215 protein-coding genes, 2 tRNA genes, 1 other RNA gene, 2 pseudogenes, 3 riboswitches and 1 other annotated feature (2 of these 224 running past the window's edge) are annotated in these 230,686 nt (G+C 26.5%); of the genes and pseudogenes, 172 read left to right on the top strand and 48 right to left on the bottom strand.

Features of this window, described 5'->3' with window-relative positions; all coding sequences use genetic code 11:
* A pseudogene (locus ACUN06_RS10185) lies at window positions 1-3 on the top strand (IS1182 family transposase) (it extends 1,449 nt beyond the left edge of the window).
* A 188-nt stretch (window positions 4-191) separates the two neighbouring features.
* On the opposite strand, the gene ACUN06_RS10180 reads toward ACUN06_RS10185, so the two are convergent.
* On the bottom strand, window positions 192-1,439 hold the full coding sequence (locus ACUN06_RS10180; protein ID WP_294398028.1) for a DUF1002 domain-containing protein: 1,248 nt from the start codon (window positions 1,437-1,439) through the stop codon (window positions 192-194).
* Between the two features lie 196 nt (window positions 1,440-1,635).
* Between ACUN06_RS10180 and ACUN06_RS10175 the strand changes: the two genes are divergently transcribed.
* From ACUN06_RS10175 to ACUN06_RS10140, 8 genes are all read left to right on the top strand, one after another.
* Window positions 1,636-2,865 (top strand): NAD(P)/FAD-dependent oxidoreductase, encoded by a 1,230-nt coding sequence (locus ACUN06_RS10175; protein ID WP_449389735.1) that lies wholly within the window; start codon window positions 1,636-1,638, stop codon window positions 2,863-2,865.
* A 234-nt stretch (window positions 2,866-3,099) separates the two neighbouring features.
* Window positions 3,100-3,789 (top strand): hypothetical protein, encoded by a 690-nt coding sequence (locus ACUN06_RS10170; protein WP_449389734.1) that lies wholly within the window; start codon window positions 3,100-3,102, stop codon window positions 3,787-3,789.
* A gap of 76 nt (window positions 3,790-3,865) precedes the next feature.
* Entirely contained in the window at window positions 3,866-5,671 is a 1,806-nt protein-coding gene (locus tag ACUN06_RS10165; protein ID WP_294398038.1) for an FUSC family protein, read from the top strand.
* Window positions 5,672-5,755: 84 nt separating this feature from the next.
* Window positions 5,756-6,160 (top strand): MBL fold metallo-hydrolase, encoded by a 405-nt coding sequence (locus ACUN06_RS10160; protein ID WP_449389733.1) that lies wholly within the window; start codon window positions 5,756-5,758, stop codon window positions 6,158-6,160.
* 205 nt (window positions 6,161-6,365) lie between these two features.
* Entirely contained in the window at window positions 6,366-6,626 is a 261-nt protein-coding gene (locus ACUN06_RS10155) for a ComEC/Rec2 family competence protein (RefSeq protein WP_294367766.1), read from the top strand.
* Window positions 6,627-6,946: 320 nt separating this feature from the next.
* Complete coding sequence (gene cls / locus ACUN06_RS10150; RefSeq protein WP_294161606.1) at window positions 6,947-8,389, top strand: cardiolipin synthase; 1,443 nt, start codon at window positions 6,947-6,949, stop codon at window positions 8,387-8,389.
* Window positions 8,390-8,553: 164 nt separating this feature from the next.
* On the top strand, window positions 8,554-9,084 hold the full coding sequence (locus ACUN06_RS10145; protein WP_291735861.1) for a cob(I)yrinic acid a,c-diamide adenosyltransferase: 531 nt from the start codon (window positions 8,554-8,556) through the stop codon (window positions 9,082-9,084).
* A 124-nt stretch (window positions 9,085-9,208) separates the two neighbouring features.
* Window positions 9,209-9,445 (top strand): TIGR04540 family protein, encoded by a 237-nt coding sequence (locus ACUN06_RS10140; protein WP_291735859.1) that lies wholly within the window; start codon window positions 9,209-9,211, stop codon window positions 9,443-9,445.
* Between the two features lie 150 nt (window positions 9,446-9,595).
* Here ACUN06_RS10140 and ACUN06_RS10135 read toward each other — a convergent pair whose 3' ends face one another.
* Window positions 9,596-9,982, bottom strand: a complete 387-nt coding sequence (locus ACUN06_RS10135; protein WP_291735857.1) for a carboxypeptidase-like regulatory domain-containing protein — start codon at window positions 9,980-9,982, stop codon at window positions 9,596-9,598.
* A gap of 208 nt (window positions 9,983-10,190) precedes the next feature.
* On the opposite strand from ACUN06_RS10135, the gene ACUN06_RS10130 reads away from it, so the two are divergent.
* Window positions 10,191-10,433 (top strand): hypothetical protein, encoded by a 243-nt coding sequence (locus ACUN06_RS10130; protein ID WP_291735856.1) that lies wholly within the window; start codon window positions 10,191-10,193, stop codon window positions 10,431-10,433.
* Between the two features lie 224 nt (window positions 10,434-10,657).
* On the opposite strand, the gene ACUN06_RS10125 is transcribed toward ACUN06_RS10130, so the two are convergent.
* Window positions 10,658-11,032 carry a polysaccharide deacetylase family protein gene (locus ACUN06_RS10125; RefSeq protein ID WP_449389732.1) on the bottom strand — a complete coding sequence of 125 codons (375 nt, stop codon included), beginning with the start codon at window positions 11,030-11,032 and terminating at the stop codon, window positions 10,658-10,660.
* A gap of 168 nt (window positions 11,033-11,200) precedes the next feature.
* Between ACUN06_RS10125 and ACUN06_RS10120 the strand changes: the two genes are divergently transcribed.
* The 4 genes from ACUN06_RS10120 to ACUN06_RS10105 all read left to right on the top strand — a co-directional run bounded on the left by ACUN06_RS10120 (window position 11,201) and on the right by ACUN06_RS10105 (window position 14,012).
* Window positions 11,201-11,434: a hypothetical protein gene (locus tag ACUN06_RS10120; RefSeq protein ID WP_291735851.1), complete on the top strand. Its 234-nt coding sequence runs from the start codon at window positions 11,201-11,203 to the stop codon at window positions 11,432-11,434.
* A gap of 173 nt (window positions 11,435-11,607) precedes the next feature.
* Window positions 11,608-12,189 carry a rubrerythrin gene (gene rbr / locus ACUN06_RS10115; RefSeq protein WP_291736450.1) on the top strand — a complete coding sequence of 194 codons (582 nt, stop codon included), beginning with the start codon at window positions 11,608-11,610 and terminating at the stop codon, window positions 12,187-12,189.
* A gap of 129 nt (window positions 12,190-12,318) precedes the next feature.
* A complete protein-coding gene (locus tag ACUN06_RS10110; protein WP_331893081.1) occupies window positions 12,319-13,059 on the top strand; it encodes a phosphatase PAP2 family protein in 741 nt (246 codons plus the stop codon).
* Between the two features lie 131 nt (window positions 13,060-13,190).
* A complete protein-coding gene (locus ACUN06_RS10105) occupies window positions 13,191-14,012 on the top strand; it encodes an Mrp/NBP35 family ATP-binding protein (protein WP_291736453.1) in 822 nt (273 codons plus the stop codon).
* Between the two features lie 64 nt (window positions 14,013-14,076).
* On the opposite strand, the gene ACUN06_RS10100 is transcribed toward ACUN06_RS10105, so the two are convergent.
* Window positions 14,077-15,834 carry an LTA synthase family protein gene (locus ACUN06_RS10100; RefSeq protein ID WP_291734639.1) on the bottom strand — a complete coding sequence of 586 codons (1,758 nt, stop codon included), beginning with the start codon at window positions 15,832-15,834 and terminating at the stop codon, window positions 14,077-14,079.
* Between the two features lie 192 nt (window positions 15,835-16,026).
* Between ACUN06_RS10100 and ACUN06_RS10095 the strand changes: the two genes are divergently transcribed.
* The 4 genes from ACUN06_RS10095 (at window position 16,027) to ACUN06_RS10080 (ending at window position 19,826) form a co-directional block, all read left to right on the top strand.
* Window positions 16,027-16,266: a YgjV family protein gene (locus tag ACUN06_RS10095; protein WP_291734637.1), complete on the top strand. Its 240-nt coding sequence runs from the start codon at window positions 16,027-16,029 to the stop codon at window positions 16,264-16,266.
* Between the two features lie 111 nt (window positions 16,267-16,377).
* Window positions 16,378-17,958, top strand: a complete 1,581-nt coding sequence (locus ACUN06_RS10090; RefSeq protein ID WP_440250725.1) for a MutS-related protein — start codon at window positions 16,378-16,380, stop codon at window positions 17,956-17,958.
* Between the two features lie 224 nt (window positions 17,959-18,182).
* A complete protein-coding gene (locus ACUN06_RS10085; protein WP_291734636.1) occupies window positions 18,183-19,256 on the top strand; it encodes a GDSL-type esterase/lipase family protein in 1,074 nt (357 codons plus the stop codon).
* 117 nt (window positions 19,257-19,373) lie between these two features.
* On the top strand, window positions 19,374-19,826 hold the full coding sequence (locus tag ACUN06_RS10080; protein ID WP_302739498.1) for a hypothetical protein: 453 nt from the start codon (window positions 19,374-19,376) through the stop codon (window positions 19,824-19,826).
* A 110-nt stretch (window positions 19,827-19,936) separates the two neighbouring features.
* Here ACUN06_RS10080 and ACUN06_RS10075 read toward each other — a convergent pair whose 3' ends face one another.
* Window positions 19,937-20,674 carry an NAD-dependent protein deacylase gene (locus ACUN06_RS10075; RefSeq protein WP_302538419.1) on the bottom strand — a complete coding sequence of 246 codons (738 nt, stop codon included), beginning with the start codon at window positions 20,672-20,674 and terminating at the stop codon, window positions 19,937-19,939.
* A gap of 330 nt (window positions 20,675-21,004) precedes the next feature.
* Between ACUN06_RS10075 and def the strand changes: the two genes are divergently transcribed.
* A complete protein-coding gene (gene def, locus ACUN06_RS10070; RefSeq protein WP_449389731.1) occupies window positions 21,005-21,469 on the top strand; it encodes a peptide deformylase in 465 nt (154 codons plus the stop codon).
* A gap of 56 nt (window positions 21,470-21,525) precedes the next feature.
* Here the strand turns inward: def and aspD are convergent, their stop codons facing one another.
* Together aspD and ACUN06_RS10060 are read right to left on the bottom strand one after the other, a co-directional pair.
* The gene (gene aspD / locus ACUN06_RS10065; protein ID WP_291734642.1) at window positions 21,526-23,142 is read right to left on the bottom strand and encodes an aspartate 4-decarboxylase; all 1,617 of its coding nucleotides are present in this window, start codon (window positions 23,140-23,142) and stop codon (window positions 21,526-21,528) included.
* A gap of 243 nt (window positions 23,143-23,385) precedes the next feature.
* Window positions 23,386-24,255 (bottom strand): methionyl aminopeptidase, encoded by an 870-nt coding sequence (locus tag ACUN06_RS10060; RefSeq protein WP_449389730.1) that lies wholly within the window; start codon window positions 24,253-24,255, stop codon window positions 23,386-23,388.
* A 302-nt stretch (window positions 24,256-24,557) separates the two neighbouring features.
* On the opposite strand from ACUN06_RS10060, the pseudogene ACUN06_RS10055 reads away from it, so the two are divergent.
* Window positions 24,558-24,791 (top strand): annotated as a pseudogene (locus ACUN06_RS10055) (helix-turn-helix domain-containing protein); the annotation flags it as partial.
* Window positions 24,792-24,852: 61 nt separating this feature from the next.
* Here ACUN06_RS10055 and istB read toward each other — a convergent pair.
* Window positions 24,853-25,617, bottom strand: coding sequence for an IS21-like element helper ATPase IstB (istB, locus tag ACUN06_RS10050; RefSeq protein WP_148325070.1), 765 nt, complete (start codon window positions 25,615-25,617; stop codon window positions 24,853-24,855).
* 17 nt (window positions 25,618-25,634) lie between these two features.
* Entirely contained in the window at window positions 25,635-26,837 is a 1,203-nt protein-coding gene (gene istA, locus ACUN06_RS10045) for an IS21 family transposase (RefSeq protein ID WP_370778846.1), read from the bottom strand.
* Between the two features lie 75 nt (window positions 26,838-26,912).
* On the opposite strand from istA, the gene ACUN06_RS10040 reads away from it, so the two are divergent.
* From ACUN06_RS10040 to ACUN06_RS10020, 5 genes are all read left to right on the top strand, one after another.
* Window positions 26,913-27,779, top strand: coding sequence for an RNA-guided endonuclease TnpB family protein (locus tag ACUN06_RS10040; RefSeq protein WP_449389729.1), 867 nt, complete (start codon window positions 26,913-26,915; stop codon window positions 27,777-27,779).
* 201 nt (window positions 27,780-27,980) lie between these two features.
* Complete coding sequence (locus tag ACUN06_RS10035) at window positions 27,981-28,835, top strand: nitroreductase family protein (RefSeq protein ID WP_291734784.1); 855 nt, start codon at window positions 27,981-27,983, stop codon at window positions 28,833-28,835.
* A gap of 169 nt (window positions 28,836-29,004) precedes the next feature.
* The gene (locus ACUN06_RS10030; protein WP_294125647.1) at window positions 29,005-29,196 is read left to right on the top strand and encodes a hypothetical protein; all 192 of its coding nucleotides are present in this window, start codon (window positions 29,005-29,007) and stop codon (window positions 29,194-29,196) included.
* A gap of 155 nt (window positions 29,197-29,351) precedes the next feature.
* Entirely contained in the window at window positions 29,352-29,801 is a 450-nt protein-coding gene (locus ACUN06_RS10025; protein WP_291734781.1) for a GNAT family N-acetyltransferase, read from the top strand.
* A gap of 44 nt (window positions 29,802-29,845) precedes the next feature.
* The gene (locus tag ACUN06_RS10020; protein WP_291734780.1) at window positions 29,846-30,454 is read left to right on the top strand and encodes a DUF975 family protein; all 609 of its coding nucleotides are present in this window, start codon (window positions 29,846-29,848) and stop codon (window positions 30,452-30,454) included.
* 499 nt (window positions 30,455-30,953) lie between these two features.
* Here the strand turns inward: ACUN06_RS10020 and ACUN06_RS10015 are convergent, their stop codons facing one another.
* Entirely contained in the window at window positions 30,954-31,814 is an 861-nt protein-coding gene (locus ACUN06_RS10015; RefSeq protein WP_449389728.1) for a S66 family peptidase, read from the bottom strand.
* A 122-nt stretch (window positions 31,815-31,936) separates the two neighbouring features.
* Here ACUN06_RS10015 and ACUN06_RS10010 point away from each other — a divergent pair, with 122 nt between their 5' ends.
* Both ACUN06_RS10010 and ACUN06_RS10005 read left to right on the top strand, forming a co-directional pair.
* Window positions 31,937-32,635 (top strand): MgtC/SapB family protein, encoded by a 699-nt coding sequence (locus ACUN06_RS10010; protein WP_449389727.1) that lies wholly within the window; start codon window positions 31,937-31,939, stop codon window positions 32,633-32,635.
* A gap of 99 nt (window positions 32,636-32,734) precedes the next feature.
* A complete protein-coding gene (locus tag ACUN06_RS10005; RefSeq protein ID WP_294367814.1) occupies window positions 32,735-33,724 on the top strand; it encodes a Gfo/Idh/MocA family protein in 990 nt (329 codons plus the stop codon).
* 106 nt (window positions 33,725-33,830) lie between these two features.
* Here ACUN06_RS10005 and ACUN06_RS10000 read toward each other — a convergent pair.
* Window positions 33,831-33,913: transfer RNA gene (locus tag ACUN06_RS10000), tRNA-Leu, on the bottom strand.
* 195 nt (window positions 33,914-34,108) lie between these two features.
* Between ACUN06_RS10000 and ACUN06_RS09995 the strand changes: the two genes are divergently transcribed.
* Window positions 34,109-34,927 carry a ZIP family metal transporter gene (locus ACUN06_RS09995; RefSeq protein ID WP_294125706.1) on the top strand — a complete coding sequence of 273 codons (819 nt, stop codon included), beginning with the start codon at window positions 34,109-34,111 and terminating at the stop codon, window positions 34,925-34,927.
* A 100-nt stretch (window positions 34,928-35,027) separates the two neighbouring features.
* Here the strand turns inward: ACUN06_RS09995 and eno are convergent, their stop codons facing one another.
* Window positions 35,028-36,320, bottom strand: a complete 1,293-nt coding sequence (eno, locus tag ACUN06_RS09990) for a phosphopyruvate hydratase (RefSeq protein WP_291734774.1) — start codon at window positions 36,318-36,320, stop codon at window positions 35,028-35,030.
* Between the two features lie 397 nt (window positions 36,321-36,717).
* Between eno and ACUN06_RS09985 the strand changes: the two genes are divergently transcribed.
* The 3 genes from ACUN06_RS09985 to ACUN06_RS09975 all read left to right on the top strand — a co-directional run bounded on the left by ACUN06_RS09985 (window position 36,718) and on the right by ACUN06_RS09975 (window position 38,966).
* Window positions 36,718-37,410, top strand: a complete 693-nt coding sequence (locus ACUN06_RS09985) for an iron-sulfur cluster assembly scaffold protein (protein WP_291734771.1) — start codon at window positions 36,718-36,720, stop codon at window positions 37,408-37,410.
* A 20-nt stretch (window positions 37,411-37,430) separates the two neighbouring features.
* Window positions 37,431-38,429 (top strand): GGGtGRT protein, encoded by a 999-nt coding sequence (locus tag ACUN06_RS09980; RefSeq protein ID WP_294125711.1) that lies wholly within the window; start codon window positions 37,431-37,433, stop codon window positions 38,427-38,429.
* Between the two features lie 198 nt (window positions 38,430-38,627).
* Window positions 38,628-38,966: an arsenate reductase family protein gene (locus ACUN06_RS09975; RefSeq protein ID WP_294397597.1), complete on the top strand. Its 339-nt coding sequence runs from the start codon at window positions 38,628-38,630 to the stop codon at window positions 38,964-38,966.
* A 139-nt stretch (window positions 38,967-39,105) separates the two neighbouring features.
* On the opposite strand, the gene ACUN06_RS09970 is transcribed toward ACUN06_RS09975, so the two are convergent.
* Window positions 39,106-40,413, bottom strand: a complete 1,308-nt coding sequence (locus ACUN06_RS09970; RefSeq protein WP_291733263.1) for an aspartate kinase — start codon at window positions 40,411-40,413, stop codon at window positions 39,106-39,108.
* A 251-nt stretch (window positions 40,414-40,664) separates the two neighbouring features.
* On the opposite strand from ACUN06_RS09970, the gene ACUN06_RS09965 reads away from it, so the two are divergent.
* From ACUN06_RS09965 to holA, 21 genes are all read left to right on the top strand, one after another.
* On the top strand, window positions 40,665-41,618 hold the full coding sequence (locus ACUN06_RS09965) for a DUF4003 family protein (RefSeq protein WP_302541616.1): 954 nt from the start codon (window positions 40,665-40,667) through the stop codon (window positions 41,616-41,618).
* Window positions 41,599-41,754, top strand: a complete 156-nt coding sequence (locus ACUN06_RS09960) for a hypothetical protein (protein ID WP_449389726.1) — start codon at window positions 41,599-41,601, stop codon at window positions 41,752-41,754. The genes ACUN06_RS09965 and ACUN06_RS09960 overlap by 20 nt, the downstream gene beginning before the upstream one ends.
* 135 nt (window positions 41,755-41,889) lie before the next feature.
* On the top strand, window positions 41,890-42,564 hold the full coding sequence (gene deoC, locus ACUN06_RS09955; RefSeq protein WP_294367224.1) for a deoxyribose-phosphate aldolase: 675 nt from the start codon (window positions 41,890-41,892) through the stop codon (window positions 42,562-42,564).
* A gap of 168 nt (window positions 42,565-42,732) precedes the next feature.
* Complete coding sequence (locus tag ACUN06_RS09950) at window positions 42,733-45,039, top strand: AAA family ATPase (RefSeq protein ID WP_294160979.1); 2,307 nt, start codon at window positions 42,733-42,735, stop codon at window positions 45,037-45,039.
* A gap of 173 nt (window positions 45,040-45,212) precedes the next feature.
* The gene (gene spoIIAA / locus ACUN06_RS09945; protein ID WP_291733273.1) at window positions 45,213-45,548 is read left to right on the top strand and encodes an anti-sigma F factor antagonist; all 336 of its coding nucleotides are present in this window, start codon (window positions 45,213-45,215) and stop codon (window positions 45,546-45,548) included.
* A 16-nt stretch (window positions 45,549-45,564) separates the two neighbouring features.
* Window positions 45,565-45,987, top strand: a complete 423-nt coding sequence (gene spoIIAB / locus ACUN06_RS09940) for an anti-sigma F factor (protein ID WP_449389725.1) — start codon at window positions 45,565-45,567, stop codon at window positions 45,985-45,987.
* 17 nt (window positions 45,988-46,004) lie between these two features.
* On the top strand, window positions 46,005-46,763 hold the full coding sequence (sigF, locus tag ACUN06_RS09935; RefSeq protein ID WP_294397604.1) for an RNA polymerase sporulation sigma factor SigF: 759 nt from the start codon (window positions 46,005-46,007) through the stop codon (window positions 46,761-46,763).
* Between the two features lie 153 nt (window positions 46,764-46,916).
* A complete protein-coding gene (gene spoVAC, locus ACUN06_RS09930) occupies window positions 46,917-47,393 on the top strand; it encodes a stage V sporulation protein AC (protein ID WP_294397609.1) in 477 nt (158 codons plus the stop codon).
* Between the two features lie 11 nt (window positions 47,394-47,404).
* Window positions 47,405-48,421, top strand: coding sequence for a stage V sporulation protein AD (gene spoVAD, locus ACUN06_RS09925; protein ID WP_294367228.1), 1,017 nt, complete (start codon window positions 47,405-47,407; stop codon window positions 48,419-48,421).
* 24 nt (window positions 48,422-48,445) lie between these two features.
* Complete coding sequence (gene spoVAE / locus ACUN06_RS09920; RefSeq protein WP_291733285.1) at window positions 48,446-48,802, top strand: stage V sporulation protein AE; 357 nt, start codon at window positions 48,446-48,448, stop codon at window positions 48,800-48,802.
* 110 nt (window positions 48,803-48,912) lie between these two features.
* The gene (locus ACUN06_RS09915; protein WP_291733288.1) at window positions 48,913-49,071 is read left to right on the top strand and encodes a DUF1540 domain-containing protein; all 159 of its coding nucleotides are present in this window, start codon (window positions 48,913-48,915) and stop codon (window positions 49,069-49,071) included.
* A 246-nt stretch (window positions 49,072-49,317) separates the two neighbouring features.
* Window positions 49,318-49,734 (top strand): flavodoxin, encoded by a 417-nt coding sequence (locus ACUN06_RS09910; protein ID WP_291733289.1) that lies wholly within the window; start codon window positions 49,318-49,320, stop codon window positions 49,732-49,734.
* A 45-nt stretch (window positions 49,735-49,779) separates the two neighbouring features.
* Complete coding sequence (locus tag ACUN06_RS09905; RefSeq protein WP_294367231.1) at window positions 49,780-50,382, top strand: DUF3793 family protein; 603 nt, start codon at window positions 49,780-49,782, stop codon at window positions 50,380-50,382.
* Between the two features lie 37 nt (window positions 50,383-50,419).
* Window positions 50,420-50,704, top strand: a complete 285-nt coding sequence (locus tag ACUN06_RS09900; protein WP_291733293.1) for a DUF2325 domain-containing protein — start codon at window positions 50,420-50,422, stop codon at window positions 50,702-50,704.
* 201 nt (window positions 50,705-50,905) lie between these two features.
* On the top strand, window positions 50,906-52,705 hold the full coding sequence (locus tag ACUN06_RS09895; protein ID WP_449389724.1) for an ABC transporter ATP-binding protein/permease: 1,800 nt from the start codon (window positions 50,906-50,908) through the stop codon (window positions 52,703-52,705).
* A 1-nt stretch (window position 52,706) separates the two neighbouring features.
* On the top strand, window positions 52,707-54,377 hold the full coding sequence (locus ACUN06_RS09890; protein ID WP_449389723.1) for an amino acid ABC transporter ATP-binding/permease protein: 1,671 nt from the start codon (window positions 52,707-52,709) through the stop codon (window positions 54,375-54,377).
* A gap of 95 nt (window positions 54,378-54,472) precedes the next feature.
* Window positions 54,473-54,772 carry a nitrous oxide-stimulated promoter family protein gene (locus tag ACUN06_RS09885; RefSeq protein WP_291733301.1) on the top strand — a complete coding sequence of 100 codons (300 nt, stop codon included), beginning with the start codon at window positions 54,473-54,475 and terminating at the stop codon, window positions 54,770-54,772.
* Window positions 54,773-54,817: 45 nt separating this feature from the next.
* Complete coding sequence (locus ACUN06_RS09880) at window positions 54,818-55,234, top strand: YbaN family protein (protein ID WP_449389722.1); 417 nt, start codon at window positions 54,818-54,820, stop codon at window positions 55,232-55,234.
* 43 nt (window positions 55,235-55,277) lie between these two features.
* The gene (locus ACUN06_RS09875; protein ID WP_294160982.1) at window positions 55,278-55,598 is read left to right on the top strand and encodes a hypothetical protein; all 321 of its coding nucleotides are present in this window, start codon (window positions 55,278-55,280) and stop codon (window positions 55,596-55,598) included.
* Window positions 55,599-55,814: 216 nt separating this feature from the next.
* Complete coding sequence (locus tag ACUN06_RS09870; RefSeq protein WP_449389721.1) at window positions 55,815-57,524, top strand: ComEC/Rec2 family competence protein; 1,710 nt, start codon at window positions 55,815-55,817, stop codon at window positions 57,522-57,524.
* A gap of 45 nt (window positions 57,525-57,569) precedes the next feature.
* Window positions 57,570-58,601: a DNA polymerase III subunit delta gene (gene holA / locus ACUN06_RS09865; protein ID WP_291733770.1), complete on the top strand. Its 1,032-nt coding sequence runs from the start codon at window positions 57,570-57,572 to the stop codon at window positions 58,599-58,601.
* 65 nt (window positions 58,602-58,666) lie between these two features.
* Here holA and rpsT read toward each other — a convergent pair whose 3' ends face one another.
* The gene (gene rpsT, locus ACUN06_RS09860) at window positions 58,667-58,930 is read right to left on the bottom strand and encodes a 30S ribosomal protein S20 (RefSeq protein ID WP_291733768.1); all 264 of its coding nucleotides are present in this window, start codon (window positions 58,928-58,930) and stop codon (window positions 58,667-58,669) included.
* A 173-nt stretch (window positions 58,931-59,103) separates the two neighbouring features.
* Between rpsT and gpr the strand changes: the two genes are divergently transcribed.
* The 27 genes from gpr to ppdK all read left to right on the top strand — a co-directional run bounded on the left by gpr (window position 59,104) and on the right by ppdK (window position 88,277).
* Window positions 59,104-60,078, top strand: a complete 975-nt coding sequence (gpr, locus tag ACUN06_RS09855) for a GPR endopeptidase (protein ID WP_291733766.1) — start codon at window positions 59,104-59,106, stop codon at window positions 60,076-60,078.
* Window positions 60,079-60,165: 87 nt separating this feature from the next.
* A complete protein-coding gene (locus ACUN06_RS09850) occupies window positions 60,166-61,275 on the top strand; it encodes a stage II sporulation protein P (RefSeq protein ID WP_294367244.1) in 1,110 nt (369 codons plus the stop codon).
* A 57-nt stretch (window positions 61,276-61,332) separates the two neighbouring features.
* A complete protein-coding gene (locus ACUN06_RS09845; protein WP_291733762.1) occupies window positions 61,333-61,773 on the top strand; it encodes a hypothetical protein in 441 nt (146 codons plus the stop codon).
* 134 nt (window positions 61,774-61,907) lie between these two features.
* Window positions 61,908-63,713, top strand: coding sequence for a translation elongation factor 4 (gene lepA, locus ACUN06_RS09840; protein WP_449389720.1), 1,806 nt, complete (start codon window positions 61,908-61,910; stop codon window positions 63,711-63,713).
* A gap of 123 nt (window positions 63,714-63,836) precedes the next feature.
* Window positions 63,837-64,967: a radical SAM family heme chaperone HemW gene (hemW, locus tag ACUN06_RS09835; protein WP_294160988.1), complete on the top strand. Its 1,131-nt coding sequence runs from the start codon at window positions 63,837-63,839 to the stop codon at window positions 64,965-64,967.
* Window positions 64,968-65,158: 191 nt separating this feature from the next.
* Window positions 65,159-66,187, top strand: a complete 1,029-nt coding sequence (hrcA, locus tag ACUN06_RS09830; protein WP_291733730.1) for a heat-inducible transcriptional repressor HrcA — start codon at window positions 65,159-65,161, stop codon at window positions 66,185-66,187.
* 18 nt (window positions 66,188-66,205) lie between these two features.
* Window positions 66,206-66,814, top strand: a complete 609-nt coding sequence (gene grpE / locus ACUN06_RS09825; RefSeq protein WP_294125760.1) for a nucleotide exchange factor GrpE — start codon at window positions 66,206-66,208, stop codon at window positions 66,812-66,814.
* A gap of 51 nt (window positions 66,815-66,865) precedes the next feature.
* A complete protein-coding gene (gene dnaK / locus ACUN06_RS09820; RefSeq protein ID WP_449389719.1) occupies window positions 66,866-68,725 on the top strand; it encodes a molecular chaperone DnaK in 1,860 nt (619 codons plus the stop codon).
* A 125-nt stretch (window positions 68,726-68,850) separates the two neighbouring features.
* Window positions 68,851-69,987, top strand: a complete 1,137-nt coding sequence (gene dnaJ, locus ACUN06_RS09815) for a molecular chaperone DnaJ (protein WP_449389718.1) — start codon at window positions 68,851-68,853, stop codon at window positions 69,985-69,987.
* A 614-nt stretch (window positions 69,988-70,601) separates the two neighbouring features.
* Window positions 70,602-71,258: a tRNA (guanosine(46)-N7)-methyltransferase TrmB gene (trmB, locus tag ACUN06_RS09810; protein WP_294125763.1), complete on the top strand. Its 657-nt coding sequence runs from the start codon at window positions 70,602-70,604 to the stop codon at window positions 71,256-71,258.
* 150 nt (window positions 71,259-71,408) lie between these two features.
* On the top strand, window positions 71,409-72,575 hold the full coding sequence (locus tag ACUN06_RS09805) for an O-antigen ligase family protein (protein WP_294397632.1): 1,167 nt from the start codon (window positions 71,409-71,411) through the stop codon (window positions 72,573-72,575).
* Between the two features lie 138 nt (window positions 72,576-72,713).
* Window positions 72,714-73,655 carry a 50S ribosomal protein L11 methyltransferase gene (gene prmA / locus ACUN06_RS09800; RefSeq protein ID WP_449389717.1) on the top strand — a complete coding sequence of 314 codons (942 nt, stop codon included), beginning with the start codon at window positions 72,714-72,716 and terminating at the stop codon, window positions 73,653-73,655.
* Window positions 73,656-73,675: 20 nt separating this feature from the next.
* A complete protein-coding gene (locus ACUN06_RS09795) occupies window positions 73,676-74,437 on the top strand; it encodes an RsmE family RNA methyltransferase (protein WP_291734887.1) in 762 nt (253 codons plus the stop codon).
* Entirely contained in the window at window positions 74,437-75,741 is a 1,305-nt protein-coding gene (gene mtaB, locus ACUN06_RS09790) for a tRNA (N(6)-L-threonylcarbamoyladenosine(37)-C(2))-methylthiotransferase MtaB (protein ID WP_294160990.1), read from the top strand. The genes ACUN06_RS09795 and mtaB overlap by 1 nt, the downstream gene beginning before the upstream one ends.
* 193 nt (window positions 75,742-75,934) lie before the next feature.
* The gene (locus ACUN06_RS09785; protein WP_291734882.1) at window positions 75,935-76,279 is read left to right on the top strand and encodes a histidine triad nucleotide-binding protein; all 345 of its coding nucleotides are present in this window, start codon (window positions 75,935-75,937) and stop codon (window positions 76,277-76,279) included.
* A 123-nt stretch (window positions 76,280-76,402) separates the two neighbouring features.
* A complete protein-coding gene (rpsU, locus tag ACUN06_RS09780; RefSeq protein WP_003441547.1) occupies window positions 76,403-76,579 on the top strand; it encodes a 30S ribosomal protein S21 in 177 nt (58 codons plus the stop codon).
* 525 nt (window positions 76,580-77,104) lie between these two features.
* Window positions 77,105-77,383: a sporulation protein YqfC gene (gene yqfC / locus ACUN06_RS09775; RefSeq protein WP_291734880.1), complete on the top strand. Its 279-nt coding sequence runs from the start codon at window positions 77,105-77,107 to the stop codon at window positions 77,381-77,383.
* Between the two features lie 5 nt (window positions 77,384-77,388).
* Window positions 77,389-78,528 (top strand): sporulation protein YqfD, encoded by a 1,140-nt coding sequence (gene yqfD / locus ACUN06_RS09770; protein ID WP_294162362.1) that lies wholly within the window; start codon window positions 77,389-77,391, stop codon window positions 78,526-78,528.
* 30 nt (window positions 78,529-78,558) lie between these two features.
* A complete protein-coding gene (locus ACUN06_RS09765; protein WP_449390271.1) occupies window positions 78,559-80,616 on the top strand; it encodes an HD family phosphohydrolase in 2,058 nt (685 codons plus the stop codon).
* A 174-nt stretch (window positions 80,617-80,790) separates the two neighbouring features.
* On the top strand, window positions 80,791-81,291 hold the full coding sequence (gene ybeY, locus ACUN06_RS09760; protein WP_449389716.1) for an rRNA maturation RNase YbeY: 501 nt from the start codon (window positions 80,791-80,793) through the stop codon (window positions 81,289-81,291).
* A 21-nt stretch (window positions 81,292-81,312) separates the two neighbouring features.
* Complete coding sequence (locus ACUN06_RS09755; protein WP_291731372.1) at window positions 81,313-82,014, top strand: diacylglycerol kinase; 702 nt, start codon at window positions 81,313-81,315, stop codon at window positions 82,012-82,014.
* A 78-nt stretch (window positions 82,015-82,092) separates the two neighbouring features.
* Window positions 82,093-82,494 (top strand): cytidine deaminase, encoded by a 402-nt coding sequence (locus ACUN06_RS09750; RefSeq protein WP_291731370.1) that lies wholly within the window; start codon window positions 82,093-82,095, stop codon window positions 82,492-82,494.
* Window positions 82,495-82,503: 9 nt separating this feature from the next.
* Window positions 82,504-83,394, top strand: coding sequence for a GTPase Era (gene era / locus ACUN06_RS09745; RefSeq protein WP_449389715.1), 891 nt, complete (start codon window positions 82,504-82,506; stop codon window positions 83,392-83,394).
* Between the two features lie 7 nt (window positions 83,395-83,401).
* Window positions 83,402-84,151 carry a DNA repair protein RecO gene (recO, locus tag ACUN06_RS09740; RefSeq protein WP_291731366.1) on the top strand — a complete coding sequence of 250 codons (750 nt, stop codon included), beginning with the start codon at window positions 83,402-83,404 and terminating at the stop codon, window positions 84,149-84,151.
* Window positions 84,152-84,159: 8 nt separating this feature from the next.
* A complete protein-coding gene (locus tag ACUN06_RS09735; RefSeq protein ID WP_291731364.1) occupies window positions 84,160-84,750 on the top strand; it encodes a DUF4342 domain-containing protein in 591 nt (196 codons plus the stop codon).
* Between the two features lie 187 nt (window positions 84,751-84,937).
* Window positions 84,938-85,576: a helix-turn-helix transcriptional regulator gene (locus ACUN06_RS09730; protein ID WP_291731362.1), complete on the top strand. Its 639-nt coding sequence runs from the start codon at window positions 84,938-84,940 to the stop codon at window positions 85,574-85,576.
* A gap of 67 nt (window positions 85,577-85,643) precedes the next feature.
* The gene (ppdK, locus tag ACUN06_RS09725) at window positions 85,644-88,277 is read left to right on the top strand and encodes a pyruvate, phosphate dikinase (RefSeq protein ID WP_449389714.1); all 2,634 of its coding nucleotides are present in this window, start codon (window positions 85,644-85,646) and stop codon (window positions 88,275-88,277) included.
* Window positions 88,278-88,324: 47 nt separating this feature from the next.
* Here the strand turns inward: ppdK and ACUN06_RS09720 are convergent, their stop codons facing one another.
* Window positions 88,325-89,377: a CotS family spore coat protein gene (locus ACUN06_RS09720; protein ID WP_291731358.1), complete on the bottom strand. Its 1,053-nt coding sequence runs from the start codon at window positions 89,375-89,377 to the stop codon at window positions 88,325-88,327.
* A 170-nt stretch (window positions 89,378-89,547) separates the two neighbouring features.
* Between ACUN06_RS09720 and ACUN06_RS09715 the strand changes: the two genes are divergently transcribed.
* The 5 genes from ACUN06_RS09715 (at window position 89,548) to ACUN06_RS09695 (ending at window position 95,345) form a co-directional block, all read left to right on the top strand.
* Window positions 89,548-90,576: a deoxyguanosinetriphosphate triphosphohydrolase gene (locus ACUN06_RS09715; protein WP_294162343.1), complete on the top strand. Its 1,029-nt coding sequence runs from the start codon at window positions 89,548-89,550 to the stop codon at window positions 90,574-90,576.
* Between the two features lie 219 nt (window positions 90,577-90,795).
* Window positions 90,796-92,577, top strand: coding sequence for a DNA primase (gene dnaG / locus ACUN06_RS09710; protein WP_449389713.1), 1,782 nt, complete (start codon window positions 90,796-90,798; stop codon window positions 92,575-92,577).
* 8 nt (window positions 92,578-92,585) lie between these two features.
* Window positions 92,586-93,716: an RNA polymerase sigma factor RpoD gene (gene rpoD, locus ACUN06_RS09705; protein ID WP_291731378.1), complete on the top strand. Its 1,131-nt coding sequence runs from the start codon at window positions 92,586-92,588 to the stop codon at window positions 93,714-93,716.
* A gap of 141 nt (window positions 93,717-93,857) precedes the next feature.
* Window positions 93,858-94,550 (top strand): tRNA (adenine(22)-N(1))-methyltransferase, encoded by a 693-nt coding sequence (locus ACUN06_RS09700; RefSeq protein WP_449389712.1) that lies wholly within the window; start codon window positions 93,858-93,860, stop codon window positions 94,548-94,550.
* A 9-nt stretch (window positions 94,551-94,559) separates the two neighbouring features.
* Complete coding sequence (locus tag ACUN06_RS09695; RefSeq protein WP_449389711.1) at window positions 94,560-95,345, top strand: Nif3-like dinuclear metal center hexameric protein; 786 nt, start codon at window positions 94,560-94,562, stop codon at window positions 95,343-95,345.
* 137 nt (window positions 95,346-95,482) lie between these two features.
* Here the strand turns inward: ACUN06_RS09695 and rnpB are convergent.
* An RNA gene (rnpB, locus tag ACUN06_RS09690) (RNase P RNA component class A) lies at window positions 95,483-95,847 on the bottom strand.
* 44 nt (window positions 95,848-95,891) lie between these two features.
* On the bottom strand, window positions 95,892-96,116 hold the full coding sequence (locus tag ACUN06_RS09685) for a hypothetical protein (protein ID WP_291731349.1): 225 nt from the start codon (window positions 96,114-96,116) through the stop codon (window positions 95,892-95,894).
* A gap of 163 nt (window positions 96,117-96,279) precedes the next feature.
* On the opposite strand from ACUN06_RS09685, the gene ACUN06_RS09680 reads away from it, so the two are divergent.
* The gene (locus ACUN06_RS09680) at window positions 96,280-96,927 is read left to right on the top strand and encodes a TVP38/TMEM64 family protein (protein WP_449389710.1); all 648 of its coding nucleotides are present in this window, start codon (window positions 96,280-96,282) and stop codon (window positions 96,925-96,927) included.
* Between the two features lie 46 nt (window positions 96,928-96,973).
* On the opposite strand, the gene ACUN06_RS09675 is transcribed toward ACUN06_RS09680, so the two are convergent.
* Window positions 96,974-98,524 (bottom strand): ClC family H(+)/Cl(-) exchange transporter, encoded by a 1,551-nt coding sequence (locus ACUN06_RS09675; RefSeq protein WP_291731345.1) that lies wholly within the window; start codon window positions 98,522-98,524, stop codon window positions 96,974-96,976.
* A 90-nt stretch (window positions 98,525-98,614) separates the two neighbouring features.
* Between ACUN06_RS09675 and ACUN06_RS09670 the strand changes: the two genes are divergently transcribed.
* The 15 genes from ACUN06_RS09670 (at window position 98,615) to ACUN06_RS09600 (ending at window position 114,904) form a co-directional block, all read left to right on the top strand.
* Entirely contained in the window at window positions 98,615-99,505 is an 891-nt protein-coding gene (locus tag ACUN06_RS09670) for a potassium channel family protein (RefSeq protein WP_294397664.1), read from the top strand.
* A gap of 24 nt (window positions 99,506-99,529) precedes the next feature.
* Entirely contained in the window at window positions 99,530-101,542 is a 2,013-nt protein-coding gene (locus ACUN06_RS09665; RefSeq protein WP_412345511.1) for a molybdopterin-dependent oxidoreductase, read from the top strand.
* Between the two features lie 123 nt (window positions 101,543-101,665).
* The gene (tpx, locus tag ACUN06_RS09660) at window positions 101,666-102,151 is read left to right on the top strand and encodes a thiol peroxidase (protein WP_294125112.1); all 486 of its coding nucleotides are present in this window, start codon (window positions 101,666-101,668) and stop codon (window positions 102,149-102,151) included.
* A 22-nt stretch (window positions 102,152-102,173) separates the two neighbouring features.
* Window positions 102,174-102,491: a hypothetical protein gene (locus ACUN06_RS09655; RefSeq protein WP_302537983.1), complete on the top strand. Its 318-nt coding sequence runs from the start codon at window positions 102,174-102,176 to the stop codon at window positions 102,489-102,491.
* A gap of 297 nt (window positions 102,492-102,788) precedes the next feature.
* Window positions 102,789-103,898: an ABC transporter ATP-binding protein gene (locus ACUN06_RS09650; RefSeq protein ID WP_291731337.1), complete on the top strand. Its 1,110-nt coding sequence runs from the start codon at window positions 102,789-102,791 to the stop codon at window positions 103,896-103,898.
* Between the two features lie 21 nt (window positions 103,899-103,919).
* Window positions 103,920-104,891 carry a PucR family transcriptional regulator gene (locus ACUN06_RS09645; protein WP_331892207.1) on the top strand — a complete coding sequence of 324 codons (972 nt, stop codon included), beginning with the start codon at window positions 103,920-103,922 and terminating at the stop codon, window positions 104,889-104,891.
* 186 nt (window positions 104,892-105,077) lie between these two features.
* Window positions 105,078-105,239, top strand: coding sequence for a hypothetical protein (locus ACUN06_RS09640; RefSeq protein ID WP_303188497.1), 162 nt, complete (start codon window positions 105,078-105,080; stop codon window positions 105,237-105,239).
* A 275-nt stretch (window positions 105,240-105,514) separates the two neighbouring features.
* Complete coding sequence (locus tag ACUN06_RS09635) at window positions 105,515-106,534, top strand: LacI family DNA-binding transcriptional regulator (protein ID WP_291731330.1); 1,020 nt, start codon at window positions 105,515-105,517, stop codon at window positions 106,532-106,534.
* A gap of 61 nt (window positions 106,535-106,595) precedes the next feature.
* Complete coding sequence (malQ, locus tag ACUN06_RS09630; protein ID WP_331892203.1) at window positions 106,596-108,092, top strand: 4-alpha-glucanotransferase; 1,497 nt, start codon at window positions 106,596-106,598, stop codon at window positions 108,090-108,092.
* A gap of 112 nt (window positions 108,093-108,204) precedes the next feature.
* Window positions 108,205-108,969 carry a potassium channel family protein gene (locus ACUN06_RS09625; RefSeq protein WP_291731325.1) on the top strand — a complete coding sequence of 255 codons (765 nt, stop codon included), beginning with the start codon at window positions 108,205-108,207 and terminating at the stop codon, window positions 108,967-108,969.
* 66 nt (window positions 108,970-109,035) lie between these two features.
* Window positions 109,036-109,121, top strand: a tRNA-Leu gene (locus ACUN06_RS09620).
* Between the two features lie 77 nt (window positions 109,122-109,198).
* Window positions 109,199-110,152 carry a D-2-hydroxyacid dehydrogenase gene (locus ACUN06_RS09615; RefSeq protein WP_291731324.1) on the top strand — a complete coding sequence of 318 codons (954 nt, stop codon included), beginning with the start codon at window positions 109,199-109,201 and terminating at the stop codon, window positions 110,150-110,152.
* Between the two features lie 65 nt (window positions 110,153-110,217).
* Window positions 110,218-110,411: a binding site (T-box leader), on the top strand.
* Between the two features lie 50 nt (window positions 110,412-110,461).
* Entirely contained in the window at window positions 110,462-112,129 is a 1,668-nt protein-coding gene (gene leuA / locus ACUN06_RS09610) for a 2-isopropylmalate synthase (RefSeq protein WP_449389709.1), read from the top strand.
* A gap of 68 nt (window positions 112,130-112,197) precedes the next feature.
* A riboswitch (glycine riboswitch) is annotated at window positions 112,198-112,271 on the top strand.
* Window positions 112,272-112,362: riboswitch (glycine riboswitch) on the top strand.
* Between the two features lie 149 nt (window positions 112,363-112,511).
* Window positions 112,512-113,882 carry an alanine/glycine:cation symporter family protein gene (locus tag ACUN06_RS09605; RefSeq protein ID WP_294125092.1) on the top strand — a complete coding sequence of 457 codons (1,371 nt, stop codon included), beginning with the start codon at window positions 112,512-112,514 and terminating at the stop codon, window positions 113,880-113,882.
* A gap of 263 nt (window positions 113,883-114,145) precedes the next feature.
* On the top strand, window positions 114,146-114,904 hold the full coding sequence (locus ACUN06_RS09600) for a glycoside hydrolase family 73 protein (RefSeq protein ID WP_294367292.1): 759 nt from the start codon (window positions 114,146-114,148) through the stop codon (window positions 114,902-114,904).
* Window positions 114,905-114,964: 60 nt separating this feature from the next.
* Here the strand turns inward: ACUN06_RS09600 and ACUN06_RS09595 are convergent, their stop codons facing one another.
* From ACUN06_RS09595 to ACUN06_RS09570, 6 genes are all read right to left on the bottom strand, one after another.
* Window positions 114,965-115,237 (bottom strand): acylphosphatase, encoded by a 273-nt coding sequence (locus tag ACUN06_RS09595; RefSeq protein WP_291731314.1) that lies wholly within the window; start codon window positions 115,235-115,237, stop codon window positions 114,965-114,967.
* 164 nt (window positions 115,238-115,401) lie between these two features.
* Window positions 115,402-116,463, bottom strand: coding sequence for an ABC transporter substrate-binding protein (locus tag ACUN06_RS09590; protein WP_291734693.1), 1,062 nt, complete (start codon window positions 116,461-116,463; stop codon window positions 115,402-115,404).
* Window positions 116,463-117,263 (bottom strand): ABC transporter permease, encoded by an 801-nt coding sequence (locus ACUN06_RS09585; RefSeq protein WP_291734690.1) that lies wholly within the window; start codon window positions 117,261-117,263, stop codon window positions 116,463-116,465. Before ACUN06_RS09585 ends, ACUN06_RS09590 begins: the two co-directional genes overlap by 1 nt.
* Window positions 117,257-118,105 carry an ABC transporter permease gene (locus ACUN06_RS09580; RefSeq protein ID WP_291734687.1) on the bottom strand — a complete coding sequence of 283 codons (849 nt, stop codon included), beginning with the start codon at window positions 118,103-118,105 and terminating at the stop codon, window positions 117,257-117,259. The genes ACUN06_RS09585 and ACUN06_RS09580 overlap by 7 nt, the downstream gene beginning before the upstream one ends.
* Complete coding sequence (potA, locus tag ACUN06_RS09575; protein ID WP_294162312.1) at window positions 118,089-119,147, bottom strand: spermidine/putrescine ABC transporter ATP-binding protein; 1,059 nt, start codon at window positions 119,145-119,147, stop codon at window positions 118,089-118,091. The genes ACUN06_RS09580 and potA overlap by 17 nt, the downstream gene beginning before the upstream one ends.
* An 80-nt stretch (window positions 119,148-119,227) precedes the next feature.
* Window positions 119,228-119,767, bottom strand: coding sequence for a helix-turn-helix domain-containing protein (locus tag ACUN06_RS09570; RefSeq protein WP_291734683.1), 540 nt, complete (start codon window positions 119,765-119,767; stop codon window positions 119,228-119,230).
* A gap of 619 nt (window positions 119,768-120,386) precedes the next feature.
* Between ACUN06_RS09570 and pflA the strand changes: the two genes are divergently transcribed.
* Window positions 120,387-121,106, top strand: a complete 720-nt coding sequence (pflA, locus tag ACUN06_RS09565) for a pyruvate formate-lyase-activating protein (RefSeq protein WP_294367298.1) — start codon at window positions 120,387-120,389, stop codon at window positions 121,104-121,106.
* Between the two features lie 63 nt (window positions 121,107-121,169).
* Here pflA and ACUN06_RS09560 read toward each other — a convergent pair whose 3' ends face one another.
* Together ACUN06_RS09560 and rocF are read right to left on the bottom strand one after the other, a co-directional pair.
* Window positions 121,170-121,796, bottom strand: coding sequence for a 3'-5' exonuclease (locus ACUN06_RS09560; protein WP_291734678.1), 627 nt, complete (start codon window positions 121,794-121,796; stop codon window positions 121,170-121,172).
* Window positions 121,797-121,973: 177 nt separating this feature from the next.
* Complete coding sequence (rocF, locus tag ACUN06_RS09555; RefSeq protein ID WP_291734677.1) at window positions 121,974-122,870, bottom strand: arginase; 897 nt, start codon at window positions 122,868-122,870, stop codon at window positions 121,974-121,976.
* A gap of 351 nt (window positions 122,871-123,221) precedes the next feature.
* Here rocF and ACUN06_RS09550 point away from each other — a divergent pair, with 351 nt between their 5' ends.
* The 3 genes from ACUN06_RS09550 (at window position 123,222) to ACUN06_RS09540 (ending at window position 126,995) form a co-directional block, all read left to right on the top strand.
* Window positions 123,222-124,637, top strand: a complete 1,416-nt coding sequence (locus tag ACUN06_RS09550) for an LCP family protein (RefSeq protein WP_449389708.1) — start codon at window positions 123,222-123,224, stop codon at window positions 124,635-124,637.
* Window positions 124,638-124,841: 204 nt separating this feature from the next.
* The gene (locus ACUN06_RS09545; protein ID WP_291734674.1) at window positions 124,842-125,489 is read left to right on the top strand and encodes a site-2 protease family protein; all 648 of its coding nucleotides are present in this window, start codon (window positions 124,842-124,844) and stop codon (window positions 125,487-125,489) included.
* Between the two features lie 72 nt (window positions 125,490-125,561).
* A complete protein-coding gene (locus ACUN06_RS09540) occupies window positions 125,562-126,995 on the top strand; it encodes a DALR anticodon-binding domain-containing protein (RefSeq protein ID WP_449389707.1) in 1,434 nt (477 codons plus the stop codon).
* Between the two features lie 101 nt (window positions 126,996-127,096).
* Here ACUN06_RS09540 and ACUN06_RS09535 read toward each other — a convergent pair whose 3' ends face one another.
* Genes ACUN06_RS09535 through ACUN06_RS09525 form a run of 3 tightly spaced genes read right to left on the bottom strand, consistent with a single transcriptional unit; the run spans window position 127,097 to window position 129,279 of the window.
* Window positions 127,097-127,228 carry a FeoB-associated Cys-rich membrane protein gene (locus ACUN06_RS09535; RefSeq protein ID WP_291734247.1) on the bottom strand — a complete coding sequence of 44 codons (132 nt, stop codon included), beginning with the start codon at window positions 127,226-127,228 and terminating at the stop codon, window positions 127,097-127,099.
* A gap of 49 nt (window positions 127,229-127,277) precedes the next feature.
* Complete coding sequence (gene feoB / locus ACUN06_RS09530) at window positions 127,278-129,035, bottom strand: ferrous iron transport protein B (protein WP_294367306.1); 1,758 nt, start codon at window positions 129,033-129,035, stop codon at window positions 127,278-127,280.
* Between the two features lie 22 nt (window positions 129,036-129,057).
* Window positions 129,058-129,279 (bottom strand): FeoA family protein, encoded by a 222-nt coding sequence (locus tag ACUN06_RS09525; RefSeq protein ID WP_291734250.1) that lies wholly within the window; start codon window positions 129,277-129,279, stop codon window positions 129,058-129,060.
* 234 nt (window positions 129,280-129,513) lie between these two features.
* Between ACUN06_RS09525 and ACUN06_RS09520 the strand changes: the two genes are divergently transcribed.
* Complete coding sequence (locus ACUN06_RS09520) at window positions 129,514-130,374, top strand: ribonuclease H-like domain-containing protein (RefSeq protein WP_291734252.1); 861 nt, start codon at window positions 129,514-129,516, stop codon at window positions 130,372-130,374.
* Window positions 130,375-130,442: 68 nt separating this feature from the next.
* Here ACUN06_RS09520 and ACUN06_RS09515 read toward each other — a convergent pair whose 3' ends face one another.
* Window positions 130,443-131,306, bottom strand: coding sequence for a ComEC/Rec2 family competence protein (locus ACUN06_RS09515; protein ID WP_291734255.1), 864 nt, complete (start codon window positions 131,304-131,306; stop codon window positions 130,443-130,445).
* A gap of 174 nt (window positions 131,307-131,480) precedes the next feature.
* Here ACUN06_RS09515 and ACUN06_RS09510 point away from each other — a divergent pair, with 174 nt between their 5' ends.
* Window positions 131,481-133,223: a phosphoenolpyruvate carboxykinase gene (locus ACUN06_RS09510; RefSeq protein WP_291734257.1), complete on the top strand. Its 1,743-nt coding sequence runs from the start codon at window positions 131,481-131,483 to the stop codon at window positions 133,221-133,223.
* A 55-nt stretch (window positions 133,224-133,278) separates the two neighbouring features.
* Here ACUN06_RS09510 and ACUN06_RS09505 read toward each other — a convergent pair whose 3' ends face one another.
* Window positions 133,279-133,482: a DUF378 domain-containing protein gene (locus ACUN06_RS09505; RefSeq protein WP_291734260.1), complete on the bottom strand. Its 204-nt coding sequence runs from the start codon at window positions 133,480-133,482 to the stop codon at window positions 133,279-133,281.
* Window positions 133,483-133,579: 97 nt separating this feature from the next.
* Window positions 133,580-134,047 carry an Lrp/AsnC ligand binding domain-containing protein gene (locus tag ACUN06_RS09500; protein WP_291734263.1) on the bottom strand — a complete coding sequence of 156 codons (468 nt, stop codon included), beginning with the start codon at window positions 134,045-134,047 and terminating at the stop codon, window positions 133,580-133,582.
* A 203-nt stretch (window positions 134,048-134,250) separates the two neighbouring features.
* Here ACUN06_RS09500 and ACUN06_RS09495 point away from each other — a divergent pair, with 203 nt between their 5' ends.
* Window positions 134,251-134,607, top strand: coding sequence for a hypothetical protein (locus ACUN06_RS09495; RefSeq protein ID WP_294367309.1), 357 nt, complete (start codon window positions 134,251-134,253; stop codon window positions 134,605-134,607).
* Between the two features lie 88 nt (window positions 134,608-134,695).
* Here the strand turns inward: ACUN06_RS09495 and ACUN06_RS09490 are convergent, their stop codons facing one another.
* Window positions 134,696-135,730 (bottom strand): CehA/McbA family metallohydrolase, encoded by a 1,035-nt coding sequence (locus ACUN06_RS09490; protein WP_291734268.1) that lies wholly within the window; start codon window positions 135,728-135,730, stop codon window positions 134,696-134,698.
* A 136-nt stretch (window positions 135,731-135,866) separates the two neighbouring features.
* On the opposite strand from ACUN06_RS09490, the gene ACUN06_RS09485 reads away from it, so the two are divergent.
* The 3 genes from ACUN06_RS09485 (at window position 135,867) to ACUN06_RS09475 (ending at window position 138,916) form a co-directional block, all read left to right on the top strand.
* Window positions 135,867-136,370 carry a gamma carbonic anhydrase family protein gene (locus tag ACUN06_RS09485; protein ID WP_294367311.1) on the top strand — a complete coding sequence of 168 codons (504 nt, stop codon included), beginning with the start codon at window positions 135,867-135,869 and terminating at the stop codon, window positions 136,368-136,370.
* 9 nt (window positions 136,371-136,379) lie between these two features.
* Window positions 136,380-137,219 (top strand): CvfB family protein, encoded by an 840-nt coding sequence (locus tag ACUN06_RS09480; RefSeq protein ID WP_291734273.1) that lies wholly within the window; start codon window positions 136,380-136,382, stop codon window positions 137,217-137,219.
* A gap of 401 nt (window positions 137,220-137,620) precedes the next feature.
* Window positions 137,621-138,916 carry an alkaline phosphatase family protein gene (locus ACUN06_RS09475; RefSeq protein ID WP_449389706.1) on the top strand — a complete coding sequence of 432 codons (1,296 nt, stop codon included), beginning with the start codon at window positions 137,621-137,623 and terminating at the stop codon, window positions 138,914-138,916.
* Window positions 138,917-139,002: 86 nt separating this feature from the next.
* On the opposite strand, the gene ACUN06_RS09470 is transcribed toward ACUN06_RS09475, so the two are convergent.
* The 3 genes from ACUN06_RS09470 to ACUN06_RS09460 form a co-directional block, all read right to left on the bottom strand.
* Window positions 139,003-139,725 (bottom strand): HAD family hydrolase, encoded by a 723-nt coding sequence (locus tag ACUN06_RS09470; RefSeq protein ID WP_294367314.1) that lies wholly within the window; start codon window positions 139,723-139,725, stop codon window positions 139,003-139,005.
* Between the two features lie 177 nt (window positions 139,726-139,902).
* On the bottom strand, window positions 139,903-140,415 hold the full coding sequence (locus tag ACUN06_RS09465) for a restriction endonuclease (protein WP_294397699.1): 513 nt from the start codon (window positions 140,413-140,415) through the stop codon (window positions 139,903-139,905).
* Window positions 140,393-140,992 carry a restriction endonuclease gene (locus ACUN06_RS09460; RefSeq protein ID WP_449389705.1) on the bottom strand — a complete coding sequence of 200 codons (600 nt, stop codon included), beginning with the start codon at window positions 140,990-140,992 and terminating at the stop codon, window positions 140,393-140,395. The genes ACUN06_RS09465 and ACUN06_RS09460 overlap by 23 nt, the downstream gene beginning before the upstream one ends.
* Window positions 140,993-141,159: 167 nt before the next feature.
* Between ACUN06_RS09460 and ACUN06_RS09455 the strand changes: the two genes are divergently transcribed.
* The 4 genes from ACUN06_RS09455 to ACUN06_RS09440 all read left to right on the top strand — a co-directional run bounded on the left by ACUN06_RS09455 (window position 141,160) and on the right by ACUN06_RS09440 (window position 143,275).
* The gene (locus ACUN06_RS09455) at window positions 141,160-141,537 is read left to right on the top strand and encodes an NUDIX hydrolase (protein WP_291736060.1); all 378 of its coding nucleotides are present in this window, start codon (window positions 141,160-141,162) and stop codon (window positions 141,535-141,537) included.
* Window positions 141,538-141,595: 58 nt separating this feature from the next.
* Entirely contained in the window at window positions 141,596-141,820 is a 225-nt protein-coding gene (locus tag ACUN06_RS09450) for a hypothetical protein (RefSeq protein WP_291736062.1), read from the top strand.
* Between the two features lie 261 nt (window positions 141,821-142,081).
* The gene (gene trxA, locus ACUN06_RS09445) at window positions 142,082-142,396 is read left to right on the top strand and encodes a thioredoxin (protein WP_291732950.1); all 315 of its coding nucleotides are present in this window, start codon (window positions 142,082-142,084) and stop codon (window positions 142,394-142,396) included.
* Between the two features lie 15 nt (window positions 142,397-142,411).
* Complete coding sequence (locus ACUN06_RS09440) at window positions 142,412-143,275, top strand: NAD(P)/FAD-dependent oxidoreductase (RefSeq protein WP_294397709.1); 864 nt, start codon at window positions 142,412-142,414, stop codon at window positions 143,273-143,275.
* Between the two features lie 64 nt (window positions 143,276-143,339).
* On the opposite strand, the gene ACUN06_RS09435 is transcribed toward ACUN06_RS09440, so the two are convergent.
* Window positions 143,340-145,244, bottom strand: coding sequence for an NAD(+) synthase (locus ACUN06_RS09435; RefSeq protein WP_291732955.1), 1,905 nt, complete (start codon window positions 145,242-145,244; stop codon window positions 143,340-143,342).
* Window positions 145,245-145,539: 295 nt separating this feature from the next.
* Between ACUN06_RS09435 and ACUN06_RS09430 the strand changes: the two genes are divergently transcribed.
* On the top strand, window positions 145,540-145,968 hold the full coding sequence (locus tag ACUN06_RS09430; protein WP_294367323.1) for an NfeD family protein: 429 nt from the start codon (window positions 145,540-145,542) through the stop codon (window positions 145,966-145,968).
* Between the two features lies 1 nt (window position 145,969).
* Complete coding sequence (locus ACUN06_RS09425) at window positions 145,970-146,911, top strand: SPFH domain-containing protein (protein ID WP_291732958.1); 942 nt, start codon at window positions 145,970-145,972, stop codon at window positions 146,909-146,911.
* A 110-nt stretch (window positions 146,912-147,021) separates the two neighbouring features.
* On the opposite strand, the gene ACUN06_RS09420 is transcribed toward ACUN06_RS09425, so the two are convergent.
* On the bottom strand, window positions 147,022-149,199 hold the full coding sequence (locus ACUN06_RS09420; protein ID WP_449389704.1) for a HelD family protein: 2,178 nt from the start codon (window positions 149,197-149,199) through the stop codon (window positions 147,022-147,024).
* A 301-nt stretch (window positions 149,200-149,500) separates the two neighbouring features.
* On the opposite strand from ACUN06_RS09420, the gene ACUN06_RS09415 reads away from it, so the two are divergent.
* The 8 genes from ACUN06_RS09415 to purD all read left to right on the top strand — a co-directional run bounded on the left by ACUN06_RS09415 (window position 149,501) and on the right by purD (window position 160,949).
* Complete coding sequence (locus ACUN06_RS09415; protein ID WP_449389703.1) at window positions 149,501-153,247, top strand: phosphoribosylformylglycinamidine synthase; 3,747 nt, start codon at window positions 149,501-149,503, stop codon at window positions 153,245-153,247.
* Between the two features lie 253 nt (window positions 153,248-153,500).
* Window positions 153,501-153,980: a 5-(carboxyamino)imidazole ribonucleotide mutase gene (gene purE / locus ACUN06_RS09410; protein WP_449389702.1), complete on the top strand. Its 480-nt coding sequence runs from the start codon at window positions 153,501-153,503 to the stop codon at window positions 153,978-153,980.
* Window positions 153,980-154,681, top strand: a complete 702-nt coding sequence (gene purC, locus ACUN06_RS09405; RefSeq protein ID WP_449389701.1) for a phosphoribosylaminoimidazolesuccinocarboxamide synthase — start codon at window positions 153,980-153,982, stop codon at window positions 154,679-154,681. Before purE ends, purC begins: the two co-directional genes overlap by 1 nt.
* Before the next feature lie 195 nt (window positions 154,682-154,876).
* Window positions 154,877-156,292 carry an amidophosphoribosyltransferase gene (purF, locus tag ACUN06_RS09400; RefSeq protein ID WP_291732977.1) on the top strand — a complete coding sequence of 472 codons (1,416 nt, stop codon included), beginning with the start codon at window positions 154,877-154,879 and terminating at the stop codon, window positions 156,290-156,292.
* A 9-nt stretch (window positions 156,293-156,301) separates the two neighbouring features.
* Window positions 156,302-157,303: a phosphoribosylformylglycinamidine cyclo-ligase gene (purM, locus tag ACUN06_RS09395; protein WP_291732979.1), complete on the top strand. Its 1,002-nt coding sequence runs from the start codon at window positions 156,302-156,304 to the stop codon at window positions 157,301-157,303.
* The gene (gene purN / locus ACUN06_RS09390) at window positions 157,291-157,893 is read left to right on the top strand and encodes a phosphoribosylglycinamide formyltransferase (protein ID WP_449389700.1); all 603 of its coding nucleotides are present in this window, start codon (window positions 157,291-157,293) and stop codon (window positions 157,891-157,893) included. The genes purM and purN overlap by 13 nt, the downstream gene beginning before the upstream one ends.
* 12 nt (window positions 157,894-157,905) lie before the next feature.
* Window positions 157,906-159,411 carry a bifunctional phosphoribosylaminoimidazolecarboxamide formyltransferase/IMP cyclohydrolase gene (gene purH / locus ACUN06_RS09385; RefSeq protein ID WP_291732983.1) on the top strand — a complete coding sequence of 502 codons (1,506 nt, stop codon included), beginning with the start codon at window positions 157,906-157,908 and terminating at the stop codon, window positions 159,409-159,411.
* A gap of 299 nt (window positions 159,412-159,710) precedes the next feature.
* Window positions 159,711-160,949 carry a phosphoribosylamine--glycine ligase gene (gene purD, locus ACUN06_RS09380; RefSeq protein WP_449389699.1) on the top strand — a complete coding sequence of 413 codons (1,239 nt, stop codon included), beginning with the start codon at window positions 159,711-159,713 and terminating at the stop codon, window positions 160,947-160,949.
* 302 nt (window positions 160,950-161,251) lie between these two features.
* Here purD and ACUN06_RS09375 read toward each other — a convergent pair whose 3' ends face one another.
* A complete protein-coding gene (locus ACUN06_RS09375; protein ID WP_291732570.1) occupies window positions 161,252-161,566 on the bottom strand; it encodes a hypothetical protein in 315 nt (104 codons plus the stop codon).
* A gap of 202 nt (window positions 161,567-161,768) precedes the next feature.
* On the opposite strand from ACUN06_RS09375, the gene ACUN06_RS09370 reads away from it, so the two are divergent.
* Both ACUN06_RS09370 and ACUN06_RS09365 read left to right on the top strand, forming a co-directional pair.
* On the top strand, window positions 161,769-162,953 hold the full coding sequence (locus ACUN06_RS09370; RefSeq protein ID WP_291732569.1) for a M20 metallopeptidase family protein: 1,185 nt from the start codon (window positions 161,769-161,771) through the stop codon (window positions 162,951-162,953).
* A 198-nt stretch (window positions 162,954-163,151) separates the two neighbouring features.
* On the top strand, window positions 163,152-166,364 hold the full coding sequence (locus tag ACUN06_RS09365; RefSeq protein WP_449389698.1) for a ligand-binding sensor domain-containing protein: 3,213 nt from the start codon (window positions 163,152-163,154) through the stop codon (window positions 166,362-166,364).
* Window positions 166,365-166,837: 473 nt separating this feature from the next.
* On the opposite strand, the gene ACUN06_RS09360 is transcribed toward ACUN06_RS09365, so the two are convergent.
* A complete protein-coding gene (locus tag ACUN06_RS09360) occupies window positions 166,838-168,157 on the bottom strand; it encodes a DUF4317 domain-containing protein (RefSeq protein ID WP_294381348.1) in 1,320 nt (439 codons plus the stop codon).
* Between the two features lie 295 nt (window positions 168,158-168,452).
* Here ACUN06_RS09360 and ACUN06_RS09355 point away from each other — a divergent pair, with 295 nt between their 5' ends.
* Window positions 168,453-169,325: a metallophosphoesterase gene (locus ACUN06_RS09355; protein ID WP_291732566.1), complete on the top strand. Its 873-nt coding sequence runs from the start codon at window positions 168,453-168,455 to the stop codon at window positions 169,323-169,325.
* Between the two features lie 131 nt (window positions 169,326-169,456).
* Here ACUN06_RS09355 and ACUN06_RS09350 read toward each other — a convergent pair whose 3' ends face one another.
* Complete coding sequence (locus ACUN06_RS09350) at window positions 169,457-170,410, bottom strand: alpha/beta hydrolase (RefSeq protein ID WP_449389697.1); 954 nt, start codon at window positions 170,408-170,410, stop codon at window positions 169,457-169,459.
* A 199-nt stretch (window positions 170,411-170,609) separates the two neighbouring features.
* Here ACUN06_RS09350 and ACUN06_RS09345 point away from each other — a divergent pair, with 199 nt between their 5' ends.
* The 21 genes from ACUN06_RS09345 (at window position 170,610) to mnmA (ending at window position 194,146) form a co-directional block, all read left to right on the top strand.
* Window positions 170,610-171,575 carry a tRNA dihydrouridine synthase gene (locus ACUN06_RS09345; RefSeq protein WP_449389696.1) on the top strand — a complete coding sequence of 322 codons (966 nt, stop codon included), beginning with the start codon at window positions 170,610-170,612 and terminating at the stop codon, window positions 171,573-171,575.
* 121 nt (window positions 171,576-171,696) lie between these two features.
* Window positions 171,697-172,821 (top strand): SEC-C metal-binding domain-containing protein, encoded by a 1,125-nt coding sequence (locus tag ACUN06_RS09340; RefSeq protein WP_294161442.1) that lies wholly within the window; start codon window positions 171,697-171,699, stop codon window positions 172,819-172,821.
* Window positions 172,822-172,978: 157 nt separating this feature from the next.
* Window positions 172,979-173,437 carry a MarR family winged helix-turn-helix transcriptional regulator gene (locus ACUN06_RS09335; RefSeq protein WP_291732562.1) on the top strand — a complete coding sequence of 153 codons (459 nt, stop codon included), beginning with the start codon at window positions 172,979-172,981 and terminating at the stop codon, window positions 173,435-173,437.
* 107 nt (window positions 173,438-173,544) lie between these two features.
* The gene (locus ACUN06_RS09330; RefSeq protein ID WP_291732561.1) at window positions 173,545-173,961 is read left to right on the top strand and encodes a HutP family protein; all 417 of its coding nucleotides are present in this window, start codon (window positions 173,545-173,547) and stop codon (window positions 173,959-173,961) included.
* A gap of 423 nt (window positions 173,962-174,384) precedes the next feature.
* Window positions 174,385-175,425 (top strand): ABC transporter substrate-binding protein, encoded by a 1,041-nt coding sequence (locus ACUN06_RS09325; protein ID WP_294161443.1) that lies wholly within the window; start codon window positions 174,385-174,387, stop codon window positions 175,423-175,425.
* Window positions 175,425-176,345, top strand: a complete 921-nt coding sequence (locus tag ACUN06_RS09320; RefSeq protein ID WP_291732559.1) for an ABC transporter permease — start codon at window positions 175,425-175,427, stop codon at window positions 176,343-176,345. The genes ACUN06_RS09325 and ACUN06_RS09320 overlap by 1 nt, the downstream gene beginning before the upstream one ends.
* Complete coding sequence (locus tag ACUN06_RS09315; protein ID WP_294125005.1) at window positions 176,311-177,114, top strand: ABC transporter ATP-binding protein; 804 nt, start codon at window positions 176,311-176,313, stop codon at window positions 177,112-177,114. Before ACUN06_RS09320 ends, ACUN06_RS09315 begins: the two co-directional genes overlap by 35 nt.
* Before the next feature lie 691 nt (window positions 177,115-177,805).
* Window positions 177,806-180,454 carry a bifunctional acetaldehyde-CoA/alcohol dehydrogenase gene (gene adhE, locus ACUN06_RS09310; protein WP_449389695.1) on the top strand — a complete coding sequence of 883 codons (2,649 nt, stop codon included), beginning with the start codon at window positions 177,806-177,808 and terminating at the stop codon, window positions 180,452-180,454.
* 452 nt (window positions 180,455-180,906) lie between these two features.
* Window positions 180,907-181,593 (top strand): Crp/Fnr family transcriptional regulator, encoded by a 687-nt coding sequence (locus tag ACUN06_RS09305; protein WP_291732552.1) that lies wholly within the window; start codon window positions 180,907-180,909, stop codon window positions 181,591-181,593.
* 122 nt (window positions 181,594-181,715) lie between these two features.
* Window positions 181,716-182,732: an anaerobic sulfite reductase subunit AsrA gene (asrA, locus tag ACUN06_RS09300; protein WP_291732550.1), complete on the top strand. Its 1,017-nt coding sequence runs from the start codon at window positions 181,716-181,718 to the stop codon at window positions 182,730-182,732.
* Window positions 182,725-183,519, top strand: coding sequence for an anaerobic sulfite reductase subunit AsrB (gene asrB / locus ACUN06_RS09295; protein ID WP_291732549.1), 795 nt, complete (start codon window positions 182,725-182,727; stop codon window positions 183,517-183,519). The genes asrA and asrB overlap by 8 nt, the downstream gene beginning before the upstream one ends.
* 13 nt (window positions 183,520-183,532) lie before the next feature.
* The gene (asrC, locus tag ACUN06_RS09290; protein ID WP_291732547.1) at window positions 183,533-184,504 is read left to right on the top strand and encodes a sulfite reductase subunit C; all 972 of its coding nucleotides are present in this window, start codon (window positions 183,533-183,535) and stop codon (window positions 184,502-184,504) included.
* Between the two features lie 119 nt (window positions 184,505-184,623).
* A complete protein-coding gene (locus ACUN06_RS09285) occupies window positions 184,624-185,574 on the top strand; it encodes a transposase-like zinc-binding domain-containing protein (protein ID WP_449389694.1) in 951 nt (316 codons plus the stop codon).
* A gap of 332 nt (window positions 185,575-185,906) precedes the next feature.
* Window positions 185,907-186,401 (top strand): hypothetical protein, encoded by a 495-nt coding sequence (locus ACUN06_RS09280; RefSeq protein WP_294397751.1) that lies wholly within the window; start codon window positions 185,907-185,909, stop codon window positions 186,399-186,401.
* Window positions 186,402-186,677: 276 nt separating this feature from the next.
* Window positions 186,678-187,718 (top strand): CAP domain-containing protein, encoded by a 1,041-nt coding sequence (locus ACUN06_RS09275; protein WP_449389693.1) that lies wholly within the window; start codon window positions 186,678-186,680, stop codon window positions 187,716-187,718.
* Between the two features lie 270 nt (window positions 187,719-187,988).
* Window positions 187,989-189,254 carry a replication-associated recombination protein A gene (locus tag ACUN06_RS09270; RefSeq protein ID WP_449389692.1) on the top strand — a complete coding sequence of 422 codons (1,266 nt, stop codon included), beginning with the start codon at window positions 187,989-187,991 and terminating at the stop codon, window positions 189,252-189,254.
* Between the two features lie 104 nt (window positions 189,255-189,358).
* Complete coding sequence (locus tag ACUN06_RS09265) at window positions 189,359-190,636, top strand: L-cysteine desulfidase family protein (RefSeq protein WP_449389691.1); 1,278 nt, start codon at window positions 189,359-189,361, stop codon at window positions 190,634-190,636.
* 321 nt (window positions 190,637-190,957) lie between these two features.
* Window positions 190,958-191,407, top strand: coding sequence for an RrF2 family transcriptional regulator (locus ACUN06_RS09260; protein WP_412217973.1), 450 nt, complete (start codon window positions 190,958-190,960; stop codon window positions 191,405-191,407).
* A 3-nt stretch (window positions 191,408-191,410) separates the two neighbouring features.
* Window positions 191,411-192,595 carry a cysteine desulfurase NifS gene (gene nifS, locus ACUN06_RS09255; RefSeq protein WP_294367352.1) on the top strand — a complete coding sequence of 395 codons (1,185 nt, stop codon included), beginning with the start codon at window positions 191,411-191,413 and terminating at the stop codon, window positions 192,593-192,595.
* A 2-nt stretch (window positions 192,596-192,597) separates the two neighbouring features.
* Entirely contained in the window at window positions 192,598-193,041 is a 444-nt protein-coding gene (gene nifU, locus ACUN06_RS09250; protein WP_294367354.1) for a Fe-S cluster assembly scaffold protein NifU, read from the top strand.
* A gap of 19 nt (window positions 193,042-193,060) precedes the next feature.
* On the top strand, window positions 193,061-194,146 hold the full coding sequence (gene mnmA, locus ACUN06_RS09245) for a tRNA 2-thiouridine(34) synthase MnmA (RefSeq protein WP_301953800.1): 1,086 nt from the start codon (window positions 193,061-193,063) through the stop codon (window positions 194,144-194,146).
* A 231-nt stretch (window positions 194,147-194,377) separates the two neighbouring features.
* Here the strand turns inward: mnmA and asnA are convergent, their stop codons facing one another.
* Window positions 194,378-195,406: an aspartate--ammonia ligase gene (gene asnA / locus ACUN06_RS09240; RefSeq protein ID WP_294125894.1), complete on the bottom strand. Its 1,029-nt coding sequence runs from the start codon at window positions 195,404-195,406 to the stop codon at window positions 194,378-194,380.
* Window positions 195,407-196,110: 704 nt separating this feature from the next.
* Here asnA and ACUN06_RS09235 point away from each other — a divergent pair.
* On the top strand, window positions 196,111-196,818 hold the full coding sequence (locus ACUN06_RS09235) for a hypothetical protein (RefSeq protein ID WP_294125892.1): 708 nt from the start codon (window positions 196,111-196,113) through the stop codon (window positions 196,816-196,818).
* Window positions 196,819-197,104: 286 nt separating this feature from the next.
* Here ACUN06_RS09235 and ACUN06_RS09230 read toward each other — a convergent pair whose 3' ends face one another.
* Window positions 197,105-197,818, bottom strand: coding sequence for a hypothetical protein (locus tag ACUN06_RS09230; protein ID WP_449389690.1), 714 nt, complete (start codon window positions 197,816-197,818; stop codon window positions 197,105-197,107).
* Window positions 197,819-197,902: 84 nt separating this feature from the next.
* Here ACUN06_RS09230 and ACUN06_RS09225 point away from each other — a divergent pair, with 84 nt between their 5' ends.
* On the top strand, window positions 197,903-198,427 hold the full coding sequence (locus tag ACUN06_RS09225) for a YcxB family protein (protein ID WP_291736063.1): 525 nt from the start codon (window positions 197,903-197,905) through the stop codon (window positions 198,425-198,427).
* Window positions 198,428-198,545: 118 nt separating this feature from the next.
* On the opposite strand, the gene ACUN06_RS09220 is transcribed toward ACUN06_RS09225, so the two are convergent.
* Window positions 198,546-199,952 carry a VanZ family protein gene (locus tag ACUN06_RS09220; RefSeq protein WP_449389689.1) on the bottom strand — a complete coding sequence of 469 codons (1,407 nt, stop codon included), beginning with the start codon at window positions 199,950-199,952 and terminating at the stop codon, window positions 198,546-198,548.
* A gap of 325 nt (window positions 199,953-200,277) precedes the next feature.
* On the opposite strand from ACUN06_RS09220, the gene ACUN06_RS09215 reads away from it, so the two are divergent.
* Window positions 200,278-202,056, top strand: a complete 1,779-nt coding sequence (locus tag ACUN06_RS09215) for a M3 family oligoendopeptidase (protein ID WP_449389688.1) — start codon at window positions 200,278-200,280, stop codon at window positions 202,054-202,056.
* A gap of 17 nt (window positions 202,057-202,073) precedes the next feature.
* Complete coding sequence (locus ACUN06_RS09210; RefSeq protein WP_291736068.1) at window positions 202,074-202,226, top strand: hypothetical protein; 153 nt, start codon at window positions 202,074-202,076, stop codon at window positions 202,224-202,226.
* 282 nt (window positions 202,227-202,508) lie between these two features.
* On the opposite strand, the gene ACUN06_RS09205 is transcribed toward ACUN06_RS09210, so the two are convergent.
* On the bottom strand, window positions 202,509-203,435 hold the full coding sequence (locus ACUN06_RS09205; RefSeq protein ID WP_449389687.1) for an NERD domain-containing protein: 927 nt from the start codon (window positions 203,433-203,435) through the stop codon (window positions 202,509-202,511).
* Between the two features lie 328 nt (window positions 203,436-203,763).
* Between ACUN06_RS09205 and ACUN06_RS09200 the strand changes: the two genes are divergently transcribed.
* A complete protein-coding gene (locus tag ACUN06_RS09200; protein ID WP_449389686.1) occupies window positions 203,764-204,723 on the top strand; it encodes a DUF2232 domain-containing protein in 960 nt (319 codons plus the stop codon).
* Between the two features lie 111 nt (window positions 204,724-204,834).
* Here ACUN06_RS09200 and ACUN06_RS09195 read toward each other — a convergent pair whose 3' ends face one another.
* Window positions 204,835-205,563: an HAD family hydrolase gene (locus ACUN06_RS09195; RefSeq protein ID WP_291732336.1), complete on the bottom strand. Its 729-nt coding sequence runs from the start codon at window positions 205,561-205,563 to the stop codon at window positions 204,835-204,837.
* Window positions 205,564-205,794: 231 nt separating this feature from the next.
* Window positions 205,795-205,894: riboswitch (TPP riboswitch) on the top strand.
* A gap of 282 nt (window positions 205,895-206,176) precedes the next feature.
* On the opposite strand from ACUN06_RS09195, the gene thiD reads away from it, so the two are divergent.
* The 12 genes from thiD to ltrA all read left to right on the top strand — a co-directional run bounded on the left by thiD (window position 206,177) and on the right by ltrA (window position 220,843).
* On the top strand, window positions 206,177-206,974 hold the full coding sequence (thiD, locus tag ACUN06_RS09190; RefSeq protein ID WP_291732334.1) for a bifunctional hydroxymethylpyrimidine kinase/phosphomethylpyrimidine kinase: 798 nt from the start codon (window positions 206,177-206,179) through the stop codon (window positions 206,972-206,974).
* Window positions 206,975-206,990: 16 nt separating this feature from the next.
* Window positions 206,991-207,803 (top strand): hydroxyethylthiazole kinase, encoded by an 813-nt coding sequence (thiM, locus tag ACUN06_RS09185; RefSeq protein ID WP_449389685.1) that lies wholly within the window; start codon window positions 206,991-206,993, stop codon window positions 207,801-207,803.
* Window position 207,804: 1 nt separating this feature from the next.
* The gene (gene tenA / locus ACUN06_RS09180; RefSeq protein WP_291732330.1) at window positions 207,805-208,458 is read left to right on the top strand and encodes a thiaminase II; all 654 of its coding nucleotides are present in this window, start codon (window positions 207,805-207,807) and stop codon (window positions 208,456-208,458) included.
* Window positions 208,459-208,538: 80 nt separating this feature from the next.
* Window positions 208,539-209,162: an energy-coupled thiamine transporter ThiT gene (gene thiT / locus ACUN06_RS09175; RefSeq protein WP_449389684.1), complete on the top strand. Its 624-nt coding sequence runs from the start codon at window positions 208,539-208,541 to the stop codon at window positions 209,160-209,162.
* Window positions 209,162-209,794: a thiamine phosphate synthase gene (thiE, locus tag ACUN06_RS09170; protein WP_449390270.1), complete on the top strand. Its 633-nt coding sequence runs from the start codon at window positions 209,162-209,164 to the stop codon at window positions 209,792-209,794. Before thiT ends, thiE begins: the two co-directional genes overlap by 1 nt.
* A 31-nt stretch (window positions 209,795-209,825) precedes the next feature.
* A complete protein-coding gene (gene thiW / locus ACUN06_RS09165) occupies window positions 209,826-210,329 on the top strand; it encodes an energy coupling factor transporter S component ThiW (protein WP_449389683.1) in 504 nt (167 codons plus the stop codon).
* A gap of 166 nt (window positions 210,330-210,495) precedes the next feature.
* Window positions 210,496-210,687 carry a hypothetical protein gene (locus ACUN06_RS09160; protein WP_291732324.1) on the top strand — a complete coding sequence of 64 codons (192 nt, stop codon included), beginning with the start codon at window positions 210,496-210,498 and terminating at the stop codon, window positions 210,685-210,687.
* 153 nt (window positions 210,688-210,840) lie between these two features.
* Window positions 210,841-212,061 carry an exonuclease SbcCD subunit D gene (locus ACUN06_RS09155; protein WP_302541856.1) on the top strand — a complete coding sequence of 407 codons (1,221 nt, stop codon included), beginning with the start codon at window positions 210,841-210,843 and terminating at the stop codon, window positions 212,059-212,061.
* Window positions 212,048-215,539, top strand: coding sequence for an AAA family ATPase (locus ACUN06_RS09150; RefSeq protein ID WP_449389682.1), 3,492 nt, complete (start codon window positions 212,048-212,050; stop codon window positions 215,537-215,539). Before ACUN06_RS09155 ends, ACUN06_RS09150 begins: the two co-directional genes overlap by 14 nt.
* 306 nt (window positions 215,540-215,845) lie before the next feature.
* Window positions 215,846-216,562, top strand: coding sequence for a lysophospholipid acyltransferase family protein (locus ACUN06_RS09145; RefSeq protein WP_294125867.1), 717 nt, complete (start codon window positions 215,846-215,848; stop codon window positions 216,560-216,562).
* A 36-nt stretch (window positions 216,563-216,598) separates the two neighbouring features.
* The gene (gene gshAB, locus ACUN06_RS09140; protein WP_449389681.1) at window positions 216,599-218,896 is read left to right on the top strand and encodes a bifunctional glutamate--cysteine ligase GshA/glutathione synthetase GshB; all 2,298 of its coding nucleotides are present in this window, start codon (window positions 216,599-216,601) and stop codon (window positions 218,894-218,896) included.
* Window positions 218,897-219,427: 531 nt separating this feature from the next.
* On the top strand, window positions 219,428-220,843 hold the full coding sequence (ltrA, locus tag ACUN06_RS09135) for a group II intron reverse transcriptase/maturase (RefSeq protein ID WP_291734288.1): 1,416 nt from the start codon (window positions 219,428-219,430) through the stop codon (window positions 220,841-220,843).
* Window positions 220,844-220,938: 95 nt separating this feature from the next.
* Here the strand turns inward: ltrA and ACUN06_RS09130 are convergent, their stop codons facing one another.
* On the bottom strand, window positions 220,939-221,967 hold the full coding sequence (locus tag ACUN06_RS09130; protein ID WP_291732314.1) for a threonine aldolase family protein: 1,029 nt from the start codon (window positions 221,965-221,967) through the stop codon (window positions 220,939-220,941).
* Window positions 221,968-222,179: 212 nt separating this feature from the next.
* Between ACUN06_RS09130 and ACUN06_RS09125 the strand changes: the two genes are divergently transcribed.
* Both ACUN06_RS09125 and ACUN06_RS09120 read left to right on the top strand, forming a co-directional pair.
* Entirely contained in the window at window positions 222,180-222,731 is a 552-nt protein-coding gene (locus ACUN06_RS09125) for a helix-turn-helix domain-containing protein (protein WP_294125863.1), read from the top strand.
* Between the two features lie 618 nt (window positions 222,732-223,349).
* A complete protein-coding gene (locus ACUN06_RS09120) occupies window positions 223,350-225,014 on the top strand; it encodes a ribonuclease J (protein WP_303188759.1) in 1,665 nt (554 codons plus the stop codon).
* Window positions 225,015-225,181: 167 nt separating this feature from the next.
* Here the strand turns inward: ACUN06_RS09120 and ACUN06_RS09115 are convergent, their stop codons facing one another.
* On the bottom strand, window positions 225,182-225,643 hold the full coding sequence (locus ACUN06_RS09115) for a YopX family protein (protein WP_291732307.1): 462 nt from the start codon (window positions 225,641-225,643) through the stop codon (window positions 225,182-225,184).
* A 255-nt stretch (window positions 225,644-225,898) separates the two neighbouring features.
* Between ACUN06_RS09115 and ACUN06_RS09110 the strand changes: the two genes are divergently transcribed.
* The 5 genes from ACUN06_RS09110 to ACUN06_RS09090 form a co-directional block, all read left to right on the top strand.
* Window positions 225,899-226,639: a hypothetical protein gene (locus ACUN06_RS09110; protein ID WP_449389680.1), complete on the top strand. Its 741-nt coding sequence runs from the start codon at window positions 225,899-225,901 to the stop codon at window positions 226,637-226,639.
* A 182-nt stretch (window positions 226,640-226,821) separates the two neighbouring features.
* A complete protein-coding gene (locus ACUN06_RS09105; protein ID WP_294367392.1) occupies window positions 226,822-227,244 on the top strand; it encodes a DUF3783 domain-containing protein in 423 nt (140 codons plus the stop codon).
* Window positions 227,245-227,415: 171 nt separating this feature from the next.
* Complete coding sequence (locus ACUN06_RS09100; protein WP_449389679.1) at window positions 227,416-229,431, top strand: amylo-alpha-1,6-glucosidase; 2,016 nt, start codon at window positions 227,416-227,418, stop codon at window positions 229,429-229,431.
* A 74-nt stretch (window positions 229,432-229,505) separates the two neighbouring features.
* Window positions 229,506-230,351: a hypothetical protein gene (locus tag ACUN06_RS09095; RefSeq protein ID WP_449389678.1), complete on the top strand. Its 846-nt coding sequence runs from the start codon at window positions 229,506-229,508 to the stop codon at window positions 230,349-230,351.
* A gap of 291 nt (window positions 230,352-230,642) precedes the next feature.
* On the top strand, window positions 230,643-230,686 hold the beginning of the coding sequence (locus ACUN06_RS09090; protein ID WP_291735794.1) for a C39 family peptidase. Its footprint extends 952 nt past the window's final position; the window shows 44 of its 996 coding nt (coding positions 1-44); its start codon is at window positions 230,643-230,645; the stop codon falls past the right edge of the window.

The following is a 230,686-nucleotide window of genomic DNA, read 5'->3' as shown; positions in this document are numbered from 1 at the left end:
TAGAAATATCCTAGTTATTATATAAATAACTAAATAAAAATAGTTAATGAAACTAAAAGCTTCAGCTTCATTAACTATTTTTTACTTTGTGGATAACCGCACTTGAAAAACATTAAGTTTTTCAGTGCCCTCCTTTTTTAACAGGGGGTTTTTCAACAAACTGTAGAGTGGATAAAAATTATCCACTCTTATTAATTTATATTTTTATTTTCTAAATTATTAGATTCATTAATATTAGTATCTATTGTATTTTTATCATCTTTTAAATCAGAAGGATTAGATGAATTAGAATCACCAGATGATTCAGTAATATCAACATTAAAATTATCTTCAAAAGTATTATTATTAGATTTAGGGTTTTCTGAAGTAGAGTCAGTAGTATTACCATTAGAACTAAATAAATTAGTTAGCCAATTCCAAATTTTTTCAAAAAATCCTTGCTCTTTTTCAGTTGAAGTTTGATTTATTGCAGCATTATCTGTTGCATCAATTTTAGCATTTTCCCCTAAAAGATCATCATTAGTTGTTTCTAATATACCTAAATCCTTACTTTCTTTATTAAATAAATTAGCAAACCAGTCACCAATTCCAGTAAACCATTGTTTTACAGAATTAATTAGAGTAGTTGGTACTTTTTCACCAATTGAATTTAATTTTTCATTAACAACATCTTTAACACTATTTAAAGCATCTTTCATTTCTTTATAATCATAATCTTGTTCAGATACCTTAGTCATTAAGTTTTCTAATTTTTCTTGCTGTTCAGGTGTCAAGGTAACATTGTAATTATTAGTAATATTATTTATTGTATCAGCAATTTGAATATTATCTTGAGTATTGTTTTTTATTATTTCTGTTTTAATATCATTAATTACACCTGTTGCTTTATCTTGTCCAATGTTTTCTCCTAAATCACCAGTTATAACAAGTTCTTCAGAGGCTATTTCTTTTTTTTCTTCATCAAGTGGTTTACCAGTTGCATCTTCAAATGCTTTCATTATTCCTGTTAAGGCACCAGTTCCACTTACTCCACCAGAAAGAGGAGTCATTGCAATTACATTTGCATCAGTAATACCGCAAGTGGTAAGAGTGCTTGCAATCATTGATGAGGTAACATAAGTTAAGTTTACAGTTTTAACATTAAGACCATTTCCTTTTGAAGTAGGTTGTACATATGCACAAGAATATGTTCTTGTACCAAGCTGAGCTTCAGTTGCAACTCCTTCTAAGTACTTTCTTTCTTCTTGATTATTAACTTCTAATATAACTACTTCATTTTCTTTTACACCAAAATAATTTAAAACCATTTGTTTTTGTTCTGCAGATAAGTTTGTACCTAAAGTTACTACATTAGCTCCATCTGCATAAGCAGGAGTTATACTTCCTAAAACAATTGAACTACAAATAAGTAATGCTGAAATTCTTTTTTTTAAACTCATAATTATCTCCTTCAAGTTTTAATATTTTAATATAATATTAAAAAGTAAATATTTAGTAAATTTATATAATTAAAGCTTATATGTATTATTTATTTTAATAAATTATATAAGATTAATATGATAAAATCAAATTAAGAATTTATTAAGATTAGATAAAGTATAATTATAAATTATGATATAATGTCTAAATAAAGCAATGAAATTTAGTGAGGTGACAAGTTTGGCTAGAGTTATAATTGTTGGGGGAGGGCCTGCTGGTATTATGGCAGCTTTAAGTGCAGCAAAAAATAATGAGGTTATATTAATAGAAAAAAATAAAGAAATTGGAATGAAATTAAGACTTACTGGTGGTGGTCGATGTAACATAACCAATAATAGAGATATTGAAGAATTTTTTGATAAGATAGTAAATAATAATAAGTTTTTATATAGTGCATTATATACATTTTCAAATTATTCACTTTTAGAATACTTAAGTAGTAAGGGACTTGAGTATAAAGTTGAACTTGATGAAAAAGTATATACAAAAAGTGATAAGGCAGATGAAGTAATAGACTTATTGAAAGATGATTTAAGAAATAATGATGTAAATATTAAATATAATACTACAATAACTGATTTAATTATTGAAGATAATGTAATTAAGGGTGTTATAACTTCTTATGGAGAAAAGATATTAGGAGATAAGATTATAATAACAACAGGTGGAAAAAGTTTTCCTAATACAGGATCTGACGGCACTATGTATTCAGTGTTAGAAAAATATGGTCATACAATAACTCCTATATATGCAGCTTTAATACCTCTTGTTATAAAAGAAGAATTTGTAAAGAAGTTACAAGGTGTTTCTATGAAAGATGTTGTAGTTTCAGCTAAAATTAAAAAGAAAAAAATTGAAAAAAGTGGCGATATGTTATTTACTCATTTTGGGATTTCAGGACCAGCTGTTTTAAAGTTATCTTCATATGTAAATAAGGCTTTAACTGAAGGCGAGGTAGAAATAACCTTAGATTTTTTAAAGGATAAATCTAAAGAAGAAATTTCTAAGATTATGAGGAGTAATACAAATAAAACTGTATTTAATAATTTAAAGGGAGTTCTTCCTCAAAACTTTTTAAAAGTAGTATTTGAAATATTAGGGCTAAGTGAAATTAAAGCTAGTGATTTAAAAAAGGAAGATGAATATAAAGTAATAGAATATATGAAAGAAATGAAGCTTACAGCTAGAGAAACCTTAACTATTAAAGCTGCACAAGTAACGTCAGGAGGGGTTAAAGTTAAAGAAATTAATGCATCAACAATGGAATCTAAATTAATAAAAAACCTTTATTTTGCAGGAGAAGTAATAGATGTTGATGCTGAAACGGGAGGATATAATTTACAAATAGCATTTTCAACAGGCTATTTAGCAGGGATGGATTATTAAAATAATATTAGCTTAAATAATAAAAGTACAATCTTAAATATTAAGGTCGTATTTTTATTATAAGTAATATTATTTATCAAAGTTATAAAATAAATTTAATATTAGGAAATTATATTATTAATAAAATATTATAAGTAGTGATTAATATTTATAAAAAATAATAGTAAGTTTACTATGTAGCAAATAAAAAAATTAAGAGTAGTATGATATTAAATGGTTTTTATGGTGAAAGTTGTGGATAATAATGGATTTAATAATTTTGATGACTTTATAAAAATTTTAAATGAATATATAAATTCCTTTAATTCAGAAACAAACAATAAAAACTCTGATAATGGAGCTTATGGAAATAGTGCTAATAATAATTCAAGTAATGAGGATTGTAATGATTGCAAGTTTGGAAATAAAAATGCACAAGCTGATGAAAAAGCTAGAAATGCTTGCAGTGATATATCAGGGGGATTTCAAGATTTAAATCCAATAATACTTAATTTGATAACAGTTATTTTTGGAAGTATTGCATCTCAAAAGATGCCTTTTAATGTGCAAAATGCTATAGGTAACTGGCTTCAACTATTTGGACAAGTAATAATAACATTTAATGCACAACAACAATATTATCAAGGGGGACCAGGAAGAATATATAGTCCAATATATAGAAATGCAGCAAATCCATTTTGTTATAATTCAACAGATGAAGGACAAGCTAATGTAGCAACAAGTACATCTAAAAATACTTCCTCAAATAGATCAATAAATTTAGATGAAAATACATCTTCAAATAGAAATAATAAATCAAATAATACTTCTTTAGAAATTAAAAAATTAAATGATGATATATTTAATTTGAAAAAATCTATAGAAGCATTGAATAATCAAATTTATGATTTACAAAAACAAATAGAAAATTTTAAAAAATTTTAGTTATTGAATACTTAATTATTTATAAGGAAAAAGTAATAAAGAGTATTTATTTAACATTAAAAAGGAATGTGACAAAATGATAGAATATCTTATTAAAAAATATAATATGAATGTTACATCAATGATTAGAAATGGAACAGTTGCAGTAATTACAATGATGGGAGTAGGTATTTTATTTGGAGTTAAAAATATAATGATAGCTTTTCCAATTGCACTAACATCAACAGTGATTGGAAGGCAAAATTTTTATGTTAAACCATTTAGTAGAATTGGAAGAATATTAATATTAGATTTATTAATTGTTTTTGTTGCATTTTTGTCATCATTAAATATTTGGAGTGGTATTTTTATAGATTTAATTGCTATATTTTTAATTATTTATATAGTATCATCTCCATATGATGCAACATTTTATAAGCCTTTTATAATGTTATATGTTTTTACACAATATGCGAAAGTAACAATTTATGAGTTACCTAATAGATTATTATCTGTAGTGTTTGGAGCAATAGTTATAATTATTGGAACATATATTAAGAGAGGAAATGCTAAGATTATTTTTGGAAATAGTGTTAATTTTGCATTAAAAAGTATTAAGACTCAAGTAGAAAACATTTTAGAAAACAATTTTGATTATAGTCTTACAAAAAAATGCTCGAAAATAATGATGGATTTAGTTTACAAGGTATATACAACAAGGCATAAGGGGTATTTAACTACTAATTTGGGAACAATACAATTCAAGCTATATTTAGATATAGAATATATAAATACATGTTTAAGTAGAATTTTTTATGAATATAAAGATAATAAAATATCAAAATATCAAATGTCGGATTTATTATTATTAATTGAACTAATCATCAATTATTCTGTAGATAAAGGCAATATATGTGATCTTATATATATAAATAATAGTATTACTGAAAAAAATAAAAATGCTTCACAGTTATATAAAGAAATAATTTTTGCTATTACATCAATAATAGAGTCTATTAAAGATTTAGAAAAATTAAAAGATAATGATATAAATAAAATATATAAGAAGTGGGAAAGAGCTTATTTAGATAAACCTAAAGTTATTTTTAGGGAATATTTTATTATAAAATCAATTAGATTTAAGTTTGCTATAAGGATGGCAATAACATTAACATTTTCAATTTTTATGGGAGAATTATTAGGATTTTATAAGGTAATTTGGGCAATTATAACTATAATGTCAATTATGCAACCTTATTATGAAGATACTATATTAAAAAGTAGAGAAAGAATTAAGGGAAATATTATAGCAATTTTGCTTACTGGAGCGGTTATACATTTATTTGATTCAAAAATAATTACAATTTTAATATTAATTATATCTTTATATTTATTATATGGATTTAAAGAGTATTATAAGATTTCATTATTTGCAGCTATAGCATCTATATGTGTGTCTTCGTTATCTGTAAATATTAATAAATTGATATTTTATAGGATTTTATATGTAATTATAGGGGTAGGAATAGTTTTGTTAGCTAATAAATTTATATTTCCATATAAATTAAGGGATGGAATAGAGCAATTAATAAATAAAATTTTACAGTATGATGAATATTTAATAGAGCATAGTAGAGCTTATTTAAATAAAACTAAAGAAGCAAACTCTATAAGAGATTTGATAATACATATAACATTATTAACACAAAAGCTATACCTTAGAAATATGCAGTATGGAGATGAAAATGTGGAAAAATTTGTTGATGTTAATAATGAAATTATAGTAAGAATTGGATATAAGGTATTAATTGTTTATGAAAAAAGATATAATGAAAATATTTTTAAGTATATAAGTAATTTATATGAGGAATTTAGTGAAAAAATTAATGAATTAATAAAGTAAAAAAATATTGAGTTTTATTTGTAAAGGCTATGGGATAAAAAGAATATAATTAAAATAAGTTTTATTAGTTAAGAAGAGTAATAAATGAAAAATTTTATCTTAAAAAAGATTAAAGTTAGGATTTTAATAATATTTTTAATAATTATATTTAGTATAATAAGTTTTTTTAAAATTAAAATTGATAGTAAAAGATGGATAAATGCAGATGTTACTATTAAACTACCATTTGAAATAGATATATTAAGCACAGGTAAATCAGATTTTATTTTAATTGAATGTGAAAATAAGTTTATTGTTATTGATTGTGGACTTTATGAAAATAATACTTTAATTAAAGATTATTTAAATTATAAAGGAGTTAATGAAATTGAGTATTTAATATTAACTCATAATGATAAAGACCATATTGGAAGTGCGCCTATGATTTTGGATAATTTTAAAATTAAAAATTTGATTCAAGCTAATTATAAAAAATACTATCCAATATAAAAATTATATTGAAGCTATTGAAAGAAATGAATTAAAACCAATTTTAACTAATAAAAAAATTATAAAAAATATAAATGGAGCAGAAATTATTATTTATCCACCACAAAAAGACGAATATGAAAAATCAAATGATTATTCTATTATTGTTGGAGTAGAATATGGTAAATATAAATTTTTATTTGCTGCAGATGCAGAAGATGAAAGAATGAAAGAGTTTATTAATGAGGAAACAGGAAAATACACTTTTTTAAAAATGGCACATCATGGAATATATAATAAGGAAGTAGGTAATTTTCTAGAAGCCATTTCACCTAAGTATGCAGTTATAACATCATCTAAATTTATGTATCCAAATAAAAAGTTAATTTCATTATTAGAAAAATATAAAATAAAGACTTTTTATACAAGTAATGGTGACATAAGTATAAAAAGTGATGGAGAAAATATATATTTTATTCAAAAGTAAATAAATAATTTAAGGAGCTGTCGTAATAGCGGAGAAAAAAACTGTTAGCGACAGTTCTTTCTCTATACTTTTATAAAATTTAAGGCATATTTTATGATATGGATAGACATTATTTAAAAATAGACACACTTTAATAAAGTTAATAGAAAGTCTTGAAAAATTTAACTATTAAGCTTATTTTAGCTTAAATAAATAATTAGCAGTTCGGTTATATTAAATACAATTAAATTTACATTAATATAGAAATTTAAATTCACTCATAATATAATTAGTAATAAATATATTTATAATTAAAAAATATAGCAAGGAGATGAATAATTATGATGTTTAAGGTATTTACTGTTTTAATTCATGTAGTTAATTTACTAACAATGGCCTTTATGATATTTAAAGAAAAAAGGTCCACAAATAGTATTATAGCTTGGATTTTAATTTTATATTTAGCACCATATGTTGGGTTTATTGTATTTATTCTTATTGGACGAAAAATGAATAATGCTAATATGTTTGGATTTAAAAATGCAGAATTAAATACTTTTAAAAGTTATCTAAACAAGAATGAAGAAAAAAATAAATATAATAAAGAAAGTTTATATGAAAAAAATAAAGATATGATATTAGCACTTGAGGCTATGGATTATTCTCCCTATAGAAATGATAATAATGTAAGTATGTATTCTGATGGGAAGCTATTTTTTAATGAATTATTAGAAAGTCTTAAAAAAGCAAAAAAAAGTATAAATATAGAATTTTATATATTTAAAAATGATGATATAGGAACTAAAATATTAAATGTCTTAGAAGAAAAGGCTAAGGAAGGGGTAGAAGTTAGATTATTATATGATTCAGTTGGAAGCAGATCATTAAATAGAAATGTATTAAATAAATTAATTAATGAGGGAGGAAAAGTAGGTGAATTTTTCCCTTCTTGGTTAAAATTTATTAATATAAATATGAATTTTAGAAATCATAGAAAGATTGTTGTAATAGACAATAATGTTGGTTTTGTTGGAGGATTTAATGTTGGAGATGAGTATCTAGGAAAAGATAGTAAGTTTGGATATTGGAGAGATACACATATAAAATTTACAGGAAGTGCTGTTAATGATTTAAATTTAAGGTTTTTAGCAGACTGGAGATATGCAACAAAAGAAGAAGTTTCGTTAGAAGAAATATTTGAAGCTAATGAAGAAAACTCTAATAGCAATAATGTTGGAATGCAAATTGTATCAAGTGGGCCTAATTTAAGTGATAAATATGAAATAAAAATGGCATATTTAAAAATGATACAAAAAGCAAAGAAATATTTATACATACAATCACCATATTTAATTATTGATAATAGTATTTCTGATAGTCTAAAATTAGCGGCAGCTTCAGGAGTAGATGTAAAAATAATGATTCCAGGTAAGGGAGATCATCCTTTTGTATATTGGGCTAATTTAGTTTATGCAGGAGATTTAATAAAAGAAGGAATAAGAGTATTTCATTATGATAAAAATGCATTTTTACATGCTAAGACTGTTGTTATAGATGATGAGGTATGTTCAATAGGAACAGCAAATATGGATACAAGAAGTTTTGAATTAAACTTTGAAGTTAGTTCATTTATATATTCTGAAAAAATAGCAAAAGAACAAAAATATGAATTTGAAAATGACATGAAAATGTGTGAAGAATTAACACTAGAAAAATATCAAAACAGAAGCAGAATAGTTAAAATTAAGGAATCTTTATCAAGACTATTTTCAGATGTACTTTAAAGTAGTTAGGAGTTAATAGTTAGTAGTTAGAAGTTAGTAGTTAAGGATGAAACTCATTGGGGAGCTTCTGAAAATATATTTTCTTAAATTCAGTACAAGGTGAATTTATAACTTAACTATAAAATACTAACTACAAATTACAAACTAATAAAGAGGTGAATATTATGAAAAAGGGACTTATACATATATATTGTGGAGATGGAAAAGGAAAAACTACTGCAGCTATGGGATTAGCAATTAGAGCAGCAGGTAGAGAAAAAAAAGTTTTTATAACTCAGTTTCTAAAGAGTGGAAAAAGTGGAGAATTAGTATCTTTAGATAAATTAAAAGACTATGTAACTTTTTTACCAGGAAAGCCGGTAAATAAATTTATATGGAATATGAATGATGAGGAAAAGAAAGACGCTAAAAAGGAACATACATCTAGATTTAGGGAAATAGTTGAAATTATTAAAAAAAATGAATATGACTTATTAATATTAGATGAAATAATAGCAACTATAAATAATGGGTTTATTGAATTAGAAGAGGTTGTAAATTTCTTGAAAAATAAGCCTGATACTTTAGAAGTTGTTATGACAGGAAGGGATCCCAAAGAAGAACTTATAGAAATTGCAAACTATGTTACTGAAATGAAATGTATAAAGCATCCTTTTAGAGAAGGAATTCCATCAAGAATAGGAATAGAATTATAAGAATAGAAAAGATTTTATAGAGTTTGGTAACAAAATAAAATATCTAGTAAATAATATTTAGTTAATATATAATACTAACGTGGAAAAATAAAAATTAAACATATTTAATAGTAAGGAGTAACATATGAGAGCTGTATACAGAAATCCAAAAGAATTAGCAACAAAATTAAAGGATGTAATTGATTTATATTTAGAAGATTTACTATCATATGAAAAATTAGAAACTACAGTTGTAGCAATGATAAAAGCAAATGATGATAGAATTTATAAAAATGGATTTATGCCAACTAAATTAATAGCAGCTATAGGAGAGGAAAGAAAAGTTATAGTTGATAAAATAGCAGCAGATAATAATTTATAATAAACTAAAAGGGGATGTCGCATTAAGAATAAATACTACAATATATTGTGTTAATTTTTATTTTTTAAAGCAATATATTGTGTATAAAAGTTTTAGTGCGACAGCCCCATTTATTTTATCTTTTGTATAAAATTATAAATTGTATCAAATTTAACATCCACAGCCATTAGATTCACTATCGTTATCAACAGTAGCAGCATTTAAACAAGAGCCCTTAAAGCAATTAACTTTTAAGCATTTACGAATAATTTGAGCATTGTCTTTATAAATTTTTAGCATATAAGTTGTATTTGGGCATAAAGGGCCAAGTAAAAATTGTCCATTATCATCAGTAAAAGTATAAGTTAATGGAATTGGATAATCACATTTATTTTTAACTTGAAGTAATTCTACTACTGCATCTACTACAGGTAATCCACATTCATCAAGTACTGTACCAAATATACAGCTTCTATTTTCTTTTGGTAATCTAACAACTGCATCTATTTGTTCATTGCAACCTGTCTTAAAAATACAATTTCCTATTCTTCCGCTCATGAATTTATCCTCCTAAGTGTATCGCAATATACTATAATATATTCTAATAAGATAGCAATGTGTGTCTAAAATTAAAATTTATTTTATATAATATGTTATCAAAAAATAATAAGCTTTAAATATTATTATGAATGTAACCAATGTTACTGATTATGATAATAGTTATATATATAATATAAATGTGAAATTATATCTAGGAGGAAATAATATGAGTTGTGGATGTACAAATATGGATAAAAGAGATGGAAAAGCTGTAGTTAATTTAGTAAGAAGTAAAGGAAAAGCAGATTTACCTTTAATGATACAACATGAAATAGATTGTAGTTGTGGAAACATATTTACAATGAAAACTATAATTGATAAATGTCCTCATTGTGAAATGACATATGGGGTAACTCCATGTTCATCAAGAAACAAGGAAAATGTTGTAGCAGCAGGAATAAGATATTAATAAATAAAAATAACAGGTTATAATTAGGTTTAATTGTATCCTGCTATTTTTATTTAGTTTAAAAATTATTTAAGTGCTTTAAAAGCATAACTCTCATTTTTTAAAAACTTAATTATTTCAGATAATGCTTCAACTGTAGTAGTTTTAGTCATACAATCATGCATTAAGATAATGGCTGGGGTTTTATAATTACCGTATTTATCTTTAATTTTGCAAATTATTTCCTATATGAAGGGGACAACATAAGTTTTATAATTACCATATTTATCTTTAATTTCTTTACAAATGTTTTGAGCAAGTGTTGAAGCTGGAATATTATTTCCTTCAGTAAAGGCTTTTTTGACAATATTAATATGTTCTTCTATATATGGCGAAATTATAAAAAATGTTATATTAATATCATTTTCTTTTAAAATATCAAAAATTAAAGGGGTATTTTTACTAGGACCATCATCAAATGTTAAATAAGCAACTTTTTCATTGGAATTTGAAGCAATTTCACTATAATAATTAAAAGATGTATTATTAAATATAAAAAGAATAAATATAAAAACTATAATTTTATTAATTAAACTAAAATATTTTCTTGAAATATGCATGTAAAAAAAATCTCATTAAATTAAATTTATATATTATTTTGTCCAATAATAATAGTAATTTATACAAGAGTTAGAGAAAGTAAAGCAATATATAGAATTTTCTTATGAACATATAATAATAAATGGAATATTATGAAATTATAAGGAATCCAAGGAGATTAATATTAAATGAATCCATATGAATTAATTATGAAAATTGATAGAAAAATGAAACAAGATCCTAATTTTGCACAAAAATTTAATAAATTAGTAGCAGAATTTAATAGAACACCAGGATTACAACAGCAAGTAATGAGAATAGCTCAAATTCAAGATGAAAGAAAAAGAAAAATTGCTTTACAAAATTTACCGGAAAATATAAAACAATCAGTAGCTGAAATGTTCAGATTGTTAAATAGTTAAATTTAATAAATATTAATAGGATTGATCCATTTTATTAATAATTAAAATATTAATAGGATGGATTTTTTTATTTTAAGATTATAAAAAATCAAAATATGAGAAAAGTCAATTTTAAAATATGGGTAATAATTTGAATTTAACAGAATAAAATTTAATGAATGGAGGTAGAAAATATGCTAAAAGGAAGTAAAACAGCTGAAAATTTAATGAAGTCATTTGCTGGTGAGTGTCAAGCAAGAACCAGATATACGTATTATTCAAGTATTGCTAAAAAGGAAGGATATATTCAAATAGCAAATATATTTATGGAAACTGCAGAGCAAGAAAAGGAACATGCAAAAATATTTTTAAAATTTTTAAAAAGTGAATATAATGATGAAGAAATAGAAATTAAAGCATCTTATCCTGTTGCTTTACATGAAGAAACAAAAAATAACCTTATGAAAGCTGCAGATGGAGAAAATGCTGAATGGACAAAGGATTATCCACAATTTGCACAAATTGCAAAAAAAGAAGGGTTCAATAAAATTGCAATGGCTTATGAAAAAATTGCAAAGATAGAAGCAAGGCATGAAAGAAGATATAGAAGGTTATTAAATAATATGGAAAATGATACATTATTTAAAAAAGATGAAACTGTTTTTTGGAAATGTAATAATTGTGGATATATTTATGAAGGAAAGGAAGCTCCTAAAGTATGTCCAGCTTGTTTACATCTACAAGGATATTTTGAGCTTTTTATAGAAAATTATTAAATTATAAGTTAAAAAATAACCAATTTTATTTTGGTTATTTTTTATTTTTATATAGAAATAAAGTTATTTAAATAGTATTATGGTAATAAGAGTCAAAATGAGAAAAATATACAAAGAGGTTAAGGAGAGATGGAATTTAATTTAAATACAATAAAAATAAACAATAAAGTAGAAATAAAAGTATTAGATTTAATATGGTTTATATTTATACCAATAATAAATGTTAATTATTATATATCTAGTATGCTTGCTAAAAATACACATGATATTACAGGTGAACTGGATGGAATTATAAAGTTTAATTCTATTTTTATAATTCCATATATGTATTGGTATATATATGTAATTGTTGGTTTCATTACTATTTTAATAAAGTCAAGAAAAGATTATATGAGAGTATTTTTATCTTTTTTTATAGGTATGAGTATATGTTATATAATATATTATGTTTATCCAACTCAAATAGATAGACCTATTATAAATAACAATAATATATTTAATTTTTTAGTTAATATTATTTATTCTGTAGACAAACCAGTAAATTGTTTTCCTTCATTACATGTATTAACAACTTACTTTATAATGAGATATACAAAATATAAAAGTGGCAAGAAAAATTTTTATTATACAGAAGGGGTAGGTATACTTATAATACTTTCCACTATTTTTGTAAAGCAACATTTTGTTATGGATGCAATTGGAGCTATAATATTATGCGAAATGGTAATTTTTATAGTAAATAAAATTAAAAGTGAAAATATAGAAATAATATTAAATATTCCATATGAAATAAGAGATAAAATAAAATATAAATTTAAAGGTAATATAAAAAGTACTAATAATAAATCTACAATAAATAAAAAAATATAAGTAAAAAGGCTTAAAAATATTAATGAATATATTTTTAGGCTTTTTCTATATAGTTAAGGGATATTTGACAAATAAAAATAATGAGACTAAACTTAGGATAAATAAAATCATATAAAAAGAGGTGAAATTATATGTCAAATTGTGATTCATGCTCAAATAAAGAATCAAGTAATTTAAATAATATTCAAGATAATAAAATTAAGAATATTATAGCGGTAATGAGTGGAAAGGGAGGCGTAGGTAAATCTACTATGTCCGTAATGATTGCTAGGCAACTTGTTCAAAGAGGATATAGGGTTGGAGTATTAGATGCGGATATAACAGGACCAAGTATTCCAAGATTACTTAATATAGAAGAAGAAAGAGCTGTTGGGACAGAAAATTTAATTTTTCCTGTAGAAAGTAGTGAAGGAATTAAAGTAATGTCTTTAAATCTTGTTGTGGAAAATGAAGATGAAGCTGTAATTTGGAGAGGTCCTGCCATAGTAAATGTGGTAAAACAATTCTGGACAGGAGTGTACTGGGGAGAATTAGATTACTTAATAATTGATATGCCACCAGGAACAGGAGATGTTCCACTAACAGTTATGCAAACTATTCCAATAAAAGGTGTAGTAATGGTTTCTATTCCACAAGATATGATTTCTATGATTGTTTCTAAATCAATTAATATGGCTAGAAAGATGAATATTGATGTATTTGGAGTTATAGAAAATATGAGTTATATTAAGTGTCCAGATTGTAATAAAGTGATAAAATTATTTAATGGTGAAAATACGGAAAAATTCTTAAAGGATATGAATGTTGAACTTTTAGGAGAATTACCTATGCATAGGGCAATAACTAATTATGGAAATATAGAATTAATAGAAGAGGAAGAAGAAGTTGCTGAATTATTTGATCCAATAGTTGAAAAAATAATAAATAAAGCAAAGAAAAAATTAATTTTATAGTTTTTATATAAAAAGTACCTAAGTTTTTATAAAATACTTAGGTACTTTTTATGTATATAGTATATTAATTAGTATTAGTTTCTATTTCATTACTATAGTTTTTGCCAATAACTCTATCATAAGTTATTAAATCAAGTTTATCATTTCTATTTTTAGAGCTTTGAATACTAGGTGAATAAAGAGGATAATCATTCATAATACTTTTCATTGCACTAGTAAATTTAGTATCCTTAGAATTAATAATATCAGTTAATACATAAGGAATATAAAAAGCAGAAATAGTTTTATCTTCTATATTTAAAATACTTGAATCATAATTGTTCCAAATAATATATTTTTGAGTATATATTAAATTAGAATTAGAATCGGAAACACCTAATTTGCCATAAACATCATCATCTGGTGTAAAGAATGGAAAATGATCTCCAACAAATACAAGAATAACTTCTTTATCAAAATTCTTAAGCCAATTAGTAAATTCTCTTAGTTGATTACTAGTTTCCTTAATTCCATTTAAATAATATGTTAGTTGATCTGAATCCTCAGAAGTTTTTTCATAATAAGGCTGATGATTTTGCATTGTAGTAGTAAATATATAATTTGGGCCATTATTTGATTGAAGTGTTGATTTTATTTGATTAAAAACAGATTCATCTGAAATATATCTTCTAAAATTATTGCTTTTTACTGTCATATTATCATCAAAATATAAGTTATCAAAACTATATTCAGGATAAAGTGTTTCTCTATCATAAAAAGTTTTACTAAAAGGATGTATATAAGTTGTAGAATAACCTAAGTTTTTAAAATATCTAGGAAAACTATCAATTATATATTGTTTTTTTAATAAGTTTTGGGGTACAGAAGGTGTATTTATTGCATAGGTTGGAAGACCTGTTAATAACTCGAATTCAGTACGAGTAGTATATCCTCCAAAGGTTGGTACAATACAGTGTCCCATAAATCCTTCTTTAGCAACCTCATCAAAACCAGAATAAATATCATCACTTATATTAAGAGAATTAAATACTCTAAAATCGCTAAATGATTCAGACATTATAAATATAACATTAGGTTTATTATCATCAGATTCAGTTGAAGCAAAATCATTACTTTCAGAAGATAATAAGTCATTAATAGAATTATAACTATAATCTTCTGGAGGATTAATTATATCAGTTAAGTTTTCTGACGTTGTTTTTGTTAAATATGGTAAAAAACCTATATCACTAAATTGTTCATTACTTTCTAAAATATTAGTTGCAACAGTAGTTTTAATTTCAAAAACAGAAAATACTTTTGCAGAAATAGAAGTTGTTAGTATTATTGTAATTATGAAAGTTATAATAGTACTAAAATATATTCTTTTCTTTAATGAAAAATCAAGTATTAAATTATATTTAGATGTTAAAAATATATATAAAATTAAAATTATAAAATTCAGAACTAGTGGATAAGTAATTTTTAAAGATGCAAATTTTCCAACATCACTTAAATTTTTAGTCATTAATAAATCACTTATAACTAAATGACTTCCACTTGTTTTATATTTAAAGTATTCTACACAAGATAAAATATAAAATATTCCACCGTGGATAGACATAGAAATATAAGCTTTTTTAAATATAAGAATAATAAGTAAAAATAGTATTGTAGATATTAGTATATTAAACAATAATATATTGGGTTTACTTGTTAAAAACTTTATTGTACCATAAAAGTTTTGACAAATATTATATTCTAATAAAATAGATATCATTAATGGATATAAAATAACCAGTAAATATTTAAATATATTATTAAAGTTAATTTTAATTTTCATTATAAAATGATTACTCCCTTCTAAAATAAAAAAAGAATTTTTTTGTATTTATAGTATAAAATACATTATATACTTAAATAGGGAATTTTGTAATTATCTTAAGAGAATATTAAGAGAATTTTAATTGAATAAATATCTTTTATTATTAATTTATAGAAAAGAACAATAATTAAATAAAGGAGAAGTGTTTTTATGATTGAAATACCATTTATTGAATGGGTTGGATATGCAGCCTCAATAATGATTGCAATATCATTATTAATGACTGATATATTGAAACTTAGAATTATAAATTCTATTGGATGTGTTTTATTTGTAATTTATGGATTTTCAGTAAAAGCTTATCCAGTAGGAGTAATTAATGCATTTATATTTTTGGTAAACATATTTTATATATTTAAGTTTTTTAAAAATAAAAATAAACGTCTTTAAGATTTAAAATCTTATAGATGTTTATTTTTATTTTTATAATTATTAAGTATAATAAAAATAAGCTTATTATTTAATAAAAATATTTAGTTTAAGAAGAAAAAGAGGTGTAAAATGAGCAATTTAATGGATTATATATTAGGATTATATGATATGATGAAACAAGATTTTGGAGAAGAAAGAAAAAAGAAAAGAAATTTTAAATATATAAGAACATATTTTGATATGGAAGAACATGATGATTATACAATAGATGATCAAACATGGAATGATTTTAATATGGATGAGATATTTAAAAAGTTAGATAGAACATATAGTAGTGCAGGAGAAGCAATATTATATAAAATGCTTAGAAATCCATTGCATGATAAGAAAAGTTTAGAGAAAAGAGATCAAATTATTGAAGAGTTAAGAAATGATAGTGATTTAAGAACAAAACTTCAAATGATTTATTTTAAGCTTGGATATGATAAGAAAAATACTTTTTTTGATATGATAATGGAAACTCTAGAAGTTAACAAAAATAAATATTACTTATATTTATTTTTTGGAAGAATATTAATGATAGGAACAATAGTACTATCTATATTACTTAAACAGCCATATTTATTACTTGCAACATTTTGCTTATTATGGATTAATGTATTTATTAACGATAAGGAAAGAAAAAATGTCAAATCTCAAGGCTTATTGTATTTAAGAAATCTAATAGTAGCTGCTAAAAAGATTAAAAAAATAAATAATCCTAAAATAAAAAATTATTGTGATGAAATAGAAAAATTATTAAAAGAATTGAAAGCTATTGATAAAGCGACAGTTTCTATACATTTAGCTAATATGGGAGGAGGAGTTTTTGAAGTATTTACTATACCATTTTTATTAGAAGAAACATCTTTTTATAAGGTAGCAGCATTGTTAGAAGAAAAGAAAGAAGAAATTTTAGACTTATATTATTTATTAGGAGAAATTGAAAGCTATATTTCTATTGCTTCTTATAAGGAAGAAATAAAAGGAAAATATACAAAACCAATATTTATAGACAAGATTAATATTGATATAGTAGATGGTATTCATCCATTAGTAAAAGATGCTGTTCCAAATTCAATTAAATTTAATAAAAGAGGTATTGTTTTAACAGGAACAAATATGTCAGGAAAATCTACTTTTTTAAGAATGATAGGGTTAAATATGATATTTGCTCAAACATTTAATTTTACACTAGCTAAAAAATACGAATCATGTTTTTTTAATATAGTGTCATCTATAAGTCCAAGTGATGATGTTATGGTAGGAAAAAGTTTTTATATGGCTGAAGCAGAAGCATTATTAAGAATTATTAAAGCATTAGAATTAAATATACCTGTATTTTGTCCTATTGATGAGATATTTAGAGGAACAAATCCAATTGAAAGAATTTCAGCATCAGCAGAAATTCTTAAATATATAAATAGTAAGAAAAGTATATCTATAGTGGCAACTCATGATAGAGAACTTACAGAAATACTTAAAGATAATTATGAATTCTTTTATTTTAGCGAAAAGGTAGATAATGCAGGACTAAAATTTGATTATAAATTAAAAAAGGGTATATCTAAAACCCGTAATGCAATTAAATTATTAGATTTTATTGGATATCCAAAAGAAATAATTAAAAGCTCCTACGAAAGAGCAGAAGATTTAGAAAAATATATGTAAGATAAAAAGGTTATAAAGGTTAATTTTATTAGCTTTTATAATCTTTTTTATTATAGGGTAAATTATTTTTAATTTATAATTATGTAGAATATTTAAATATTCTAAATTAAAAGGGAAAAATATGAAGGAAAGTTTTGGAAAAAATTACCTAAAAAAACTATAATTTTAGGCAAAAAGATATATAATAAATATATGGGGTTTTTTATGAAGGGATGGGTTTATAAATGAAAATAGCTAAATTTAAAGTGATATCTGTAGTAACTATGATAATAATGATTTTAATTATTCCAACTTTAATTGGAATTAAAGCAACAAATACAAATAAAATAATTAATAAATATATAGTACTTGGTGATGATGTTTCATTTGAATCTGAAAATTGTTATGAAGTATCTTATGTAACATTAATAAAAGATTTTTTTAAAGCTATAAATTCAAATTTAAATTATAGGAATTTAAGTGAAAAATCAATGACATCTTCAGATTTGTTAAATTTAATAAACTTAAAAAAAAATGAAATAAAGAATGCAGATTTAATTGTTCTTTCAATTGGAGTTAATAATGTATTAAATACTGTAATTCAAAAATTATGTAATGAGCTTGATTTAAATATTGAATCTTTAAAAAATTATGATGAAACAACATTTGATTTAATTATAGGAAAATATTTAAATGGTGAAGAAATTAATTTAGAAGTTGCAAAGGAAATTGAAAAATTTGAAAAAGATTTTCCAAATATAATAGATAATATAAAAAATTTATCACCAAATGCAGAAATTTATGTTAATACAGTGTATAATCCAATAAATAAAAAAGGAAGTATTTATGAATATTTTAATGAAAGGATAAAATCTATAAATGAAGTAATTACAAAATATTATAATAAATATAATTATAAAGTTATTGATTGTTATAATATTTTAAATAGTGATGAAAAGTTGAATTTTCAAATTGAAAACAATCAATTTAAGATTTATTCAAGTAAAGCAGGACATGCTATGATGGCAACTCAAGTAATTTCGGATTATGAAGATTATGCATCTTTAAAAGTTAATAAAATTACAACATCAAGTGATAATATAAAGGGAAAAACAGTTCCTAATAGTAATATAATAGTTGTATCTCAAAAAGGAACAGTAGGAACAGCACAAGCTGATAAAAATGGAAAATTTGAAGTTAAGATACCAACTATGATTTCAGGAACAAGTTTAGAAATATTAGTTTATGATGATAATATTTTTTCAATTTTATACAAATTTCAGAAGGTTATGGTTAGGAAGTCTTTATTTACATCTTAGTTAATAAAGTAGAATTCATATGGACAAATTATATTTTTCTTTTAATATGGTAATACTAAATCTGAAATACTTAGGAGTAATTATAAGAAACTAAAGACAATATTGGAGGAAAAATTTATGAAGAAAAAAGTTATATCATTATTGATTTGTTCTGCATTAATGATGGTTGAAGGCGTTACTTATGCTCAAACTATTGCAAGTGAACCTAGTAACAACTCAAAAATAGAATCATCTGCAGAAGAAAAAGAACAAAAGAAATCTAAGGAAACTTCTGAAGAAGCAGAAGAAAAATCTTCTGAAGATAAGTGCAAAAAAACTTCTCAAGATGATATAGAAGAAACTTCTTCAAATCCTTGCAAGAAGAAAGAAAAAGAAGAAAAGAAAAAGAAAGAAAAAGAAGATAAAAAATACAAGGATAATAAGAAAGAGGAAAAGAAAAAAGAAGAAACTAAGTGTAAAAATGAATCAAAAAAGGATGAATCCAAAGAAGAAAACAAAAATAAATGTAAGTGCAGAGAAGAAGAAAAATCTGATAAAATAGAAAATTCTTCAGAAAATTCTACACAATAATATAAATAAAGAAGCAATAGATTCCAATTTAAATTATTAGAACCTATTGCTTCTTTATTTATAAGTGAAAATATATATTTACAGGCTCTTATAAAGTTTTTTACAGAACTTTATAGTTCATTAACAGCTTGTGCTAAAACTTTACCAATAGCATCATGAATAACAAGGTTTGCTTTATTATCAGCAGAAGTTGAACTCTTATTAATTAAAACAATATTTTTACCTCTAAAATAATCGATAAGTCCAGCAGCAGGATAAACAACTAAGGAAGTTCCTCCTATAATTAATGTATCTGCATTAGCTATAGCATTTACTGCACCTCTAATAGTAGAATCATCTAATCCTTCTTCATAAAGAATTACATCAGGTTTAACTTTACCGCCACACTTAGGGCAAGTAGGTATTCCTTCAGATTCTAAAATAAATTTTTCATCATAAAAAGCATGACATTTCATGCAATAATTTCTAAGAACAGATCCATGAAGTTCATAAACATTTTTAGAACCAGCAGCTTGATGTAAGCCATCAATGTTTTGAGTGACTACAGCTTTAACTTTACCCATTTTTTCAAGTTTAGCTAAAGCTATGTGGGCAGCATTAGGTTTAGCATCTGGATATATTAATTTTTCTTTATAAAATTTAAAAAATTCTTCAGGATATCTCATATACATTGTATGTGAAACAAGTTGTTCAGGAGTAAGATTTATTTTTAATTTTTCACTCCATAAGCCATTAGCACTTCTAAAGTCTGGTATATTACTTTCAGTACTTACGCCAGCTCCTCCAAAGAAAACTATATTATTACTATCTTTAAGTATTTTAGTTAATTTACTTATTTGGGTATTCATAATGAAATCATCTCCATAAAAACTATATTATAGTTATATTATGGCACAAATTAATAGAGAATAGAATTATAATAGAAAAGAAGATTTATATTTTATTATAATATAATTTATAAATATAGAACAAAGGGAGATATTGTTGACTAGGAAGCAAGTAGGGGCGATAACTTTTAAAAGATAAAAGAGAAGTCTACTTTAAATTAAGATTTAAAAGGCGATAAAATATGACAGAATTTTGGAATAATCTTTGAATCAGCAACTGATGTTTTATTTTCATATTTATATTAAAGATGAGTAATATATAATGAATAAATAAAGTTTGAGGTGGAAAAATTGGCAATAAGACAAATAAGATATGAAGGTGATGATATCTTAAGGAAAAAGTGTAAAAGGGTAGAAGAAGTAAATGATCATATAAGAATGCTATTAGATGATATGTTAGATACACTTCATAATACAAAGGATGGAGCAGCAATTGCAGCTCCACAAGTTGGAATAGTACAAAGACTTGTAGTAATAGATATGGGAAATGGAGTAATTAAGTTAATAAATCCTGAAATAATAGAGGAAAAGGGAATTCAAGAATGTGTAGAAGGATGCTTAAGTATTCCTAATAAGTATGGGAATACACTTAGACCTAAAAAAGTTATTATAAAGGCTTTGGATGAAAATGGAAAAGAAATAACTTTAACAGGAAGAGGGGAAATGGCAAAATGTTTTTGTCATGAAATAGACCATTTAAATGGAATTCTTTTTAGTGATAAGGTTACAAAATGGTTAAAATTAAAGGATAAGTAGTGTAAAAAAAGCGTAGTATAAGATAAAAATCAAATACTACGCTAATATATTATTTATTATTTTGAAGCTTCCCATTTAAGTTTTAAATCGTTAAATGTAGCTCTTAAAATTTTACCTATTTCAATGTAACTTTCGTCATTTAAGTTGGCAAGTGATACTCTTAATCCCCATCTACAAGATGCAAATCCATCTCCATTTAATAATATGATAGAATGATCATTAGCTAAATTATAAAGTATATCAAAAGGAGTATAGTTTTTTTCTATAAACTTAGAAAAGTCCTCTCCACATTCAATTTTAGCCCAATCTAACATATTTATTTCTGTATAGTAAGAAGCATAATGAGGATCATTGAATACAGTAAGTTCTAATCCTTCACATAATAATGATTTACGTCTTCTACAAATTTCTTTAGTTAAGTTTTTGTAATTATCTTTTTCATCAGTTAAAGCAAATCCACAGAAAAATGCCATTTGTACTTGTTGAGGAGTTGAAAGACCAGCAGTATGATTTAAGGCAACTTGTCTACTATCAGCAACAATTCTATCAATGAAAGATAAGCTTTCTGGAGTGTAAGATAAATGACAGTAACGTTTATTTAAGTTTTCCTTATGAACTTCTGGAAGTTCGCTTATAAGTTTATTATAAATATTATTTTCATTTAATAATATTGCACCAAGTCTCCAACCTGTTACTCCAAAATATTTTGATAATGAATAAACACCAATAGTATTGTAAGGTAAGTAACTAATTACAGATTTGAAGTTATTTACAAATGTACAATAAACATCATCAGTGACAATCATTAAGTTAGGATTATGGTTTTCTACTATATTTTTTAATGTACTCATGCAAGTATCATTTAAAGCAACAGAAGCAGGATTATTTGGGTTTACTATAAAAACAGCTTTAATGTTTGTATCTTTTAATTTATTTAGGTCCTCTTCAGTATATTGATAAGTAGGAAGTCCATTTTCATCTACTTCATTAGCGTGTATATTAATTACATCAAAATTATAATGCGGTAAATGAGGTATTTCTAAATAAGGAGTGAATATTGGTGTCATAAGTGCTATTTTATCATCTTTATTTAAAAGATGATTTTTTTCAAGAGAATCAAAGATATAACACATTGCAGCTGTTCCACCTTCTACTCCAAATACATCAAAATTACCTTCAAATTCTGTATCACCACATAATTCTTTTAGTAAATATTTGTTTGTGATTTTTTCAATATGTACTAGCATTCTATCAGGAACTGGGTAATTATCTCCTATAATTCCATCAGTTAGCTCAAAAACCCATTCATCTTCATTAAAACCAAGAGTATTAACACCGTATTCATAAATTTTATTTATTAAGTTAATACCAGGTAATGATGGATTAGATTTTATGTAATCTAATAATCTTTTAGCTATACCATCTTTTTGAACCATTCCAGCTAAATCACCAATATTTAAAGAGCGTTGAGTTTCTAAAACAGCAAATTGGCCAAATGTAAAAAAGGCTTGTCTAGGTGTTGCAGCTGTCCAGTTAGGATTACCTCTACCAGCATCTAAGATTTTATTATTATTTAAATAAGCTAATTGTAGTAATTTATCTTTAAATTCAAATGGGCTTACTTTCCCATAAATATTTTTTAATTTTTCTTTTGTTAGACTTATATCCACTATGAATGTCTCCTTTCAGGATGTATAAATATTGAAATATTTCTTGCAAGTATTAATTTTATAGTATATTTATTAAAATTAAAAGAGAAAAAATAAGTTTTAATAAAATAATAAAATAAATTAAAATATAAAGGTTATAAATGATAAATTATTAAAATATTTAATGTAAAAATATTATAATAATAAAAGAATGTATATGGAGTTTAAATTGAATATATAAAAAAGTACACTTGAAAGTGTACTTTTTTAGTGTGTTAAAATTTCAACACCATTTTCTGTAACTAAGACTGTATATTCCCATTGTGCTGAAGGATATCCATCTTCAGTTAAAGTAGTCCAACCATCATCAGAATCTATGAAGATATCTGGTTTACCCATATTTATCATAGGTTCAATAGTAAATACCATTCCAGGAACTAATAACATTCCAGTATTTTTTTTACCTACATGTGAAACAAATGGTGTTTCATGGAATTCTAAACCTATACCATGACCGCCGAATTCTCTAACTACAGAATATCCATTTGATTCAGCATGAGTTTGAACAGCTTCAGCAATATCTCCTAGGAAGCCCCAAGGCTTTGCTGATTCTAAACCTTTATCTAAGCATTCCTTTGCAACTCTAACTAGTTTTTCTAAATCAGGATGAACTGTTCCAATTTTAAACATTCTAGAAGCATCAGAAAAATAGCCATTATATATAGTAGAAACATCTACATTTATTATATCACCATCTTCTAAAATAACATCTTCACTAGGTATTCCATGGCATACTTCATCATTTAAAGAAGTACAAACACTTTTTGGGTAGCCTTGAAAATTTAATGGAGCAGGTATAGCACCTTGAGATATTGTAAAATCATGAACTATAGTGTTAATTTCTTCAGTAGACATTCCAGCCTTAATTTTACTACTTACTAAATCTAAAACTGCAGTATTTATAGCTGCACTTTCCTTAATTTTTTCTATTTGTTCTGGAGTTTTTATAATACTTCTTGGAGGAACAATATGACCTTTTAACTTATATGAATGTATTTTTTCGTCAAAGGCTAAGTGACAATTTTTATATTTTTTATTACTGCCGCACCAGCAGTGATTATTTCTGCTTAAATTCATTTATTTTATCTCCTTGTAATATTTCTTTTATTTAATTTTATTATATTACTTTATTGTAAAAAAATAAAACTATTAATATAATACTAAGATATAAAATTAAAAAAATAATCAATATTATTGTAAAAATAAACAATGAATTTTAACCTTAATGTGCGAAATTCTCCCATCTTCTATAAGTGGGAGATGGATAGCACTTGACGATAGTCAACAAGAGTAGTATGTTGTAATCAATAGTAATTAACTACTGGTGGAGCACCTATTGAAGTGGTAAGAAAATACATTGAGAATCAAGGGGTAAAATAATGCTTAAAGCTTATAAATATAGATTATATCCTAATTTAGAACAAAGAGAATATTTAGTTAAAACATTTGGGTGTACTAGATTTATATATAATAAAATGTTAGCTGATAAAATTGAGTATTATAAAGAAACTGGCGAAATGTTAAAAAATACACCTGCACAATATAAAAAAGAATTTGAATGGCTAAAAGAAGTTGACTCGTTAGCGTTAGCTAATGCTCAACAAAACTTAGAATGTAAATGTCAATATATTTTTGTATAAAAAGTGGAAAATAATTATGTACAATAATTAGAATTTACATCTTAGTCAAAGAGCTTTCTAAATGTTCTAATTTTGATTTAGTTCTATAAGAAGGTCCTTTTACAGATATAATATGAGAGTGATGTAAAAGTCTATCTAATATCGCATTTGCGATAACAGAATTTCCAAAAATATCAGACCATTTAGAAAAATTAGTATTAGTAGTTATTATTGTACAATGTTTTTCATATCTTTTAGATATTAATTGAAAGAAAAGATTTGCTGCATCAATATCTATAGGTAAATATCCTATTTCATCTATTATTAAAATCTTATATTTACAAAAATGACGAAGTCTTATATCTAATCTATTTTCAGATAAAGCTTTCTTTAATTGAGAAATTAAATCCTGAAAAGATATAAAATATGTTGAATATCGATGCTTAGCACATTCTATTCCAATAGAGGTCGCCAGGTGGGTTTTACCCACGCCGGATGATCCTACAAATAATATATTTTCTTTATTTTCTATAAATCTTAAAGTCATTAAATCAAGTATCTGCTGCTTATTTATTGCAGGTTGAAAATCAAAATCAAAATCTGTAACTTCCTTTAAAAATGGAAAGTTAGCAACTTTTACACATGCCTGCATAGCTCTATCAGATTTTGCATTAATTTCTAAATTACTTAACTCATAAAGAGCATCAACAATACTTTTATTTCCAGAGTTAATTAGATCTATATATTTATCAATACTAGCTTTGATATTAAGCAATCCTAACTCCTCAAGATTATTTAGTAATTTAACATAGTTATTCATATTATCCTCCTATTTAATTATAAAAAAGCATCAAACTGTTTTAAATTAGCTTCCGCTAGCGATTCTATATCATCCGTACTCTTATTTTTTAACACTGATCCTAAAATTTCTTTATAATCACACTCATTATAATTAATCTTATTATCACTTAATTGATGTGTTGAAATTAAATCTGTGTTAAAATATATTTGTAATTCTTTATCTATTCTTCTAAGAGTTACAGATTTACCTATATATTTAGGTGGTACAGAGTATTTACTTCCTTTATAAGTTATTAGTGAATCCTTATGAACTTTGGTTTGACGGTCGTAGTTCATATAGGATTCTATGATATGATTACTTGGTAAGGGAAGTAGATACTCCTTTTCTTTTTGAAATAATAATATAGGTGGAATGTTAGTTGCTTGGTTTGGTGCTTGATTAACCTTAGAATTTATTCTTTGAAGCAGTTCAATGATGTCTGATTCATTTTCAAATTCTCCATCATAAGGTAATATCCATTCTACAAATTTATTTGCAGATTCTACTTTTCCTTTGGTATAAGAATGCCTTGGTTTACACAATGTAATTTTAAATCCAAAGTCATCCGCAAAAGCTTTTAGCTTGCTATTTATTTTTCTTCCATCTTTAGTTATATCAACAACTGTTTTCATATTGTCAAATAAAATTTCCTTAGGAACACCTCCTGTCATTTTAAAAGATTCTATTAGGCTTTCAAATACATCTTGTTGTGTTTTATTTTTTTTATAAGTAAAACAACAGAATCTTGAATTTCCTAACTTATAAGAAAATACATTGAAAATAAAAACTTCACCATATTTTGAAGTTAACTTAATATCTTCCTTCCAATCAACTTGGGCTTGCTTGCCAGGCGGTGTTTCGAATCTAGCATGTCCTCTTATGGCTTTCTTTGGTTTCAGGTTTTTAAGTTTTACATATTTATTAAAATTTGAATAAGTTCCTATATCACCATATTTATCTTTAAAATATTGATATACTCCATTTATCGTAACGCCATTTATGGCAAGCTTTTCCTTTATTTCAATATAATATTGATCCAATCTACTACTTTTATTTCTAGTTTTTGATTTACCTTCATATCCCTCATAATATTTCTTCACAGTTCTTCGATCTAAATCATATTCTCTAGCTAACTCTGAAAAGTTAGGTTTAATATTCATAGATTTTAATATAGTTAATTGACCTTGTAAATTCATAATCATTAGTATCCCTCCCATAAATAGGATATAACTAATGATCATTTTTGTACATTTTTATTTTCCATTTTCTGTTCATTGTTATATTATCATTTACACTTAGAAAAAGCTTATAAAAATTTTTTTAGAGATAAGTCTATAGGTTTTCCTAAGTTCAAGTCTAAGAAAACTAATTACTATAGTTATACTACTAATAATCAAAAAGGAACTGTATATATTGAAAATAATCATGTAAAAATACCAAAACTAAAAACTATGATAAAAATAAAATATCATAGAGAATTTACTGGGACTATAAAAAGTTGCACAGTATCTAAAACTCCAAGTAATAAATATTTTATATCTATATTAGTGGATACTGAAAATAAAACATTACCTAAAGTTGATAAGAAAATAGGTGTAGATGTTGGACTTAAAGAGTTTGCAATATGTAGTGATGGGTACAGGGTAGCAAATCCAAAATATCTAAGAAAGTCAGAAAAGAGATTAATTAAACTACAAAAGGATTTGTCAAGAAAACAAAAGGGAAGTAACAATAGATACAAAGCAAGATTGAAGGTTGCTAAATTACATGAGAAGATAACTAATCAACGTAAAGATTTTTTACACAAATTATCTACTAAGCTAATAAGAGAAAACCAATCTATAGCTATAGAAGATTTGAGAGTAAAAAATATGCTTAAAAATAACAAGTTATCAAAAGCAATTAGTGAAGTTAGTTGGTATGAATTTAGAACAATGTTAGAGTATAAAGCAGATTGGTGCGGAAGAACTATCGTAGTTGCTACAACTAATTATGCTAGTAGCCAACTATGTTCAGAATGTGGTTATAAGAATATTGATGTAAAAAACTTAGCATTGAGAGTGTGGACTTGTCCAGAATGTGGTACAAAACACGATAGAGATATAAATGCAAGTAAAAACTTACTAAAATTAGTAATATAATTTTGGTATTATCTTGAGGTAGGAACTACCTTGTAAGCTTGGGTAAACTTGTACCGTTAGGTATATTGACCAAGAAGCTCCCACTTCTATAAGTGGAGAGTAGTTCACTAATATGAAAAATAAATGAATAAAAATAAGAATAAAGATTAATATTATTTATATGTAAATTTTTATAAGAAGCATTAAAAGGGGGAGAAGTATGTGAATAATAAATTTATATATAATGAATCTATAAATGAAATAATAAAAAGAAGAAAATCTGTTAGAACCTATAAAACAGATGAAGTTTCTAATGAAACAATAGAAAAGTTAAATAAATATATTGAAAAATTAAATGGAGTATTTAATAAAAGTGTAATATTTAAGATACTTGATTCAAATGAACATATTAATGGTGCAAGATTAGGAACATATGGAGTAATAAAGGGAGCAAGTAAATTCATAGCAGTAAAAATAAATAATGATGATGAAAGTTTAATAGAGTTAGGGTATAAAATGGAGGAATTAATACTATATGCTACATCATTAGGATTAGGAACTTGTTGGATTGGAGGAACATTTAAAAAAGGGCAATTTGCTAAAGCTATGGAAGTTAATCAGGAAGAAATTTTACCTATAATATCACCAATAGGATATGAGAGCGAAAATAAAAGTTTTTTAGAAAAGACAATGAAAAAGGTTTCACATTGTAATTATAGAAAACCATGGAATGAAATATTCTTCTTTAGAGATTTTACTTGTCCACTAACAGAACATACTACTTTAGATGAATTTAAGGATGTTTTAGAAAATGTAAGATTAGCACCGTCAGCATTAAATAAGCAACCATGGAGAATAGTGAAGCAAGGAGAAAATTTTCATTTTTTTATTTCTAATGATAAAGAGGAAGAAAAAAATTTATATAATATAAAAAATATAGATATAGGAATTGCAATGTGTCATTTTGATTTAACTTGCAAGGAAAAGGGAATTAAAGGAGAATTTAAAATAGTAAATCCACATATAAGTCAAATTCCAAAGCATTATAAATATATAATTACATGGATAAAAGAGTAATTACTAATAGAATAGAATTACAAAAATTATATTAAAAATGATTTTATTATGAAGTTAACTTATAATTATATAGTACATTTTTATAAATGTTATCAAATTAATTTATGTATTTAAAGTTTAAAAATGGAGAAAATAATTTTAGAATTATTTATACATTGGAGGGCTTTATATGGCATTTGAAAAACTTGAAAATAAAATTAAAAGAATTAATAAAAAAATTAAACAAGGAAGATTATCTCAAGAAGTTGCAGATGAAATAAGTAATGTAATGAGTGAAATTGAAGATTTAGGAGATGAAGCTAAAAGTAAATTTAAAGATGCAGTGGATACTATGAAAAAATCTATTAAAAAAATGAAGTAGATTTAAAATATTAAATATATTTACAAAAAACTTATAAGTTAAATGGTGAATAAATACATATAACTTATAAGTTTTTTGTATTAATAGTTATTATATTATATAATATTAGAAAAAGTTAACTTAGTAAAATAATATTAATGAAAGAGGAGAATAAGATGAATATAAGAAAAGCATTAAACAAGGATATAGATGTAATAGCAAGATATAATTATAATTTAGCGTATGAAACTGAAAATAAAATATTAGATATGAATATTTTAACAAAGGGGGTAGAAGCAATAATAAAGGATGAAAATAAGGGGATATATCATGTATGTGAAATTAATGGTGAAGTAGTTGGACAAATTATGTATACATTTGAATGGAGTGATTGGAGAAATGGGACATTCTTATGGATTCAAAGTGTTTATGTTAATAAGGAATTTAGAGGAATGGGAGTATTTAAAGCATTATATAAATTTATAAGAGATATTGCAGATAATGATAATAATATTTGTGGAATAAGGTTATATGTAGAAAAAGAAAATACAATAGCTAAAAAAACATATAAAAATATAGGTATGAAAGAATGCAATTATTATATTTATGAGTATGATAAAGAATAAATTTTTTTAAAATCATATATAAATAAAAGAAGGAGGGAAGAGAAATGAGTACAGGGGAATTAAAGGTAAATGCAAGGGAACAATTAAGGGGGTACTGGGCTGTTGCAGTTGGAACAGTATTAGTTGCAACTATATTAATTGACTCAGGCGCATTATACAAGGTTAGTGAATATTTTGATATGGCTGAAATAGGTATATCATGCAATTTGATAGCTTTATTTCTTGGGGGTGTTATTTCAACAGGACTTTGTAAATTTTTATTGGATATAGCTACTAAAGGGCAAGAACCAAAGTTTAAAACATTATTTTCTCAATTTAATATTTATTTAAAGACATTAGGATTAAACATAATAATTTATTTATCTATAGCAATAGGATATATACTTTTTATAATTCCAGGAATAATTATATCACTTATGTTTTCACAAGCTTATTATATTTTAGCTGAGGATAACAGCAAATCCATTAATCAATGCTTAAGTGAAAGTGTTGAAATGATGAAAGGTTATAAGTGGGATTTATTTTGTTTAGAATTATCTTTCATTGGATGGTGGATAATTGTAGCATTAACATTCGGAATTGCTAGTTTGTGGGTATCACCATATGTTAAAGTAACAGAAACTAATTTTTATTTAAATATAAAGAATAAATAATTTATAAAAGTCTAAGCTATTCCTAGTTAAGGAAAATTTACTAGGTATAGCTTAGTTTTATTTTATAAGTAAAATCACTAATTATTAATACATTTTATATTAAATAATTAATGTATAAATTAGAGTTTTAATTTAGTATAATTTAAAATTAATAGGAAGTTAAACTGTATTATTAAATTAAGGGGAAGTTTAATTATGGGTGATTATAGAGATGCATGCGATAATGGGATTTGTTTATTAATAAGTAAAATTATATATTTATTTATAACTAATATATGTTTTTTAATAACTATTTATCCAGTTATTTTGTATTTTTTAGTTCGGGCAAAAATTTATCAATTCCAATATTAACTTTTGTAGGAATATTAATAGAACCAGTATTATCTACTATGTTTTCTGTTGTTGGAAATAAAAAAAATTTTTCTAAAAGTCTATACTTGTTTTTTTTAGTTAAAAAGGAGCTATGTACTAATTATTTAGTGCAACAGCTCCTTTAAATTTAGTTAAGTATAATATTTTTACCAATTATTAAACATTTAGAGGTACTACCATGACCTATATCTTCAGTTTTAGCAATAGGTAAATTAGGATTATCTATTACTTTTACTAATAATTCTTCAATAGTAGGGGAAATGTTGTTTTCTTGCATTTTAGTAAATGTACCTAATAAAATGCCACGAACTTTGCTAAATACACCCATTTGCTTCAATTGATTAAAAAAAGCTGACATAAGAGCAGCTTCTCCGCCCATACTTTCTAAAAATAAAATTTTATCTGTAAAGTCAGGCATATATTTTGTTCCAGCTAATTTTAAAAGGCAACGAATATTACCACCTACAGTTATTCCACTTAAACTTTCACCTTGAATAAATTTATAAGAAAAATTAAATAAATCATTTGTATCAGTAAGTAAACTATTACTAAAGTTAGTTAATTGATTTTTGCTATCAGAATAAATAAGATTTCTTATTTGATAAAGATAGACAGGATTATTAGTTTGGGAATAAACACTATTTAAAACAGTAGTTAAATCACTATAGCCAAATATAGGCTTAGGATTTTTAGCTATAAATTCATAATCTAAGTAATCTAAAACTTCATTTGCTAAATCACCGCCAGAAATATCAAATATGGCTTTTATTTTAGGATTTTTATATAAATCCATAAAAGCTTTTCCTTTATCTTTTGACGAGCCATTAAATGGTAGATTAAATGAATAAATATATTCACTTAAAATAGGATTTAGCCCTAAATCTTTCAATGTTTTAATAAGAAGTTCAATTTGAGGTTTATTTAATAATGGCTGTCCATTAGAACAAGCAACAATAGCAATATTATCATTTATATTTAGTAAAGACATAATCTTCTCCTTTAATTAAATTAGTTTATATTATAGTATCACTGATGATTATAAACTTCAAATTAGGATTTTAAGAAATATATGTATTTAATTAGAATAATATTTAGGGGAGGGGATTTTATGTGGTTAAGGAAATAGTTATATACTTAGAAGATTTAAATTTTATTTCAATTTTTTTAAGAGTTTTAATGGCAGTTATTTTTGGAGGAATAATTGGATATGGAAGAGAACGAGAAAAAAGGCCTGCAGGTCTTAGAACACATATACTTGTGTCTGTTGGAGCAACACTTGCAATGATAACTAATATATATTTACATAAGATATATAATGGGGAAACAGATTTATCAAGACTAGGAGCTCAAGTTATAAGTGGAATTGGTTTTTTAGGTGCTGGAACTATTATAGTAACAGGTAAAAACAAAGTAAGGGGATTAACAACTGCAGCAGGGCTTTGGGCATGTGCATGTATGGGATTAGCAATAGGTGCTGGATTTTATTCAGGAGCAATTATTGGCTGTTTAGTAATTGCAGCAGTTACTGTAGCACTTGCTAATATTGATAGGAAAATTAATAGAAAGTCTCGAAATATAACTTTATATATTCTTGTTAACTCAACAAAGGCAGTTTCTAATTTATTAAAAGAAATACAAAGTAAAAATATAAAAATACGTGATATAGAAATAAGTAATAATAATGTAACATCTAATGAGATAATAGGTATTTTAATTGGACTTAAGATATCAAGAGATGTATGTCCTAGGAATTTTATAGAATCTATTAGCAATAAAGATGAAGTTATTTTTTTTCAGGAAATAAACTAATTAAAAAGGTATTATTAATTAAGATAAAGAATAAGTTATTTGTATTCTAATATTAATTAATCTAAATTATTTTAATTTATAGGAGAATAAATGAGAGTTATGAAATTAGCAGTTATTGGGTCGGGTATGATTGTAAATGAGTTTTTAAGCATAGTTCCGTATTTAAATAATATTAAAATTAATGGGATTTATGGAAGGAAAAAAAGTTATGAAAAATTAAATAAGATAAAAAAACAAAATAACATTAAAAATATATTTTATAATTATGAAGAATTGCTTAAAAGTGATATAGATACTGTATATATATGTTTACCTAATAGTCTTCATTTTGAATTTTCAAAGAAAGCTTTAGAAGCTAATAAAAATGTTATAGTTGAAAAACCAATAACATCAAATTATAAAGAAGCTAAAATATTAAGTGATTTAGCAAGAAAAAGAGGATTGTTTATTTTTGAAGCAATTACAACATTATATTTGCCTAATTATTTAAAAATAAAAAAATTAATTTCCAAATTAGGTGAAATAAAAATAGTTGAATGCAATTACTCTCAATATTCAAGTCGATATGATGATTTTAAGAAAGGAAAAGTATTGCCTGTATTTGATCCTAAGTTTTCTGGAGGAGCATTGATGGATTTAAATATATATAATATCCATTATATAGTTGGATTATTTGGAAGGCCTAAAAATGTTGAGTATTATCCTAATATAGAAAGAGGGATAGATACATCAGGAATATTGGTTTTAGATTATGATAAATTTAAATGTGTTTGTATTGGCTCTAAGGAATGTAAGGCACCCATTTATAATAATATTCAAGGAGATAAGGGATGTATATATCAAGATAATCCAACAAATAAATGTGAAAGATTTGAATTGTTACTGAATAATGAAGAAAGTAAGATTATAAATGAAAATAATTATAGGAATAGAATGATTTATGAATTTATAGAATTTGAAAAAATGATAAGTAGTAATGATTTTAATAGATGTTTTCAATTATTAGATCATAGTTTAATTGTAAGTGAGGTTCAAACTGTAGCTAGAAAGAAGTCTGGAATTAAATTTGCAGCTGATGATTTGTATTAAATAAAGTATTAAAATTGTAATTGGTAAGTTAAATAAAAAATAAAAGCATTGATTTTACTAAATTTAAGTAATATTAATGCTTTTATTAATGTTAGATATATAAAATTGGTGCCGGCAGTGGGAATCGAACCCACACGGTTACCCGCATGATTTTGAGTCATGTGCGTCTGCCAGTTCCGCCATGCCGACTTAATTAACATATAAATAATATTATCATATAGGGATAATTGTGTCAATAGAGTAAATTGAAAAAAGTGGAAAATGATTTGGTTGATATAGAAAATGAGTAAATAATTTAATAGTATTTAGAACTTGTTGTAAGATTTTATCATATATTGCTTATATAATGATAAAGCTATGAATAATAAAGGAGATTTAAAAATTATGGAATGGTTTATGGGATTAAATCCAATTGCTCAGGGATTATCGGCTACAATATTTACATGGGCAATAACAGCACTAGGTGCAGCTTTAGTATTTTTCTTTAAAACTGTTGATAGAAGAATATTAAATTGTATGCTTGGATTTGGAGCTGGAGTTATGATAGCAGCAAGCTTTTGGTCATTATTAAATCCAGCAATAGAATTATGTGATAACCTTGGATATAGTGAAATTATATTACCATCCATTGGATTTTTTTCAGGAGGAATTTTTATAATATTAGCTGATAAAATGATGGATAAGTATTCATATGGGGTAATAACAGAAAATGATGAAATAGCAAGAGACTCAATAGTAAAGAAGTACAAAAGAAGTATATTGCTTGTAGTAGCAGTAACACTTCATAACATACCAGAGGGATTAGCTGTTGGGGTAGCCTTTGGTGGAGTAGCAGCAGGAATACCATCAGCAACTATAGGAGCAGCTATAAGCTTAGCATTGGGAATAGGTCTTCAAAATTTTCCAGAGGGAGCAGCTGTATCTTTACCTTTAAGAAGAGAGGGTTTATCAAGAACTAAAAGTTTTTTTTACGGACAAGCATCAGGAATAGTTGAGCCAATAGCAGGTTTTTTAGGTGCAATGGCAGCTGTTGGGGTTAGAAGTATGTTACCATTTTTTTTAGCTTTTTCAGCAGGGGCAATGGTTTCAGTTGTAGGTTCAGAGCTATTACCAGAAGCATCTATTGAAAATAAGGCATTAACAACTATAGGATTAATATTTGGATTTATAACTATGATGATATTAGATGTAACACTTGGATAAAGATAAAATAAGGATGACACAAAAGTATCATCCTAATTACATAAAAATATAATGTTTTATTGAGAGAAATTAAAAGTTTATTCAAAAAAGATTTATATTATTATTTTAGGTTAAAGAAAGCTTGTCTTCCTCTATATTCAGCAACTTCGCCTAATTCTTCAGAAATTCTAATAAGTTGATTGTATTTAGCAACTCTTTCTGATCTAGCAGGTGCGCCTGTTTTAATTTGACCAGCATTAACTGCAACAACTAAATCAGCAATAGTAGTATCTTCAGTTTCTCCTGATCTATGAGATATAACTGCAGTATAACCAGCTCTATTTGCCATTTCAATTGCATTTAAAGTTTCTGTTAAAGTACCAATTTGATTTAACTTAATTAATATTGAGTTAGCTACACCCTTTTGAATACCATCTGATAATCTTGAAGTATTAGTTACAAATAAATCATCTCCAACTAATTGAACCTTATTTCCAAGTCTTTCAGTTAGTAGTTTCCAACCTTCCCAATCTTCTTCAGCCATACCATCTTCAATAGATATGATTGGATATTTATTAACCCAGTTTTCTAAAAAATCAACCATTTCAGAAGGTGTTAAAGTTTTACCTTCATGCTCTAAAACATATTTTCCATCTTTGTAATATTCAGAAGAAGCAGCATCTATAGCAATAAACATATCTTTTCCAGGTTCATATCCAGCTTTAGTTATAGCTTCTAATATGATTTCTATAGCTTCTTCATTTGATTTTAAGTTAGGAGCAAATCCACCTTCATCACCAACACCAGTTGAGTAATTTTTTTCATTTAAAGTTTTCTTTAATGAATGATAAACTTCACCACAAGCTTGGATAGCCTTATCAAATGAATCAAACCCTACAGGCATAACCATAAATTCTTGTAAATCTACAGAGTTATCAGCATGTGAACCACCATTGATTATGTTCATCATTGGAACTGGAAGTACTTTTGCATTTACACCTCCAACATATTGATATAAAGGAAGTCCTAAGAAATTAGCAGCAGCTCTAGCAACAGCTAAAGAAACTCCTAAAATAGCATTAGCACCTAAGTTACCTTTATTATTTGTTCCATCTAATTCAATTAATTTTTTATCTATTGCAGTTTGATCAAAAACATTATATCCAACTAATTCTTTTGCAATTACTTCATTAACATTATTAACAGCGTTTTTAACACCCTTACCCATAAAGAAGTTTTTATCACCATCTCTTAATTCAACAGCTTCATAAATACCAGTAGAAGCACCTGATGGTACAGCAGCTCTTCCTACAGTTCCATCTTCAAGTACAACTTCAACTTCTACAGTAGGGAAGCATCTTGAGTCAAGAATTTGTCTTGCTACAATATTAACTATTTCTATAATATTTTTCATTTTAATATCCTCCTTAAGCATAAAAAAGTTAATTATATTTTATTTAATGAATAAAGCATTTAAACTTTTACTAGATGTAAATAAAAATCATTATCAATACTTTTAACTTAGTATAACAAAATAAAAGAATAAATAGCAAGAGAATTGATAATAATTATCAATTTCACTTTAAGAAGAATATTTTAAAAAAATATTTTTAAAAAATAGTAATAAAATTTAACAATATGATAAAAAAATCTCAATTTAATATTGTTACGGATTGATTCATCTGTTATTATATAGAAGTAGGATAGATTTATGCCCAGTGGGGTAAATCTTGACCCAGTTAGGTATGGTCTAGATATTACATATATTTAAGACAAGCTATAACTAATATTATTAGGGAGGAATCAATATAATGATGTATTCAAGAGAAGTTGAAGAAATGTGCGTTGTTTCTAAAGGCGCTAATCATGCATGTGCTCCAATTCCAGTTGAAGGAAAATGGGTACAAGCTACACAAATATCAGATATTTCAGGGTTAACTCATGGAATAGGTTGGTGTGCACCTCAACAAGGAGCTTGTAAATTAACTTTAAACGTTAAAGGTGGAGTAATAGAAGAAGCATTAGTTGAAACTGTTGGATGTTCAGGAATGACTCACTCAGCTGCTATGGCTTCAGAAATATTACCAGGAAGAACTATATTAGAAGCTTTAAACACAGACTTAGTTTGTGATGCTATAAATACAGCAATGAGAGAATTATTCTTACAAATCGTATACGGAAGAACTCAAACTGCGTTCTCAGAAGGTGGATTACCAATCGGAGCTGGTTTAGAAGATTTAGGTAAGGGATTAAGATCTCAAGTTGGTACTATGTACGGAACAGTTGCTAAGGGACCAAGATACTTAGAAATGGCTGAAGGATACGTTACAAAAATCGCTTTAGATGCAGATAACGAAATCATCGGTTATAAATTCGTTCACCTTGGAAAAATGATGGAAATGATCGCTAAGGGAATGGATGCTAACGAAGCATTAGAAAAAGCTGCAGGACAATACGGAAGAGTTGCTGACGCTGTTAAATTAATCGATCCAAGACACGAATAATTGTAAGGAGGAATTTAATCATGGCATTATTTGAAAGTTATGAAAGAAGAATAGGACAAATCACTCCAGTATTAGAACAATACGGAATGAAAACATTAGAAGATGCTAAAGCAGTATGTACTGAAAAGGGAATTGACGTATACGAAATCGTTAAGTCAACTCAACCAATCGCATTCGAAAACGCTATGTGGGCTTATACTTTAGGTGCTGCTATTGCTATAAAGAAAGGTTGCACAAAGGCTGCTGATGCTGCTGCTGCAATCGGAGAAGGGTTACAAGCTTTCTGTATCCCAGGTTCTGTTGCTGACGATAGAAAAGTTGGTTTAGGACACGGTAACTTAGGAGCTATGCTTTTAAGAGAAGAAACTAAATGTTTTGCATTCTTAGCAGGTCACGAATCTTTCGCTGCTGCTGAAGGTGCTATCAAAATAGCTGAAAAAGCTAACAAAGTAAGAAAAGAACCATTAAGAGTTATATTAAACGGTCTTGGAAAAGATGCTGCTAAAGTTATCTCAAGAATCAATGGATTCACTTACGTTCAAACTAACTTTGATTTCTTCACTGGAAAATTAGAAATAGTTAGTGAAAAGCCATACTCAAACGGACCAAGAGCTGCTGTTAAATGTTACGGAGCTAATGACGTTAGAGAAGGTGTTGCTATAATGCATCACGAAGGTGTTGACGTATCAATCACTGGTAACTCAACTAACCCAACAAGATTCCAACACCCAGTTGCTGGAACATATAAGAAAGAATGTATCGAAGAAGGTAAGAAGTACTTCTCAGTTGCATCAGGTGGTGGTACTGGTAGAACTCTTCACCCAGATAACATGGCTGCAGGTCCAGCTTCTTATGGTATGACTGATACTATGGGAAGAATGCACTCAGATGCTCAATTCGCTGGTTCTTCATCAGTTCCTGCTCACGTAGAAATGATGGGATTAATCGGTATGGGTAACAACCCAATGGTTGGAGCTACTGTTGCAGTTGCTGTTGCTATAGAAGAAGCTTGCAAATAAGCAATTCTTTTAAATAGAAACTTAAGTTAGTTTATTGTAACTAATTTTAAATAAGAAACACACGTTAATTAGAGTAATCTAAATGGCGTGTGTTTTTTATATAATTAAACACACCGTATAATATTTTTAATTTAGTTATTAAATTTATATGATATAATTTTTATTATATGAAAACATAATAAGTGAAAGGACAAAAACATGAATATACAAATATTTGGAATAAAAAAATGTAATGATACAAAAAAAGCTGAGAGATTTTTTAAAGAAAGAAGAATTCCTTATCAATTTATAGATTTAAAAGAAAAATCATTAAGCAAAGGTGAACTTCAAAGTGTTAAAAAGGCTATAGGACTAGAAAATTTAATAAATAAAAATTCAAAGGACTATAAAAAATTAAATATGGATAAGATTAGAGGAGCAGAAACTAGAGAGGAACTATTATTAAAAAATCCTACATTATATGTTACTCCTATAGTTAGAAATGGAAAAGAAGCAACAGTAGGAAATTCACCAGAAGTATGGAAAAGCTGGGAATAATATGGTGAGCAGTTACGAGTGACAAGTTAGTGACAAGTTTCAAGTGACAAGTTAAGGAATAAATTCGGCTTTAGCCGAATTTAAAAAATATAATTAAGAAACTCCATAAGGAGTTTCAACCATAACTTGCCACTTGCCACTAATTAAATGCTTTATAAATTGCATTAATCCCTTTTTCAAAATCGTCATTTTCAATGCCAACTAGTACGTTAATTTCACTAGAACCTTGGTCAATCATTCTTATATTTATATCAGATTCCGCAAGGGCAGTAAATATTTTAGAAGCAACTCCTTTAGTATATGCCATTCCTGTACCAACAGTAGCTATTAATGCCATATTAGGATATACAACTACGGAATCGGGATTACATGCTCTTTTAATTTCTTCAACTATTATTTCAGTTTTATTTTTTAAATTAGAATCAGAAATAACTACACTTACAGTATCAATTCCAGATGGCATGTTTTCAAAAGAAACACCATTTTGCTCTAATATAGTAAGAATTTTTCTACAAAAACCTAATTCGCTATTCATCATAGATTTTTCAATAGATAAAACAGTAAAATTTTGCTTTCCAGCTATACCTGTAATAGTATTTTCATGTTTAATTTCATTACTAACAATTAAAGTACCTTCATTTTCAGGTTCATTAGTATTCCTAATGTTAATAGGGATTCCAGAAGTCCTTACAGGAAATACAGCTTCTTCGTGAAGAACAGAAGCTCCCATATAAGATAATTCTCTAAGTTCTCCATAGGTAATTGTTTTTATTTTTTTAGGATTATTGACAATTCTAGGATCAGCCATTAAAAAGCCAGAAACATCAGTCCAATTTTCATAAAGTTTAGCATTGATGCTAGCAGCTACTAAAGCACCTGTAATATCAGAACCACCTCTTGAAAATGTAACTATATCACCATGTTCATTAGACCCATAAAAACCAGGAATAACAGCTCTTTCATGATTTGAAAGCTTGTCCTTAAGTGCTACATAAGTTTCTTCTATATTTAATGTTCCATATTTATTAAATTTAATTACATCTTTAGCATCTATAAAATCTATATTTAAATAATTAGCAAGGATTATTCCATTTAAGTATTCTCCTCTACTTGCAGTATAATCAACAGAAGCCCCATTTTCTATATCTGTTTTAATTATATTTAAATAAGAAGTTAAATCTAAATTTAAATTCAAATCATCAACTATTGATTTATATCTTTCAGAAATTAGTTTAAATACATCATCTAAGGAAATACCAGATTTAACATGTGCATGACATAAATAAAGTAAATCTGTTATTTTAAAATCTTTAAAAGAGCTTTTTCCAGGTGCTGAAGGAATTATATATTTTCTTTCAGGATTACTTTCAAGTATATTTTTTACTTTCTTAAAGTGTATAGAATCAGCTAAAGAACTTCCACCAAATTTTGTTACTATAGTATTCATTTTTATGCCCCCTTAAAATTAAAAAAAGTTAAAATTAACCTAATAATATTTTAGCAAAAAATGACAAAAGACTCAATGGTTTTAATTGATTAGACTAGAAAAATTGTTATAAAATAACATAGAATTTGTTATTAAAATGACATAAATTCATAGTATAATAGTAAGGTAAAATAATAATTAAACATTACTTAATAAAAGAAGAGTAATTGCAGTACAAATATATTTAAAACTTATGGGGGAGAGGTAAGTACATGGATAAGTTTCTGGCAGACAGAATACAACTTACAGTTGATAATTACAGATTAGTAAAAGAAGAATTAAGAAATGATGGAGATATAATAAATCATTTTGCATCTTTAATTTTTTCACATTATGAAAGAGAAATACCGATATATAGAGTTAAAGAAATAAGAAAAAATATAAAATTAAATACAACAAGGATATCACCATTTAGGGGAGATACATTAAATATACTTTCATTACTAATAGCAACAGTTGATAAGGAAGAAGAGGAAGAACTTATACAAGATATTTATGATGTTATGGAGTTATTAGAAGGGGAAGGATTTACATCAGGTTCATATTTAGTGTTAACTGCATTTACAATTAGCAAGTATACTAAGTTAAAAGATAAAAAAGAAATTATTAATAAAATAAAAGAGCTATATATAATATTAAAAGAAAAATACTATGATATAACTAATGAGGATGATTATTTACTTTGTACATTATGGGTTATAAATAATATCCATGCAGAAACTGTTGATGATTTTATTGAAAATATATTTAACCACATAGCAGATTCACATATAAGCTCTAAAAATGGAGTTCAGGCTTTAGCAAATTCAATTATTTTAAATGGATCATCTGGTGAAATGTATAGAAGTATGGAATTTATTCAACAACTTCAAAAAAGAAATATAAAAATAGCAAATCAATTTTTACCTTTAATAGGTGTATTATCAAATTATAATCCTAGAAGAAATGCTGATATTGTAGAAGGGGTTATTGAATATTTATGTGATGAAGAGGTAGAATATGAATATTACCTTGATAAGGGATTTAGAACTATAATTGCTATAGTTATTATATCGTTTTGTTCAGTATCTAATAAAAGAAGATATATTGATGAGCTTTTAGCTCAAGGAATAATTTCATTTATTAATAGTAAAAATAAAGGGATTTTTGAAGAGGTATTATATTAGGGGAGAAAAGGATAAAATAATTTTACATGTGGATATAAATATTATATATAATGTAGCAGAGGAAATAGTTAATGATGAAAATTTTGAAGCTGAGATTAGATTAATTGGAGTAACTGTATCAGGAATAAAAGAATAAACTAGTGAGCAATTAAGATTATTTTAGATAAATACACTAAGTTATTTAAACAAAAGTACTTTCCAATAATGGGTAAGTAATTTATAATAAACAATGATACTTATGAAAAAATTAAAGTTAGATGGAGGTAATAAAATGAATAAAGCACAAATAGCTAAAATGATAGATCATACAATATTAAAAGCAGAAGCAACAGAAAGTGAAATTATAAAACTTTGTAAAGAAGCAATTCATTATAACTTTGCTTCAGTTTGCGTAAATCCATCAATGGTTCCTGTAGCAGCTAAAGAATTAAAAGGAACACATGTTAAAGTTTGTACTGTAATAGGTTTCCCTTTAGGTGCAACAACTACAGAAGTTAAAGCTTTTGAAACAAAGGATGTTATTGAAAAAGGTGCTACAGAAGTAGATATGGTTATTAATGTAGGAAAGTTGAAAGAAAGAAATTTAGAATATGTTAAAAATGATATAAAAGCAGTTGTTGAAGCTGCAAAAGGAAAAGCACTTACTAAGGTAATAATAGAAACTTGTCTTTTAACTGAAGAAGAAAAGATTATTGCTTGTAGGTTATCAAAAGAAGCAGGTTCTGATTTTGTTAAAACATCTACAGGGTTTTCAACGGGAGGAGCAACAGTTGAAGACATAAAGCTTATGAGAGAAACTGTTGGACCAGAAATGGGAGTTAAGGCATCAGGTGGAGTTAGAAGTAAAAAAGATGCTTTAGCAATGATTGAAAATGGAGCTACTAGAATAGGAGCATCAGCTTCAATTTCTATATGTGAAGGAACCGAATCAAATTCAAATTATTAATAAAAAGGAAGCATATATTTGCTTCCTTTTTATTATATTTAAAAATATAGTACTTTTTTAAAAAAGTATTGCCTAAATTTTTTATATAAGAATATTAATATAATAGATATCATTCTAAATAAGGGGAAATAAATTTAATTATATATTTCTTGCCTTAACAGGAGGGTTATGAAAAGAGAGTTAACTCCATCAGAAATAAAATTTAATATATCATTAACAGAATGCAAGAGTGATGAAAATACAAAAGGAATCAAAGAATTTAATGAAGCTTATAAAAAAATAGAAAGGGCAATAACTATAGATAAGGAAGGATATAACCTTTACTTAATAGATACCTTTTCTAAAGATAAATTAAAAGATTTAACTTCTTTTATTGAGGATACGTATAAGGATTTAGAAGCACCTAAGGATATATGTTATGTAACCTTAGAGGAAGTTAACAGGCCAGAGGCAATTTTTGTTGCAAATGGAAAAGGAAAAAAGTTAAAAGAAACTGTAGATAATATTAAAAATTCTTATTTAGAAGTAGTAGATGATTTTTATGGAGATTCTAGCAATGATGAAAAAGCTTATTTAGTTGAAGACATACAAAATAGAAGAAATAATTACCTAGATGAATTAACCAAAATGGCAAAGGCTGAAGGATTTGAAGTAAAAGCTACAAGTAAGGGATTTGCTTTTATACCTTTAAGTGGTGAAGAAGCAATGAGTGAAAAAGAATACGATAATTTAGAAACAGAAAATAAAAATGTAATAGTAGCAAAGGCTACAAATTTAAAAAGAAAAGCAGAAACTATTTTAGAAGAGCTTAAAGATATTGAAATCAAGTCTATTAAAAAGTTAAAAAAGATTTATTCTAAGTTCTTATCAACTCAAATGGAAGAAGATAAAGATGAAGCATTATTAGAATTTATTACAGATGATGATTCATATGAATATCTAGAAAGATTATTTACTTGTATAGAAGAAGATTTAATTGAGTGTTATACAATGAATATAGAAGATGATGAAAGTGAGATTTATGAAGTTTTAAATAAGTATGATGTTAAAGTAATAGTAGATAACACCAATAACACATCACCACCAGTAATTTACGAAGAAGATCCTAATTTAAATAATTTAATTGGATTAATAGAATATGAAAATCACAATGGAATGTATACAACTAATATTTCATTAATAACTGCAGGTTCTATTTTGAAGGCTAATGGAGGCTGCTTAATTATAAGATTAAATTCTCTAGCAGTAAATAATTTAAGTTATTATTATTTAAAGAAAATTTTAATTTCAAATAAAGTTTCTTTTGATACAAATAAGAGTTATTTAGAGTTTATTAATATTAATGGATTAAAGCCAAAATCAATACCAGTTAAATTAAAAGTTATTTTAATTGGTGATTATGAAACTTATGATATTTTATATAACTCAGATGAAGATTTTAAAAAGCTATTTCCATTAAGAGCTGAATTTTCATCAGTGGTAAAAGTAAATGAAAATTCAATTGTTGGTATAAAGAAAATTATAGAAAAAAAGATTAGAAAAAATGAGCTTTTTAATGTAAATAATGAAGCAATGAGTGAGATTTTTAAGTATTTATGTAAGAAGAGTAGCAGTAAAAAGAGAATATTTAGTGATGAAGATGATATTGATAAATTATTAGTACTATCTAATAATCATGCCAAAGAAGAAAAGAGAATGGAAATATTAAAGGAAGATATAAGAGCAGTTGCTTATGAAGAGGAATTAATTGAATCAGAGTTTATTAGTATGTATGAAGAAAAGAAAATATTGATTGAAATAAATGATAGAAAAATTGGAGCAATTAATGGACTTGCTGTCATTGATAATGGATATTGTACATTTGGAAAACCTATGAGGATTACTTGTGTAGCCTATAAGGGAGCAGGAAGAATATTTGATATACAAAAGGAGAGTAATTTAAGTGGAAAAATTCATGAAAAATCTATAAGTATATTAAAAGGATTACTTACTAATATTTTAAATCCCTATGAAAGTATACCAGTTGATTTTCATTTGAGCTTTGAACAAACTTATGGAATTGTAGAAGGAGATAGTGCATCTGTAGCTGAAATTATATGTATTTTATCAGCATTGAGCAAAAAAGGAATTAAACAAAATATAGCAGTTACTGGTTCTATAAATCAATTTGGTGAAGTTCAACCAATTGGTGGGGTAAATGATAAAATTGAAGGCTTTTTTAAAGTATGTAGTATTTTAGAAAGTTTTGAAGGTAAAGGAGTCTTAATTCCAGAAGCAAATAAAGATGAAATAATATTGAAATCTGAAGTTGAAGAAGCAATTATTAATGGAAAATTTTGTGTTTATACTATGAATAGTTTAAATGATGCAATTGAAGCATTATTATTAGAAGAAGATGAAACTATTGAAGAGTTTTATGAAAAATTACAAGAGGAAGTTGATAAATATAAAGATAAAGATAAAAATCATAAATAATATGTTAATAAAGTCGGCTTTTGCCGGCTTTAAATTTTATATTGAAGAGCATACAATATCCATAAAAAGGAAAATAATCATTGACTACAAAATATATGTTATGTTAAAATTATGGAAAAAGAAGGAAGATGGGAGGTATAAACTCTAAATATTTATCTTTAGAGTTAATTTTTATGTTTTTAAAATTTAATAAAATTAATGATAAATTAATAGTAGCTCTTGTTGGTGAATTAGATCATCATAGTGCAGAAGAAGTTAGAGTTAAGATAGATGATAGAATAGAAAGAGACAACATTAAAAAAGTAATTTTAGATTTTAAGGAAGTTACTTTTATGGATAGCTCAGGTATAGGTGTTGTTATAGGAAGACTTAAAAAGATTCAAAATAGGGATGGAAAAGTATGTATAACCAATGTAAATAAAAGAGTTGATAAAGTATTTACACTTTCAGGTCTTTATAAAATAATTACTGTTTATAGAGATATTAATGAAGCGGTTGAAAGTATTTAATGGAGGGGTTAAAAAGATGGAAGAAAATAAAGTGTGTATAGAATTTGAAAGTAGATCTCAAAATGAGGGTTTTGCAAGAGTTGCTGTATCTGCTTTTATTTCTCAATTAGATCCAACTATTGAGGAAATAGCAGATGTTAAAACAGCTGTTTCAGAAGCTGTTACAAATTCTATTATTCATGGTTATGAAAATGATAAAAAGGGCATAATTAAAATAGAGGCAATAATTTCCGGGAGAAAAGCAACAATAGTAATTGAAGATTATGGAAAGGGGATAGAAGATATTGATAGGGCAAGAGAACCATTATATACTTCAAGACCTGACCTTGAAAGATCAGGAATGGGATTTACAGTAATGGAAAGCTTTATGGATACGTTAATTGTTGAAAGTAAAAAAGGAAAAGGAACTAAAATTATTATGACAAAGAAATTTAGTTAGCATGTTAGGGGAGATTTATGGAAAAGGGTGAAGTAAAAAAAGAAAAAGTAAGTTATGAGGATAATTTACAGTTAATACCTTTAGCTAAAGAAGGTAATACAGAAGCTTTAAATAAACTCATAGAAGCTAATTTGCCTTTAGTAACTTCTATAAGTAAAAAGTTTACAAATAGGGGATATGAATATGAGGATATATATCAAATTGGTTGTATGGGACTTGTTAAAGCAATAAAGAACTTTGATGAAAAATACAATGTTAAATTTTCAACTTATGCTGTACCTATGATTATTGGAGAAATAAAAAGATTTCTTAGAGATGATGGGATGATTAAGGTTAGCAGAAATGTAAAAAGCTTAGCAAAAAAACTCCATTTTGATAAAGAAGCTTTAACTAAAAAGCTAAATAGAGAACCAACGGTTGAAGAGTTAGCACAGTTTTCAGGAATGGATAAAGAAGAAATATTATTTGCATTAGAATCTTCTGCAAGTATGCAATATCTCTATGAAGTAATTCATCAAGATGATGGTTCACCTGTACTATTAATTGATAAGCTAAGTGAAAATGCAATTGAGGATAAAAATATAACTGAAAAATTAGCCTTAAAAGAAGCCTTAAGAAATTTAGATACAAAATCAAGACAAATTATAGTTCTTAGATATTTTAAGGATAAAACTCAAATACAAGTAGCAAAAATGTTGGGAATAAGTCAAGTGCAAGTATCAAGGATAGAAAAAAAGGTATTACAAGAAATGAGAAAACAATTAGATGAAGGATGAACAAATGAAAGTGAATAAGTTAATAATTAATAAAATATGAAATAATCTATGTTAAATGAGCAATTATTTAATATAGATTATTTTTTTGTAATTTAATTTCAAATTAGAGGAATACTATAAATATTAAATAAAAAAATATAAGGAGATATTTTTATGGATAAAAGAGCAAAGAAAGAAGAAAAGATATTAAAGGATTTTCAAAAAATATCTAAGGAAATGGCTCCTAAACCACAATATTTTAAAAATATTATTTTAGCATTTATTGTTGGAGGAATTATTTGTACTATAGGTCAGTTTATTTTAAATATAATGTTAAGGTTTGGTATAGATGAAGAAGCAGCAAAGCTGTGGTTACCAATAATAATGATATTTATTGGAGCACTATTAACTGGTTTTGGAGTTTATGATAAAATTGCATCCTTTGGTGGGGCAGGAACAGTTGTACCTATTACTGGTTTTTCAAATGCAGTAGTATCTCCAGCAATAGAATTTAAAAAGGAAGGATTTGTATTTGGTGTTGCTGCAAAGATGTTTACAATTGCAGGTCCAGTACTTGTTTATGGAATAGGTACTTCGGTAATTATAGGAATTATTTATTATATTCTTGGATTATTAGGAATTGTTGAATAGGAGAGAGAACAATGGCTACTAAAGATAAAAAGATTGGAAAGCAAACTGTTAAATTGGAAAATCCACCTAAAATTATTTCAACCTATTCTATAGTAGGGCCAAAAGAAGGTGATGGGCCTTTAAGAAAGTATTTTCATAAAATAATAAGGGATGATACATTAGGAAAAGATAGTTTTGAAAAAGCAGAATCTGAAATGATGTATACAGCAATAAGAGAAGCAATAAAAGGAGCAAACTTAACAGAAGATAAAATAGATTACTTATTTGCAGGTGATTTATTAAATCAAATAACATCATCTAGTTTTGCAGCAAGAGAGCTTAATATACCTTTTATAGGTTTATATGGAGCATGTTCTACAATGTCAGAATCATTAAGCATGGCTTCATTATTTTTAGATGGAGGTTTTGGAAATTATATTGTTGCTTCAACATCTTCACATTTTAGTTCTGCAGAAAGACAATTTAGATTTCCACTAGAGTATGGATGTCAAAGATGTCCTACTTGCCAATGGACAGTAACTGGCTCTGGGGCAATGGTATTAGGAAGAAGTGGAGATTATCCTAAGGTTACTTATGTCACAACAGGGCTTGTTAAGGATTATGGAATAAAGGATGCTAATAATATGGGAGCAGCAATGGCACCAGCTGCAGTAGACACAATTTATAATCATTTTAAAGATACAGGTAGGAAGCCAAATGATTATGATATTATAGCAACAGGTGATTTGGGGAAGGTTGGAAAAGAAATTACAACTAAACTTCTCTTGGATTATGGATATGATATTAGTAATAATTATATTGATTGTGGAGACATAATTTTTGATGATGAAAGACAAAAAACTGATTGTGGTGGAAGTGGATGCGGATGTTCTGCTGTAGTTACTTGTGGATATTTATATAAAAAATTAATGAAAAGGGAAATAAAAAGTATATTATTAGTATCTACAGGAGCATTAATGAGTACGACATCATCTCTTCAAGGTGAGTCTATTCCAGGGATAGCTCATGCAGTTGCTATTGAATTTTAATAAAAATGAGAGGAAGATTAAAAAATGGACTATGTTAGTGCATTTATTGTTGGAGGATTAATATGTGTTATAGCTCAAATATTAATGGATAGAACAAAGCTTACTCCTGCAAGAATATTAGTTATATTTGTAACATTAGGAGCTATTCTTGGTGGTTTTGGTATTTATGATAAATTAATTGAAATAGGTGGCGCTGGAGCTACAATACCATTACCTAGTTTTGGTAATTCACTAGCTGATGCAGCAATTAAAGGAGTTAAGGAAGATGGATTATTAGGAGCCTTTATAGGTGGAATCAAGGGTGCAGCTGGTGGAATTACAGCAGCTATATTTTTTGGATATTTAATGGCACTTATTTTTAATCCAAAAACGAAAAAATAAACTAAGAATATATAATTAGTGTGGAAAAAATAAGTGATAATAGTTATCAAGAATAATATTGAGCTTAAAAGGAAAAAATAATTGTGTAATAATATTAGGAGGTGAAATATATGAATAAAAATGAAAGTATTAAATGTACTGTAGAACAATGTAAACATCATGCCTGTTCTGAAAACTATTGTACATTAAATTCTATAAGTATTGGAACTCATGAACCAAATCCAACAGTTGCTGAATGTACAGATTGTCAATCATTTGTATTAAAGTAAGCACAACTAAAAATAAAGTATTAAAATAATTTTTGATACTAGCTGAAAATATAAAAAATAGAGGATTCAAGCATGAATTCTCTATTTTTTATATAATTTGTTGTATTAAAATTATTATTTGTAATTTAAAATAAAGTTTAATTATTTATAAATTATTTTATATGAATAGTATTGACAAATAATGGGCAATGCTATATTATAATAATTAATTGAGAATGAATATCAATATTGATTAGGAGGGAAAGTATGAAAATAGTTTATTATTCTGGATCAGGAAATACTGAAAAAATGGCAAATTTAATAGCAGAGGGAATTAAAGAAGAAGGAAAAACAGCGGAGTTAATCAATGTTTCTTCAGCAGGATTAGATGTTTTTGATAATGAGGATATTGTTATATTAGGATGTCCAGCAATGGGTGATGAAGTTTTAGAGGAAGCAGAATTTGAACATTTTATGGAAGGTATATCTGATAAAATTTCTGGTAAAAAGGTTGCATTATTTGGATCATATGGATGGGGAGATGGTCAATGGATGAGAGATTGGCAAGATAGAGTAGAATCTTTAGGTTGCACATTGATAGATGATGGTTTAATTATTAATTATGAGCCGGAAGATAATTCTCCTGAATGTATTAATTTTGGAAAAGAAATAGCAAAGGCTTAATTTATAAAATTGAAACAGGTAGAATTTTATAAGAGTCTTTCTAAAATGGAAGAAAGAGAGTGCATTGAAAAATTTTTAATTTATAATGCCTCTCTTGTAATATCAGGAGTAAAACCATCAGCTACAGTTACCATAAAAAAGGATAATGATAATTTATATGATAAATGGATTAAATATGGAATTGATTTTTTAAAAATTATTGATATTTCATATATAAATCTAAGAGAAACAAATAATGCTTTAATTATATTAATTTATAATGAAAATAAATTAAAAAATTATATATTTGAAAAAGAAAATAAAAAATTTTTATTACAATTAGGATATTGTGATAAAGAAGATTTAGATGAGCATTTAATAATCTTAAAAAGAAGATATAAGGAGTTTAATTGTCCACATGAATTAGGTGTATTTTTAGGATTTCCTTTAAATGATGTTAAAGATTTTATGGGATGTAAGGAGAAAAAATGCTTAAGTTGTGGATATTGGCTTGTATATAATGATTTACAAGAAGCAAAGAAAGTATTTAGTAAATATGATAAGGTTAAGGAACATACAGTAAATTATATATTAAATGGAGATTCATCACATAAGGTAGCTTATAGTATAAAGAATTTATTTAATAAGATTGAAAATATTACTGTATAAATATTTTAATTAACATTTAAATAGAAAGGAAGAAAAAATGAGTGTAGTCATAGTAGGTGGTCATGATAAAATGAGTAAAGAATATATACGGGTATGTAAGAAGTACAATTGTAAAGCGAAGGTATTTACACAAATGGAAACCGGGTTAAAGGATAAAATAGGTATGCCAGATGCTGTTATATTATTAACTGATGTTGTATCACATAAACTTGTATTAACAGCTAAAAGAGAGGCAGATAAAAAAAATATTACAGTTATAAGAAAGCATAAAAGTACAGTAAATGCAGTAGAAGGTCTTATAAAACAAATAGTAATGAATTAAAAGAGAAGAACTATGGTAAATTTAGGTGTAAAGTTCCTTTTATTATATAATTAATACATATATAATAAAAGGAATTTTAATTTTTTTAGCTAAATATATTGAAAATAATTATCAATTAAGGTATATTGTTTTAAGTGATAATAAAAATCATTTGAAATGAGTTTATAAATGATATTAATAATCAAAGGAGGAAATTGTAGTATGATGATCAATAAAAGGTTAATAAACCTTTGTAAAGAATCAAAAAAATATATAGCATTAACTATATTAGTAAATTGGATTTCAGTTTTATGTAATATTGTTACAATAATATTAATAGGTCAGTTTATTAATAAAATTTATGTTGGTCAAAGATTAAATATTAATGGTAATAACATTTTAAATTCAATGATGGAATTTAATGTTTGGGGAAAGATTTCATTACTAGCAGCTATTGTAATAATAGCAATTTTATTAGCAATTAGATATTCATGCAATATTTTATATGCTAAATTCTCAAATGCTGCATCAGCAAATGCAAGAGTAACATTAAGAGAACTTATTTATAAGAAATTATTAAAATTAGGTACAGGTTATACTTCAGTTGAAAGTACATCAGCAGTAGTTCAAGTATCGGTTGAAGGAATTGAACAGCTTGAAATATATTTTGGAAAATATTTATCTCAATTCTTTTATGCTCTTTTAGTTCCAGTAACATTATTTATATTTATGAGCTTTATATCATTTAAAGCAGCACTAATATTTATACTTTGTGTGCCTCTTATTCCAATATCAATTATTGCAATAATGAAAATTGCTAAAAGAATATTAAAAGATTACTGGAAGTCTTATTCAGATTTAGGTGGAACATTCTTAGAAAATCTTCAAGGGTTAACTACATTAAAAGTATTTAATATTGACGAAGAACGCCATGAAAAAATGAATATTGAAGCAGAAAAATTTAGAAAGATAACTATGAAAGTTTTAAGCATGCAGCTTAATTCAATAACAATAATGGATTTAGTTGCATTTGGAGGAGCTGCAGCAGGAACAATAGTTGCATTAATTCAATTTAAAAATGGACAAATTCCTGTAGGAAGCTTACTTATAATAATATTACTTTCATCTGAATTTTTTATACCACTTAGACTTTTAGGATCATATTTCCATATAGCAATGAATGGTATGGCTGCAAGTGATAGAATGTTTGGGATATTAGATGCAGAAGAAAGAGAAAAGAACGTTGAAACTAATGAAGAAATTAAACTTAATGATATTAAGGTAAGTTTAAGAAATGTTGATTTTAGTTATGATGGAGAAAGAGAAGTATTAAAGAATATTAATATGGATGTTACTCCAGGTGGATTAGTTGCAATAGTAGGGGAAAGTGGTTCAGGAAAAAGTACAATTGCATCACTTATCTTAAATAACTATAAAGTAACTAATGGAGAAATCAGTATTAACAATTTAAATATAGAAAATATATCATTAGATAATATTTATGGAAACATAGCATTAGTATCTACAAATAGTTATATATTTAATGGAACTATTTTAGATAACTTATTAATGGCTAAGAAAGATGCAACAGAAGAAGATATTAATAATGCATTAAAAACAGCAAGATTATATGATTTTGTAAAAGGATTAAAAGATGGATTATTAACTGATGTTGGTCAAGCTGGTAGTGCATTATCAGGTGGACAAAAACAAAGATTAGCTTTAGCAAGAGTTATATTAGCTGATAGACCAATGATAATTTTTGATGAAGCAACTTCTAATATAGATGTTGAAAGTGAAGAAAGTATCTGGGAGGCAATTTATGAACTTTCTAAAGAAAAAACTATATTAGTAATATCTCATAGATTAGCTAATTTAACAGATGCTAAAAACATTTATGTTATGAATAAAGGGAAATTAGTTGAAAACGGAACTCATGAAGAGTTAATGAAAAATGAATCTTGCTATTACAATATGGTTAATAAGCAAAATGAATTAGAAATGATAAGGGAGGTTTGCTAATATGAAAAGAAGATCAGGCTTCCAAATTATGAAAAGATTAATAGTAGAATTAAAGCCATTAGCGCCAATTATGGCAATAACTATAAGTATGGGTGTGGTTGGTTTTTTAGCTGCAATAGCAATAGCAAGCTTTGGAGCAATAGCAATAGGTGCTGCAATAGGTGATATTACATTTATAAGCTTTACTGGTGCTATGGTTGTTATGACAGTAAGTGCACTTTTAAGAGGATTCTTAAGATATGGTGAACAATTATCAGGACATTATATTGCTTTTAAAATACTTTATATTTTAAGAGATAAAATATTTGCAAAGCTTAGAAAATTGGCTCCTGCAAAATTAGAAGGACAAGAAAAAGGAAATCTTATTTCGTTAATTACATCAGATATAGAGCTTTTAGAGGTATTTTATGCTCATACTATAGCTCCAATAACAATTGCAATAATTACAAATAGCATAATTTCAATAATTTTATTTATGATAAATACTTGGTTTGGAATATTATCAGTTATATTCTTCTTAATTGTTGGATTTGTAATTCCATATGCTTCATCTAGCTTAGGTAAGGAAGCTGGTGTTGCTTATAGAAATATGTTTGGTGAATGTAATAACTATATTCTTGATTCTTTAAGAGGGTTAAAAGAAGTTTTATTATTTAAATCAGGTGATGAAAGGCTAAAGGAAATTAACTCTAAATCATATAGAATTAATAAGAGCCTTGATAAAATTAAAGAACATGAAGGTATAATAAGAGCAGTTACAGACTTAACTATAATGATTGCAATATTAACTTTTGTTGGAGTTGGATTTGCTCAATATTCAAAAGGTAACATATCATTTACATGGATGCTTGTAGGTATTGTAATAATAGCATCATCATTTGGACCAGTAGTTGCTTTAAGTAACCTTTCAAATACATTACTTCAAACTTTTGCATGTGCAGAAAGATTATTTGATTTAATTGATGAAGAACCTCATGTAGAAGAAGTTTTAGAGGGACAAACAATAAGGGGAGAATCAATAGCATATGATAATGTAACATTCTCTTATCCAAATAGAAAAGAAAAAATATTTGATACTGCTTCAGTTAATATTAAAAAGGGTGATAAAATTGCTCTTATAGGAGAAAGTGGTATAGGAAAAAGTACATTTGTTAAATTAATGATGAGATTCTGGGATGTAAATGAAGGAAAGATAAACCTTGATAATAAAAATATTAAGGAAGTTAATACTGCATCTCTTAGAAATAGTCAAACTTTAGTTAGTCAGGAAACTTATTTATTTAATGAATCTATATTAGATAATATAAAAATAGGAAATCCAAGTGCTTCAAAAAATGAGGTTATACAGGCTGCTAAAATGGCATCTATACATGAGTTTATAGAAAATTTACCTAATGGATATGATACTAAAGTTGGAGAACTTGGTGGGAACTTATCTTCTGGTGAAAAACAAAGAATAGGACTTGCTAGAGCATTTTTAAGTAATGGAGAAGTTTTAATATTAGATGAGCCTACAAGTAACTTAGATACTTTAAATGAAGGTGAAATATTAAAATCAATAAAGGAAAATTGTGAAGATAAAACTATAGTGCTTATATCACATAGAAAATCAACAACAGCAGTTTGTAATAAAACTTATAAGTTAGAAAATAGCAAGTTAGTATTAAATTAATAAAATTAAAAAGCTGTATCAACATGTTTTTATGATACAGCTTTTTATAAAAAAAACATTTGAGAATGATAATCGATTATTTATGGAGAAATAAAATGACTAAGATAGAAAAAGAAAAACAAACAATTAAATTAATGATAGATATATATTGTAAAAAGAAGCATGGAAATAAAAGTGGAGAATTATGTGAAGAATGTGCAGAATTATTAGAATATGCACATAAAAGATTAACTTATTGTAAGTTTGGGGAAGAAAAATCAACTTGTTCAAGATGTCCAATACATTGTTATAAAAAGGACATGAAGGAAAAGATTAAAGATGTAATGAAGTTTTCTGGGCCAAGACTTATTATATATAAGCCATCAGAAGTTATAAGACACGCATTAAATAAATAATAAAATAAATATAAAAAATAAGATAAGATTTAAAGGGGAATAAGCATGAATAGAATAAAAAAATACTTATATATAGCTTTAGGCTTTATAGCATTGGGGTTAGGTATTATAGGAATAATTTTACCAGTATTACCAACAACACCATTCTTATTAGTAACTTCATATTGCTTTGCAAAGGGATCAGATAGATTTCATAATTGGTTTATAAATACAAAGGTTTATAAGAAGCATTTAGAAAGTTTTGTAAAAGAAAGAGCTATGACATTAAAAGAAAAAGTTGTATTATTAAGCTTTGTAAATTTCATGTTAGCTTTCCCTTTAATTTTAATAGATGTTTTAGCTATGAGAATAACTATTATTATATTAATAATAATTAAGTTATATTACTTTACATTTAAAGTTAGAACAATTAATCCAGAGGAAAAGAAAGCTATGGAGGCTGCAAAAACAAAAGTAGCTTAATTAATATTAGTAATTTACAAGAAAAAGGTAGGAATAAGTTGTAATGGAAAGAATAGCATCGATGTTTTTTTGCTTATCATTAGTAATTTATCATGTATTAAGATTATTTAAGATTAAAAAAAGTACATGTATAAAAGTACATATAGTTTTAGGGAGCATTTCAATTTTTGCAATGATTTGTGAATTGGTTTTAAGAATTGGTCAAGAAGGCTTTGTGAAATATATAGGATTTAATATTATTATGATTATTATAGGAATAACGGGATTGTTAATGAAAAAAAATTATAAATTATATAAGAAGATTCATATTATATTTACTGCTTTATTTTTTGTATATTTACCTATAGCTATTAAATTTATGTAATAAAAACAAATTAAAATTTTAATTTAGGCTTTGCTAATTAGTAAGGTCTATTTTTTTATTATAACATCATTTCAATATAAGCTATAAAAAATTAATTTTTAATATTCTTTTAAAATATAGATATAGTATTTATATAAATTTTTTAATGTTAGAAAAAATAATTGTGATTTATATAATATAAAGGTGGGAATGATTACTTAATGAGGTGTTGCTAAATTGAGTAATTATTTAATAGGTATAAAAAACAAAGAGTTTAATAATCATCTTATATATATTTTTATTGTATTTATGTTATCATCTTTTTGTTACGAAGTTTACAGTAAAAATGAAATATTAAGTATATTTTATATTTTAAGTTTTTTTATATTTATATTTTATTTTAAAGGTATATTTATATCTATAATATTATTTTTATTTTTTATTTCAGCGTTAAATAATAATATATTATTTTATTGTTATCAGCCTAAAAATATTGAATATATTAGAGTAACTGAAGTAAATAATTATTATGGAAAAGGAAAGATTAATGGACGAATAGTTAACTTATCAAATCTTAATTCAAAGGTATCAATTGGAGATAAGCTTATTGTAAAAGGAGAATTTAATAAGAATTTAAATTTAACTAAGGGTATAATTGGGGATTATAAAATAATTGAATATGAGGAATTTAAAAATGATATTATATCTAAAATTTATAAAAGAAGAATAAAGTTATTTAAGAAAATAAGTCAAAAGCTAGGAACTAAAAAGGCTGCATTAATTTCTTCAGTAGCATTTGGATATAAAAGTGAATTGGATCAAGATTATAAAAGTTTAATGAAAAACTTAGGAATATCTCATATTATTTCAATTTCAGGTATGCATTTAGCTTTAGTTTATAGCATTTTAAGAAAAGTATTTGGAGTTAAATTAAGTTTAATTATAGCATTTATTTATGTTTTGTTTACAGGGGCACCAGCATCTGCTATAAGAGCTTATATAATGATTTTAATATTAAACCTTGGAATAGTATTTAAACGTAATTATAGCTCGTTAGCAGCAATATCGTTGGCTGGGATAATATTATTACTTATAAAGCCTTATGAAATTTATGATTTAGGTTTTATATTTTCGTTTTTAGCTACTTTAGGGATTATATTATTTAATAAAAAATTAAATAAAATGTTATATAAATTACCTAATTCACTTAGAAATACTGTTGCAATTTCTATTAGTGCTCAAATTTTTACTTTTCCAATAATTTTATTATATTTTAATGAAATATCTTTAAATTTTTTAATAGGAAATATAATTGTAATTCCTTTCATAAATATTTTAGTTATAATGGGAAATTTTCTTATATTTTTAGAACCTATAAAAGTAATTTTTAATTTTTGTTTATATATTTGTCACTATATAATTAAGTATATTGATATTATTATGTATAAATTAGATGAAATCTCTTTTGAATTAGTATATTTTCATTATAGTATAGCTTATTTTTATATAGGGTTATTAATAGCATATTATTTTTATAAAAGAGGATTTAAGGTTTTTATATATTATCCTTTAGTTATATTCATATATGTAAGCTTATTGATATATAGCCCCATACCTAAAATAAGATATTATTATGATGGAGCACTTTTAATAAGTTATAAGGGAGAAAATATAATTGTTCAAACTAGTGAAAAAGTAAATGAAGAAAAATTAAAAAAAATAACAATTTCAAATAAAATAGTAAAAGATTTAAATAAAATTAATATAGGAAATAAAATAATGCTATATAAGGAAAAGGATAATTATATTTTGAAAACGGATAAAGAGAAGTATTTATTGTTTGTAAATTACGAAAAAGTAAATTTTGATTATGATATAATAAATTTTAGAAAAGGTGACATAAATGAAATAAATATATTTAATGGTAAGGTAATAGAGAAAAACTAAAATAGTATTGTTATTTTAAATAAAAGTTAGGAGTGAAAAATAAAATTGATTACTATAGATGTGTTAGAATCGGAAATTAAAAAAAATAGTATAGCTAATGGATATGTTTTTTGTGGTTTAGATGAAGAATTAATTAAATCAAGTATTGACCCCATAATAAAAAAAGTAGTAGATAAGGATTTTTTAGATTTAAATTTTATAAAAATAGATGGATTAACATCTACTTTTGATGAAATAGAAAATGCTTGTGAAACTTTACCGTTTTTTGGAGATAAAAAGGTTGTATTAGTATATAGAGCTAATTTTTTAAAGGATAAGCCAGATAAAGAAGGAGCAAAAACATATACTGAAATATTAAAATACATAAAGGATTTACCTCAGCATACAATACTTATTATGTATTATTTATTTAATGATAAAAGAGATACTCCTAAAAAAAATAAAAAATTATCAACGTTAGATAAATATGTTAAAGTAGTTCATTGTGATAAGTTAAAAAAAGATAAGTATTATAAAAAAATTGAAGATATATTTAAGGAAAATGGAAGAACTATTGGAAAGGTTCAATTAAAATATTTTGCTGATAAAGTTCAAAATAATTTTGATATTATAAAAAGAGAAATAGATAAATTGGATTGTTATGCATTAGGAAGAGAACTTACAAAAGAAGATATAGATAAATTAATACCTAATAAAAGTGAAGATGATATTTTTGATTTGGTAGAATATATCTCTTTGAGAAAAGTTGAAAAGGCAATAGATTTATTAGATGAATTATTATTTAAAGCAGATCAGCATATGCTTATTATTTCATCAATAGGAAATCATTTCAAGAGATTATATGAAATAAAAACATATTTACTAAAAGGTAAGAAGTTAGAATTCTTTATGTCTAAATATAGATTACCCCAGTTTGTTTGTGAAAAATTAATGAATCAAGCATCAAAATTTAGCTTAAAGCAATTAAATCAATTAATTAAAGTATGTGTTAATACGGAAATAAAATTAAAATCGTCCACAACAGATAAGCAAATGGAAATGGAACTTATGTTATTTAAGACATTTATGATTAAATAAAATTAAAATTACATAATAAAAAAATGTAAAATAATAGCCGGTAATAATCACCGGCTTCTTATTTATTACGCCATAGCGTTTAATTTTGCAGCTAATCTTGATTTCTTTCTAGCAGCCATGTTCTTGTGAACAGTACCTTTTTGAGCAGCCATGTCTAAAGACTTAGCAGCTTTAACAAATAAAGCTTTAGCTTCTTCAACGTTATTAGCAGCAACAGCAGATTCAAACTTTTTTATAGCAGTTTTTAATGCTGATTTAACCATTTTGTTTTGTAAAGTTTTCTTTTCAGTAACTTTAATTCTTTTCTTTGCTGATTTAATGTTTGCCATTCAATTCACCCCCTTGATATTTTATAGGGCCTCTGCAGTTTTGGGGAAATCTGCGTACGAGTTTATTTTCAACAAATCATATTATAACACTTAAAGTTTTTAAGTTCAAGTATGAAATTAAAACTTATTTGGGAAAATAAATTTGATAGTTAAGAAATTTTAGGAGGAACGTTATGATAAGTGTAAGAACAGACCTTGCAATTGAAGCAAAGCAAGCATATACAGAGGAAAATAAAAGAGAATTAGATGGAGTAAAAGTAGATGAAGAAATGGAAGGAGAAATTAAAATTACTACTGTTACTATTGAAAGTGATGAAGCTGGAAGAGAGTTAGGTAAGCCAAAAGGTCATTATATAACAATAGATTTTCCAGAGTTTACACCTTATGATGGCGAATCTATGGATGATTTGTCATTAATTGTAGGTAAAGTAATGAAGAAACTTGTAGATATTTCTGAAGAAAAATTAGTATTAGTAGTTGGATTAGGAAATTGGAATGTTACACCAGATTCTCTTGGACCAAAAGTTGTAGAAAGAACAATGATAACAAGACATTTAAAGCAAGTTATGCCAGATGCTATTGATGATTCAGTAAGACCAGTATGTGCAATTGCACCTGGAGTACTTGGTATAACTGGAATTGAAACTGGAGAAGTAATTAAAGCTTTAGTTGAAAAAATAAAACCTGATTTAGTAATTTGTGTGGATGCATTGGGCTCAAGAAGGTTAGAAAGAGTAAATAGAACAATACAAATAGGTGATACAGGAATTTCACCAGGGGCTGGAGTTGGAAATCATAGAATGCAAATTAATGAAAAAAGTTTAGGTATTAAAGTTTTAGCTGTGGGAGTTCCTACAGTAGTTGATGCTGCAACTATAGCAAATGATACTATGGATTTGTTGTTAGATGACTTAATAAGCAAAGCTCAAAATGGAAAAGAATTTTATAATATGCTTAAGAGTGTGGATAGAAATGAAAAAAATATGCTTATAAGAGAAATATTAAATCCAACATTTGGAGATTTAATGGTTACACCAAAAGATGTAGATACAATTATAGAATCTTTATCAAAAATAATAGCCAATGGAATAAATATTGCAGTTCAACCTAATATGAATATGGAAGAAATAAATAAGTTTATGAATTAACTATAAACTAAATTCCTTTTGCTTAATTATAAAATTTGTTAATAATTATGTAAAACCTCCCATATATATTAAGAGTGAGGAGGTTATATGGGAATGCAGTGGGTTAATAGAAGTAATAAAAAAATTAAAAAAAATAAAAGCATTAGTATGGGATATATAATATTGTTGTTTATTATAGTAATATTTGTTATAAGGGCATTTAAAGTTATTAATAATTATAGAGAACGTGGTGGATTAGCATATGTGCAGCTACTTAATTATTCAATGCCAGTAGTAGAAAACCAGATATATGATAGTACGGCATATAGAGAAAATAAAGTTAGTGTAAAAAGAGTTATGATAGAAGCATTAGGACTTAATAATATATCAACTTATGGAATAGTAGGAAATGAGGTTTCTTTTTTTTATAAAATTGCAAATTATAGTAATGATGCAGGTGCTAAACAAAAATCTACTTTTAATTTTTTTGAGCCATATGTTATGAAAGAAGATAGTATTGCTAGAATTACAGAAGAAGAGCAAGCGGAATTAAATGCACCAAGTGAAGCATATGATTCTTCGTTAAAAAAAACATTAAACTCATCAAATGTTGAAGTATTAATTTACCACACTCATAGTCATGAAGGTTATGCTGAATCAGGATCAGATACAGAGCAAGAAGATTTTAGTGTAGTTGGAGTAGGAGATGTATTAGCACAAGAACTTCAAGATGGTTATGGTATTTCTGTTATCCATGACAAGACAATACATGATACAAGTCCATACAATCAATCTTATTACAGATCAGGACCTACAGTTGAAAGTTATTTAAATCAATTTCCTAATTTAAAATTAATTATAGATTTGCATAGGGATAGTGGACCAAGTAAAGATAAAACAACAGTAGAAATAAATGGTCAAAGTTTAGCTAGAGTAATGTTTGTGACATCTAAGGCATCACCATATTATAGTGAAATGATGACTACTGTAAACTCAATGATTAATACAGCTAAAAATTTATTTCCTGGTTTATTGGCTGATGGAAATAGTGGAGAAGGGCTTTATGAATATAATCATGGGTCTAATAACTTTAATCAAGATTTAAGCCCAGCTTGTATATTAACAGAGTTTGGAACTGAATTAAATACAGCACAAGAAGCTAAATTGAGCGCTAAATATTTAGCAAGGCTTATTGCAGAAACATTAAATAAAAGATGAATAAAAATATATAAAAATGAGCATCCTTATAGCTAAGTACTAGGGGGTGCTTTTTTTATGGTAAAGTTAATTAAAATATATTTTATACCATTAATTTCAATAATTTTATTAATAATAGGATTTGTTGAGGTAAATATTATAAATACAGAATCGTTATCACCATTAGGAACAACAGAAGATAACTTTAGAGTTGTAAGTGATGAATTTGGTGAAGACTTTCAAGAATTTATAATGGATAAAAGTCCTATTAAAATTTATGTTGGAGAAAAAAATGATGGAATGGCAACAGTTAAGTTTTATAATAAGTATATTAATTTAACTAATAATAATTTTATTATGAATTTTATTAAGGATTTAGCAACATATACTAATAAAGCTTATATAAATATAAGGGATAAAATAAGTGGAATTACAAAAAATAATAAAGAAAATAGCAATTATAAAGAAAGTGATTTTGACAAAAATATAAATGAGTTTATAAAAAACAACAGTAAATAGTAATATATTTAAGTTAATATAATTATAAGTGCTAATATTCTTGACACTTACTCTATACTCTATGTTATAATTTAGCTTGATTTAACAATATGGGGGTGAAGAAGCTGCTTAATATTTTATAGCAGTTAAGATATATGCAAAGTAATAGACAATCAAAGATTAGAAACTTTTCAATAGTAGCACATATAGATCATGGTAAGTCAACCCTAGCGGACAGATTATTAGAAATTACAGGGACTCTTACTAAAAGAGAAATGGAAGAACAAGTTCTTGATAATATGGAAATTGAAAGAGAAAGAGGGATTACAATAAAATCTCAAGCAGCAAGACTTGTTTATAGACGTGAAGATGGTGAAGAGTATATATTAAATTTAATTGATACTCCAGGGCACGTAGACTTCACATATGAGGTTTCAAGAAGTTTAGCAGCTTGTGAGGGGGCACTTCTTGTAGTTGATGCAACACAAGGTATTGAAGCTCAAACTTTAGCAAATTGTTATCTTGCATTAGATAATGATTTAGAAATTGCACCTATTATTAATAAGATAGATTTACCATCTGCTAGACCAGATGAAGTAAAAGAAGAAATTGAAGATGTTATTGGTATTGAAGCAGAGGATGCACCAATGATTTCTGCAAAAACAGGTTTAAATGTTGAAGATGTACTTGAAACTATAATTGAAAAGATACCTGCACCAAATGGAGATGAAGAAGCTCCACTTAAAGCTTTAATATTTGATTCATATTATGACAGTTATAAGGGTGTTGTATGTTATGTAAGAATATTAGATGGTAAAGTTAAAGCAGGAACTAAAATAAAGCTTATGAATACAAATAAGGTTTATGATGTAGTTGAAGTAGGAGTGTTTACTCCAAAGCTATTCTCAACAGCTGAACTTATGGCTGGGGATGTTGGATATATAACAGCATCTATAAAAAATGTTGCTGATGCTAGAGTTGGGGATACTATTACAGAATCAGAAAGACCAACAGAACATGCATTACCAGGATATAAAAAAGCAGTACCAATGGTTTATTCAGGTATTTATCCAGTTGATGGAGCTAAGTATGATGAATTAAGAGAAGCATTAGAAAAATTACAAATAAATGATGCTGCATTAGATTTTGAACCAGAAACATCTATTGCATTAGGATTTGGGTTTAGATGTGGATTCCTTGGATTACTTCATATGGAAATAATTCAAGAAAGAATAGAAAGAGAATTTAACTTAGATATTATAACAACAGCTCCATCTGTTATATATAAAGTTACTAAAACAAATGGTGAAACTATAGATTTAACAAATCCAACTAATTTACCAGAACCAACAGAAATAGATTCTATGGAAGAGCCAATTGTTAAGGCATCTGTAATTGCACCAACTGAATATGTTGGAGCTATAATGGACTTATGTCAAGAAAGAAGAGGAGTTTATATAGATATGCAATACTTAGAAGAAACAAGAGTATGCATAAACTATGATATTCCATTAAATGAAATTGTTTATGACTTCTTTGATACTTTAAAATCAAGAACAAGAGGTTATGCTTCATTTGATTATGAATTTAAAGGATATACTAAAACAGAGCTTGTTAAGCTTGATATACTTTTAAATGGAGATATAGTTGATGCTTTATCAATGATTGTTCCAAAGGAAAGAGCATACCATAAGGGAAGAGGAATTGCAGAAAAACTTAAGGAAATTATTCCAAGACAAATGTTTGAAGTTCCAATTCAAGCTGCAGTAGGATCTAAGGTTATAGCTAGGGAAACTGTTAAAGCTATGAGAAAAGACGTACTTGCTAAATGTTATGGTGGAGATATTTCAAGAAAGAAGAAACTTCTTGAAAAGCAAAAAGAAGGTAAAAAGAGAATGAGACAAGTGGGATCTGTAGAGGTACCACAAGAAGCATTTATGGCTGTTCTTAAAGTTGATTAATATTAGGATGCTACATTTTGTAGCATCTTTTTTTCATAGATAAAAAATATAATAAATTTTACAAATTATTTATTGGATAGTTAAGCTGATAAATAAGTAATATTGAAAATAGGAGTAAAGTTAATGAAAGAAATTAGTTTATATGTACATATTCCATTTTGTAAGCAAAGATGTTTTTATTGTGATTTTCCAACATTTGCAGGAAAGGAAAAATATAGAGAAGAATATATAGATGCATTAATAAAAGAAATAAAAGAAAAGTGTTCTAATTATATAATAAAAACTATTTTTATTGGTGGAGGAACTCCATCTTATTTAGAAACTAAAGAGTTAGAAAAATTATTAAAGGTTATTAAAAATTTAAATTTATCAAAAGATATAGAATATTCCATGGAATGTAATCCAGGAACATTAACAAAAGAGAAATTAATGGTAATGAAAAAAAGTGGAGTTAATAGAATAAGTTTTGGATTACAATCTTGTAACAATAAATTATTAAAGGAAATAGGGCGTATACATACATTTGAAGAATTTTTAGAAAATTATAATTTAGCAAGAGATATTGGATTTGAAAATATAAATGTTGATTTAATGTATGGATTACCAAATTTAACAGTAGATTTATGGAAGGAGACATTAGAAAAAGTATGTGATTTAAGACCAGATCATATTTCTGCCTATAGTTTAATAATTGAAGAAGGAACTGCTTTTTATAGTTTATATAACAAAAATAAATTAAATTTACCTTCTGAAGATGATGAAAGAATAATGGATAAATTAACTAAGGATATATTAAAGGAAAGAGGATATCATCAATATGAAATATCTAACTTTTCTTTAAATGAAAAGGAATGTGAGCATAATAAGGTTTATTGGTCATTAAATGAATATATAGGTGTGGGAAGTGCAAGTAGTTCTTATATAAATGGAACAAGAATGGTAAATGAAAGTGATATAAATGAATATATAAAAAAGATAAATAATAATGAAAATACAATAGTTGAAGAGCATAAAAATTCTATAAATGATGAAATTGAAGAATTTATTTTTATGGGATTAAGAATGATATGCGGAATAGATTTAAAAATTTTTAATAAAAAATTTAATAAAGATATAAGAAGTATATATGATAAGGTGATTGAGAAAAATATAAAAGATGGTTTATTAATTTTAGAGGAAGATAAGATGTTTTTAACTTTAAAAGGATTGGAACTATCTAATTATGTAATGTCTGATTTTATATTAGAAAAGTGAAAAGTGAAATAGTGAGAAAATAGGAGTAATAAAGAGATGGGAAGAGATAATAAAGAAAAAATTAAATTATATAAAAAAATAGTTCAAAATTTAAAGAAATACGAAATTGACAAAAAAAACAAATAAGAATATATTGATATTGTAGTCATTAGCACTCTACTTTGATGAGTGCTAACAATAGGGGTGATAAAATGGCAATTGATGAAAGAAAGATAAAAATACTTCAAGCCATTATTAATGACTATATAGTAACAGGAGAACCTGTTGGATCTAGAACGATAGCTAAAAAGTATGACTTAGGTGTAGGATCTGCAACAATTAGAAATGAAATGGCAGATTTGGAGGAAATGGGCTATTTAGAACAGCCTCACACATCAGCAGGAAGAATTCCTTCTAGTAAGGGATATAGATTATATGTTGATAAGTTAATGGAAAGACCAAAGTTAAGTAGGGATGAAGAGCTTAGAATTAAGGAATATTTAATTAATTCAGCTATGCATGAAGTTGATACAATATTAAAAGAAGCTTGTGTTTTATTATCAGAATTAACAAACTTAACGTGTATAGTTCAAACACCATCTATGAAAAGAAGCTATATAAGATCATTACAATTAATAAGAATTGATGATTTTAATTTAATTATTGTAATTGCAACTGATAGTGGTGTTATAAAAAATCACAGAATTAAAGTTAATTCTATTACAAGTAATCAGGAGCTTCTTAGAATAAATGAAGTATTAAATTCAAGACTTAAAAATTTAACAATAGAAGCTATAAATTTAGAAGTTATTAATGAACTAAAAAATGAATTAGTTGGTTTCGATGATTTATTTAATGCGATACTTCCAGCTTTATATGATAGTTTAAATAATAATTCAAAATCTGACTTTGTAGTTGAAGGAACAACAAATCTTTTCAATTATCCAGAGTATAACGATATTGAAAAAGCAAAGGAAGTTCTTCAACTAATAAGTAATAAGGATTGTGTTATAGAACTATTAGAGAATAGTGGAGATATATCAATAAAAATTGGTGAGGAAAATTATATTCCAGAAGCTAAGGATTGTTCAGTTATAACAGCAGAATATTTTTTAGGCGGAAGACCTATTGGAAGTGTTGGATTGATTGGTCCGCAAAGAATAAATTATTCTAAAGTAGTTACTATAATGTCTCAAGTTATGAAAGAATTAAACAAAAGTCTTAAGGATCAAGAGTATTGAATGAGATGAGGTGTAAGGATGGAAGAAAACAAAGATTTTAAAGCTGAAGAAATAACTAAAGAAAATCAATCAGCTGTAGAAGAAAATGAACTTGTAACAGAAGATACAGAAGCTACTTCAAAAGAAGAAGCTGAAGAAATAGTTGAAGAATATACAGAAAATGATGATTTAGCTTTAATAGGAAAGATGAAAGATGAAAACAAAAAGCTTTCTAATGAAGTTGATGCTTTAAAAGAAAGATTACTTAGATTAACAGCTGAGTATGATAACTATAGAAAAAGAACAGCTAAAGAAAAGGAAGGAATATATACAGATGCTTGTACAGATGTATTAAAGGAAATACTTCCTGTAGCTGATAATTTAGAAAGAGCTATAGCAGTTGATGGAACTGTAGAAGATCTTAAAAAGGGAGTAGAGATGACAATAAAAGGATTCATAAACTCTTTAGAAAAATTAGGTGTAGAAGAAATTGATACAAATAATGGATTTGATCCGAATTTCCATCAAGCAATTTCGGTAGTTGAAGATGCAAATTTATCAACTAATGATATAGCCCAAGTATATCAAAAAGGATATAAAAGAGGAGATAAAGTAATCAGATATTCAATGGTTACTGTAGCAAAATAGTAAGTAAGTAAATTTACAATATATATGTAAAGTTCAAGGAGGAAATATATTATGGGAAAAATAATAGGTATTGATTTAGGTACAACAAACTCATGTGTAGCTGTAATGGAAGGTGGAGAACCAGTAGTAATCACTAACTCTGAAGGTGCTAGAACTACTCCATCAGTAGTTTCATTCCAAGCTAATGGTGAAAGATTAGTAGGACAAATTGCTAAAAGACAAGCAATTACAAATCCAGAACATACAATAATTTCTATAAAGAGAGAAATGGGAACTGATCACAAAACTCATGTTGATGATAAAGTTTATTCACCACAAGAAATATCAGCAATGATACTTCAAAAAATTAAAGCTGATGCAGAAGCATATTTAGGTGAACCTGTAACTCAAGCAGTTATAACTGTTCCAGCTTATTTTAATGATGCTCAAAGACAAGCAACTAAAGATGCTGGTAGAATAGCAGGATTAGAAGTATTAAGAATAATAAACGAACCAACTGCTGCTTCATTAGCTTATGGATTAGATAAGACTGACCATAGTGAAAAGATATTCGTTTATGACTTAGGTGGAGGTACATTTGACGTATCTATACTTGAATTAGGTGATGGTGTATTCGAAGTACTATCTACAAATGGAGATACTCACTTAGGTGGAGATGACTTTGACCAAAAAATCATTGATTATATAGCAAATGATTTTAAATCACAATATGGAATTGACTTAAGAAATGATAAGAGTGCAGTTCAAAGATTAAAAGAAGCAGCAGAAAAAGCTAAGATTGAATTATCTTCATCAATGCAAACAAATATAAACTTACCATTCATCACTGCTGATGCAACTGGTCCAAAGCACATTGATATGAACTTAACTAGAGCAAAATTCAATGAATTAACTCATGATTTAGTTCAAAGATCAATAGAACCAATGAAGAAAGCATTAAGTGATGCTGGATTATCAATTGGTCAAATTGATAAAGTTATATTAGTTGGTGGATCAACTAGAATACCTGCAGTTCAAGAAGCTGTTAAAAACTTTACAGGAAAAGAACCTTCAAAAGGAGTTAACCCAGATGAATGTGTAGCTATGGGTGCTGCAATTCAAGCAGGTGTATTAACTGGTGAAGTTAAAGATGTATTATTATTAGACGTTACACCATTAACATTAGGTATAGAAACTTTAGGTGGAGTTGCAACTCCATTAATTGAAAGAAATACAACTATTCCAGCTAAGAAGAGTCAAGTGTTCTCAACTGCTGCAGATGGTCAAACATCAGTTGAAATTCACGTTGTTCAAGGTGAAAGACAAATGGCAAGTGATAACAAGACTTTAGGTAGATTTACTTTATCAGGAATAGCTCCAGCTCCAAGAGGAATTCCTCAAATCGAAGTTACATTTGATATAGATGCTAACGGTATTGTTAAAGTATCTGCTATGGATAAGGGAACTGGTAAGGAAGCAAATATTACAATTACAGCTTCAACTAACCTTTCTGAAGAAGAAGTAGATAAGGCTGTAAAAGAAGCAGAAAAGTTTGCTGAAGAAGATAAGAAGAGAAAAGAATCAATTGAAACTAAAAATAATGCAGATCAATTAGCATATCAAACAGAAAAGCAATTAGAAGAGCTTGGAGACAAGGTTTCTGCTGATGATAAGGCTAAGATTACAGCAAAATTAGATGCATTAAAAGCTGTTAAAGATGGAGAAGATTTAGAAGCAATTAAGAAAGCAACTGAAGAATTAACTCAAGAATTCTATGCTATTTCTTCTAAGATGTATGCTGATGCACAAGGTGCAGCAGGTGCTCAAGGTGCAGGATTTGATCAAAATAATATGGGTGGAAATGCTGGTACAGGTGCAACACATGATGACAATGTTGTAGATGCTGATTTTGAAGTTAAAGATGATAAATAATATTTAATAACTAAAAAGGGGAGACAATTGTCGTCTTCCCTTTTTAAGAGTTAATGTATTTACGAAAAATGGTATAAATGATAATATAAATTAAGTGGAATATGAATAAGGTGGTGACTTTATAGATGGCAAATAAAGACTATTATGCTGTTCTTGGACTAGAAAAGGGTGCAAGTGATGATGAAATAAAAAGAGCCTTTAGAAAGCTAGCTATTAAATATCATCCTGATAAGAATCAAGGGAATAAGGAAGCAGAAGAAAAATTTAAGGATATAAATGAAGCATATCAAATACTTTCTGATCCAGAAAAGAAAGCAAGATATGATCAATATGGAACTGTAGATTTTGATGGAAGCGGATTTGGTTCAGGAGGATTTGGTGGCTTTGACTTCTCAGATATGGGCGGATTTGGTGATATATTTGAAAGCTTCTTTGGAGGCGGTGGAGGTTCTTCAAGAAGAAGAAATGGTCCTATGAAAGGTGCTGACATTGAATATTCATTAAATTTAACATTTGAAGAAGCTATTTTTGGTGTAGAAAAAGAAATTACAATTAATAGACATGAAAATTGTGAAAAATGTAGAGGTACAGGAGCTGAACCTGGAACTTCACCAAAGACATGTCCAACTTGTCATGGTAGTGGTCAAATAAGAGTACAAAGACAAAGCCCAATAGGAAGTTTTGTAAGTACAACTACATGTAATACTTGTGGTGGTAAAGGAACAATTGTTGAAAAGCCATGTTCAGGATGTAGTGGTAAAGGTAAAGTAAGAAAAACAAGAACAATAAAAATAAATGTTCCAGCAGGTGTTGATACAGGAAATGTTATGCCACTTAGAGGACAAGGTGAGCATGGTTCTAATGATGGGCCTCCAGGAGATTTATATATTAAGATAAATGTTGCTAAATCTAAACAATTTGACAGAAGAGGCAATGATATATATATAGAAACTCATATATCAATGGGTAAAGCAGCTTTAGGTGTTGAAATTACAGTTCCTACAGTAGATGGAGATGTTAAATATACTATTCCAGCAGGAACTCAATCAGGAACAATGTTTAGATTAAAAGGAAAAGGTGTTCCTAAAGTACATTCTTCTTCAAGAGGAGATCAATATGTTAAAGTTGTAGTGGATACTCCTAAAAACTTAACTTCTAAACAAAAAGAAGCTTTAGAAGCGTTCATGGAAGCTTGTGGAGAGAGTGTAGATGGAGAAATAACTCATAAAAAGGGATTTAAAGATTTATTTAATAAAAAATAAAAATAAACAAAAAGATGTTGTGAAAATTCAACATCTTTTTACTTTATCTATATAACTATTAAAATATGTTATATTACAATAAGTATCTTGTTTTGTGAATATTGAGTATGTTGTATAACTTATAATTATTATTGCTACTATAATGCCCAGTATAGGTAATTTATAATAATCTAATATAAATTCTAGTTTCTTTTTATTCTATAAAGAATTAAATTTTTATTTTACTGAAATATCTTAATCTAATCGTAGTTTATTTTCGTTGTTTTCCATTGTTATAACTCCCGTTTTATACCATTTATATATTAATTTTAAAAAGAATGTATATAAAAATCAATTATTATAATTTTAAAAAATGGTAAACATTTAAAAACATGATATAAAAACAAATAAGATATTAAAAATTTTTTTCGCAAAGTTAGTATAAATATATTAGTTAAAAGTAGATAAAACTTAAAAAATAATATTTTAAATATTGTTTTTTCATAATGCATAGTCAATTTTTAATTATAAAAAAAGGTTGATTATATTTCAAATAACTAATTTAGTTGAAATAAAAGAAATTATCTGTATAATTAATCTATGAACTTAAAGAATGATTTGGAGTGAATATAATTATGAGAATGAGAAAAAAGCCATGGGCTAGACCAGAATTAGAAGCATGTGAGTTTTTTATACAAAAACCAAGCGAATATAAAGGTAGATGGAAAGAATTTTTTAAGAATGATAATCCTATTTACATGGAATTAGGATGTGGAAAAGGAACATTTATGGCAGTACATGGTTCACAAAATCCAGATATTAATTATATAACGGTTGATATAAAGGATGAAGTTTTAGTTTTAGCTAAAAGAAATATTGAATCAGCTTATGAAAAGGAAGGGCATGAAGTTAATAATGTTGCACTTATGTCTCAAGAAATATTATTGATTGATGATATGTTAGATGAAAAAGATGTAATAGAAAGAATATACATAAATTTCTGTAATCCATGGCCAAAGGATAGACATAAAAAAAGAAGATTAACACATACAAGACAACTTCAAAAATATAAAAAGTTTTTAAAATCAGGAGCTGAAATTTGGTTTAAAACTGATGATGATGAATTATTTGAAGAGTCACTTGAGTATTTTAAAGAATGTAATTTAGAAATAAAATATATTACATATGATTTACATGCTAGTGGATTTGAAGGAAATGTTTCTACAGAACATGAGGAAATGTTTACAGCTCAAGGAATAAAAACAAAATTTTTAATTGCAGAATATAAATAAATTGAAAAGTAAATTAATATAAAACTATAATTAAAGTATATAAGCATAATCAAAAAGATGGATTTACGTTAATAGTATCTATAGTGAAAATTTATTTTTTCTATTAAATTGAAATAGTTAATTAATTAACAATAGAATTGGTGGTAAAATATGATATATTATATTATAATGGTAGTTTTTTCACCTTATACAGCAATAATTCCAGCTGTATATTCAGTGAATTTATTATTAAAAAGAAAAGTAAAAGTTGAAAGGAACTATTGGAATATAGGATTGTTTTCTTTATTTTTATATTCTATGTTTAGTGGATTAATAAATAAAAGTCTTTTGTCTTTTTTAGCATCTTTTGGATTGTTTTTATATTTTACAGTATGCATATTTGCTCAAAACTATTTTACAAAAATGAGTAGAATAAATATGGTGTTAAAAATTGTGACATATTTAAGTGTAATAGCAGCTATAGGAGGAGTAATAGAAAAAATAACATTTATTCTATTAAATAGACCAGAACATAGAATTTTTAGTTCATTTGGAAATCCAAATATGACAGGAGCATGGTTTGCTAATATAATTTTAATTATATTTTATCTTCAAGGAACAAAAAAAAGTAGCAGTGAAACTCTTACATATAATCTCGTAATTATCTTAATATCTGTAGCATTATTATTAACAGAATCTACAGGTGCATTTATAGCATTAATAGGTGGAATATTTATATATTATATAACTTCTAGAAATAAAAACAAAAAGGAAATAATAGCAGTATGTACAATAGTAGGACTATTATCATTATTATTTGTATTTATTCAAAATAAGATTACAAAAATAACACCAATAGGTGAAATTGTAATATCTTTTAATTCTAGAATAGGGATATGGGAAGGTTCAACAAATATGTTCTTTAAGAAGCCGATATTAGGATGGGGCTTGCTTGGAACCTTTGAGAGAGGATCAAATTTTATTTTTAGTGATGATCCAAGTTTACATAATCAAATTATTTCTTTTTTAATTCATCCACATAATTTGTGGCTTACATTTTTAGTAAGCACTGGAGTTATAGGGTTAGGTATTTATCTTTATATTAAATTTAATTTATATAAGGATATGACAAAACTATACAAGGAAAAAAATCAATTATTTCCATTACTTGCAGCAACAAATGCAATGATAATTATACAAGGAATAGTTGATTGTACATTATATGCACCACAATTAGGTATAATGTTTGTATGTATGGGAGCAATAACTTATAATATAGCAAATGATAAAATGGTTAGAAAAAGAAAATTAATAAAAAATAAAGATATTACTGTTTAAAAATTATAAATTGGGGTAACTATAAATAAATAATTGATAGTTATCCTTTTTCTATATAAAAATTTATGGACTTTAGGTAAACATATGTGTAAAATATAGTATTAGTCAAGGAGAAAAGATATGAAAGGATGATTAACAATGGATGGAACGTGGATAGAGGTTAGAGTAATAACTAAAAGTGAGGCATTAGAACCAGTATCAGGAATATTTTATAGTTTAGATTGTAAGGGTGTTGCTATAGAAGATCCAGAAGATATTTTAGGAAGAGAACAAGGACCATTAACATGGGATTTTGCAGATATAAATGTTTTAGAGCATAAGGGTAAATTTGCTGTTGTAAAAGCTTATTTTGCAGAAGAAGATAATATTGAAGAAATTTTAGGATATGTTAATGAAAAATTAGTAGAACTAAAAGAAATGGGAATTGATTTAGGAGAAGCTAAAGTTGAGCATGAAAAAATGTATGAAGAGGATTGGGCTAATACATGGAAGCAATATTATAAACCATCAAAAGTTGGAGAAAAAATAGTTGTTAAGCCAATTTGGGAAGAATATGAACAAAAAGAAGGGGAATTAGTAGTAAATTTAGATCCAGGTATGGCATTTGGTACAGGAACTCATGAAACTACAAGAATGTGTATTCAAGCTTTAGAAAAATATGTTAAAGAAGAAAGTACAGTATTTGATGTAGGTTGTGGTTCTGGAATATTAGCAATTGCAGCAGCAAAATTAGGAGCAAAATTAGCTGTTGGAGTAGATTTAGATCCAGTAGCTGTAGAATCATCTATTGAAAATGTAGGATATAATAACTTAAATAACATAGAAATACTTCATGGAAACTTAGTTGAAGTTATTGATGGAAAGGCAGATATAGTTGTTGCAAATATTTTAGCAGAAATAATTTGTATATTAACTGATGATGTAAAGAGAGTTATGAAAGATGGTGGAGTATTTATAACATCAGGAATAATTCATGATAGAGTTGATATGGTTTGTGAAAAATTAGAAGCAACAGGCTTTGAAGTAATAGAAAAGAACAGAGATGGTGAATGGAACTGTATAGTTGCTAAATTAAAATAGTTTTAGAGGAGAATAAAATAATGCATAAGTTTTTTACTCCAAAAGAATTAATTAATGGAGATGTAGCCAAGATTCTAGGAGATGATGTAAAACACATATATAAGGTTCTTAGAATTGCAGAAGGTGAAAAGGTAGTATTAAATAACTGTGAAGGTTTAGAATACTTAGCTAAAGTTACTGATGTAAATAAGCAAGAAGTTTCTCTTGAAATAATAGAAAAGCTAGATTTAAATAATGAAAGTGAAATAAAAGTATTTTTATTTCAGGGACTTCCAAAAGCTCAAAAGATGGATTTAATAGTTCAAAAAGGTACAGAACTTGGAATAACAGAATTTATACCAACAATTACACATAGAGTTGATGTTAAATTAAAGGGTGAATTTAAAAAGTTAGATAGATTAAATAGAATTGCTTTAGAGGCTGCAAAACAAAGTAAGAGAAGTATTGTTCCAAAAGTAACAGAGCCAATAGGATTTGAAGAAGTATTACAAAAAGTTGATGAATTAGATTTGTTTTTAGTTCCATATGAAAATGCTAATAATTTTGGAATTAAAACATTAATTAATAAGTTAAGAAATGAAGAAAAAATCAATAATATAAAAAATATTGGTATATTTGTAGGGCCAGAAGGCGGAATAGAAGAAGAGGAAATAGAACAATTAAAGGAAAAAGGTGCTCATATAGTAACACTTGGAAAGAGAATATTAAGGACTGAAACAGCTGGATTTGTTGCTACGTCATTAATACAATATGAGCTTAGTGATTTAGGAGGAAATGATTAATGAAGGTTGCATTTGCTACGTTAGGATGTAGAGTTAATGTGTATGAATCAGAAGCAATGGCTGAAAAATTCATTAGAGAAGGATACGAAGTTGTAGATTTTAATGAATTTTCTGATGTATATGTAATAAATACATGTACTGTTACTAATATGGGAGATAAGAAATCTAGACAAATAATAAGCAGAGCAAGAAGAACAAATCCAAATGCAATAATAGCAGCAGTTGGTTGTTATTCTCAAATGGCACCAAAAGAGGTTTCGGAAATACCAGGAGTAGATGTAGTTTTAGGTACAAGAAATAAAGGTGATGTAGTTTATTATGTTAATAAGGCAAAAGATGAAGGAAAAGCACAAGTTCATGTACAGCCAGTTCTTCAAAATAAGAAATTTGAAGATTTAAAAATAGAAGATTATCAAGATAAAACTAGAGCATTTTTAAAAATTCAAGATGGATGTAATAGATTTTGTACATATTGTACAATACCTTATGCAAGGGGATCAGTTTGCTCAAAGGATCCAGAAAAGGTATTAGCGGAAGTTAAGGAGCTTGCTGCTAATGGCTTTAAGGAAGTTATACTTTCAGGTATACATACAGCTTCTTATGGATTAGATTTAGAAGGAAATGTGAATTTAATTAATATAATAGAAGAAATAGAAAAAATTGATGGAATAGAAAGAATAAGAATAGGGTCTATTGAGCCAGCATTCTTTACTAGTGAAGTTATTGAAAAAATAAAAGGATTTAAAAAACTATGCCCTCATTTCCATTTATCTCTTCAAAGTGGATGTGATGCTACATTAAAGAGAATGAATAGAAGATATACGGCTAAAGAATATGAGGCAGCAGTTAACTTATTAAGAGAAACATTACCTGATGTATCTATTTCTACAGATGTAATTGTTGGATTCCCAGGAGAAACAGAAGAGGAATTTAATGAAACATATGAATATTTAAAGAAAATTCATTTAACAAAAACTCATGTATTTAAATATAGTCCTAGAAAAGGAACAAAGGCAGCTGATATGCCTAATCAATTAGATGGAACTGTTAAGGATGAAAGAAGTAAGGCTTTAATAGAGTTAAATGATATTAATGAGCATGCATTTACTGAAAAATTTATTGGAAGAGTAATGGATGTATTAATAGAAAAGGAAATTAAAGATAAGCCAGATTATTATGAGGGATATACAAGAAACTATATTAAAGTAATAGTACATTGTATGTCTGCAGATATAACTGGTAAAATAGTAGATGTTGAAATAAAAGAAGCTGTAAAAGATTATGCTATAGCAAATATGGCATAATATAGTGACAAGTTAAGGAAGGGGCTGTCGCACTAAAACTTTTATACACAATATATTGTTTAAAAAAATTAATACAATATATTGTAGTATTTATTCTTAATGAAATATCCCCTAAAAATATGAAATTAAGAAATTTTTCAAGGAATTTCAACATCAACTACTAACTCAAAACTAATTAAAAGGAGGTGAGTTTATGGGAGATTGTTTATTTTGTAAAATAATTGCAGGTGAAATTCCTTCAAAGAAAATATATGAAGATGATAAAGTATTAGCCTTTTATGATATAAGTCCAGAGGCGCCAGTTCATTTTTTAGTTATACCTAAAGAACATATTAGTAGCGCTAATGAAATAAATGAAAAAAATGCTGATATAGTTTCACACATTTTTATTGCAATTAATAAAATAGTAAAGGAACTAAATATTGCTGATTCAGGATATAGAATTATCAATAATTGTGGTGTTGATGGAGGGCAAACTGTAAATCATATGCATTTTCATGTATTAGGTGCAAGAGAGTTAAAATGGCCACCAGGTTAATAGAAAAATAGTATAAATAATATTGACATTTTCGGGGTCAATATTGTATAATAAAATATGTGTTATTAAGCCCGTAGCTGAGTTAAAGATACTAATTTGAGCTAGCGGAGGGAGGGATAATAGATGTCAGAAATCAAAGTTGGAGAAAACGAAACACTAGAAAGTGCATTAAGAAGATTTAAGAGAAAATGCGCAAGAGCTGGGGTTCTTTCAGAAGTTAGAAAGAGAGAACATTATGAAAAACCAAGCGTTAAGAGAAAGAAAAAATCAGAAGCTGCAAGAAAGAGAAAATTCAAGTAGTTTTTAGTTTTTTAAAGGTATTTAACTATGCCAACAATAAAATAAAGACTTGAAAAAGTTTGGGGATTTTTAAATTTTCAAATATAATATCTGCGATATTGCTAGTGGGAATACCAATGGTGTTACGCTTGAGGACGATAAGGTTATATAAATTTAGCAAAAAAACCAAACAATGTAATTAAGCGATGTTTGGATTTGAAAAGGGAAATAGTTAAGAATTAAATTCTTACTAGGTTACCTTCCTCAGCAATTAAGTGAATAATAATTTTACGAATTGTAAAAGAACAGCTACAAGATTGGGTGCAAATAGCATGAAAGACATGGGTAAACTTATGTCAGCAGTTAGACCAAAGGTTGTAGATAACGCAGAGTATAAAACTTACAAGTCGAATTGTTAAATAGTATTTAAATAGTGAATATAAAAAAAGAACTCAATGTAAATTGAGTTCTTTTTTTATTTTTGTGATTTTCTTTAAAGTTAAATCATAAGGTACAATGAGAGAGTATTTTAAAAGGAGAGAAATTATGGAGGGAAAATTTAAAAAAGGAAAAGAAGTTTTAGTAGAAAAACTTGAGCTTCCAAAGGATGTAATCTTAGATATCCCAAAGATAATTGTTATGGGAAGAAATGAAATAACTATAGAAAATCATAAAGGTATACAAATTTTTGAAAAAAATAAAATAAAAATTAACACTAATATGGCACCAATTGAAATAAAAGGTAATAATTTTGAAATATTATATATAGCAGCAAATACAATAACTATTAAAGGGTATTTTGATTCAATTGAATATGTGAGGTGAATAAAATGGCTTTTAATAATATAAAAAAAAGTAAAATATTAGTAGAGATTAAGATTATAAAGACTGAAAGATTGCTTAATATATTTTGGGTAAAAAATATAAAAGTATATAAAATTAAGAAAAGTGATGTAGCTACTTTAGTATTAGAAATAGATTATTTAGATTATTATAAAGCAAAGGAAGTTGTTGAAGAATTAGGTGGCAGAATAAATATTATACAAAGTAAGGGATTTATATTTTTTTTAGGAGGTATAAAAAAAAGAATATCATTAGCAATTGGAGCTGTACTATTTTTAGCAATAATAGGTTATTTATCTACTTACATATGGTCTATAGAAGTAGAAGTTCAAAAAAATATTCCACCATTTGAAATTAGAAAAGAGTTAAATCAAATTGGTATAAAGCCAGGAATAGCTAAAAAAAATATTGATGTAAAAGAAATAGAAAAGAAATTAGAAAATATAAATGATGAAATATTATGGTTGAGAGTAAGAATTGAAGGCTCAACTTTAAAAGTTGTTATTCAAGAAAAAATTAATCCTCCACAAACTAAAAGTTATGAATATGGAAATCTTGTGGCTTCTAAAGATGGAGAAGTAAAGAGAGTATATACGTTTGCAGGAAGAAGTGCAGTAAAAACAGGTGAATTAGTTAAAAAGGGGGATGTTGTAATTGAAGGTATAGATGGATCAGAAGGAAATGAATATATACTTCCTCCGAGAGGTATAGTAATTGCAAATACATTTTATGAAAAATCAATGAATGTTAAGATTGCTGGTACTTATTTAGAAAGGAGTGGAAGAAAAGATAGTGATATTTATGTAGAGATATTTGGTAAAAAAATATATTTAAAAAAGGCTACAAAAGATTTTGAGAGTTATGATAAAATAGAAATGAGTGGAAAATTATTTAATAAGGTGTTATATTATGAAAGAGTGGAAAATGAAATTGTAGTTACTAAAGAAGAAGCTATAGAAGATTCAGTTTCAAAATTAGAAAATTCTTTATTAAATGATTTAAATAGAGATGCAAAAATTATAGATAAATTACTTGAAGAAAAAATAATAGACGAAGAAAATTTATTAGTAAATGTAGTATTTGTTGTAGAGGAGAATATAGTTAGTGAAGAAACAGTTGATTATTAAATATTAGGAGAAAATGAGAAGGTGAACAAAATGCAAGATAAAGGTGATGTTTTAAGGAAGGATCATATGGATAAATGGAAAAGAATATTTTTATTTACTATTACAGCCATTTTAATTTATTTTATATTGATGACTGTTGTTACCCCAAAAAGATACAAGTTAAATGAAGGGGATATTGCAACAGTTGATATTAAAGCACCACGGGATATAATTGATGAAGAAGCTACTAAGTTAAAAGAACAGGAAGTTACAGCAAAAGTAGAAAAAAAATTTACACTTAAAAATGAAATTAAAATTGAAGCTAGTGATAATGTTAAAGGCTTTTTTGACAAATTAATTAATTTAAAAAGTAATAATATAGATGAAAAAAGTAAAATAGCTGAATTGAAAAAAATAGATACAATTAATCTTTCAGATTCAGAATATAAAGAATTACTTGATTTAAGTGTAGATAAAGATACTGAATTGCAATGGATTGCTTTAACAGCAATAGATAAGGCATATGAAAATCAAATAGAAGAAGATAGTAAAGCCATTGCTGATGCAAAATCAATAGTTGATGAATATTTATCAAGACAAGGATTAGAATCAAATATTGAAGTTATACTAAGAGAAATATGTGAAAGCCAAGTTAAGGCAAATTACTTTTTTGATCAATCAAAAACAGATGAGGCTATAAAAGAGGCATTAAAAGGTGTATCTAAAGTAATGATTAAAAAAAATCAAATAATAGTTAAGGAAGGAGAACCTATTACCCAAAAGCAAATTAATATTTTGACAGAACTTGGTCTCATTGGAGAAGATATAAGCAAGGATTATATTTATACTTATATAATATTATTTTTTTATGTTTTATTTGTATTAATATTACAATATATATATATGAAAAATGAAAATAATAAAATATTAAATAATACTAAATTAGTATTTTTAATATTATTATTAAATTTATTATCGTTAATTATAGCAAGGGTATTTACACTTGTATCTGTATTTTTAATTCCAATTGCATGTACACCAATACTTATGACAGTATTTTTAGGATCAAAAATTTCAATAATAATAAATTCATTTAATTTATTATTTATAGGAATTATTATTGGATTTGACCCACAGATAATTTTAGTGGCTATTGTTGCAAATATAATATCTTCATTAACATTGAAAAAAGTTAATCAAAGAAATGATATATTATATTCAACTGCGTATTTAGCAGTTTCAAGTGCTATTATAGTTTTATCAAGCGGAATACTTTTATCTAATAATATAAAAAGGATACTGATTGATGTAGCTTTAGCTACAGGAGGAGCATTTATTTCAGGAATATTGGCTATGGGCTTATTACCATTTTTAGAATCAAGTTTTAATTTAGTTACTAATATGAAGTTGTTAGAATTATCTAATCCAAACAATCTATTATTAAAAAGATTATTAATGGAAGCACCTGGAACATATCATCATAGTATAATGGTAGCTAATTTAGCAGAAGTTGCAGCAGAAGAAGTTGGAGCTAATCCAATGCTGGTTAGAGTAGGAGCATATTATCATGATATTGGAAAGATAAAAAGGCCGTTTTTCTTTGGTGAAAATCAACTTGGAGGAGTAAATCCTCATGATAAGATATCACCTGCATTAAGTACTACAATAATAATATCTCATGTTAAGGATGGACTAGAATTAGCTAAGGAATATGATGTTCCAACAATAGTTACTGATATGATAGCACAGCATCATGGTACAACATTAGTAAAATATTTTTATTATACGCTAAAAAATAATAGTGAAAATCCAGATTTAATAAAAGAAGATGATTTTAGATATCCAGGACCAAAGCCTCAAACTAAAGAAGCTGCTATTATTATGATGGCAGATAGTGTAGAAGCTGCAGTTAGATCGATTCAGGAACCAACATTAGATAAAATTGAGGCAATGGTAAATAATATTATTAAAGATAAATTAAATTCAAATCAATTAAATGAATGTGATTTAACATTTAAGGATTTAGAAGTTATAAAAGCATGTTTTTTAAAGGTCTTAAAGGGAATTTATCATCATAGGATAGAATATCCAACTGAAAAGATAAAGTAATAAAAAGGGGATGTCGCATTAAGAATAAATACTACAATATATTGTGTATAAAATTTTTAGTGCGACAGCCCCTTTTTATATATAAGTTGCCAAGTGTATGTAAAAGACGTATAATGAATAAACGCAAATAAATAAATACATATTATTTAATATGTATTTAAGGGAGGAATAATTATGCTATATACTGATAATAGACAAAATATAATAGAAGCTACAGAAAAACTTGTAAATATTATTAATGAAGTATGCAATGTAGCATTAACTGAAGAAGAAGTTAATGTTCCATATCAAATTTCACTTTTATTTGTGGATAATAATGAAATAAGGGAAATTAATAAAGGTACAAGAGGAATTGATAAAGTTACAGATGTATTATCATTTCCTATGCTTGACTATTCAGAAGATAAGGTATTTAAGGATATTTATAAAAATAAAAAGTTTGATAAGATATATTTAGATGGTGATGAACTTGTATTAGGAGATATGGTATTATCATTAGAAAGAGCAAAGGAACAAAGCATAGAATATAATCATTCATTTGAAAGAGAGGTATGTTATTTAGTGGTACATTCAATACTTCATCTTTTAGGATATGATCATATGTGTGATAAAGATAAGGTTAAAATGAGAAAAAGAGAAGAAGAGATATTAGAGAAATTAAATATAACAAGATAAGCTTAATAAGAGGTGAAGTTTATGGAGATGAAAAAGTTATTAGAAAGTTTTAATCATGCAATAAATGGTATTATTGATGCAGTAAGAACGCAAAGAAATATGAAAATACATATAGTAGCAGCTATAGGAGTACTTATAGCTTGTTTTTTCTTTGATATCTCAAAAGCAGAATTTTTATCATTAGCTATTACAATTACAATGGTGATTAGTGCAGAACTTGTGAATACTGCAGTTGAAGCTGCTGTAGACTTAAATACTAATTATTATCACCCCTTGGCAAAGGTTGCTAAAAATACAGCAGCTGGGGCAGTTTTAGTTACAGCTGTAAATGCATTACTAGTTGGATATATTGTATTTTGGGATAAATTATCTAATTTTTCTTATGAAGTTATATATAAGATAAAACATTCAGAACCATACATGATTTTTATAGCATTAGTAATAGTTATATTGGCAGTATTAATAATTAAGGCTATATATGGAGAAGGAACACCACTTAAAGGAGGAATGCCTAGTGGGCATAGTGCATTAGCCTTTTCATTATCAACAGCTATTTCACTTATAACTGAAAAACCAATTTGTATAATTTTAGCTTATTTAATGGCTTTTATAACAGCTCAAAGTAGAGTAGACTCGGAAGTTCATAGTGTTTTTGAAGTGATTGTTGGTGGTATTTTAGGAATACTGTTAACATTATTAATATTTACTATATTTAAGTTATAAATTTATTAATAAAATCTTTTTTTCAATGTTAAAATTAATATAATATATGTGATATACTATTTAAATGGAGGAATATATATGGATTATAAAGAGTTAATATTAAGTGCGTTAGAAGCAAGAGAAAAAGCGTATTGCCCATATTCAAATTTTAAAGTAGGTTCCGCTATACTTTTTGAAAATGGGGAAATATATACGGGAAGTAATATAGAAAATGCTTCTTTAGGAGCAACAAATTGTGCAGAGAGAACAGCCATTTTTAAAGGTGTTCATGATGGAAATAGAGAAATTAAAGCAGTTGCAGTTGTAGGAGATACAAATTCATATACATATCCATGTGGAATATGCAGACAGGTAATTGCTGAATTTGTAAGAGATGAAAAAATACCAGTAATAATTATAAAAAATGAAAATGATTATATAGTAAAAACTTTTGAAGAAATATTGCCAGGGTCTTTTTCAAAGAAAGACTTGCTAGGCTAGGAGGAAAATATGTTTAAATCAGGATTTGTGACAATAGTAGGAAGACCAAATGTAGGAAAATCTACTTTATTAAATGAAATAATGGGGGAAAAATTATCAATAGTATCTAATAAGCCTCAAACAACAAGAAATAACATACAAACTATTTTAACTGGAGAGGATTATCAGTTAGTTTTTGTTGATACACCTGGGATACATAAACCAAAACATAAATTAGGGGAATATATGGTTAATTCTGCTAAGGATTCTATAAAAGAAGTTGATTTAGTATTATTTTTAGTAAATCCATGTGAAGAAATTGGTAGAGGTGATAAATTTATATTAGAAGCATTGAAGGCTCAAAAAGCACCTGTATTTTTAGTTGTAAATAAAGTAGATGAAAACTCTCATGATAAAGTAGCTAAAACTTTAGAAATGTTCTCAAAAGAGTATGATTTTGAAGAGTTAATACCTATTTCAGCATTAAAGGGAAAAAATGTAGATTCATTAGTTAAATTAATGGTAAATAAAATGCCAGAGGGACCTCAATATTATCCAGAAGACATGATAACTGATGTTCAAGAAAGATTTATTGTTGCGGAAATCATAAGAGAAAAGGCATTAAAAAATTTAAGAGATGAAGTTCCACATGGAATAGCAGTAGATGTTATTCAAATGAAACAAAATGAAAAAGGTACATATCATATTGAAGTGGATTTAATTTGTGAGAAGGACTCTCATAAAGGAATAATAATAGGAAAAAATGGAGCATCTTTAAAGAAAATTGGTGAAACATCAAGATATGAAATAGAAAGATTCCTTCGTGCAAAAATTAATTTAAAGATTTGGGTTAAGGTAAGAAAGGAATGGAGAGATAACGGTCTTCTACTTAGAGAGTTAGGGTATAAAAAAAATAAGTAGATAGGGGTTGATTATTCTGTCTATTGAAAAAACAAAAGGTGTTATAATTAAATCAATAGATTATAAAGAAAATGACAAACTTATTTGGGCATATTGTGAAGAGTTAGGTAAGATAACTTTTATAGCTAAAGGTGCTAAGAAAAGCAAAAGTAAAAACTTAGCACTTACTTTACCTTTATGTTTTGCAGATTATATATTTTTTAAAGGAAGAAATTTATATAATTTGCAAGAAGGTAAAATTATTAATTCGTTTCAAGGATTACTAGATAATTTAGATAAATTAACTTATTCTTCGTATATTTGTGAATTAATTGATATATGTGTAGAAGATGGAGAAGTAAATAAGGAATTATTTAAAGAGTTTATAACATGTCTATATTTGCTTAACACAGATGCAATGGATTACGAATTATTAATTAGAGCATTTGAATTAAGATTACTTAATGCAACTGGATATGGATTACAATTTGATAAATGTAGCATTTGTAAAAAAAATATTAATACAAGTGATTATATTTCTTTATCATATTTTGGAGGTGTTTGTGATACATGTAATAAAGAATATGGAATATATATATCAAGAGCTGGATTTAATGCTCTTAGATTTTTAAGCAAAACATCTATGGATAAAATATATAGATTAAATATAGATAAAAATATTAAAAAACAAATTGAAAAAATAACAACTTTTATTATTAATTCAAATTATTCAAGAAAACCAAAAAGTTTAGAAATGCTAAATTATATAAAGGAGTAGATAGAAGTATGGATATCACATTAGAAAAGGTTGATAAGGTAAGAGAAAGAACTGGAGTAAGTTATAGTAAGGCTAAAGAAGCACTAGAAGTATCTAATGGAGATGTTTTAGAGGCAATAATATTTTTAGAAAAACAATCTAAAGATGAAGGTGAATATAAAAAAACAGAAACTATAGAAGAATTAAAAATTTGGTTAAAAGATTTAATAAACAAAGGAAATGTTACTAGAATAAAAGTCAGTAAAGACGGAAAAAAAATAGTTGATGTACCTGTAAATGCAGGAATTGCAGCTGGTGTTATTGCAATTATTATTCCGCCAATATTAGCATTTGTAGTAGTTGCTGCTGTAGTAACACAAGTTACTATAGAAATAACAAGAGCTGATGGAAGTGTAGAAGTAGTTAACAAATATATTTCTGAAGCTGTAAATGAAGCAAAGGATAAAGCAAGTGATTTTGCAGATAAAGTAAAAGATAAAGTACAAAATGTAAATATAGATTCTGTAAAGAAATATGGAAAAACTAACAAAGATAAAGAAAGTGAAAATAATAGCTTTACGTATACTGTAAATTTCGATGAAGATGATAACCCAAAATAGTAAATTAAAGAAAAACAAAGATATAATATAGCAAATTAAAAAAGAATAGGAATATTCAAATAATTTAAGTGATTTTTCTAAAAATTAGGTATAGTAAAAAAATGATAAAATGTTATAATTATACTGTAAATAGAAAAAATTCTTAATTATCTGAATATTCCTTAAATGATTGAAAAGAGGAATAGCATTGAAATTTACAAACAGACAAGAAGAAATAATAAAAATAGTTAAAGCCGGAGGGCCAATTACAAGTGAAGCAATAGCAGAAAAGTTAGGGGTAACAAGAGCAGCCTTAAGGGCTGATTTAGCAATACTTACAATGACTGGTACTTTAGATGCTAGGCCAAAAGTAGGTTATGTTTATTTAGGAAAAAAGGTTGATGGAGATATATTAGAAAATATATCTAAAATTAGAGTTGGCGACATTATGTCAAAGCCTGTAACCGTTAACGATGATACTATGGTATATGATGCAATAGTTCATTTGTTTTTACATGATGTAGGAACACTATTTGTTGAAAGTAATGGAAGCTTAGTTGGGGCAGTTTCAAGAAAAGATTTCTTGAAAATTGCAATTGGTGGAACTGATATACATAAGGTTCCAGTTGGAATAATTATGACTAGAATGCCAAATATAATTTATGGTACAGTAGAAGATAGTGCATATACATTAGCAAAAAAAATAATTGAGCATGAAATAGACAGTATACCAATAGTAGAAAAATCTTACGATTCAGACGATGAAAAATTTAATTTAAAAATAGTTGGGAAGATTTCTAAGACTAACATAACTAAATTGTTTGTTAATCTAGGAGAGGCAAAATAAATTAAAGGGTAACTACAAGAGTAAATCTTGTTAGTATATATTATTGTATGAACGGAGGAGTATTGAGATGGAGAATAAAAAGTATGTTTATCTTTTCAGTGAAGGTAATGGTTCAATGAGAAACCTTCTTGGAGGTAAAGGGGCAAATTTAGCAGAAATGACTAGAATAGGAATTCCAGTTCCTCAAGGATTTATTGTTACAACAGAAGCTTGTAATAAGTATTATGAGGATGGAAAACAAATAACAGCTTCAATTGTAGAAGAAATTCATAAAAATATCAAAGAATTAGAAAAAATAACAGGAAAAGAATTTGGAAGCAACACAAATCCATTATTAGTTTCTGTAAGATCTGGTGCAAGAGTATCAATGCCAGGAATGATGGATACAATATTAAATCTTGGTTTAAATGATATTGCTGTAGAAGCAGTTGCAAAGGCAACAAATAACCCAAGATTTGCTTATGATTCATATAGAAGATTTATTCAAATGTTCTCAGATGTTGTTATGGGTATAGAAAAGAGGTTATTTGAAAATTTAATAGATAAAGCTAAAGAAGCAAAAGGTGTTAAATATGATACTGAATTAAATGAAAATGACTTAAAAGAATTAGTAGTTAAATTTAAAGAATTATATAAAAAGGAAAAGGGTGGAGACTTTCCACAAGATCCAACTGTACAATTAACTGAAGCAATAACTGCTGTATTTAGATCATGGGATAATCCAAGGGCTATAGTTTACAGAAGATTAAATGATATACCAGGAGAATGGGGAACAGCAGTAAATGTACAACAAATGATTTTTGGTAATAAAGGAGAAAGTTCAGGTACAGGTGTTGCTTTTTCTAGAAATGCAGCAACTGGAGAAAAGGAAATTTACGGTGAATATTTAATGAATGCTCAAGGAGAAGATGTTGTTGCTGGTATTAGAACACCATTACCAATATCTAAACTACAAGAGCAAAATCCTGCTATATATAAACAATTTATCGATATAGTTCATACCCTTGAAAATCATTATAAAGATATGCAAGATATGGAATTTACTATTGAAGAAGGTAAATTATACTTTTTACAAACAAGAAATGGTAAGAGAACTGCACAAGCAGCTTTAAAGATAGCTGTTGACTTAGTTTCAGAAGGAATGTTAACTAAAGAAGAAGCTATATTAAAAGTTGAACCTAAGCAATTAGATTCATTATTACATCCTACTTTTGATTTTACTGAATTAAAAAATGCAAAAGTTATAGCTAAGGGACTTCCTGCATCACCGGGAGCAGCTTGTGGAAAGGTTGCATTTAGTGCAGAAGAAGCAAAAGAAAGAGCTGAAAAGGGTGAAAAAGTAGTATTAGTGAGACTAGAAACTTCACCAGAAGATATTGAAGGTATGATTGCAGCTGAAGGTATATTAACAATAAGAGGTGGTATGACATCTCATGCAGCAGTTGTTGCAAGAGGTATGGGAACTTGTTGTGTAGCTGGTTGTGGAGACTTAAAAGTTAATGAAGAAGAAAGAACTTTGGAAGCTAACGGAAAGGTTTATACTTCTGAAGATTATATATCTATAGATGGATCTACAGGAAATGTATATGGGGAAGCAATAAAAGCTGTTACTCCAGAAATTTCAGGACATTTTGCAACATTTATGGAATGGGCAGATAATATTAGAAAATTAAGTGTTAGAACTAATGCTGATAATCCAAGAGATACAAAGCAAGCAATTGAATTTGGTGCAGAAGGTATAGGACTTTGTAGAACTGAGCACATGTTCTTTGAAGAAGATAGAATAATGGCTATGAGAGAAATGATAGTAGCTAAAAATGAAGATGAAAGAAGAGCTGCATTAGCTAAATTACTTCCAATACAAAAGAAAGATTTTATTGGAATGTATGAAGCTTTAAAGGGAATGCCAGCAACAATAAGATTCTTAGATCCACCATTACATGAGTTCTTACCTCATACTGATGATGAAATTGCAGAACTTGCAAAAACAATGGGATTAAGTTTTGGAGAACTTAAATCAACTGTAGAAAACTTGCATGAATTTAATCCTATGATGGGTCATAGAGGTTGTAGATTAGCTGTTTCTTATCCAGAAATTGCTGAAATGCAAACTAGAGCTGTAATTGAAGCAGCTATTGAAGTGAAAAAGAATAAGGGATATGATATAGTTCCTGAAATTATGATTCCATTAGTTGGTGAAGTAAAAGAATTAAAATTTGTTAAGGATATAGTAGTTAGAACTGCTGAACAAGTTATGGAGGAATCAGGAGTTAAATTAGATTATCATGTTGGTACAATGATAGAAATTCCAAGAGCTGCTCTAACAGCTGATGAAATAGCTAAAGAAGCAGAATTTTTCTCATTTGGTACAAATGATTTAACTCAAATGACATTTGGTTTTTCTAGAGATGATGCAGCTAAGTTCTTATCTGATTATTATGAAAGGAAGATATATGAACAAGATCCATTTGCAAAATTAGATCAAAAAGGAGTAGGGCAATTAGTTAAAATTGCTGTTGAAAAAGGTAAATCAACAAGACCAAATATAAAATTAGGTATTTGTGGAGAACATGGAGGAGATCCATCATCAGTAGAATTTTGCCATAATATTGGATTAAACTATGTATCTTGTTCTCCATTTAGAGTTCCAGTGGCAAGACTTGCAGCTGCACAAGCACAAGTTAAGAATCCAAGAAAATAAATATTTAATAAAAGGGAGTGATTTTTCACTCCTTTTTTATTTAAATATTAAAATTTTATATTGTAGTAACGTTTATAAATATAAAGCATATTATTAATATAATCTAATTGAGATTCAGAATTATTTAAACCCTTGCTTAATAAAGTTATAAATGAATTTTTATTACATTTATCTATATTTTTATAGTAATCCCTAGAAATTTTCCAAAACTTTTGAGGAAAGGCTAAATAGGCTAATATATATTTAAAATCAGATTCACTTAATTCATTGTATTTCTTATAAGTATTAATAAGATTAATTGTTAAACCAGAATTCCAATTAGTGCTGTTACGTTTAAGTAATCTTCTTAAAAAATATGAAATATCATGAGCACAATAATCTATTTTACATTTATCAAAATCAATAATCCAAACATCATTATTATTCCTATTTATTAATATATTTTTATTTACATAATCACCATGACAAAGAGAAATACTTAAGTCTTTAAAATCAATAAAAGAGGCTATTTCAAGAGATAATTTTGCAAGTGATAAATTAGTATTTAAGTTATTTAAATAAAGTCTTGAAAATTTATCATTATATGAAAAAGCTAAGTTTGCATTTTCTAATAAATCATTGAAATGTTTATTTATACAAAGATAATAATTATCTAAGCCAATTCTTTTTTTACTTCCATCTATAGGTATGAAATCCTTAGAGCACTTATGTAACTTAGCAAGTGTTTTAATAGATAAATTTAAATCTGATAATGAATCGAAATTACATTTTTCTCCTTCAACCCATGGGGTTAGTATAAATAGCATATTTTCATAAAAAATATACCTACGATTATCATATGAAGGTAATAATTTAGGGACTTTAATGTTATTTCTATACAACCATTCCATTGCAGAATAAACAAAAAGTAAGTTACTTTCATCATAATAAACTTTTTTTAAACAATAATTTTTTTGATTTAATGTTACTTTAAATACAGCTCTTTGTTTAGATGTATCTTTAAATTTAACCATAGTAATTTGTGCATTATCTAAAAAAAATTTAGGTAATATATTTTGTTTTATATTATTAATATCAATGATTTTTTTTTCATTGTCCATTATAAGACTCCTTGCATAAATTTCTTAATATAATAATATTATGAAAAATATATAAATATACATATCGTAGAATGTAATTATAATATAATCAAATATTCTAAAATGTCATATATTATAAAATAGAGGATTTATGAGAAAAATATAGAATAGATTATTTTGAGGTGAGTTAGATGGAACTAAGAGAAAGAATAGAAAATAATGAAGACTTGACATTAATTCCACAGGCTATTCATAGTAATAAAAGTATGGGGAGAGAATTAAAAGAAAAATATGATAGTATTAGAACTTGCTTTATGATAGATAGAGATAGAATTATACATTGTAAGTCCTTTAGAAGATTAAAACATAAGACACAAGTATACATACGAACGTTTGGAGATCACTATAGAACAAGGCTTACGCATACCTTAGATGTAGCTCAAATTGGAAGAACTATAGGAATAGGTATAGGTTTAAATGAAATGCTAATTGAAGCAATTGCATTAGGGCATGATTTGGGGCATGTTGCATTTGCTCATAATGGAGAAGAAGTGCTTAACGAGTTTTTAGATGGTGGTTTTAGGCATAATGAACAAAGTGTGAGAGTTGTAAAAAAGTTAGAAAAAAGTGGTGTAGGATTAAATCTTACAGCTGAAGTTATAGATGGAATATTAAATCATAGTGGACTTTCACAAAAGGAAAATGTAGCAAAAACATTAGAAGGTAGGGTAGTAAAATATAGTGATAAAATAGCTTACTTAAATCATGATATTGATGATTCAATAAGAGCTGGATTATTAACTGAAGATCAGTTACCTAAGGAAGTTGTTAAAGTATTAGGAAAAAGTCATTCAGAGAGAATAAAAATATTAGTTAACGATATGATAATTGAAAGTACTAAAAATTTAAAATCTGGAAATTATGATATTAAACAAAGCAATGAAGTTAAAGAGGCTATGGTTGAATTGAGAAAGTTTATGTTTAAAAATATTTATCTGGCAGATGAATTAAAAGAAGAAAGAAATAAAGCAAAATTTATATTAAGTAATGTTATAAATTATTTTTATAATCATAGTGATGAGCTACCTCAGCTATATAAAAATATAATTAATGAGGAAGGACTGAAAAGGGGAGTTGCAGATTATATTGCAGGAATGACAGATGATTATTGTTTATCGGTATTTAATAAAATATATGTACCAAAGTTTGTAATTTATTAGTAAAAAAGTTGTATAATACAAAAAAATTGGGAACAATAAATTTTGTAGAATAAAAAGGATTTTAACAGTTAAGATAGAATAGATAATATTAGGGTAGAATAAAAATATATATTTAAGACATAAAAAATAAATTAAGTTAAAAAATTTAGAAGGAATTTATAAAAACATGTCGAAATGTATAGAGTGGGAAAAATTAAATTAAGTAAGGAGGGGATCTCCTTGCAGATTTCTGAAGAAATTTTAGAAAAAATAAAATCACAAAATGATATTGTAGATGTAATTTCAGAGAGGGTTAGACTAAAGAAGGCTGGTAGAAACTTCACAGGGCTATGCCCTTTTCATAACGAAAAAACACCTTCTTTTTCAGTATCTCAGGAGAAACAAATTTTCAAGTGCTTTGGATGTGGTGAAGCAGGAAATGTTATTTCATTTGTGATGAAAGATAAAAATTTATCTTTCATTGAAGCAGTAAAATACCTTGCAGCTAGAGCAAATATTCCTTTAGAGTTTGGAAATGGACCAAGAAGTAAGAGTGCACAAAAAAAGGATTTGCTGTATAAAGTAAATGTTGAAGCAGCAAAATTTTTCTTTTCAAATCTTATGAATAACCAAAAAGCAAAAGAATACTTTTTAAATAGGGGTATTAAAGAAGAAACAATTAAAAAATTTGGATTAGGATATGCTAATGATAGTTGGAATAATTTAATGTTTTATTTAAGACATAAAGGTATTAGTGATGAGGTGTTAGAAGAAGCTGGTCTTATTTCTGTAAATAAGGAAAAAGGTACTAAATATGATAGGTTTAGAAATCGAGTTATGTTTCCAGTTTTTGACTATCAAGGAAAAGTAATTGGATTTGGAGGAAGAGTATTAGATGATTCAAAACCTAAATATTTAAATTCACCTGAAACTTTAGTTTTCCAAAAAGGAACTAACTTATATGGGCTAAATTTTGCATTAAAGCATAATATGAGTGAAAGATACTTTGTTATTGTTGAAGGATATATGGATTTAATATCTTTACACCAGCATGGAATAACAAATGTAGTTGCATCATTAGGAACAGCATTAACTATTAATCAAGCAAGATTATTGAAAAGATATGCAGATAAAGTAGTTATTTCTTATGATGCTGATGTAGCAGGGCAAATGGCAACGTTGAGAGGACTTGAAATTTTAAGAACTGCAGGTTTTGATGTAAGAGTATTAAGCATTCCACAAGGAAAAGATCCAGATGAATATGTAAGAAGCAATGGAAAGGATGCATTTTTAAGATTAATTAATAACGCAGCACCATTAATAGATTATAGAATTAAAAAAGCTGAAGAAGGTATTGATTTTAAAAATAGCCAATCTGTAATTTTATATTCAAAAAGAGTTATGGATATAATCTCAGATTTAAATCCTGTTGAAAAGGATGTTTATATAAAAAAAGCATCTGAAAATACTGGAATAAAAGAACAGGCATTGTATGATATCCTTAAAAGTAAAATGAAAGATAATAGAGAAAATGATTTTAGGAATAATAAGGAAGAAGATAGGTCAAAATTATATGTAGAACCAGGATTTTTAAAAGCAGAAAGAACACTTTTAAAAATGATGCTTGAAAATAATGAGTATTTACAGTATATAGAGGAAAGAATATCAGAAAACGACTTTATTTTACTAGAACATAAAGAAATTTTCACTGTTATTATATTGGCTAAAGGGGAAAATATAAATAATATAGAATCATTTATAGAATCAAGACTAAGCGATGTAAAAACAATTGGAGAGCTAGTCAAGATTAAAGAAGAGAATATATTCTTTGCTGATAATATAAAAGTTCAAATTAATGATTTAATTAATGAAATTATTTCATATAAATTAAAGCAAAGAATAGATCAACTTAGAAAAGAGCAAAAGCAACTTGAAAACGAGGGCAAAATTGAAGAATCAATAAAATTAGCCATTGAGTTAGCAAGTATAACTAAAAAGTTGAAAGAAGCTAAGAGAGTTTAGTTGGTCATATAACGAAAGGAGGTAATCAGCTAGTGGAAGAAAAAACAAAAGTAAATAAGAATAAGCCTAAGGATGGTCAAGATAGAAATAATAAAATGAGCATCGTAAAAAACTTACTAGATAAAGGTAAGAAAAATGGGGTATTAACATATCAAGAAATTTTAGATGAGGTAGAAAACATAGATTTAAGTCCAGAGCAAATTGAAAAGATTTATGAGGTTCTTGAATCAATGGGAATTGAAGTTCAAGGTGCTGCAAATGATGTTGATATTATAGAAGAAGAAATAGATTTATCAGTACCGGAAGGAATTGCAATAGATGATCCTGTAAGAATGTATTTAAAGGAAATAGGAAAGGTTCCACTATTATCATCTGAAGAAGAAATGGAGCTTGCTAAACAAATTGAAGCAGGAAGCCAATATGCTAAAAAGAAACTTGCTGAAGCAAACCTTAGATTGGTTGTTAGTATAGCTAAAAGATATGTTGGAAGAGGAATGTTATTCTTAGACTTGATTCAAGAAGGAAACCTTGGATTAATTAAAGCAGTAGAAAAATTTGATTTTAGAAAAGGGTTTAAATTTTCTACTTATGCTACATGGTGGATTAGACAAGCGATTACTAGAGCCATAGCTGATCAAGCTAGAACAATAAGAATTCCAGTTCATATGGTAGAAACTATAAATAAGTTAATAAGAGTTCAAAGACAATTATTACAAGAATTAGGTAGAGATCCATTCCCCGAAGAAATTTCTAAAGTTATGGACCTTCCAGTAGAAAAGGTTAGAGAGATTCAAAAAATTGCTCAAGAACCAGTTTCACTTGAAACACCTATTGGAGAAGAGGAAGATTCTCATTTAGGTGATTTCATACCTGATGATGATGCTCCTGCACCAGCTGAGGCAGCTGCATTTACAATGTTAAAGGAACAATTAATTAATGTTTTAGATACATTGACTCCTAGAGAAGAAAAAGTCTTAAGATTAAGATTTGGATTAGATGATGGAAGAGCAAGAACTCTTGAAGAAGTAGGTAAAGAGTTTAATGTAACAAGAGAAAGAATTAGACAAATAGAAGCTAAGGCTTTAAGAAAGCTTAGACATCCATCTAGAAGTAAGAAATTAAAAGATTACTTGGATTAGTAAATTAGCACCAAAGACTGGTGCTAATTTTTGCATTAAGTAGATAAATAAAATTTAAAAAATAACATAACTTAATAAAGTAAAAAAAATAAATAAATTTACAGCAAATGATTAAATAATATATTATTAGAGGTAGTAAAAATGGATGTTAGTAAAAGAATAGAGTTTATAATTAATAATTTAGAAAATACAGAAGTGCTTGCTGATATAGGAACTGACCATGGATATGTTCCATTAATAGCTTTAGAAAGAGGAATTTGTAATAAAGCAATTGCTTGTGATATTAATAAGGATCCATTAGATAAAGCAAGATTAAATGCAATATTAGAAGGTATTGGAGATGAACTTGAATTTAGATTAGGTGGTGGATTTGAACCATTAAAAGTAAGTGAAGCAAATGAAGTTGTAATAGCTGGAATGGGTGGAAATTTAATTAGAGATATATTAGAAGCTGATTTAGAGAAAGTTAAAAGTGCAGAATATTTAATTTTAGTACCAGCACAAAACCCAGAAGTATTAAGGGCGTATTTATATAAGAATAATTATGAAATTATAAAAGAAGACTTATGTTTAGATGAAGGTATATATTATGAGTTATTTAAGGTAAGAAGTGCAGATGGTCAAAGCACTGAATTAGATAGCATATATTATGAAGTAAGTCCAATATTATTAAGAAGTAAAAATCCATTAATGAAAGATTTTTTACAAAATAAAATAGATGAATATAATAGAATTTTAGGTTTTATAACTGAAGAAACTGTAAGTGCAAATAATAGAAGAGCAGAAATACAAGAAAAAATTAGTATTATAACAGGAATGTTAAATTATTTATAAGGTGATTTTATGATAAAGGTAAATAATATTATTAATGAAATGGAATTATTAGCACCAACTTATTTAAAAGAAGACTTTGATAATGTTGGATTAATGGTTGGTGATAAAAATAAAGAAGTTAAAAAAGTTTTATTAGCATTAGATTGTACTTTAAAGGTTATTGAAGAGGCTAAAAAAGAAAATGTTGACTTAATAATTACTCATCATCCTCTTATTTTTAAAAGACCAAGCAGTATTACAACTGACACTTTACAAGGTAAAAAAATAATTGAGTTAATAAAAAATGATATTTCTTTATATTCAAGTCATACTAATTTGGATTCAGTAGAAAATGGATTAAATGATACTATTGTTTCAATTTTAGGATTTGATAACTCTAAAATATTGGAAAAAAACAAGAGGGATGATAAAGCTGGCCTTGGAAGAATTGTATCTTTAAACGAATCAATACAATTAGAGGATTTAATAAGTAAAATAAAAAAATCATTAAATATAAATAATTTACGAGTAGTTAAAGGTAAAGATAAGGTTAATAAAATTGCAATTATAAATGGAAGCGGACAAGATTTTATAAGCAAAGCTGTTGCTTTAGGAGCTGACTGCATAATTACAGGGGATACTACTTATCATTTTGCATCTGACTATAAGGAAATGAAGATAAGTATTTTAGATGTTGGTCATTTTGCATCAGAGCAAATAACTTTCTTTAATGTAATGGAAAATTTAAAGGAAAAATTTAAAGATGTAGAGTTTATCACTTCTACAGTTGAAGAAGATCCATTTAGTTTTTATTAAATAATATTTAATCATGAAGGCATAAGTTTATTGTATTTAAACAATAACTTATGTCTTTTATTATTAAAATAAACAATAAAAATTAGATGATATTATAAGAAAAGAAAAACACTAGACAATAACCTAGTGTTTTTCATAATGCGAGATAATCCGTAAGCGGAGTTCTGTATTAAGCAATCATCTATCTAGACTTACTGTTACCAGCAAGCTCAAGCGACACACCACATGGCGGGACGGGCAATCCCATAATGCCATTACTCGGTCTTGCTCCAGGTGGGGTTTACATAGCCATGATGTCACCACCATGCTGGTGAGCTCTTACCTCGCCTTTCCACCCTTACCAGTCACAAAAGTGAATTCAGTTAAAAACTTCTGGCGGTATATCTCTGTTGCACTATCCTTCAAGTCACCTTGACTGGCCGTTAACCAGCACCCTGCCCTATGGAGCTCCGACTTTCCTCTCCTAACTTTAAAAGTTAGCAGCGATTGCATGTATTACTCGCAGAATTTATAATAACATAAATTTTTTAATAATACAAATTTTTTTTATACAAACGATAAAATTATAAATAACATTATTATTATTATCCAACTGTAAATTCCTATTCCTGAAAACAGCAATGTAATTCCAATAAGAATTAAAATACATATGCGAGCTTTGGGATTTGGACAAGTTGGTTGCTTTGGCTTATTAGAAGGTGTTTTAATAGCACAAATTATATCGTTAACAGTTGCTCTAAAAACTTTGCCCCAATCAGTTTTTTTTGACATTATTTCAACTCCAAAAATTTGTATTACTATAATATATGCAGTAATAAAAATAGAATAACAAAAAATATATTAATAATATTAATAGAAATTTTTAATTAGTTATTTTATAATAAAAAATACAAAAAAAGATGAAGTCTATTAAGGGAGTGAAAAACTTTAAATAATGAAAAAGAAGTATAGATGGAGTGGCATTATTTTATTATTAATAATAAGTTTAATATTAATAATAGGCATATCAAATGGAATAAGTTTAGATATAGATTCATTAAGAGACTATATTGATTCTAGTAAGTATTCTGAAATTATATTTATTGCAATTTGGTGCATTAGATTAATAAGTTTTATTCCAGGTGTTACATTAATGATTTTAGGTGGATTAATTTTTGAAGCTGAAGAGGCAATTATATTATCATTAATAGGAGTTGTATTAAGTGGAATAATAGTTTTTGCAATTGCTAAAATGGATATATTTAATGGATTAAGAGAAAAAATTAATAAAAAGCATCCAGAGATAATGGAACTTATAGAATCTTATAATTATAAAATACTTGCAGTAGGTGTTTTATGTCCTATTGCACCTACAGATGTAATTGTATTTGTATCATCTTATATGGGAATCAACTTTAAAAAATTTGTTTTAATATTTTCACTTGCTAATATACCAGCTATTTATTTATATAGTTATTTAGGAGACAGTTTTAATGGATCAATAATTAATACTATTATGATAATTGTTACCTTAATAATAACTGGATTTTTTTCATATAGATTATGGAGGAAAATGGAATGTAAGTTAGCAAAAGAAAATTAAAAAAATGGTAAATTAATTTTTCAAAATTAATTTACCATTTTTATTTTTACTCCTTAGTAGTAAGGGATTCCATGAGTTCTCTAACTTTCCATTCATCTTTTAAGTCGGTCATTGTAAGAATTGTATCACCAGCTTTAATAATTGTATTTCCTTTTGGAACAATAGAACGCTCATCACGTTTAATTGATACAATAAGCATATTTTCAGGAAGCTTAAGGCTATTTAAGGTTACTTTTTCTATTTTTGATCCAAAATGAACTACATTAGTAATAATAATTTTTTTATTGCTAGTGTTGTGATATTCATTAATATTATTTTTTGTTAAAAGATTTTTTAATAAAGAGTCATATATAGGTTCACTTTTTAATGCATCAGCAATTATATAAGAAATTATTGATACTATAGAAAGTGAAAGCAAATTAGAAAAAGAACCAGTCATTTCTGTAATTAAAATTATTCCTGTAATAGGAGCTCTTACTATTGCCGTAAAGTAACCTGCCATAGAAATTATAATAAAATTATTAAATAGTTCGCTAGATATTCCTAAATAATTAATTGAAATATAACCAAATACAGCCCCAAAGGTTCCACCAATAATTAAAAGAGGAAAGAATATTCCACCAGGAGCGCCAGAACCAAATGATATTATTGAAAATAAAAATTTTGCTACTAGCATCAATAAAATCAAGCTTAAAGCAGATGTTAAAGTTAGTTCCTCAACTATAGCATGCCCACCACATAAAACTACAGGAAATAATAATCCTAAGATTCCAGCAAGTAAAAATGGAATCATTAATTTTATTGATGTAGAACATTTTAATTTAGAGTATAAGTCTTGAGTTTTTAAGGTAAGGTAGTTATAATATGAACCAAATACTCCTAATAAGATTCCTAATATTATTAAAAGCCAATAATTACTTAAAGGCATAACACTAGAGGTTGTAAAATTAAATATTGGTTTTAATCCAAAAAATTGTTTTGAAATAAAATCAGCAGCAACAGCAGAAGTTATTGTTGAAATTAATACAAGTGGTGAAAAATATTTATAAATTTCTTCAAGTGAAAATAATACACCAGATAAGGGAGCATTAAAAGCTGCGGCTAATCCTGCTGTAGCACCACTACTAAGAAGGAGTCGTCTTTCAAGGCGTGTACTTTTAAATTTTTTGCTTATTATATCTCCTACACAAGTTCCAAGTTGAATAGAAGGACCTTCTCTTCCTAGTGATAATCCGGATATAATACAAAGGGTACCGCCAATAAATTTATTAAGTATAATTGAAAATGGTCTATTTTTTATATAGCCACCCATAATACCTTTAACTTGTGGAATACCACTTCCACTTATATAAGGTTCTTTATCAATTAGTTTTCCTATAAGAAAGGCTAATATTATTAAGATAATAAACCATACTAAAATAAGGTATTTTCTTGCTTTAATAAATGAATAAATAAAGAATGAAAGTTCTTCTGCATAAGATAATGCAAATCTGTATAATACAACTACAAAAGAAGTTAAAATTCCAACTAAAAGACCTTTAAGAACAAGATCAGAATGGTTTTTTCTATCATCAGTAATTATATCAAAGTTTTTCATTTTATTATCACCTCCAATAAGATTAAGTTGATATAATATTAGTATAGCATCATTATAATTATAAAAAAATAGGAGAAGAACAAAAGAAAAATGGGAAAAGTGTTTATTATTGTTTCAACAATTATATTGTTACTAGTTGTTATACAAAGAAATACTAGCAATAATATAAGATTATTTAAAAGATTAAAAAATATTATTTTTGAAATTAACAGTGTATATTTAGAATTATTTAAAGATAGGTCATTAGCAAGAAGAATAATTCAAGGAACATTGATTATTGTAGCAGAAATATTTATTACAGTTTCAGTAGCAACAGCAGTGTTAAAGCATATTGATATATATAATAACTTTTTTATAAATTTAATATTTAAGTTAATTATTATTTCAGTAAGTTTAGTACTTATTCATTTTTGTATGGGATATATACTACTTTCAACAGTTAAAATTCATAAATTTATATATGGAGTGGAAAATGTTAATTTAAAGATAGATTTACTTTTAAGTTATTTTATTATAAGTACATATTTTACAGTGTTATTAATATTTCCACAGCAATTTAAAAGCTGTTATAAAATAGGACTTTTAGGTGTATCAATATGCTATATATTAAATATTAAAATATTAGTAGCACTTATGAATGATCCATATAAAATAAAAAGCAAAAGTCAAGATGAAACTAATTTTAGTAGAGTTATAATAGCATCTATATTAATTGTTGTGTTAATTATTTTAAACTTATATTTAGCAGTTTGTTTTGTTAGTGATACTGGTAAGGATGCTTTTAGTAATTCACCAAATTATTTTGATTTGTTTTATTATACTATAATAACATTTACCACTGTTGGATATGGAGATATAGTTCCAATAACTATGGAAGCAAAAATTGTAAGTAGTTTAATTTCAATAACCAATATAATATGTATTACTATATTTTTAAGTACAATTTTATCTTATAGAGATAAGATAAAAAGTGATATATAACTTTAATAAGAGGGGATGTGAAAAATGAAAAAAATTAGTCATGGATGTACTTTAGATTGTGCAGATTGTTGTAAATTTAATGTGTATGTAAAAAATGATGATATTATAAAAATAGAAGGTGATAAGGAGCATCCTTATACAAAAGGATTTATATGCAAAAAGGGATTAGCTCACTTAAAAAGATTAAATCATAGTAAAAGAATTTATAAGCCATTAATAAAAATTAATGATAAGTGGAAAGAAATTGAGTTTGATGAAGCTATAAATATAATGGTTAAAAAATTAAGTTATTATAAAAGTAAATTTGGAAGCAAATCAGTTTTATATTATGAGCAATATGGAAATGGTACAGTACTAAAAAGTATTGGAGAAAAGTTTTTTAATTTTTATGGGGGAGTTAGTTTATCAAAAGGGGGGCCTTGCTGGAGTGCAGGAATTGCAGCACAAAAGTTGGATTTTGGTGATTCTAGAAGTCATTCATTAGAAGATATGTTAAATAGTAAAAATATATTTGTATGGGGGAAAAATCCTGCTAATACAACAATACATACTATGCAAATGATAAAAAGGGCTAAGAAAAAAGGAAGTAAAATCATTGTAATAGATCCAATAGAAACTGCAACTGCTAAATTAGCAGATAAGTATATTAAAATTAAAGCAAATGGTGATAAAGCATTAGCCTTAGCAATGGGACAAATAATAATTAAAAATAAATTATATGATGAAAAATATATAAGGCTATATGTTAATGGATTTGAAGAATATAAAAGTTATATATTATCATTAAATATTAAAGACTTAAGCAAGGAATGTGGAGTAGAAATTTATACAATAGAGGAACTTGTAAAATTATATTGTCAAAAGTATTCTACTATTTTATTAGGCTTTGGAATGCAAAAATATAAAAATGGTGGGATGACTATAAGATTAATAGATGCTTTAGGTGCAATTACAGGACAAATTGGATTTAGTGGTGGTGGAGTAAATTATGCAAATAAAGTATATCCTAAAATATTAAATACTGATCCTTATGATAGTGAAAAGTTTTCAAATAATAGATATTATTATACAAATGAAATAAGTGAATTTATAGAAAAATGTAATTTAGGAAATACCTATTATAAAAATGATATATTTATAAATCATGAAGATAATAAAGGTGATTATGAATTAAACATTCCAATAAAAATGGCTATTATAACTAAAAGTAATTTATTAAATCAACTTGCTAATATAAATAATTTAAAAAGAGCTTTATCTAAGGTAGAATTTAAAGTATGCTTTGATATGTTTATTACAGATACAGTTAAGGAATGTGATTTGTTTATACCAGTAACTAGTCAGCTTGAAAGTGAAGACTTATTATTTAGTTCAATGATGAATCCATATTTAGTTTATAATGAAAAAATATTAGAACCACAAGAAAAATTAATGGATGAATATTATTTCTTTATGGAAGTTGCTAAAAGGTTAAAAATGAGTAATTATCCAATTGTAACAAAGAAAGAATATTTAGAAAAAGTAATATATCCATTAAAAAATATTAATAGTGATATAAGCTTAGAATATTTAAAAAATAATTATTTTACCTTACATAAGGATGTTGCATGGAGTGACAAGAATTTTGTAAATGAGAGTGGTAAGTTTGAAATAATAAACTGTGAAGAAATTAAAAAATTTGAGGCTAATAAATATAAGGATATAAGCAAATTAAGATTATTAACTAATCATGGGAGGGATAGTTTATCTAGTCAGCATTTTATGGATGATGATGGAATAGCTATTGCATATATTAATGAAAAAGAAGCAAAAAGATTTAATATAAATAATAATGAAATTATATATTTAAAATCTGAAAATGGACAAATAAAGGTAAAGATAAATATAGATAAATCCATTGGAGATAATATAGTAATGATGTTTGTTGGATGGTGGGAAAGACATGGAAATCCTAATTTCTTAACTAATAGTGGGATATCTGATATTGGTGGACAAATTACTTATAATGAAACTTTTGTAGAAATAATAAAAAGGTAATAATTAAATTTATGAAAAAATCAGCAATTATAAGTGCTGATTTTTATTTTATATAATTAAAATTTATGAACTTGGGGAAGTATATTAATGTATAAATTAATAGTTTTAAGGGAGGTATTAAAAATGAATATAACATTTAATGGAGATCCTATTACTTTAGTTGGAGAAAAAATTAAAGTAGGTGACAATGCTCCAGATTTCTTAGTTGTAGATAATAATTTGAAAAATGTTACATTAAGTGATACAAGTGGGAAAAGAATTTTTATAACAGTACCATCTATTGATACTTCTGTATGCGATATGGAAGTTAGAAAGTTTAATGAAGAAGCAACAAAATTAAAAGATGTTACAGTATATGTAGTATCTATGGATTTACCATTTGCACAAGTAAGATGGTGTGGAAATGCTGGGATTGATAAAGTAAAAACATTATCAGATTATAAACAAAAAAGTTTTGGAAAGAAATATGGAACTTTAATAGAAGAGTTTGGTTTTTTAACTAGGGCAGTATTTGTTGTAGATGAAAATAATAAAGTTACATATGTTGAGTATTGCAAAGATGTAATAAATGAACCAAATTATGAAGAGGCTTTAAGAGCGGTAAGATGATTTTAAATAAGGAGATTTTATTATGAGTTTAAAAGAATCAATTAATGAAATGAAAATTCATCATGAGGAAAGAAAAGAAGAAAGACATGAAAGGCATGAAGAAAAGAAATTTGCCCATGAATTAAAGCAACAAATGAAGGAAGAGGTTAAAGAAGAAAAGAAGTCAGAAAAAGAAAAGGAACATGAACTAAAAAAGAAGTATAAAGAAGAAGAAAAAGATGCAAAGAAAATGGCAAAGGAAATTGATAAAGATTTAAGAGAATTAGAAAAAGAAGATAGAAAAGAGCAAAAGGAATTTGCACATGCTTTAAAAAAGCAAATGGAAGAGGAAAATAATTAAATAATATAGGGGGCTGACGCACTAAAACTTTTATACAGAATATATTGTTTTAAAAAATAAAAATCAACAAAATATATTGTAGTATTTATTCTTAATGCGACATCTCCTTATATATTAATATAAATAGTTTTAATGGATAGTTTTAAATAATATATATTATTTTAGATAAATTTACAAAATAAAGATAACATATTTGTAAAATATGTATATAGCTGAAAACAGTTTCAGGGTGTACAATAAATATATGAGATGAAGTTAATAAAAGATTAGAAGTTGTTTTTATGGGAGGAATAAAAAATGGCAAATTTATCATTACAACATATTTATAAAATTTATCCAGGAGATGTAACTGCAGTTAAAGATTTTAATTTAGAAATTGAAGATAAAGAATTCGTAGTATTTGTTGGACCATCAGGATGCGGTAAGTCAACAACTTTAAGAATGATTGCAGGTCTTGAAGATATTTCAAAAGGGGAATTATATATTGGGGACAAGCTTGTAAATGATGTTGAACCAAAGGAAAGAGATATAGCAATGGTTTTCCAAAACTATGCATTATATCCACATATGACAGTATTTGATAATATGGCATTTGCTTTAAAATTAAGAAAGGTTCCAAAAGCTGAAATAGAACAAAAAGTAACAGAAGCAGCAAGGATTCTTGATATAGAACATTTATTAAAGAGAAAACCAAAGGCTTTATCAGGAGGTCAAAGACAAAGAGTTGCGTTAGGAAGAGCTATTGTAAGACATCCTAAAGTATTCTTAATGGACGAGCCTTTATCAAACCTAGATGCTAAGTTAAGAGTTCAAATGAGAACAGAAATAACTAAGTTATATAGAAAATTACAAACAACATTTATATATGTAACACATGACCAAGTAGAAGCTATGACAATGGGCACTAGAATTGTTGTTATGAAAGATGGAGTTATTCAACAAGTTGACTCTCCAATCAATATCTACAATAACCCAGCTAACTTATTTGTAGCAGGATTTATAGGAAGCCCACAAATGAATTTCTTAGAAGGTAAAATAGAAAAGGATGGCAATAATGTATTTGCTGTATTTGGAAATAACAAAATAACATTACCAAAACCAAAAGCTGATGTTTTAGTAAAAGAAGGTTATGTTGGTAAGTCTGTAACATTTGGTATAAGACCAGAACATTTAAGTGATAATGATGAATTAATTGCTGCTCATCCAGGAAGTATAGTAAAAGGACATGTAGAAGTTATTGAACTTATGGGTTCTGAAAGTTATATTTACACTAAATGTGGAAATAGCCAAATGAATGTTAAAGTAGAAGGAAGTACAGAGTTAAAGATCGGTGAAGTAGCAAGTCTTTATTTAAATACTGAAAAATTACATGTATTTGATAAAGAAACAGAATTAAGAATTGTATAATAATTCTTTGGAGGAGATATTGTGAAGTGTGTTGAGAAATTGGTAAAAGAAGTATATGACAGTTGCAAAATACCTTTTCAATTAACAATAGAAGAAGTAGGAGAATTTTCTACACCTCTATTTGAACTTGTACAAAATCAATCTGAAAAAAGTTTTAATTATAATAACACTAAGTGCTGTATCAAGGTAAATACAGCACTTAGTATTACACTTGATTTATTAAAACTTTATATAGAAGAAAGACTTAACAAGGTGTTTTTAAGTAAAAAAAGTATAGTTTCACTGTTGTTAAATGATAAGAGTATAGAAGAAGAAGTAATAAAAGCAAGCTGGCCAATACTTATTGAAGAATTTGATTTAATAAACATATATGTAGATAATTATAGAGATGAAATAATGTCTTATCTTAAACAAGGGTATTGTTGTAAAGAAGTAGAAATTATAAGTCATAATGGACATATTCTTATGTTTGGAAAATTTGAAGATATATTGGAACATGCTAAAAGTATTAAGTATACAGTAGAAGGAGCAGTTCCATGTAAAGCTTATATTGGTTATTGTAACGTAGAAAGTTATTTGATGTTAAAGAAATATTATGATGATACATCATATAAAATAAATTTAGCTTTTAAATATAATATAATAGATAGAATATTTGATTCAAATAAGCTTATATTAGAAGGAATTATAGATTCAGTTTCTGAAGAAATGAAAAATGATATATATATAAGCTTTGAAAAAGGAATAGCAAAATTAGATAATGAAATGATAAGAACTATGGAAGTATTTTTTAAATGTGGATTAAATTTAAGTGAAGCATCTAAAGAATTATATATACATAGAAATACATTAATTTATAGATTAGACAAAATTCAAAAATATACAAATTACGATATAAGAGAATTTAATGATGCAGTATTATTAAAAATAATATTTTTCATTTGGAAGGAAAAAAATGAAAAAAAACTTGAGGATGTTTTAAAAGTGGTATAAAATATGATGGAGAATGATACCTATATATTTAAATTATTTGAGGTATATACGAATTTCTCATAATCTACCAAGATTTTTATTGTTAAAATCTTGGTAGAAATTTTATTAAATAATAGGTATAGATACCAATTTTTTTAGTTCTTATGTATTTGGGGTGTAATATTTTGAAGGAAGTTACAAATATGTTTGACAATATATATTATAGTTCAAAGATACCATTTAAAGTTATTATTGATGCAAGTTAAAAATGTATCACAAGGATATAGCAATGAAGAGGATAATAATAAAATAAATATAAATGATGATGGTATTAATTATGAAATTATAGTAAATGCAAAAGAAACATAAATAATTAATTTGTTTAGGATTTATTAAAAAATGTAATTGAAAATAATAAACTTGAAAAAATTTGAAAAATGAGATACAATTATATGGAAACGATACCGAGATATTGCATTATATATTATGTTAAGATGAAATATGGACATAAGTAGTTTATTAGTGGTATATTTTATGAATAATTAATGAATTATAATGATGTAAAAAGGAGTATTTTGGATATAAATTAATAAGGAAATAGGAGTGCTAAAATAATTCAAAATATTTTTTAAGGAGGTTTATCTATGAATATAAGAGATATTGCTAAAATATCAGGTGTTGGAGTAAGTACTGTTTCACGTGTATTAAATAATCATCCGGATGTAAAAGAAAGTACTAGAGAAAATGTATTACGTGTTATAAAAGAAAGCAATTATGTGCCTAATAATAGTGCAAGAATATTAAAGCAAAATACAACTAAAAACATAGGTGTTTTAGTAAAAGGAGTTTTTAATCCTTTTTTTTCTGAACTTATTAATGTTATAGGAAGTAAGATTAATGAAGAAAAATACACTATGATATTACAGCAAAATGATTATGTTTTAGAACAAGAAGTTGAAAATATCATTTCTTTTGTAAAAGAAAAAAGACTTCAAGGAATAATTTGTTTAGGTGGAAATTTCATAGATTTAGATGAAGATAGTTTTAAAAATATAGACGTTCCAGTTGTATTAACTTCTGTTAATACAGTATCTTCAGCAGGAAGAGATAAATATTCTACAGTTGGAATAGATAATCTTCAATCAGCATATTCAGCTACGGAATATCTTATAAAAAAAGGTCATGAAAATATTGCAATAATGATAGGAGAAAAAAATGACTTTTGTGTTAGTTGGTGGAGATATAAGGGATATATTAAGGCTTTAATGGATTATAATATAAAAATAAATGATGAAAATCTAATAATTGGAGATTATGATTCAGAAAAAGCTTATGAAGAAACTATGAAATTGTTAAAACATAGAAAAGATATAACTGCAATTTTTGTAATTTCAGATTTCATGGCTATTGGCGCTGCTAAGGCAGTATCAGATAGTGGATTAAGAGTTGGAGAAGATATATCAATAATTGGTTTTGATGGTATGGATGTTAGTTGTTATTATAATCCAGGTATTACCACAATAAATCAACCTAAAAAAGAAATGGCAGAAAAAAGTGTAGAAATTTTATTTGAACTATTAAAGAAAAAAGGGGAAAATAAACATATTTTATTAGATACTGAGTTAATAGAAAGAGAATCTTGTATGGATATTAGCAAAAAGTAAAATAATTATTATTTTAATAATATATATAGTTAAATTTAATAGGTAAAAGGAGTAGAGGGGTATGGAGAGAAGTGCAGGTGTTATTATGCATATAGCATCATTACCAGGAAAATTTGGAATAGGGACATTTGGTAAGGAAGCATATGAATATGTTGAATTTTTATATAAATCAGGAATGAGATATTGGCAAATATTGCCGTTAGGGCAAACAGGATATGGGGATTCACCATATCAATCTTTTTCAGCTTTTGCAGGCAATCCTTATTTTATTGATTTTGATATATTAAATGATGAAGGAATTTTAAGCAAAGCAGAATATATTAATGAAAATTATGGAGATAATGAAGAATGCATTGATTATGGGCTTTTATTTAATATTAAATATATAGTGTTAAGAAGAGCTTATGAGAACTTTAAAAAAAGTCATAACTTTTTATTAAAAGAATACTTTGAAAGTTTTAAAGAAGAAAATAATTGGTGGTTAGATAATTATTCTCTTTATATGGCTGTTAAAGGTAAATTTAATTTAGCTAGTTGGCAAGAATGGGATGATGATATAAAAAAGAGAAGACCTGAAACAATTGAACTTTATAGAAATGAGTTATCAGATGAAATAGAGTTTTGGTCATTTATTCAATTCTTATTCTTTAAACAATGGAATGAATTAAAAAGCTATGCTAATGAAAAGGGAATTAAAATAATAGGAGATATGCCAATTTATGTTGCAGAAGATAGTGCTGATGTTTGGAGTAATCCTGAAGCATATTTAATATATGAAGAAACATTAAAACCAATTTCTATTGCAGGATGCCCTCCAGATGCATTTTCAGAAACAGGTCAATTATGGGGAAATCCTCTTTATGATTGGAATTACATGGAGAAAACAGGATATAAATGGTGGATTAAGAGAGTTGAAGAAAGTTTAAAACTTTATGATGTAGTTAGAATAGATCATTTTAGAGGATTTGAAAGCTATTGGGAAATTCCTTATGGAGATACTACAGCTATTAATGGTAAATGGGTAAAAGGACCAGGAATTAAGCTATTTAATGCAATTAAAGAATCATTAGGTGAAATAAATGTTATAGCAGAAGATTTAGGATTTTTAACAAATGAAGTTAAAGAATTTTTAGAGGAAACAGGATTTCCAGGAATGAAGGTATTACAATTTGCTTTTGATGAAAGAGAAGAAAGTAATTATTTACCTCATACTTATACTAATAATTGTATTGCATATACAGGAACACATGATAATGATACATTTAGGGGTTGGTTTGAGTTAACTGGAAATAAATCAGATGTTAAGTATTGCAAGGAATATTTAGCCTTAACAGAAGAAGAAGGATATAACTGGGGCTTCATAAGAGGGGCGTGGGCAAGCGTAGCAGATGTTTCTATAGCTTTAATGCAGGATTTCTTAAATCTTGGAAATGAAACAAGAGTGAATTTTCCTTCAACTTTAGGTGGAAATTGGAAATGGAGAATTAAGGAAGGAAGCTACAATACAGAATTAGCTGATAAAATATATAAATATACAAAAATGTATGGAAGATGTTAATTTTAAAAGACTGATGCATAAGTGCATTGGTCTTTTTTAGTGCTACTTATCATATATTAAGTAATTCTAACATAAATATAAATATATAAATTTATATTTATGAGGTAAACATATGGAAAAGAAAAGTGTATATGATTTTTTTATAGGATTACTTGCACTTATGTTAGCATTAATGTTTGTTATAGATATTTTTATAGATATACCAAATGAAGTTAGTTGGACATTTTATTATATAGATAATATAGTAAGATTAATATTTATAGGGGATTACGTTACAAGATTAGTAATAAGTAAATCTAAAAGAAATTTTATAAAAAAAAATATAATAGATTTACTATCCATTTTTTCAATAAGATTTTATATAAGGTTAGTGGGGTTGACCATAATTCCTTCTAAGATCAATTCAGCTTATTGTATAAAAATAATAAAGATTTTTATGCTAATAATTTGTGCCTTAAAATTTAAAATAAGAGTTAAAGATGAAATTAAAAAGAGCAGATTAAATTTTTTATTAGTACTTTCAACAATATTTATAGTTATAGGTGCTGTTTTAATTTCAATAGTTGAAGGAATGTCAATAGGAGATGCTTTATGGTGGAGTTTTGTAACTTTTACTACAGTTGGGTATGGTGATATTTTATTAAAGACTCAATTAGGAAAATCAATTGCTGTTTTATTAATGATTATTGGAATAGGAGTTATAGGAGTTATAACAACTAGTATTACTTTGTATATAGCAAATGGAGGAAGAAAAATGCAAAAGAGTTATAAAGAAAAAGTAATAGAAGATATAAAAAATAAGTTGGATAATTATGAAAATTTAACTAGTGAAGATATAGAAGATATTATAAAAATATTAAAAGCATTAAAAAAATAGAGAGGAAAATATGATTGAATTTAATTTTACATTAACATAAAATATATAATATAAGAGTTATCTTATGCAGGTGTGCTGGAATAGGCAGACAGGATAGATTGAGGGTCTATTGGATATTCTCCGTGTGGGTTCAAATCCCACCATCTGCACCAATACATTATATAGAACTACATTTGAATTTGATTTTTTAATGTAGCTCTTTTTTTATAATGATTTATGGAGGAATTATATGAAAAAAATAGTAATACTTGATGGAAAAACTTTAGGAAATATAGATTTAGAAAAACTTAATGAAATTGGAGAAGTTGATTATTATGAATTTACTAGTGAAGATGAAGTAAGTAATAGAATAAAAGATGCAAATATAATATTAACTAATAAAGTTATTTTAAATGAAGATAATATGAAAAATGCAAATAAATTAGAATTTATTGCTGAAACAGCAACTGGATTTAATAATATAGATGTTGATTATGCAAGAAAAAGAGGAATTGGGGTTTCAAATGTTGCGGGATATTCAACTAATGCAGTAGTTCAACATACATTTGCAATGGCTTTAGGATTATTAAATGAAGTTATATATCATGATAATTATGTTAAGTCTGGTGAATATTCTAAATCAGGATTATTTACATGTTTAAATAGACCTTATTATGAAATTCAAAATAAAGTATGGGGAATAATTGGATTAGGAGTAATAGGAAGAAGAGTTGCAAGAATAGCAGAAGCATTTGGAGCAAAGGTAATATATTATTCTACTTCAGGAAGAAATAATTCAAGTGAATTTGAAAGAGTTGAATTTGAAGAATTACTAAATAAAAGTGATATTATTTCTATTCATGCACCATTAAACAATAATACAAAGGGATTAATAAATTATGATGCACTAAGCAAAATGAAGAATACAGCTATTTTAGTAAATATGGGAAGAGGACCTATTGTAGTAGAAAGGGATCTTTCAAAGGCTATAGATGAAGATAAAATAAGAGGAGCAGCATTAGATGTATTTGAGGTTGAGCCAATTAATGAAGAAAACCCACTATTGACTGTAAAAAATAAAGATAAATTACTATTATCACCTCATATTGCATGGGCAAGTATAGAAGCTCGTAAAGTGTTATTTGAAGAAGTAATAGAAAATATTAAGGCTTTTTATAGAGGAGAAGAACGAAATAGAGTATAAAAATAAAAATATTATGTATATTGACAGAGATAATACAATATAGTAAAATTATAGAAAATAAATAAGGCATTGCTGGGAATGAGAGTAGTAGAAAATTAATAATTTTTCAGAGAGTAGACAGTTGCTGAGAGTCTATAAATTATATTTTTGAACTCGCTCATGAGCTATAAGGATGAATTAGAAGTAATTCTTATCGGATAACACCGTTATTTTAATTAAGTAAAAGTTTTGGATGGTACCGCGTAAACACGCTCCAATGAATAGGAGCTGTTTAGCGGTTTTTTATTTTATTTAAGGGGGCTTTTATAAATGTTAAATTACAGTAAATACAAGAGATTTGAAACTATTAATTTTAAGGAAAGAACATGGCCAAATAATATTATTGAAAAGGTACCTATTTGGTGTAGTGTTGATTTAAGAGATGGAAATCAAGCACTTATAAATCCAATGAACATAAATGAAAAATTAGAATTTTTTAATTTATTAGTTAAATTAGGATTTAAGGAAATTGAAGTTGGATTTCCATCAGCATCACAAATAGAATTTGATTTTTTGAGAAGATTAGTTGATGATAATTGTATTCCAGATGATGTTGTTGTACAGGTATTAACTCAAGCAAGACCACATTTAATAGAAAAAACTTTTGAAGCTTTACAAGGGGTAAAAAAAGCAATAGTTCATATTTACAATGCAACTTCAGTATTACAAAGAGATGTTGTTTTTAATATGAGCAAAGATGAAATTAAAAAAATTGCTGTTGAGGGAACAAAGTTAGTAAAAAAATATACTTCAGATTTTGAGGGCGAGATTTTTTTAGAATATTCTCCTGAAAGTTTTACTGGAACAGAAGTTGAATATGCATTAGAAGTATGTGATGCAGTTGCTGATGCATGGGAGGCATCAAAGGAAAATAAAATTATAATAAATCTTCCATCAACAGTTCAAATGGATACACCAAATGTTTTTGCAGATCAAATAGAATATATGTGTAAAAATTTTAAAGATAGAGAAAGGGTAATAGTAAGTGTGCATCCGCATAATGATAGAGGGACAGGTGTTGCTGATGCTGAACTAGCATTATTGGCTGGAGCAGATAGAATAGAAGGAACATTGTTTGGTAATGGAGAAAGAACAGGAAATGTTGATATTTTAACTGTTGCATATAATATGTTTTCTCATGGTGTTAATCCTATTTTAAATCTTGAAAATATAAATGATATTATTGAAATATATGAAAGGTGTGTAAAGATACCTGTACCAGTTAGGCATCCATATGCAGGAAATTTAGTGTTTACTGCTTTTTCTGGTTCGCATCAAGATGCAATAAATAAAGGAATGAAGAAGTATGAGGAGAGAGGATCAAAATTATGGCAAGTACCATATTTACCAGTAGATCCAAGTGATTTAGGAAGAGAATATGAACCTTTAGTTAGAATAAACAGCCAATCAGGAAAAGGTGGAGTTGCATTTGTTATGGATCATTGCTTTGGATTTAAATTACCAAAATCAATGCAACAGGAATTTGCAGAAGTAGTTCAAAAAATTTCAGAAAGTAAGGGTGAAGTTCAACCAAATGAAATAATGGAAGCATTTAAAGAACAATATTTAACCTTACAAGAACCTTTTAATTTAATTAGTATTTCTATATCAGATATTGATAGTGATGTATCAGAAACAACCAAGGTAAATGCAGTAATTGAATATAATGGAAATGAATATGTTATAGATGGAATAGGTAATGGACCAATAGATTCATTAGGAAAGGCATTAGCAAATAGTAAGTTAATTGATGTTAGCATAATAGATTATAAAGAACATTCATTAGGAGCAGGTTCAGAAGCAGAAGCAGCAGCATATGTTTATATGAGCAGGAATGATATTCATAAAAAGACATTTGGGGTAGGGGTTGATAGTAATATTACAAGAGCATCAATTAAATCTGTAATAAGTGCATTAAATAGGTTATATGGTAAATAATATGTTTTATAAGTTGATTAATTTAATATTTATTTATATAATTACTTTATAAAATTTAATATGTTCGGTTGAAGGTAATGGGAGAGTGATTTATATCCACCGAAGAAGTAAATCTTTCAGGTATTAGGACCGTTACTGGACGAGCCTCTGGAGAGACTCAATTAAGAGCACCGAAGGAGCAAGGCTTATTTAAATAAGTTGAAACTCTCAGGTAAAAGGACAGGGGATTAAAATAGTTTTTAGTTAATAGTTAGTAGTTAGTAGTTAAGGAACAAACTTTTAATTGAGTTTTTTATTACGTAATAACCTAACTCATAACTACAAACTACAAACTATTTCTAATCTCCTCCTATAAATTTTTATTTTTAAGGAGGATTTTTTTATGAGTTTTTTTATTAATTTAGAAGAGGTATTAAAAAATATTGATGGAATAGTATGGGGACCACCTTTATTAATTTTATTAGTAGGGACAGGTATATATTTTACTTTTAAATTAAACTTTATTCAGATGTTTAAATTGCCATTAGCAATTAAGTATCTATTTTTAAATGATGATGATAAAAGCGATAATGAAGCAAAGGGAGAGGTATCAAGTTTTGCAGCATTATGTACAGCATTATCAGCTACTATAGGAACAGGAAATATTGTTGGTGTAGCAACAGCTATAGCAACAGGAGGACCAGGGGCCTTATTTTGGATGTGGGTTGCTGCATTTTTTGGAATGGCAACTAAATATGCAGAAGGAGTTCTTGCTATAAAATATAGGGAAGTTGATGAAAATGGAGAAATGTCTGGAGGTCCTATGTATTATATTGAAAAGGGAGTTGGAAATAAATTTTTAGCTAATATGTTTGCATTTTTTGGTATTGCAGTTGCACTACTTGGTATAGGGACTTTTGGACAAGTGAATTCTATATCAAAAGCAGCATTAATTTCTTTTAATATTCCAATATGGTTTACTGCAATAATAATAACTATATTAGTTACACTGGTTACTTTAGGAGGTATAAAAAGAATATCTAATGTAGCAGAAAAGATAGTTCCAACAATGGCAATATTATATATAATAGGAGCTTTGTTAGTATTGATATGTAATTTTAAAGCAATACCTTCAGCAATAACATTAATAATAAAAAGTGCATTTAATCCAAGTGCAGCATTAGGAGGTACTACAGGTATTACTATATCATTAGCAATTCAAATGGGAATAGGAAGAGGTGTATTTTCAAATGAAGCAGGTCTTGGAAGTGCACCAATAGCAGCAGCAGCAGCTAAAACAAAATATCCAGTTAAGCAAGGATTAATTTCAATGACAGGAACATTTATAGATACAATAATTATTTGTACTATGACTGGATTAGCAATAGTATTAACAGGAAGTTTTAATAGTGGATTAGAAGGAGCTGCAATGACTACATTTGCATTTGAAAATGGATTACCATTTGCAATTATAGGTAAATATATAGTTAATATAGGTTTAATTTTCTTTGCTTTTACAACTATAATAGGATGGAATTATTATGGGGAAAGATGCATTCAATATTTAATAGGTATTAAAGGAATTAAATTTTATAAGATAATATTTATAGCTTTGGTTGGAGTAGGACCATTTTTATCTCTTAATTTAGTATTTATAATTGCAGATATAGTAAATGGATTAATGGCATTGCCTAATTTAATTGGTTTAATTAAATTAAGAAATATAGTAATAAGTGAAACAAATAATTTTTTTGAGAATATTAACTCTAATTAAAGTACGCAATGATAGAGATATATATGAAATAAATTAATATATGAATAAAAGGTTATAGTAAGTTTAATAATAACTTATTATAGCTTTTTTTTTGAACATTCAAAAATAATAAAGCTATTAGTAATAAAAATATATTTAAAAAGGTAAAATAAAGTGTAGGAGGTAATTATGATTTATAAATATGTAAAAATGGATTTCCTTAAAAGTATATAATGAAGGTAAGCCAACAAAAGAAGTATTTAAAAATTATAGGAGAGTTTAAGATGAAAAATAACATTAAATACAGAGGGGTAAATAGTTATGCTTTATCGGGGGGAAAAATAAATTCTTATAAGTTTATTAAAGCTTGTATTCTTTTTGTTTTAATGATTGTAACTATATTTAGTACTATAAGATTTAAATTATCTCAAAAAATTACTAATACTAGATATATAAATGAAAGTTCAAATGTTTATAATGAAGAAGTAAGTATAGCAAATGCTACAACTAATATGAGCAATGAAAAAAATATAGAAGTAAATTTAAATGTTAATTTGGATTCAGATAAGATGGAATTTTTACAAAAAGTAGCAGAAGGAGCAATTGAAAATTATTATAAATATGGTATTTTACCATCAATAACTATTGCACAGGCTATATTAGAATCAGGATGGGGACAGTCAGACCTTGCAGTTACACATAATAATTTATTTGGAATAAAGGCTGATTCAAGATGGGATGGAGATATTGCTACAATTTCTACAAGTGAAAATTATAATGATATTACTATAGCAAGCTTTAGAAAATACAACAATATAGAAGAATCTATAAATGATCATGGAAAGTTTTTATATGAAAACTCAAGATATTCTGAATATGGATTATTTGCAGGGAAAAATTATATTCAACAAGCACAGGCTTTAGAAGATGCTGGATATAGCACTGTTAGAAACTCAGATGGAGTACCAGTTTATGCAGATAAATTAGTAACTTTAATAGAGAAATATAATTTAATGGAATATGATAATAAAGTTAAAAATTAAAAATATAAAAAATAGAGTTAGATATTTATACATTTAACTCTATTTTTGTATTTTTAACATTTAATAACGTTCTGTAAAGCTATATTCATTGTAGATCACTTCAATCTTTTTTTGATAAAGTTCATCTACTTTAATAAATCTATTCCCATTTTTTATAATTTCAAGAAATTTTTTTATAGAATCAATTTCTCCTTGAACTTCAATTTCAACCATACCATTATCCATGTTTCTTACCCAGCCAGTTAAATCATAATTTTGTGCATTCATAATACAAAAAAATCTAAAGCCAACACCTTGAACACGACCATCAGCTATTATGTGATATCTAACCATAAAATCCTCCTTAACATATAATTATAGTATATATTATAGTATAATTAAAATTATAAATAAAATGGGGATGTCGCATTAAGAATAAATACTACAATATATTGTATTAATTTTTATTTTTTAAAACAATATATTGTGTATAAAAGTTTTAGTGCGACAGCCCCATTTTAATGAGTTAATACATCCATAAAGGCTTCTTCATATAATTTTAGTGATTTTTTATCTAAGTCAGTAAAAATTGAACATTTATCTAAAACATATTCTGGTGGATAAGCTACAGGATTGTTTTTTACATCATCATCCAATAATTCATATGCACCATAATTTGGTGTTGAGTACTCTATGTATTCTACATTTATTTTTGCATTTTCAGGATCACATAAAAAGTTAATAAATGCTTCTGCACCAGCTTTATTTGGAGCACCTTTAGGAATTGTCATTGAATCAACCCATCTATTAGAACCTTCTTGTGGAATAGCATATTTTAAATTAGGATTTCCACTTATTGAATAAGAAGCATCACCTGAATAAACAGTGGCTAATGCCTTTTCGCCAGCTATCATATTATCTTTTATTTCATCAAGTAAATATACAGGACTAGTTAATTTCTTTTGTTTAATTAAATCTTCTTTTGCTACATTTATTTCATCAGGATTTGTAGAATTTAATGAATATCCATTTTTTATTAAAGCAATAGCAAGAGAATCTCTTAAAGAATCAAACATATATATATTATCTTTGTATTTTTCATCCCAAAGGATATCCCAACTAGTAACTGGTTCAGTAATTACTGTTGAATCATATAATATTCCAATTGTTCCCCACATATATGGAACAGAATATTCATTAGTAGGGTCATAAGATAAATTCAAAAAATCATCACTTATATATTTATAATTTGGAATATTATTAAAATTTAATTTTTCTAATAAACCTTCTTTTCTCATTTTTTCAACCATGTAATCAGAAGGAAATACTAAGTCATAAACACCAGGACTAGTTTGAATTTTTTGATACATAATTTCATTAGTATCATATTTATCATAAATAACTTTTATTCCAGTTTCATCTTCAAATTTTGAAATTAAAGATTCATCAATATAATCTGCACAGTTATATACATTTATAGTTCCATTAATACCAGAGTTATTATTACTACATCCAGTAAAAAATGTAGATGTTAATATTGCTGTGGTAAGTAGTGTAATTAAATTCTTTAATTTCATCATTATTTTTCACCTCTTGAAATGAAGTCTTTTCTATTTACAATTAATAATAAAATTAATACTGTTAAAAACATTAATGTTGATAAAGCATTAATTGATGGATTAATTCCTTTTCTTGCCATTGAGTAAATTTCAATAGAAAGATTATTAACACCAGGTCCAGTTGTAAAGAAGCTTATTACAAAATCATCAATTGACATGGTAAATGCCATTAAGAAACCAGCAAATATTCCAGGCTTTATTTGAGGTAAAATTATTTTACGCATTGCATATGCAGGAGTTGCTCCTAAGTCTAATGCTGCTTCAGTGATATTAGCTGGCAATTGTTTAAGCTTTGGTAATATTGATAAAATAACATATGGTATATTAAAAGTTATATGAGCAAGAAGCAAGGTTGTAAATCCAAACTCAAATTTTAAATAAGGACTTAAAAATATAAATAAGCTCATAAGAGATATACCAGTTACTATATCAGGGTTTAAAACAGGTAAATAATTTATGTTTAATAATGCTTTTTTTGAAAAACCACGCATTCTATTAATACCTATAGCTGCAAATGTACCAATTATAGTAGCAACTATTGATGAAATTATAGCAACCAATAATGTGTATTTTAATGCACTCATAATACTGTCATTTTGAAATAATTCAATATACCAATTTAAAGTAAATCCATTCCATTTACCCATAGACTTAGAATCATTAAAGGAGAAAACCATTAAAGTTACTATAGGCAGATATAGAAAAATAAAAATTAAGATTAAATAGAATTTTTTTATGAAAGATTCTAGTTTTCTTACCATAATCTGCTTCCTCCTTCCTTATCATCCGAACCTTCAAATTTATTCATGAAAGCCATTGAAATTAAAATTATAATCATCATAAATATTGCAATAGCAGAACCAAAGTTCCAATCACCCATTGTTGTATATTGTGTTTGAATTAAGTTTCCTAAAAGCATATATTGTCCGCCACCTAAGATTCTAGAAATTACAAAGGTTGATACTGCAGGCATAAATACCATAGTTATTCCAGAAATAACACCTGGCATGCTTAATGGGAAAATAATTTTTCTAAAAATTGTACTTTTAGTAGCACCAAGATCTGAGGCTGCATTTATTAAATCAGTATCCATTTTTACTAAAACAGTATAAATGGGTAAAATCATAAATGGTAAAAAGTTATAAACCATTCCAAGTAATACAGCAAAATCATTATATAATAATTTTAAGGGACCTATGCCAAAGTTAGCTAATATAGTATTTATGAATCCATTTTTACCAAGCAAAGGTAACCATGCATAAGTTCTAAGTAAAAAATTCATCCACATAGGAACAATAAACAACATTATTAAAAAGTTTCTTTTTTTACTATTCATATTAGCAATTAAATAAGCTACTGGATATCCAATTATTAAACAGGCAATTGTAGATTGGAAAGCCAAAAGAAGACTTCTTCCAAAAACACTAAAATAATTAGGATTCATTAATTTTTCATAATTTTCAAGAGAAAATTTATATCCTGTATCTGTTTTTATTGTAAAACTAAAAAATATTATAATTAAAAGAGGAATAACAATAAAAAGTGAACTCCATACAACATAAGGTGCTGCAGGCAAAACACCTTGATTACTTTTCTTTTTCATAACCTTTCACCTTTCTCATTATATGTATAGATTCTGGGTCTATTATTAGGCCAACTATTTTTCCAGCTTCTGCATGTTTAATGTTATGAACAATCCATGTAGTATCTTCAGTAATAACTTCCATTTCATAATGAACGCCTTTAAAAATAACAGAATTAACTTTTCCAGTTAACATTCCTTTATCAGGAGTAGTTATTTCTATATCTTCAGGTCTAATTACAACATCAATATCTTCATTTTTGTTAAATCCGCCATCAACACATGTGAAAGTATTATTTGCAAATTTTACTTTATAATCTTCAAGCATAATTCCATTTAAAATATTACTTTCACCAATAAAATCAGCAACAAAAGCATTAGCAGGTTCATTATAAATATCTTCAGGAGAACCCATTTGTTGAATTTTACCTTTATTCATTACAACTATAGTATCAGACATAGTAAGAGCTTCTTCTTGATCATGAGTTACAAAAATAAATGTAATTCCAAGTCTTTTTTGTATTTTCTTTAATTCAAGTTGCATTTCTTTTCTAAGTTTTAAGTCTAATGCTCCAAGTGGTTCATCTAATAAAAGTACCTTAGGTTCATTAACTAAAGCTCTAGCAATAGCAACTCTTTGTTGTTGACCACCACTAAGTGAATCAACAGATCTTTTTTCAAAGCCTTCAAGTGATACCATTTTTAACATTTCACGAACTTTTTTATCAATTTCATCCTTTGGTAATTTTTTTATTTTTAATCCAAAAGCAATATTTTCATAAATATTCATATGAGGAAATAAAGCGTACTTTTGGAATACTGTATTTAATTGTCTTTTGTATGGAGGTATGTTTGAAATATCACTTCCATTAAATATAACTTTTCCACTATCAGCAGTTTCAAAACCAGCTATAATTTTAAGAGTTGTAGTTTTACCACATCCACTAGGACCAAGTAAAGTTAAGAATTCATTTTTTCTTATATTTAATGAAAGATTATCTAAAACAGTATTATCACCATAAACCTTAGATACACCTTGTATTTCTATTATGTTTTGATTCAAAAAAAAACACCTCTTTCTTTATAAATGAAGTTCTAAATTAAAATTTAGATGTTGAATTTACTTAGTAATTAAAAAAATATTTAAAATGTTGGTGGAGTAGAAATCCAAATAACTTTAGCTGTAGTTTTACCATTATTACTTATATAGTGATTTGCTCTAGGTTTAAAATAAAAACTTTCATTTTTACGAACTTTATAAGATTTATCACCTAAGTGTAATATTATGCTTCCTGATAAAACATATCCAAATTCTTCACCTTCATGAGGTTCTTCTTCTAAGTATTTCCCACCAGCTTCAATTGTTATCATTATAGGTTCCATTTCATTTTTTTGTGCATTAGGAACTAACCACATTAATTTATATTTTAAATCTGAATTTTCGGTTTCAAACATATCTTCATATGTATAAGTTATTTTTTCATCCTTATCATCACTAAAGAATTCTTTAAGGTTTGTTCCGAGTATTTCAAGAATATCAATTAGTGTTGCTATAGAAGGTGAAGTTAAATCATTTTCAACTTGAGATATAAATCCTTTAGATAATTCGCATCTATTAGCAAGCTCTTCTTGTGTTAATCCTCTTTCAATTCTCATTCGTTTAATTTTATTTCCAATTTGCACAATTTCACCTTACCTTTCATTTTGTTTGATAATAACTATTACTAAACTAAAGGTTTAAAATTACTAAACAAACAATGCTATTATATAGGGATATAATGAAAAAATCAATAATTTTAATAAAAAATGTTTAAAATATAATCTATTGCTTTCCTTTTAAAATAGAGGGATTTAAGGAAGAAATAAAAATTAAGTTTAACATTTCTGCATTAAAAGTTTAGTAAAACTAAGAATGAATAAAAAATATAAAAATATAAAAAGTAGTTAATTATATAAAAGAGAAAAGTTATTAAATTTAAATGAAAAATAAAAAATGATATATAAATTTATAATTGGTAAACTGAAGAAAAAAAATACATAGTAAATTATAATCATTAAAATTAATATAATATATTTTTGTTATTATTAAATGGTGTTGTCGCACTAAAAATTTTATATACAGTAATTAAAATTTAGCAGAATATATTGTATTATTTATTTTTAATTTGACATCCACATTGTATTATAAGTATTAACAAATTTTAAAATAGGATGTATAATAAAATATGATTTATGAAAATGCTATATTTAATAAAGTTTTATTTTAAATAATAAAATTTATAGATAAAACGGAGGATGGAAGATGTTAAGAGGAACAATACATTCAATAGAAACAATGGGGCTTGTAGATGGACCAGGAGTAAGAGTTGTAGTATTTATGCAAGGATGTGCATTAAGATGCCAATATTGCCATAATCCAGATACATGGATTGATAAAGGTGAAGAAACTTTAGAGTTAACACCAGAAGAATTAGTTAATAGAATAGCAAGATTTAGAGCTTACTTTGAAAGGTCAGGTGGTGGGGTTACTTTTTCTGGGGGAGATCCATTAAGACAACCAGAATTTTTAAAAGAATGTTTAAGACTTTGTAAGGAAAAAGGAATACATACTACATTAGATACATCTGGAGTAGGATTTGGAGATTATAAAGAAATATTAAAGTATACTGATTTAGTTCTTTTTGATGTTAAGCATTTAACAGCAGAAGGTTATAAAAATATGACAGGAATAAATATTGATGAAAGTTTAAAATTCCTTGAAGATTGTAAAAAGTGTAATATAAAACTTTGGATAAGACAAGTTGTTGTACCAGGTATGACAGATAGTGAGGAGTATATTAAGGAATTAGGTGAATTTATTAAAACATTAGAAAATGTTGAAAAAGTTGAGCTTTTACCTTATCATTTACTTGGAATAAATAAGTATGAAAAAATGGGGATAAAATACAGATTAGATGGTATACCTGCTATGGATAAAGAAAAGTGTAAAAATTTATATGAATTATTAAATTTTAAAGCTTAATAAATTATAAAAAAAGAAAATGCCAATTATATGATTAGAGGCAGTTTCTTTTTTTTTTATAATTTAAAGCTGACTTGAGAAAAATCCTGGTTTAATATATTTTTGCTTCATACCTTCTATTACTAAAAGATAAAGTGCAGCTGTATCAAATCTAGCATCATGATAATTACCACTTCCCTGGAATAATTCATTAGCTTTTTTAGCAATTACTTCATCAGATATACCTAAAAATTTAATTACTTCAGAAAGTTTAGGATTTTTTATGCCATTACCATTTGGTGATGGTATTTGACAAATGTTTTTGTAGTATGACATTGTACAAAATGTCTTTTTAGGTTTCCAAGAACAATCAATCATACCAGCTTCATATAATGAATCAATTTCATGTTTTAAAAATTTAACATCAAATTGGACATTATGACCAATCACAAAATCAGCATTAAAGAAATCAGACATAAAATATTGAAGTTGTTCTAAAAATTCTAGCCCATTAGATAATTCATATAATTTTTCTAATGAAAATCCATGAACTTCTTGAGCAGATGGATCCATTTCATCTACTGTAAAGAAAAAGTTTTTTCCAATAGTAGTTTGTGGTTTAGTTGAGGTATCTACAGTTATATAACTTAACTGACAAATATGACCTGGTTTTACACTAGTTGTTTCAGTATCGAAAAATAAAAGCTTCATTATGTTCCTCCAAAAAATATTTATTGATTTTATAATATCATAACTTATATTAATAAACAATTTTATATAAAAAGTGGGGCTGTCGCATTAAAAATTTTATACACAATATATTGTTTTAAAAAAATCAACACAATATATTGTAGTATTTATTCTTAATGAGACATCCCCATTTTTATATTATAAATTATCTGAGATTAGGTTTAATAATTCAAAACAAGTTTCCTTAGTTTTATTATTTTTATCTAACATAGGATTATATTCTACAAAATCCATAGATTTTACTAAGCTTGTACCTAAAATTGCCTCAAGTAGTTCCTTGCTTTGACTATAAGTTAATCCATCATTTACTGGAGTTCCAGTACCAGGTACATAATCAGGATCTAAACAATCTATGTCATAAGATAAATGGATATTTTTTATATTTTTTTCTTTAATCAATGTTAATAAATCATTAATTACTTTTGAAGTACCCTCTTTGTTTATTTGTTCAGTAGTCCATACATTCATTTTTAACTCATTTATTAACTCAATTTCACCTTTATCTAAATCACGACAAGCTAGTATAAAAACATTTTCTGGTTTAATTTTAACTTCATTAAAAAATATTGAAGTAAGTTTTTCATAACCATATCCCATAGAAGCAGCAAGTGGCATACCGTGAATATTTCCAGATGGAGAAGTATCATGTGTATTAATGTCTCCATGAGCATCTATCCAAATTACAGCTAAATTATTACCAAAATGTTTACTTGCACCAGCAATAGAACCCATAGCTAGAGAATGGTCTCCGCCAATTATAAGTGGGAAAGTGTCATTTTGTAATGCTTCAAGAACTTTGGAAGCTAGTCCATTATTTGCATCAACAACTTGAGTTAAATATTTTAATTGTGAATTACTTGAATATTTTTCACTTTCATTTACTTTTTCAACTTCTATATCTCCTAAATCACAAACAGTATGATTTTTTTCAAATATATCAATGAGGTTGTTTTTTCTTAATTCTTCAGGACCCTTTTCTACACCAGGGTTATCACACCCATAAAAAAGAGGCATTCCAATAATACTTATGTTCATAAAAAGACCTCCATCAATTTACTAAATTTTCATAATATCTATAATAATACTTTAAATTATATAAGTAAATATTAAATTCTTTAATTTATAGAAATTCTTTTATTTATAGTTTATCCAAATTTATTTTAATAATGTAATTGTTCTACTACAAATAATACAGAAATTTGTGATAAAATAAATAATTATGAAAAAAAATAATAAAAAAAACTAAAAAATGGCTTAAAATAGTGGTATTATTGCATTTATTATCTTATAATTAAAAAGTATAATTTATATAAACTACATTTAAACTAATAATGATGTATTTAACTTTAAAAGTTTAATTAATATTTTTGAAGGGATGGCACAATTATGAATGAACGAAATAAAACTAGAAGAAGAACTTCTAAAAAGAAAAGATGGTCAGCAAAAAGAAAAATAATAATATCAACTATAGCTGTTTTTGCATTAATAATTGGTATATTAGCATATGGATATCTTTATATAAAAAGTAAGATTTATTCTGAAATAAGTATACCAAATAATATTGAAGATACTGAATATAAAGAAGTCGAGGGAATAACGAATGTTTTATTAATTGGAACAGATGGAAGAACATTAGATGAAGCAGCTAGAGCAGATTCTATTATTATAGCCACTTTAGATAATAACAATAAAAACATAAGATTAACATCGTTATTTAGAGATACATTAGTAAATATACCAGGTCATGGTGAAGCTAAATTAAATGCTGCAATGGCTTATGGGGGAGTAGAATTATTAATTGAAACAATTAAAAATACATATGGAATTAATCTTGATAAATATATTATTATAAACTTCTGGGGATTTGAGGCAATAATAGATCAAATAGGTGGATTAGAATTTAATGTAGAAGATTATATGTTAAATGAGTTAAATAAATACATTGGAGAATCTACAGGTGGAAATGATTGTCCAGTAACTGAAGCTGGTGAGCAATTGTTAAATGGTAAGCAAGCATTATCTTATGCAAGAATAAGAAAAGGTGTAGGAGATGAATTTGCAAGAACTGATAGACAAAGAGAAGTTTTAGTAAAAGTTACTGAAAAATTAAAAGAAACTAAGCCAAGCAAATATTTAGGAATAATGAATAGTATGTTAGATTATATAAAAACTAACATAGATCCAATTCAAGCTTTAAATATGGCGTATACTATTTATAAATTCCCTAATTTAGAAATAAAGCAATTACAAATACCAATACCAGAATTAACAGATGGAAGATTATTTAAGAATTTAGGGTGGGTATTTTTAATGGATACAGAACAAAATACTAAATATTTAAAAGAATTTGTTTTTGAAAATAAAGTACCAGATTCATCAACTTATGATTATAAATCATTTAACGAAGCAATGTCTGAATACAAAGAAGAAGAAAATGAATACAATGAAAGACATAATATAAATCCTAAAGATTATGAAAATATACATTATGAAGATAATTATATAAGTAAACCTTCAAAATCTGATAATAAAAATAATTTAAATCAAAATAATAGTGGAAGCCAAAATAGTTCAACTGGAGGAAATTCAACAGGAACAAATAAACCAAGCAATGGAAATAGTTCAGGAGTAAATGATAAAGATTCAACTGGAGAAAATAAACAACCTGAAAAAGAACCTGAAAAAGAGCCAGAAAAGGAACCAGAAAAGGAACCAGAAAAGGAACCAGAAAAAGAGCCAGAAAAGGAACCAGAAAAAGAAACACAAGATGAATTAGAAAATAATTCTGAAAATAAAAAATAAGAACAATTAAAATCTTAAAAATAATTTAAATACGTTAAATTTAATTAAATAGTTAAAATAAAGCAATGTTTTATAAGTTTAGCTTTAATAAAGATAAATTTTATAAATACATTGCTTTATTTTTATTAAATTATTTTAAATAGGACAATATATACCATAATATGTGGTATAATGTTTTTAAAAAGATAAGAAAGGAGTAAAATAATGAGCCCATTTAGATTAAATTTGCTTTATATTATTTTAAAAATACCAGCTATATTAATTGCATTTACTGTACAAGGATATGCAAAAGCTTTAGTTGCAGATAAATTAGGAGATAAAACACCAAGATTTCAAGGAAGATTAACTTTAAATCCGGCTGCACATATAGACTTAATAGGTTTTATAATGATTTTATTAGCTGGATTTGGATGGACTAAACCATTAAATACAAATCCTAGTGCATATAAAAGAAGATATAAGGATGCTATAAAAGTTTCAATTGCAGCACCTTTAGCAAATTTATTAGTAGGATTTATAGGTATGATTTTACTTGTATTTACTTCAAAATTTTTATCATACATACTACCAGAAACTATATTTTTTATATTATTTAATATGTTGAAATTTGTAAGTTCAATAAATATTAGTTTATTTGTATTTAATTTATTGCCTTTACCTGGACTAGCTGGATTTGAAATATTTAGAGATTTATGGCCAAAAACATTTTATAAGGTTTCAGATAAAATATATCAATATCAATTTTTAATACTTATATTAATAGTTTTAATTGGTGGAACTATATTATCAATTCCTGTTAATTTAATATACAATATTTTTTATACAATAGCTAAATTAATTTTTGGAATGTAAAAAAATGTGGCAATTAAATTTGCCACATTTTTTTGTAGATATAATTTTATTTATATACCATTGGAGGAAATAATGAATTATAAGAAGTATATAGCAATAAAAGTTAGTTCTTATTTAAATTTGAGTATAGAAAAAATTGAAAATTCAATAGTTACTCCAAGTGACATTAAAAATGGAGATTATTCTTTATTATGTTTTAAATTAAATGAAAAATTAAATAAATCACCATCAGAAGTATCATCTTATTTAAAATTAAAATTAAATGATACTATTTTTGAAAAAATTGAAGTTAATGGAGCATATCTTAATTTTTTTATTGATAAATATACTTATACTAAAAATGTATTAAGAAGGATTATAAACAATGAAAATAAATGTATTGAGCTTTATAATAAGGAAAAATATATTTGTATAGAAAACTCATTTATTAATAAAAATGAAAAGTTTAATTTAAATAATTATTTTCAAATTATAGTTAGCAATATATTTTGCAATTTATTTACTGAGATGGGGTACAATGTTGTAGATATAAATAGTACAAAAATATTGTGGGAGGATTTTTACAAATTATTAATAATAGGATTTGATAATGAAATTAAAAAAAAATTAAATTTACAAAAAGAAAAAAACTTTAATAATATTAATTTACTTAATGATTTAAAAGAAAAAAATTTAATAACAACAATTAATGAAGCTCATATTATAGATTTAGAAAAATATAATATGCCACCATATATAATAGCTAATAAAAATAAAATAAATAAAAATTTAATGGATTTATCATTTATAATACAAAGTAAAGATAAATATAATTTTTATAAATACATATATATTTCAGGAAAAAATGAAACAACTAAATTTTTGAAATTTAAGAATATAATAGAACTTTTAGGGTATGAATGGGGAAGTCAATATATTAATATTAAGACAGGATTAATTAAATTTGCAAAAAGTGATGTTTTTATAAGAGATGAAAAGTATGTTTCATTTTCAAATTTAATAAGTGAAACTATTGACGAAATTAAAAATGAGTGGAAGGGAAAAAATATTAACTTAAAAGATAATGAAGATTTATTAAAGAATATATTATTAAGTGGAATTATATTTTCTTTTTTAATTAATTATAGAGAAAATAATATAGGTATTGATTTTAGTAAGGATTTTTCATTAGAAAAAAAATCAGGGCCATATGTTATATATTCTTATATTAAAACAGCAAATATAAATTATGAAGAATGTAATTATAATAAATTTAATTTTCAAAAAGATTTTAAATTAATTAAGCTTCTAGATAATTATAAAAAAAATATAAAAAAGGCAGTAGAAGAAATGGATCCATCAATTATAATAAGATATATTATTGATTTAGCAGAAGTTTTAGATAATTTGCATAACCAAATTTGTATAAATAATTATCATAATTTAGAATATAATATGGTATTAATTAAGGTAGTACGTATTTTAATTAAGGATTCATTGAAATTAATAGGAATAGAATTAATATAATTAAAATAAAACTTAGAAATAATTTAGAAATAATTTAGAAATAAAATAAAAAAGAACTGCAATCTATCAACTAAGATAGAGAGCAGTTCATAATACTTTTCTTATTTTTTGTATTTGGGGCAACTAGATGAACAGTTTCCACAATTACAATCACCTTTAGATGATTTTTTTATATTTTTAAAAATTATATATCCAGAAGCAATAATTAAAATTGCTGTTATAATTATTTCCAAATAAATTCACCTTCTTTTAAGTAAAAATCTAAGCATTTAATTTAGAAAATTAAAAAAATAATGAACCAATATTAAATACCAAGAATGATATACTCCAAGCTAAGATTAACTGATAAGTAATTGAAAATAAAGTTATTTTAGTACCAAATTCTTTTTTCATTGTACCAACAGCTGTAATACATGGTGTGTAAAGTAAAATAAAAACCATAAATGATAAAGCTGAAAGTGCAGTAAAGTGAAGAGGTAACATTACTTCTAAACTACCAGCAAAAATTACTCCCATAGAAGAAACAACAGTTTCTTTTGCAATTAATCCAGTTAATAATGAAACTGATGATTGCCAGTTACCAAAGCCAAGAGGTTTGAAAATAGGAGCTATAAACCCACCAATTGAAGCTAATATACTATCATTAACATCAGTCATACCACTAAAGTTAAAGTTAGATAAGAACCATAATATTATGCTCATAGCAAATATTAATGTACCAGCTTTTATTAAGAAATTTTTGCTTTTTTCATATAATTGAACAAATAAGTTTTTAAGTGATGGTAACTTATATTCAGGAAGTTCTATTAATAAAGGCTCTTCCTCATTTTTAAATATTAAATGTTTAAATATAATACCTAAAATAAATGCTAAAATAATTCCTAAGAAATATAATGAAGCAACAACTAGTCCAACATATTTAGGAAAAAATACAGATGCAAATATGCTGTAAACAGGAAGTCTTGCATTACAGCTCATAAGAGGAACTAGCAATGCTGTTAATTTTCTATCCTTTTCACTTTCTAATGTTCTTGCAGACATTATTGCAGGAACAGAACAACCAAACCCAACAATCATAGGAATGAATGCTTTTCCTGAAAGACCCATTTTTCTCATGATTTTATCCATTAAAAAAGCAACTCTAGCCATATAACCACTGTCTTCTAATATTGTAATACAAGCAAATAGCGATAATATAACAGGAAGAAGAACTACTATTCCTCCAACACCACCAACTATTCCATCTAATATAAGTGATTGGAACCAAGGAGAATAATTATTAATCCATCCTTCTATTATTGGAACTAATGAATCATTTAATAATGAATCAAGTAAATCTGAAAGTGGTTGTCCAATCCAAGAGAAGGTTACTTGAAACATTAAAGCCATAATTGCAAAAAATATAGGATAGGCAAACCATGGATTTAACATTATATTATCTAAGTTTTCCTTAATATGTTTTTTAGAGTTTTTAGATGTTTTAGTACATTTACTTAATAAATCTTCTATATAAGCATAAGTTTCTTTTTCAGAAGAAAAAGAATAATCTGTATTATCAATTTTATTTTTATTTATAGAACTTAAAGCTGTTTTAACTTTTTCTATACCTATTTCTTTTGAAGCTTGAATTGGAATTACAACAACATTTAGTAATTGTCCAAGTTTTTCATAATCTATATGTATTCCCTTTTTTTCAGCTACGTCAATCATATTAACAGCTAAAATAATAGGTTTTTTAAATTGTTTTAATTGCATTGTTAAATATAAGTTTCTATCAATGTTAGAAGCATCAATAATATTTAAAATTAAATCTACTTGTCCATTTTCTAAAAATTCTTTTGATACTTTTTCTTCATTAGAATAAGTATCCATTGCATATATACCAGGTAAATCTACAATATTAAAATTATTAAAGTATCCTTCCTTTTTATCAACGGTAACACCTGCCCAGTTTCCAACTCTTTGATTTGAACCAGTAAGACTATTAAATAATGTAGTTTTACCTACATTAGGGTTACCTAGTAAGGCTATATTTATCATTATGTCATCTCCTATTTAAAAATTAAGCTGTTAATATTATATTTTTAGCATCCTTTTTACGAATAGCTAAATCAAAGCCTCTTAAATTTACAATTAGTGGATCTCCTAATGGAGCAATTCTTTTTAATTCAATTTCTGTTCCTTGAATTAAACCTAATGCAGAAAGTCTTTTAGATAATTTATCATTACCGTTAATTGTATTAATAATAGCTTTCTCACCAAGCTTTAAATCACAAATGCACATATTTATCACCTCGAACTGAAAATAATTTTCATTATTATATATAATAATATCAAGAAACATATATATGGTCAATAAAAATTATTTAAAAGAACAGTAAGAGAAAGTAAAAAAGTATAAAAATTTAAGATGTGCAAATGGTATTCACTCTACAAATAACATGATATAATAAAGAGATATAAAAATAATAAAATTTCAATACAGGAGATAAATTTATCTAGGAGAGAGTGATAAGATGTGATTATTAGAGAAAATATAGTAGATGTAGAAGAATATAGGTTAGAGGAAATTTTAAATAATAAGGAGGTTGACTGTAAGCCAGAGGAAAGTATTTATTTTGACTTAGAGCATTATGTATATAAAAAACCTAAATGTATTGGTGTATTTGGAGCTTGTGTATACAATAAGAAAAATAAAAAAATTAATGTAACTCAATATATGATTGAAAATAAAAGTGAAGTTGTAGACATATTATTATTAGCCAAAAAGTATTTTATTAAAATGAAAAGAGAAGGTAAAAAAGTTATAGTAACTTTTGCAGGTAATAATGATTTTACTGTAATCAAATATCTATTCAATAAATATGGTATATATTTTGATTTTGAAAAGGAATTTAAATCAATTGATATTCAAAAAGAATATGAGAAAGATATGAAAATATCAATTGGCTTAAAAAATTTAGAGAAGATATTTGAAGTTTATAGAGAAGGTGATGTAATAAGTGGTTCTAATTTAGCAAAAACTTTTCATAAGGTACTTAAGGATAAAGAATATATTCAAAGAATGCCAAAAGAAAAAATAGAAACAATATTACAATATAATGAACAAGATGTAGTTAATTTATATAAAATTTTTATAAATTGGAAAAATTATATTAAAACTGAAGAAGATACTAAAGAAAATGATGATTTTGATGAAATTAAAGAAATAAAAACTGAGCAAATTATAAATGATATTAAAGAAATAGATAATGAGAAAAATATAGAAGACGTAAAAAAAGAACAAGAAAATAATGCTAATGATAATATTATAATAATTGAAGATAATGGACAACAAGAAGAAAATAAAGAAATTGATAACTCAGAAACAATAATATAATTTATAATATTAATTTAAGGAAATCATCCTTAAATGATAGATGCTCCTAAGTTTATTAGGAGCATCTATCATTTAGAGGATAAAGTAATATTTATAATATTACCATTTGAGGACAATATTATTGTTCCATTTAAATCAGTTCTATATGTATCAATATTCATATTTTTTAAAGAAGTTAAAGTTTGAAGTGATGGATGTCCATATGTATTATTATTTCCTACTGAGATTATTGCAACAGATGGATTGACAGCTTTTAAAAATTTTAATGATGAAGAGGTTGAAGAACCATGATGTCCTACCTTAAGAACATCAGATTTTAAGTTGAAATTATTTGAAATAAGATAGTCTTCAGTAAAGTTTTCAGCATCGCCTGTAAATAAAAATGAAGTATTGAGAAATGAAATTTTAATGACAGAAGAGTAATCATTAAAATTATCACTAACAATATTTTCTTCTGGGGAAAAAACTTCTACTTTGGTATTTAATCCTAAATTAATAGTGTTAGTTCCGCTTTTTAGAACTTTAACTTTTAAGGATTTATCTACTAATGCACTTATCATATTTTCAAAAGATATAGAAGTATTAATTATTTTAGGAGCGTAAAAATTACTAACGTTAAACCTTTTAATAATTGTATCCATATTTCCAATATGATCTTCATGAGGATGAGTAGCAATGATGTAATCAAATTTATCTATATTTAATTTTTGTAAGTAATTTAATAAATCATCTCTATTAGAGGATGGACCAGAATCTATTAAAAGATTTTTATTGTTAACTTGAATTAATATACAATCACCTTGCCCAACATCTATATAATGTATAATTAAATCATTATTGATATATGATTTTGAATTAATATTGAAAAAATTTAAAATACAAATAGCAAAAATTAATATTATATTAAAGAAGATAAGTTTACTTTTTTTCATAATTTACTCCAATAGAAAATAGATATTAATAATTATTGCCTAAAAAATTTTTTTTATCACTAAAGCTTTATAAATATTTAACACTTTATTTATGAATGTGAAGTAAAAATATGGTATAATTGTATAAAATATTAAATAGACCGAGAGGAAATTAAAAATATAAGGGGGAGAACTATGAAGAAGGAGTTTTCAATAAGTAATGATAAAGTTTTGATGAATTTCTCAGCTAGATATTGTACTAATTTTGAAAGCTTATTAGAAAGTGAAGGTTTTAGAAGAGTTTTAAATGTTTATTTAAAAAAATCAGAAAAAAAGAGGTCATTAGCATACAGGTATTTAGTTAATTCATTAGAAACTACAGATTTACCAACAATAAGAGGAGATTTAACTTTGGTATTTAAGTGGTTAACAATAATGAGTGCTAAAGAAGTTTGTGAATTTAATCCTAAATATGAAAACTTATTACGTAATAAAGAAGATTTTACTAAAGTAATTGAAGATTTTTATTTATTTTGGAGAAGATTAGAAAGATATACAGTTATTCAAAATGATAAAATTAGTCAAGGCTTAGCAGCTATGAATTTTACTGAAGCAAATTCATCTTTTGAAAAATTAATATTAAGATTTTATAGGAAAATTGAACAAAATGTATTAGGAAGAAATCCAAAAGTATTTAGAGAAATTACAGCTGGTGGAAATTGTAGTATAATGATTAGCAAACTATTATGGCCCATACCAAAGGGCTATGAAATATTAGAAGATGTAAATTTTATAGATTGCATTTTATTAGAACCTCCATTTATTACTTATCCAAAGAAAAATACTAGAAATGGAATGTTTACTGAAGTAAAGGAAAATCCATTAAACTATAAACATATTAATAAAGATCATTGGTTTTGTTATCCAGCTAAAGTTGGAGAGCTAATAGCTTATGTTTATTTTCATAGGGATTATATGAATCATGGAATTACTTTATGTAATTTATTTGAAATGGCTACAAAAGAAGAATGTAGGGGTAGATGTCCAGATATTATTTTTGTATTTGGAATAAATGATGGAGAAGAATTAAAAACTGTTTTTTATGATGATAAAGAAAATAATATTATGTTAGGATATATTAATTATTCAGAAGAAATAGATTACTTTGGATATATGAAAAAAATGATTTTAACATTGCATAATTTAATAATGATAAAAAGAGGAAATTTACCTATTCATGGTGCAATGGTAAATATTCAAATGAAAAATGGAAAAAATGCAAATGTTGTAATTATGGGAGATAGTGGAGCAGGAAAATCAGAAAGTCTTGAGGCTTTTAGAACAATGAGCGAAGAATATATAAGTAATATGAATGTTATTTTTGATGATATGGGTACATTCAAAAATATTGATGGCAAAATTTATGCATATGGTACTGAAATAGGTGCTTTTGTAAGGTTAGATGATTTAGCACAAGGATATGCTTTTAGAGAAATAGATAGAAGTATATTTATGAATCCAGATAAAATTAATGCAAGGCTTGTAATGCCTATTTCTCCCTATAATGAAATAATAAAGGGATATAAGGTTGATTTATTTTTGTATGCAAATAACTTTACTGATATTTTAGAGGGAGAAAGAGCAATAGATTACTTTGAAACTCCAGAAGAAGCAATTAAATTGTTTAAAGCAGGACCAAGAGTTGCAAAGGGAACAACTACAGAAGAGGGACTTGTAAAAAGCTATTTTGCAAATCCGTTTGGAGCAGCTCAAAAGCAAGAAGAATGTAATAAGTTAATTGAAAAATATTTTAATGATATGTTTGATGGAGATGTAAAAGTTGGGCAAATAAAAACTTGTTTAGCTATAAAAGGAAAAGAACAACAAGGGCCAAAGGCGGCAGCACTTGATTTATTTGAAATAATAAAAGAATTATAAATTTTAAAAGAGTACAATTAGTTAATTAGTTGTACTCTTTTTATGTATAAATTAATTATTTGTTAGTAAAGCAATCTTTAGTAAAAAATGATATAGAGTATAGTCCACAAATTCCTATTAATGAATAAATTACTCTAGAAAATACACTCATATCTCCAAAGATGGCAGCAACAAGGTCAAATTGAAAGAAGCCTAATAATCCCCAATTAACTGCACCTATTATTATTAATGCAAGAGATATTATATTTAATATTTTCATAAAAACAACTCCTTTATTTAAAATAATATAGTTATTTTAAACAAAGGAGCTTTAAATATACATAGTAAAAATAAAAAAAGTTAATATGTATAAATAATTAAATTGTAATATTTCTATCAATTGGTTGATTTAAAGAAATAATTGTATCAGTTCTTTGAATTCCAGGAATTACAGTTATTTTATTTAATAGTATATCTTGTAAATCACTTATATTTTTGCATATAACCTTAGCAAATACTGTGTAGTTACCTGTAGTTAAATGTAATTCAACAACTTCTTTAATTTTAGACATTTCTTCAAAAACCTCTGAAAATGAAGATGTTTTATCAATATATATACCCACGAAACAACAAACATCATATCCAAGTTTAGGTAAATTTAATAAAATTTTTGTACCTTTTATTATACCTAGTTCTTCCATTTTTTTCATACGAACGTGGATTGTTCCACCACTAACATGGCATAGTCTTGCAATTTCTAGGTATGGTGTTCTACAATCTTTTATTAATATATCTAAAATTTGAAGATCTAAATCATCAAGTTGATATGCTTGATTTAAACCCATGATAACACCCCTTTAACAAATTTATAATATCTTTAATATATTTTATCAAATTTTATAATAAAAATGAAGTCTTAAATAATATTATTATAAAAAGAACACTATTATTTAATAAAAGATAAAATATGGACTTAAAACCTTCTTGAAAATATGTAAAATTGAAAGTAATATATATATTATAATGATAATAGGAAGGAGAAGGACTAATGGGGAACTTTTTAGGAACGTTATTATATTTTTTAGTTTTATTAGTTGCTGTATTTGGAATTATGTATTTTGGAAACAAGTATGTATTTTCTAAAGTTAGAATAAACAAATATATACCATTAGGAATTGCAATAGCTTTATTTATTTTACAAATATTTATGCCAGTTATTTTAGGTAAAAATATTATGTGGGTAACATTTATATTAACTATATTAACTATGACTTTCTTTTTATGGTTTATGGACATCGTTACAACTGGTGGACCTAAGAAAAAAGAAAAGAAAATAGAAATAAGACCAAAAGCAAAACCAAATAGAGTTAAACATTTAAATAACTCAAAAGATAATAAAAAATAAAGAAATTATGGGGCTGTCGCATTAAGAATAAATACTATAATATATTGTGTATAAAAGTTTTAGTGCGACAGCCCCTTTTTATAAGGTTTTAATTATAATAATTATTTAAATGATTAATAAATATTGGAGAACTTACTGCAGTTTTATTATCTTCTTGTAAGACTTTAATAACGTACCAAGTTTCAGTTAATAAATTTTCGTGTTCATAAATGTATTTTATATTATTTAAATTTATATCTTCTATTTTTTTTATAATGCTACCATTATTTGAAATGATTTGTATTTCTTTTATTTTATATCTTATATCTTCACAAAAAATAGAAAATTTAATTTTAGGAGAATAAATAGAAATAATTTCACCCATAAAGGTTTCGTCTATATTGAAATAAAATTTCAAAAATCTAGATTCAGTAGAATATGTTCTATGATTTCTAAATGCATCAATTAATGAATTTTTAGAAAAATCATTTGCAATATAAGCAGTAAGATATTCAGCTTGATCAAAATTAATTCTATGATTATCTTGTCCGTTTATAGCACTTAATTTCCAACCATCATCAAGTAACTGATAATAATATTTTTCATGTTTTGTATATCGACTTGCAGGATTTCCATTGTATACTTCTATACAAGTTATTATTTTATTAAAAAATTCACTATATTTAAGTTTACAAACTTCCTTATGAGGATGATTAATTATTATAAAAGCTTGATGATTATTTAACATCCATAAGGTTAATAATCTAAGATCTTTTATGCCACCTGTAAAATAGCTTGAAGGATTAATTATATTAAAATCACCATAAGGAAAAGTTCTACATTCAAATCCTACTAATGGAAGAAAATCATCTTTACTACGCCTTATTTTATTTGCATAATAATTTGTAGCATCCCATCGAGTTAAAACATTATCTTTTATTGATGTTTTATTTGATAAAAAATCATTATGATCTGTTACAAATAAAAAATCTAATTTACATTTTATTGCAAATTCATATAAATCCAATGGTGTGCCTTTACCGGTAGAATAAGCAGAGTGGCAATGAGGAATTCCATAATAAAATTTCAATTTATTTTGATCAAACTTTACTTTGTTTTTATGTTTGCTTTTACTTTTACCCACAAATTCGCCTCAAAAAAATTATTTGCTTACTTATATATAGTATTAAAGATATTAAAATAATGACAATAATTATAAAGGATGATAAAATAAAGTAAAACTTTAGTGATAATTTATAAATATAAGGGAGTTTAAAAATATGATTATGGATTTTGAGGGAGTTAATCCTATAATTAATAAAAATACATATATTTCAGAAAGTGTTGATATAGTAGGAAAAGTTAAAGTTGAGGAAAATGCAAATATTTGGTTTGGAGCTAGGATTAGAGGAGATGTTAACGAAATAGTTATTGGTGAAAATACTAATGTTCAAGAAAATTCAGCAATTCATGTTGATATAACTTCTTCTTGTATTATAGGAAAAAATGTTACTATAGGACATGGAGCTATAATTCATGGATGCAATATTTCTGATAATGTGCTTGTAGGAATGGGATCAATAATATTAAATAATGCTAAAATTGGCAAGAATACTATTATAGGAGCAGGGAGCTTAATTACTCAAGGAAAAGAATTTCCTGAAGGTGTTCTTATTTTAGGAAATCCAGCTAAGGTTATAAGGGAATTAACAAAAGTTGAAATTGAAAGTATAAAAAAATCTGCTGATAATTATGTTAGCTTAAGCAAAAAATATAAAAAATAGGAGGTACTTATGTTAAGAATAGGTGAGTATAATACTTTAATAGTAGATAGAGAAAAGGATTTTGGATTTTATTTAAGAGATAAGCAAAGTAGAGAAGATGTTTTACTTCCAAAATCATTAGCTGAAGGAATGGGGATAGAAGTAGGAAAGGAAGTTACTGTATTTATATATAGAGATTCTAAGGATAGACCAATAGCTACATTTAAAAAGCCTTTAGCAACAGTTGGAGATGTAGCATATTTAAAGGTTGTTCAGCAAAGTGAATTTGGAGCATTCGTAGATTTTGGATTAGATAGAGATATATTTGTACCTTTAAAAGAGCAAAGATATAAATTACATACAGGAAAGAAATATTTATTTTACATATATGTGGATAAAACAGGAAGACTTGCAGCAACAACAGAAGTTGAACCATATATAGAAGTTGCTGAAGAAGGAACTTTTAAAGTTGGTGATGAAGTAACAGCAATGGTATTTTCAAAAACATTATCAGGCACTTTAAATGTTGCAATTAATGCTAAATATAGAGGGTTAGTGTTACCTAACGAATATTACAATGAAGTTCATCCAGGTTATGAAATGAATTTAAGAGTTAAAAGAATTTATGAAGATGGAGTAATTGGATTAACTCCAAGAAAAACTAGATTAAATGAAAGAGATGAATTACAAGAAAAGATAGTTGCTTATATGAGAAAAAATGGTGGGTTTATGGAGTTTAATGATAAATCTAATCCAGAAGATATAAAGGCTGTTTTTGGAACTAGTAAAAATTATTTTAAAATGGCCTTAGGTGGACTTATGAAAGCAGGAAAACTTACTCAAGATAAAGAAGGAAGTAGACTTATCTAGTGATAAGTGATAAGTGGCAAGTTAAGGAGGAAACTCCTTGGGGAGTTTCTGAAGATATATTTATTAAATTCAGCATAAGCTGAATTTACACCTAAACTTGCAACTTGTCACTTGCAACTTATCACTTGAAATTTGAAAAGCACTGTGTATTCAGTGCTTTTTTTATAGAAAATATTTGTATAAACTATTTACTATTTTAAATACAAAGAAGATATAAAGAATTTTTATTTATGAGGAAATTGATAAAAAGGAATTTTAAGATTTAAAATTGTGAAATTTAATATAATGAAGTTATTATGATTATATCTATTTTATTTTATAGCTAAGTAAGAAATTATTATATTAATTTTATAATAAAATTAATATAATATAATAATATAACTTAAAATTAGGAGAATATAATGAAAAATAAGTATGTAATAGTTATATCTTTTGATGCGGTATCAGAAGAAGATTTAGAGTTTTTAAGTAAACAGCCTAATTTCTCAAAGTTAATAAAAAATGGAGCATTAATAAAAAATGTAGAAAGTGTTTATCCATCTTTAACATATCCGGCTCATGCAACAATAGTTACAGGAAAATATCCTAAAAATCATGGTGTTATAAATAATACAGTTTTAGATTTTAAAAATGATAATCCCAATTGGTATTGGTATAGAAAATATATTAAAGGTGATACAATTTTTGATTTAGCAGAAAAAAGTGGAATGAAAACTTGTTCAATTTTATGGCCAGTAACTGCAAGAAGCAAAATTACTTATAATATGCCAGAAATTTTTTGTACTAAAAGATATGATAATCAAATATTAAAATCGGCTTTAGCTGGAAGCAAGATTTATCAAGTGAATATGAATAAAAGATTTGGATATTTAAGGCAGGGGATGGAGGAACCTTATTTAGATAATTTTGCTACTGAAGTAGCTAAAAAAACAATTAGGGAATTAAAACCTAACTTAATATTACTTCATTTAATAGATAGTGATAGCCAAAAACATAAATATGGAATTGAAAATAAAAAAGTTATTGAATCTTTAAAACGTCATGATGAAAGATTAGGAGAAATAATTGAATCTTTAAAACTTGCAGGAATATATGAAGATTCAACTATAATTGCTTTGGGGGATCACAGTCAAATAAATGTTAATAATGTAATTAAATTAAATTCAATATTGATGAAAAATGATTTAATAAATGTTAATGGTAATAAAATCAAAAGTTATAAAGCTATTGCTAAAAGTTGTGATGGTAGTAGTTATATTTATTTAAAAAATAAAAATGATGTGGAGACTAGAAAAAAAGTAAGAGATATATTAAATGAATTAAAAAATAAATATAGTAATGTTATAGAAGAAGTATATAATAATGAAGAAATTAAAAATTTAGGAGCAGATATAAATGCTAGTTTTATGATTGAAGCTAAAAGGGGATATTATTTTATAGATGATTTTTTAGGAGAATCTATTGAAGTTATAGATGAATCATCTAAAATAAAACACAAATTAAGAGCTTCACATGGATATTTACCATTTAGGGATAATTACAAAACATTTTTTATTGCATATGGAAAGACAATAAAAAAGGGAGTTGTATTAGAAAAGGGAAAATTAATAAATCATGGACCAACAATTGCTAAGATTTTAGATATTGATTTAAGAGACTGTGATGGTATAGTAGAAGAAAGAATATTAAACTTATAAATAAAAAATAAGAAATATTATTTATAAAATAAAATTAAATATTTATTTTAAGAATAATATTTCTTTTTAATTTAGTAAGTAAAGTATTAATAATTTTGAATAATTAATTGTGATATTTTGGGAATATCAATATTCATTATAGAATAAGTGCTTGTAAGAGGACCTTTGATTTCTGGTGAAAGATTAGAATGCATATAAAGTGAATTAAGTCCTACATTAGTTGCACCAGCAATATCACAAATGTAGTCATTTCCAATCATAATACTATCGTTAATATCTAAGTTGTGCTTTTCAATTAAAGTGTTATAAAAATTTGTGTCAGGTTTACAAATTTCATAATCTGCTGAAAATAAAATATCATCAAAATACTTTTCAATACCTAACATTTTCATTTCATAAAGAGTAAAAATTCTTTGTGCATTAGAAAGCAAATAAATATTCTTACCTTTAGATTTTAATAATTCTAATAATTCAATTACACCATCATATAATTTAATATATTTTATTGATAATGTTCTAAAAAAGTGAGCAGTATCATTAACAAGATTAATTGAAGGAGTAATTCCTTTAATTTTATATAATTCACTAAAAATAGGTTCAAGAGGAGTATCGGGATATTTAGTATTAGTATAACTTTGTAATTTGCTTTTAACCATGTTTTCATAAGTGGTTTTCAATTCTTCGGCAATATAAATAGCACCTTTAAATGAATAAAATAATGAAAGCTTGTACCAAAATTCATTACTTGATTCATCTGTATTAATATCAATTAAAGTTCCATATAAATCAAAAATATAATTTGAATACATAATAAATTTCTCCTTAAAATAACAATTTAGTAATTAAATTGTAACATAAAAATAGTGTATTTTGCAAAAGTGAAATATTATATAGTTTTAATTTTAAAAATGAGAAAAATTAAGATGAGATGTGTATAAACATGACACATCTCAATATAATTAAAGGAAAAATGAGATAGCTAAAAATTAATTAAGCTTAAGGATATATTTTGAATAGGAAAGTGATAATTCATTAGAAGTTATTACATTTATATTATATGGTTTCTTAATTTTTTTTAGTGTATCCTTAGCTTCTTTTGATAAATCTCCAGTAGTTATAATTAATCCATTTTTTACATTATCAGAAATCATACTACCTAATAATTTTTCAACTTGGAATGAAGATATATAGCTATTAGGAGAATATCTTTTACATTCAATATAAAATTTTTCAGAGTTTTTTTCACAAATAATATCTTTTCCTGCATCAGGACCTATTGGAAGTAGTATTATATTAGTAAATCCTAAATTTGATAAATATTCACTACACCAAATTTCAAATTCATGAGGAGTTAATCTATAAGCTAAGTTAGAAAGTAAATTACAATTTTCAAACTTTTTATGCATTTTATAATATGAATAAATTTGATTAATTAGTTTACCAATTAAAGGGGTAAATAAAATTATTATTAAGTAGCTATATATTGTATTTAGTTTCATTTAGTAATTCCTCCTTTAATATATAATATTTATGATTTCTTATTGATTTTGTAAGCTCATATCCATTAATAAGCTTTATTTCTACATCTTGATTTTTATTATTAAAATTATCAACAAATTCTATAGCTAAATCAGAAAAATAGCTATTAGTTATAAAAATTCCTTTTTTACAATCATTAATATACATACGAGCTAAGAAACTTTGTATTTCAGGTCTACCTGTAGTTTCCCAATCATCTTCATCTTTTGCTTCTTTTCCATATAAAGAGTTTTGAGCACAGCTAACAAGTATAGAATCAGTGTTAGATATACATTTAAAATTAGTTAGCTTATTATTATCTGAATTAAGGGGAGATATATTTTTAAATCCTAATATATCAAGATATATTTTTATGATTTTAATAAATGTTTCATAATTGTCTTTTTGAAAATCTTTTATAGATAATAAACCAAGCTCTATTTGAGATTTAATAATTTTATCATTTAAGGAAATACTAAGTTTTTCCACATAGGAAATTAAAAGTTTAATAAATAAAGCGAGAAATAAAATAAATAGTATATATCTAAAAAATCCCATATTAATCACCTCATCTTAATTATTAACAATATTTTTGTATATATTCATAAAATTACATTACAATATAACAAAAAATAAAAAAATGTTTTATTATTAATAATAAAGTATTATAATAAATATTAATGAAGTAGTGCAAAGTATTTAAAGAAGTTGTGATGGAGGTACATATGGGGAGTTTAGTTAAATGTTCAATTATTATTTATGATGATTTTGGTAATGTATTGCTTGCTGAAAGAGGTAAAAAGAATGAAAGAACATGGGGGCTTTTTGGAAAAGATATTAAAGGAAAAGAAACCGATGAAAAATGTATAAGTAAAGCAATAGATAAAGATTTAAAGTGCACAATTTTTGATTTAAAATCATTTAAAGATTATGAAATTGAAAATGGAGACATATTAAGAGTTTTTACTGGAACAGTAAAAGAATACCTTACTTGTCATAGAAGTATAAATCAAATAAAGTGGGTTTCTAAGAAAAACATTGATGATTATAATATAAATGATATTGATAATAATATATTGAAAAATTATTTTTTTAATATATAGAATATAAAAACTAGTTTTAACAAATTATAAGTGTAGATTCTTGGAATTGAGGGAGATAATGCTTTATAGAATTATAGTAAAAAAAGAGACAGAAAAATACTTTGTAGGTAAATCATATGATAACAAAAAATATAAAATAATGAAAAATGAAAATATAAAAAACTTAAAAGTAGGAATGGATTATCATTTTTATGCTAAAAAAGAAGAAAAGCTGTTTGGAACAATATTAATTCCTATTTCTGATGAAGAAGCTGGAGTTATTGATATTTATAAAAATAAATAATTATATAAATAAGGGGATGTCGCATTAAGAATAAATACTACAATATATTGTGTATAAAAGTTTTAGTGAGACAGCCTCTTATTTATAAATATAATTTAAATAAATATTTAAATATTAATTAAGTGACTTAGCGGCAGAATTTTTAAGTAAAAAAAAGGATAAACTAAATATAGGGATAAAATTATTGACTAATAATAATTATCGCTGTAAAATGAAACAAATAATATTTATATTCCCTAATGGGAAATAGGAGGAATTGAAATGGTAAAACATTTAAAAGAAAATGAATTTGATTCAGAAGTTATAAAAGCTGATGGTGTTAGTATAGTAGATTTTTGGGCTGACTGGTGTGGTCCTTGCAAGATGATAGGACCTATCTTTGAAGAAGTAGCAGGAGAATTAACAAATGCTAAATTTACAAAAGTAAATGTTGATGAATGCCCAAACTTAGCTGGTAAATATAGAGTTGCAAGTATACCAACAATAATGGTATTTAAAAATGGAGAGCCTGTAGATACTTTAGTTGGGTTTATGCCAAAAAATCAATTAAAAGATGCTGTTGAAAAACACCTTTAAGGAGAAGAGATTACTATGGAAAGATATGATATAGCCATAGTAGGTAGTGGTCCAGCAGGATTATCAGCTGCTCTTAATGCAAAGATAAGAAATAAAAAATTTATTATTTTTGGTAATAAAGAATTAAGTTATAAGTTAAGTAAGGCTCCAAAAATCAATAATTACTTAGGGTTTTATGGAGTTACTGGAGCACAAGTTAGAGATAAATTTTTAGAGCATATAGATAATATGGGAATTGAAATTACAGAAGAAAGAGTAAACAACATATATGCAATGGGTGATTATTTTGCATTAATGGTAAATGAAAAAATGTATGAAGCAACTACTGTAATTTTAGCCACTGGTATGGAATATACTAAGCCTATTAAAGGCGAAGAACAGTTATTAGGAAAAGGTGTAGGATATTGTGCTACATGTGATGCACCACTTTATAGAGGAAAAACTGTAACGATTATAGGATATAATAAAGAAGCAGAAGAAGAAGCTGATTTTGTTAGTGAAGTAGCAGAAAAGGTTTATTATATTCCTATGTACAAAGATGCTGTAAAAGTAAATGAAAATATAGAAATAGTAGCTAAAAAGCCATTGGAGATAGTTGGAGAAGAAAAAGTTTCTTCAATAAAAACAGATGATGGTGAATTAGAAACTGATGGTGTATTTGTATTAAAGGATAGTATTTCACCAGGACAATTAGTTCCAGGTTTAGAAATAGAAGGTGGACATATAAAAGTTGATAGGGAAATGAAGTGTAATATTCCAGGATGTTTTGCAGCTGGAGATTGCGTTGGAAAGCCTTATCAATATATTAAGTCAGCTGGAGAAGGAAATATAGCAGCATTAAGTGCAGTTAAATATATTGATACTTTAAAAAATAAATAAACTTCAATTATTAGATAAATGAATAAACAGGTAACTTACAATTTGTAAGCTACCTGTTTTTCTATTACTTAAAGCAATTAAATGAAGCATCTGATGGCATTCTCCAGTCCCCACGAGGGCTAAGAGAAATAGAACCAACTTTAGGTCCATCAGGTAAAGCACTTCTTTTAAATTGTTGAGTGAAGAATCTGTAAATGAATTTATCAAGCCATTTATCAATTTCTTCCTCAGAATAATCATCTTTAAATGCTTCCTTAGCAAGAAATTCAATTCTTTCTTTAGAAGAACCATGTTTAATAAAGTGATATAAGAAGAAATCATGAAGTTCATATGGACCAACAATATCTTCAGTTTTTTGAACTATGTCACCTTTTTCACCTTTAGGTAAAAGTTCAGGACTAACAGGAGTATCTAAAATATCTAATAAAGTATGAGCAACTTCTTTTGTAGATTCCTTTTCTGCTACATATTTAACTAAATATCTAACAAGTGTTTTGGGAATTGATGGATTAACAGCATACATACTCATATGATCTCCATTGTAAGTACACCATCCAAGTGCAAGTTCAGAAAGGTCACCAGTACCTATTAATAATCCACCTTCTTTATTAGCTAAATCCATTAATATTTGAGTTCTTTCTCTTGCTTGAACATTTTCATAAGTTACATCATGTATATTTTTATCATGACCAATATCCTTAAAGTGTTGAAGAGAAGCTTCAACGATATTTATTTCTCTTAAATCTGTATTTAATTCTCTACAAAGTGTTAATGCATTATTATATGTTCTATCAGTGGTACCGAATCCAGGCATCGTAATAGTTATAATGTTACTATTATCTATTCCTAAAAGCTTAAATGTTTTAACTATAACTAATAAGGCTAAAGTTGAATCAAGGCCACCAGAAATTCCAATTACAGCTTTCTTTAAATTAGTATGTTCTAAACGTTTTGCAAGTGCTGAAGATTGTATGTTAAATATTTCTTTGCATCTTTCTTCTCTTTCATGTTCATTAGATGGAACAAAGGGATGTTTGTCTATATATCTATCAAAATTATTTATTTTTGTATTTTTAAAATTAAAGTTAATATTTTTAGGTTTAAATGGCACTATTTTAGAAGAATCTCTATAACTTAAATTTTTTAATCTTTCAGCATTAAGTTTAAATACATCTATACAAGATGTTATAACTTCATTTTCTCTTTGGAATCTATTATTTTCTTTTAATATAGTACCATTTTCACTTATTACTAAATGACCACTAAATAATAAATCAGTTGTAGATTCATGTACTCCAGCAGAGGAATAAATGTAAGATGACATACATCTTGCACTTTGGTTAGCAATTAATGAAAGTCTATAATCCTTTTTGCTTACTAATTCATTTGAAGCAGAAAGATTACCTATAATATTAGCTCCTAAAAGAGATAAGTAAGAGCTTGGAGGAATTGCTACCCAAAGGTCTTCGCAAATTTCTATACCAAATTTATAATCACCGGCAGCAAATATAAGATTTGTTCCAAATGGTATATTTTCTTGGAATGGAAGAGTTACAAGTTCATCAGTTAACATTGCAGCAGCTGTAAACCATCTTTTTTCATAAAATTCGCTATAGTTTGGAATATATGATTTTGGAACTATTCCAAGAATTTTTCCTTCAAATATTATAAAGGCTGTATTATAAAGAACATTGTTATGGATAAGTGGACATCCAACAGCAATTAGCATATCTTTGTTAATGCTATTTTCACAAACTAATTTTATTCCTTCTATAGATTTATTTATTAATGTAGAAGTTAAAAATAAATCAGCACAAGTATAAGAAGTAATAGATAGTTCAGGAAAAACTAAAAATTTAACATCTTTATTATAAGCATCATCAATACATGAGCATATATTTTCAACATTAAAAATAACATCTGCAACTTTAGTTTTAGGACATGCAGATCCTACTTTTATAAAATCCATAATATCATCTCCAATACGTTATATAATTTTAGTATTGTATTAGTTTACTAATAAAATACATATAAATAAATAATAAAAGGAAAACACTAGAAAATCAAATTATTTAATAAATAGTTAAAACAAAATATTTAAAGTAGTAATAAATAACTTTTTAAACAATAAAAAATAACTTGCAAAGTGATTTTGCATATATTATAATAAAGAGGAAGTTAAAAATTACTTTTGTAATTATTACCACAAAACAAGATGAATATGGTATATAATTAAATTATTAAGTTAAAAGGGGGGAGAAGCAATGATTGAGGTAATTATTTGGATTCTTGTTGCAATATTTTTAGTTGTTATTGATATTATTACTAGTAGTTTTATATTTATGTGGTTTTCACTAGGAGCATTAGTTGCAATAATACTTTCTTTATTAAATTTTACAGTTTTATATCAAATAATAGCATTTTTAATTATAGGAGTTGTAACTATTTCTATTGGTTACCCATTGGCAAAGAAAAAATTCAAGACAGATGTAAAGCAAGTACCAACTATGGAGGAAACTTATATTGGTAAAACAATGACTGCAGAAGAAGATATGGGAGAAACATCATTGATAAATGTAAGTGGTATTTATTGGACTGCTTGCAATAAAGGAAAAATAATAAAAAAAGGTGAGAAATTTATAATTACAGGTCTTGAGGGAACTAAATTAATTGTAAAATTAAAGGAGAATTAATATGCCAGGAATAATATTTTTATTAGCATTATTAGTAATTATTTTTATAGTGCTATTATCATCAATTAAAGTTGTAAACACAGGGTATTTATATGTAGTTGAAAGGTTGGGACAATTTCATAAAATTTTAGAGCCGGGATGGCATTTTATAATTCCTGGTGTTGACTTTGTAAGAAAGAAAGTATCAACTAAACAACAAATTTTAGATGTTCAACCACAATCAGTTATAACTAAGGATAATGTTAAAATTTCAGTAGATAACGTAATTTTCTATAAGATGATTAATGCTAAAGATGCAGTATATAACATTGAAGATTATAAAGCTGGTATAGTTTATTCAGCTACAACAAATATAAGAAATATACTTGGTAATATGACTCTTGATGAAGTTCTTGCTGGAAGAGACAGCATTAATCAACAATTATTAGGTATTATTGATGAAGTTACTGATGCTTATGGTATTAAGGTACTATCAGTTGAAATTAAAAACATAATTCCACCAGATGAAATACAACAAGCAATGGAAAAGCAAATGAAAGCTGAAAGAGATAAGAGAGCTATGATTCTTCAAGCAGAAGGTTTAAGACAATCTCAAATTGAAAAAGCTGAAGGGGAAAAGCAATCTAAGATACTTGCCGCAGAAGCTGAAAAAGAAGCTAATATTAGAAGAGCAGAAGGTTTAAAAGAATCACAATTATTAGAAGCAGAAGGTAAGGCAAAAGCCATAGAACAAATTGCAATAGCAGAATCAGAAGCTATTATGAAAGTTAATAAAGCTATACTTGAATCAGGAACAGATGAAAGAGTTATAGCACTTAAACAAGTAGAAGCTCTTAAAGAAATGGCTAATAATCCAGCTAACAAGCTTATATTACCAAATGAAACATTATCATCACTTGGAAGTATTGCTGCAATTGGAGAAATGTTAAAAAAGGATAAATAGAATAAAAGGGGGCTGTCGCACTAAAAATTTTATACACAATATATTGTTTTAAAAAATAAAAATCAACACAATATATTGTAGTATTTATTCTTAATGCGACATCCCCTTTTTTAATCATTAACAACTGTATATAAACTACTATCTTTAGGTAATATATTTTCTAATGATGAATTAGTGTATATGTGTAATTCGTGTAGTGCTCTTGTACAAGCTGTATAAAATAAATGCTTATCTTCAATTGATAAATAACTTTCACCATCAGCAAGTATAACTCCATCAAATTCTAGTCCTTTTGCAATATAAGAAGAAATTACATTAATACCAATTTTAAATTCACATTTATCACTAATTATTAAGTTTACATTTTCATTAAGTTCATTTAATGAAGAATAAAGTTTTTTACTATTTTCTTTATTTTTACAAATGATAGCTATAGATTTATAACCCTTATCAGTCATTTCTTTTATTTTAGTAGAAATTCTTTCTTCTAAGTTATCATTAACAATATGAATAGTTGGATTATCACCAAGCCTATCAACAGCTTCTATTGGCTCATGAGTATCTAAGATATCCTTAGTAAAGTTAGTTATATTACCAGTTGAACGATAGCTCTTAGTTAATACAACTGTTTTTACATCATTAAATATATTGGTAATACTACTTCTGTTTTTTACATTAGAATGTTTATCAATTCTTTGATTTAAATCACCCATGATTGTTAAAGAAGCATTAGGGAAGGATCTTTTTATTATTTTATAAAATAATGGGCTATAATCTTGAGCTTCATCAATAAGAACATGTTTCATATTTCCGTAGCTTCTAAATCCTTCTAATGATGATCTTATATATATTATAGGTGTAATATCTTCAAATTTAACTTCATTATTATTTAAATAATTTAAAGTAAGTTCTTTTGTAGAATTTAAGTCCATATTAGTATATTTTTCAATATTACTCCAAAGTAATTTATAAATATCAACACTATCTAATGTTTTAATCATAGCATCAACTTGTGCATCAACTTGAGCTTTACAGAAATCATAAAAAGTTTTCTTATCTTCAACATAATCAAAGTGAGAATTATCTTTTGAAGATAAATATTTATTTTCTACTTGAGAAAATAAACTTTGCTTAACAACTTCAATTCTATTTAAGTATGGTATATCCTTAAATCTTTCAAAAATAGTATTTTCTACTGATTTTTTATTTATTATTTGTTCACCTTCAATTATAATAGGAGTAACATTAGTAATAAGTTTTGGAATATCAAAAACAAATTTATTTAAAGCTTCCATAAATTCTAATGTGTTTTTATATTCCATAGATTTAGCTCTTAATTTAAAAGCATTTAAATCAGTATGATTAGAATAAATGTAATCTAAGTGATCATTTTTATTTTCATATAAATAATTAGATGGTAAAAATCTCTTTGAATAAATTTCAAATGTAGTTTGACGAATATTACTTTCTCCAAGTTCAGGAAGTACATCAGAAATATATTCAGCAAAAACTTCATTTGGACTAAAGATTAAAATATTATCAGCACTTAAATTTTTTCTATGCTTATATAAAAGATAAGCAGATCTATGTAAGGCTATAGAAGTTTTACCAGAACCAGCAGCTCCTTGAATAAATAGTATTTTACTATCATCACTTCTTATAATATCATTTTGCTCCTTTTGGATAGAAGCAACTATGTTTTTCATTTTATCAGTAGCATTTCCACTTAACATTGATGTTAAGGCTTCATCACATAAGCTTTCATTTGAGTTATGAATAAATACTATTTCACCATTTTTAATATTATATTGTCTAGTAAAGTCTATATATCCTTCAACTCTTCTAACTGGTGCATCATAATATGCAGGACCAACTTCAAAGTCATAAAACATATTAGCAACAGGAGAACGCCAGTCAAAAACAAAAATATCAAAATTATCTTCATCTTCTACAGTAGATAATCCAATATAAAAGCTTTCTGCTTCTTCACCGTCTTCTCTAAAATCAAGTCTTGAGAAATAAGGATTAGAAAGCTGTTTTTCTAATGTTCGTATCCTAGATATTTTTTTGGCATGTAATTGTTCATTTAAAGCAACTTGTCCACAGTTTTCATTGATTTCAATTTCATCCAATTCATTTCTATTATCCCATAAAATTTTTCTGTGATTTATTATTTCTTTATCTTGTTCTTTACTTGAAACTCCATAACTATCAAGCAATTCGTGTATTTTCTTTATTGTATTATTTAAATATTTATTTTCATCTGTTAAATCTCTTCCAATAATCATTTAATTTTCTCCTTAAAATAATGGTCATTAAATTTTAATGGTTTCTAATGTGATATGTCAAGTAATGAATTTAAATTATTTTTAATGTAATTTATCTTATATAATATTTCTAATTTTAATAATATTAATTTAATAAAAATTAATTTAAAGATATAAATTTTATCAAAGGTAAATAAAAATACTAATAGATAAATAAAAAATAATTCATTGACAAAAATAAACCCAATTGGTAATATTTAATTGACACGAAAAATGTTAATTAAAAATAAAATAATATTCGTGTTTTGAAACGAGGTGTAGGATGCGAGGTATTAAGTGTATTTTTGTAGAAAAAAAGGATGGCTTTAATATTGAAGCTAATAGTTTATTAGAAGATTTTAAAAATAATTTAAGGGTAAAAAATCTTCAAGCTGTAAGAGTAGTAAATAAATATATATTAGATGAAATGAATGAAGAAAATTATAAAAAATCTTTATATACAATATTTGCTGAAAAGACAGTAGATAATTTATACGAAGAAAGCTTTCCAATATCGCCTGATGAAATAGTATTTGCTGTAGAATTTTTACCAGGACAATATGATCAAAGAGCTGATTCGGCATCAAAATGTATTGGATTAGTAGGTGCTGAAGAAAATGTTGAAGTAAAAACAGCTAAAGTTATAGTTTTAAAGGGGAAATTAACAAAGGAAGATATAGAAAAAATCAAATCTTACTATATAAATCCTGTAGACTCAAGGGAAGTATCGCTAAGTAATAAAGAGCTTTATTCTAAATTATCAGAACCTAAAGATGTAGAAATACTTTATGATTTTGTTAAAAAAGATAAAAAGGAAATAGAAAAATTTCATAAAGAATTAGGTCTTGCAATGAGTGTAGATGATTTATTGATGATAAGGGACTATTTTAAAAGTGAAGAAAGAATACCAACAATTACAGAAATAAAAGTAATAGATACTTATTGGTCAGATCATTGCAGACATACAACATTTAGTACTTCAATTGAAGATATAAAATTTGAAAAAGGTAAATTAAATAATGCAGTACAAAAATCTTATGAATCGTATTTAAAATCAAGAGATTTTGTTTATGAAAAAAACAATAAAGATAAGACCTTAATGGATATAGCAGTTATTGCCATGAAGGAAATGAGAAAAAGAGGAATATTAGATGACTTGGATATTTCAGAGGAAATAAATGCTTGTTCAATAAAGGTTAATATAGAAACAAATAATGGTATTGAAGAATATTTAGTAATGTTTAAAAATGAAACACATAATCACCCAACTGAAATTGAGCCTTTTGGTGGAGCAGCAACTTGTTTAGGAGGAGCAATAAGAGATCCACTATCGGGGAGAACATATGTATATCAGGCAATGAGAGTTACAGGTGCGGCAGATCCAACAGTACCTGTAGAAGAAACTTTAAAAGGAAAATTACCACAAAGAACAATTACTTTAGGTGCAGCTCATGGTTATAGTTCATATGGAAATCAAATAGGATTAGCAACAGGACAAGTTTCAGAAGTATATCATCCAAATTATGTTGCTAAAAGGATGGAAATTGGAGCAGTTATAGCAGCAGCTCCAAGTAAAAATGTAATAAGAGAAGAACCTAAGGCTGGTGATATAGTAATACTTCTTGGAGGTAGAACAGGAAGAGATGGAGTTGGTGGAGCAACTGGTTCATCAAAAGGGCATACTGAAGAATCAATAAATAAGTGTGGAGCAGAAGTTCAAAAAGGAAATCCTCCAACAGAAAGAAAAATACAAAGATTATTTAGAAATCCTAAAGTTGCTAAAATGATAAAGAGATGTAATGACTTTGGGGCTGGTGGAGTTTCTGTAGCTATTGGAGAATTAACAAGAGGGTTGGATATTAATTTAGATAAGGTTCCTAAGAAATATGAGGGGTTAGATGGAACTGAAATTGCAATTTCTGAATCACAAGAAAGAATGGCTGTAGTGGTAGCTAAAGAAGATGTAAAAGGGTTCATAAATTTATCTAAAGAAGAAAATTTAGAAGCAGTTGCTGTTGCAGAAGTTACAAATAATGAATGTTTAAGAATGTATTGGAGAGGAAAGGAAATAGTTAATTTAAAAAGAAGTTTCTTAGATACAAATGGTGCAAAACAAGTAACAAATGTAAAAGTTAAGTTGCCAGGGGAATATCCTTTAGCAGTTGGAGATATAAATGTTAAAGAGGAATGGATAAAAAATTTATCAAAATTAAATGTTGCTTCACAAAAGGGATTAGTTGAGAGGTTTGATTCAACAATAGGTTCTGGAACAGTTCTTATGCCATATGGAGGTAAATATTCAGCAACAGAACAAGAAGCAATGGTTGCTAAGATTCCAGTATTAAATGGTGTAAGTGAAGAAGCAACAATAATGAGTTATGGATTTAATCCAGATTTAGGAGTTTGGAGCCCATATCATATGGCATATTACTCAATAATAGAAGCAGTTACAAAACTTGCAGCTGTAGGTGGAGATTACAGAAAAGTAAGATTAACTCTTCAAGAGTATTTTGAGAAATTAGGAAAGAATCCAGAAAGATGGGGAAAACCATTTGCTGCATTGCTTGGAGCATATCAAGCTCAAGTTGATTTAGGGATACCTGCAATTGGAGGTAAAGATTCTATGTCAGGAAGTTTTGGAAATTTAGATGTGCCTCCAACATTAGTAGCATTTGCTGTTGGAATTGAAAAAGCAAAAAATATAATTAGTGCAGAGTTTAAAAAAGTAGGATCTAAATTAGTATTATTAATGGCTGAAAAAAATGAAGATTTTACTTTAAAAGTAAATCAATATAAAAGAAATTTAGAAAGATTATATGAGCTTATTTTAGAAGGAAAGGTGATATCAGCATCAAGTGTTAAATTTGGGGGAGTTGCAGAAACAATATCTAAAATGGCATTTGGAAATAAAATTGGGGTTGAATTCTTTAATTTAAGTAAAGAGGAGCTTTTTGGACTAAATTATGGAACTTTAGTTTTAGAAGTAAACCAAGAAGTAAATATAAATAAAGAATTTAAAGGATGCGCTTATAAGGCAATAGGCTATACAACTGAAGAAGAAACAATAACTTCTAAAGATTTTGATTTGAATTTGAAATTAAATATTTTAGAAAATGCTTATGAAAAAAATTTATCAAAGGTATTTAAAATTAAAACTAATGATAAAAATGAAAAAGTAAAAGAAGTTTTATATAAAGAATCAAATAATAAATCACCAGTTATAAAAATTGCTAAACCAAAGGTAATAATTCCAGTATTTCCAGGTACAAATTGTGAATATGACTGCGAAAGGGAATTTAAGAAAGCTAATGCAGAAACAAAAACATTAGTATTTAGAAATTATTCTAAGGAAGCATTTGTAGAATCAATTGAAAACTTAGAAAAGCAAATTAGAGAAAGTCAAATAATAATGTTACCTGGAGGATTTTCAGCTGGAGATGAACCTGATGGTTCAGGTAAATTTATAGCAACTGTATTTAGAAATGAAAAAATTAAAGAGGCAGTTATGGATTTATTAAAAAATAGAGATGGATTAATATTAGGAATTTGTAATGGCTTCCAAGCATTAATCAAATTAGGATTAGTACCTTATGGTGAAATAATTGATATTGAAGAGGAAATGGCAACATTAACTTATAACGAAATTAATAGACATATGAGTTCAATAATTCAAACTAAGGTTGTTTCTAAGAAATCACCTTGGTTTAACAAAGTCAATTTAGGGGATATTCATAATGTAGCAATTTCTCATGGGGAAGGAAGATTTGTTGCACCAGAAAAGTTAATAAAAGAATTAATAAAAAATGGACAAGTAGCAACTCAATATGTTGATAATAAAGGAAATATATCATTAAATATGCCATTTAATCCAAATGGATCAATGCTTGGAATAGAAGGGATAACAAGTCCAGATGGAAGAGTTCTTGGTAAAATGGGTCATTCTGAAAGAATTGGAGATAATTTATACAAAAATATACCAGGAAACTTTAATCAAAAGATTTTTGAATCAGGAGTGGAATACTTTAGGTAGTTAGTAGTTTGAAGTTTGAAGTTAGGAGTTAAGGAAAAAATTCAGCTTGGGCTGAATTTTAGAAAAGAGAATATATTTTCAAGAAATTCCCTGAGGAATTTCATCATAAACTACAAACTACTCACTAGTTAAAGATGGCAAGTGACAAGTTAAGGATGAAACTCCTTGGGAGTTTCTGAGAATATATTTTTGAGAAATGCCCTAAGGAATTTCATACATAACTATTAACTACAAACTAAAATAGGGGGTTTTTATGAAAGTAGCAATATTTTTTGGATCTAAATCTGATACTGAAATAATGAGAGGGGCAGCTAAGTGTTTAAAGGAATTTGGAATTGAATATAAAGCATTTGTATTATCGGCTCATAGGGTTCCAGAAAAATTAGAAGAGGTTTTAAAAGAAATTGAAATACAGGGATGTAAGGTTATAATAGCAGGAGCTGGGCTTGCAGCACACTTGCCAGGTGTAATAGCTTCTAAAACAATAATACCTGTGATAGGAGTTCCTTGTAAGGGAGCTATTGAAGGGTTAGATGCATTATTTTCAATTGTACAAATGCCAAAAACAATTCCAGTTGCAACAGTTGGTATAAATAATTCTTATAATGCAGGAATGTTAGCTGTTCAAATGTTATCAATTGGAGATGAAAGTTTAAAAGATAAATTAATTAAATATAGAAAAGAAATGAAGAGAAAATTTATAGATGAAAATGGTGAAGGAGTAGATTTGTAATGGGTAAATTAGAAAAATTGTATGAAGGTAAAGCAAAAAAAATATATGCTACAGAAAATCAAGAAGAAGTAATAATTTATTATAAGGATGATGCTACAGCATTTAATGGAGAAAAGAAGGAACAAATTGAAAATAAGGGTATTTTAAACAATGCAATAACTTCAATGATATATGGAATGTTAAATAAAGAAGGTATTCCAACTCATTTTATTGAAAAATTAAATGATAGAGAGCAATTATGTAAAAAGATTGAAATGATACCATTAGAAGTTATAGTTAGAAATGTTGCAGCTGGCTCAATGGCAAAAAGATTAGGGTTAGAAGAAGGCAGTGAATTAAAAGTAACTGTATTTGAATTATCATATAAAAATGATGCATTAGGAGATCCACTAATAAATGATTATCATGCAGTTGCTATAGGTATAACAAATTTTGAGGAATTAGCAAAAATTTATTCTTTAACATCAAAAATTAATGAATTTTTAAAGGAAATGTTTTTAAAATCTAATATAAAATTAATAGATTTTAAATTAGAATTTGGAAGATGTAATGGAGAAATTGTATTAGCAGATGAAATTTCACCAGATACATGTAGATTATGGGATGCAACAACTGGAGAAAAGTTAGATAAAGATAGATTTAGAAGAAATCTTGGAAATGTTAAAGAAGCATATGTTGAAATATTAAAAAGAATAAGTTAGTCAAGGGAAGCAAATGGCAAGTTCAAGTGATAAGTGAAAAGTGGCAAATTACAAGTTAGGGATGAAATTCCTTAGGGAATTTCTTAGATTATATTTTTCCAAAATTCAGCTTAAGCTGAATTTTTGCCTAAACTTGAAACTTATGACTTGTCACTTGAAACTAGTTAAAAGTGATTAATCGGGGGGATTAAAGGTATGAATCCAAAGTTAGATAATACAATAATTGATCTAAGTAATGATAAATTTAAAGAAGAATGTGGAGTCTTTGGGATTTATTCTAATAAGTCATTAGATTTAGCTTCGGTAATATATTATGGATTATATGCACTTCAACATAGAGGTCAAGAAAGTGCTGGTATAGCAGTTGCTAATGGAGAAGATATAAATATTAAAAAAGGTATGGGGCTTATAACAGAAGCTTTTTCTCAAGAAGATATAAATAGTTTAAAGGGTTTTGCTGGAATTGGACATGTTAGGTATTCAACAAGTGGTGATACTAGAATAGAAAATGCACAACCATTATTAAGTCAAACAAAGTTAGGGCCAATAGCTATGGCACACAATGGAACTTTAGTTAATGCAGATGTTATTAAAGAGTTATTAGAAGATGGAGGGCATATATTTCATACATCAATTGACTCAGAAGTAATTGCTAATTTAATTGCAAGAGGTGCTAAAAAAGGTGTTGAAAGAGCGGTATTAGATGCTATTCAAGCTGTTAGAGGTTCATTTGCAATGGTTATATTAACTAAAGATAAGCTTATTGGTGTAAGAGATCCTCATGGAATAAGACCTCTTTGTTTAGGTAAAATTGAAGAAGGTTATATATTAGCATCTGAAAGTTGTGCTTTGGATGCTATAGGTGCTGAATTAATTAGAGATGTTGAGCCAGGTGAAATAGTTGTAATTGATGAATGTGGAATAAATTCATATAGATATTCTGAAAATACACAATGTCAAACTTGTGCATTTGAGTACATTTACTTTGCAAGACCAGATTCTATTATAGATGGATTAGATGTTCATGAATCAAGAGTTAGAGCAGGAGAACAATTATATAGAGAAAATCCAATTGAAGCAGATATAGTTATTGCAGTTCCAGACTCAGGAACGCCAGCAGCTATAGGATATGCTAAAGCTTCAGGAATCCCTTATGATACTGGATTTGTAAAGAATAGGTATGTAGGAAGAACTTTCATAACTCCTTCTCAGGAAGTTAGAGAAAGAGCTGTAGCTGTTAAATTAAATCCTTTAAAAGTAAATATTAAAGATAAGAAAGTTGTGCTTATAGATGATTCAATAGTAAGAGGGACAACATCAAAACATTTAGTTGAATCTTTAAGAAGAGCAGGAGCAAAGGAAGTTCACTTTTTAGTTGCATCACCAGTAGTTCAATATCCATGTTATTTTGGAATTGATACTCCTTATAGAAAAGAACTTATAGGTGCTAATCATTCATTAGAAGAAATAAGAGAAATAATTGGTTGTGATTCTTTAGGATATTTAAGTATGGAAGGTATGTATAAGTGCTTTAATACAAATCAAGGGTATTGTGTAGGATGCTTTAATGGAATATATCCTGTTGCAACGCCAATAGAAGGTGAAAGGTAGGGAATTTAAATGATAACTTATAAAGATTCTGGAGTTAATATAGAAGAGGGATATAAATCAGTAAAGCTAATAAAAGAATATGCACAAAAAACAATTAGTAAATATGTTTTAAATGGTCTTGGAAGTTTTGCTGGAATGGTTGAATTACCAAAGGGATATAAAAATCCAGTTTTAGTTTCAGGTACAGATGGTGTAGGAACTAAGCTTGAATTAGCATTTAAAAGTAATAAGTACGATACAGTTGGAATTGATTGTGTAGCTATGTGTGTAAATGATATTTTGTGTCATGGAGCAAAGCCATTATTTTTCTTGGATTATATAGCTTGTGGAAAACTAGAAGCAGAAGTAGCAGCAGAATTAGTTAAGGGTATTTCACATGGATGTATTATGTCAGATTGTGCTTTAGTTGGTGGAGAAACTGCTGAAATGCCAGGTTTTTATAAAGAAGGAGAATATGATATTGCAGGGTTTGCAGTAGGTATTGTTGATAAAGATAAAATAATAAATGGAAAAAATATAAAGCCAGGAGACAAGTTAATTGGTATTGCTTCTTCAGGAATACATTCAAATGGATTTTCTTTAGTTAGAAAGTTATATACAAATTTAAATGAAGAATTTAATGGAAAAGAGATTTGGAAAACATTAATTACTCCAACAAAGATATATGTTAAGCCAATATTAAGATTAATTGAAAAGTATGATATTAAAGGTATGTCTCATATAACAGGTGGAGGATTTATTGAAAATATTCCAAGAATGTTTAATGGTTTAAAATTAACAGCAGAAATAAAGAAAGATAGTTATCCATTACCAGCAATATTTGAAGATATGATAGAAAAAGGGGTAAATAGAAATCATATGTATAACACATTTAATATGGGAATTGGATTTGTATTATGTGTTGATGAAAAAGATGTGGATGCTGTTATAAAAGAGCTTTATGAATTAGGGGAGAAGGCTTATGAAATTGGGGTTGTAACAGCTGGAGGTGAAGGAGTTTGCTTAAAGTAGCAGTACTTGTATCTGGTAGCGGGTCAAACTTGCAATCAATTTTAGATTATGGACAAGCTTCCTTTAAAGTGGAAATGGTTATTGGAAGTAAAGAAGGAATATATGCACTAGAAAGAGCTAAAAACAAGAACATTCCAACATATGTTGTTTCTAAAGAGGAATATGGCAGTGAAGTTTCAAATAAGATATTAGAATTAACCAAGAATAGAGTTGATTTAATAGTTTTAGCAGGATATCTTTCCATATTAGATGGTGATATATTAAAAGAATTTAAAGATAAAATAATAAACATTCATCCTTCACTTATACCAAGTTTTTGTGGAGATAAAATGTATGGAATACATATTCATAATGCAGTAAAAGCTAGTGGGGTTAGATTTACTGGATGTACAGTTCATTTTGTTAATGAAAAAGTAGATGGTGGGGCAATAATTCTTCAAGAAGTAGTTCCAGTATATTTTGATGATACTGCAGAAGATATACAAAAGAGGGTATTAGTAGAAGAGCATAAATTATTACCTAAAGCTATTGATTTAATAAGTAAAGATAAAATTGAGATTATAGACGGCAGAGTAAATATTTTAAAATAGGGGGATTTTTACATGATTAAAAGAGCATTAATTAGTGTATTTGATAAAAATGGAATTTTAGATTTTTCAAAATTTTTAATAGAAAATGGAGTTGAGATTATTTCAACTGGAGGCACGTATAAACACTTAAGGGAAAATGGTGTTACTGTAACAGAAATTAATGAAGTTACAAATTTCCCAGAAATGCTAGATGGAAGAGTTAAAACTCTTCATCCAATTATTCATGCAGGAATACTTGCTATAAGAAATAATGAAGAACATATAAAAACTATAAAAGAAAAAAATATTGAAACTATAGATATGGTTATAGTTAATTTATATCCATTCTTTAAAAAGGTAAGAGAGGATTTAAATTTTGAAGAAAAGGTTGAATTTATAGATATTGGTGGGCCAACGATGCTTAGAGCAGCAGCTAAGAATTTTCAAGATGTTGTAGTTGTTTCAGATGTCTCTGATTATGAAGTTGTAATGAATGAAATTAAGGAAACTGGAGAAGTGAGTTATAAGTTAAGAAAGAAGCTTGCTGGAAAGGTATTTAATTTAATGAGTGCTTATGATGCAGCAATATCTAATTTTATGTTAAGTGATGAAGAAGAATATCCAGAATATCTTTCAATTTCATATAAGAAGAAGCAAGGTTTAAGATATGGTGAAAATCCACATCAAAGTGCTGCATATTATGTTTCAAATGAATTTGATGGTGGTATGAATGATTTTGATATATTAAATGGTAAAGAACTTTCTTACAATAACATTAAGGATTTAGATATTGCATGGAAGGTTGTTAATGAATTTCAAGAAACAGCTTGCTGCGCATTAAAGCATAATACTCCATGTGGTGTTGCAGTAGGTAAGACTACTATAGAAGCTTATACTAAAGCACATGATGTGGATCCAACTTCAATATTTGGTGGAATAGTTGCTATTAATAAGAAAATTGATAAAGTTACAGCAGAAGAACTGGTGAAAATATTCTTAGAGGTAGTTGCAGCTCCAGATTTTGATGAAGATGCTTTAGAAATTTTAAAAGCTAAGAAAAATTTAAGAGTTATTAAATGTAATGTTAAACCATGTGATAAGAAGTTTATGGTAAGTGTTGATGGTGGAATATTAGTTCAAGAAGAAGATATTAAACTTTTAGATGAATTAAAAGTTGTTACAGAAAAAGTACCAACTGAAGCTGAAATTAGAGATTTAGTATTTGGAATGAAGGTAGTTAAGTATGTTAAATCAAATGCTATAGTTACAGTTAAAGATGGTGTTGCTGTAGGAATTGGTGGAGGACAAGTTAATAGAATTTGGCCAACAATTGAGGCTCTAAAAAGGGGTAAGGGAGCTACTATATTAGCTTCAGATGCATTTTTCCCATTTAGAGATATAGTTGATGAATGCTCTAAGTATGGAATTAAAGCAATAATTCAACCAGGTGGTTCAATAAGAGATCAAGAATCAATTGATGCTTGTAATGAACATGGAATTGCTATGGTGTTTACTGGGATTCGTCACTTTAAACACTAGAACTAAGAACTAGTTAAGAGTGACAAGTGGAAGGAAGTTAGGAGTTAGTAGTTAAGGATGAAACTCCTAGTGGAGTTTTTAAAAATAAAAATTTAAGAAATTCAACAAGGAATTTCAACATCAACTACTAACTACAAACTATAAAAGTGGTTTCTGAAAATATATTTTAAAATTCAGCTTAAGTTGAATTTTTACCTAAACTGATCACTTGCCACTTGAAACTTGAAACTTGAAACTCTCTAGGGAGTTCCCATATTAACTACAAACTAAAAACTAAACACTAAATTGGGGGTATTATAATGAAAATATTATTAGTTGGTTCTGGTGGAAGGGAGCATGCTATTGCTTGGAAATTAGCTCAGAATAAAAATGTAAGTAAAATATTTGTAGCACCTGGTAATGGTGGAACTGCACTTGAAAATAAATGTGAAAATATTAATATAACTGATTTAAATGAATTAGTTGAATTTGCAAAAGAAAATAATATTGATTTTACTTTTGTAGGACCAGAAGAGCCATTAACTAATGGTATAACTGATAAGTTTAAGAAGGTAGGTCTTAAGTGTTTTGGGCCAGATGCAAGAGCGGCTCAATTAGAGGGAAGTAAAACATTTGCTAAAGAGTTCATGAAGAAATATGGAGTTAAAACAGCTCAATATGAAATATTTACTGATTACAATTTAGCTAAAGAATATTTACAAAAATGTGACTATCCAATAGTTATTAAAGCTGATGGATTAGCATCAGGAAAAGGTGTTGTAATTGCAAGAACTAGAGAAGAGGCTATGAATACAATTGATGACTTCATGATTTTAGATGTTTTTAAAGGTGCAGGTAAAAGTATTGTTATTGAAGAGTTCTTAGAAGGGATAGAAGCTTCAATTCTTTCAATTACTGATGGTAAAACCTTAATACCATTTATTTCAGGAAAAGATCATAAGCAAATTTTTGATGGGGATAAGGGACCAAACACTGGAGGTATGGGAGTTATAGCACCAAATCCATTTGTTACTGAAGAGGTGATGAAGGATTTTGAAGAAAATATAGTTGCTAATACTTTAAGGGGAATTGAAGAAGAAGAATTTGATTTTAAAGGAATTATTTTCTTTGGTTTAATGATAACTAAAAAAGGAACCTATTTATTAGAATATAATGTGAGAATGGGAGATCCTGAAACTCAATCTATTTTAGTTTTAATGGAAAGTGATTTAGTTGATTTAGTACAAGCGGCTTTAGATAGTAAATTAGATGAAGTTAAAGTTAAATGGTATGAAGGAAGTTGTGTTAATATAGTTTTAGCTTCTAAGGGATATCCAGAAAAGTTTGAAAAGGGATTTAAAATTACTATTGAGGAAGGTATTAAGAATAAAGTATTTTTAGCTGCTGCCCAATTAGTAAATGGAGAATTAATAACTAGTGGGGGAAGAGTTTTATCGCTTGTTGGTAAGGGAAAAACTATAGAAGAAGCTAGAAAAGAAGCCTATAAATTAACAAATATGGTTGATTTTAAAGGGAAATATTTTAGAAAAGATATATAAATTCACATTTTACTATAAAATATAATTTAAATAATAGACTATATTTTATTATATGGTTAATACTGAATTTTAAATATAATTAATTTATTTTGAACTAGACTAAATCTTAAAGATAGTATTTGTAATGATTTAGGAGAAGTTAATCATTATTCAAAATAAAGCTAAATAATAAATCCACACAAAAATGTCGTGGATTTATTATTTGCAGTGAATTAAGTTTGTCCATCCTAACTTATAACTTGTCACTTGCCACTTGTCACTATCTAAGCTTGCCACTTGCCACTTGTCACTATCTAACCTTGTTAGTTGAAATTATCAGTAAGAAGTCCTGAATTATTAGTAGTATTAAAAAAGTTATTATTAAATGGAGTGTTAAGTGTATTAAAGCTTGTATTATTAAGATTGGTATCATTGCACCAGCCATTATTAAATGCACTACAACGAAATATATTTCCATAACTTCCCCAAAAGCTACTAGGACTAAATCCACCACCACCAAATAATAATACTATAGCTAGGGTATAAAAAAATGGGTTATTAAAGAGTAATGAAAGGTTTTCAAACTCATTATTGTTATTACAGCAAAAATGATTTGAATTAGGACAATCTATTGACATGTATCTCATCTCCTATCATTGGATTATATATTATATAATATTAAAAAGATATAATATTGTTTAAAATAAAAAATGTGTAAACATAAAGAATTAAAAAAGGGATTTAAATATAATTATTATTGGTATATAATATTATTTATAAAATAAATTTAGAAGAATGAAAAATGTAGTATGTAAACAAAAGAAGGGATGAAGTAAAATAATGAATGAATTTTTAAAACAAGCTAATTTAATTAAAGATGAAATTATAAACTATAGAAGAACTATTCATAAAAATCCTGAAGTTGGGGCTGAATTACCAAAAACAAAGGCATATGTAATAGAACAATTAAAAAAAATGGGGTACGAGCCTAAGGAAATATGTGAAAGTGGTATAGTAGCTACACTTGAAGGAAATAAATCAGGAAAAACATTTTTATTAAGAGCTGATATGGATGCTCTTCCAATGAAGGAAAATAATGAGTGTGATTTTAAAGCAGAAAATGGATGTATGCATTCATGTGGTCATGATATGCATACTGCAATGTTATTAGGAGCAGCTAAGCTTTTAATGCAAAATAAAGAACAAATTGAAGGTACTGTAAAATTAGTATTTCAACCTGATGAAGAAGGGTTTACAGGATCTAAAAAAATGATACAAGCAGGTGTTCTTGAAAACCCTAAAGTTGATGCAGCTATGGCAATGCATGTGCATTCAGGTACACCATCAAATGTTATTTTATGTGGATTAGGGACTAGTATAGCTGGATGTAATAGATTTAGAATAGTTGTAAAAGGAAAAGGCTGTCATGGAGCAATGCCTGAAACGGGGGTAGATCCTATAAATATAGCTGCTCACATATATATATCTTTACAAGAAATAATAAGCAGAGAAATAGATCCAAATAAAGCAGCAGTTGTAACTATAGGTAAATTTGCTGGAGGAGATGCACCAAATATAATTCCATCAGAGGTTATTATGGAAGGGACTATTAGAAGTTTAGATAAAGAATTAGGAGAATTTATTTTTAATAGAATAAATGATATAGTTGTATCTACTGCAAAAATGTTTAGAGGAGAAGCAGAATTAATAGAATTATCTTCTGTGTTACCATTAGCAAATGACGATAATTTAGCATATGAAGTTACAGAATACATGAAGGAAGTTGTTGGAGAGCAATCAGTTGTACTTTTTAAATCTTCAGGAATGGGCTCAGAGGATTTTGCTGCATATTCATATAATGTACCAAGCTTATATGTAATGTTAGGTGCAGGATCAAAACAAGAAAATAATTTATTTGGAGAACCAATGCATAGTGATAAAGTAGTTTTTAATGAAGATATACTTCCAACAGGAGCTGCAATTCATGCATATAGTGCTATTAAATGGCTAAAAAATAATAAATAAAGTTACAAAAAAACCAAAAAACAGAGCATATTTTGCTCTGTTTTTCAGTTTGTTGAAAAACCCTCTGTTAAAAAAGCAGAGGATTTTTATTATTAATAAAAAAATGAAAAAAATGAAAAAAATAGTGATTTTTTTTGGGGAATTTGGTAAAATTTAAAAGAAGTTAAAAATTAGTTTAGATAAGGGGAGTAGAGACGATTGGGGGCAAAAATTAAAAAAATTATTATATACGTAATGGTAGTTATAGTATTATTTGTTAATGAAACGCTAGTTTATGCAACAAAAGAAGAATATTATAATAAGTCTATTGCTGAAAAAGATAAAGCTAATTTTTATAATTTAACAATGGATGATGGTTTAACCAATAATAATATAACAGATATATATCAAGATTCTAGAGGATATATATGGATAGGAACAGAAGATGGGTTAAATCAGTACAACGGAAATATAATAATACAATATAATTATGAAAGTGATAATAAAAATACTATTTCATCACCATATATTACAAAAATAATTGAAAGCCCTAACGGAGACATATGGGTAGGAAGTAATGGTGGATTAAGTATAATTAATGTAAACGAAAATAAAATAAAAAGAATAGATGAAAAAGAATTTAATTTATCACATTCAGTAATTACAGATATATACAAGGATAGTAACAATGTAATGTGGGTTGGAACTAGCAATGGACTTAATAGATATGATGAGGAAAGTAATAAATTTATAAATTATTATTCTGATGATACAAATAAAAGTATAAATAATAATTACATAACTGATATTGAAGAAGATGATTTAGGATATTTATGGGTATCTACAATAGAAGGAACAGTAGCAATAAAATTAAATACATATGAAATATTTAATGAAAAAAATGAAAGTAATCTTAAATATATATATCAAATGGATAAGGATAATGAGGGAAACATATGGAATGTAGGTAAAGATAGTATATATAAGGTTATAGTTGGAGAGGATAAGTTTTATAAATATCAAATTGATATTGATGATGTTGAATACAATGAAATAAATAAAGTTTTATGTAGTAGCAATGATAAAATATGGTTTGGCGGATTTAATGGGCTTATAGAATATAATCAAAATGATAATAGTACTAAAATTTATAAATCTAATAAAAATTTATCTAATTATATATTAAGTGATTTTATTACTTGCTTATATGAGGATGGTAATGGAGTATTATGGATTGGAACAGATAGTGGAATTAGTATATTGAATCCTAGTCAACAATTTAGAAGTGAAATAAATACAATTTTAAGTGAAAATGGAATTTATGATTATAATATAACAAGTATTTTTAAAGATGAAGATGATGATTTATGGATAGGTACTCAACATAGTGGTGTAATTTTATATAAATTAAGAGAAAATAAGATAATAAGATTTACTAAAGGAGAAGGAGAGGAAAATTCACTATTTAGTAATACAATAAAAGATATTCAAGAAGGCATTAATAAATATATAGTAATAACTAATAAAGGTATAAATACAATTGATAAAGAAACAGAAGAGGTATTTAGGGTTACTGAATATAAAAAAAATAATATATTTTTTGAAAAGGATATAGATGTTTTAAAGGATGATAAAAGTATTTGGCTCTCAACTTATAATGGGCTTTATAGAAAAGATAATCAAAGTGATGAAATAATAAATTATAATTATAATTTTAGTGAAAATGGAATAAATGATTTTCAGCTTATAGATATGTGTCAAGATGAAAATGATGAAGACATTATTTGGATAGCTGGGGGAAGGAATGTTGGATTAATAAAATTTCATAAAAGTGAAGGGGTGATTAAAAATTATTTATTAAGTCATGATTTATTAGGCTATAATGGAATAAAGTGTATTGAAAGTGATGGGGAAGGGAATATGTGGATAGGCACTGAAGTTGGCTTAAATAAATTTAATATTGAAAATGAAAGTTTTACAAGTTATTTAGAAAAAGATGGCTTAATGAGTGATTATATAAAAAGTATAAATATAGATGATGATAAAAATATATGGTTAGGGACAAGCAATGGGTTAATTAAGTTTATTGTAAATGAAAATAGATTTATAAATTTTATGGAGATAGATGGAATTTGTAGTTCTAACTTTAACAATAAGGTTAAATATAAAGGCAAAAATGGAACATTACTTTTTGGAACAACTAATGGAGTAGTTGAATTTAATCCAAGTGAAATAAAAGAAATTAAAAGTTGTGATGAAAAGGTAAAAATAGGTGGATATTGGATTGATTCAAATAAAAGTGTAAATGATGAAGAGAAAATTACTCTTAAGAGTAATAATAATATAGCATTTGAATATTTTCTTCCGGATTATTCAAGAATTGGAGATATAACATATTTATATAAATTAGAAGGATTAAATAGTAAGTGGAATCAAGGTAATAGTGATGGATATGTACTTTATTCTGGACTAAAAGCAGGAAAATATAATTTTAAAGTTAAAGCAGTAAAGGGAGATGGAAGTTTAACAGAAGAAACAAGTATAAGCTTTAAGGTAGAAGGTGCTTTTTGGAAAACAAAAATGGCATATTTTCTTTATATAGTTGTAGTTGTAATAATAATTTTATACTTTATATATAGAATGAAATTTTTTAAAGTATTAGTTCATAAGCAAACAAAAGAAATTAATAATAAAATGGAAGAAAATAAAAAATTATATGAACAAAATATTAAAAATGAAAAATTTAAAAATGATTATTTTGTTAATTTATCTCATGAGTTAAGGACACCACTAAATGTTATTTTATCGGTACTTCAATTATTAAGCTATTTAGATAAAAATGATAAAGCGTCAGAAGAAAAAAACAAACATTATATGGATGTAATAAAAAAGAGTTCTAATAGTTTGTTACATATAATAAATGACATTATAGATAGTTCTAAAATAAAGTCAGGTGCTTATAAAATAAAGAAAGAAGAAAATATTGATATAGTATATTTAGTTGAAGAAACAGCATTAAATATGAAGGATTATATTGGGGAAAAAGGAATAGAACTTATTATAGATCCTGAAATTGAAGAGTTAGAAATATGTTGTGATCCTAAAGAAATAGAAAGATGTATAGTAAATCTTATTGGAAATGCAGTTAAATTTACAGATGAAAATGGAGAAATTAAGGTTTTAATTAAAGAAAATGATAATACTGTAAGCATTTCTGTAGAGGATAACGGAGTTGGTATTTCTAAAGATGATCAGGAGTTTATTTTTAATAGATTTGAACAAGGAAGTGGTTTTAATTCTACTAAGGTAAGTAGTAGTGGAATAGGTTTAACTTTAGTTAAGAATATAGTTGAATTACACAATGGAGATATTAAATTAGAAAGTGAATTAGAAAAGGGAAGTAAGTTTACAATAGTATTACCTGTAAGTTAAGAAGGTTAAAGGTTTATTTTATAGATTTAGGGCATAAAACCTCGTGGCTTCATGCCCGAGGCTGTAAGCCCATTACTTTAATTTTTGGTCTTGTATATATTTTTTAATTTAGAAAAGTACTTAAATTAAAATTATATTTACTTTTAAGATATTAAATAAAACAATATAAGTGACAAATTTATGAGCACTCATAAATTTGTCACTATTTTTTTGTTAAAGTATTTTTTTCATAAAAGTATATCCAAAATGATTGTAAATATAATATAATGCTACAAATCCAAATGGACTTAATTCCTAATAATAGTGAAAACAGTGTTCCGTTAATAGCACCTATTGCAAATAAAAAAGCAATAACTGTAAAAATAATAAACTTTTAGTTTTAATAATGATAATTTATATAGTACTTCAAAAAGTATAAAAAATATATTTAATTACTTGAAGGAAGAAAAATGAAAGGAAGTTATAATTTTAGTTTAAATTAAGTTTTCAACACCATTTACATTAGTATGTTCATCTTCATCAACTGGTATAATAATACACTTTTGACCGTTGATTATTTCAGATTTAATTTTAGATACTTTTTCAGGTTTTACTTGAAGTACAATATCATAATTATTGTCAACTTCAGATAAATTATCATTAAAAGTATTATTTTCATTTTCTTCAATTAAATTATTAGAATCTACTTCTACAGCAGCTTCTGTATTTAATGAATTATCTTGAGTAACTCTTTCTAGCTTATTTTCAAGTATTCTAACTTGTTTTTCAAGCATTTCTTCTTTTTTCTTTTGAGCTTTTGCAGCTAATGCTTTATTATCTATTAATATATCAGCAACAGGAGGAGTATCTCCAAAACTTTCAGCATAAGATTTTTCTATTTTTGTAGTAATTTCATCTGGAACTCCACTTTCATTTAAAATATCTTGAATAACTTCATCAGTTAAAAATATTGGAGTTTCACTATCTTCATGAATAATATTATGTTCTTCAATTTTATTGTTAAGACTTTCTTGAATTTCCATGAAAAAATGATCTGATTTCTTTTCATCAGGTCCAAGAGCATCACGAAGAATATCATTAAATGTTTCTTTTTTTTCTGTATTAGTTTGCTTTGAAGGACAACCTAAAACATTTTCCATTAATTCAGGATGTGTATCTTTAGCATTTTTTGTATAATACATAATTGAATTTACATCAGTAGTACGATTAATAAAGGCTGGGAATACGAAACCATTGCTAGGTGCTTCTACAACCCAATCTCTAGTACGAGATTTTATTGAATTTTCTTCTTCAAAATATCTTAATCCAGCTTTTGATAATTCAACTGGACATATTGCACAAAGAATATATTCATATACTTCTTCTGACTCATCTAATTTAGCATTATCTTTAGTTTTTGTTATTATATCATAAGCATCATGGAAAATAAGAATTAAAAAGTTACCTTCATAATCATAATTATTTATAATTGAATTATAAAAATCATCAAGCAATAAATCATCTTTTAATTGACTATTTTTCAATTTCATAAACTCTAATTGCTTTTCATTTACATGTTCTTCATTAAGTTCAAAATTAAGTTCTAAAATATTATTTTCAATAGTTCCAGAGAGAACTTTTTTTGCAATTTCTAAATATTTAAAATAGTCATCTTCTTCTAAGTTTAAAAATGTTTCTCTAAACTTTAATAAAATATTTTTTTCACCATTAACATAACAACCACACATTTTTGTAAATGTACAATGGTCCTTTTTAAAACGTTTTTTTAGTTCTAATATATCTTTTTTTCTCATATAAGGTCCTCTCAATCTATTTATAGTATATATTACAGAATATGTTACCATTACAAGTATAATATTCATTGAATTTCTCTGCAAGTTAAGAAAATTTAAAATTAATAATAATATTAGATTATAAATAAAATATAGTATTTGTAAAAAAATACAAAAATGCTTTATTTTTATATAAAATAAGCTTATTATTAATATAATTAAAGCAGAAATAATTAGTTTTCACTTTGTAATATTTGCATGGTGTATTGATTTAATTTATTGGATTATAGTGAAGTTTACTAAAGGAGGAAATAATATGGTAACTGAAATATATAATAGTGGTATAATTCCTATAATATTAACAGGAATTTTTATTACTTATGGATGTATAAATGCTAAAAATGTAATTGAAAAAGAATATAATATATATACTGATAAAAATATTAGAAATGAAGGATATAAAGTTAATTTTATATCGGATTTACATTTTGGAACTACAATGAGTAATAATGAATTACAAAAATATTGTGATAACATATCTCAAAGAAATGTTGATATAGTAATACTAGGTGGAGATATTGTTGATGAAAATACAACTTTAAAACAAATGAAAGATGCATTTAAAATTTTATCATCTATTAAAAGTAATTATGGAATAGTTTATGTTTATGGAAATCATGATAAATCACGATATGCAATAAACCCTAATTATACTGAAGAAGAATTAAAAGAAGCAATAAGTGAATGTAGAATTAAAATTCTTGAAGATGATATATATGAAATAAATAATGAATTATGTATAATAGGAAGAAAAGATAGATCAGATTCTGAAGAAAGAAAATCAGCTCAAGATCTTGTTAGTGAATTTAATAAAGATTATTATACTATAATTGTAGATCATCAACCTTGTGAAATAAATGAAAATAGTGAAAATGGATATGACTTAATGGTTTCAGGACATACTCATTTTGGGCAAATATGGCCATTAGGACATTTGATGAATTTATTTAAAATCAATGAAATGAATTATGGATATGAAAGAGTTGGAAATATGGATATTATAGTATCATCTGGCATGGGAGGTTGGGGATATCCAATAAGAACAGAAAAAAAGTGTGAATATTTAATAATTAATATTGTAAAGGAAATAAATTTTGGAAAGAGAAGAAGCAGAATGAAAATAACTTAAAAAATAATTTGTTTAAGCAAGGATGCAGGAAGGAATGTTATTATTAAGTAAATAAAAAGGGGATGTATCAGATTGAATTAATAAATTTATTCTGAATACATCACCCTTTTTATTTATTTTAAAGTTTATAGTTATTGATTTATATATTTATTTATAAAGTTAGAAACTGTTGTCCAATAAGTTTCTGGATCAATTTCTGAAGCTTTAGCATGTCCAGCATTTTTTATTGTTAATTTTTCTTTTTCAGAGTTTGTAGCATCATAAAGTTCATCCATCATATAATAAGGAACAAAATCATCTTCATCACCATGAATAAATAAAATTGGAGTTTTAGAGTTTTTAACTTGCTTTATTGCTGAAGCATCACCTAAAAAATATCCAGCTTTTATTTTTGCAACTAAAGATGAAACATTCATTATTGGAAATGGTGGTAATGAAAATAAATTATCTAATTGATAGGAAAATTCATCCCAAACAGAAGTATAACCACAGTCAGCAATAATTGCTTTTACGTTAGAAGGAATTTCTTCACCAGATACCATTAATACTGTAGAAGCTCCCATTGAAACACCATGTAATACTATTTCAGCATCAGGATCATCATTTAATATTGTATTTATCCACTTTATTATATCTAATCTATCATCCCAACCCATACCAATATAATTACCTTCACTTAAACCATGAGATCTTAAATCTGGTATTAAAATATTATATCCCATATCATAATATTTTTTGGAGTAAGAGCTCATTTTACGACCTTCGCTTGTATAACCATGAACTGAAATTACCCATTTATTTGTTGGTTGAGGATTTAATATTTTATATGCATGCAATTTTAAATTATCAAATGAGTTTATATATTCATCTTTATAATTAGAACTTGTTAATAGCCATTCAATATCTTCATCTAATACTTGTCCACTTGTTTGGGAAGCTTCTTCTGGAGTACCAAAGACAATGTCCTTAGGAGTGTTAGGGTTTAAAGATAAATTATAAAAATAATTTCCTATAAATCCTAATGATATTATAATAAATAATAAAATGACGCTTAAGGATATGATAATAATTTTCTTTTTCTTCATTTTTAATTCTCCTTTTAACTTGCAAACAAATTATTTGATAATCAAATATTATTTAGATTTATTTTAACATAACTTATAAAGCTTTTACAAGTAAATAAAAGGAAGATATTTTTGATTGTTTAATATATTTATTCTATAGATTATAAAAGTTTTGGCTGATATAATAACTTTAGAATATTTACAAACAAGGAGTAATTAAATGAAATTTTATTTAGCACCAATGGAGGGTATAACAGGCCATATATATAGAAATTCATATGAAAAATATTTTCATAATATAGATAAATACTTTACACCATTTATAGTTCCAAATCAAAGTGTAAGTTTAAAAACTAAAGAATTAAAAGATCTTTTACCGCAAAATAATAAAGGGTTAAATATAGTTCCACAAATATTAACTAATAATGCAGAGGGGTTTATTCTTACTGCAAATAAGCTTAAGCAATTAGGTTATGAAGAAATAAATTTAAATTTAGGATGCCCAGCAGGAACTGTTGTTTCAAAAAAGAGGGGGGCTGGATTTTTAGCATATCCAGAAGAATTAGATAAGTTTTTAGATGAAATATATAAGATTGATAATATGAAAATATCAATAAAAACAAGATTAGGAAAAGAACGCGCTGATGAATTTTATAAATTAATAGAAATTTATAATAAATATCCACTTGAAGAATTAATAATTCATCCAAGGACAAGAGAAGATTTTTATGGAAATACTCCAAATTTAGAAGTGTTTAAAGATGCATTAAAATTAAGTAAGCATTCTATATGTTATAATGGAGATATTTTTACACTTAATAGTTATAATAAAATAATAAATGAATTTCCAGAAGTAAATAAGGTTATGCTTGGAAGAGGGATATTAGCTAATCCTGGTTTAATTGGAGAAATCAAAAATAATGAATTTGCCAATAAAGAAATAATAAAAATGTTTCATGATGAAATATTTGAAAATTATACAATATTATTAAATGAAGATAAAAATGCAATGTATAGAATGAAGGAATTATGGGGATATATGTCACATATATTTACTAACAATAAAAAGTATTATAAGAAAATTAAAAAAGCTCAAAAAGCTATAGATTATAAAAATGCAGTTAATAGTTTATTTATAGAACAAGATATTATTAAAGGTGCTGGATTATTTAACAATGAAGTATAAAAATAGAATAATTTTTGTTAAATACTTTAATGGTAAAAAATAATTTTGACTAACTTAAAAAAAGCTATATAATAGAATAAGTGAATTTTTTGTAAAATAGAATATGGGGTGACTTAATTTAATGGAAGATAAGAATAAACTTCAAGAGGAAATAATAAAGGCGGATTTAAGAAATGATGAAAAAATGTGGAAAAGTCTAGATGAAGCTTGCACATTAAATTCATTTTTAGAAAAAATGACTAAAGATGAATTAGTTAAAATAGCTAAAAAATATTCAGTAAAAGGTATTACAACATTAAAAAAAGCAGCTGCTGTTGAAAAAATCAAAGATGTTGTTTTAACTAAGGCTAATATTGCATTAGAATCAATGGAAGAAAATACTTTAAAATTTGTTGAAGAATTAATTAAAGTAAATGGATTAAAGAAGTATAAATTTGATGAAGTAATTTACATAAATTACTTAAGAAATAGAGGATTAGCTTTTTCTGGTATTAAGGATGAGGAAGCTTTTGTAGTAATGCCAGAAGAGTTAAAAGAAGTTATTTCTAAGCAACTAAATAAAGAAGTTAGAGATAAAGCAAGATTAAATGGAGAAATAATAAAAGCCATGGCAGGAATGGTTTATTATTATGGTGTATGCAACTTTGATTTAGTAAAAGCTAATTTAGAAAATATATTTGGAAAAACATTTGAAGAATCATACTTAAATGGATTAATAGCAAATGGTGAAGAATTAGGTTATGACTATGTAATTGAAGAAAAATTATTATGTCATATAGATGTTGAAGATGTAGAAGGTGTATTACAGCTTCAAGAAAAGGCTGAAAATGATTATTATAAGTTTGATAAAAAATCATTAATAAAAGCAGGAAAAATTGATTTTGTTGAAGAAAATAAGCAAGGAGCTAAAATAGAAAAAGTTTTAGGTGAAGTCTTTGTTATAGATAAAAATATATTAAAAGATGAAATGGTTGGGTTTATTGTTGCTATTAAAAATGAAATGGAAATGCAAGAAGCAATAGATAACTTCCTTGAAGCTTATGAAATTCAATCAGATGAAGAAAGAAATATTTTTGTACATGAATTAGAATTATTTGCAAAGAGTATTAGAAAATGGTCTTTAAAAGGATATACACAAGATGAAGTTGAAAAACTTAAAGCAAGAGTTGTTAACACTGTTAAAATAGGAAGAAATGATCCTTGTATTTGTGGAAGTGGTAAAAAATACAAAAAATGTTGTGGATAAAAGTAATTTAAATTATTATTTGGGAATGCTATGAATAAGCATTCCTTTTTTTATAATTATAAATATTAATTAATAAATAATTTCAAATAATACTGGCTTAATTTATATAATTTATTTTATAATAAAAATATATGTTTATTTTGGGAGAGTGAAACAAATGATACAAAATGAAGCTAGAGATGTATTAAATACTTTGTTAGTTGATTTATTTAATGATATTTTAAAAATTGAAGCATCTGTACTTAAAGAAGGTGAGTTTAATGATTTATCTGTTACAGAAATGCATATAATAGAAGCTATTGGATTAGATAGAGAAATGACTATGACAGAAGTTGCAAGGGATTTAGAAATTACAGTAGGCACATTAACTACAGCAATAAATAGATTAATTAAGAAAGAATATGTTGAAAGAAGAAGAATCGAAGAAGATAGAAGAGTTGTATTAATTAAATTAACAGAAAAGGGTGATGAAGCTTTTAAGAGTCATGCTGATTTTCATGATGATATGATAAAGAGTATAATGAAGGAACTTCCAAAGGATGAAGAAGAGATATTAATTACTGCCCTTAAGAAAATGGTTAATTTTTTTGAAGAAAAGTATAATTTAAAAAAGTAAGTTTAAAATTCACATAGTTAATTTTACAATAAGAAATTATATATTAGAAATAAAATTGGGATAAATTAATTTATTAAAGTTTATTATGGAGTATGGGAGAGGTTAGAATGTATTTTAATTTAAGCATGGAAGTTGCAAAGGTTGCCACACAAATGGCTATTTCCACTAGGGAAGAAGAAGAAAAGTTAAAAGCAGAATATAAAAAAGAGGGGATTTTAGCAACTGCAGTTAATATTGGTGGAAATATAAATGAATCAACAACAAAAATTATGGAAAGAACTTTAGTAGCATCTAAAAGAAGTAATGTTATTAGGGAAGAGCATTTACATGAAGGTGGAGTAATTGGAGCAACAAGAGATGCATTAATGCAAGTTAGGGAAAGGGCTACTGGTCAAAATGTTGGAGGTAAAGTAGGAATTGCTAGAAAGGGTGAGCATTTAAGTGTATGTATATTTTTAAGTGTTGGGTTATTACATTTAGATGAAGTAGTAATAGGGATAGGGCATAGAGCTGTTCCTGAATAATATAAAATGATATTAATAAAAGGCTATATAAAACTTTATTTTATTATGATAAGTTTTTATATAGCCTTATTTTAATATATGGAAAATAATAAAAGTTTTTAAGTAGTAAAGTTTAGTTATGTAATTTATTTCATATAAAATTAATTCCACAAAGTTAGTGTGAAGATAAAAGATTTCTCATATTTATATAGGATTAAAAGTAAATTATTCAATAAAATATTAATATTTACATTATATACAAATAGTGGTATTATTAAAATTAATAATTTAATATAATAACTTAAGTTTTGGTAACAAAAGGATAAAAAAACACTATTATGATTAAATAAGAATAAAATTACATATAGTTTTATCGTTGTAGAAGGTAAAAAAGAAGGGTAATAGGACAAGCTAGGTTATTTTGAATTTTAGGAGGATAGAAATATGGTAGGAAAGAAAAAATTAGCTTTAATTTTAAGCGGATTATTAGTTATGACAGGATTAATGTCTTGCTCAAGCAATAACTCAAGTGAAAAAGGTGAAAATGCAACTAAAGCAAGTGAAAGTACTAATGAAGATGGTAAAACATATACTATTGGAATAAATCAATTAGTACAACACGATGCATTAGATGCATCAAGAGAAGGATTTATTGAAGGATTGAAAGAAAAGGGATTTGAAGAAGGTAAAAATTTAAAAATTAATTATCAAAATGCACAAGGAGATATGGCAATTGCAAAAACTATATCAGATCAATTTGTTACTTCTAATGTAGATTTAATATTTGCAATAGCTACTTCAAGCTTACAAGCATCATATAATTCAACAAAGGATATTCCAATAGTATTTACAGCAGTTACAGATCCTATTGATGCTGGAGTAGCAAAATCATGGGAAAGTTCAGGAACTAATGTTACAGGAACATCTGATATGGTTTCTATGGAAAAACAATTAGAATTATTAACAAAATTAGTTCCAGATATAAAAACAATAGGTGTTATTTATAATTCTTCAGAAGCAAATTCTTTAGCTCAAGTGCAAGAATTAAAGAAAGAAGCTGAAAAGAAAAATATCAAGGTTAAAGAAATTTCAGTTACAACAGTAAATGAAATAAATCAAAATTTAACTGCTGCATTAGGAGAAATAGATGCATTATATGCACCAACTGATAACACCGTAGCTTCAGCTTATGATTTAGTAGGAAATATTTGTTTAAGCAAAAATATACCTATATTATGTGGTGAAGAAGCTGGAGTATCAAAAGGTGGACTTTGTTCAAGTGGTATAGATTATAATAAGTTAGGAAAAGAAGCAGGATATAAGGCTGCTGAAATTTTAAATGGAAAATCACCAAGTGATATAGAAATAACAACTTTAAGTGATATTACAATAACAATTAATACTGATGTAGTTAAAAAATTAAATATAACTGTTCCAGAGGATATTAATTCTAAGGCTACTAAAGTAACTGGAGGGGTTAAATAGTGGAATTAGTAGTTAATGCATTAGAACAAGGCTTATTATTTGCATTAGTTGCAATGGGAGTTTATATAACTTATAAGATATTGGATTTTCCAGATCTTTCAGTGGATGGGACGTTTCCTTTGGGAGCAGCAATATCAGCAGCACTTTTAGTAAATGGAGTAAATGCATGGGTATCTATAATTGTAGCAACAATTGGAGGTGCAATTGCAGGAGCTATAACAGGTTTTTTACATGTTAAGCTTAAAATAAGTAATTTAATGTCTGGAATACTTGTAATGATGGGGCTTTATTCAGTTAATTTAAGAATAATGGGTAAATCTAATATACCTTTATTTAATACAAATTATATTTTTAAGGGTACTAAGATAAGTCCAATATTTATCATTTTAGCAATAGTAATAGTTGTAAAAGTTATTTTAGACTTATATTTAAAAACTAAAAGTGGATTTTTACTTACAGCAGTAGGAGATAATGAACAAGTAGTATCTTCACTTGGAGTAAATAAAAACTTAGTAAAAGTTTTAGGATTGGCAATTAGCAATGGATTAGTATCATTAGCAGGATCATTAACAGCTCAGCACCAAGGATTTTCAGATGTTACTATGGGAACAGGTATAGTAGTAATGGGATTAGCTGCAGTAATAATAGGTGTATCTATATTTGGAAAGATATCATTTATAAAAGTTACTACTTTATCCATATTTGGAGCTATTATATATAAATTAGTAATAGCAGTTGCTTTATGGATGAAATTAAATCCAAATGACTTAAAGATATTAACAGCTGTTTTAGTTGCAATAGCACTAGCTGCAAATAATAATGTATTTAAATTTAAACGTAAAAAGAGTAATACAAAATCAATTAATGATAAGGGTGGTGATGATGATGCTAAAGATTCTGGGATTATGCAAAGTTTTTAATACTAACACCATAAATGAAAATAAGGTTTTTGATAATTTTAATGTTGATATAAAGAAAGGTGAATTTGTTACTATTATTGGTTCTAATGGAGCTGGAAAATCAACTTTATTAAATTTAATAAGTGGAAATATAAGTGTTGATTCTGGATTAATATTATTAGATGGAAAAGATGTATCTCATAAAGATGAATTTAAACGAGCAAAGCAAATAGGAAGAGTATATCAAAATCCATCATTAGGTGTATCACCTAACATGACAATATTAGAAAATTTATCATTAGCAGATAATAAAGGTAAAAGATATGGCCTTTCCTTTGGGATTAATAAAAAAAGAATAGATTATTATAAGGAATTATTAACTAAGATTGATTTAGGATTAGAAAATAAGCTTTATAATAAGGTTACATTATTATCAGGAGGACAAAGACAAGCATTAACATTAATGATGGCTGTTATGTCTGAACCAAAATTATTACTTCTTGATGAACATACAGCTGCTTTAGATCCTAAAACATCAGCTAAGGTTATGGAAATTACTAAGGAAGTTGTTAAGGAAAAGGGGATTACTACAATAATGGTAACTCATAATATGAAGCATGCTTTAGAATGTGGAAATAGATTGCTTATGATGCATCAAGGAAAAATAATTATTGATGTTAAGGGAAAAGAAAAGAAAAATTTAACTACAGAGAAGTTAATGGAGATGTTTAGCAAAGCAAATGCATTAGGTGAATTAAGTGATAGGAGTTTATTAACATCTCTTGCTTAATAGATAAAAAATAAATATATATAGCATATGCTCCCTTTATGGTAGATTGGTTTATAAATTTAAACTGTTTATCATAATGGGAGCATATTATTTAATTGATATTTTGTTATATGACCTGGACTAAATTAAAGTTGATTTTATAAGATATATAAATACTATATTTTTAAAATTTCTTAATTCAAAATAAAGTAATTATACTTTAAATTATATATATTTAATACTTAATATAAATCAATTACTAAAACAAAGATTATTATATAAATAAAATATTATGATTAGGGAAAAAAATAATTTAGTAAAAAAATAAATTGAAATGTAAGTATTATAATTAGATAAAAGGGGATTGTTATTAATATAACGATAGTGGTTTTGAGAGTTAAATATAATAAATAATTAAATTATAGTATTAATGGGAAAAAGCCTTTTAGTAATTTGAAAAGAATGTCTAAAATAATATTAAGTGGGTAAAAATATTTCTTATAATGAGAAATAAGGGGATTATAGGAAAAATAAAAAATAAAATTTAAAAAAATTAAAAAAAAAGTTTGACAAAAATTAAACAAGCTAGTACAATAAGGTTGTGGGTAAGTTAAAAAGTTAACAATTAAAATAAAAACTTAACAAAGCCACTGAAATTAAGAGATTAATTAAAAATTATTATAAATATTGAGTATTTAGGAGGATGTAATAAATGAAAGTTACAAACGCTCAAGAATTAACAGCAAGAATTAAACAATTAAGAGAAGCACAAAAGAAATTCGCTACTTACACTCAAGAGCAAGTAGACGAAATATTTAGACAAGCAGCTTTAGCAGCTAACCATAACAGAATTAAGTTAGCTAAATTAGCTGTAGAAGAAACTGGAATGGGAATAGTTGAAGATAAAGTTGTAAAAAACAACTTTGCTGCTGAATATATATATAACCAATATAAAAATATGAAAACTTGTGGAGTTTTAGAAGAAGATAAAACAAGTGGAATCACTAAGGTAGCAGAACCAATCGGTGTTATATCTGCCATAGTTCCAACAACAAACCCAACATCAACAGCAATATTCAAGTGTTTAATAGCTTTAAAGACTAGAAATGCTATAATAATATCTCCACATCCAAGAGCTAAAAATGCTACAATAGAAGCAGCTAGAATAGTTTTAGAAGCTGCAGTTAAAGCAGGAGCTCCAGAAGGAATAATAGGATGGATAGATCAACCATCAGTTGAATTATCACAAAACGTTATGAGAGAATCAGATATAATATTAGCTACAGGTGGTCCAGCAATGGTTAAGGCTGCTTACTCATCAGGAAGACCAGCTTTAGGGGTTGGAGCAGGTAACACTCCAGCAATAATTGATGAATCAGCTCACATTAAAATGGCTGTAAACTCAATATTACTTTCTAAGACATTTGATAACGGTGTTATCTGTGCATCAGAACAATCAATCATTGTTTTAGAAGAAGTTTATGATGAAGTTAAGAAAGAATTAGCTGAAAGAGGAGCATATATCCTTAAAGGTGAAGAAATAGATAAAGTTAGAAGCATAATCTTAAATGAAAAAGGTGGATTAAATGCTGACATGGTTGGTCAATCTGCTTATAAGATTGCTAAGATGGCAGGAGTTAACGTTCCAGAAAGCGCTAAAGTTTTAGTTGGAGAAGTTACTTCAGTTGAATTAGAAGAACCATTCTCACATGAAAAATTATCTCCAGTATTAGCTATGTACAAAGCTAAATCATTTGAAGAAGCTTTAGATAAAGCTGATAGATTAATTGAATTAGGTGGTATGGGTCATACATCAGTTTTATACACTGATCAATTAAAGAATAGAGATAGAGTATTAACATTCGGTGAAAGAATGAAAACTGCTAGAACATTAATTAACATGCCAGCAGCTCAAGGGGCTATCGGAGACTTATTTAACTTCAAGTTAGCACCATCATTAACATTAGGATGTGGATCATGGGGAGGAAACTCAGTTTCAGAAAATGTTGGTCCTAAGCACTTAATTAATGTTAAGAGCATTGCTGAAAGGAGAGAAAATATGCTTTGGTTTAGAGTTCCAGAAAAAACTTACTTCAAATACGGATGTTTACCAGTAGCTTTAGCTGAATTAGGTGAAATGGGTAAAAAGAAAGCGTTCATTGTAACAGATAAAGTATTATTTGAAATGGGATATACTAACAAGGTTACAGAAGTTTTAGAAGCACAAGGAATCCAATACAAAATATTCTCAGATGTTGAACCAGACCCAACATTAAGATGTGCTAGAGCTGGTGCTGCAGAAATGACTAACTTCCAACCAGATGTTGTAATTTCACTTGGTGGTGGATCAGCTATGGATGCTGCTAAAATTATGTGGGTTATGTATGAACATCCAGAAGTTAACTTCCACGATTTAGCTATGACATTCATGGATATAAGAAAGAGAATATACAAATTCCCAACAATGGGTCAAAAAGCTATGATGGTTGCTATAGCAACTTCAGCTGGTACTGGATCAGAAGTTACTCCATTTGCAGTTATAACTGATGAAGAAACAGGAGTTAAATATCCATTAGCTGATTATGAATTAACTCCAGATATGGCTATTGTTGATGCTGAATTAATGATGACTTCTCCTAAGGGATTAACAGCTTGTGCTGGTATTGATGTATTAGTTCACGCAGTTGAAGCTTATGTTTCAGTAATGGCATCTGAATACACTAATGGATTAGCTTTAGAAGCAATTAGATTAGTATTCAAATATTTACCAGATGCTTACAATGAAGGTACAACTAACATTAAGGCAAGAGAAAAAATGGCTCATGCATCTTGTATGGCTGGTATGGCATTCAGTAATGCATTCTTAGGAATTAACCACTCAATGGCTCATAAGCTAGGTGCATTCCATCACTTACCACACGGTATGGCTAACTCTTTAGTTATGAAAGAAGTTATTAAGTTCAATGCTACTGATGCTCCAACTAAGCAAGCAGCATTTGCTCAATACAAATATCCAAATGCAGCATGGAGATATGCTAAGATTGCTGATCATTTAGGATTAGGTGGAAACACTGAAGCTGAAAAAGTTGAATTATTATTAAAGGCTATAGATGAGTTACAAAACAAAGTAAATATGCCTAAGACAATTAAAGATGCTGGTGTAAGCGAAGTTAAATTCTTCGAAACATTAGATGAAATGGTTGAGCAAGCATTTGATGACCAATGTACAGGAGCTAACCCAAGATATCCATTAATGAAGGAATTAAAAGAAATGTATATCACTAGCTACTATGGTGAAAATGCTAAAAATGAAGCAAAGGCTGAAGCAGCTACAACTAAAAAAGAAAAGAAAAATAAATAATCAATAATATATATAGGTCCTAGTTTTTACTAGGGCCTTTTTGTATAAATATATTTTGTGATAATTCAACATATTTTATATTTTTAATAAAGAATTTTGAGGGTTGTTTTAGGAAAGAGGTATATAAAAAGTAAAAAGTTTTTATTTTGCTATTTTTTGGTGTGCAATAAAGGAAATGGTTGGGGGAGGGGTTTTAATTAGTTAGTGTTATGGCTTTATATAACTATGTTATATCAAAATGTTGTTGATATAAGTGACGGTATTTAATGTTAAGTATATGCATCTGTTATATAAAAATGTTGTTATTGTAATGTATCATTTTAAAATTTATTTAATATATTTATTACCTATAAATTAATCAGAAATTATAGAAAACTTCTATACATATAATAGGTGATTTTTATGAAAGTTGTGATATAATATTCACAATAATATTACAAGGGGATAAAATTTTGAGTAAAAATGTTTTTAAATTAAATGAAATTTCAATATTTTCTCAAATAAATAAAGATACATTAGATAAGCTTAATGAAATTTGCTTTATAAGGCAATTAAAAAAGGGAGAACATCTTTTTAGAGATAAGGAATTAATAAAAAGTATATATATAGTTAAAACTGGAAAGGTTGCTTTATATAAGCAAAGTGAATCTGCACAAAAAAAGGTTATTTTTATTTTAGGAGAAGGAACAGTAGTTAATGAAGTTATAATAGATGATTTGCCATCTTCAATTAATTGTGAAGCATTTGAAAAAACTGAAGTTTTTTGTTTTGATAGAAATAAGTTTTTGGAGATTATGAAAGATGATTTTGAATTATCTAGGGTAATTATAAATTCATTAGCACTAAAGGTAAGAAGATTATATAGGCAAGGTAAAAATTCAATTCCTATAAAAGTTGAAAAAAGAGTTGCAGCAAAACTATGGAAATTATCTAAAGATTATGGAATAGAAATTGAGGAAGGTACACTAATAGATTTAAATATAACTGTTACATATCTTGCAGATATGTTTGGAGCTCCAAGGGAAACAATATCAAGATCTTTAAAGATTTTAAAAAATGAAGGATTAATTATTAATAAAAATAAGAAAATTATAGTTCTTGATAGGGAAAAGCTTGTTAAATTTTTTAAGGAAAATTAAGAAAATATTAAAATGATGTGATGAATATCACATCTTTTTTTTTAGGAAAAAAATATAATTAAACCAGATGATTGTTAATGTATTAACAAGTAGAATAAAAAATAAGCTAAGAGGTGTTTTACATGGGATATAAACTTAACTTAGAAAATATGAATTTAGCTTTAAATAAGTTAAAGAAAACATATAAAATTTATGCTCCTAAAGTTTTTGAAGGGGCAGGAACTTTTTCAGATACAGATAGAGTTAGATATGGAGAAGTTTCAACTATAGAAGAAATTGAATTTAATGAAAAATCAAGTTATTCATATAAAGAAACTATTTTACCTATAAGACAGACTTTATTTTTCTTTACTGAGGAAGATTGTAAAGAAGCTGAAGTTGATGAAAGACCAGCATTAATATTTTTAAGAAGTTGTGAAATTCATTCATTAAAAAGAATAGATGATATTTATTTAAGAAATGGATTTGAAGATATCTATTATAAAAAGATGAGAGAAAGAGCAAAGTTTGTTTTAATTGGATGCGAAAAAAGTTTTGAAAATTGTTTTTGTGTAAGCATGGGAACAAATAAAACTGATGAATATAATGCATATATTAAAGTTGATGGACAAGATGTGTATTTAGATATTAAGGATGAGGAAATAGCAAATATAATTGCTTCTATAGAAAAAGAGGAGAAGGAAGTTACTCCTGATTTTGTTAAGGAAAATGAAGTTAATGTTAATATTCCAGAAAATCTAAGCTTAGAAGTTATGAAATCTACTATGTGGAATGAATATAATGAAAGATGTATTGCATGTGGAAGATGTAATTTTGTCTGTCCAACATGTACATGTTTCACTATGCAAGATATAACTTATAAGGATAATAAAAATGCAGGTGAAAGAAGAAGGGTTTGGGCATCATGTCATGTAGATGGATATACAGATATGGCAGGTGGACATAGCTTTAGAAAAGAAAAAGGACAAAAAATGAGATTTAAAACTCTTCATAAGGTATATGATTATAAGAAAAAATGGGGATATCACATGTGTGTTGGATGTGGTAGATGTGATGATATATGTCCAGAATATATAAGTTTCTCTACAATTGTAAATAAGTTAGAAGGCGCTATGAATGAGGTGAAGAATAATGACTAAGAATGAATACATACCATTTAGATCTGAAATTTTAGAAGTAATTGAACACACACCAATAGAATATACTTTTAGAATGGCTTATAAGGGTGATGTTAAACCTGGTCAATTCTTTGAAGTATCACTTCCTAAGTTTGGAGAAGCTCCAATATCAGTAAGTGGGATTGGAGAAGATTTTGTTGACTTAACAATAAGAAGAGTTGGTAAAGTTACTAATGAAATATTTAAAAACTATGTTGGAGATAAGTTGTTTTTAAGAGGACCTTATGGAAATGGTTTTGATATAGAAAACTATAAAAACAAAGAAGTAGTAGTTGTTGCTGGGGGAACAGGACTTTCACCAGTAAGAGGAATAGTAGAATATTTCTCTAATAACAGCAATGATTGTGAAAGCATGACTCTTATTACAGGATTCAAATCACCAGAAGATGTTTTGTTTAAAGAAGACATGAAAATTTGGAAAAAAACTATGAATCTTATTTTAACAGTTGATACTGCACCAGAAGGTTATGAAGGTAATGTTGGATTAGTTACTAAATATATTCCTGAATTAGAAATTAAGAATATGGATAATGTACAAGTTGTTGTTGTTGGACCTCCAATGATGATGAAATTTACAGTTTTAGAATTCTTAAAGCTTGGAATCAAGGAAGAAAACATTTGGATTTCTCAAGAAAGAAAAATGTGCTGTGGAATAGGTAAATGTGGGCACTGTAAAATAGATGATACATATATTTGTTTAGATGGGCCAGTATTTAATTATACAGTAGGAAAATCTTTAATTGATTAGGAGGAAGTAATTAATGGATATCAATACTAAAAAGCTTAAAAAGAATGCCTTTAGAGTTACAAAACATAGAGGAATTACAGCTTCAAGAATAAGAGTACCAGGTGGACATTTAAATGCCAAGTATTTAGGGCTTATTCAAGAAATTGCTGAAACATATGGTAATGGAACTGTTCATTTAACTACAAGACAAGGGTTTGAAGTTCCAGGAATAGATATGAAGAATATGGATAAGGTTAATGAATTACTTCAACCAATAATTGAAGGATTAGAAATTAATCAAGAAATTCCAGGTAAGGGATATACATCTGCAGGTACAAGAAATGTAAGTGCATGTATAGGTAATAATGTCTGTCCATTTGCAAATTATAATACAACTAATTTTGCTAAAAAGATAGAAAAAGCAATATTTCCACATGATTTACACTTTAAAGTTGCATTAACAGGATGTCCAAATGATTGTATGAAAGTTAGAATGCATGATTTTGGTATTATTGGGATGACTGAACCACAATTAGATGAAAGTAAATGTATTTCTTGTGGTGCTTGTGTTAGAGCATGTACTAAAAAATCTACAGCAGCTTTACATGGTGAAAATTATACACCAGTAAGAGATCATAGCAAATGTATTGGATGTGGTGAATGTGTAATTAATTGCCCAACAGGAGCATGGACTAGAAGTAAAGAAAAATATTATAGATTAGCAATAATGGGTAGAACAGGGAAGAAAAATCCAAGACTTGCTGAAGATTTCTTAATTTGGGCTGATGAAGAAAGCATAATTAAAATAATAGTTAATACTTATAAGTATGTTGAAAAATATATTGATAAAAATGCACCAGGTGGTAAGGAGCATATAGGATATATAGTTGATAGAACTGGGTTTGAAGAATTTAAGAAATGGGCTTTAGATGGAGTTACATTATCAGATAAGGTTATTATTAAAAATAACGTATACTGGAGTGGAATTAAATATCCTAACGTATAATTGAAAAAGAGTACTTTTGTGCTCTTTTTTTGTATGTAAAAAAATAAAAATATACGATAAGATAATAAAATTTGTTTAAAATTATAAAATTAAGTTAATAATCATAACTGGTGATGATTATGATAAATAGTAGATTTTATAAAACTTTAATTAAAACTAGTCCTAAATTAAGCAATGAACAATTAAATTACAAGAAATATTATAAGAATGTTGAAGAAAATAAAATTAAAGAAGGAAAACAATGTCCTTACTGCAAGGGTGAAAAAATAATAAAGTTTGGATTTTTTAATGGGCATCAAAGATTTAGATGTAAAAACGAACTTTGCAAAAAGACTTTTACAGGCAATATAAATAATCCTTTTAGATATTCTAAAAAGTTTAGAGAAAATTACGAAAAGTATTTTGAATTTTTTATACAAGGGCTACCCTTGAGGATTTGTGCTGCAAAGACTGGAATTACGCTAGTTACAGCATTTTTTTGGAGACATAGATTTTTACATGACTTAGCTAAGAAAAATTATAAAGAAAAAATATCAGGGATATATATTGAGCTTACTCAATTTGTTACTTTGGAAAATTTTAAGGGCGATAGAAAGTTCCATGAAGAAAAGAGAGATAAAATTATAGTTATAAATGCATTAAATGATAAAATTGAAATTCTTCCAATTATGGGAGGAAGAAAGTTTTTTGGAGCTAATCAATTAAGGGATAATCTTATACCAAGACTAGATAAAAAAGCTTATACCGTAGGATTTATAAATGGAAGGTTAAAAAACTTTTGCAGAGCACTTAATGTAGTTAATAAGGTAAAGATTAATAAAGAAGAAATTAATGAAATTGATAAGGGATATTCTAATAAAATAAAATGGTGGCTAGTTAAATTTAGAGGTGTTGCAAGTAAATATTTAGATCATTATTTAAATTGGAGAGCCTTTGAATATAAAAATAGTATTGAATATACAAGGAATAATTCAATAATAGAAAAAATTAATTTTAATATTAATATAAAGGCTGAAATTAATACTTATTTATCTTGGAATAAAATAAAAGAAAAGACTATTTGTATTTAAAATTTACATAGTAATATAAATTTTAAATGATAAGTTTTAATTTAGAAAGAAGCTATTGTCTAAATTTGAGAATGGTTTATTTGTGATTGATTTTATTTGAAGTAAGTTGAAAATTTTATTTATATTAATTGAAAAAATTAAGTTTATAGTTTTGAGCAAGATTAAGTATAGTAATGTAGTTTTATTACTATATAGTTCTGTTATATTAAATTGTTGTTAACAACATTTTAATATAACAGAACTATATACTTGTAATTAGTATATGTATATCATATCTTTAATTAAGGTTACATAAGATTGTATAAATAAAGTTTAGGGGATGGTAAAGTTCAATGAAAAAGATAATTTCAATAATATTAATTATTATTTCTATTAATAGTGTGGGGTGTAGTAGCAATAATATATCAAATAATGAGATTAATAAAATGAAAGAAACAATTGAGAAGGTATTGTTTTACGAAAAATCATATGATGATGAAGTAAGTGATTATATTGATGAAAAAACATTTAATGAATGTAATTATGAGGTGTTTTATAGTTACTTTATAGGGAAAGTTAAATTTACTAAATATGAAAGTGAAGTAAAAAGCATATTAAGGGCTGGAAATAATTATACTATTTGTATGGTGTTAAATATGGAAGCAAAGGGAACTGAATTACAAAGTGATGGAATTGATGAAGGATATGATTGTGTTGAAGGAAAAGATGTTCCTATAGAAGTTATTTTAAAAAAAGAAGGTAAAAATTATGTAATTAAGGAAGTCAAAGAATATACAAGTTTAGAAGAAGCTCAAAATGAAAATGAGGGATTTAAGAAAAATAAATAAAATATACGTGGTAATTTATTGAAAGTATAAAATTTCTAAGTAGTTATAAAAGTAGAAATCATGCTGAAATTTATATGGTGTTTTAATGGAAATTAAGGAATTTAGAAAAATAAATTGATATTAAAACCATGTAAGGAGGAGGTTTACTATTAGTTTTTTTGAGGAGTTATGATATAACTATAGATGGCAGCGTTAGTGAAAGTAAAAAGTACTTTGAACTAATAAGATATTGGACAATAGTAAAGTTGTTCGAAAAAATAAAAAGGAGTGGTACAGATGAAGAATAAACTAATTGCCGGTATAATTACATTATCAGTTCTAGGGGGAATGGTTACACCTACCTTTGCAGCTGTAAAAAATAAAAATGAAATAAATGTGGAAAATAATTCAAAAGAAAATTTAATTCAAAACACTAAGTGTGGTATTTCAGGAAGTTTATTACATGGATTTAAATTTAAAAAGATATGGTGGAGTAACAACGGTTCATGTGGTGGAATAATTATTGGAGGCACTATAAATAAGCCTAATAATGATGGAAATATCAATAATGGAAACAGTAATAATAACAGTAGCAACAATAATCAAAATGGAAATGACAATAGTAACAATGATAATAATTTAGGTGGTAATAATGGCAACAATAATATTGAGATAACGCCACCAACTGGAAATAATGAAAAACCGAATAATCCAAGTATAGCTCAGAAGCCAGGGGATACGGTAACTCCTCCAACAACAGAAGAAAAACCAAGTGTTCCTAACATACCATCTGTAGATGAAAAGCCAGGTAATACAGATGAACCAACAGTGGATGAAACACCAAGTATTCCAGAAAAGCCTGAGGTAACACCACCAACAGTGGAAGAAAAGCCAGATAATTCTATAGGAAATGATACTATTAATTCAGAGCAAAGCTTTATGGCAGAAGTAGAAAGAGCTATATACAATAAAGTGAATGAGGAAAGAGCAAAAGCAGGAGTTTCTTCATTAACATATAATGATGTAATGCAAAAATATGCAAGAATTAAATCTAAAGACATGGGAGATAATAATTATTTTAGTCATGAAGATTTAAGTGGTAACCTTATAACTACTCAAATGAGAAATGATGGAGTATCATATAAGGCATGGGGAGAAAATATAGCTTATATTGGTGGAAATATGAGTGCAGATGCATTAGCACAGCAATTTATGACCAATTGGATGAATTCATCAGGACATAGAGCAAATATTTTATCAGATAATTTTTCAAGTATTGGAGTAGGAGTATATAAAATAGGAAATAAGGTATATGCTACTCAAGAATTTTATAAATAGTAAATTTTCTTAAAACATAAATAAATATATATATATTTAATAAAAGCTTGTTCATAATAAAATGTATACTACAGAATAATTTTACATTTTAAATATGGACAGGCTTTTTTATTTATTAGAAAAATTTATAATAATTTATTTTATATAAAGCAAAGATAAGTTTAAAATTAAATAAAAAAGTAGAAAGTATATTAAAAAGAAAAATAAAATTTATTACAATTATAATATTATGTTATACTTTAGATAAAACAGTTATTTTGAGGTGAAAAGATGAAGCCATTAGCGGATTTAATAAGGCCTAAACAATTAAGTGAAGTTTTTGGTCAGGAGCATATATTAGGAGAAAATAAAATTTTAGATAGAATAGTAAAAAGTGGACGAATTTCAAATATGATATTTTATGGCCCTCCAGGGGTAGGAAAAACTACAGTAGCTAATATAATTGCAGAAAAGTCAGGAAAAATATTTTATAAACTTAATGCAACTAATGCTTCATTAAAAGATATTCAAGAAATAACAAAGGAATTAGATACATTTTTAGGTGTTAATGGTGTAGTTCTTTATTTAGATGAGATTCAAAATTTTAATAAAAAACAACAGCAATCATTATTAGAATACATAGAAGATGGTAGAATAACTTTAATTGCATCAACAACAGAAAATCCATATTTTTATATATTTAAAGCGTTACTTTCAAGATCAACTATTTTTGAATTTAAGCCAGTTGAAGAAAATGATATAAAAAAAGCTTTAAATAGGGCAATTGAAATTAAAAGTAAAGGATATAATGAAATAAAATTGCAAGTTGAGCCTGAAGCAATAAATTATTTATGTGCATATTGTAATGGAGATGTAAGAAAAGCTATTAATGGATTAGAAGTAGCTTTAAATTCAACTAAACCTAATAGTGATAAAGTTGTAGTAATTGATTTAGAAACTGTAAAAGATTCAACTCAAAGTAAGGTAATTGCATATGATAATGATGGTGATTCACATTATGATATACTTAGTGCGTTTCAGAAATCAATTCGTGGTAGCGATGCTGATGCTGCAATTCATTATTTAGCAAGGCTTATTAAAGCTGGTGATTTAATTTCTATATGTAGAAGGTTGCAGGTAATTGCTGCAGAGGACATAGGGCTTGCTTATCCACAAGTTAGTATGATTGTAAAATCATTAGTTGATTCTGCTAGAGAGTTAGGATTTCCAGAAGCAAGAATTCCTCTTGCAGAAGCTACAATACTTTTAGCAACAAGTCCAAAATCAAATTCAGCATGTTTGGCAATAGATGCAGCATTAAATGATTTAGAAAATATGTCTATAGGGGATATACCTAATCATTTAAAAGATGCACATTATAGTGGAGCTTGTAAAATGGGTAGGGGAGTTGAATATAAATATCCACATAATTATCCAAATCATTATGTGAAACAACAGTATTTACCACAAAATATTAATAACAAAATTTATTATGAATATGGTGATAATAAATTTGAAAAAGCTATAAAAGATTATTGGGATAAGATTAAAAAATAATAATCAATAATATGAAAAGGCAATAAAATAGTTAACAATAGATTGAGAGAAGTTTACATTTTTATATTTATAGATAATAATTTAATAATTAAATGGGGGAACAAATGATGGAACAAAAGAAGTATAGTGATTATTTACAAATTTTAAAAGAAGAATTAGTGCCTGCAATGGGATGCACAGAACCAATTGCAATTGCATATGCAGCTGCAAAAGCAAGAGAAGTATTAGGGAAAATGCCAGAAAAGGTTATAGCAAAATGTAGTGGAAATATAATAAAAAATGCAATGTGTGTAACAGTTCCTAATACAGGAGATTTAGTTGGAATTAAGGCTAGTTCAATTATTGGTGTTTTAGCAGGTGATTCAAGTAAGGAACTTGAAGTTATTAATGAGGTAAAAGAAGAACATATAAAAGAAGCAAATAAGCTTATGAATGAAGAATATTGTTTTGTTGAAAGATTAGAAAGTGATATTCAATTACATATAGTAATGGAAGTATACAATGGAAATGAAAGTGCATTAGTAGAAATAAAATATGCTCACAATAATATATCTAAGGTAATTAAAAATGGGGAAGTATTATTTGAAGGAAATGAAGACCCAAGTAAATATTTAGGAGTATTTATTGATAGAAGTATATTAAATGTTAATGATATATTTGAATTTGCAAATACTGTGGATATAAAACATATTAAAGAATTGTTAGACATGCAAATAAATTATAACATAGAAATTGCAAAAGAAGGATTAAATGGAGAGTATGGAGTAGGGATAGGCAAAATGCTTATGAAGTGTTATCCAAATTCAATTATTACTAAGTTAAAGGTTTATGCAGCAGCTGCTTCAGAAGCTAGAATGAGTGGATGCTCATTGCCTGTTATGACAAATTCAGGAAGTGGAAATCAAGGTATGGCAACTTCTATTCCAGTAATAATATATGCAAAGGAAAAAGGATTAACAGAAGAAGAATTATATAGAGGATTAGTTTTTTCAAATTTAATTACTATACACCAAAAAACAGGAATAGGAAGGCTTTCAGCATTTTGTGGGGCAGTAAGTGCAGGATGCGCTAGTGGAGCTGCAATTACATATTTAGAAGGTGGTACATTAGAGCAAATAAATAAAACAGTTACAAATACATTAGCAAATATTTCAGGAATAGTTTGTGATGGAGCAAAGGCATCTTGTGCAGCTAAAATTGCAACAAGCGTTGATGCTGGTATGATGGCGCATTATCTTGCTATGGAAGATAAAAGCTATGTAGCAAATACAGGAATATTAAAAGAAAATATTGAAAAAACAATAACTGCAGTAGGAAGACTTGGAAAAGAAGGAATGAAGGAAACTGATAAAGAAATATTAGAAATAATGCTTGAGGGGTAATTAATAAATTTTAATATTATATAAAGATATGGGATTATTGGGAATGTCGCATTAACCAGTATATTTTGTTAATTTTTATTTTTTAAAACAATATATCGTGTATAAAAGTTTTAGTGCGGTAGCCTCTATTCATTATATTTATTAAAAGATTCATAGCTTTTATAAAGCAAAGTAGTTCACAATAAATTGTGCTAAAAGTTTACATAAATAAATTGAATTTAATTTGCAATGTAAGATAATTTCAGTGTTGACAAAAGCAGAGTAAGTTAGTATGATATAAATATAAAGTAGAGCAAAAAAGTCTGAATAAGGGGTGAGAAAATGAAATTATCAACTAAAGGAAGATATGGAGTAAAAGCCATGGTTGAATTAGCAATACATTATGGAGATTCTCCTCTATCAATAAAAACTATTTCACAAAGGCAAGGAATATCTGAATATTACTTAGAACAGTTATTTTCTCCACTTAGGAAAGCAAAGCTTATAAATAGTATAAGAGGTGCTCAAGGAGGCTATATTTTAGGAAGAGAGCCAAAGGATATTAAGGTTTCTGATATAATGTATGTACTTGAAGGGCCTATAGAGATTGCTGATTGTATTGAAGGGGTTGCTTGTAATAATATAGATTGTTGTGCAACTAGGCTTTTATGGACAAAAATAAAAAGTAGTATAGATGAGGTTATGGAAGGCATAACATTACAAGATATAGTAGATGACTACAATAAAATTAAAGAAAAAAATGAAGCGTTAACATTACAGAGGAGTGAATAATATATGAAAACAGTATATATGGACTATGCGGCTACCACTTATGTAAAGCCAGAAGTTTTAGAAGAAATGATGCCATATTTCACACAAAAGTTTGGTAATCCATCATCTTTTTATGGAATATCAAGAGAAACTAAAATGGCGATAGATAAAGCAAGAGGGCAAGTCGCTAAAGCTTTAAATTGTGATATGAATGAGGTTTACTTCACAGGTGGTGGATCTGAGTCAGATAACTGGGCAATTAAAGGTATTGCATCAGCACATAGAAAAAAAGGAAATCATATAATAACAACTAAAATAGAACATCATGCTGTTCTTCATACTTGTGAATACTTAGAAAAAAATGGATTTGAAGTAACTTATTTAGATGTTAATGAAGAAGGATTTATTGATTTAGAAGAATTAAAGAATGCAATAACAGATAAAACTATATTAGTATCTATAATGTTTGCAAATAATGAAATTGGAACTATTCAACCAGTAAAAGAAATTGGTGCAATTTGTAGAGAAAGAAAAGTATTATTCCATACAGATGCAGTTCAAGCAGTAGGAAATGTTCCAGTTGATGTAAAAGAAATGAATATAGACCTTTTATCTTTAGCAGGTCATAAAGTATATGGGCCAAAGGGAATTGGTGCTTTATACATAAGAAAAGGTGTTAGAGTAGACAATTTAATTCACGGTGGAGGTCAAGAAAGAGCTAGAAGAGCTGGTACAGAAAATATAGCTTCAATCGTTGGATTAGGTAAGGCAATAGAGTTAGCAACTGAAGATTTAGAAGGACATATGAAGAAGCTTTCAGTTCTTAGAGATAAACTTATAGATGGTATTTTAGAAAGAATTCCATATTCTTATTTAAATGGACCAAGAGGAGAGAAGAGATTACCTGGTAATGTAAATGTAAGATTTACTTATATAGAAGGTGAATCAATATTATTATCTTTAGATTTTGAAGGAATATGTGCTTCAAGTGGAAGTGCTTGTACATCAGGTTCATTAGATCCATCACATGTACTTTTAGCAATAGGACTTCCTCATGAATTAGCTCATGGATCATTAAGATTAACATTAGGAGATGGATCAACAGAAGAAGATGTTGATTATGTTTTAGAGGTATTACCTGGAATTATTCAAAGAATTAGAAATATGTCACCATTATGGAGTGATTTTGTTAAGAAGGGAGAAAAATAATTATGATATATACAGATAAAGTTATGGACCATTTTAGAAATCCAAGAAATGTAGGAGAAATAGACGACGCAAACGGTATTGGAGAAGTTGGAAATGCTAAGTGCGGAGATATAATGAGAGTTTACCTAAAGGTAGAAGATAACATTATTCAAGATGTTAAGTTCCAAACATTTGGATGTGGATCAGCAATTGCTTCATCATCAATGGCAACTGAAATGATTAAAGGAAAGACTTTAGAGGAAGCTTGGGAATTATCAAATAAGGCTGTTGCTGAAGCTTTAGATGGACTTCCACCAGTAAAAATGCACTGTTCAGTGTTAGCAGAAGAAGCTATACACAAAGCAATTAATGATTATAGAAAAAATGCTGGATTAAGCACTGAAGGTTGGGAATTCGAAGAAACAGACCATGATGAATTACATGATGCAGTACACGGACACGAATAAAGTTTAAGGTGTGATTTTAATGGAAAAGAGGAAAAAAGTAGTTATAGGTATGAGTGGCGGAGTTGATAGCTCCGTTGCTGCTTACCTTTTAAAAGAGCAAGGTTATGATGTAATTGGTGTTACAATGCAAATTTGGCAAGAAGATAAGGATTATACAGAAAGAGAAGGTGGATGTTGCTCACTTTCAGCTGTAGATGATGCTAGAAGAGTGGCAAATAAAATTGGAATACCTTTTTATGTAATGAACTTTAGAGATAGCTTTAAAGAAAAGGTTATTGATTATTTTGTTCAAGAATATATTGATGGCAAAACTCCAAATCCATGTATAGCATGTAATAAGCATTTAAAGTTTGATGAGTTATTAAGAAAAGCTCAAGGAATAGGTGCAGATTATGTTGCAACTGGACATTATGCTAAAATAGAGCAAGATGAAAATGGGAGATATCAATTAATACGTTCTGATGATGATAGAAAAGATCAAACATATGCATTATATAATTTTACTCAAGAACAATTAGCTCATACTCTTATGCCTTGTGGAGGATATACAAAGGATAAAATAAGAGAAATTGCTAAGGAAATTGGATTATCAGTTTATAATAAAAAGGATAGCGAAGAAATTTGCTTTATACCAGATAATAATCATGGTAGATACATAAGTGAAGCTAGACCATTAGAAGTTGTTCCAGGAAACTTTGTTGATAAGAATGGAAATGTACTTGGTCAGCATAAAGGAATAGTTTATTATACAATAGGTCAAAGAAAAGGATTAGGAATAGCTCTTGGAAGACCTGTATTTGTAACTGATATTAATCCTAGAACTAATGAAGTTGTATTAGGGCCTGAAGAGGATATATTTAAGACTGATTTAGTTGCTAAAGATGTTAATTTTATAGCATTTGATAAGTTAGAAGAACCAGTAACAGTAGAAGCTAAGGTTAGATATTCAGGTAAACCAGCAGAAGCAGTTATTTCACCTTTAAAAGATGGTAAGGTAAAGGTTAGCTTTAAAGAAAAACAAAGAGCAATAACAAAAGGTCAATCAGTTGTTTTCTACCAAGGAAACAAAGTTGTTGGCGGAGGAGTTATTGCTGGAATAATATAAAATGGGCTGTCGCACTAAATTATACACAATATATTGTTTAAAAAACAAAAATTAACACAATATATTGTAGTATTTATTCTTAATGCGACATCCCATTTTTAGTTTAGAGTGATAAGTGGCAAGTGACAAGTTAATGAGAAAACTCCTTAGTGAGTTTTTGAAAAACATATTTATTAAATTCAGCTTAAGCTGAATTTATACATTAATTTGAAACTTGCCACTTGCAACTAACTAAAGTAGTTCTATTCCAGCTTCTTCACATTTTTTATGAGTATATTCATCCCAAATAGAAGCTTGTACTTCGCCTATGTGAGCTTTTCTTAAGAAATACATGCAAATCCTAGATTGTCCAATTCCACCACCCATAGTAAGGGGAAGTTTATCTTCAAGCAATGCTTTGTGAAATGGAAGAGTACATCTATCTTCACAATTTGCCTTTTTTAATTGAGAAACTAAAGCTTCTTTATCAACTCTTATACCCATAGAAGATAATTCAATTGCTGAATCAAATAATGGGTCATAAAATAAAATATCTCCATTTAAAGTCCAATCATCATAGTCAGGGCTTCTTCCATCATGTTTTTCACCAGATTTTAATATATCACCAATTCCCTGAATAAATACTGCCTTATATTTTTTACAAATTGCATTTTCTCTTTCTTTAGGAGTAAGATTTGGATATAAATCTTCTAATTCTTGAGAAGTTATAAAAGTAATTTCTTGTGGTAAGATTTTTTCTTCTATTGAGGGATATTGTTTAGATACAAAATCTTCAGTAGCCTTAAATACTGAAAATATTTTTTTTACTGTGCTTTTTAAAGTATCAACAGTTCTTTCTTCTTTAGTAATTACCTTTTCCCAATCCCATTGGTCAACATAAATAGAATGTAAGTTATCTAATTCCTCATCTCTTCTAATTGCATTCATATCTGTATATAAACCATATCCAGGTTGAAAATTATATCTATGAAGAGCAAATCTTTTCCATTTTGCAAGAGAATGTACTATTTCTATTTCACTATCTTTAATAGCAAGCATATCAAAGCTGACAGGTCTTTCTATTCCATTTAAGTTATCATTTAAACCTGAACTATTTTCAAGGAATAGTGGAGCAGAAACTCTTGTTAAATTTAAGGTTTCAGCAAGCTTATTTTCAAAGAAATCCTTAACTTTTTTTATAGCTATTTCAGTTTCAAGTAATGATAAATTTGATTTGTAGTTTTCAGGAATGAAAACTTTAGATTTTAATTCTTTTGTCATAAAAATAACCTCCTAAATAATATAAAAAAACCTTTCATCCTAATTTAATAGGACGAAAGGTTACTTCCGCGGTACCACCTAATTTGCATAAAGCCTCTTAATCAGTGCTAAATTAATAAATAATTTAAGACTGTTCCATTATAACGGTAAGACCCCGTCTAAGCCTAGTTAAGTGAGATTCCAAATTTTAATTTGGCAAATCGAACTTACATCTCTGACAAAAGGAAGAGATGTTTCCTTTTAAAGAGATGAAAATTTTAATTTGGCAAATCGAACTTACATCTCTGACAAAAGGAAGAAATGTTTCCTTTTAAAGAGATGAAAATTTTAATTTGGCAAATGGAACTTATATATCTCTAACATAAAAAAGAGAATGTTTCTTTTAATACTCAACTTGTTCGGTTAGAAGCTCAGGAATGTTTTTCATAAAAACTAATCTTATAAGGCTTACACCATCCCTTACTCGCTTAAAGATATCATTTAAATTACTCTTTCCTTCAGTGCTGATTATGTATTTTAAATTTAAATTAATATTATAATATACCAAATTTTATTTCATGTAAATAGTAAAATTAAAAAAGTTAACAAGAATTAATTGTAATTAGTGAAAAGATAATATATTATTTTATCTTTTACATGATATAATATAAAATGAGTATTTAAATATATATACTTAAAAATAATATTTTAATGGGGAGAGTAAAATGAAGAAGAAAATTAATTGGCAAAAGGTAATAGGATATTTTGTATTAATTACTTTAATTTCTACAGCTATATTTTTAATTTTTGTAATAAAAGATGCGCCAACAGTTGCAGATCCAGCAGAACCTTTTGTACGTTTAAAAAGTGATTATGCATTAATGTTATCTCAATGTATATTAGGTATAGTTGCAATGATGATGCCAACTTTATTGGAAAATAAGTTTAAAATTACAATTCCATCATATATGATAATTTTATATACTATATTCTTATATGCAGCAATATATTTAGGAGAAGTTAAAAGTTTTTATTATAATATTTCAAATTGGGATAATATATTACATACTTTTAGTGGAGCAATGATAGGTGCTTTAGGTTTTTCAATTGTTACTTTATTAAATAAAACAGAAAAGGTACCAATGGAATTAAGTCCTCTTTTTGTAGCATTATTTTCATTTTGTTTTGCAGTAACATTAGGTGTTGTTTGGGAATTTTATGAATATACATTTGATGGATTATTGGGACTTAATATGCAAAAATTTGCATTAGAAAATGGAACTCCTTTAATTGGAAGAGCTGCTTTAGCAGATACTATGATGGATTTAGTAGTAGATGCAGTTGGAGCATTTATAATGAGTGTTATTGGTTATATTTCATTAAAATATAACAAAGGATGGATTGAAAGACTTCAAGTTAAAATGACAAAATAAAAATTAAGTAAGAAAGAGGCTGATATAAAAATTTGATATCAGTTTCTTTTTTTTTGTAAAAAACCAAAAAAATGAATTTATAAGACTAATGATAATAATGATTTTCAGTATTTAAAATAATAAAGTAGATTTGGTTATAGTATTTTATTGTAAAAAATATAGCTTTTAAAATATATTAAAATTGCTTTAAAATTACATGAAAAAATATATAATAAAAAGTATGTTTAACTAGGAACATACTTTTTATTATAAAATTTAATTTTTCTACTTATTAAGATAAGTATATTTAATAAGTATAGGCAGTTGGTTGAAAATCTAGAAGTTCCCATGTATTTTCATTAAAGTTGTAAGAAAGGATAGCAGAAAAGTGTACATTTCTACCAGTATTAAAAGAACCAACCTTAACTAAAGTAGATGAAGTATCTCCTTCTTCAGATATAACATAAAGTGAATCTATATAACTTTTAGTGTATTCATAATTAACATTATTAAATGAAAATCCATCTCCAAAATAAACTGCATTAATAAGTGTATCTAATAAAATATCACCAGCAGAAAATAAAGGAATAAAATTATCAGTTTTAACATTAATAAAATCTTTTATAAACCATCCCTTTTTATATTTATATTGAATTTCAGCAGTAGCAAAACAATTTACTGTTCCTGTAGGATAATTTAAAGTAATAGAAATAGGTGCATTAATAGTATTAAAATTTACAAATTCACTATCTATTATATTAATATTATTAATATAAAAATTTTCTTCTGGCATAAATTTTTTAATTTTTTCATAAAGAATAGGATTTGTAACTGTGTAATCCATAAGTAACTTATTAACATCATTAAATGTTAAAGTTGTAGGCTTAATCTTATCCTTATATGAAGCAGTAAGAATAGCAGTAATAGTTAATATAAATATCATAATGTTGACAATTGTTAATTTAAATTTACTATTTTTTACTTTTATATCTTTAAATTTTATTTTATTACTATAATTCATAAAAATCCCCTTTTATTTTAATTGTATATATAATATACTAATTATACAATATATTTACATGTAAGAGAAGAGGAGGAATTAATATTGCATATAATTTTTAAAATGACCATGGATGATTACTTAGAATTACTAAGATTAAAGAATGATGATATTAGTAGTTTAAAAAAAGCTAAATTTCGATATAAAATATCAATAGCATTTCTTATAGTAGCATTAACATTTTATTTATTAAGGATAGTATCACCATTTTATATACCTGTGTTAGTGGTAGCAACTATATTATTAATTATTTGGTTTTCATATAGTGATAGTATAGTTGATAGAGGAAGAGAAAAAACAATTGTAGATTTAGTAAATAGGGAATTTTCTAAATCTATAAAACAAGTAAGAGAAACTAAAATAACTTTACAAGAAGATGGAATAATTGAAGAAATTGAAGGGATGTATAGTAAAATTCAATGGAATTTTATAGATGATATTATTGTAACAGAAAATAATATATTTATTAACTTAATTTCAGCACAAACACTAAATATTCCTAAAAGAGCATTTAACAATGAAGATGAACAAAAAAATTTTTTAAAATATATAGATGAAAAATTAGCTTAAATTATAGTTGATAATAAAATATTAAAAGTGGACAAAGTAATATGCTCCCATTATAGTAGACAGTCTTATTATTTTAACTGTTTACTATAATGGGAGCATATAATTTAATTGTCCATTTTTATTTTAAAGCACATATGTATATATGATTAATGTTTTCATTAATATTTATTGTAAAATCATAAACAGGTTGATAAAAGCCCTTACTATCTAATAGGTAAATTAAATTAGAATCTATAACTTCTATATTAGAAATTTTATTTGGCATAGCATCAAATTTAAAATTACCTGCTAAAATTTCATTATATGCCTCTTGTAAAGATAAAATATCATATTCTTTATATGGCTTATAAGAAATAACATTATTAGTAAAATTGGAAACTGTATTATTTTCATTTATTGTACAAATTAGATCTCCATCAATATACATATCTTTTGATTTAACCATATCTAGTGAAATTGAATAATTTCCATCTCCATTATCTTTAAAATCAACATCTTTAGGTAATTCAATATCAAATTCATTTAATATGGCTTGTACTTCCTCATAAGTTAACTTTTCTTTACCCTTAGCTTCTGTTTGTTTAAAACTAATAAACGAAGTTGTAAGACCCTTGTAATTTACCCATAAAGAATAATCACCTTTTTCAGATTTAAATATTATAGTATCATCATATTCATTATTTTGTGACTCATCTATATTTGTATTTAACTTAGAAAAAATTTTGTTAGCTAAATTTATAGCATCTTCTTTACTTCCAACATACGATTCATAAACATATGCTTTTTTAAATTCATTATCAAGATTTAACTTAGTATGTAAATTTATTTTTGACATATTTACTTTATAGTTATTGTTAATAGATAAATTACCTAATTCTTGCTTATTATAATTTATAAATAGTACACTAATAAAAATAATGCTTATTATTAATGGAATTTGATAAAATGCTGTAATTAAAGCAGTATGTTTTTGATTTGATTTTTTTCTTTTAAATAATGATATGAAAATCATTATTATTCCATATCCTATGGCACATCCTAAAGTATTATTTAAAATATCATCAAGTTCAAATATTCCTCTTTTAGTTATAAGTTGTAGAATTTCTATAAATAATGTTAGGAAAAAGCCAGCTAAATAAGTTATATAAAAACATTGGAATTTTTTAAAAAGTAATGGTAGTAAAAATCCAATTGGAACAAACATTAATATATTAAGAATTATATTTCTCCATTCTCCTAAAGAAAAATTATTATATGCATCTTTATATGAACTAAACAAGTGTAAATTTACACTTGAATAATTAGAAAACCTACTTCCAATTGTTGCTCCAAGCACTACAGTTATATAAATTAAAAATATACTACATAGTGCTATTTTACTTAGTTTTAATTTCTTAGAACCTTTCATTAGCTTTTTATAAACTAAAAAGTAACCTATTAGAAATAAACCAATAACAAAGATTGAACCTATAATTCCTACTAGTATATATTGCATTGCAAGTTGTATTACTGTTGAAATCCTCATGATTTAAAATTCCCCTTTATTTTTATTTGTCAAAATTAACAATATTTATTATAAATGTAATATTAGGAATATTAAACTATTTTTAGCTTTTATAGTCGAATTATTATAGATATAGGTTATATAAAATATCAATTTTAAGTATATTGGGATAATATATTAAAGAGGTTTAATGTAATGTTTAATTATTTATAAGATAAATTTAAACTTTAAATGTAAAAAAATAATATAATTTTAATAAAAATATTTAAATAATATTTTTATTGGAAAAAATTGACCTATAAGTATATAATTAATATAAGTATTTAAATTAAAGGGAGGAAATAAGATGAGCTTAAATTGGAGTTTAAAAGAATTATATCAATCATTTGGAAGTAATGAATTTAAAAATGATATGAATAATCTTACTGAAGAAATATCAAGTATAAATGAATGGATTGATGAAGCAACTAAAGATTATGAGAATGTAATAGTAAAATTAGAAGAATATTTAAAGAAAAGTATTAAATTAAATGAATTAATAAGTAAGCTTGGGGTGTTTATAGAATTAAGTATTAGTGTAAATACTAAAGACTCAGAAGCATTAAAGAATTCAGACATATTTGAAAAGAAATTAACATATTTAGTTGAGGGTTCTACTAAAATTGAAAGATATATAAGCGGATTAAAAGACTTAAATTTACTAATAGAAAAATCAGAACTGTTAAAAGAACATAAATTTTTATTAAATAGTATAGCGCAAGATAGCAAATATTTATTAAGTGAAAAAGAAGAAAACATAATAGCCAATATGAAAAATACAGGCTCAAATGCTTGGAGCAAGTTAAAGGATAATTTAATTTCATCTTTAACTGTTGAAATATCAGAGCATGGGAAAGTAAAGGAATATCCTCTTACAGTTGTTTTAAATATGGCTTATGATAAAAGTGAAAAAGTTAGAAAAAAAGCTTATGAAGCAGAAATAAAGTCATATAAGAAAGTTGAAGAAGGTGTAGCTGCAGCTTTAAATGGAATAAAAGGTGAAGTATTAACTGTTTGTGATATAAGGGGATATAAGTCTCCTTTAGAAGAAACACTTTTAAATTCTAAAATGGATGAGGAATCTTTAAATGCAATGATTGAAGCAATGAAAGAAAGTCTTCCTGCATTTAGAAAATATTTAAGGAGAAAAGCAGAAATGTTAGGTCATAAAAATGGACTTCCATTTTATGATTTATATGCACCAATTAATAATGCACATATGAATTTTACTTATGATGAAGCATCAAAGTTTATAGTTAAAAACTTTAAAACCTTTAGTGATGATTTAGCTAACTTTGCTCAAAAAGCAATAAATAATGATTGGATAGATGTTGAACCAAGAGAAGGTAAAGTAGGGGGAGCTTTTTGTGCAGGTATTCACACTTTAGGAGAAAGTAGAATATTATTAAATTTTGGAGGCAGTTTTGGGGATGTAGTTACTATGGCACATGAACTTGGTCATGGATTCCATGGAGAATGTTTAAAAAATGAATCTATATTAAATTCAAATTATCCTATGCCAATAGCAGAAACAGCATCAACATTTTGCGAAACAATAATAAAAAAGGCGGCAATTAAAGATGCAACAGAAAAAGAAGCATTATCTATATTAGAAACAGAAATTTCAGATTGTACTCAAGTAATTGTAGATATTTATTCAAGATTTTTATTTGAAAAATCTGTATTTGAGGAAAGAAAAGAAAGTGCATTAACTGTTGAAAGAATTAAAAAACTTATGTTAAATGCTCAAAAAGAAGCTTATGGTGATGGATTAGATGAAAATTATTTACATCCATATATGTGGGCTTGGAAACCTCATTATTATGATGCAAATTATAATTATTATAACTTCCCATATGCTTTTGGACTTTTATTTGCAAAAGGATTATATGCTGAATATCTTAAAAAGGGATCAGATTTTGTAGGTGAGTACGAAAGATTATTATCAATAACAGGAAAAAATAAAATTGCAGACATAACTAAAGAGGTTGGAATTGATATTCATGATAAGAAATTTTGGAAGAATTCTTTAAAAACTATTGAAGAAGATATAGAAAAGTTTATTATGATTAGTAAAAAACATTAATTTAAGGGGTAGATTATATGGATATTAATTTAAATAAAGATGAAATTATTGTTGTTTTAGATGCATTAGTAGAAGCAGTAGCATTTGATAAAAATGCTGATGAAATAAAAGAGGTATATAATAAAATAGTAAAACAAGCTAATATGGATGGGTATGAAATGCTAGGATAGAAACAGTGGCAAGTTACAAGTGACAAGTTAAGGAAAAAATTCAGCTTGGGCTGAATTTTAGAGAATATATTTTAAGTTATAAGTGGCAAGTTTAGGTATAAATTTAGCTTAGGATGAATTTAAAAAAAATATATTTTAAGAAATTCCCTAAGGAATTTCAACCATAACTTGTCACTTGCCACTATCAAAGTCACTTGTCAGTAATTTAAGCTTACTAGCTTAGTTTCATAAGGAGTTTCAACCATAACTAAAAACTCCTAACTACTCACTCCAAACTACTTGTTACAAACTCCTAACTAACTTAAAGAAGATGTATGTTACAAATGTTATATAAATATAATAAAATATAGTAAAAGTTAAAGTAAATAAAATAATTAATTTGCTATGGTTAATAAAGTTAAAAAGTTTATTAAATACAATATCAAAGCTCCAACTTTTATTTTGAAGTAGTAATTCTTTTATTTCTAAAGGAGAATATTTATTATTTTTGCTTATATTATTTTTAATAAAATAAGGTAAATCTTTTGCATTTACAATTGATGTATTGATATCTTTAGTTTGTGCTACAACAAATTTATCTTGAGGTAGTGCAATTACATTAGTAATTGGAATATCAAAAGATAGGATTTCAGATAAAATGTTGTAGCATTTAATACATTCATTTGATAATTTATTTAATATATTATTATCAAGTACATAATCATTATTGAAGCTTTCATTATTTAATTTATCTTTATTAAAATATTTAGTCTTTAAAAAATCATCATAAGGATAATTTAAAGTTTTAATTATAAAAATACAACTATTGGTTATTACTAAATCATCAATATAACAACTGTCTTCATCATTATCTTCTAAATGAAGGTTATTTAATACAATACTTTCATTTTTTAAGCTTTTTAAACAATGATAAACTTTGTGGCAATTATGAAGTTTATTAAAACAATAGCTTAAATCTATATATATTTTATTATATATATTAAACTTAAGTGCACATAAGTGAACTAAATATAAAAAATAAATAGTAGCTAATGTATTAAAGTTTATATGAAGTAAAAAACCTATGGTAAAAAGCAAAAATGGGAATCTTAAAAAAGATTTAGTTAAGATAAAAGCTAATATACCAATTGTGATTTTTATTATAAATTTTAAAAGGTTAAAAATAATTCTAAAAATAAATAAAATAATATCAAATAAAATAATCAACATTAAAGTTAACCTCCTTTAATATTAGATTATCTACTTTTTGGAAAATTATTCATTTTTTTTATTTTTAGTCATTTACATAACTCCTATTACATATATTAAAACATAAATAATTAAAAATGTCTTAAAAAGAGGTGTAATTATGAGTATTTATGTTTTAAAGGATTATGTTGAAGATTGTATTAAGAATTGTGTTAAGCCAACATTTGAGGGATTGAATATTTATTATAAAGCTAAAAAAAATAAAATTTAAGAAAAGTTTACTTTTAACTTCTAAAGAAAAGAGTATAATAATTAAAGATACAGTAAGATTAAGTGTGGTGAATGTAAATTGAATACAAAAAAATTAACAGAATCAGCAATGTTATCAGCATTATTTGTAGTTTCAAGTATGATAGCAATTTATACAGGAATAGCATATACACTTTATTTAGATATGGTTGTACCACTTTTTGTATGCCTTATTTATATGAGACTTGATTTAAGACATACTTTACTTTCTTCAATTACTTCATTACTTATAGTAACATTTGTAATAGGTGATGTTGCATCAGCAATTTGGATGAGCCAAGGTATTTTAATGGGATTAATTTGTGGATATTTTATTAGAAAAAAGGAAACAATTTTTGATGATTTATTTTATTCAGCAATTTTAGGAACTTTTATAATGGTATTAATAGACATATATTTTTCTAAATTAACTGGATATAGTTTTATGAAGGAATTTGACAGTTATAGAGATTTATTTCCATTAGGAAGTGAATATATGGCAATGGCATTTAATATTTTTGTAGCAATGATGCCAATGAGTACTATTTTAATAGTTTATGTTGGAGCTTTACTCATTGGTAAAAAGCTTATGATATTAAATGAAAATTGTACTGAAAAGTATATGATAATTAAAAATTTTAAAAGATATGGTTCATATATTTGTTGTAGTAAAAAAACTTATTATTTTGGAATAATATATTTAATTTTAACAGAATTAATAAATTTAACAGGATTTGAATTTAAATTTGTTTATTTTAAAACTGTTATTATGGCAATAAGAGTAATTGTAATATACTTTGTTTTAAAGGATTCATTTACTTTTGTAATAAGAGGAATTTTTAGTAAAATAAAATCAAATGGCATGGCGCAATTAATTTGGTTAGGTGCTATTTATATGTTATTAATTGATTTTAAGTCTACTTTTATAATTTTAGTTATAGGAAGCCAAATAATAAATTATTCTATGAAGTTAAGAGATGCACAAATTAATATGTTAAAAACATCAATTTTAAAAAGATAAAAATAAGGAGATGTCGCATTAAGAATAAATATTACAATATATTGTGTTGATTTTTATTTTTTAAAACAATATGTTGTGTGTAAAATTTTTAGTACGACAGCCCCTTATTTTTTATATAAGAGTAAGAGAATTTACATCTAATTTATAAGTTGCATCTTTTCTTTCAACTATAATATTAATTTTTTCCTTTAATTCTTCATCATCCATTATTTTAGAAATAAGTTCACGAGTTGGATTCATTGCAAAAGGTATACCAACTGATTTAAGCATAGTGAAATCACCAGCAGTATCTCCATAAGCATAACTTTGGCTTAAATCAATATCATATTTTTCGCAAAGTTCTTTTATTGCCTTTTCCTTGCTTTCAGAATCCCACATTGGAATAATGTTACCATTATATTTATTTTCAGAATCTAATTCATAAATTGTCCCTCTATAATCATCCATATTATATTTCGATGACATTTCTTTAACTAATTCAATAGGAGAACCAGAAATAGCAATAACAATATCCCCTTGTTCTTTGTGCCACTTTATTCTTTCTCTAGAAAATGTATAAACTCTATCACCTTTTTGTTCAATAACTTTTTTTGCAATATAATCTATATGATATTTGTCTAATCCTAATATTGCTTCTGTATAAACATCAACCATCTTTAAAAGGTAAGTATCATAATCACCTTGTCTTTTGTCCCAATTAATATAAGCAGGTTTTACTTCTTTATACCATTTTTTTTCATCTACAAGGTCATATTTTATTATTTTTTTAAAAACCTCAGTTATAAGTCCTTCTCTGTAAATTGTTCCATCTATATCGAAAAATGCAGCTTTTCTTGACATATAAAAACCTCCTTATGTTCATTAATAAAATTATTATCTTATAGTTATTAAGGTATATGATAATAAAGATAAGCAAAAATTGCAAGATTAATTTTAAGGAGTATAGTTTAAAAATGTAGATAAATAAATTTAATGAGGTTTAAAACAAATAAAATATAATATAATAGAATGTATTAATTGTAAATCTTGACAAAAGGTAGCTAAATAATATAATAAGTATATAAGAATTAAATAAAATGCTAGGGGTGCCGAAAGGCTGAGAAATAAATTATTATTAACCCTTGTACCTGATCTGGATAATGCCGGCGTAGGAAAGCTTGTTGATGTATACTAAAAATGAACCTATTAAATTTAACTTAAAATATTTCAATATAAAAATGTTTTATATTTATTTTACTTAGGAAGATTTTTAATATAATTTTAAATGAAATAGCTGTATTCCAGTAAGGAATATAGCTTTTTTTATGTATTATGAAAGTTTAATTTTTGAAATAGTAAGGTTAGTGAGAGTAATTAAGTTTAAGATTTAAAATTTATAATTTTAATATCATGAACTAAATGAGTGATAGTTACTTTGTTTTACTTAAAATTTAAAGTTTAAAGGAGAAGAAAAATGAGAAATTACAAAATACCAACATTAACAATTGCAGGTTCTGATTCCTCAGGAGGAGCAGGAGTACAAGCTGATTTAAAAACATTTAGTGCTATAGGTACTTATGGAATGAGTGTTATTACTGCAATAACAGCTCAAAATACACAAGGAGTTTTTCTTGTTGAAGATTTAAGTAAGGAAATAATTGAAAGGCAAATAGAAGTTGTATTTGAAGATATAACACCAGCAGCAGTAAAAATAGGTATGGTATCTAGTCCAGAAATTATTCATACTATTGTAAATACTTTAAAGAAATATAAGCCTAAATATTTAGTGGTGGATCCTGTTATGATATCTAAAAGTGGATATTCATTATTAAAGCCAGAAGCTAAGAAAAGTTTAATTGAAGAACTTATACCAATGGCTTATATAATTACTCCAAATACTCTAGAGGCAGAGGAAATTACAGGAATAAAAATAAATGATGTAAATGATATGAAGGAAGCAGGGAAAAAAATATTAGAATTAGGTCCTAAATTTGTGTTAATGAAAGGTGGGCATTTAGAAGGAGATGCTGTGGATGTATTAATAGGAAAAGATACATTTGAAATTTATAAACAAGAAAGATTAAATAAGAAAAATACACATGGAACAGGATGTACCTTATCATCAGCAATAACTTCACACTTAGCATTAGGTTATGACATAGCTGAGGCTGTTAAGTTAAGCAAAGAGTATATAACAGAAGCAATAGCACATAGCTTTGATATTGGTAAAGGGGTTGGACCTGTTAATCATTTTTATAAATTTGAGGATTAAACAAGGAGAATAAGTAATGTTTGAATTAATAAATAAAGTTAAAGAAATAAATCCTTTAGTATTACATTATACAAATGAAGTTACTATAAATGATTGTGCAAATATAACACTTGCATTAGGGGCAAGTCCTTTAATGAGTTATTCTGATGAAGAGGTTGAAGAAATAGTTAGTGTTGCTAGTTCAGTAGTAATTAATATTGGTACTATGAATTCAAGTAGATTAGAGTTATTTGTTAAAGCTGGAAAGGCAGCTAATAAATTTAATAAGCCTGTTGTATTGGATCCAGTAGGTGTTTTTGCAACTAAAACAAGAATAAATTTTGTAAATAAACTTTTAAATGAAATAAAGTTTGATGTTATAAAAGGCAATGTTGCAGAAATAAAGTTCATTGGAGGATTGGATGTAAGAGGACAAGGCGTAGATTCATTTGATGATGGAGAAGATATTTCAGAAGTTATTAAAAACGTAGCTAAAAAACTTGAGTGTATAGTTGTTGCTACTGGAAAAGTAGATTTTATTAGTGATGGCAATGATGTTATAAAAATATTTAATGGAACTCCAAAATTAAAAAGTGTTACAGGAACTGGCTGTATGACTGGAAGCTTAATAGGAAGCTATTTAGGTACTTATGATAAGTTAGTAAGTTTAGGACAAACTGATAATTTAAAAAAAATAGAAGCAGTTGCTATGGGAATACTTACAATGGGATTAAGTGGGGAATTAGCTGATAAGAATGACATAGCAATTGGAAGCTTTAGAGAAGAACTTATGAATAATGTTTATAAAATGAATAGTAAGAAATTAAAGGAGTATGGAAGGTGTGAATAATATGAAATTTTCAGAAGTTTTATTTAGTGAAGTAAAGGAAATTTGGGATGGATATTTAGAGCATCCATTTGTTAAAGCAATAGGAGAAGGAAGTTTAGATAAAGAAAAATTTAAGAATTATTTAATTCAAGATTATTTATATTTAAAGGATTATGCTAAGGTTTTTGCTATGGGGTTAGTTAAAGCATCAACTATGGATGAAATGAAGTTTTATCATGAATCTATAAAAGGTATATTAGATGATGAAACTGCAGTTCATGTTAATTATTTGAATGGATTTGGATTAAGTACAGAAGAGGTGGAGGAATATAAAAGTGAATTAACAACTGAAAGTTATACAAATTACATGCTTGGAATTGCATTAAAAGGTGATTTAAAGGATATTGCAATGACTATAATGCCATGTACTTGGAGCTATTATTATATTGGAAAGCACTTATATGAAACATATAAGGAAAACTTAAAAGATAATTTTTATACTCCATGGATAGAAGAATACGCATCAAATGAGTTTAGAGAATATACACAAGAGTGGATTGATTATATAGATGATATATGTAATGACATATCAGAAGTAAAAAAGGAAAGGTTAAAGGACATATTTATAAAATCTAGTCTTTATGAAATGGAGTTTTGGAATATGGCAAATAAATAAACTAAATTCCCATTTTTAGGTTAGGTATTACAATTATCAACTATCGTATATAAAATTTAATTTAAGATGAGGTAATTAATATGGTTGTTTTTATAGCGATAATATCAGTAATATTATTTATATTTTATTTTAGGGATTTAAAAAAAAATCCTATAACAACAAAGAAAATGGTAATAATTGCAATGATGAGTGGATTATCATTTATGCTTAGTTTAATTCAGTTTATAAAATATCCTCAAGGTGGAGGTATAACGTTATTTTCTATGTTACCAATAATGATACTTTCAATATTATATGGTAGAACAGCAGGTATAACAGGTGGATTAATATGGGGCTTTTTATCATTATTAAATGGAGCATATGTAATACATCCAGTTCAATTTTTCTTGGATTGTCTATTTGGGCCAATGGCTTTAGGGTTTGCATGTATTTTTGGTAGTGAGAAGAAATACAAAATAATTTTAGGTGCATTATTTGCAGTTACTTTAAGTGTTTTTTCTTATTTTGTTTCAGGTGTAGTATTTTTTGCGGAATTTGCACCGAAGGGAATGAATACATATCTTTATTCATTCTTATATAATTTTACTAGTGCTGGAGTTGAAGGTATTTTATGTATAATACTTTTATCTATAATTCCTTTAGGGAGATTTAAAAAACTAGTTAACGTTAAAGATATTGCAAGCATAAATATTAGAAAAAGGTGATAAAAATGAAAGATTTAAAGCTTTATTTAGTAACAGATTCAGATATTTTAAAAGGAAGAGATTTTTATAATTGTATTGAAGAAGCATTAAAAGGTGGAGTTGCAATGATTCAATTAAGAGAAAAAGATGCTAGTGGAAAAGATTTTTTAGAAAAAGCAATGAAGCTTAGAAGTTTAACTAAAAAATATAATGTTAAATTTATTATTAATGATAGAGTAGATATTGCAATGCTTTGTGATGCTGATGGAGTTCATGTTGGACAAAGCGATATAAGTGCAGACATGGTTAGAAAGCTTATAGGTAAGGAGAAAATAATAGGAGTATCTGCAAGAACAGTAGAAGAAGCAATGAAGGCTAAGGAAGATGGGGCAGATTATCTTGGGGTTGGAGCTATGTTTACAACTACTACAAAATTAGATGCTAAAAGTGTGACAATTGATAAGTTAAAGGCAATTAAAAAAACTGTAGATTTGCCAGTAGTAGCAATTGGAGGGTTATCATTAAATAATATTGATGAATTAAAGGAAGCTAATGTTGATGGATATGCTGTTGTTTCAGCAATATTAAAAGCTAATGATATAAAATTAGAGTGTGAAAAGTGGACAAGAAAAATAGAAGAATTAAAAAATTAAAAAATTAAAACTGTAAGGGGTAGGAGAAAATATGGAATTAAGTAAAAATAAAAGTAGGACTAAAAAGTTAGTTATAAGTGGAATATTAATAGCAATTTCAACTATTTTAGGTACATTTTCTATCCCATTATTAGGAGCAAAAGTAGCACCAATACAACATTTAGTAAATGTAATTGCAGCAGTAATCTTAGGGCCAGTATATGGAGTTGGATGTGCATTTGTATCATCATTACTTAGAAATGTACTAGGAACTGGAAGTTTATTAGCTTTTCCAGGAAGTATGCTTGGAGTTTTTTTATCAGGTTTATTATATAAGAAATTTAAAAAAATAGAAGTTGCAGTGATTGGAGAAGTAATTGGAACAGGAATAATAGGAGCACTACTTGCTTATCCATTAGCAGCATTTGTATTAGGGCGTGAAGTTGCAATGTTTGTTTATATAGTACCTTTTTCATTAAGTTCTTTCATAGGTAGTTTTTTAGCTTATATAATATTGAAGTTAACTACATTAAAGCAATTTTTAATAAATAATTAAGGAAATTAATTTTTTTCTGACTTTTTTGAAAAATGCATAAATGAATAATTTAAAAGGAAATGTGAATAATATTATTCAAAAAATAGAAAATTGAAACTTAATTGGTTATATAAGTAAAATGGTGTATAATATATTTGTAATAAATAAGTGTTTGAGGTGACAAACTATGATATTTAATAAGGGTAAAAAATATGTTTTTAGCAAGGATGTATACTTAGCTAGTGATGAGAGAGTTGAAAAATTAAGTAATGACCAAATTAATAAATATGATGGGAAAGAAGTAAAAGTTGGACATAGTTATTTAGGTTATATAGGTAATTCAAGAATATCTTCTAGCTGGTGCAAAGAAATTAAATAAATATTAAGCAAAAGAGATGGTATGAAAATTTATTGAATAATAAGTTTTTATATCATCTTTTTTTGCATAATTAATATAAAATTTGGAATATAGATTGTATAATTGAATAATAGGAATAATTAATAATAAATAGAAGTTAAGGGAGGCAGTATTTTGAGAATATTACATACTGGTGACTGGCATCTTGGTAAGAATTTAGAAGGTGCAAGCAGAATGGATGAACAAGAATTATTTTTAAATGATTTTGTAGATATAGTTGAGAAAAATAAAGTTGACTTAGTTATTATTGCAGGTGATGTTTATGATAATAGCAATCCTCCAGCAAGGGCAGAAAAGATGTTTTATGATACATTAAAAAAGCTTTCTAAAAATGGGGAAAGGTTGATTTTGGTTATTGCAGGAAATCATGATAATCCAGAAAGATTAGTTGCAGCAGGACCTCTTGCAATGGAGCATGGAATAATAATGTCTGGGACACCAAAAACAGTAATTCAATGTGGGGAATATGGGCAACATAAGGTTATTAATTCTGGAGAAGGGTTTATTGAAGTAGAAATTAATAATGAAAAAGCAGTGATATTAACTGTATCATATCCAAGTGAAAAAAGGTTAAATGAAGTTCTTTATGGTGAAATGGATAGTGATGAAGATAGGGTAAAGACTTATGGTGAAAGAATAAAGTCATTATTTGATTCTTTAGAGAAGAATTATAGAAGTGATACGATTAATTTAGTTGTTTCGCATTTATTTGCAATGGGAAGTGAAGAAGGGGGATCAGAAAGAAGTATTCAATTAGGGGGAAGCTATATTGTTAATGGGTCATGTTTTCCAAAGGAAGCTCAATATATAGCATTAGGTCATGTGCACAAGCCACAAATAGTACCAGGAACAAATAAAAAAGCAAGATATTCAGGTTCTCCACTTCATTATAATAAAAAGGAAATAAATATTACAAAGAAGTGTTTCATAATTGATGTAAAAGCTAATGAAGAATGTGTTGTTAATGAAATTGAACTTAAGGTTTATAAGCCAATAGAAGTTTGGAAATGTGAAAGTATAAGTGATGCAATTGATAAATGTGAAGAAAATAAGGATAGGAATTGCTGGGTTTATTTAGAGGTGAAGTGTGATAGGTATATAAGAGAAGATGAAATAAAGAAGATGAAGGGAATTAAAAAGGATATTTTGGAGATAATACCAAAGCTTCAAAGTGATGAGGAAGATGAAAGTGCAGTAACTATTCAAGAAAAGTCTTTTGAAGAAATATTTAGGGAGTTTTATAAAAAGGAAAGAAATATAGAGGCTGATGATGAAGTTGTAAACTTATTATTAAAACTTGTAAGTGAAGAGGGGGATGAAGATGAGGCCAATTAAACTTACAGTAAAGGGATTAAATAGTTTTATTGAAGAGCAAAGTGTTGATTTTGAAAAATTAACTGACAGAGGATTATTTGGTATATTTGGGCCAACTGGAAGTGGTAAGTCAACAATTTTAGATGGTATAACATTAGCTTTGTATGGTGATGTTTCAAGAAAAAGTTCTAATTATATTAATACAAATTGTGAAAAGGCAAATGTTAGTTTTGAATTTCAAATATCCGGTGCAGAAATAAAAAGGTATATTGTAACAAGGGAATTTAAAAGAGATAAAAAGTCAGGAAATCCTGTTTCAGGCAAGTGTAAAATGGTTGACATAACAAATGGAGAAGATGTTTTAGCTGATAAGGTTAAAAGTGTAACTGATAAATGCAAGGAAGTAATAGGGTTAAGCTTAGAGGATTTTACAAGGACAGTTGTTTTGCCTCAAGGGAAGTTTTCAGAGTTCTTAAAATTAGAAGGAAAGCCAAGAAGGGAAATGCTTGAGAGACTTTTTAATTTAGGACAATATGGTGATGAGTTATCAGGAAAGTTATTAAGGGAAATTAGTAAGGAAAAGAATGCAGGAAATATTTTAGCTGGACAGCTTAAGGGATATGAAGATATAAGTGAAGCTAAGAAAATTGAAAAGGAAGAAAGTTTAAAAATAAGTATTGAAAATTTAAAAAATATTAATGATGAGCTTAAGGAAATAGAAAAGGATTTTAAGGAAAAATCAGAACTTTGGAATTTGCAGCTTGAAATAAGTGATTATAAGGAAAAGGAAAGTATACTTGTTGAAAGGGGAAATGAAATAAATTTAATTAGGAAAAAAATTAAATTTGCTGAATCAGCAAATAAGGTTAATCCTTATGTTATTGCTTATGAAGATACTTTAAAAAATATTGATTTAACAGAAAAAGAATTAAGTCAATTAAAAGATAAATGTGAAGAGTTAAAAGAGAAAAAGTTAAGTATTGAATTAAAATGGAATAATATTAAGAAAATTAAGGATGATAAGCTTCCTCAATATAAAATTCAAGAAGAAAAAATAAAGGATGCAATAGAAGATAAAAAAGCATTAAATATTTTAGAAGAAGAAATTAAAAAAATTAATAATAATATAAGCTTATTAAATAAGAAGAAAAAGGAAAATGAAGATAAGTTATTAGATTCTGAAGAGAGATTAAAGAAGGGTAATGCTTTATTAAAAGAAAAAGAAGAATATAGAGACACATTAAATATAAATAGTGAATTAAAGCAGGATGTTTTGCAAGGTGTAGTAATTACAAATGATTATAATAGTTTATTAAAAGTTGTAAGTGATTATAATATAAAAATAAAGAGATTGAAGGATGTAGTAGATAGTTCATTAAAGGAAAAGAAAGTATTAGATATTGAACTTAATGATAAGGAAAATTTATTGAAAAGTAATGAAAAAGCCTTAGAAGAATTGAATAAAAATTGTCCTGGAAGTCAAGAAGAATTATTTAATTTGCAACAAAAGCATTTAGAGTTAACAAGAAAACTGGATATATTTAATAAATCTAAGGAAGATATAAATAAAAATAAAAACTTAATAAATGAGCTGGAAAGGGAAGTTGAAGTTAAAAAGAAAGAATTTGAGCTTTTAGAAAATGAAATAAAGAAAATAAGCAGTTATATACTTGAAATAGAAAGAGAAAATTTAGCTTATAAGCTAAGAAGTGAATTAAAGGATGGAGATATTTGTCCAGTTTGTGGTTCTGCTCATCATCATAAGGAGAATATTAAGCATATAGAATTTAAGGAAAGTATCAAGTTTGAAGAGGAAAAATCATTAAAGGAAAAATGTGCAAGTGATTTAGATAGTATTATAAAATCTATGGAAGCTAAAATTAAGGTAGCAAAAGAAAAAATAGAAGAAGAAAAAGTTGTAATAAAACATTTGGGAGAGGATTTTAATGAAGGTTTGGTAAGGACTTCGCAAGTTAAAATTAGTGAATTAAAAGCAAGCCTTGATGATTATAATGTTAAAAAAGAAGAATTAGAAAAAATAATAAAATTATTAAGTGATGAATTTAATATATTAAAGCTTAAGTTTACCAAATTAGAAGCTAAAATAAGCAGTGATGAAAAAACATTAATGCAATTAAAAGAAGAATTTAATGATAATGAAGCTAAATTTAAGGAAATTGAAAATGAATTGAATTTACTTAAAGAAAAAACTAAAGTTGAGAATTTTATAACTAAAAATGAAGAAATAAATACAATTGAAAAAGAAAAAGAAGATATAGAAAAAGTTATTAAAAGTTATAGAAATAGATTAGAAGAATTAAATAATAATAAAGATGAAGCAATAAAAAGTTTAAATGAAACTTCAAATGAATTAGGTAAATTTAATACTGCTTTAGAGGAAAAAGCTAAAGTTAGAGAAGAAAGCTTAGTTAAGATAAGAAGTAAAGTTGAAGATGTAAATAATATTGAAGAGATATTAAAAAATATTCAAAATGAAATAAAATCAATTGAAGAAAATTATATTTTAATAGAAAAGCAAAAGGAAAAAGCTGATAAGGATTATGAAGAATGTAATTTAAAAGTAAATGGTATAACAGGAAAATGTACAGAGCTTTATAAGCGAAAAGTTAATGAAAAAGAAAAGTTATATGAGGTATTACAAGAAGAAAACTTTTTAAATATAAATGAAGTTAAAGAAAATGTCTTAAATAAAAATAAAATAGAAGAATTAAAATTAGAAGTTGATAATTATAATAATGATTTGGCTAAAATTAAAGGTGCAATAGAAAGTGTTTCTCAAAAAATTAATAATAGAAAATTAGCTAAAGAGGAATGGACTGAAATACAAAATAAGAAAGAAGAAAAGGAAAGCCAAGTTAAGGAATTAGAAGAAGTGAAAATTAAGCTTCAAGAAGAGGTTAAGTTAATAAAAGAAAAATTATTAGAACAAATGGATTTACTAAAGGAAAAGGAAAAGCTAGATCATAAGTTAGCCTTGTTAAATGATTTGGATAAATTGTTTAAGGGTAAAAAGTTTGTTGAATTTGTTGCTGCTACAAGATTGAAATATGTTTCTTTAGAAGCAAGTAGAAAATTAAAGGAAGTAACTAATGGAAATTATGGGTTAGAAGTTGATGAAGATGGAAAATTCATTATTAGGGATTATAAAAATGGTGGAGCAGGAAGGGATGCATCTACTTTATCTGGAGGAGAAACTTTCTTAGCATCACTTGCATTATCACTTGCTTTATCAGCAGAAATTCAGCTTAAGGGGACAGCACCACTTGAGTTATTTTTCTTAGATGAAGGGTTTGGAACTTTAGATGACAATCTTTTAGAAGTTGTTATGAGTTCTCTTGAAAGAATTCATAATGATAAATTAAAAGTTGGTATTATAAGTCATGTTGAAAGTATTAAAAATAGGGTGCCAGTTAAATTATTGGTAACTCCTGCTCAAGCTGGAATGGGCGGAAGTAAGGTTAAGATAGAAAGAAGTTAATATTATAACAATAAGGAGCTGAACATTTCAGCTCCTTATTGTTATGTTATAGAAGAATGTTGTTAAGATAGAAGATAGTTGTTTGGTATTAGAGTATTAGCATCTGTTATATCAAAATGTTGTTGATAGAAAGCTTGGACAAAATAGGACAATAAATAAGCTTTGTAATATGACTTTATGATATGTTATAGAACAATGTTGTTAGTATAGGAAAGTATTAGTTTTTAATATGTGAAAATTCACGATAATTATGATAGAATTGACATTATGATAAGTAATTAAACAAACATTAGGAGGAAGGAAATTTTGTTAATCAAAGGCATAAAATATTCATTTTATATGATTTTTGCTAGATTAAAAGGATTGAAGTATGAACATATAAAAAAAACTAAAGGTATAGAAGAAGCAACAGAATATGCAGCTAAGAGTATATATTTATGGTCAAAGTTCACTATAAATATAATAGGGATGAATATTAAAGTTGTTGGGAAAGAAAATATACCAAAGGATGCTTGTGTATTTGTAGGAAATCATACAAGTATATTAGATATTCCAGTTATATTTTATTCAGCAGATAGGCATATAGGATTTATATCTAAAAAGGAAGTCTTAAAAGTGCCTGTTTTAAGCTATTGGTTGGAAAGAGGTAAATGTATTGCATTAGATAGGCAAAACCCTAGAGATGGAGTAAGAATGATAAATGAGGGGGTTAAAAATTTAAAAGAAGGATATTCAATGATGATTTTTCCAGAGGGAACTAGAAGTTTGGATGGGAAAACATTACCTTTTAAAAAGGGAAGTATGAAGCTTGCAATAAAAGCAAAGGCTCCTATAGTACCTGTTACTATAGATTCTTCATTTACTTCATTTGAAAAAAATAATAAGTTTAAGCCTTCAACAGTTATTGTAACTTTCCATAAGGCTATAGAAACTGCAAATATAACAAAGGATGAAGAAAAAGATTTAGCTGAAAATGTGAGAAATATAATAATAAGCTCCCTAAGAGATGAATATAAAAATTAATTTTATCATTAAGCATAGTAAGGAGAAATTAAAATAATGTTAGATAAAATAAAAGAATTATTTACTGGAAATGAAATTATAAGTGGAAATTTTGGAATTGAAAGAGAAGCTTTAAGAGTTGATGAAAGTGGAAATTTAGCAACAACAGATCATCCAGAGATATTTGGAGATAAATCTGAAAATCCATATATAACAACAGATTTTTCAGAAAGTCAGGTTGAAGTTATAACACCAGCATTTAAAAAGTCTGAAGAAGCATATAAGTTTACAAGAGTACTTTATGATATTGTTGCAACAGAAATAGGAGATGAATATCTTTGGGCAGAATCAATGCCATGTATTATTCCAGAGGATGATAAGATACCAGTTGCAAAGTTTAAAAATGCTAGCAAGGAAGCTCAGGAATATAGAGAAAAATTATTAAAGAAATATGGAGGTAAAAAACAATTAATTTCAGGAATTCATTATAATTTTTCTTTTGATGAAGATATAATAAAGAAATTATATGAAAATAGTGATAAGAATGATTCATATAAAATTTTTAAAAATAGCATTTATTTAAAGGTAGCAAGAAATTATTTAAGATATAGATGGATTATAGTATATCTTTTAGGAGCTGCACCAATTGTTCATGGAAGTTTTATCACTGAAAATAAATGTCCATTAATGAAGTTAACTAAAAATGGTTATAGCAGTAATGGAGCTATTTCACATAGAAATGGAAAATGTGGGTATAAAAATAAAGTAGATTTATTTCCAAGTTATAAAACTGTAGAAGATTATATTGGTAGTATTAATGGTTATTTAAAAGATGAAATTATTGAAAGTCATAAGGAAGTTTATAGTCATGTAAGATTAAAACCTAGTGATACAAATAATTTTATGGAATCTTTAATTAATGATGGAATTAAGTATTTAGAATATAGAACAATTGATATTAATCCATTTGAAAAGGGTGGAATAAGCTTAGAAGATTTAAAATTCTTGGAAATATTTAATGTATATTTATTATTGAAAGAAGAAAGTACTTTTGAAAAGTGGCAAGAAGAAGCATTAGAAAACCAGCAGTTAGTTGCAGTTTCAGGACTTAATGATATTGAATTAAGTAAGGATGGAAAAGCAATTGATAAGGTTGAATATGGATTAGAAATATTAAATGAAATAAAGGCAATTAATAATGAGCTTAATTTAAATTATGAAGATGTTATAAATAGAATGATAGATAAGTTTAATGATAGCAAATTAACTTATGCTTATAAGGTTTCAGAGTTAATAAGAGAAAATGGATATGTTGATACATTTTTAAATTTAGCAAAAAAATATAAGAAAGAAGCATATAATAATAGATTTAAATTAGAGGGGTATGAAGATTTAGAATTATCTACTCAAATTTTAATGAAGGAATCTATTAAAAGAGGTATTACTGTAAATTTAGTAGATAGAAGTGAAAATTTTATATCTTTAAAGAAAAATGAAAAAATTGAGTATGTAAAACAAGCTACTAAAACATCAAAGGATACTTATGTTTCTGTATTAATAATGGAAAATAAAACTGTAACTAAAAAAGTGTTAGCACAAAAAGGTGTTAAGGTTCCAGAAGGTGATGAATTTAATAGTATTGAAGAGGCAAAGTTAAAAGCGGGAAATTATATAAATAAGCCAGTTGTTATAAAGCCTAAGAGTACTAATTTTGGAATTGGAATTAATATTTTTCCTAATGGTGCAAACTTAGAAGATATAGTTCATGCCTTTGAAATTGCTTTTAAAAATGATAATACTGTTTTAATTGAAGAATTTATAAAGGGAAAAGAATATAGATTTTTAGTTATTGATGATGAAGTTGTAGGAATACTTCATAGAGTTCCTGCTAATGTTATTGGTGATGGTGAAAAGACTATAAGTGAACTTGTAGAAATTAAAAATCAAGATCCATTAAGAGGAAAGGGATATGTAACACCTTTAGAAAAAATAAGATTAGAAGAAAATGCAGCCTTATTCTTAAAGCAACAAGGAAAGGATTTTAATTATATACCTAAAAAAGATGAAATAGTTTATTTAAGGGAAAATTCTAATATAAGTACAGGTGGAGATAGTGTGGATTATACAGATGATATTCCACAAAAGTTTAAGGAAATTGCAGTTAATGCAGCAAGGGCAGCAGGAGCAAAGATTTGTGGTGTTGATATGATGCTTGAAGATTATAGTGATGAAAATACTAATTATGCAATAATAGAATTAAACTTTAATCCAGCAATTCACATTCACTCTTATCCTTATAAAGGTAAAGAAAGAAATATAGCAAAACATGTTTTAAAGCTTTTAGAACTTATATAAACTTCAATTTAAACTATTTAAATTTATAGAAAGGTATTTTTACTTTTTATATTTGTATAAGTGAATATTGTAATTTAGTATAGGGAAAGTAAATACTTTTCCTATACTAATATGTGTGCCCAGCATGGGCACGTACTCGTCGGTGAAAGTCCGATATGGGGGTTGATAGTGCCAACCATTAGCCAAGGACAAGGGTGTCCATCGTGAGGTGGAATCTGAAGGAAGTCGGAGGCAAAACCTTGGTCTGAGGTATACGAATCACATTTGAGGCTTATCTCTATGGGTGAACTTGCATATCAAAGTAAAGCCCTAAACTATCCGAAATAGAGAAAGTATATGTGGCAGATATATGAGGTGAAAGTACGTGTTCTTACCTGGGGAGGTCTGATAGATACATCTAAAATAGATTAATTTCTAATAGATAACCTATATAGTGATATATAGCTGAACTATCAGAAGTCAGCAGATGTCATAGTAACTCCGCTAATCGCGATAGCGGACGAAGGACTGAACGTTAGGAGGTTTACAACTTTGGATAAATCAAAGAAATTACAAAGAAAACAGAAAACTCAATATAGAGACCAAGTGGTGGAAGTAGAAGTGGAACTTCAAGGTAAATCAAAGGTGCAGAGTAATTTTATGGTTTTACCAAATAGGGAAAGCGTAAACGATGAAACATTTGATACTAGTATGTTACTTGAAGAAGTTCTTGAAAGAAATAATATGCTTTTAGCACTTAAGAGAGTAATTAGTAATAAAGGTAGCCATGGAGTTGATGGAATGAAAATCGATGAACTTCGAGAGCATATCAAAAAACATTGGGATACAATTAAAGCTAAAATACTAGAAAGTAAATATAATCCATCACCAGTAAGAAGAGTAGAGATACCTAAAGTTGATGGAGGAGTTAGACTATTAGGGATACCAACTGTGCAAGATAGATTAATACAACAAGCAATAGCTCAAGTTTTATCTAGAATTTATGAACCACTATTTTCAAACAATAGCTTTGGCTTCCGACCTCGTAGAGGAGCAAAGGATGCAGTAACAAAATCGAAGCAATACATAAACGAGGGAAATAGATGGGTTATAGATATGGATTTAGAGAAATTCTTTGATAAAGTTAACCATGATATTCTTATGGGGAAACTTGAAAAGAAGATAAAAGACAAACGACTATTATCATTAATAAGAAAATACTTAAAAAGTGGAATTCTAATTAACGGCGTTTCTGTAACAAGTGCAGAAGGAACTCCGCAAGGCGGTCCGTTAAGTCCATTACTAGCAAACATAATGCTTGATGAATTAGACAAGGAACTTGAAAAGAGAGGACACAAATTTTGTAGGTATGCAGATGATAATAATGTATATGTTAAAAGTAAAAGAGCAGGCATAAGAGTAATGGAATCTATGATAAAACTTATAGAAAATAAGTTAAAACTTAAGGTAAACAAGGATAAAAGTGCAGTAGACTTTGTATCTAAAAGAAAATTCTTAGGGTTTTCTTTCTACTTTGCGAAGGGCGGAGCAGAAATAAGAATTCATGAAAAATCAATCAAGAGATTTAAAGATAAAATTAAGTTCTACACTAATAGAAATATAGGGATTAGTATGGAATCTAGACTAAAGAAATTAAATCAAATAATGATGGGTTGGATTAATTATTATGGAATAGCTAACGCGGTGGCGAAGCTAAAAGAACTAGATAAATGGATTAGAAGAAGACTAAGAGCTTGCATATGGAAACAATGGAAGAAGATTAGCACCAGACATAGAAATCTAGTAAAACTAGGAATTAATAAATACAAAGCATGGGAATATGCAAATACAAGAAAAGGCTACTGGAGAATATCCAAGAGCCCAATCTTAAGCAAATCTCTAAATAACAAATATCTAGAATCACTAGGATTTGTTAGTCTAACACAAACATATCAAATGATGCATTAAATTCTAATGAACCGCCGTATACCGAACGGTACGTACGGTGGTGTGAGAGGACGCTAAATAAAATAATTATTTAGCTCCTACTCGATAATTTATAATTATTTTGTAAGGCTTTTTAAATCTTCAATAAATTTTAAAACAAATTCTTCTTGTGTTGCCCATGAAGTTACAAGTCTAATAGATGAATTATTTTCATCAATTTTTGACCATACATAAAATAAATATTTTTCTTGAAGTTTTTCAATTATTTCATTAGGAAGAATAGGGAAAATTTGATTTGTTGGAGAATGAGTTAAAAATTTATATCCCATTGAAGTAATTTCATTTCTAAGTAAGATAGCCATATTATTTGCATGTTTTGCAAGATCAAAATAAAGGTTATCTTTAAATAGTTCAAAAAATTGTATTCCTAAAATTCTTCCTTTAGCTAAAAGTGCACCTCTTTGCTTTATATTAAATCTAAAGTTTTCTTTTAATGAATCATTACAAATAACTAATGCTTCACCTAATAAAGCACCATTTTTTGTACCACCAATATAAAATGCATCAGTTAAGTTTCCATAGTCTGAAAGTTCTATATCATTTTCATCAGAGCATAATGCTGACCCAAGTCTTGCGCCATCAACAAATAAAAGCAATTTGTTTTCTTTACAGAAGTTGCTTAATTGTTCAAGTTCACTTTTATTATAAATAGAACCAATTTCTGTAGGATTAGATATATAAACTAATTTAGGCTTTACCATATGTTCATCAGTATGAATATCAAGCACAGATTGAATATGTTCAGGATTAAGTTTTCCATCATTTACTTCAACAGAAATTACTTTATGACCTGTTGCTTCAATAGCACCTGTTTCGTGAACTAAAATATGCCCAGTATCTGCAGCAATTGCAGCTTCATAAGGCTTTAAAAAAGAAGATAGTGAAACAAGGTTAGTTGCAGTACCTCCAACAAAAAAATGAATATCTATATTATCATTTTTAATTTTTTCTTTTAATAATTCAATGGCATTAGCTGTATATTTATCATATCCATATCCTTCGCTTTGCTCAAGATTAGATTCTACTAAAGCATTTAAGATTTTATGATGAGCTCCTTCGCTATAATCATTTTTAAAACTATACATATATTTTACCTCCTATTAATTTCAAATAATAACTTTTCTGTTTTTTATTGATTTATGTATAAAATAGCATTTATTATAAAAATATAAAAATAAAGAAAGAAATTATTTTATTCGATATATCGAATTTTAGTATTGTATATCGAATTATATATGGTTTGTAATATAATTTCAAGTATTTATAAAATTATTTATTTAAGAAAGAGATTAGTTTTATGAAAAATATTAATACGAATATAGGAAAAAATTTAAAAAGGATAAGAAAATTAAGAGGCTTAACTATAGATGCGTTAGCTACTAGTTCAGGTGTAAGTAAGAGTATGATAAGTGAAATAGAAAGAGGAATTAGAAATCCATCAATAACTATAATTTGGAGTCTTGCAAATGCTTTAAAAACACCATTAAATTATTTTTTAAAGGAAGATAGTTCAAATTCTCCAATGATATATAAGATGGGGACTAATCCAAGTGTAGAAGGAAATGGATATTCATTTCACCCTTTAATGAATTTTGATGAAGATAAAAAATTTGAAATATATTTTAATGAATATATGCCTAATTCTGAAACAGAAGATTCTTTTCATTATGAGGGGGTAGAAGAATATCTTTTAGTAACATCAGGAACTTTAGTGTTAAGTTTAGAAGAAAAGAAATATATAGTTAATGAAGGGGAAGTAATTCATTTTATAGCAGATAAGCCACATCATTATTGTAATGAGACAGAAAATGTAGCTAAGGCTTTTATATTGATGTTTTATACTAAATAGATAAAATTTAAGATTAAACTATTTATTTTTTCATATAATGTATTTTAATTGTAATGTGGAAATAAAAATATTGTTTAAATTTATAATGTGAAAGCTGAAATGTACTTATTTATCCTAAAATAAAATAAAGGAAAAAGTTATTTTTCTTTAAGATTTATTAAAAATTTAATATAAGTTTTAAGACTCAAAATGGCTATTATCGAAATATGATGATGGCTTATTTGCAGTTATTTTTTAGATTTGCACTTTGGAGAAATATAAATTTAGTTGAAAAAAAGTGGCAAATTCGATATAATGACTTATAACATGAAATAAATTAAATGAATATAGTTAGTAGTTTTTAAATGTATTTATTTAATTTATTTTATAATTAGGACGTGGAAATTATATTTAAGTACATCTTAGCAACATTAAACAAGTAATAAATTAACATAGTCAGATGTTAAGCTTTGTAAATGCAATGTTAAGGAAATAGCTTTTAAAGTATTTTTGTTAATTAAGTGAATTTGACGTATTAATTTATAAAAAAATATAAATATAAAAAAAGTTGATTAAAAAACAGCTTTTATTTTTGTGTAAATAATTACAGTAAATATAGATAAAATATGGAGGATTTAGATGGAAAGCAAGAAGAAGATAAAGGTCATACCATTAGGTGGACTTGGGGAAGTTGGTAAGAATATAACGGTAATAGAATATGGTGATGAGATAATTGTAATAGATTGTGGGATGACTTTTCCTGACACAGAAATGTATGGGATAGATATAGTAATTCCTGATGTAAGTTATTTAGTTGAAAACATTGATAGAGTAAAAGGATTTTTTATAACACATGGACATGAGGACCATATAGGGGCAATACCATATATTTTAAAGCAAGTTAATGTTCCTATATTTGCAACTCAATTAACAGCAGGATTAATTGAAAGTAAATTAGAAGAACATAAAATGCTTGATAAGGTAAGTATAAATATTGTAAAGCAAGGAGATATAGTAAAATTAGATAAATTAAAGGTAGAATTTATAAGGACTAACCACAGTATAGCCGACAGTTGTGCATTAGCAATTCATACACCTATTGGAATAGTTGTTCATACTGGAGATTTTAAGGTGGATTTTACTCCAGTTGATGGAAAGGTAATAGATTTACAAAGATTTGCTAAGCTTGGTAAGCAGGGTGTTTTATTACTTATGGCAGATAGTACTAATGCTTGTCATCCAGGATATACTATGTCAGAAAAAAGTGTTGGAGAAAAATTAGATAATTTATTTTCTAAAGGTAAGGGAAGGATAATAGTTGCTACATTTGCATCAAATATTCATAGATTACAACAAATAATTAATTCATCAATTAAATATGGTAGAAAAATTGCTTTTAGTGGAAGAAGTATGGAGAAAATTTCAGAAGTTGCAGGTAAACTTGGTTATTTAGATATGCCAGAAGGATTATTAATTGATTTAAAAGATTTAAAGCTTTATAACAATAATCAAATAACAATTGTAACTACGGGAAGTCAAGGAGAGCCAATGTCTGCTCTTACTAGAATTGCATCATCTACTCATAAGAGTATACAAATTGAAAAAGATGATATGATAATTATTTCTGCAAGTCCAATACCAGGTAATGAAAAGGCTGTATCAAAAGTTATAAATGAATTAACTCATAAGGGAGCAGAAGTTATTTATAAGTCAATTGAGGAAATACATGTTTCAGGTCATGCTTGTGAACAAGAATTGAAGCTTATACATTCTATGTTAAAACCAAAATATTTTGTTCCAGTTCATGGTGAATATAAGCATTTAAGAAAGCATATTTTAATAGCTGAAGAAGTAGGATTAGAAAAAGGAAAATCATTTATATTAGAAAATGGTGATGTTTTAAGTTTAAATAGAAAATCAGCAGCTATTATTAATAAAGTTCAATCGGGCAATGTATTAGTAGATGGTAGTGGAATTGGTGATGTTGGAAATATAGTATTAAAAGATAGAAGGAATTTATCTAAAGATGGTATAATAAATGTTATTGTTGCAATTGAAAGAGAAAGTCATACAATTGTTGGTGGACCTGATATAATAACTAGAGGGTTTGTATATGTCAGAGAATCAGAAGCATTAGTGAATGAAATAAAAGAAATTTCATATGAAAGTATACAAAAATCTATAGATAATAATATATTTAAGTGGTCTGAAATAAAAAATAATATAAGAAATGATATAGGTTCATTTATATATAGCAAAACAAAAAGAAAGCCTATAATAGTACCAATAATAATGGAAGTTTAATAAAATGGGGATGTGGCATTAAGAATAAATACTACAATATATTGTATTAATTTTTATTTTTTTAAATAATATATTGTGTATAAAATTTTTAGTGCGACATCCCCTTTTTTATGAGAAATAAGTTTAATAAAGTAAAAAATGAATTAAGAAAAGTGTAAGAAAGATTTTCATATTTTAGCAGAAATTTTAATTTTGCTATTATTTTTACTAAGCTTATAAGTGAAAATATTTCCTATTATTTTAACAGGTTTATGATTAGCAAAGGTTGTTAAGTATAAAAGGTCTTTAAATTTATCAATATACATATTTTCATCAAAAGCAATTTGTTCTATATTTCCAGATAAAATTTGTTTTGCAATAAAACATCCATTTTCATAAATAACTTGTGAAGTTTTTTTATAAGTAAAACTATTTTCTTGATAAATTATTACATCACCTTCATAAATTTCACGATTTGAAGAATCATAAATTCCAGTAGGCATTAATAATTGACAATCATTAAAAGAAATAGTTTCTTCTTCATCTTTATCATAATAATAAACTTGCTTTTCTATATAATCAATCCTAGTAACTTTAAAACACTTTTTTGAAATTTTATTATATATTTTAAATTTAAGCTCATCATGCATAAAAAACACTCCAATCCATATATATTATTAAAAATACTATAAACTATATTATATTATAACAAATTGGAAAATATTTGAAAATATTTTTTTAGAAAATTACATAACAAATTTGTTAAATTCATAAATATAAGTTATGAAAGTAATAAACTTAAGGGTTGGTGAGGGCAAATTATTAATATTGATAAAATTAAAAAAGATGATGGAAAGTACTATATAATAAAATTTAGAATAAGTCACAATTTTGATTTGGGAAAAATGTATATAGGAGATGACAAAGTTTTATATTTGTTTAATAAAGAATATGAAAAATTTGCATTAAATGCATTAAAGCAAATAGATAGCTTAAAATATGCAAATGAAGATATGAAAAAAGAATTTAATATATATTTTCCTAAATTAGAGACAAGCTTTAAAACAACTATTGGACAAGTAGGGATTGTTTTTAAAAAAGAGGAAGATTTAATTTTATTAAGAGATTTATTATCTTATTGTAATGGTAAGTTATCTGTTAATACAGCAAGTTGGTTATTAAGTAGTTTATATAATATAATATGTTTTTTGCATTATAATGGTTTAACTCATAATGGAATTACAATAGATAGTTATTTTGTTTCAACAAAACATAGATATGGTGCACTAATTGGAGGTTGGTGGTATTCAGCTAAGGAGGGAAAAGAGCTTATTGGAGTGCCTAATAAAATTAAAGGATTAGTTCCTTATGAAATGAAAAGGAACAAAAAATCAAATTCTATTTTAGATTTAGAATCTATAAGGCTTTTAGGCAGATGTATACTTGGTGATAAAAATGGTAATTTATTATCGGTGGGTGGTAATGTTCCAAACACTCTTAATTTATGGTTAAAAGCTAATGCAGGTAATAATCCATTTGAAGAATATAGTATATGGTCTAATATTATGAATTGTATAGGAGAAAGAAAATTTATTAAAAAATCTATAAATAAAGATGAATTATATAAAAAGATAGGTGGAAAATAAATTTAAATTAGTAAGTGATAATTTTTAAATTTATTTCATGAAAAATGACTAATGAAAATTTAATTTTCAATTATGTTTTATAGAAAAGAAATAAGAAAATAATAATTTTGAAATGAATTATATGATATAATTGGGTTATAATTTAAATAAGAATAGCTAAAGCTAAAATGGAGGGCTTATATATGTCATTTACAAAATTAGATATGAATGATAATTCACAAGTTGAAGGAAGAGCTTGTGTAATTATTTATAATATAGGTGGTAAGGAACTTAAATCAATTAAAGGATATGCTTCGCTTTTAGGGGTTAGAGATCAAATAGTATTATATCCTAAAAATGCAGATACTGTTGTAAAAGATATATTAGAAAATAATATAAATTCAGATTGTTCTAATGGAAGAAAAGAAAGAGCCATAATATTTAATGCATTATCACCAGCAAAAATAAATGTATTTTTAGAAACACTAAGAAAATTAAAAATAAATAATGTTTTGAAAGCTACAGTAACACAAACATCAATTAATTGGACATTAAATGAAGTTGTTACAAATCTTTCTGCAGAGCATATTGCAATTAGCAAAGGAAATTTTGAAGCTCATAAATAAAATAATTTAGGAATTATAAATTTAAAGAAAATACTTTAAGTTATAATTCCTATTTTTATTATAAAAAAGCATTTTTGATTTATAAAGTAGCATATTTGTTTCATTGTTTGTATGAAAAGTTTTATGTATAATTTCATATATGTGATAACAATTACAAAAGGGGGAGAAGAAATGTATAAGTATGGAAGAGGAATGTGGAAGAGCATTGAAAATGGTAATGAATTATCATGGGTTATAGGAAATGGTATTGGTGGATATGCAAATCATACTGTTGCAGGAGGAGGGGCTCAAGCCTTTCATGGATATTTAGTTGCATCTTTAAATGCACCAGTTAATAGAAAAATGATTTTAACTAGAACTCAAGAAGAAATTATAATTGGAAATAATAAATATGATTTAACTTCTCAACAATATATAGGAACTTCAAAAAATGGGCAAGAATATTTAGAACAATTTATTTTAGATACAGTTCCGGAATATTATTATCAAATAGAAGATGTATCTATGAAAAAGACTATAGCAGTAGAGCATGAGCATAATACAGTAGTAGTATGCTATGAAGTTGAAAATGGAGTGGAGGAAGCAAAATTAAATATAATTCCGTTATTTAACTATAGGGAAGCAGGGGAAGTAAGTGAAAAAGCTGATTTAAAGTTTGATGTTAGTGTTAATGAAAATATTTTAACTTTAATACCACAAAAAAATAAGAATTTAAAAATAGAATTTTATACATCAGAAGGTGAATTTTTTGATAGAAGTTTAATTCCTACAAGTATGGCAACTCCAAATTATTTAATAGAAGAAAATCATTTTTATATGATAGACCATAGAACAGGATTTTTAGGAGTGGACAATCATTATACACCTTATGAAGTTAATATTAAATTAAATCCCTTTGAAAAAAAGAAATTTTATGTTAAATGTACAATTGAAGGATTAGATGATAAAAGCGGATTTGAAATAGTAAATGAATATAAAGAAAGAGCTGAAAGTTTAGTTAGAAATGCTAATTTAAATGACGAATTTGCAAATAACTTAGTTAAAGCAGGAGATCACTTTATTGTAAATAGAGAAAGTACAGGATTAAAAACTGTATTAGCAGGACTTCCTTGGTTTACAGACTGGGGAAGGGATACAATGATTGCATTTGAAGGACTTACTTTAGTTACAAAAAGGTTTAATGATGCAAGAGAAATTTTAGAATCCTTTGCAAAATACATTAAAAATGGTTTAGTTCCAAATGTATTTCCAGATGAAAATACTGAGCCTGGATATAACACAGTAGATGCTTCTCTTTGGTATTTTCAAGCAACATATAAATATTTAAAATATACAGGAGGTGAAAGAGATTATAAATTTATTGAAGAAAAAATTTATCCTAAATTAAAAGAAATTTATAAAGCATATTCAACTAAAACAGACTTTTCAATTGGAATGGATAGTGATGGATTGATTTTTGCAGGTGGAGGACTTGATCAAGTAACATGGATGGATGTAAGAGTTGGTGATTATGTTGTTACGCCAAGGCATGGAAAACCAGTTGAAATTAATGTTTTATGGTATAATGCATTAAAAATAATGGAAGAGTTATCAAGAGAATTTGGAGATAATAGCCTTGAATATGAAAATCTTGCTAATAAAGTTAAATCATCATTTAATGAAAGATTTTGGAATGAGGAAAAATCATGTCTTTATGATGTTGTAGATGAAAATGATGATAAAATAAGGCCTAATCAAATTTGGGCAGTATCATTGCCATTTTCAATTTTAGATATTGAAAAAGAAAAGAAAATAGTTAATACAGTTTATAAACATTTATATGCAACTTATGGATTAAGGTCTCTTTCTTTTATGGATAAAGAGTATAAAAGTAAGTATATAGGAAAATTATTTGATAGAGATTGTGCATATCATATGGGAACTACTTGGGGATTTTTAATTGGAGGATTTATAACAGCTTATTGTAAGGTTAATAATTATTCTGATTTAGCAATAAAAAAAGCAAACCATATGTGCAAGGTATTTGAAGATACTATGAATGATGGATGTATTAATGGGATTGCTGAAATATTTGATGGAGATTTTGCATGTACAGGAAGAGGGTGTTATTCACAAGCTTGGAGTGTGGCAGAAGTATTAAGAGCATATTCACAAGATGTATTGCCTTATTTAAATAAATTTCATTGAGTATTTAAAATACACCTTTTAATTTTTTTTGCGTATATTAGTATTATGACAAGTATAGATTAAGGGGGATAAAAATGGCAGACGAATATTATGGACAAAACTATGAATGGATTTATGATCCAGTTTCATATAGATGGTGTAAATGTGTTAGAGATTGTAGGGGAAGAATTATTTGTTATCAAGTAATACCAGGCCCTCCAGGTCCAACAGGTCCAACAGGGGCAACTGGAACTGGTGCTGGAGTAACAGGGCCAACTGGAGTAACAGGGCCAACTGGAGTAACAGGACCAACAGGACCAACAGGAGTTACAGGACCAACAGGAGTAACAGGTCCAACTGGAGTTACAGGACCAACAGGAGTAACTGGGGCAACCGGAGTTACAGGACCAACAGGGCCAACCGGAGTTACAGGACCAACAGGAGTAACAGGACCAACTGGAATAACAGGTCCAACAGGAGAATCATGTTGTTGTAAGAGTTCTGCTAATTATGTAATTTCCTTGATTCGTGGTCAAACAGGAATAGCATTAGCAGGTTTTAATACAACAATTAAAGGAAATGTAACACCAACAGGATATACTAGTACTAGCGACTTAGTAACAGTAAATTCAAATAATGTAAATTATACAGTATCTTTATGCAATGTAAAATTTATGACTTATCCAAATGAAATTACAGTTAATCCTACAATAGCTACACCAGATTGTTGTTGTAATAGTGATTTAGCAACTGCATTAACAGCTTATATTGGACGACAAATAGAAGTTAATGTTACTGATAATACAATATCATCATATAGACTTATTGTAAGAAATATATCAAATGGTATATTATTTGGTGAACTTCAAAATACAATAGAAGGAAATATAAATATAGCACTTCCTTTGTGTTCTATTTTTTCATTTTTACCAATCAATTAAGTAAAGTAATTAAATAATAAATTCAGGGGTTGTCGCACTAAAACCTTTATACACAATTTATTGTTTTAAAAAATAAAAATCAACACAATATATTGTAGTATTTATTCTTAATGCAACATCCCCTTTTTACATAAATAGATTTAATTAATATAATTATAAGTATAAAAATAAATGTTAAAATTTATTAATTATACAGAATAAAATGCTTATTACAAATAATTTTGTAGTGAGCATTTTTTTATATGTGAAATATAATAATATTTAAGAGCAGCTATTTAGGAGGAATATTATATGTTTAAGAGAAGATTAAATCCTGTTATTTTTCTTGATAAGAG

The sequence above is a fragment of the Clostridium sp. ETTB3 genome, assembly GCF_053571985.1.
The sequence above is the reverse complement of the archived record's forward strand: the minus strand, read 5'-3'. Positions and strand labels throughout refer to the sequence as shown.

Coding starts and splice junctions, on each gene's coding strand:
- ACUN06_RS10180 (WP_294398028.1), bottom strand. CDS start 1,439: ATGAGTTTAAAAAAAAGAATTTCAGCATTACTTATTTGTAGTTCAATT.
- ACUN06_RS10175 (WP_449389735.1), top strand. CDS start 1,636: ATGAAATTTAGTGAGGTGACAAGTTTGGCTAGAGTTATAATTGTTGGG.
- ACUN06_RS10165 (WP_294398038.1), top strand. CDS start 3,866: ATGATAGAATATCTTATTAAAAAATATAATATGAATGTTACATCAATG.
- ACUN06_RS10160 (WP_449389733.1), top strand. CDS start 5,756: ATGAAAAATTTTATCTTAAAAAAGATTAAAGTTAGGATTTTAATAATA.
- ACUN06_RS10155 (WP_294367766.1), top strand. CDS start 6,366: ATGAAAGAGTTTATTAATGAGGAAACAGGAAAATACACTTTTTTAAAA.
- cls (WP_294161606.1), top strand. CDS start 6,947: ATGATGTTTAAGGTATTTACTGTTTTAATTCATGTAGTTAATTTACTA.
- ACUN06_RS10145 (WP_291735861.1), top strand. CDS start 8,554: ATGAAAAAGGGACTTATACATATATATTGTGGAGATGGAAAAGGAAAA.
- ACUN06_RS10140 (WP_291735859.1), top strand. CDS start 9,209: ATGAGAGCTGTATACAGAAATCCAAAAGAATTAGCAACAAAATTAAAG.
- ACUN06_RS10135 (WP_291735857.1), bottom strand. CDS start 9,982: ATGAGCGGAAGAATAGGAAATTGTATTTTTAAGACAGGTTGCAATGAA.
- ACUN06_RS10130 (WP_291735856.1), top strand. CDS start 10,191: ATGAGTTGTGGATGTACAAATATGGATAAAAGAGATGGAAAAGCTGTA.
- ACUN06_RS10125 (WP_449389732.1), bottom strand. CDS start 11,032: ATGCATATTTCAAGAAAATATTTTAGTTTAATTAATAAAATTATAGTT.
- ACUN06_RS10120 (WP_291735851.1), top strand. CDS start 11,201: ATGAATCCATATGAATTAATTATGAAAATTGATAGAAAAATGAAACAA.
- rbr (WP_291736450.1), top strand. CDS start 11,608: ATGCTAAAAGGAAGTAAAACAGCTGAAAATTTAATGAAGTCATTTGCT.
- ACUN06_RS10110 (WP_331893081.1), top strand. CDS start 12,319: ATGGAATTTAATTTAAATACAATAAAAATAAACAATAAAGTAGAAATA.
- ACUN06_RS10105 (WP_291736453.1), top strand. CDS start 13,191: ATGTCAAATTGTGATTCATGCTCAAATAAAGAATCAAGTAATTTAAAT.
- ACUN06_RS10100 (WP_291734639.1), bottom strand. CDS start 15,834: ATGAAAATTAAAATTAACTTTAATAATATATTTAAATATTTACTGGTT.
- ACUN06_RS10095 (WP_291734637.1), top strand. CDS start 16,027: ATGATTGAAATACCATTTATTGAATGGGTTGGATATGCAGCCTCAATA.
- ACUN06_RS10090 (WP_440250725.1), top strand. CDS start 16,378: ATGAGCAATTTAATGGATTATATATTAGGATTATATGATATGATGAAA.
- ACUN06_RS10085 (WP_291734636.1), top strand. CDS start 18,183: ATGAAAATAGCTAAATTTAAAGTGATATCTGTAGTAACTATGATAATA.
- ACUN06_RS10080 (WP_302739498.1), top strand. CDS start 19,374: ATGAAGAAAAAAGTTATATCATTATTGATTTGTTCTGCATTAATGATG.
- ACUN06_RS10075 (WP_302538419.1), bottom strand. CDS start 20,674: ATGAATACCCAAATAAGTAAATTAACTAAAATACTTAAAGATAGTAAT.
- ACUN06_RS10060 (WP_449389730.1), bottom strand. CDS start 24,255: ATGAATTTAAGCAGAAATAATCACTGCTGGTGCGGCAGTAATAAAAAA.
- istB (WP_148325070.1), bottom strand. CDS start 25,617: ATGAATAACTATGTTAAATTACTAAATAATCTTGAGGAGTTAGGATTG.
- ACUN06_RS10030 (WP_294125647.1), top strand. CDS start 29,005: ATGGCATTTGAAAAACTTGAAAATAAAATTAAAAGAATTAATAAAAAA.
- ACUN06_RS10025 (WP_291734781.1), top strand. CDS start 29,352: ATGAATATAAGAAAAGCATTAAACAAGGATATAGATGTAATAGCAAGA.
- ACUN06_RS10020 (WP_291734780.1), top strand. CDS start 29,846: ATGAGTACAGGGGAATTAAAGGTAAATGCAAGGGAACAATTAAGGGGG.
- ACUN06_RS10015 (WP_449389728.1), bottom strand. CDS start 31,814: ATGTCTTTACTAAATATAAATGATAATATTGCTATTGTTGCTTGTTCT.
- ACUN06_RS10005 (WP_294367814.1), top strand. CDS start 32,735: ATGAAATTAGCAGTTATTGGGTCGGGTATGATTGTAAATGAGTTTTTA.
- ACUN06_RS09995 (WP_294125706.1), top strand. CDS start 34,109: ATGGAATGGTTTATGGGATTAAATCCAATTGCTCAGGGATTATCGGCT.
- eno (WP_291734774.1), bottom strand. CDS start 36,320: ATGAAAAATATTATAGAAATAGTTAATATTGTAGCAAGACAAATTCTT.
- ACUN06_RS09985 (WP_291734771.1), top strand. CDS start 36,718: ATGATGTATTCAAGAGAAGTTGAAGAAATGTGCGTTGTTTCTAAAGGC.
- ACUN06_RS09980 (WP_294125711.1), top strand. CDS start 37,431: ATGGCATTATTTGAAAGTTATGAAAGAAGAATAGGACAAATCACTCCA.
- ACUN06_RS09975 (WP_294397597.1), top strand. CDS start 38,628: ATGAATATACAAATATTTGGAATAAAAAAATGTAATGATACAAAAAAA.
- ACUN06_RS09970 (WP_291733263.1), bottom strand. CDS start 40,413: ATGAATACTATAGTAACAAAATTTGGTGGAAGTTCTTTAGCTGATTCT.
- ACUN06_RS09965 (WP_302541616.1), top strand. CDS start 40,665: ATGGATAAGTTTCTGGCAGACAGAATACAACTTACAGTTGATAATTAC.
- deoC (WP_294367224.1), top strand. CDS start 41,890: ATGAATAAAGCACAAATAGCTAAAATGATAGATCATACAATATTAAAA.
- ACUN06_RS09950 (WP_294160979.1), top strand. CDS start 42,733: ATGAAAAGAGAGTTAACTCCATCAGAAATAAAATTTAATATATCATTA.
- spoIIAA (WP_291733273.1), top strand. CDS start 45,213: ATGTTTTTAAAATTTAATAAAATTAATGATAAATTAATAGTAGCTCTT.
- spoIIAB (WP_449389725.1), top strand. CDS start 45,565: ATGGAAGAAAATAAAGTGTGTATAGAATTTGAAAGTAGATCTCAAAAT.
- sigF (WP_294397604.1), top strand. CDS start 46,005: ATGGAAAAGGGTGAAGTAAAAAAAGAAAAAGTAAGTTATGAGGATAAT.
- spoVAC (WP_294397609.1), top strand. CDS start 46,917: ATGGATAAAAGAGCAAAGAAAGAAGAAAAGATATTAAAGGATTTTCAA.
- spoVAD (WP_294367228.1), top strand. CDS start 47,405: ATGGCTACTAAAGATAAAAAGATTGGAAAGCAAACTGTTAAATTGGAA.
- spoVAE (WP_291733285.1), top strand. CDS start 48,446: ATGGACTATGTTAGTGCATTTATTGTTGGAGGATTAATATGTGTTATA.
- ACUN06_RS09915 (WP_291733288.1), top strand. CDS start 48,913: ATGAATAAAAATGAAAGTATTAAATGTACTGTAGAACAATGTAAACAT.
- ACUN06_RS09910 (WP_291733289.1), top strand. CDS start 49,318: ATGAAAATAGTTTATTATTCTGGATCAGGAAATACTGAAAAAATGGCA.
- ACUN06_RS09905 (WP_294367231.1), top strand. CDS start 49,780: ATGGAAGAAAGAGAGTGCATTGAAAAATTTTTAATTTATAATGCCTCT.
- ACUN06_RS09900 (WP_291733293.1), top strand. CDS start 50,420: ATGAGTGTAGTCATAGTAGGTGGTCATGATAAAATGAGTAAAGAATAT.
- ACUN06_RS09895 (WP_449389724.1), top strand. CDS start 50,906: ATGATGATCAATAAAAGGTTAATAAACCTTTGTAAAGAATCAAAAAAA.
- ACUN06_RS09890 (WP_449389723.1), top strand. CDS start 52,707: ATGAAAAGAAGATCAGGCTTCCAAATTATGAAAAGATTAATAGTAGAA.
- ACUN06_RS09885 (WP_291733301.1), top strand. CDS start 54,473: ATGACTAAGATAGAAAAAGAAAAACAAACAATTAAATTAATGATAGAT.
- ACUN06_RS09880 (WP_449389722.1), top strand. CDS start 54,818: ATGAATAGAATAAAAAAATACTTATATATAGCTTTAGGCTTTATAGCA.
- ACUN06_RS09875 (WP_294160982.1), top strand. CDS start 55,278: ATGGAAAGAATAGCATCGATGTTTTTTTGCTTATCATTAGTAATTTAT.
- rpsT (WP_291733768.1), bottom strand. CDS start 58,930: ATGGCAAACATTAAATCAGCAAAGAAAAGAATTAAAGTTACTGAAAAG.
- gpr (WP_291733766.1), top strand. CDS start 59,104: ATGATAAGTGTAAGAACAGACCTTGCAATTGAAGCAAAGCAAGCATAT.
- ACUN06_RS09850 (WP_294367244.1), top strand. CDS start 60,166: ATGGGAATGCAGTGGGTTAATAGAAGTAATAAAAAAATTAAAAAAAAT.
- ACUN06_RS09845 (WP_291733762.1), top strand. CDS start 61,333: ATGGTAAAGTTAATTAAAATATATTTTATACCATTAATTTCAATAATT.
- lepA (WP_449389720.1), top strand. CDS start 61,908: ATGCAAAGTAATAGACAATCAAAGATTAGAAACTTTTCAATAGTAGCA.
- hemW (WP_294160988.1), top strand. CDS start 63,837: ATGAAAGAAATTAGTTTATATGTACATATTCCATTTTGTAAGCAAAGA.
- hrcA (WP_291733730.1), top strand. CDS start 65,159: ATGGCAATTGATGAAAGAAAGATAAAAATACTTCAAGCCATTATTAAT.
- grpE (WP_294125760.1), top strand. CDS start 66,206: ATGGAAGAAAACAAAGATTTTAAAGCTGAAGAAATAACTAAAGAAAAT.
- dnaK (WP_449389719.1), top strand. CDS start 66,866: ATGGGAAAAATAATAGGTATTGATTTAGGTACAACAAACTCATGTGTA.
- dnaJ (WP_449389718.1), top strand. CDS start 68,851: ATGGCAAATAAAGACTATTATGCTGTTCTTGGACTAGAAAAGGGTGCA.
- trmB (WP_294125763.1), top strand. CDS start 70,602: ATGAGAATGAGAAAAAAGCCATGGGCTAGACCAGAATTAGAAGCATGT.
- ACUN06_RS09805 (WP_294397632.1), top strand. CDS start 71,409: ATGATATATTATATTATAATGGTAGTTTTTTCACCTTATACAGCAATA.
- prmA (WP_449389717.1), top strand. CDS start 72,714: ATGGATGGAACGTGGATAGAGGTTAGAGTAATAACTAAAAGTGAGGCA.
- ACUN06_RS09795 (WP_291734887.1), top strand. CDS start 73,676: ATGCATAAGTTTTTTACTCCAAAAGAATTAATTAATGGAGATGTAGCC.
- mtaB (WP_294160990.1), top strand. CDS start 74,437: ATGAAGGTTGCATTTGCTACGTTAGGATGTAGAGTTAATGTGTATGAA.
- ACUN06_RS09785 (WP_291734882.1), top strand. CDS start 75,935: ATGGGAGATTGTTTATTTTGTAAAATAATTGCAGGTGAAATTCCTTCA.
- rpsU (WP_003441547.1), top strand. CDS start 76,403: ATGTCAGAAATCAAAGTTGGAGAAAACGAAACACTAGAAAGTGCATTA.
- yqfC (WP_291734880.1), top strand. CDS start 77,105: ATGGAGGGAAAATTTAAAAAAGGAAAAGAAGTTTTAGTAGAAAAACTT.
- yqfD (WP_294162362.1), top strand. CDS start 77,389: ATGGCTTTTAATAATATAAAAAAAAGTAAAATATTAGTAGAGATTAAG.
- ACUN06_RS09765 (WP_449390271.1), top strand. CDS start 78,559: ATGCAAGATAAAGGTGATGTTTTAAGGAAGGATCATATGGATAAATGG.
- ybeY (WP_449389716.1), top strand. CDS start 80,791: ATGCTATATACTGATAATAGACAAAATATAATAGAAGCTACAGAAAAA.
- ACUN06_RS09755 (WP_291731372.1), top strand. CDS start 81,313: ATGGAGATGAAAAAGTTATTAGAAAGTTTTAATCATGCAATAAATGGT.
- ACUN06_RS09750 (WP_291731370.1), top strand. CDS start 82,093: ATGGATTATAAAGAGTTAATATTAAGTGCGTTAGAAGCAAGAGAAAAA.
- era (WP_449389715.1), top strand. CDS start 82,504: ATGTTTAAATCAGGATTTGTGACAATAGTAGGAAGACCAAATGTAGGA.
- ACUN06_RS09735 (WP_291731364.1), top strand. CDS start 84,160: ATGGATATCACATTAGAAAAGGTTGATAAGGTAAGAGAAAGAACTGGA.
- ppdK (WP_449389714.1), top strand. CDS start 85,644: ATGGAGAATAAAAAGTATGTTTATCTTTTCAGTGAAGGTAATGGTTCA.
- ACUN06_RS09720 (WP_291731358.1), bottom strand. CDS start 89,377: ATGGACAATGAAAAAAAAATCATTGATATTAATAATATAAAACAAAAT.
- ACUN06_RS09715 (WP_294162343.1), top strand. CDS start 89,548: ATGGAACTAAGAGAAAGAATAGAAAATAATGAAGACTTGACATTAATT.
- ACUN06_RS09700 (WP_449389712.1), top strand. CDS start 93,858: ATGGATGTTAGTAAAAGAATAGAGTTTATAATTAATAATTTAGAAAAT.
- ACUN06_RS09695 (WP_449389711.1), top strand. CDS start 94,560: ATGATAAAGGTAAATAATATTATTAATGAAATGGAATTATTAGCACCA.
- ACUN06_RS09685 (WP_291731349.1), bottom strand. CDS start 96,116: ATGTCAAAAAAAACTGATTGGGGCAAAGTTTTTAGAGCAACTGTTAAC.
- ACUN06_RS09680 (WP_449389710.1), top strand. CDS start 96,280: ATGAAAAAGAAGTATAGATGGAGTGGCATTATTTTATTATTAATAATA.
- ACUN06_RS09675 (WP_291731345.1), bottom strand. CDS start 98,524: ATGAAAAACTTTGATATAATTACTGATGATAGAAAAAACCATTCTGAT.
- ACUN06_RS09670 (WP_294397664.1), top strand. CDS start 98,615: ATGGGAAAAGTGTTTATTATTGTTTCAACAATTATATTGTTACTAGTT.
- ACUN06_RS09665 (WP_412345511.1), top strand. CDS start 99,530: ATGAAAAAAATTAGTCATGGATGTACTTTAGATTGTGCAGATTGTTGT.
- tpx (WP_294125112.1), top strand. CDS start 101,666: ATGAATATAACATTTAATGGAGATCCTATTACTTTAGTTGGAGAAAAA.
- ACUN06_RS09655 (WP_302537983.1), top strand. CDS start 102,174: ATGAGTTTAAAAGAATCAATTAATGAAATGAAAATTCATCATGAGGAA.
- ACUN06_RS09650 (WP_291731337.1), top strand. CDS start 102,789: ATGGCAAATTTATCATTACAACATATTTATAAAATTTATCCAGGAGAT.
- ACUN06_RS09635 (WP_291731330.1), top strand. CDS start 105,515: ATGAATATAAGAGATATTGCTAAAATATCAGGTGTTGGAGTAAGTACT.
- malQ (WP_331892203.1), top strand. CDS start 106,596: ATGGAGAGAAGTGCAGGTGTTATTATGCATATAGCATCATTACCAGGA.
- ACUN06_RS09625 (WP_291731325.1), top strand. CDS start 108,205: ATGGAAAAGAAAAGTGTATATGATTTTTTTATAGGATTACTTGCACTT.
- ACUN06_RS09615 (WP_291731324.1), top strand. CDS start 109,199: ATGAAAAAAATAGTAATACTTGATGGAAAAACTTTAGGAAATATAGAT.
- leuA (WP_449389709.1), top strand. CDS start 110,462: ATGTTAAATTACAGTAAATACAAGAGATTTGAAACTATTAATTTTAAG.
- ACUN06_RS09605 (WP_294125092.1), top strand. CDS start 112,512: ATGAGTTTTTTTATTAATTTAGAAGAGGTATTAAAAAATATTGATGGA.
- ACUN06_RS09600 (WP_294367292.1), top strand. CDS start 114,146: ATGAAAAATAACATTAAATACAGAGGGGTAAATAGTTATGCTTTATCG.
- ACUN06_RS09595 (WP_291731314.1), bottom strand. CDS start 115,237: ATGGTTAGATATCACATAATAGCTGATGGTCGTGTTCAAGGTGTTGGC.
- ACUN06_RS09590 (WP_291734693.1), bottom strand. CDS start 116,463: ATGATGAAATTAAAGAATTTAATTACACTACTTACCACAGCAATATTA.
- ACUN06_RS09585 (WP_291734690.1), bottom strand. CDS start 117,263: ATGGTAAGAAAACTAGAATCTTTCATAAAAAAATTCTATTTAATCTTA.
- ACUN06_RS09580 (WP_291734687.1), bottom strand. CDS start 118,105: ATGAAAAAGAAAAGTAATCAAGGTGTTTTGCCTGCAGCACCTTATGTT.
- pflA (WP_294367298.1), top strand. CDS start 120,387: ATGTTAAGAGGAACAATACATTCAATAGAAACAATGGGGCTTGTAGAT.
- ACUN06_RS09560 (WP_291734678.1), bottom strand. CDS start 121,796: ATGAAGCTTTTATTTTTCGATACTGAAACAACTAGTGTAAAACCAGGT.
- rocF (WP_291734677.1), bottom strand. CDS start 122,870: ATGAACATAAGTATTATTGGAATGCCTCTTTTTTATGGGTGTGATAAC.
- ACUN06_RS09550 (WP_449389708.1), top strand. CDS start 123,222: ATGAATGAACGAAATAAAACTAGAAGAAGAACTTCTAAAAAGAAAAGA.
- ACUN06_RS09545 (WP_291734674.1), top strand. CDS start 124,842: ATGAGCCCATTTAGATTAAATTTGCTTTATATTATTTTAAAAATACCA.
- ACUN06_RS09540 (WP_449389707.1), top strand. CDS start 125,562: ATGAATTATAAGAAGTATATAGCAATAAAAGTTAGTTCTTATTTAAAT.
- feoB (WP_294367306.1), bottom strand. CDS start 129,035: ATGATAAATATAGCCTTACTAGGTAACCCTAATGTAGGTAAAACTACA.
- ACUN06_RS09525 (WP_291734250.1), bottom strand. CDS start 129,279: ATGTGCATTTGTGATTTAAAGCTTGGTGAGAAAGCTATTATTAATACA.
- ACUN06_RS09515 (WP_291734255.1), bottom strand. CDS start 131,306: ATGAAAAAAAGTAAACTTATCTTCTTTAATATAATATTAATTTTTGCT.
- ACUN06_RS09510 (WP_291734257.1), top strand. CDS start 131,481: ATGAAGAAGGAGTTTTCAATAAGTAATGATAAAGTTTTGATGAATTTC.
- ACUN06_RS09505 (WP_291734260.1), bottom strand. CDS start 133,482: ATGAAAATATTAAATATAATATCTCTTGCATTAATAATAATAGGTGCA.
- ACUN06_RS09500 (WP_291734263.1), bottom strand. CDS start 134,047: ATGGGTTTAAATCAAGCATATCAACTTGATGATTTAGATCTTCAAATT.
- ACUN06_RS09495 (WP_294367309.1), top strand. CDS start 134,251: ATGGGGAACTTTTTAGGAACGTTATTATATTTTTTAGTTTTATTAGTT.
- ACUN06_RS09485 (WP_294367311.1), top strand. CDS start 135,867: ATGATTATGGATTTTGAGGGAGTTAATCCTATAATTAATAAAAATACA.
- ACUN06_RS09480 (WP_291734273.1), top strand. CDS start 136,380: ATGTTAAGAATAGGTGAGTATAATACTTTAATAGTAGATAGAGAAAAG.
- ACUN06_RS09475 (WP_449389706.1), top strand. CDS start 137,621: ATGAAAAATAAGTATGTAATAGTTATATCTTTTGATGCGGTATCAGAA.
- ACUN06_RS09470 (WP_294367314.1), bottom strand. CDS start 139,725: ATGTATTCAAATTATATTTTTGATTTATATGGAACTTTAATTGATATT.
- ACUN06_RS09465 (WP_294397699.1), bottom strand. CDS start 140,415: ATGAAACTAAATACAATATATAGCTACTTAATAATAATTTTATTTACC.
- ACUN06_RS09460 (WP_449389705.1), bottom strand. CDS start 140,992: ATGGGATTTTTTAGATATATACTATTTATTTTATTTCTCGCTTTATTT.
- ACUN06_RS09455 (WP_291736060.1), top strand. CDS start 141,160: ATGGGGAGTTTAGTTAAATGTTCAATTATTATTTATGATGATTTTGGT.
- ACUN06_RS09450 (WP_291736062.1), top strand. CDS start 141,596: ATGCTTTATAGAATTATAGTAAAAAAAGAGACAGAAAAATACTTTGTA.
- trxA (WP_291732950.1), top strand. CDS start 142,082: ATGGTAAAACATTTAAAAGAAAATGAATTTGATTCAGAAGTTATAAAA.
- ACUN06_RS09440 (WP_294397709.1), top strand. CDS start 142,412: ATGGAAAGATATGATATAGCCATAGTAGGTAGTGGTCCAGCAGGATTA.
- ACUN06_RS09435 (WP_291732955.1), bottom strand. CDS start 145,244: ATGGATTTTATAAAAGTAGGATCTGCATGTCCTAAAACTAAAGTTGCA.
- ACUN06_RS09430 (WP_294367323.1), top strand. CDS start 145,540: ATGATTGAGGTAATTATTTGGATTCTTGTTGCAATATTTTTAGTTGTT.
- ACUN06_RS09425 (WP_291732958.1), top strand. CDS start 145,970: ATGCCAGGAATAATATTTTTATTAGCATTATTAGTAATTATTTTTATA.
- ACUN06_RS09420 (WP_449389704.1), bottom strand. CDS start 149,199: ATGATTATTGGAAGAGATTTAACAGATGAAAATAAATATTTAAATAAT.
- ACUN06_RS09415 (WP_449389703.1), top strand. CDS start 149,501: ATGCGAGGTATTAAGTGTATTTTTGTAGAAAAAAAGGATGGCTTTAAT.
- purE (WP_449389702.1), top strand. CDS start 153,501: ATGAAAGTAGCAATATTTTTTGGATCTAAATCTGATACTGAAATAATG.
- purC (WP_449389701.1), top strand. CDS start 153,980: ATGGGTAAATTAGAAAAATTGTATGAAGGTAAAGCAAAAAAAATATAT.
- purF (WP_291732977.1), top strand. CDS start 154,877: ATGAATCCAAAGTTAGATAATACAATAATTGATCTAAGTAATGATAAA.
- purM (WP_291732979.1), top strand. CDS start 156,302: ATGATAACTTATAAAGATTCTGGAGTTAATATAGAAGAGGGATATAAA.
- purH (WP_291732983.1), top strand. CDS start 157,906: ATGATTAAAAGAGCATTAATTAGTGTATTTGATAAAAATGGAATTTTA.
- purD (WP_449389699.1), top strand. CDS start 159,711: ATGAAAATATTATTAGTTGGTTCTGGTGGAAGGGAGCATGCTATTGCT.
- ACUN06_RS09375 (WP_291732570.1), bottom strand. CDS start 161,566: ATGTCAATAGATTGTCCTAATTCAAATCATTTTTGCTGTAATAACAAT.
- ACUN06_RS09370 (WP_291732569.1), top strand. CDS start 161,769: ATGAATGAATTTTTAAAACAAGCTAATTTAATTAAAGATGAAATTATA.
- ACUN06_RS09360 (WP_294381348.1), bottom strand. CDS start 168,157: ATGAGAAAAAAAGATATATTAGAACTAAAAAAACGTTTTAAAAAGGAC.
- ACUN06_RS09355 (WP_291732566.1), top strand. CDS start 168,453: ATGGTAACTGAAATATATAATAGTGGTATAATTCCTATAATATTAACA.
- ACUN06_RS09350 (WP_449389697.1), bottom strand. CDS start 170,410: ATGAAGAAAAAGAAAATTATTATCATATCCTTAAGCGTCATTTTATTA.
- ACUN06_RS09345 (WP_449389696.1), top strand. CDS start 170,610: ATGAAATTTTATTTAGCACCAATGGAGGGTATAACAGGCCATATATAT.
- ACUN06_RS09340 (WP_294161442.1), top strand. CDS start 171,697: ATGGAAGATAAGAATAAACTTCAAGAGGAAATAATAAAGGCGGATTTA.
- ACUN06_RS09335 (WP_291732562.1), top strand. CDS start 172,979: ATGATACAAAATGAAGCTAGAGATGTATTAAATACTTTGTTAGTTGAT.
- ACUN06_RS09330 (WP_291732561.1), top strand. CDS start 173,545: ATGTATTTTAATTTAAGCATGGAAGTTGCAAAGGTTGCCACACAAATG.
- ACUN06_RS09325 (WP_294161443.1), top strand. CDS start 174,385: ATGGTAGGAAAGAAAAAATTAGCTTTAATTTTAAGCGGATTATTAGTT.
- ACUN06_RS09315 (WP_294125005.1), top strand. CDS start 176,311: ATGCTAAAGATTCTGGGATTATGCAAAGTTTTTAATACTAACACCATA.
- adhE (WP_449389695.1), top strand. CDS start 177,806: ATGAAAGTTACAAACGCTCAAGAATTAACAGCAAGAATTAAACAATTA.
- asrA (WP_291732550.1), top strand. CDS start 181,716: ATGGGATATAAACTTAACTTAGAAAATATGAATTTAGCTTTAAATAAG.
- asrB (WP_291732549.1), top strand. CDS start 182,725: ATGACTAAGAATGAATACATACCATTTAGATCTGAAATTTTAGAAGTA.
- asrC (WP_291732547.1), top strand. CDS start 183,533: ATGGATATCAATACTAAAAAGCTTAAAAAGAATGCCTTTAGAGTTACA.
- ACUN06_RS09285 (WP_449389694.1), top strand. CDS start 184,624: ATGATAAATAGTAGATTTTATAAAACTTTAATTAAAACTAGTCCTAAA.
- ACUN06_RS09280 (WP_294397751.1), top strand. CDS start 185,907: ATGAAAAAGATAATTTCAATAATATTAATTATTATTTCTATTAATAGT.
- ACUN06_RS09275 (WP_449389693.1), top strand. CDS start 186,678: ATGAAGAATAAACTAATTGCCGGTATAATTACATTATCAGTTCTAGGG.
- ACUN06_RS09270 (WP_449389692.1), top strand. CDS start 187,989: ATGAAGCCATTAGCGGATTTAATAAGGCCTAAACAATTAAGTGAAGTT.
- ACUN06_RS09265 (WP_449389691.1), top strand. CDS start 189,359: ATGATGGAACAAAAGAAGTATAGTGATTATTTACAAATTTTAAAAGAA.
- ACUN06_RS09260 (WP_412217973.1), top strand. CDS start 190,958: ATGAAATTATCAACTAAAGGAAGATATGGAGTAAAAGCCATGGTTGAA.
- nifS (WP_294367352.1), top strand. CDS start 191,411: ATGAAAACAGTATATATGGACTATGCGGCTACCACTTATGTAAAGCCA.
- nifU (WP_294367354.1), top strand. CDS start 192,598: ATGATATATACAGATAAAGTTATGGACCATTTTAGAAATCCAAGAAAT.
- mnmA (WP_301953800.1), top strand. CDS start 193,061: ATGGAAAAGAGGAAAAAAGTAGTTATAGGTATGAGTGGCGGAGTTGAT.
- asnA (WP_294125894.1), bottom strand. CDS start 195,406: ATGACAAAAGAATTAAAATCTAAAGTTTTCATTCCTGAAAACTACAAA.
- ACUN06_RS09235 (WP_294125892.1), top strand. CDS start 196,111: ATGAAGAAGAAAATTAATTGGCAAAAGGTAATAGGATATTTTGTATTA.
- ACUN06_RS09230 (WP_449389690.1), bottom strand. CDS start 197,818: ATGAATTATAGTAATAAAATAAAATTTAAAGATATAAAAGTAAAAAAT.
- ACUN06_RS09220 (WP_449389689.1), bottom strand. CDS start 199,952: ATGAGGATTTCAACAGTAATACAACTTGCAATGCAATATATACTAGTA.
- ACUN06_RS09215 (WP_449389688.1), top strand. CDS start 200,278: ATGAGCTTAAATTGGAGTTTAAAAGAATTATATCAATCATTTGGAAGT.
- ACUN06_RS09210 (WP_291736068.1), top strand. CDS start 202,074: ATGGATATTAATTTAAATAAAGATGAAATTATTGTTGTTTTAGATGCA.
- ACUN06_RS09205 (WP_449389687.1), bottom strand. CDS start 203,435: ATGTTGATTATTTTATTTGATATTATTTTATTTATTTTTAGAATTATT.
- ACUN06_RS09195 (WP_291732336.1), bottom strand. CDS start 205,563: ATGTCAAGAAAAGCTGCATTTTTCGATATAGATGGAACAATTTACAGA.
- thiD (WP_291732334.1), top strand. CDS start 206,177: ATGAGAAATTACAAAATACCAACATTAACAATTGCAGGTTCTGATTCC.
- thiM (WP_449389685.1), top strand. CDS start 206,991: ATGTTTGAATTAATAAATAAAGTTAAAGAAATAAATCCTTTAGTATTA.
- tenA (WP_291732330.1), top strand. CDS start 207,805: ATGAAATTTTCAGAAGTTTTATTTAGTGAAGTAAAGGAAATTTGGGAT.
- thiT (WP_449389684.1), top strand. CDS start 208,539: ATGGTTGTTTTTATAGCGATAATATCAGTAATATTATTTATATTTTAT.
- thiW (WP_449389683.1), top strand. CDS start 209,826: ATGGAATTAAGTAAAAATAAAAGTAGGACTAAAAAGTTAGTTATAAGT.
- ACUN06_RS09160 (WP_291732324.1), top strand. CDS start 210,496: ATGATATTTAATAAGGGTAAAAAATATGTTTTTAGCAAGGATGTATAC.
- ACUN06_RS09150 (WP_449389682.1), top strand. CDS start 212,048: ATGAGGCCAATTAAACTTACAGTAAAGGGATTAAATAGTTTTATTGAA.
- gshAB (WP_449389681.1), top strand. CDS start 216,599: ATGTTAGATAAAATAAAAGAATTATTTACTGGAAATGAAATTATAAGT.
- ACUN06_RS09130 (WP_291732314.1), bottom strand. CDS start 221,967: ATGTATAGTTTTAAAAATGATTATAGCGAAGGAGCTCATCATAAAATC.
- ACUN06_RS09125 (WP_294125863.1), top strand. CDS start 222,180: ATGAAAAATATTAATACGAATATAGGAAAAAATTTAAAAAGGATAAGA.
- ACUN06_RS09120 (WP_303188759.1), top strand. CDS start 223,350: ATGGAAAGCAAGAAGAAGATAAAGGTCATACCATTAGGTGGACTTGGG.
- ACUN06_RS09115 (WP_291732307.1), bottom strand. CDS start 225,643: ATGCATGATGAGCTTAAATTTAAAATATATAATAAAATTTCAAAAAAG.
- ACUN06_RS09110 (WP_449389680.1), top strand. CDS start 225,899: ATGTATATAGGAGATGACAAAGTTTTATATTTGTTTAATAAAGAATAT.
- ACUN06_RS09105 (WP_294367392.1), top strand. CDS start 226,822: ATGTCATTTACAAAATTAGATATGAATGATAATTCACAAGTTGAAGGA.
- ACUN06_RS09100 (WP_449389679.1), top strand. CDS start 227,416: ATGTATAAGTATGGAAGAGGAATGTGGAAGAGCATTGAAAATGGTAAT.
- ACUN06_RS09095 (WP_449389678.1), top strand. CDS start 229,506: ATGGCAGACGAATATTATGGACAAAACTATGAATGGATTTATGATCCA.